Below are 230,686 nucleotides of genomic sequence, written 5' to 3' on the forward strand. Positions count from 1 at the left end.
GTCTTTCTTCCTTCTCCCATGCAGGATAAGGATCTATCGGGTATTAGCTACCGTTTCCGGTAGTTATCCCTGTCTTGTGGGCAGGTTGCCTACGTGTTACTCACCCGTCCGCCGCTAGGTTATTTAGAAGCAAGCTTCTAAATAATCCCGCTCGACTTGCATGTATTAGGCACGCCGCCAGCGTTCGTCCTGAGCCAGGATCAAACTCTCCATTAAAGACCAACCGAGGCTGGTTATAGAAAGAGCGATTAGCTCATGTTGAATCTGACGAGATAAAATATCTCATTGTTTGCTTCGATTTCATACAGCCTGAAGGCATGTACCAAAATCTCAGCGGTGGATTTTGCAAGCAAAATCCGTACTCACTCGTTGTTCAGTTTTCAAAGATCAAACATTCATTTCTTTTCGCCACGTTTTTCAGCAGCTATAAGATCATATCATGTTCACTTCAAAAATGCAAGGGTTATTTTTCTCTTTTTTATCAAGATCATTTTGGCCCATATTTTTTCATTTTTGAAATTGCTGTTTTGTTGTCAGCTAAAATAATATATCACAAACTCAAACAACTTAGCAAGCACTTTTTTTCATTTTTTTATTACTAGACCGAATTCCCCTTCTCCGCTTCATCAAATTCAGTTAAGGGGCTAGTTGCCCCTCGCTTTAGCTGGTGACTCCCTCCGGCTCAAATACCTCAGCAGGCCAATGTAGCTCCACCCCCTGGTGAAGGAGGCTGTTTTGAAACCGTCCCAGATGTTCTGATGATTCACTCACTTCATTTGGATATATTCCGTTAGAAAAGCAGTAAGCCGCCAGACTTCCAGCTGCTTCCCCTATGTTCCACTCTGTAGGATGCAGACGATAGCAGCCATTTGCGATTTGGGTCATCCCTATATTTTTACAGGCAGGAAGAAGATTACGTACTCTTATCGGTATAAGGGAGCCTAACGGGATTTCATAAGGATAGTTAGGGATATAAAATGTCCGTTGAGATACCGTAGTCGGATGAAGATCTAAATGATAGCTGCCAACACCTACACTGTCTACATATCGCTTGGGCCCTTCCTCTCCCCGCAGCTCACGACTTACATCAAACTCTGATATCGTATATTTAGCCTGAATCCGGCGTGACTCGCGAATATAAGCTGTTTTAGCCAGACCATCCGAGGTGCCAAGAAAATCTCCTCGTGGCCGAATTCCCGGATAGCCGAATCCTCCATCCAACCGTGGGGCTTCAGTTTGAAGCCAATAGATTAATGATTGAGTCAACTCACGCGCTCCTTCTCGATGTCTTGCCTGCTCCTGAGCGGTGACACCGATCAACGGACCGAGGTAATAATCATTTTGCGCCCAGTTTAAAAGAGTAACCTCACCATCATTTAACGGTTCGCTCCATATGGAGGGATCTACAATACGGCGATAATCCCATAAGGATACTATGCCCTGATCATTAGGAAATAATGTGAAGCGTTTTAGTTTGCTGGTATCATCTGCATCTGTCGCGAACCAGCTTAAAATTGGGAACCTCGAAAAAGAAGGGATATAATTCCTCCAGAAATCATATTGTTGCGGCCGCTCTATAATGAAGCTTTCTTGGGGAATATAATCCACAGCAGCCACATGTGTGATAGATTGCATATCCAAAGGATCAGCACACTTCAGTGCATGTGGCTCACCCGTAGCTTCTCGCGACTCCGCTCCACTCGTATGCTCCACTCCCGCCAGCGGAAGAAGATCGCCACACTCCGTCGCATCCAAATAAAACGCTCCACACAGCACGCTAACTCCACACTTATGATCAGGGCTATCGAAGGTACGAACGGTTACAGAAGTAATACAGTCCCCCTCCGTCTGAGCAGCAACGGGCACGGTGTGATAATATACACGAACACGCCCTGTATTCAGATAAGGAGCAAGCATATCTTCAAGCACCCGCAAAGCTACTCGTGGTTCATGGGCCAGACGACTGACCCAGCCGTTGCCAGGATTGAGAACGGGATCATTATGAGCTTCTTTCGTTAACGGATAGTTCTGACGGTAATAATTCCGTACACGATTTCGGAACTCACGGTATGTTGCTGTGCAGCCAAACTGTTCGATCCAACGGTGCTCATCCGGGGGAACAGCCTGTGAAGTTAGCTGTCCTCCCAACCAATCCGTTTCCTCCGTCATGATGACTCTCATGCCAGCCTTCGCTGCCGCAAGCGCTGCCGATGTCCCCCCCAGACCTCCGCCAATCACAACGATGTCGGTATCAAGCCGATTTTGCGTCATGGTTCGTTCCCCTTTCATGCTTGCGCTAAGTCTCCGTTATTTGAAAAGCAAGCCGTGCGGCACCTATAACGCCAGCGCGATTGCCGAGCAATGCCCGACTTACTTTCGTTTGAACCCCCATCAGGAACAAATGCTTTTCCAGCAAGGGCCACCAGACCTCTCCCGCGTCTGCCACTCCCCCGCCTACAATAATCACCTCAGGATCAAGCGTCACCGAAACATTAGCCAAAAGCACAGCTAAATCTGCGGTGTAGTCGTCCAGCACGCGGATGGCCTCCAGGTTACCGCGAGCGGCCTCCTGCATGATCTCGTTCCCCGAGCGGTAGAGCTTGCCCGTGTATTCCATGCCCCGCCGTATCAGGGCTGTGCCCGATACATACTGCTCGGCACAGCCTTTTTTTCCGCAATTGCAGGGAAGACCGCCCGGGAATAAAATACTGTGTCCCCAATCACCGCCGCTCCAATGAGCTCCTCTGCACAGGAGGCCATGCTCCATAAATGCACCGCCGACACCTGTACCCAGGGTGAGCATAGCCAGGCGCTGCTTGCCCTTTCCCGCTCCCTGCCACGACTCTCCAAGCAAAGCAGCGTTCGCATCATTATCAGCAATGGCGCGTACAGCCAGCTTTTCTCTGGCCCACGTTACCAAGGATGTACCTTGCCAGCCAGGCAGGTTGTCGGTGGCATACACAACTTCACCGCTCTCCACATTGACTCTGCCTGTGGTGGCAATTCCCAAAGCGTCTATACCAATATTCACGCTGGTGTCTCCAAAAGAACGCATCAGTCCAAATACCGACTCGTACACCCGCGATAACACCCATTCACGTCCACAGGAAGCGTCTGTATCCAGTCGGATTTCATCAAGTACAGCTCCATCCCGCGCCACTAGGGCGGCTTTCACCGATGTACCTCCAATGTCAATTCCAATGACTCTGTTCACAGCATCTGCCACCACAGCGTCCTCCCCATCGCCCCACAATATAAGCATTTATATAAGCCTTCTTAAGGTAGCCGCCTTGTATTTCATTCACACGTTGGTGTTGAACCGAAATACAATACTCCACATCAAAGTCTCAATAGCTGCGCTCAATAACCGCCCTCGCTGTCTTTTCCTTCATCTGCTTGGTGTGCTTGGTGCGCTTGCGTGCAAGTCCTTCACAGAGGAGGTCAATCACGAATAGCTGTGAGATTTTAGCACCAATCGAGCCGCCCTCCATCGGGGCTTCCTTGCCCGCAGTCAATAACACGATATCTGCAATAGAGGTGATTGGCGATTTTGCATAATTCGTAATGGCGATAACTGTCGCACCGTTTTGCTTGGCCTTGTGCAGCATGTCGTTCGTATCCAGCGTACTTCCCGATACACTTATGCCGATAGCCACATCCCCGCGCTTCATGGACACCGCCATCATCGACTGGATATGACCATCTGCCACAGCCTCGGCGCGCCGCCCGATTCGTAAGAAGCGGTTTTTGGCATCCTGCGCAGAAATCCCCGAAGCGCCTACACCAAAAAATTGGACATAGCACGCTTGATCGAGACACGCTATCGCGCGTCCAAGCTCTGAATGGTCCAGAAGTCCCATGCTGGAGTGCAAAATATCGAGCATGTTGTGATACACTGTGCGGGTAATATCGTGTTCATTATCGGGGTCAAAGCTTTCCCCGCCTATATCGGTTTTGCGATAAGTTTGGTTTTGTGCCAGGGACAATCGGAAATCCTGATAGCCTTTGAAACCAATCTTCCGGCAAAAACGCATGACGGTCGTTTCACCTGTGCCTGCAAAATCAGCCAGCTCCGTTACGGAGAAATAGATAATATCTGCAGGACGCTCCAGTACGCACAAGGCGACTTTTTGCTCCGATTTTGTTAATGAAGGAAAATACGTGTTAATTCTGTCGTTCATCTCCATAGATGCTTTTCACTGCCTTCCTTGCGGCATCGGCAAACCGCTGCGTAATCAATTGAGGTCTGGTAATCGCCGAGCCTACAACCACTGCATGTGCACCCAGCCGAAATGCCTCCTCTACCTGTGCCGGATCATGGATTTTGCCCTCTGCAATTAAAGGAACGGGAACCAGTTCCGACGCTCTTCGAACCAGTTCCAGATCAGGACCATCCATCTGAGCAGAGTATGGCGTATAACCGGACAATGTTGTGGATACGCAGCCTACACCAAGGGAAGCCGCATGAAGCGCCTCCTCCAATGTCGATATATCCGCCATGGAAGTTACTCCATGCTCATGGGCGTAATCTATGAGCCTCTTCAGCTTGCACCCTCCCGGGCGCGGACGCAGTGTGGCATCCAGTGCGATGATATCCGCGCCCGCCTCAACCAGTTCCTCCATCTCACGAAGAGTCGGCGTAATGTAAATATCAGAATCTTCATATTCGCGTTTAATCAAACCGATGACTGGCAGAGAAAGCGCCTGTTTAATCGCACGCACATCTGCTGCTCCGTTGGCGCGAATCGCTACGGCTCCGCCCTGCTGTGCGGCACGCGCCATTTTAACCATGGAATCCGCTCCATGCAACGGTTCGCCTGGAAGTGCCTGACAGGATACAATCAGACCATGCTGCACTTTTGATAGCACACCTTCCATTTCTATGGGGATCACCCTCTCTCCTCGGCATCATGCCGTACAGTCAATCCGACTTCAAAGGTGCGGTTCCACGGCATATAACAATCTGTTATTTTCACGCGGCCCTCCGGCCCGTTCACATACTCCTCAAGCGCCTGCTGCAGCCGCCCGCGAATAACCGCAGCAATCGAGCCCCGCTGTCCATCGAGCGTAAACTTGTTAAAGCCCATTTGTTCCACAATTCCATTATTCATAGCGGTACGCACTACAGCGCAATAACAGGCATCCTCGGCATAACGCAACGCCAGAAAATCCAGATGCTCCGCCGTAGGTCCATAGTGGGTATACAGCATCGACTGTGCGATGACGGTTCCGAGCGTATTGGAGCTTGTATTCCAGCCTGCATAGCCTGCCAGCTTAAAAAGCAGTCCTTTTTGCTTCAACAGTCTAAGCAGCTTGAGATCTGCACCATTGGCATAGCCTACATCAGCGACGGCAATGTTTTTGCCCTCATAATGCAGCATGTGAGCGCCGTATTCGACCAGCTCTACTACATTCCGATGTACATCATATCCGGCCATTGCACGCTGCTGGGATGAAGCTTCTGCCATCGTGTCGCCAGGGGTATTAGCCAATAAAATCAAATCAGCCTCCGCTGCTGAGGAAGCAATCAGCCCGCCCGCCGCCATAATCTGATATTTTAAGGTTTCATAAAAATAGCGATCCTCAAAAAGCGGAACAACGAATGCCCCTTGCAAGGCGGACAAGCGGGGATATATCAGTGGTACAGCTTGATTCGCCTGGTTAACCCAACGCGCCAGCAACGTACATCCGACCTCGTCTGCTCCTGGATACATATACACGTTTAAATCCAGACCGAGTTCGGAAATACGACTTCTTAGCTGCTGCTGATCCTTGGCGGTATAACCATAGGGGGCCGAATCATCCTGTGGAATAATCATGAAATCAATGACGCCCTCTGCCACCAGTTCCAGTGCCGCTTCATTGGCCTCCAGATTCACACGACGACGACCTAAATAATCCCCTAGTATTTCCACAGGCAAACGTTGATTGATGTTGGTTAATTCAAGCAATTCATCTGGGGTAGCGATCCCCAACTCCTGACGATGCTCAATGAAACCCTTCCTGAATATCTCACGCCCCCAATCGGCATAGTAATCCGGTTCCTCATCAGCCAAAGAATATTGTGGACAACGCATAATCAGTTGAAATGCATACAAAGTCAGCTGCGGATAAAGCTGTTTGAGCCTGCGGAGTCGATTCACCTTGTCTTCGACCTGTTCATTCGTCATTCCATGCAGACGGGAGGGTACAATCCCGCCATACAGCAACGTATCCATCGCAATAATGGCTCCATCAGCGGCGGGCGCACATTCTTCGAGCCACGTCCATAGTCTGGTCGTATCGCCGGGGGTTTTCTTTTGTCCCATCCATTCCAATGGAGGGCGCTCCATTTGCAAATCTGTGCCCTGGGCGAGTAAATAAGGAAATTCATAATTACAGGGCCGTTCATCCAGCGGTACAAAAAGCACATGGGTGTTTGACTTCACCAACACACTCCACCCCTCCTGAAAATTACTATTATACTTACGGCTATGCTCACAGTAATCATGATTTTCAGAGCAACTATGCTGCCCGTTCTCTCTCCATCGACTAAGATCTATAGATTAAGCCGATACTTGCCCGGTTCATCCTGTTTGACGTAGCCCCACTGCTCGGCAGCACGGATAGCCGGATTGCTGCCCAGTCGGGCTGTCGCCTCCAGACAAGCGGTTATGCCGCTACGCAGCTCGGCTATGATTTCGTCCTTCAACGGCGGTGGCTCTTGCCCGCCAGCCGCTGCGCTGCGTGTACCGCTCTCCCGTGACCGGGCTTCATCCTGCCGCCCGCTGCTGAGCACGGCTTGTCGCAGCACTTGCCACAGGCTCACGTCCAGTTCGGCACGATCCAGCCATGGCGCTGCCTGGGACACAAACCCGGACGCAGGAGCATCGCCCGGTATGCTCCGCAGGACATTCACGGCCTGAAGCAGCCGCTCAAAGTAAATATCCAGCGCAGGGATATCGCGCGATTGCAAGGCAAAATCCACGTCCTCGTACGTGCTGCCTCCCAGGCGGCTGTTCCTGTTTTGACGGCAGAAAAACATAAATTCCTCTGCTCGCGCCCCCGCCAGTTCACGCGCAGCCCATGCCCAAGAGAGCTCCGGCATATACCGCTCACTATTCCACATATAGTGGGCCATCGTAATAAGCGTCACTTTGGAGCACTCCCACTGATTCATCGGATTGGCTACCATCCCGGTATGTCCACACTCCGGAAGCCTGGAATACCGTCCACGCAGTGGATCGAGGAACAAGCGATCACGGTCACAATCATTTACCGGAATGTTATCCCACAGCCACAGCTCATGCCCAAAGAATGCATGATTCTCGGCAGCATGCTCACGACTAATCTGCGGGGCAAAAACAAAGTACCCTGTCCAGAACACTTTAATGTCCGGGTGCAGGCGCTCACGGAAATCCTTTTTATATTCCGTATCCCAATACGACCAGTACTCCGAAGGACAAACCGTTAGTGTAAACTCAGGCAGCCGCTCGGTCAGCCATGTATGCACCTTGTTGGTCAAAAAGACATGAGCGTGACCCGAGCGACCCAGCAAATGTCGGTTTTCCCCTTTTAGCACATAGTCAATATCATCCATTAAAACAGCAAAGTGCCGTACGCCAATAGCTATCACAGCCGCCAGCTTTTCCGTCAGCCTAACAAAATCTTCATCGCTGCCAAAGCTCAGATCATTCCCTGGACTGATACAGTAATGAAAATCAACCTCATTCCGGTCGCAGGCTTCTTTTAATTTGCGAATCTGTGCAAATGTATCCTCAGGATACGGCTCACGCCACAGCTCACGATGATACGGATCATCTTTGGGAGCATACATAAACGTGTTCATCCGATGCGCGGCCATAAAAGAGACGGCATCCAGACGATCTGCGAAGCTCCACGGCTCTCCGTAAAAGCCTTCAATAATTCCCCTGACCGGAAAAGAAGGCTCATCCCGAAGAGATATTACGGGCAGAGTACATCGCTCCTGTTCAACCCGGAGCAGGAGATGCAGGGCATCCATGCCGTATTTGAGCCCTCTTTTATTGGAAGCATGGATTTCAATCCGGCCCTCCTTCTGAATCTCCAGACGATATCCGTCTGCAACGAGCGTTCCATCATACTCCAGTGCCAGCTGCACGCTGCCTCGTGTTTCAGTCGGTACGCCCGGTCCCGGAGGCAAAATCAGCTTGATCGGCCCCTGGGGGTCCAGCACACCTTCATACTCCTGATTCATCGCAAAGCGGGAGGACAGCTCACAGACCAGACGCGGTTCAGGTACAACCAGCTGTTCTCCACTGTCATATGCATCCCGAAAATAATATTGAATCTCCTGCGGTGTGAATCCCATTGCAATCGCCTCTCCTTCCATTCACAGACTATCCGTAGTGGGAATTCCAGCCTAGCCTTTCACAGCTCCTGCCAGACCTTCCATATAGTAGCGCTGCGTAAACAGGAACAATATAATAATCGGCAGCACTGAGATCATCGTGCCCGCTGCAATCCAGCCGAAGTTATAGGCAAATTGACCATTGAGATAGGTGAGCGCAGCCGCCAGCGGGTATAGCTCCGTGTCGTTCAAAATAACGATCGGCCACAGAAAGCTGTTCCAGAACGACATGGCCTCCAGCAAAGAAATCACGGCGAGCGCCGGCTTCACCAGCGGAAGCACCAGCTGCCACCAAATTCGAAACTCCGAAGCGCCATCCATTTTGCCGGAATCACGCACATCGGTAGGAATATGAATAAACGTCTGACGCATCAGAAAAATGTTAAACACAGAGACCGCTCCGGGCAGTACCACACCCAAATAGGTGTTGCCCAGATGAAGCCCTTGAATGGTCAGATAATGCACAATAAATGCGGTATAAGAAGGAATAACCATTGTGGAAATCAGTAGCGTAAACACCAGATTTTTACCCTTAAAATGAAACACGGCCAAGGGATATCCCGTCAGACTGGCGAGCAGCACATTGAGCACAACGCCCAGCACCGTAATAATCACGGTATTCAGCATATATTTCGGAAAGTTCATAAATTGCCATACCTGAACATAATTATCAAAATCAATAAAGGTCGGGAAAATGGCGGGCGGCGATGAGAAAATGTTACGACCCGGCATGAGTGATACGCTGAGCAGCCACAGAAACGGTCCCATCAAAAAAAGAGCGAGCAACACCAGCAATACATAGATCACCGTCATCCTTACAATTCGCCCCAGTCTGCGCATGATCCGACTACTTTTGTTTCTCGGAAGGGGTGATTGTAGCTTTTGGTTATTCTGTAGACTTATCAATAGGGATTGACACCACCTTTCCTATTGAATCGGAATACGATAATACTGAGCACTGCAATCACTGCACCGACAATCAGGCCAAGCGCCGAGGCATAACCAAAGTTGAATTGCTCCATCCCTTTTTGGAAAATATACAGGCTGGAGGTCAACGTGGCCGTTCCCGGCCCACCCTTGGTCAGCACATACACTTCGTCGAATACACGAATAGCCGCCATGAGCGAAATGAGTGTGCAAAACAGAATGTAGGGCCTTAATAACGGGAGGGTAATATGAACGATCAGCTGCCAGCGGCTTGCTCCATCCACTCTGGCGGCTTCGTACAGATCTTGTGGAATGTTCTGTAAACCTGCCAGATAGAGCATCATATAATACCCGAGTCCCTTCCACATCGTGATGAACATGAGTACATACAAGGCTAAATTGCTGTCCGATAACCAGTGTATCTCTCTGCTGATTAAGCCAACCTTGATGAGCAGATAGTTCACAACGCTGTTATTGCCCAGCAGCCAGCTCCAAATTAAGGCCACGGCTACCATAGAAGTTACGACAGGAATGTAATAGGTCGTTCGAAATATTTTAATGGCCGGTATACGGCTGTTCACCAGCACGGCCATCAGGATGGAAAAAATCTGAAGAAAGGGAACAATGAGCACATACACTAATGAGTTCCAGATCGAAATGAGGAAATTGCGGTCCTTAAACGCTGCCTCGAAATTAGCGAGACCGACATAATGGGTATCCGATATGACCGAATAGTCCGTCAAGGCCAGCGGGATGCTGTAGATAATAGGCCAAAATACAAAGACGGCAAGCAACAACAGTCCCGGCGTCATAAAGGCCCAGGCCGTAAAGGATTCCGACCTCAACCATTTGATCATGCTGCATCACCACCCGTTTTTGATAAATGAACAGGGGAGTATTCACTTCACCCCCCTGCTGAGCCTACTACTTTAAAATGTCATTTACTTCCTCCTCCAAAGCAGTGAGCGTTTGCTTCGTGTCCGTTCCGTTTAATATAATATTTTGAAAAGCACGCGTAACAGCGCTGTTCACGTCCTTGGCATTAGGCACACCGACCATGTAGTCTGTCGCCTTATCCAAGCTTTGTGCAGATACCACTTTCGCCTGTGCCTCCAGTGATTGATCTGACTGTGTGAAGTACGGGTCTTTAATGGAATCCTTCGTGGAAGGCAGCGTATTAGCCGCTTTGGAAAAAGCCGTCTGGCTCTCCGCATTTGTCAGGAAAACAGCAAACTTCACCGCTTCATTCACATGAGCAGACTTGGTCGGTACGACCAGATCCATGGAGTTGGACAGTCGTACATCGGCTTTACCTGTAGGTACAGGAACAGCGATCGTGTTCTTATATACGTCCGGCGCCGCCGTTTTGATAAAATTGATAAACGTTGGGCCTGCCAGCTCGAAAGCAACCTGCTCTCCGGCATAATATTTCACTTGTTGTGCAAAATCAGCGTCTTCTTTAAGGATGACACCGTCTTCCATTTGTTTTTTTAGATTATCGATCATAGTGACCGCTTCCGGTGTATTGAACGCAGCTGCAGTCTTTTCTTTATTCAAAATCGGAATGCCATCTACAGCAAAAAGCTTGGATACAAGCTGCTGCGCATAACCTGCTTTACCTAATTTTCTGTTGACCTGGCGGCCCCATTCAGACAGCTCCTCCCGTGTTTTGGGCGGATGGGCAGGGTCCAGTCCGGCAGCCTTCACCAGCTTCGTATTCATGTAAAGCACTTCCGTGCCCGTATACCAAGGCAATGCGTAAGCCTTTCCGTTAATGACTGTGGAATTATAGATACCTTCGAAATAAGCAGCCTTCTCCTCCGGGGACAAATACTCATTCATATCAACAACAGCACCCTTGGAGCCCATTTGGCTGGCAAATTCCGTATTAAGATTGACCACATCCGGACTGCTGCCGCTAGCGATACTCGTCAACAGCTTGTTGGTCACCGCATCGTAAGGGTAGTCCTTCCAGTCAATTTTGACATCGGGGTTCTTCTGCTCATAATCGGCAATCACTCGGTTGAAATACGGGGTAAATGTGGGTTGTAGCGCAATCGTCCAAAATTGCAGTGTCACTTTCTCCCCGTTTACGTTTTCCGGTTTTGAGCTTCCGCCACCGCAGCTGCTTAGCAATACAACCAGCGCCAGCATAGATACAAGCAACCGCAACCTGCCTTTCGCTTTCTTTGTCACATGGTGACCCCCTTGTTCTTAGTTGATTAAGGTAAATTATAACAGAAATGCCGGTAGAGAAGGAACATTTTTTCAATAAAATAAATTAAGAAGGAATAATTTTTCTTGTGTTCGTTTTTCGCGTTTGGCTTATATAAGCATAAAAAAAGACGCCTCAGACAGCAGAGACGTCTTTTTTCCTTCACTGAAACCTACAGAGGGTTTAATCAAGGTTTAACTATTAATAATAAGGAGCCATGAACACGTACACAAGCACTCCGGTCAGGCTCACATACAACCAAATTGGCATAGTCCAGCGCGCAATTTTGCGGTGCTTGGCCACCTGCATGGTCCATCCCCACACAACTGTGAACAGTGCCAGCGGTACGATAATCGCAGCCAGGATACTATGGGAAATCAGCAGCGTAAAGTAGATCGGCCGAAGAATGCCCACCCCGCCATATTTTGCAGTTTCCGGCGAAATATAGTGGAAGGTCAGGTAGGAGAATAGAAATAAAACGGTACTGGCAAAGGCCAACAGAATAAAGGTTTTATGCAACTTGATGTTCTTTTTGAAAATAGCAATCAGCGCAGCCACCAAAAAAATAAAGGTGAAGCTGTTAAAAATCGCATTTAGCCTTGGGAAAATAGTGATATCGAAGCTTACACCACCCTGGTATCCGATCGGCGAAAAGAATAGCAGCAAAATAATCACGTTGGCTATAATAGAAACGGTGATAATCAAGGCTGTAAAATTACGATTGCTCGTTGGAACGTACTGCTTGTCCTCACTCGCTTTATTCATAATAAGCGTCTCCTTCGTTTAAATTCAGTTTTTTCGTTTTTTTCGTTTTCCGTCGTGGTCTTAACCATAATATATTATATAGAACACCAGGACAGCCTGTGAAGTGACAACAGTATGAACAATTTCACAGCGTCCTGTCTGAAAATGTGCTATACACCAAAAAAACACCGGAAGGTCTGATTACCTGATCCGGTGTTGTGTCGACGATTATACACCTGAGCCACGTCCATGTTCTGCAATTACTGCTGCCAAACGTCACTGTATTCCTGATGGCGCTTGAACAAGGCCAACGCATATGAGCAAGCTGGAACAACCTTTTTATGCTGATCCCTCGCCATGTCCACAACCTTGTCGATCAGCTCCTTGCCGATTTTTTGCCCTCGCAGCTGCTCCGATACAAATGTATGGTCAATGACCAAAGAGTGGCCATCTATGGATTTATAGCCTACTTCTGCAACCACCTGTCCATCCTCCACCATGACTACCGCATGATCCTCCTCACGAATTTGTCTCATGAAACCGATCCCCTTTCTGCCTGAAAAAATCCTGTGCTGGATATCATTATCATTCCCCGATTTGGGAGCCAGCGAAACATCTTATACATAAAAAAAGACCTGTCGTCGACACTACATGTATTGTAAAAAGGCTAAGGGAGGTGTTGAACTTGCGTTCAGAAATGAAGCCCGTCGTCCCGTTTGAACCCGAGCAAAGCGAAGAAATTCCTGCGGATAAAAATCTTTGGCGTTACGAAATAAAATGGGACGGCACGAGAATTTTGACGTATCACGACCATGGCAGCACGCGTCTGTTCAACCGCAAGCAGCATGAACGAACGCCTTTGTACCCGGAGCTTGCCCCTTTCTCCTCCTACTGTCGGGCAAATTCGGTCATACTGGACGGGGAAATGATCGCACTCGGCACCGATGGCAAGCCATCATTCCATGAAATCATGCGACGCGATCTGATTCGCCGAACGGATCGGATTCAAGCAGCCTATAAAGCTGTGCCCGCCACCTATATGCTGTTTGATATTGTTTATCTGAACGGGGAGTGGGTTCATCGCAGGTCGTTCCAAGAAAGGCTTGATCTGCTGCAGCAGATCATTATACCAAATGAACGGATTCAACTGGCTCCTGCCCATCCTGACGGACGAGCTCTATTCCAAGTCATGTGCAGCCAAGGTATGGAGGGCATCGTATGTAAAAGGTTGAACAGCTCATACACATTGGGTGGGCAGGACGGACGATGGATCAAGGTCAAAAATTATGGCGATATCATTGCCGTCATCGGAGGCTATACCCTGAACGGAGGCATTATTAATGCTGTACTGCTGGGTCAGTATGACAAGCAAGGAAAACTGCGATACATCGGACATGCAGGTACGGGCAAGCTGACTCGGGAAGATTGGCGTCAGCTTACCGAGCGCCTCATGCCACACACGATTTCGGAGCGACCTTTTGTCAATAAACCGGATCGTCATCAAGACGCAATTTGGGTGCAGCCCATGTATACCGCCAAGGTTCAATACAGTGAGTGGCGTTGGCAAGAAGGACGCACCCTTCGTCAGCCCTCCATACAAGCCTTTGTCAATCAAGACATTGAGCAGTGCATTGGCCCTTGGATATGACGCTTGACAGATACACTTTCAAAAAAATGCAGAATAAAGTTTGTATAAATCATTGCAACCAGTGGTTAATTAAATTACAGTTAACTAATTAACTACATCGAGGTGAATCGCATGTTCTTTTTCTTGGACTCCGAAATTCGTCAACTGGCTTATAATTTGTTTCCGAGTGGCAATAAACCGATTGGTGTTTTAGTAGATTTATTTTCCATAACATATGAAATACGTAAAAGCATGGAGAAACGCTCGCGTGAATTTGGCCTCTCCTACGGGCAATATATAGCGCTTTGTGTACTCTCTGCGCAAAGAGATGAAATGTCATCTCCCTCCACCTTGGCTGAAAAGATGGGTGTAAGCCGGGCTGCAATCAGTTCTATGGTTATTTCCCTTGAACAGGATGGATACATTAACAAGTACGATGATCCCAATGACAAACGAGGCGTATTTGTTTCCCTGAACGACAAAGGGAGAGGAAAAATTAAACAAATGGACCCTTTTTTCGTAGGACTAGCTTCACGTCTGATGTCGGACTTTAGTGAATCAGAAATTAACCAGTTTCAAACCTATTTATCTCACGTACGTTCCGCCTTTGAAGATGTTAAAGGCTACGGTCTGACAGACCCCAGAATGACGGGAGACAAATGGTATGAAGACTAAAGAAAAAATAAGCCTCCTGCTTCCACCTGCTTTGACGCAGTTAGGTTTAAGAGGCTTATTTTCATAATGGCAGCTAACACATATCGAGAGCCTAAATCGCCCCGCGTGTAGCGTGCCATCCAAATCTATGAAATTTACAGACTGTTAAAGGCGTCTGTCAATACAGGGACGATTTGCGATTTGCGGGATACAACGCCTTTCAGAACAGCTTTGTTGTCGTCCAGATGCACATTGTAGGCTTTTTCAACCGCTTGTGCCTGGCTTCCCAGCGCAATACCAATGGAATCACTGTTCACGATATCCGTTACGACGAACAGGAACAAATCCAGGTTTTTGGCTTTAATGGTTTGGGACAAGGCAGCTTCCAGTTCAGCTTGACGGGATAACACATCGTTCACGTCTACCGCGTTCACTTGTGCAATTTCTACTTTGCGTCCGTTCATCTGGAATTCCTTTGCATCCAGACTTACCAGCTGCTCAATCGTGTGACCGCTCAAATCAGCACCCGCTTTAAGCAAATCAAAACCGTAACGATCTGCATCTACACCAGCAATTTCAGCCAGCTCACGAGCAGCAGCTACGTCTTGATCGGTGCAGGTTGGGGATTTGAACAGCAGGGAATCCGAAATGATCGCCGACAACATCAAACCTGCGATTTCTTTCGGAATCGCAACACCGTTTTCCTTGTAAAGCTTGTTCAAAATGGTAGCTGTGCAGCCCACAGGTTCAGCACGGAAGTATAACGGCTGGCTTGTTTCAAAGTTAGCGATCCGGTGATGGTCGATGACTTCAGTTACCGTTACTTTGTCAATATCAACAGCACTTTGCTGGCGTTCATTATGATCAACCAGAATGACGCTGTCCGTTTCTTCAGCAACCTGCTCAACCAGACGCGGTGCGCTCACTTTGAAATAATCCAGTGCATACTGCGTTTCCCCGTTTACCTCACCCAGACGAACCGGCTCTACGTCCGCACCCAGTTTGGTTTTCAAATGTGCATAAGCAATAGCTGAGCAAATGGTATCCGTATCCGGATTTTTATGCCCGAAAATCAACGTTTTTGCCAACATAATCGACTCCTTTGCGTTAAGCATTTTACATGATTGTGAAACCTCTACAATTCCAATGCAGATTATATCATTAAATCTCGCATTCTCCCATTCCCCTTCGAACGATTTCAAAAATAATCTAGTAAATTCATAACATTTCCATGGAATATATACATGAAGTCTCCCTTATTTTCTCTAGAAATATAAAAAACATATAGTAATATATCCCACCAATATGGTAAGATATGCCTCAAAACTGGCAAGTTAGTCACCAGTGGTCAATTCTATTATTTTAGTTACTAAGGGAGGCGTAAGAACAGCGATAGTGGCTTCAAATCCTAGTATGTAGACATATCATATTTTGATTGAAAAGAGGGAAATCTTTGAAAAAGCCGATCGTTTTGAGAAAGATACCTGTCGTATCACTCGCTCTTGCCTTGACTGTAAGCTTGTCTCTGCCGTCCATCAGCTCTGCTGCTACCGCAGACCTGCAAACCGGTTCGTTTTTGAAAGCCCAGGAAGCATTGACAGTCGAGGCAGCTCCGGCCTTCATCTCGCCAGAGCTGAGCACAGACTCTTCCCGTCAGGTCAGAGTCATCGTGCAACTGGATGGCGACCCCATAGCCGTAGACAAGTACGCCGCACGGTCAGTCGCCCGAGCCTTCACTGCCCAATCTGAGCAGAAAGCGGAATCCGCTATTGACACGGAACAAACCGCATTCGTGGACAAAGCCGCAGAACACGGTATTTCTCTTCAGGTGAATTACCAATACAACACGGTGCTTAATGGCTTGGAGGTCACGCTGCCAGCCAATAAAATTCCTGAACTGGCTAAACTGCCAGGCGTAAAATCCATTCACGAAAACAAAACATATTATTCTATCCCCGTACAGGACCCACCAACACTTACAGCCAATGAAGCAACCTATGACAATGCACCATTGGACCAAATTGGTGTTCCCGAAGCCTGGGCAAAAGGATTAACAGGTGAAGGAATCAAGGTCGGGGTTATTGATACCGGTGTCGATTATGAGCATCCGGATTTGAAAGCGGCTTACAAGGGTGGATATGACTCTTTTGAGCAGGATAACGATCCTTACGAGGAACCGTTACTTGATAAAGAGAACGACCCATATGGCACAGGTTTTGCCGGAACAACACACGGTACTCACGTCTCCGGTACAATTGCTGGTCAAGCAGCGAATAAAACCTCGGAAATTGTGCAAAAGGGGATTGCCTATAAATCGGACTTATACGTTTATAAAGTGCTTGGACGCAACGCCAAGACAGGTCGTTCCTCCGGTTCCTCCGCACAGGTCATTGACGGTATTGAGCGCGCTGTCAAAGACGGCATGAACGTTATTAACCTGTCACTCGGCTCCGATTCCGAAAAGGACCCGAACTCCCCGGACTCCATTGCCATCAATAATGCCGTACTTTCCGGCGTAGTTGCAGTCGTTGCGAATGGTAATGCTGCGCAGGATGGCCCATATTTCTATTCGATGGGTTCCCCTGCAACATCCCAGTTGGCAATTTCCGTCGGTGCAGCAACTTCTCCGAGCCATAGCTACTCTAATAGAGCATCGGTTAATCTTGCTACCTATGGAAATGATGGAAAGCTGATGACAGTTACATCGGATACCTATTACAATCTTAACACGATGAGTTGGCAAACGTTTCATGAGGATTTCGCTTCCATTTTAGGAACAGCGCCATTGGAATTAGTATATGCCAATTTGGGGTATCCGGATGATTTCACTTCTAAAAATGTACAAGGTAAGGTTGTAATCGTATCACGTGGCGCCTTGGGCTTCGTAGACAAAATCGCGAACGCACAACAAAATGGTGCGAAGGCTATTATTATTTTTAATGGTCAAGCGAAATTTGACGACAGCACTCAAGCCAATCTGAACGAATCTATCCCTAGTTACGACGGTTACATTAATTCAAATCAAGGTGACGGCGTGGATTACATCCCTACCTTTGACATGACAGGAAAGGAAGGCCGGGCGCTGGCAAGACAAATCATTGAAAGCCAAAACAGCAAACAGAAATTCTTTATCAGTTTTGGAAAAGATTATATTCGCACAGATAATGCAGGCAATACCATGGCCGCATTCAGCTCCCGCGGACCAAACGGAGATAAGTTGCTTAGTATCAAGCCGGATGTGAGCGCACCGGGTGTTGGCATTTTGTCAACCTATCCTGCCTTCGCCAAGTTCTACCCGGATGCTTCTTATGAGCATGCTTACAAACGCAGCAACGGAACCAGTATGGCCTCTCCCCATGTGGCCGGACTTGCTGTGCTGCTGAAGCAGCAGCATCCAAACTGGACACCTTTCGATATCCGTGCTGCTCTCGCAAATACTTCGGTTACACTTTTTGATGAGGATAAGATCCAATATGATGTGTATTCCCAAGGTGCAGGCCTTGTAAACATCGCAAATGCGATTCAGACGCCAGCCCTGCTGGAAACTGTCGAAAATATTACGATTCTCGATAAAAACTTTAATCGGAAGGAGGTTGTGAATTACAATCCTTCCGCCAGCTTCGGGGTGATGCGACCAGGTAGTGATGCGAAGCAAATTCAGCTTCAGCTCAAAAATTTGTCCGCTAGCCCTGTGCAATATGAAGCCAGCTACATTTTGCATAAGAATGTAACCTCTGATCCTACTAAACCCATCGCCACACCTGACGTGAGCAACATTGCCGTGCAGCTGCAAGGTGTCGGCGCGAATGGCGCAATCTCGGCGGAACCAGGTAAATCCCAGCCGTTCTTCCTGTCTGTACAGCCCAATTTGAGTGCAACGACAGGTGTATATGAAGGGGAAGTTATTCTGAAAAGCGCCGGACTGCCAACACTGCATCTGCCATTCGTCGTTCATGTCGGCAAAGAAAATCCGGCAACAGGCTTCGGCTTGCAGGATCTGAGCATCAACAACCCGATTATTTATCCAAATCGAACAACTACTCAACGCTCAGCAGATCTTACTTTCCGCCTGACTACGGACAAAACGAACCAGATCGGACTTTATATATATGGTTTGGATGATAAGCTAATCGGTCAGATCAACGGAATTACAACTACCAAGGAGCAAGGAACGAACGCCCGCCTCAAACAAGGCGCATACTCCTTCAATAATATCGATGGAAGCTACGTTGAATTTGATTCCAATGGAATGCCTGTTCTGGACGCTAGCGGTCAGCTCGCCATTCAGCATTTGAAGGACGGCGTGTACAAGCTGGAAGTAAGTGCTCCTGAACTGAATGCAAAAGGCGAAGTTGAGTTCAATACAAACGGCCCTAAATTCTTCACCGCTATGATATCTATCCGAGTGGATAATACTTCTTCCGGCAGTAGCGGCGGCGGAGGTGGTGGTGGCGGCAGAAGCAATACGACACCTTCTGCTGCATCCAATACATCCACTCCTGTCGCTACATCTGCTCCTTCACTTCAAACTGTAGTGAAGCAAGGACAGGCTGTCAAAGCTGTGACTACAGCCGTTGCGGTCAACAATAATGTACAATCGCTAACAGTAACCGATGCAGACTTGCAGGCTGCCGTCACGGCAGCAGGCTCCAGCCCAACAGCTATCATACTGTCTGCTACTAGCCAGGCAGGCCAAACAACCAAAGCAGCGCTCACTTCCGCACAGCTGGCAACGCTGGGCAAGGCTCCAGCAGGAAGCAGCCTGATTGTAAGCAATACAGGTTCTTCCCTGGCTTTACCAATATCCGCTCTGAAAAATGCTCCTGCAGGTGCAGGCATTGAAGTGGTTATCAGTAGCCAGGCGCAGGATAGCAGTACATTTACAGGTAAGCTGAAAGGCTCGACTGTGATCGGTGTACCGGTAGGGTTCGAAGCTAACGTTGTTACTGGCGGCAAGAGTCAACCACTCAAAGTTGCTCCAGGGCAGTTTATTACCCGTTCCTTTACCGTACCTGGACAAATTGATTCGAATACAGCCGGTGTGCTCTATACGGCGAACGGAAATGTCTATCCGGTTCCATCCGTCTTTACCAAGCAGGCAGATGGGTCTACCGTTGTCAAGGTAAGCCGTCCGGGCTTCTCGACGTATGCGGCAGCGACGCGTCCTGTTAGCTTCGAAGACATTTCAACATCGTATGCCCAATCTGAAATTCAATCATTAGCGAACAAGCTGCTGATTAACGGCACAACTGATACAACTTTCTCACCAAAGAAAAACGTGACACGTGCAGAATTTGCAGCTCTGGTAACCCGGGCACTTGGCCTGACACCAGGCACTGCTGCGCCATTCAGCGATATTCCTGCAGGTAGCTGGTATACCGGCGATGTGGCGGCTGCTTATGAAGCCGGATTGATTACAGGCCGCAACGGCGACAAGTTTGATCCGAACGCTAATATCAGTCGTCAGGAAATTGCTGTCATACTGGGCAAAGCTATAGACCTGCTTCAAATTAAAGCTGCCGTCGATGGCCCTGCACGTACACCGTATCATGATGCTTCATCCTTTGCAGGCTATGCCAAGGACAGCATTGAAAAAGTGAGTGCAGCAGGTATTATCAACGGAGAAACGATTCAAAACTCCTCCTACTTCAAGCCGAATGCACCTACAACACGTGAGGCATCCGCCAAAGTGCTGCATGTGCTTTTACAAAAAGCTGCACTGATTAACTAACAACTTAAAAGCCTCCCGAGCCGTGTAACAAGTAAAGCTGCGGTCCGGGGGGCTTTTTTTATGTTGCGCCACCATGTGCGATACTATACCGTTCCTGCTAAAGGCAGCGTTACTTTGAATACACTACCGACTCCCAGTGTACTTTCGGCTGTGATGTTTCCGCCGTGCGCTTCCACGATAGACTCTGTAATAGCCAAGCCAAGCCCCGCTCCACCCGAGCTGCGTGTACGTGATTCATCTCCACGATAAAATCGCTCAAATATCCGCTCCAGCTGTTCTTGACTCATGCCTGGTCCGTTATCACGAATTTGGATATCTGCCAACTTCTTGCTGGCGGACAAATTTACATGGATCACACCGTTTTCCAGGTCCGTATGCTGAACAGCATTGTGAAACAGATTGAGCACCACCTGCTTGATTTTATCCCCCTCTGCCAGCACCCGTACACTTGCCGTCATATCAAAAACCACTTTACGTGTGCCTGCCAGCATGAGAAGCTGTGGTTTCATTTCCAGCAGCAGCCCATCCAGCGATATGCATTCCAGCTTCAACTCCGGCGTTCGGTCCAGCTTAGCCAGCAACAGTAAGTCAGAGACAAGCTTATTCATCCGCTTGGATTCCCCATACATACTTTCTAGTGCGGACTGAAGCTGCTTGGGATTGGCTGCCGCCCCGCGAAGCAATACCTCCAAAAAGCCGTGGATCGACGTGAGCGGGGTGCGTAGCTCATGAGAAGCATCCGCTATGAATCGTCTCATCTGCATCTGCAATTCCCGCTCAGCAGCAAATGAATGCTCCAGCCGTTCCAGCATTCCATTAAATGAAACCGCCAAGCGATCCACTTCATACTGGCCCTGCTCAGCGTCAAAGCGTTCGTCCAGATTGCCGGCATCAATACGTTTGACCGCCTCAACCATCCGCGAAAGGGGCACCAACGTACGGCGCAGTACAGGAAGCATGAGGGCCAGACCAATCGCAAGCGCAATCAGTGACAATAAAATAAAAGTACGGAGCTGATTAATCAGCTGCTCTTGCATGGAAGTCGTGGATACGCCCATTTGAAGCAAACCTGACGAGCGGTCAGGTGGACCAAGCGGGCGGAACACAACCAGTTGCTCATTCCCTTGAGCATCCGTGATCAATTGATAGCCATGACGCATGCGCTTGTCCTGCTGCATCGCTTGATACTGCTCAGTGGTGAGACGCGGTGGGTTAAGTCCGTTTTCACTGGACAAGTTCTGGAAGGTTCCATCTGTGGCTATAGCCGCGAGCGACATATCCGGCCAAAACAGAAACGGCCCCGGTCGACTATCCCTTCGATTGTTTCCTCCCTGGGGAGCAACACCCCCGCTCTGCTCTTGCGAGTCCCTAATCAATAAATCAGCAGGAATGGAGTTTAACTGCGTTCCCATAGCATCTGCACGACTCCGATACAAAAAATCTTTCATCAGAAAATATTGTAGAAAGCCGATCAATACGAGCATCAGAGCCAAAATAAGCAATGTTCTGGCTAAAAGCTGGGACCGGAGAGAACGAAGTCCATATTTGCCCCGATGTTTGCCCCCCGCCTTCATAGCAGATCCACACGGTATCCCACACCGCGCAGCGTACGAATGACCCGATGCTCCTTGTCTTTAAGTTTTTCACGCAACGAGCGAATATACACCTCAACAATATTATCCTCGCCCCCAAAATCGTACCCCCATACCCGGTCCAGAATACGGCTTTTACTCAAAACAATACCGTGGTTCAGCACAAGAAACTTCAATAGTTCATATTCGGTAGGCGACAGCTCCAGCACCTGACTCTGATAGCGAATCTCCTTGCGGCGATCATCCACTTGAAAGGGTCCGTGAACCACTTCCCCCAGCAGATCGGGAAACTGGTTGCGCAAACGCGCTTCAATGCGAGCCAGCAGCTCATTAAAGCTAAAAGGCTTTACAACATAATCATCCGCGCCGAGTTTTAAGCCTTTCACCCGATCATCCACATCATCCTTGGCTGTCAGCATAATGACCGCGATATTATCCTCCGTCTCCTTGAGACTTTGACATACCTCGAAGCCGTTCATTTCAGGCATCATGACATCCAGTACGGCTACATGCGGACGAAACTCTCTTGCCAGGTCAACCGCATCACTCCCATTCTCGGCGGTTCTGACTTCATATCCTTCATTAATTAGTCCAAGCTCTAAAAATTGCAAAATATGAGGCTCATCGTCGGCCAGCATAATTTTAACTCCGTGTATTGGTTTCATGGTTAATCTTCCCTTTCATAACATGGCATTTTTTCCCCTATAAAAAGTCGGTTCATTTTCACCTGTATCTAATATACCTGAATCCCGCCGTAAAAAAAGTACCTCTGATAAGCTTTCAGCTAACGTTCAGGGAGCGCTCATAACCAATTAAGGTACGTTTGGCATGATAATAACAAGCCGGTAGTTCACCGGGCCAGGATCAGAAGCGACTGGTCATTCCGCAGTCCTGAAGATAGCGGCTAGAACAACGGAATAAACACAAAGAATTTTCACAGGGAGTGGAATGTACATGATTAAGAAATGGTTTAAAAGCAGGGCGGATATCCCCCTGATCATCATCATGTTGATATCTGCATTTTTGAACGGATACAACATCTGGCAAGACAAATACGTTAACACCTACTACACGACGGCCGTAGCGAGCATGCTAGAGAACTTTCACAACTTCTTCTTTGCCTCACTCGATTCTGCCGGATCAGTAACGGTAGACAAACCGCCTGTCGTGTTCTGGATTCAGACCGCGAGCGCCTATATATTCGGGCTTCACGGCTGGAGCGTTATTTTGCCGCAAGCGCTGGCTCAGGTCGGGTCGGTACTGCTCGTTTACCTGCTCGTGAAACCGAGCTTCGGTACGATGGCTGCTCGATTGGCCGCCTTCGCCATGGCAACTACACCGATAGCAGTAGCGGTCAGCCGCACAAATAACATCGACGCTATGCTGGTGTTCACCTTGCTACTTGCCACATGGCTTTTGTTCAGAGGCATTAAAAATAGCAAAACCGGGCTGATCCTCGCGGCTTTCGCAGTTGTAGGCATCGCCTTTAATGAAAAAATGCTACAAGCCTATATGATCGTTCCCGCTTTGGGACTGTTTTATCTGCTGGCCTCCAAGTTTAACTGGAAGCGAAAAGCGGTAACCCTGGCAGGATCGGCAGTGGTTCTCCTGATTGTGTCGCTCTCTTGGGCAGTCGTGGTAGATTCCACTCCGGCAGACCAGCGCCCTTATATGGGAAGCAGCGGTACAAACTCTGTACTGAATTTGGCCTTTGGCTATAACGGTCTGTCCCGTCTGACAGGAGATCAGGGAACAGGCGGTGGACGTGGTGGCCAGCGCTCGGAGTGGAGGCAAAACGCCACAACGAATAGTAGCAATACAAATTCGGAGCAGACTCAGACTGCTGCACCATCGGACGATACTACAGCAACTGGCGATGCTGCTACTAACAACATGGCAGCAGGCGGATTCGGTGCAGGTGGCCAAATGCCGCCGGGAGGATTTGGCGACAATGGGCAAGGCGGTCCGGGTGGTGGTCCGGGCGGAAATTCCGGTGGCGGCATGTTCGGCACTGGTGAAAAGGGGCCTTTACGGTTATTCCAATCTGCCTTATCAGGTCAGGCCAGCTGGCTGCTTCCATTCGCGTTGATTGCTTCAGTCGGCCTGCTTGCAAGCATTCGACGTCGCAATATAACCCAAAAGCACAAAGAGGTCATCTTCTGGTTGGCTTGGCTGCTTCCCGTAGCTGCATTTTTCAGCGTAGCAGGTTTCTTTCATCATTATTATCTGATTATGCTTGCTCCACCGATTTCAGCGCTCTTCGGAGCCGGATTCGTAGAATTGTGGCAGCAGTATCGCGAGCGTTCTGGTTGGCTTTCCTGGTTGTTACCCACAGCTGTATTGGCAACCTCGGTATTTAGCTGGTTTGTTTTGCAAAATTACAACGATACCATTGGCAGCGGCTGGTCCATCGCAGTATTGATCCTGGGGATCATCGGCACGGCACTGCTGGTAGTAGCACGAATGAAATCTGAGAAGTTCACAAGATATGCCATCATTGCAAGTGTACTCGCTATGTTTATCGGCCCTGTGTATTGGGCATTGACACCGATCACCTACGGAGGAAACAGCATGATTCCACAAGCCGGACCGTCTCAATTTGGCGGCGGTGGAGGTGGTGGCGGAATGCCAGGAGGTAATTTTGGCAATCAAGGCCAGAGCGCCGATAGACAACAAGCTGAAGGAACTCAAACAAGCACAGACACGGAACAGAGATCTTCTAACCGTTCCAGAGGAATGGGTGGACCGAACGGAAGTCAAAGCTTAGATCAAAAGACGTTGAGCTATTTGCAACAGCATAACACAGGGGAAACCTACCTTTTCGCTGCAAGCAATTATTCAACAGCCGCTCCTTACATGATTGAAGCCGGACAAAAAGTGATTATTATGAACGGCTTTGTATCCTCCGATCCGGTGTATACCGTCGACAAGATCAAGGCGCTGGTCGAAAGCGGTCAGGTGAAATACTTCATGATCAATGGTGGAGGCGGCGGTGGACCAGACAGCGGTAACTCCGAAGTCACCACATGGATCAAAGAGCACGGCAAAGTAATCCCTACAGATGAGTGGAAAACAACAACTGGCGAAGCAAGCACAGATGTTCAAGCATCCGACAGCGGAAGCGACAAAACGAACAGTAATTCAAATGCTCAGGATGGCCAAGGTGGACCTGGCGGAGACGAGCGTGGCGGAAGCGGTACTTTATACGAAATCACATTATAAATTAGGGAGGAATTACTTATGAGTGAACAAATTCGTTATTCCATAGTTATACCGATGTACAACGAGGAAGCTGTCATTACAGAAACCTATCGGCGGCTAAAACAAGTCATGGGCTCGATGGGCGAGCCCTACGAGCTGATCTTTGTAAATGATGGAAGCTCGGACCGCAGCGTCCAGCTCATCAAGGAATTCAGCCTCAGAGATGACACCATTGTCTTGATTGATTTTTCCCGCAATTTCGGTCACCAGCTGGCTATTACCGCCGGGATGGATTATGCGGTGGGAGAGGCGGTCGTCGTCATTGACGCCGATCTCCAGGACCCGCCGGAGCTAATTGTTGAGATGGCTAGTAAATGGAAAGAAGGCTATGAAGTGGTTTACGCCAAACGGCTGAAACGCAATGGCGAAACTCGCTTCAAGAAATGGTCGGCCAGCCTCTTCTACCGTGTGCTCAAAGCATCCACGGATATCAATATCCCGGTGGACACCGGGGACTTCCGCCTGATGGACCGCAAGGTTATAGATGAATTAAAGCGACTGCCGGAAAATAACCGATTTGTCCGTGGACTGGTCAGCTGGATCGGCTTCAAGCAAACTGCTGTTGAATATGAGCGCGATGAGCGGCTCGCAGGCGAAACCAAGTATCCGCTGAAACGCATGATCAAGCTCAGCCTGGACGGGATCACATCCTTTTCGATTAAACCGCTCAAGCTGGCGGGTTACATTGGAGCACTTCTGTCGATGTCCGGCTTCCTGTATCTGATGTACGTGTTATTCCTCAACTTTTTCACCGATTCCTACGTAATGAAGGGCTGGTCGTCCATGATTAGCATCAGCCTGATCTTTGACGGTGTAATCCTGATCATTCTCGGTATTATGGGTGAATATGTAGGACGGATTTATGATGAGACCAAAGCCCGTCCGCTCTACATTGTACGTGAGCATCTGGGCGGACAATACGAAAACGGACCGACACATGCCAAGAAAGTTCCTGAACAACGTGACTCCCTGTATATGCAAGGAGGCCGGGACAGTCTGATTTCTGCCGGACGCACAGTACGCGGCAACAGCGCGGTATATCCCGGCCCCAAATCCGGTCATGGAGCATAACTCATGAAAAATCGAGTAGCCCCGCTGCTTCCTATAATCCGTTTTGGCATGGTAGGACTGGTCAATACGGGGGTAGATTATATCATTTTTATGCTGCTGGCTTGGGCCGGAGTTCCGGTCCTGGTGGCGCAGATCATTTCGTATAGCTGCGGCACAGCCAACAGTTATATTTTAAACAGCAAATGGACATTCAATAAACAACGATCAAACGACAATAACAAAAGTCAATTACCTAAGTTTATCGTCATCAACCTGATCGTATTGGGTCTAACCGCCTTATTATTACAACTGCTTCACGCTGGAACCGAGCTGCCTCTTGCCTTATGCAAGCTGATCGCCACCGCAGCCGGAATGATCATTAATTATATCGGGAGCCGATACTGGGTATTTGGTTCCCTATCCCGAAAGGAAAGTGAATCTCTATGAGAAAAATTACAAAAGCCGTTATTCCAGCCGCCGGACTAGGAACCCGTTTTCTGCCTGCCACAAAAGCTTTACCTAAAGAGATGCTTCCAATAGTCGACAAGCCGGCTATTCAATATATCGTAGAAGAAGCCATCAAATCCGGGATTGAAAGCATCATTATCGTTACGGGCCGCAATAAAAAAGCCATCGAGGATCATTTTGACAAGTCTGTAGAATTGGAGCAAGTGTTGGAGAGCAAAGGTAAGTATGATCTTCTGCGCGAGGTTCAAAGCATCGGGGGCAAAGCAGTCATTCACTATATCCGTCAAAAAGAACCTCTCGGCTTGGGACATGCAGTACGCTGTGCCCGTCAGTTCATTGGCGATGAGCCCTTCGCTGTATTGCTGGGCGATGATATTATGAATTCTTCTACCCCGGCCATTCGTCAAATGATGGATGTTTACGAGGCGACGGGCAAGCAAGTGGTCGGTGTGCGTACGGTAGAAGAACAGGATGTGAGCAAATATGGTATTATTGACTCCACCCGCCAGAATGGCCTTATTCACGAGGTCGGCGGACTTGTTGAAAAGCCATCCCCTGCAAATGCTCCTTCGCGGCAGGCAGTCATTGGACGGTATGTATTGGAGCCTTCCATTTTCTCCATATTGGAAAACATGTCCACCGGTGCGGGTGGTGAATACCAACTGACAGATGCCCTCCATCAGGTAGCATTACAGAACCAACTGCTCGCCCTGGAACTGGAAGGCACGCGTTATGATATTGGTGATAAGGCTGGATATCTGGAAGCCGTACTCCACATGGGCATGCAGCGCGAAGATTTGCGCCCCATGCTGGACTCCATGATACGCGAAGCGCTGGCTTCGCGATAAAATAGGGAAATCTCCTCCGAAATCCGATGGTTGCTGTACAATCACAACAGTAGATGAATAAACATATAAAACTGTACAATGTAAGAGTACAGCAGCATCGGAATCTGCTCGGCCACCCGGTCGAAACGAAGGAGGAAAAAGCCCCTATGATACCTGAAGGAAATTTGCAAAGTAACGTGGACCGCTTCAGTGGTTTTGCCGACAACTACGATCAGCATCGCCCGGAAGCGCCGTCACTCGTCGTGGAAATCATTAGCCGCTACCTGGAACGAAATGTAGAGCTTGTAGCCGATATTGGCTGTGGTACAGGACTTTCGACTTTCATCTGGAAAGATGCGGCTCGGCAGATCGTCGGCATCGAGCCTAACCAGGACATGAGAGAAAAGGCCGAACGCAAGCTAAAAACAGCAGGAACGACCATGGCGGGAGCCATCTCCTTCCAAAGCGGGTTCTCCAACAGCCTGCCTTTTGAGGATGAAACTGTAGACGTCATCACCTGCTCTCAATCCTTTCACTGGATGGACCCCGAGAGCACACTCCAGGAAGCGGGCAGAGTCTTGGCTCAGGGCGGCGTGTTCGCAGCCTTTGACTGTGACTGGCCTCCAGTGCTGCAATGGCAGATAGAGCAGGCTTATACAGAGCTTATCGCCAAAGCGGATACCATTTTGGAGCAGGTAACCCCTGTAGAACAACAAGCCCACAAATGGAGCAAAGATCAGCATTTGGCTAATCTGCAGCGTAGCGGACAATTTCACTACACCCGGGAAATTGTCTTCCATAACCATGAGCAGTGTGACGCCGCTCGCTATACAGGGCTTGCTCTAAGCCAAGGTGGCATTCAGAGTGTCTTCAAGCTCGGCAATCGAACACTGGATGACGATTTGGCCCGTTTTGTGAAACAGGTAGAGGATCATTTTCAGGGCAGAACACTGGATATCCTGTTCAGCTACCGTATGCGGCTTGGCATCAAGTAGGAAAGGAATCAGGTTCTCAAAAAAAGACTCCCCTTCGCCTCGTAAATACGTGAGCGTGCAGGAGAGTCTTTTCGCTTCAGTTCAGTTTGCTTCCGATCAGGACGAACGGGAAGCTAAAATGTGCACCAGCCGATCAGGATAGTCCGTGATAATGCCGCTCACCCCGGCCTCCAGCAGATACTTCATTTCCTCCGGCTCATTCACCGTCCACGGATGGTAGACTACGCCTGCCGCTAAAGCCTCGGATACGGCCTCCGGTGTAACAGCATGCTTGTAGGCATGAAGCGCTGTGACTCCGAATTGGGCTGCATACTCCGATGGACGCACCATAACCTCAATATACAGCGCACCCGTCCTGATCTCAGGAGCGAGCTGCGCACAGAGCGCCAGCGATTCGTGATTGAAGCTGGATAGGATCACCCGCTCTTCCAGCCCGAAGCGTTTTACGGCAGCAATGACTTCTTCTTCCATACCGGGATAGCGATAAATGCTATTTTTCAATTCAAGATTAATCACTGTATCAGAGGACTGCGCCAGTTCCAACAGCTCATCCAGCAGTGGCACCCGCTCGCCTCGGAATTTCTCGTCAAACCAGCCGCCAGCATCCAGCGCATTCAGTTCTTGCAGCGTAATATCCCTTACATCAAGCGGGGAGCCAGCTGTACGCTTCAACGATTCATCGTGAATCAGCACCAGATATCCATCTTGGGTACGCTGCACATCCGTTTCAATGCCTGTTGCTCCCAGTTCCAGCGCATGTCGGAACGCCGCCATCGTATTTTCAGGACACACCCCAGAAGCTCCGCGATGTGCAAAATTAATCACCTTTTCGGTCATAGTCACAGCCTGATCCCTCCTGTCAATTCACAAGAACATGATACGCGCTCATTGTTCGGGCTGTATAAAAAAAGCCCGCACTGCTACTCCTGTACGCCATTACAAGAGAGAATGCGAGCTTATTTAGCCACAAATGAGACCTAGCTTTGAGACTTACCTACCTTCTATTAGAAGAGAATTAATGAGATCTAGCGAGACGAATGACGTTCCACGATGCTTTACCCAAATGAGCTTTTACAATTCCATCCTCCAGCTTGGCACTACCGCCATTGTGAGGCGTAACCTTTTCCCCTGCGGGGCTATTGGTCGCTTTAAGATCGTCATGCTCCAGCACGGTATGCTCCACAATGCGGTAGCCTTCGAAGCTGCGTACATCTACCGTCAGCTCCAGCGACTCGGACAAGTGACGGTTAACCGCAAAGATGGTCAGAGCGTCTCCCTCTTCATCATAAACCACCGCGCTATCCAGATAAGGGATGTCTGTGAAATCCTTGGAGTCGTATTTTTCGGAGTCCACCACAGGCATCAACGATATTCCACGACCATAACGGGATGCATGCAGGTACGGATAGAAAATTGTTTGCTTCCACGCTTTGCCGTTATTTTCGGTCATGATCGGAGCAATAACGTTGACCAGTTGGGCGAGACAAGCCATCTTCACACGATCCGCGTGACGCAGGAACGTGATCAGCATGCTGCCCACCAATAGCGCATCCTCGAAGTTGTAGATATCTTCAAGCTGCGGCGGTGCCACAGACCATGGATCGATTTTTTTGTCCGCATCGTTGGAATGGTACCACACATTCCATTCATCAAAGCTGAGCATCATTTTTTTCTTGCTGCGTTTCTTCGCCTTGATATAATCACAGGTCGAAATGACCGTTTGAATAAAATGGTCCATATCCATGGAACGCGCCAGATAATTGGCCGTATCATTGTCGTGGTTGCCATAGTATTGGTGCAGGGAAATATAGTCGGCTACCTCATAGGTATGATCCAGCGTCGTCGCTTCCCATTCCGGGAACGTCGGCATCGTGGAGCTGGAGCTGCCACAAGATACAAGCTCAATGTCAGGATCAATCAGCTTCATGGCTTTGGCAGACTCTACAGCCAGACGGCCATACTCTTCCGCTGTCTTATGTCCAATCTGCCAAGGACCGTCCATTTCATTGCCAAGACACCAGGTTTTGATCTTGTGCGGTTGCTCTATCCCGTGACTGCGACGCAGATCACTCCAATAGGAGCCGCCCGGATGATTACAATATTCAACCAGATTACGCGCCGCATCAATTCCGCGCGTACCCAGATTTATCGCCATCATGACTTCGGAACCAACATCCTTGGCCCATTTGAAAAATTCATTCGTACCCACTTCATTGGGCTCGACCGTTCTCCACGCCAGCTCCAACTGTCTAGGTCTTGACGCGACAGGACCGACACCATCCTCCCAATTGTAACCGGATACAAAATTACCTCCCGGATAGCGAATAATTGGAACATCAAGCTGTCTTACCAATTCTTTCACATCATTACGGAAACCTCCTTCATCACTGGATGAATGAGAGGGCTCATAAATACCACCATATACCGCACGTCCGAGATGCTCTACAAAAGAACCATAAATGCGTTTATCGACTTCAGCAATACGAAAAGATTTGTCTACAATCATTTTTGCTTTTACAGCTGCTGCCACCTAAACCATCCTCTCTGAATGCGAAAATAAAATCCGTTGTACCTCTAAGACCTAACAAGCCGTTTTATTTACGATTTTAATATAACACACCATAATTATGATGGTCAATATTATTATTAAATACTTAATATTATTATTAAGTATAATGATAAACGATAAGAAATTGGTTACGCTTTTCCGAATGCCTCGTTTTATAAACAAACCTATTGAGCAAATAACTACTTTACTAAGTAGTAATTAATAGTCTTGCTGTTCATTTTTTCTGCTCTGTTCGTTTCCATTAGAGTAAGCGGAGGGTGCTTCTACGAACGATAGCGTCCATCTGAAGCACCTCTCTTGCACAGCAGATTCAGCGTACCATGCATATGATAGTCGGATCAGACTGCAATATTTACTCTCATGCCTGCAGTCTTCGCTCCGTCTTTGGCCGAGTCCAGATAGGCAGTGAGCTCTTGTTCAGTCCACACCCTGCCAGCGTCTGCACTTACTTCCTTCTTATCCTTCTGTTCATCCCGATCTGTAATCGCCGGTTCCTTATTCACCGCTTCACTGGTACGCTCATTGACATTCGCAGCGATCTCCATAATTTTCCCATTAAGCCCTTCTGCCTTCTCACGCAAAGCCGCTGACTTTGCAGGGTTAGTGCTCTCCCAACCCTTAGCTTCGCTTTCCAATGTGATTTGTGCCATTTTAGTTATTTTGGCATTCTTCAACTCATTGTTTGCAGATATAACACTATGCATTGTATATGTGATCAGACTCTGCTTTTGCTCTTCTGCCGTCTTCGGTGTATATTGTTCTTTTTTGTCTTCCTGAGCTTCTTTTTTACTTTCCTCATCCATGCCTAAAGCTTTTTTTTGCTCTTCCAGTGATTGCTTTTGAATATTCTCGTCAATTTGCTGAATCTGCTTATCGATCTCTTCCATTTCAGCTTTAACAGCGTCTGGACTAAGCCCACGCTTGAGCGCATTGCTTAAATAGTCCGAACGTCTTTCCATCAAATTTTGCTTTTGCTCTGTCAATTGTTGAATCATTTTGTTTTGCGGCTTGCCTATACTCTTCCTTTCAGCCTTGGCGGAAATGGGATGCCGTAGTTCAAGTCGGTTGCTATCTGTGTTGCGGAACGGCGATTGATGAGATGATGTAAATGATACATTCATCCTAAAACCTCCAATTCTCTTCTAATAAGTGATTCTAGAGATATATCGGATGTTTTTGTATGTTTTATCATCATTTTCACAAATCCTTCATTCCTTTTCCACTGTTAGGCAATCTCTTGTCTTCAATCATTCGCACTATGTCCTTATTGAAAACAAAGCCAAATCCATTCGCAAACGAACGGATTTGGCTTTGAAAAAACAAGCTTTTTCTGAAAAAGAACGAACTTGGACCAGTGCTACCCCTAATAAAATCTGTTCAGCTTATTCGTCTTTAAAAGCAAATTCTGTTGTATCCAATCCTGAGTTGACATAACTCCCCTGGAATCAGAACTCAAAGCACTGAGCGTTTGAGCAGGCAATAATTCTGTTAAATGAAGTGGACGCACAAATGTATATTCCTCGGCATCCTCAGATGCTTTACGTTCTTGTTCCGCTCTTTCTTTTTGCTTCTCTGCCTCGATTTTTTTGCCCTTCTCTACTTCCTCTGGAGAGGTTTCGCCGGCCGACCATATAGTATAGGTGCCATCCTCATGAATAATTAAACTACGACCAACTACATTTACACCATACATTTGCTCCATTTGCATGAACGCTGATTGATCCTCATTGGTATAATAATTAATATACCCGTATACTTTCTCTCTCAGGGCAGTATCCGTCTTCATTTTTTCCAAGATACCAGGTGCGATGACCACATCCTGTAAGCTTCCACTTCTTCCGCGTCTGACGATCTCTTTCTCATTCTTTGGTATGCTCTCAATCCCAACCGTAAGGCCATATTTTTCTGAAATGGCTTGTGCCTCTTTTTCAGTGGCAGAAGTCAAAACTTTGTCAAAACCAACGGAAGAAGCACCAGCCGTTATCTTATTTCTTTGTTGTTCTGAACGTGTTGTTAAAGAAACATTACTCATAGTAGGTAACGTAATATTCATCCAACATACCTCCGACATTTTATTTACTATAATTATCGGTAATACTGGCAGGTTTATGAATATATTTTTATGAATTATCCATTTATGCACAAAATTTGTTTTTTCCGTGTATTGAACAGTTCAAGTTAATTGCTGTTTTAAATATTTAAACAAGAAACCGGCTACTATATCCACAAAATTTTCTGTTTTCACTGTTGTAGTCAATATTTCTTTTCCTTCATCTGTATGGTCGATGATCCTCACAAGTTCATTTTCTGCATATAAATAAACTTCAATGTCAGCCTCCAGAAAACATAAAAATTCTTCAATTTCTGGGCGGCTACCGATCTCAAATGTGGTAACACATAAATCTGAACTAGTTCTTCTTAAATAAGAAGATAGATACCCTGCTGTATCTTCCGCATAGTGCATCATGCTCCATTTGGGCAAATACTCAATGTCAAATAGGTTTGCAGCAGGTTCGCACGAAACGGCAGAGCATTCGTAATGCTCCCCTAAAAAATATTCTTTTAATCGATTCAATAAGTTAAAAGATTCAATTTGTCCAGAAGTAAAAATGGCAATTAGCGGAATAGCTAATGAAGCAGTTGTATAGGAGTTATAGCGAATAATATTTCTTTTATAGCTCCAATGCCATAATTTTATATTAATAGATTGAACGGGGGTAGGAATGTCGAAGAAGGACTCTCCAACATATACAATGTTCATTTGATATTCCGAAGCAATTCGATAGATACAGTCGAACATTTTCTCATTCATTAGAACATCATCAATTATTATGGTGTTAAATTCATGTTTATCTAATGAAGTCAATTCTTCTCTAACATAAGCAGCTATAGCTTTAGGCTCATACACGAAGATAGTTTTAAAATGAGGAAAATACAAACTGTTGTAGTCTAACAAAGCATTCGGTTTCAGAAAAATAAAAGCACCCGTTATCCAGTCAGGAGATTCTGATACTGGCAATACATATCCGGTTACATTATGATTTTTGGCGTTCTGAAGTAATTGAATCTTTACATCATCAATATAACTTGAAGAGGCATCATACAGAATTTTAGAAATATAAGCAGTTATAAACGGAGCAGCATAACTATTGCTATTTGAACAAATCATTGATCCGAAAAACGGCAGATTTAATTCGTGCATTGCAGATGCAGTAACATCAATTCCCTCATCAGAGTAATAATTAAATGCATAATCATTTTGTGATAATTGTTGACTGGTATGACACTTTACACCCACTACATTGGATAGGGATGCCGGGTAAGTAATATAACCATCATTGTGACATGCACATACAATGATTAAGCCTGCTTCAACGAGTTGGTTTACTGTTTCACGCATCTGCTTTTTTTCATTTAGATAAGTGCTCCCCAAACTTACATTGACGACATCTATGTTATGATCCACACACCAATGAAGTGCGGCATAGAACTGAGCTGGCTCTCCTTTTAGATGATGATTTAATATTTTGATACTACTAATTTTCACGTGAGGATTATATTTGAGTACAATAGCCGCGCATAATGTTCCATGAGAGAGCCCTATTTTGTCGTTTGCTCGAACCGTTGTTCCCAAATTTCTATCAATTTCAATATTATAATCAAGGTGAATTCCCAGTTCATCAGCTGAAACACCGTCATCAATAATCGCTATGTGAACTTCCCGGGGCATTTACAGCATCCTCTCGTATCTAATCAACAACATATATTGAACCTACTGGCACAAGAGATCAACCTGTTTTGTGATTACTCCCTCAATTCCTTTTAAAGATCGAAAATGACCCTGTACGACATCCTCTTCCGGTATCAATATATTAAATTTCCGTTCAATTTCGGAGAATAGATAGAGCAAATCACGGGGAGCAAGACCAACCCGTTCCCCCATCAAATCCTCATCCCAGTAGCTGGAAACCAACTTCGTTTCATCTACTTTGAAAAGCTCAAAGAACAATGCATTGAGCGTAGCGGCAACATCTAGTTTAGCCATGATAAAGTCCCCTTTAATCATATTCTTAGTGTTTGTGCATTCCGTATAAGTTTATTCTCCAGATATTCAAACATCTTCATACCATCATCCGTATTCAAGCTATCAAAAACGGGGATGGGACAATCCCCCAAATTTCTTACTTTTGAGTCTACTAATTCTGTTTTTAACGTGACAAAACTATTCTTTTGTTCTCTTTTGCTGGAATTGAGATCAAGCTTTTGGTTAGAGAAATTAAAACAATCCACTTCAAAGCCCAACTTGTATTTCACAGATGTATATATATTCTCCAAATACAGTTCATTAATATCTTCATACAACAGACTTAAAATAGCCGCATCCGGCGTCACAGCATTGGCGATTTCGAACGCCAGTACACCAAACTTATTGGTCAACTCGTTATTGTAGGGCATAATCCCTCCTGGTATACCGAGAAGAATTAAATCCGGTTTCTCAGTCATCTCAATTCCTTTGCATAGACGATTAAAAAGCAAAACTTTTTGCCACTCCGGGAAGGAATCAAACATGATTCGGGGAAAAGAGTGAAAACCAAAAAGCTCGCAGCCTGTTCTTGTCCCAATCTGTGAAATTTTATATCCTCTTTGCATAAAATGATTTCTTAGACAAAGCTGGATATCGAATTTATTCGTATGCTCATATACCCCCGCAACCATCAACACCGGGGTCTGAATGGTCGTCAGTCGTTCGTCCTCAGTATCAATTAACTCTGATAAATGTTCTTGCTTACGTTTAATAATATCGACTACATTGATAAGTGAACTCCCCTGTGCCAAACACATGTCCTGAAGCTTACAGTAGGCTTCAGGATTAAAAGGGTAAAGACTAACAATCGTTTTTTTAGCCTCCAAAACTGGAAGAATTTCTGCCAGAATCAACTCGCTCATATCGAAGCTCACATCAGGATTAGCTATAAGTACTACATCATAATCACAGTACAATGAAGAAAGATTACTACTTGTCTCTATATTTTGAAACTCTTCACCGTAATCGGACTCCTTATTCAAGACTCCCAATCCTGGCGGAGAAACCACCCCAACCACATCAAATTCAACAAGCATATGACGGTACCTCAATAAAGGCAAGGACTCTCCATTATAAGGAAAAACAACTACTCTTTTCTTCATTAAGACTCTCCTCCGTCTCTGCTTGATCTTCAAAATCACATCCAAGTTCCCTCAATGTACAGTAAGTCATCAGAATATCAGCAACATAATTTTTTACATTCTGGCATAATTCCATTCTTAATGGTCCAGATAATTCCTCAATTCCATCCGCCGCTGCAGCACATTGATTGCACATTCGAAAAGCCCAGCAGCTTCTGCATGCTTCTTCCGTCAACTTTCCTAGATTGAGAATAGATCGAACTTTTTCAAAGTCAAATCCCTCGTATACATCGCCGATTCGCATCACTTGAGAGCTTTCGCTTACTCGCTCGCAAGGATACAATTGTCCCTCCACATCAACAAAAAGTCTTTGTGCTCCCGGTACACATGGGCCAGAAGGATGATCCTTCTTGAACTTTGATGTCGGCAGCTTCATTCTCTTATGGACATTCTCTTTAATCTGCGAAAATGTAGGCAGAACCAGTTTGGAAACATGCCGTTCATCTAATTTTCCAAGTTTCCACAAATACATTTTAAATAGCTCGTAGTTTACATTCTTCTGATAGTTCTCGCTAAAGGAAACTGAGTCATTACGGTAGATGTCATTAATAATGGCTGATGTAACCAGAAATTCCTTTACCGTATGATATGATCCAAAAAAATCGCTTACACAAGAGTAGTCATTAAGGGGATCAATAACTGTATTGAAATTAATTTTTTCTACATAATCAGGGTGTCTTTCCTTAATCATCTCAATATTATTCATAATATCAGCAAATGTTCCGCGTCCATTAACTCCATACCTGCGGTTTTTATCATGCAGCAATTCCGGACCATCCAGACTAATCGTTATATTCACTGAATTTTCACTTAGAAAATCAATCACTTCTGGAGAAAAAAGAGTAGCATTCGTGGTAATACTAAAAGTTAATTCTTTGCCAAATATATTTTTTTTAGCATATTCAATACAGTCACGAATCAGCGGAAATTCCAGTAACGGCTCCCCTCCATAAAAGCCCAAATTAATAGTGGATGAATCCGCTGAATGGAGAATCAAAAAATCAATGGCTTTAAAGGCTACTTCCCGGCTCATCCGTTTATTCGTATGCGTTCGATTCGTATAGCTACCTGAGTACACACAATATTTACATCGCAAGTTACAATTCTGAGTCAACTGCAACGCCATGGTATATAGCTTTCGATCTAAAATAGATTCAAGCAATTCATCTGCTGGATGAACCATAATAAAATCTCGTTCGCCGGTGAGATATCCTTTTTTTCTTAATGCATCTAATTCCGGTGTCGTCTTATTATTGCCCTCCATAAAATTTTTTACAGATTCATATGTAACAGGATCCACATTAATCAGTTCATTTGTGTTCGTATCGTATATATAGCAAGCCTGCACTGTTCTAAATAAGTAAATTAACGGAGTATCTCCTGACATTATAGTCACTCCTCGCTTATTTTTTATAATACAGCCAAGGAATAATAGCTATTCCTTGGCTGTAAGCAAATGGCAAGCAGCAGTTCTAGCTGAGGGCACTAATGACATAGAACGAATTATAGGTTTGGAGATATCTTGCATAGTTCAGAGCAGAAGAATTCGTCGAAGAACAAGTGCAGTTATAGCAGCCACATGAAGCACAAGAACATGCTGCATAGGCTTCCAGTGTTTCAGGCATTTCCACTTGTTTTTTTCCAAGTTTTCTCATCTGGATTACCTCCCTTCATTTTATTCAATCTATTGATAATTACCTTTGGAAAACAAAGGCAATAGATTGGCCAATTTAATTCGATGCATTTGTTGAAATGACTGCGGAATTGAGGTTCTATTTACTGAACGCTATTGCTACTTGACGGTATTCTTTATGATCCTTCCAAGATTCATTGTTATTTTCATACTGTATTACACTACCATTGGAAAGTAACAAAATTTTATCAGACCGTTCAAGTAAGTCCAAATGATGCGTAACCATAATGATGGTGCTATTTTCCAATCTTGATTCAAGCAATGCATATAAGCTTGCTTCTGACTCAGCATCCAGATGAGTATCGGCTTCATCCCAAATAAAAATGGCTTTCTCATGAGCCAAAGCCCTCGCTAATGCCAACTTTTGTCTCTGACCACCAGATAATCGAGAGCCATTAGGGCCAATTTGGTAATCAAGGGAATGAGAATTAACAAATTCCGTCAAACCGCTGTCGTTAACAGACTGACGTAAATCAGCTTCACTCAGGTTAGTATAAAGCTTCACATTTTCCTCAATGCTTCCATCAAAAAGATAGAAATGCTGATCTAAAACAGAGAAGTGGAGACGGTAATCTTGTATATCAAGATTCCTAATATTTATACCATTTAGAGTGATTTCTCCACCTTTAGCCTCGTAAAAACGTAATAGTAAATTTAGAAGTGTAGATTTACCAGAGCCATTTGCACCCACTATTGCAACTTTTTCTCCAGTCTTAATTGAGAAGTTAACATCCTCCAATATTGGATGCCCCGTGTCATATGAGAAACTAACATTCTCAAATACAATTTGATCACATGACTCAAAATCCTGAGTTAATAAAAAATCACGAGTGATTGCATTACTTTCCTGTTCAAGCTTTAGAAAACTATAAAACCGCTTTGTTGAAGGTAGAATACCTGAAAAAATGTATTTTAAATTTACAATTGCAGCAATCGGGGTAGTGACATAGCTACTATAGGTGATAAATGCAAAAATCCCTCCTACAGTTAACTGCAAGCTAAAGAACATGCTTCCACCGACAATATAAAGGGCAGTAGTTAAAAACTGCATAATTGTCAGTTCAAAGGTAGTATTGAAAACATCCATCATAGATGATTTCTTTTCGATTTCAACTATATTGTCAATTTTTAGCTCAAATTCTTTTTGTTTGTAACTAGCACATCCAAATATACGAGATTCCCTGATGCCTCCAAGCATGTCTCCAAACCAATGTGCATATTCATGACTCCTTTTCAGATAGCTGTTCATAAGTTGCTCTTTCTTTCGAGAAAATTTATAGGTAATAAGAATTTTTAAAGGAATAAAGGCAAGAACAATTAGTGTCATTTTCCAACTAATGAGTAATAATCCAATCATTCCACCTAAGATACTAAACAATTGTGTGAAGACAAAAAATACATAATCGTCGGTTACTCTGGACATATTTTCAATATCTTGATTCACATTATTTAATGTAGATGTGTTGTTTACATTTTTAAAATAAGCAATTTTTATACGCTGAATATGTGAGTAAGCCTTTTCATACAGATCCTTTTTAATTTTGGCACTGATTCGGGTTCGTACCATTTCTTTGAACAAGTTCATCCCTTTATCAATGCAGAATAAGAACAATATAGCTGAAGAGTATAGAAGAACAGCTTTAAAATTTTGTTTTAATAATCCCTCATCCATAATGCGTTTACTAATAAGCGGCATAAGTAGATTGGCCAGACTCGAAACAATAATAAAGCTGACCAACATAACTACTGCTTTAATGTGCGGTTTGAACAAACGAACCAGCTTTTTCATGGCTTCCTGGTTATCCATGAAAAACTCCCCCCAAATGATCGTCACTACCATAATAAGGATTTCGATGACCTGTAACTTATGCCAATTGTGATTAATTTCACTTAAATACAAGCCACTTGGTAAGCACTTTCAAAAAACGACAGAGTATCAAATTACGATATCTTCTCCCCATCGCATAAGCTTGGCCAGTTCTCCCTCCCCCTTAGGTATGCTAACTTTTCACTCTTATTATAAAAGACAAATCAAATGCTCAATTCGCAACAGCTTAAGAAGAAAAAATATTGATTCAAAACTATATGATATAAGATTCTTTTGAAATTATTAGATTATTTCACTTATTAAAGGAATGATCTGTCCTGATCTTTGTCCTGATCTTTGTCCTCCTCTTTCCGCAGAAATAATTTCAGCGCTCTCCGCCTAGCACGAGTTAAATAGGAACGGATATTGGCCGCTGGGACATCTATAGCCTTGGATAACTCTGTATCAGTTAATTCTAAAATATATTTATTAATTAACAGTAGTTGGTCCCTCTCAGACAATAATCCTATGATACTCCCTAATTGCTCATATTCCTCCTTCAAATTATATTTCTCCTCGATACTCAATTGAGAATCAGCTATATATTCCGCTCCTTCATCAAGCAATCCATATGTGCATTTATTTTTTTCATTCAAACACTTTTTTACGTAGTTAAACGAAGTGTTTCGTATTGTATGTACAATATATGAGGACCTTTTACAAGAATTTAATGATTTTAAAATCGGAATTTTTTTAATTAATCGAATAAACGCTTCTTGAATCAAGTCATCCGTAACGCTGTAGTCTTGAGTAATTTCGTAAGCCTTTGTTTTCATAATTGGGTAGAACTTTATATATAATTCTGTGAAAAAATCGATGTCCTCTTGCTTATCTGACTCAGAGATAATAATGAGGAGCACATGCTTCCCTCCCTACCTATAATAATTGCCTGATCATTCAATTGGATTTTATTGATATAATTAGGATAACTCTGTATGCATTTGGAGATGTTTTTGCATTGATAACAAGAGTAAGCTATCTACTCGAAGTAAAGATGAGAACCATAGAATTGAAACTGGTAGGTGTTCCGATGAAAGAGGTGTTGAAGAGGTGTCACCAGCAATCGCCATCACATAGATGGAATCGAACCGAGGAGAACTACGGGTTAAGGAGGGATACCGAAAGATCACGGCGCTGCTTGGAAGGGAACAGACAATTAATCACAAGTGCGTACAGCGGATTATTCAGCGCGAAGGGCTACAGTTCCGAGTCAGGGTGAAGAAGCGTAAGCCAACCTGACAGCCTGCGCATATCGTTGAGCATCAATTAAAGCGTCAATTTGGGGTCGATGCACCCACGCAAATCCGCTGTTCGTATTGTGACATTAGCTGGATACAAAATTATCGATCAGATAGCGTTTAATAGAAACATCAAACGTTTTCGATGACCCAAATGGGGAAACGCATTGTTTTTCACCATATACATGTTTGAGCGGGATATAAACGCTTATGTTTACGTTGCTCCTCCAGTAAGTGCATCATCTGTTGTTGAACGCTTCTGGTCTGCTGCGTAGCAAATACGGGGTGGGCAAGGTTGCATGTTTCCAAAGGGTCGTTGGTTAGGTTATACAATTCATATTCGTCATGGTCCGGTTGTGTTTTGACCTGTATAGCCCATTGAGAGTATGGTCCACATATATGCCGTATAGTCACATCCTTCACTCCCGGTTGACTCCAGAATTGGGTACTGTCAAAATAGCGGCTAAACTTCCACAGCTCCTGCACACCATCTCTTTGCAGGGTCGTAATGACCGTCTCGATATGATTGGGCTGAATAACAGAAGGATATGCCTCTCCCAGTACATTGATCTGCCGCTGGCCTCGGGTAAAATCGTCATCGGTCATAAAATAAACCGGCTGGTCAGCTATTTCACCCTGCTGCTGTCCTCGGATGACGGGTGTAAGGTCACGTCCCACCAACGGACGGGCTTCACTAAAGCTGTTTTGCAGGCTTCTCTGGATCGCAGTGCTGTCCACGTTCGCCAGTCCAAGCATGGTAGGCAGAAGATCCACATGGTTGGTCAGCGCATGCTCACTTTGATACTGAGGAAATAGATGCCTGTTATGGATGACCAACGGCACGTGCACCATCTCTTCGTAGGCACAATAAAATTTTTGATGGAGATCGCCGTGAGCGCCCAGCAAATCTCCATGATCGGACGTAAAAATAACAATGGTATTATCGTAAAAAGAAGAACGGGTCAGCGCTTCAAATACCTTAAACATTTGGCGATCCGCATTTTTTTGCAATTGGTAGTATAGCTTGCGGTAAAAAGGCTGATCCAAAATGGGCTGTAGCGCTCTAGGGTAAATATCCCGATAGCTCGCCTGACAGCGTGGCTTGGTGGCCAGCCATTCGTTGATTGTCGGAGGAGGAGCAACTGCTGGCATCGGCTCCACCTCAAATCGAAACATAGGTAGCTGTGCAGTAATAGCACCATATAAAACAATATCATGCGGATTCACAAATGAAGCTACGACCAACCAGGGCTTGGCATGGTTATCATATTCCTTCTGACGGTCAAGGGCTTCGATAAGCTGGGTGGTATCCGCAGCATATACCTCGTCTCTCCCGCTTAAACCGAAACCGGCTGAGGAACCGGAATTCCGTGGGTTTCGCCCATGCGGCTCCGGACCGATCCATCCGGAAAAACCGAAGTTATTCAAGCGGTCAGCTTGCTCATATAGGTCTTCCCGTTTTCTATCGGGTACCCCCGTTAGCGGATAATAGCTAGGGAGCGCCTGGTGTGTACCCGGGATGATCATATCCTCGTCGGATATATGCCATTTTCCTTTGTAATAGGTTTGGTATCCCGCTGCGCGAAAATAATCTCCCATGGTGGGCACCGTGTTTCTATCCAGCCAGAACATATCGGAGTCGAATGCCCCCTTGGCCACTCCGTCTGTCTGAGTGACACCATGGAGTGACGGATAATGGCCGGTAAACAAGGTGGTCCTGCTGGGGCTACATGCTGCGCTTCCTATATAGTGCCTGTGAAACTCCAGCCCGTGAGACCTCAAAAGTCCTTGTGTAATCAGGTTTTGCCTGCTCCATTCTTTGGTCTCCGGGTTTTCATAAACCACGGGATACCGTTCCTCATCCACAAGGAGCACAAGAAAATTAGGTTGTTCTAAGAAGCCGGATAACCGTGAACTATCCTTCATATATACACATCCCAGGTTCGTTTTTACCCTAAGAATATGTTATGAAGCCCCGAAACAGTATCATTCTAAAAAGAAGCTCAACCATTCTGATATCCTAAAAAAGATGATATAATTAATACTGAACGGAGGGCTTATCAACTGGCTATTATTTCTCAAAGGCGCAGATCCATCCAAATGGGAGGTTTTGAAAATGAACGAGCCAGGACTGGAAAAAGCCATGGACACTCTGCAATTCTTGAGTCAGGATTCAGAAGCAAGACGTCTGTATGAAGCTCGGCAGAAATACCTGCACGATGAAGCCTCAATGATCGATAGAGCAGAATCTATCGGTACAGCGAAAGGTAAAGAAGATGAGAAAAAGAATATCGCCAAAAATATGCTGTCCATGGGTCTGGACATAGCAACTATTGCAAAGGCCACCGGATTAACCGAGAAAGAGATCAAATCTATTTAAATATGAGAATTTCTACGAGAAGTGCCCTTAAAGTGGTGCTCTTCTTTTTTATAAAAGAACAAAACGGCGAAGTCCCCTTGGTTAAAAGGGAAACTCCGCCGTTACATACTACTTAATACCCGAAATTGTATAATTCTCAATAATATACTTTTGAAAAACAATGAAGATAATCATAATCGGTAAGACCATAAAGGTCGAGCCTGCCATCTGGAGCGCGAATTGACTCTCGTTCTGTCCCTTGAGCAGTGACAGACCGACGGACAAGGTGTACAGCTTCTCATCGTTCGCAATAATGAGTGGCCACAGAAAGCTGTTCCAGCCGCCAATGAAGGTCAGAATGGCCTGCACTGCCAAAATCGGTGTCGAGATAGGCAGTACAATTTGCAGAAAGGTTCGAAATTCGCCTGCCCCGTCCAGACGCGTCGCCTCCAGTAATTCTTCGGGAATATCCGACATGAACTGCCGGAACAGGAAGATGGCGAATGCTCCTACCAGACCAGGCAGGACGATCCCCATCATGGTATTGGTCAATCCCATCTGATTCAGAATCAAATACACGGGAATCATCGTTACCTGCCCCGGAATCATCATCGTGGCCAGCACCAGATAGAACAGAAAACCTCTGCCCTTAAATTTGAATTTGGCAAACCCGTAGCCTGCCATGGCATTCAGAAATAACCCGAAGAAGGAAGCTAGTACAATCACCAGCGTATTGGTCAAATAAGTGCCAAAAGCCATGCTATCAAATAGTGTTTTAAAATTGTCCAATGTGAAATGCTGCGGCCAGATGGTCGGAGGAATTTGGGCTACCTCGCCCTCCGTCTTAAAGGAGGATAAAATCATCCACGCAAAAGGCAGCACCATCAACAGACCTCCCACGGTCAGGAGAAGCGCCACGAACCATTGAAATGTTTTTTCTCCACTGCGCGAATTGGCGCGGGCTTGCTGAACAGCTGTTTTCACGTTCATCACCTCTCTCTATCAGGACTCCGCTTTATTTTGCAAACGGAACTGAATCAGCGTCACCGCGATGATCGCGAAGAACAGAATAAACGATCCCGCCGCGGCATAACCGAATTTACTAAATTGGAAGCCGTTATTGTATATAAACAGAGATGCGGATAGCGTACCGTCAAGCGGTTTTCCTTTGGTCATGACGAACGGTTCCTCGAAAAATTGCAGCCAGCCGATCATCGTCGTAATGGACACGAAGAAGATAGCGTAGCGGAGCTGCGGAAGGGTAATATAACGAATTTGCTGCCATGTGTTGGCCCCGTCAAGCTGAGCCGCTTCATAGTAAGAGCCCGGAATTCCTTTGATGGCTGCAATAAAAATAATCATATTCAAGCCTATACCCCGCCAAACCGCCAACACAATCAGCGAAATTTTCGCCACGGTCGGATCGGTCAACCATGGAACAGGGCCCAGATTCACCAGGCCAAGCACATAGTTGAATAATCCGAGCGTTGGATTATACAGATAGCTCCATACGACCGCCACCGCAACCACATTCGTTACGGACGGCAGATAGAACACGACGCGGAATATTTTGAAAGCACGTGATTTACCCATGTTAATCAGGATCGCAATGCTCAGGGAAAATATCAGCACCAACGGTACACCGATAATGACGAAGAACAGGGTATTACCCATGGACTTTATAAAAGAAGGGTCTAGTAGCACATTCTTATAATTTTCCAGCCCTATAAAGCGAATACTATCATAATTCACTAGTCCTGACAGATCCATATCCGTGAAGCTGATCACGAGCGCCAGTAAAATCGGCAACAGCGAAAACAGCGTCAGTAGAATAATGGAGGGACCGATAAACAAGTATGGCGCAAGCTTCTGCGAGCTTCCTTTCATGCCTTCACTCCCTTTGACAATGACGGATACGGATCATTATTTTTTCATAATACTTGCAGCTTGCTGATTAAAATCATCCATTTCCTTCTGCACGTCGGCTTGACCACGGTAAATGCGTTCGAAGCTCTTGATGAATTGCTGAGAAACCTCTTCCCATGCTGCCAGCTGTGGTAATGATGCGGAATGCTCGAGCTGTTTGCGAATCGTTTGAAGCATCGGATCACTCTTCAGCTTGGCATCGTCCCATGACTTGGTAGCAGCAGGCAAGGTACTGGACAGTTCCATCCATTTGAGCTGCGTTTCCGGTTTACTCATGAAAGCCATGAATTTGGCCGATTCCTCTGGGTGCTTGCTAAATTGCATAATCGAAAGGTTCGACCCGCCCAAAACAGACAGATTGTTTACTTTGCCCGGAAGCTCGGCTACATTCCATTTGCCTTCCAGTTCCGGTGCTTTGCTCTTGATTTCTCTAATCATAAAAGGACCGCTGATAAACATCGGAACGATACCATCACCTTGCAATCCCTGAACGGAATCTATTCCAAGATCGAGGGCATTAGAGCCATTTTGGAAAAAGGTGTTCAAATACTTCACAGCCTCTACAAACGGTGGCTGGTTGAATAGCGGATTGCCCTGCTCATCGATCAGCTTGGAGCCGTTCTGCAGAGCGAACATAAAGCCCAGAGACTGCTCCTTCGCATTAATGGCAATCCCATATTTCCCTTTGCCACGCGCTGCCAGCTTTTGAGCAGCGTCAGAAAGCTCTTCCCACGTTCTAGGTGCTTCATTATATCCGACTTGCTTCAATAGATCTGAACGGTAGAACAAAATTTTCGTTTCAGTATACCAGGGAACACCTACAGGTTTTCCCTCAAATTTTGCCGTATCCACAGCACCCGGGAAGAAATTCTTCGGCTCCAGCTCAGGGTATTTGCTGACATAAGGAGTGATGTCCGTCAATGCACCCGCAGCCGCAAGCTCCGGAACCCAAGATGTACCCAGCTGAACCACATCCGGACCGGATTTGGAGGCAACTGCCGTTAGCAGCTTATCGTGAGCGTTGTCCCAAGGCAGTGCCTGTACCTCTACATGAACATCGGGATTTTCTTTTTCAAAATCCTTCACAATCTCAGGCAGCAGCTTTCCTTCTGCCCCCATACCCCATAGGGTGATGGTTGTTTTTCCGTTTGCCTCCTTGCCGGATGACTCATCCTTGGACGAACAGCCAGCCAGTGCGCCCCCAAGTAATAAAGTGCTTGCCAAAACAATCCCTAACGTTCTTTTCATCATACGAATTCCTCCCGAGATGACCGGTTTACCGATCACGCAATATGATAACGGCTTCGAATACAAGGATTATGCAAAAGCATGATACAAGTAAATACATACAATGCTTATAGCATACCGTTATAGCAATTATGTTCCAATATCTAAGAACCATACTCATCAATAGAAACGTTTCGATAGTCATTATAGAACAATTTGAAACCGCATTCAATAGGAATATCATTTTTTGTTCGCCAAAATCACGCCCTATTTCGTTTATTTCATCTTAAATACGTCTCTTTTCCTATAAAACAACCTCCAACATGGATTTGACTCTCGATTTGAAAGCGTATATAATCCAACTGAGTTCAATAATAGAAACGTTTCGATCAACGATACAACAGATATTATGCTTCTATACTAGGCTATTAGCCTGTTCAGCGCTTTTATGAAACTATTTTCGCCAAAAAATCTCATGAATCTGAAAAAGAAAGCTGTCTACCAACGCAGCTTACGGAGGATTATGATGGAACAACCACTCAATTCCTATTTGCAAAGCATGACCCTTGAAGAAAAGGTCGACCAGTTGCTCCAGCTTGTGGGCGCCTTTTTTGAAGATGCCGGAACAGACGGCCAAATTACCGGGCCTATGGCTTCTCTTGGCATCACCGAGGAAACCGTCCACAACGTCGGTTCCGTGCTTGGCCTCGCAGGAGCCAGGGAAGTGATTCGTGTTCAGCAGGCCCATTTGAGTCATAACCGTCTGGGCATTCCGCTTCTAATTATGGCAGATATTATACACGGCTTCAAAACGATTTTTCCGATACCGCTGGCTATAGGTTGCTCATGGGATATGCGACTTGCAGAAGAGAGCGCTACCATAGCTGCGAGGGAGGCAGCCGTGTCGGGGATACACGTTACTTTTGCCCCGATGGTCGATTTGGTGCGTGACCCGCGCTGGGGCCGTGTCATGGAGTCTACAGGAGAAGACCCTTACCTCAACAGCGAATTTGCCCGTGCGTTTGTACGTGGCTTCCAGGGCAAGGATCTGACGAACGATACAGACCGGGTGGCCGCGTGCGTGAAGCATTTTGCCGCCTATGGAGCTGGCGAAGGCGGACGGGATTACAATACCGTTGATGTATCCGCATGGCAGCTGCGAGAGTATTATCTCCCCTCCTACAAAGCCGCGCTGGATGAAGGCTGCGAAATGGTGATGACCTCTTTCAATACCGTAGAAGGCGTAGCCGCAACGGGCAATAAGCGCCTGATGCGCGATTTGCTCCGCGATGAATGGGGCTTTGACGGTGTACTCATCTCCGATTGGGCCGCCATCAAGGAACTGATCCCCCACGGCATCGCCGAGGATGAGCGCGAGGCAGCACAGAAAGCATTGCTGGCAGGCGTGGATATCGAAATGATGACCTCCTGCTATAACAAGCATCTGCCTGAGCTGGTTCGCAGCGGACAGCTGGACGAAGCACTCGTGGATGAAGCGGTGATGCGTGTGCTAAAGCTTAAGCAAAAGCTGGGCTTGTTCGACAATCCGCTGCGCGGCGCGGACCCTGAGCGGGAACGTGAGATTGTGTTCTGCGATGCTCACCGTGCGGTTGCCAAGGAGCTGGCGATCAAGTCATGCGTGCTGCTCAAAAATGATTCCGTTCTTCCATTGAAGCGCAGCCAGCATATTGCGTTGATCGGACCGTTTGCACAAAGCGGTGATATCCTCGGCTCTTGGTCCTGGAGCGGCTCGCAGGACGAAGCGATTCGTGTGGTTGACGGATTCCAATCGAAAATCTCTTCCTCGCTGCTCACGGTAGCGACAGGCTGCTCCATAGAAGACATGACCGAGGAGCAATATGTAGAAGCTCTGCAAGCTGCCAGCCAAGCAGAGGTTATCGTGCTGACGCTTGGTGAGCGCTCGGATATGAGCGGTGAAGCAGGCAGTCGATCGAATATTCGCCTGCCCCAAGCCCAACTGGAGCTGGTAAAGCGCCTGAAGACGCTGAACAAGCCGATGGTAGCCGTCCTTTTTAATGGTCGCCCACTGGACCTGCACGGTGTCATTGAAGAAGCAGACGCCGTGCTGGAGGCCTGGTTCCCCGGTAGCGAAGGCGGCGCAGCGATTGCCGATTTGCTGTACGGCGATGCCGAGCCTACGGGTCGCCTGACGATGTCCTTTCCGCAATCGGTTGGACAAGTGCCCGTATATTACAATCATTTTAATACAGGACGTCCGCAACTGGACCCGAACACAACGGAACGCTACGTGTCCCAATACCTTGACATACCGAACGAACCTTTATTCCCGTTTGGCTATGGCCTGAGCTACACCGAAGTAGCCTATGGCAGCGTACAGCTTTCCGGCGCAACCCTTGTACCCGGTCAGGAGCTGACGGTTAAGGTGCGGGTAACGAACACAGGGGCTCGTCCCGTCGAGGAAACCGTTCAGTTCTATGTCCGTGACATCAGCGGAGATACGGTTCGCCCGATGAAGGAACTGAAGGATTTCCGCAAAGTCCTCCTTGCCCCAGGCGAAAGCCGGGAAGTCGAATTTGCATTGACCGAACCGCAGCTGCGCTATCACCATGCAGACCTGAGCTTTAGCAGTGATAGCGGTGAATTTGCCGTCTTTACAGGACCTAACAGTCGGGATACGACCGAAGGACGTTTTCGGTTAGTGAAAGAAACAGGAAAGTGAGGCGCGACCTTTGATGAATACAAGTCTGGATCAAAATATGCTGCTGCGGGCAGGCGACCTGTCCTTTACCTTCCTGAGCAGTGGCGATGTGTACAAAATCACTCATGGCTCAACCATGATCAACCAGCTGCTGACCAATTCGGTCGACGGTTCCCTGAACAATCTGTACTTGAGACTGTACCGCCCGTCCGGCGTGAGTATCACTCCCCTGCTTGGAGTTCACTCACCCGGAGTGATCCGTCAGACAGATCGGCAGATTATTTGGGAAGGCTTTACCGCTGGTGTAGGCTATCAGGTAGCCTTCACGCTAAACCATCTGGGAGTGTGGTTCTGGGATGTAGTCCTACAGGGTGATGACGTTGAAGCAGATATCGTGTACGGTCAGGATGTCGGCATTGCGGATACCGCTGCTGTACGCAGTAATGAAGCCTATTTGTCTCAATATATTGATCATACGGTCTACCATGACGAACAAAGAGGCTACACGGTTTGCTCCCGTCAAAATCAGCCGCAAAGTCAGGCATTCCCTTACCTTCAGCAAGGCTCGTTAACCCGTACCGTCGGCTACTCGACGGACGGATTTCAGTTCTTTGGACTTTCGTACAAAGAAACAAATGAGCCGGAAGCACTGCGCCGCGACTCGCTCGCCAATGAAGTGTACCAATACGAATTCGCCTATACAGCATTACAATCCGAGCGGGTGAAGCTTGCCGGGGAAGCTCGCTTTACCTTTTATGGTCTGTTCCAGCCGAATCATCCCACTGCGGTGACGAAGCTGGAGTACCAGGAGCTGGTAACAAAAGCACGCGAAGAAGTCGCTGCCATTCTGGCCATCGCTTCCGATGCCACCATCCCGGTACATGCCGCAGGTAATTTACAGGCAGTGCGTGTAGCTCCAGCTCAAACGATCGGTGAGCCGCTGCACACCCTGGACCTGACCGATGCCGAGGTGGAACAGCTTTTCCCGAAACGGCAGGAGGAAGAACGAGACGGCGATGAACTACTTTCCTTTTTCACGGACAGCTATGAGCATGTCGTACTCAAATCCAAAGAGCTTCGTGTAGAACGTCCCCACGGGCATATTTTGATGGGTGGGCATTACACAGGAGGCAAGGAAGAGACGATTACCACCACCTCCTATATGTATGGAGTGTTCAATTCCCAGCTCGTCATCGGCAATACGAATTTCAACAAAATGATCACAAACACGCGTAATGCGCTTAACATTCCCAAAACATCCGGGCAGCGTATCTATGTCGGAATCGAAGGGAAATACCGTCTGCTCACGATGCCTTCCCTGTTCGAGATTGGCTTTAATTATGCTCGCTGGTATTACAAAACCGCTGACGATACGCTCATCATTACAAACCATACGAACGCCGATACGCCGGAAGTACGGCTGCACGTGCGCTCGGCAAGCGGCGAAGCCTATCCGTTTCTTGTGACTCAGCAGCTATCCATGCATGTGAACGAATATGAGCTTCCGTTTCATATGGAACGCGAAGGTGACGCTCTGCTCTTCCGGGCAGACTCCGCTTCACTGAGCGCCGAAGCCTGCCCGGACCTGCTGTACCGCATGCAGGTAGAAGGTGCTCCGCTACAGCAAGTGAGCGACGCTCGCGCAATGCTGCAGGGCACAGCCTGCCCTGATCCATCGCTGGTCGTGCTGGAGCTGAGCGACAGCAGCGAATGGACCTGCACCGTGCAGGGCTGGCTGCATGGCCGCTCGGCCGGGAAAGACCAGAAGCGCAGAGAGCGCCACATGTCCTTTGAGGACGAGCGCGAGCGCTATCGCGAATATTTGGCCGAGCTTATGAACGGCTTCCACCTGACGCAGGGCGGTCATGAAACCAGCGAGCTATTTCGTGTGAACACGGTGGCCTGGTGGTATACCCACAATATGCTCGTTCACTATTCCGTGCCTCATGGTCTGGAGCAATATGGCGGTGCAGCTTGGGGAACGCGTGACGTATGTCAGGGACCGGTGGAATATTTCTCAGCTGTACAAAAGTACGAAGAGGTCCGTTCCATTCTGCTGACTGTATTCAGCCATCAGTACGAGGATAGCGGAAGCTGGCCGCAATGGTTTATGTTCGACAACTATACTCGCGTACAGCAGGAAGAAAGCCACGGTGATATTATCGTCTGGCCTCTCAAAATACTCGCCGATTATTTGACCGCGACGCGGGATTACAGTATTCTGGGAGAAAATGTACCCTTCACCCATCGGCATTCTTTCGATTTTACCAAGCAGACTGCGACGCTCATGGAGCATGCAAAGAAGGAAATCGAGTATATTCGGGCGAATTTCCTTCATGACACGCATTTGTCGGCCTACGGCGACGGAGATTGGGATGACACGCTCCAGCCAGACAACGCTCAGTTGAAGCAATACATGGCGAGCAGCTGGACGGTTGCCCTCACCTATCAGGTGATTAGCAGCTTTGCTACTGCTTTGGAAGAGGCCCCGGCAGGCGTCGTCAGCGAAGCAGACAAGATTGCCCGGGATCTACACGAAATGGCTGAAGGCATCCGTAAGGATTTTAACCGTTATATGCTGGAAAGCGGTGTCATCCCAGGCTTCGTGTATATGGAGGAGCCTGGCCAGCCCAAGCTGATGCTTCATCCGTCCGATACCGAGACGGGCATTCACTACCGCTTGCTGCCGATGACACGCAGCATGATCAGCCAGCTGCTCACACCTGAGCAAGCTTTGGCTCATGAGCAGCTCATCCGCGAGCAGTTCCTCTGCCCGGATGGGGTGCGTCTGATGAACCGCCCTGCGCAATACGATGGCGGTGTCAGCTCGCACTTCAAGCGCGCAGAGCAAGCGGCCAACTTCGGACGTGAGGTCGGGCTGCAATATGTGCATGCCCATATCCGCTTCGTGGAGGCGATGGCCAAGCTGGGGCGCAAGGATGACGCTTGGCACAGCCTGAAGCTCATCAATCCGGTTGGCATCCGCACGTCCGTCCCGAACGCTGAATGGCGTCAGAGCAACGCCTATTTCAGCAGCTCGGACGGCAAATTCAATACCCGCTATGAGGCACAGGAACGGTTTGGTGAGCTGCGTGAAGGAGCCGTACCGGTCAAAGGCGGCTGGAGAATCTACTCCAGCGGTCCGGGGATCTACATGAACCAGCTTATTTCGAACGTGCTGGGTATTCGTCAGTCGGGCGAAGACCTGATCCTGGACCCTGTATTGCCGGACGATCTCGACGGATTGGAGTTTGAATTTTCCTTTGCCGGTAAACCGGTTACCTTTGTGTACCGCCTGCGGCTAGAACATTATAACGGTGAGCAAGGCCGTGCAGTACTGAACGGAACGCTGCTGGAAAGTGAGCCAGCCAATGATAATCGTTACCGCTCCGGCGCCATGCGCATCAAGCGCGACACTTTCGAGCAGGCGCTGGCAGACTATGATGGTGTACATCGTCTGGAGATTATTTTATAAAGAGTATTTTGCTGCAAAATGCTAAACCAGGTATAGGCAACAAAGCGATGGCGATCTTGCGGGATCGCCCTTTGCTGCTTACCTGCGGGGCTACGATATTTGAATTTGTGGTTAATAATAAATAAACAGAGACGGACGAAAAGGAGGTGGCGATGTGGTCAGCATTAAAGACATCGCCAAACAGGCAGGCGTTTCCATATCCACCGTTTCATATGCTTTGAACGGCAGCGATAAGGTCACGGAAGAGACTTGTGCACGTATTTTGGCGATTGCCAAAGAGCTTAACTATGTGCCAAATGCCGCCGCACGTAATCTCAAGAAAAGACAAACCAAAATTATTGGCGTTTTCCTGACCGATTTTCGCGGAGACGTGTATGGAGATTTATTGTATGGCATCAAGGAAATTTTGAACCGTAAAGAATATGACCTCATCGTATGCAGCGGCAAGCAGTCTCACCGAATGCTGCCTGAGCGCATGATCGACGGAGCCATCGTGCTGGATCAGACGTTTGATAGTCAGGAACTGCTAAGCTACGCCGAGCGGGGACATAAGATTGTCGTACTGGACCGTGAACTGAATCACCCTAACATTAATCAGGTGCTGCTGGATAACAAAGCGGGTGCCGCGCTTGCAATAGAGCATCTATTGGAATTGGGACACCGCAAGCTGTATGTTGTCACCGGACCAGACGGCTCTTACGATTCATGGCAACGGATGCAGGCGGTCAAACAGACCGTTGAGCGAAGCGGCATTGCCGAAATGATTGAGATTCGTGGCGATTTTGAAAAATCGGGCGGCGAGCAGGCGGCCGAGATCATTTTGCAGCAGCATGTCAGCCCGAATTCGGGACCTGTAGCCGTCTTTTGCCTTAATGATGAAATGGCCGTAGGCTTTTACAATCGAATGACTCAGTCTGAGCTAACCATTGGCAAGGATATTCATATCGTCGGCTTTGATAATATCGAGCTGGCACAATATATTCAGCCCCGCCTGACCACCATTGACTATTCCAAACTCAAATGGGGCGCTGTGGCCGCCGAACAGGTTCTCAAAATCATTGCAGGGGAAGACGTGGATCATGAACGATTGTACGTTACGCTTGTCCAAAGAGAATCTGCAAGTGCAGTATGCATTCCACAAGATAAACAAAATATGTAATGAAAAGAACTTCCACAGACCCGGAATACGGGTGGGAAGTTCTTTGGGTTATGCTCTTGCCCGCTCTACTACAAGCGTATTTTTAAAATTTTCCGTTCGTATTTTTCCACTCCGCTTTAGGCGGAACGTCCTGAACTACATCCCAATGCTCTGCTACTTTACCGTTCTCCACACGCCACATATCATAGACAGCCGTTGAGGTTCCCTGTGGCGATTTGATTTCACTCACAACCAGCACGAAGTTTCCTTCTCCTATGACCATATGTACCTGATCATATCCAAAGGAAGCTCCCTGACCTCCCCCTGCGGAGAATGCTTGCTTCAGAATGGATACACCGTCACCAAAAAGAGGATTATGCTGGAGGTAATGATCGCCGTTGTAGTAGCTTTCCAGTGCGGCGCGGTTCTTGCCAACCAGGATATCATCCACAAACTTGCGGATCAATGTTTTGTTTGCTTTAGTGCGATTGCGATCCGTGATCTGTGTCGTTCCGTCAATCATTGTACGTCCGCTTGGATTAGCCGGAGCCAGCTCCTGACTATTGTCCCAATGCTCCACAATTTTCCCGTTCTTGTCGAACCGGAAAATATCAAACAACACGCTTGGCTTCCCTGCATCCGTCTCCTTGTAATGAACGGCTACATAATCTCCATCCTGAATTACTCTCTGGATATCAACCTGTGTATTAGCTCCCTTCATTTGACGAATACCTTCTATCAGAGCCTCTCTACCGTCAGCAAAACCCAGATTGTGCTGAATGTACTGATCTTTGCTGATCCAGGTCTCGGCCGCTTTCGTATCTCCGGTTTCAAAGCTTTTCAGGATTTCAACGACCTTATCCTTATTGCTCACCCCGATTTGCACCGTTTGACTGGCCGGGTCCCAGGTCACTTGCTTGCCCCACGCTTCTTTGATAACATCAACTGGAACGTAGGTTATCCCTTGTTTAGTCAAGATGGGCGAGGTGGACAGTGGTACCTTAATCCCGTTGATTTGCGCTTCCGGATTGCCTGACACCAGTACAACCGTCGCTTGATCATAACGAATGGTCGTGCTTTGACGCGCCGTATTGAACGTAATATGCTTGGAATCCAATGGAATCCCCAAACTGGAAGCCAATTGTCTCAAAGGAATCAAAACCTGCTGATTTTGCACGATAGGAGCAATCTTGTAAGTCTCTTTCTTGCCATCCACCCAAACCTGGATACCTGTAGCGGGTTTTACCTCGGCTGCCAAGGCAGGTACAGCAGAAGATAGCACGAGCAAGCCAGCAAGTGCAGCAGTAACCGTATGTTTTTTCATGAATGTAAGCCCCTCTCATTTTGTTAAATAAAGTAAATAAATATATACTCCTTTTTATGTAACTATTATAGTTACATTTGATCACAAAATGCAACTCTTGCCACCAGTCCTTGGGAGCCGTTTGTAATAACTCACTCGGCCCCCCTTGATAAGTGAAGGATTGGAGTGGAGAAACCTTCATAGAATCAGCTTCTTTTCGTATCAACGGGAATGCACCGTTGTGGTTTTAACCCGTTTCATTAGCAAAGTAGTACATAATAAAGCCAACAGCAAAAAGACCATAATGGCGGATACTACGCCTCCCCATCCGAACCATAGCCAAACTTCTCCAACGGAAGTGCCTCCAAAACTGGAACCCATATAGTAAAAAAACAAATAAAGTCCCGAAGCTTGAGCCTTATTGCTTACGGCTCTTTGACTAACCCATCCACTTGCAATGGAATGACTTCCAAAAAAGCCGAAAGTTAATATAGGCAATCCCGCAATTTTAAACCATAGATACGGCTCCAAAGTTAGACAAGCGCCGATCATGGTGATAACCAGGGAAATGACTAGCGCCCTCGATTTTCCGAATTTTTGTGCCAGCTTCGCCATCCAGATTGAGCTGACCATACCCACCAGGAAGAACAGATAAATCCACGCCAGTAGTGCTTGTGGAATATGATACGGAGGACCGCTTAATACATAACCAACATAGTTGTACATAGCAATGTTACTTGCCAGGATCAGAAAGCCGATACCGAATAAGCATAATAGTGCTGGATCTTTAAGATGAGACATAAAAACAGCCGCAAGTTTATTGCTATTCAGTGTACTTGGCTGAAAGTGCTGTGACCTGGGTAAGGTTATCCCAAAAATAATACTTCCGCACAGACTGATTATACTGATGATGCCCAAACCAACATGCCAGTTAAACAAGTCACTACTAATTGCAGTAATCACCCTTCCGGCAACAGCTCCGAGTGAATTTCCACTAATATATAACCCCATGGCCACCCCTAAACTTTGCGGCGCAACTTCTTCCCCCAGATAAGCCATTGCAATGGAAGGAAGCCCCCCCAACGCTACACCTTGTATAATTCTTAACACCAAGAGTGATTCAAAGCTCGAACTAAACACCGTTAGAATGGAGAGCAGGGACGCTGTTAGCATGGAAATAAACATGACGTTCTTCCTCCCCCATTTCTCGGATAAAGAGCTAAAGAACAACATACTTACGGCAAGAGACATGGTGGTACCTGAGAGTGCCAGACTTGCAGTAGTCGGTGAAATATTAAATTCTTTGGTGAATTCAGCAAGTAAAGGCTGTGTGCAGTACAGGATGGCAAACGTGTTAAAACCCGCAGCAAAAAAGGCCACATTTGCTTTTCTAAAAGCAGAAGTGCCTTGTTCAAGATAACTCATTTATAAGCCCCCATCGTGTTCTCAATTCAACCTGTTATTATGGTATCATCAACAAAGACCAAAGTATAATTTATTGTATTTATGTTTTTGATGCATTTTAGTAATAGATTTTTGAGTGAACTCAGGGGGTTATATGTGTGGATATTCAGCAATTGAAGTATTTCCAGGTTCTGGCATCTATTCAGCATGTAACTCGGGCTGCGGAGATGCTGAGCCTCTCTCAACCCGCATTAAGCAGATCCATCGCCAAACTGGAAGAAGAACTGGGAGTTCCCTTATTTGAACGTTATAACCGTTCCATCAAATTAAACCGGTATGGTCAAATGTTCTTGGTACGTGTGGAACGTGTAATGAAAGAGCTGTCTGAGGGGAAACAGGAACTATTTGAAGTTACGCACCCCGAACGCGGCGAGATTTCTCTGGGATTTATACACACTTTAGGAACGAACCACATTCCTAATCTAATTGGGGAATTCCGTATTGGCTTTCCTCATATTCAATTTCAACTCGTACAAAATCACAGCTACTCTTTATTCAATCAATTAATGAACGGGGAATTGCATATGTGCTTATTGGCTGAACCCAGAGATCCGGAGCCCTCTATTGAGTGGATTCCCTTATGGAAAGAAGAAATTCTCGCCGTTGTACCTTCTTTTCATCGACTTGCTAAAGCTGCATCCATAAGATTGGATGAACTGGCTAATGAATCTTTTATTTTGTTAAAAAAAGGATATGCCTTGCGTCAAACTACCGATCTCATGTTTCAGGAGCACGACATTGACCCCAACATTACATTTGAAGGTGAAGAGGTTGCCACTGTAGCAGGACTTGTTGGTTCGGGTCTGGGCGTGTCGTTACTGCCTGACCTACAAGGATTAGACACCAATAAGGTTGCCCAAGTCCGTTTAAAGGCACCTGAAAGTCATCGAACCATCGGCTTGGCATGGATGAATGAAAGATACTTGCCACCTGCAGCCATAAACTTTAAAAATTTTATTATAAATAAAACGCACCAAAGAAATTAACTCACAAGAACGGAACCGTTATAGGGGACGATCCAAGTAAATTTCCAAGTATCACAGTAAGGTGTAAGGCCTTGGTACTGACTCTTGAAACAGGAATAATAACAAAAGCTCTGCCGACCAATTAAGGTTAGCAGAGCTTTTGTTTACCCTCACAAAATTAAATCCAACATGCTTTGGTGATTATAACCAACAGGATAAAGAGCACCAGAATTGCACCCGTCGATGTGAAAGGACAAAAATGTTTGGCCTTATGCTCATGTCCACACTCACTCACATGAATTCCTCCTTTTTTTAAGTTACGATATACAGTATGTGTCCTGAAAGAAATTGACAGGGCTAAGCGGCAATTCGCAAAAAAACCCTGCCAGCATATTGCCTTCAAGTCTTCTGAATACGTTATACCGATAACGTTCTCCGAAACTTGATGAAGCTCCCAATCCGCCAGATTGAGATATATACCAGCGCCATCGTAATCGCCAGCATGCTAATTTCGCTTGTACCCAAACTGCTGAGGTACTGGGTCAAAACAACGCGAATCAAAATAATGGCAATAATAATGTATTTAAAATATTGGTTCGGCTTGGGATAAATGAGGCCGTCATCCCGTCTTTCATACGCCGTATGCAGCAAAATGACATAACCAAACAGAACTCCTAGCAGCCCGGCGACCAGCAGCTCCCAAAAGGCGGGAAGCGCATGCGTCTGACCGGGAATATGCAGCAATTGGTATACAGATATCATCATAATCGGGAATGCGATAAACAAGGGAAGCAGAATCCGGATGCCGTTTCCTTTTATCGGCCCCCTTCTTCTTTTCGTTCTCAGCCAGATCATCAGCCCCACCAGAACCGCCATCAATGCGTATATGAATATCGTCGTCATGGTGAAAATCCTTTCTCATGTAAATAGCCATTGGTTCTATGCTAAATCGACAGTTTTTTCTCTAGCAAATAAGCGTTCAAGCGGATTAAGACATAGGCAGCAACCCAACTGATCAACACCGCAACCGGGAAATGCCAGGTAAAAGGAAACCATTGCCCTGCCCGAACATGGTCAAACTGCTCATAAATCCGCTGATCGCCTGACCAGTAAAAGACACTCCCTCCACCCATCAAAAGGATCCACAGTATCGGGCTAATCGGCCGCAAAGTGCTGTATTTGGTAATAGCCGTCAGCAGACCCAGTGCAACAACAAACGGTGTGAAAGCGATAATCATCACAAACCAGTCCAATCCGGCTATGATAAAGGACGCTGCATCCGCAAACGTATAAGGCTCTATGGTTGATGAGATGAACAGCACGAACAAAGAACCCGCCACAAACAGGAACAATATCACGACAATGGTTTGTAAAATGGCAGCAATCCATTTGGCGCTAATCAGCCACATGCGCGGATAGGGAAGGGTCAGCCACCATCCGTAGGTGTCATTCTCCCATTCTCTTCTCAGACTTCCCACACCCATAAAAATGATCATATACGGCAAGCCCAGGGTGACATACCACAGCCTTGTCAATTCGAGTTGGTTGTGGAGCGCGAAATATAAGGAAATAACGAACGCCGCAATTAGAAATAGTGAGAAATACACAAGTCTCCACGATCTGGGCAGTCGATTGCGGCTCTGCTTTCTCCAGCTTCCTTTATTTCGAAATTCATGGCGTATCAAATCTTTGAACAGCCCTGATGAATTCACGCCTTCCACTCCTTTTTGTACAAATTGCGGAACACCTGATTCAGCGATCCATGCTCTGCACGCAGATCATCCGAATCACCAGACCATATGACCCGTCCGCGGTCCATCATGACCGTGTAATCAAACAAGCCTTCCACTTCCTGAATGTCATGCGTGCTAATGAGTATAGACTGCTGCCGATCCTGCAAATAATCAATAATCCCGGCTACAATCGCCTCTCTGGAGAGGATATCAATGCCCGTAAACGGCTCATCGAGAATCATGAGCGGAACCTCACGCGCCAAACACAAAATCAGCAGCACACGTGCCTCCTGCCCGCGACTCAGCCCGGTCATTTTTAGCTCCAGCTCCACGTCCATATGATCAGCAAGCTTATGCGCATCCTTCATATTGAAGCCAGGCAAAAAGGACTGCCCCCACTCCAACGTCTGCTGAACCGTATGATTGGGATACCAACGGGCCCGGTCAGGAAGATAGGATATGCCGCGGTTCGTTTCCCATCCGGGCTTTTGCCCCAGCACGTGAAGCTCGCCCCCGTCCGGCTGAATCAATCCGGTGATCGCCCGAAACAGGCTTGACTTCCCGCAACCATTGGGTCCAAGCACCCCTACGATGCGTCCCGCCGGAATAACGACATCCAAGTGGTCCAGCGCTTTTTTACTGTCATATTGCTTTGTCAGATGACTCGCAACCACAATAGATTCCGTCATGCCTTTTCGCCTCCTTTCTCATCATTCCCGCTCTGCTTGCTGCTTATATACTGCTGTACATCCTCCCAGGACAGTCCCAGACTGCTCATTTGTCCGAGAAATTGATCGATATACGTCCTGGCCAGCTGCTCCCGGAAGCTGTTAATCCGCTCACTGGACGACGTGACATAGGTGCCCAGTCCACGTCGCTTCTCTGTCAGCCCGTCCCGCTCCAGCTCCTGATATGCCCGCATCACAGTATTCGGATTCATGCGCAATTCCTGAGCCAGATCACGAACGGATGGCATTTTACTTCCCATTTCAATCTCCCCTTTGGCGATGGAGCTTCGTACCTGATTCAATACTTGTTCATATAATGGCTGGCTAAAATCAATTAAAAACCGGAACGAGCCAACCCGTTGCTCTTCCATGGGTGTTTCCCCCTAATCGGCTGAATCTTTCGTGCCTGTAGTGTATTATATCACTTAATACACGTAATACAAGTTTATTTTAGCTGAAATTTTAGTCATGCCACCTCATTTTCATTCAGTAAATGCTCAGCTTGCGCTCAGATAGCATTCAAGTTGATATCTTATGATGTATCTCGTACCAAACAAACCATAACCGAAAGGTGGAAAATGAAGATGAAGATCAGCAAGAAAGCAATTTTGGCTGGAACGATGGCATTGGCATTTTTAGGAGGCGGTGCACTGTACTCCACAGACGCAGCCCATGCTGCTTCAACTACACCTGAGAAGGCTCCCACTGCCGACAAAGCACAGGCACCTAAAGGGAACCCCGGCGATGCTAACGGCCCTAAAATGGCAGGAGGAAACTTTGCCGAAAACAAAGCTCTCCTGAAATTATTGAAACTGTCCTCCAGCCAATTGGAAACACAGTTGAAGGCAGGTAAATCCCTTGCCACAATCGCCAAAGCACAAGGCGTGAGCGTGAATTCCGTTGTTGATGTGCTGGTTTCTGACATGAAAGCAAAGCTGTCTACGGAAAAACAAAACGGCAAAATTACAGCCACCGAATATAATCAGCGTGTCTCTAATCTAAAGCAAATGATTACAGATATGGTGAACGGCGTTAAACCGTCCAAGCCACCAGTAGATGGAGATAAGGCCGATCCTGGCAAGGCTCCTGCTAAAGGAGATGCAGCCAAAGCTCCTGCTAAAACAGATGCGGCTAAAACCTCCGCCAAGCAGAAATAGTCAAAGCTCCTGTCGACATTGTCACTCCATGTAAATAAATTTCCATCCGGCTTCCCTGTACGGATCGGAAAAACCGCAAGCCTGTCCTCTGCTGCCATACAGCAGCAAGGGACAGGCTTATGGTTCGTGTATAACATCAGGAAAATGACTGTCTTATCCCTTTTTTGAATGGGCTGAGCCCTGGCTACATATATGTGAGAGAGAACGAAATTTCGTGATTCTAAAGGGGTGAACAGATTGGGATATTATATTGAAGTGGAGCGTGGCGTCAAGCTATATGTTGAGGATATAGGGCAGGGCGTCCCTGTGCTGATGGTACACGGCTGGCCGCTGGATCATCGAATGTACGAATATCAGGCTGCCCTTTTGCCTGCCTATGGGTACCGCTGTATTCAGGTAGACCTTAGAGGGTTCGGCAAATCGGATCGGCCATGGCACGGCTACGACTATGATCGACTGGCTGATGATGTGCTGGCTGTAATGCAGGCGCTTCAGTTGAGGCAGGTTCGGCTGATTGGTTTTTCCATGGGAGGAGCCGTTGTCACACGCTACATGAGCAGACACCGGGGATTTGGTGTCACTCAGCTGATTCTGATCGGAGCGGCTACGCCCCGTTTTACCCAAACCAGCAACTTCCCTTACGGCATGCCTGCATCAGAGGTAGATAAGCTCATCCAACAAGCCTATTCAGATCGTCCGCAACTGGTAACCTCATTTGGTGAACTGTTATTTGCCACCCCTGTCAGCCAAAGCTTACGGGACTGGGTACGTGATCAGGGCTTTGCCGCCTCTGTTCATAGCATGGCCTGCACCTTATATTCACTCCGTGATTCCGAGTTGCGTCCCGACTTACCATGCATACACGTCCCTACATGGATTTTACACGGTAAGCTGGATCGGGTCTGTCCTTTCCCTCTGGCTGTCCAAACGCAAAAAGGAATTGCCGGATCAAGGCTGATTCCTTTCGAACGAAGTGGGCACGGCGTATTCTACGAGGCACGGCCTGAATTTAATTCCACCTTGCTAAGCATACTATCCCCAAGCCATAACTAAAAACCTGATCATTCATATGTAAAGGCGACGCCTGACGGCGTATCTCCATAAAGCAAAAAAGACGCCTCAGCGCCGTTAGTGGCTATGGGGCATCTTTTACTACAAACATGCATCCGCTTAGGATTGTTTTGTATGATTAAAGCTCGTATTATTTAATACGGCCAGCTTTTTCTCGCCCTTTACCATGGCAGAACCGCAAATGGGGCATGTCGGCTCGACAGAAAAAGCGAAGTTATCCCGCATCCATCCGTTGCACGTATCGCTAGCGCAATTCCAGACAGCTGTAATTTCCTCAGGAATCTCATCCATTGGCTTTTTCCGTGAATTGTACATAAACATCCCTCTTTCTTCATGATTTATAAAGCGATAAGATGTAATCAGTTCAAAAACGGTCTTGTGAACAGATAAAAACAAATGCCCCAAACGCTATGTTCGGGGCATCTGAAGTAGGCTGTAATTTTAAATTACAGTTTTACAACGTTCTCAGCTTGTGGTCCACGGTTTCCTTCAACAACGTTGAATTCTACGCGTTGGCCTTCGTCCAAAGATTTGAAACCTTCGCCTTGGATTGCGGAGAAGTGTACGAATACATCGCTTCCACCTTCAACTTCGATGAAACCGAAACCTTTTTCTGCGTTAAACCATTTAACTGTACCTGTTTGCATGGAATTACCTCCAAAATATATTTATATGACCTTTATTTTTTACAAATAAAAATTCACATATTGCACAAGGTTATTTCAACCTAAAAACAATAACCCTCTACAATACGTGAATCTCAGGTCACAATTTCAATATACTCATATTACCATAAGTGTATTGAAAACGCAAGCACTGGTGAAATTAAATTATGCAGAGTGCTCTTGTCCTTTATTGATTCTAAGCCATATTTTCAGTAGAACGAGAGCTAGTCATCAACGTCTACCTAAAACATTATATCCACACTTTTCTTTAATTATACCAGCGAACAAAAAATAAATATACAAAACATTTTGCAGGAGACGAATTTTTAAAAAATATCCGTCTCCTGCGTTTGTTCTGCTCATATTACTTCGTAGAAATCACAGCACCGACAATGCTTTAATTTCCTCTGCTGTCAGCGCTTTGTTATATATTTGGACCTCATCGAGACTGCCGTTAAAATAAGCATCGGCGGCAAAGCGGCTTTTGCCGAGATAAGCCTCGCTCGTCAGCAACTCTTTTGGATTAAAGGTAATACTGTCATTAACAGCCACTTCCTCACCGTTTACATACAGCTTCCCGGTATTCCCCTCTAGTGTAACTGCTACATGCGTCCACTGGTTTAAAGGCAATGATGATTTGGCAAGCAAGCTTTGATCCGTACCCTCATGAATCGTAAACTGGAGCACACCGCTTCCTTGGGAAGGAGTCAGAAACATATGGCGGGCCTGAGCATTTCCAAAGTCAAAAATCCGTTGCCACGCTCCACCGCCCTTCCAATTCACCCAGGCGGAAAAGGTAAAATCGTCTGCATCTGTGACCGTCGCCGGTAGCTGCACGTAACCATCCTTACCGTTCAGCACAAGTGCGCCGCCAAGCTTTCCATCCTTGTCCCATGCTGCACCACCATAGGTGTTGCCGTCGAAATGGTTATATGTGCTGTCCACGACACTTGTCCCTTGATCTTCGGTCCAGGAATAGTTCGCGAGCTGTGGACCTTGAGCCTGCTCGGGAACAGTGGCTATAAAGCTTTTCTTCGCTGTTGCTTTGTCTTTTTTAATGGTCGCCGTCAAGGTGACCGTTACGGGCTGAGTGCCTGCTTCTGGACGATACACTTCACCTGTCACGGAAATGTTCTCAGGGTGTGAGGATTCCCACGAAATAGTGGTATCCTGTGCAGCTTGAGTAGGCAGCGTCAAATGATATAAAACATTGCTCAAATCGCCCAGGCTCAGATCCTTCTGCACAGCAGCCACGATCTTGCTGGCCTTTAGTTCCTGCTTTAATGTCCCCCAGACGGCAACACCCCTGGAGGACAGGGCAGTGAAAGCAAGCGTCTTTTTGCCCGTGTCTGGATCGACGTGTCGCAGGAATACACCTTTATATTTCGTACCATCCGCTGTAATCTCCAACTGATTGCCTGTGCCAAGCTTCCATGTACCGTTTACCCCGCCCGACAATTTGCCGCCGCTTTCCAAACTAACGGTTACAGCCTGCTTAATATTGGCCGAAATTTCTTTCCCGTGATTGACATACGAATATTGGCCGAGAACATCCTTTTCCGACAGCTTTTTCAGTGAATCCTCATCCCCCGAATAACGATAAGGAGCTACTACAGGCCAACCGTCAGTGTTCATGAACATCTCATGCACCCGTACCTCATACTGCTCGCCTCTGCCCGGAAAACGGGAGTGGAAAATCAGAAAATGCTTTTTCGTCTTGGGATCATAATAAGCCGAGTTATGTCCGGGTGAAACATAGCCTGTCCCAAGTCCCGTACCCGGATCGCCAATTTCTCTTGGAATCAGATAGTTCCCTATCAGCTTGACACCGTACGGCTCAATGGAAGCGTCATCAAAAAGAGGCTTGTCAGGATTCGCCTTGACCTTGATCATGTCGTTACCCTCTGTATCGTAGTAAGGACCATCCGGTGTTTTGGAGCGAGCCACACGAAGGTTGTAGCCGCCATCTGCCGATAAGCCGCCAAAAGACAGGAACAAATAGTAATAGTCCGTTTGCGGACTGTACTGTATGTACGGGCCTTCCATACGGGCATGGTTACCGCCTGTCAGCTTTTTCCCATATCCTTGTCCGGGCAATGGTTTTCCTGTTTTTCCATCCATCTCCAAAATGAAAATACCTCCTGAGTAGGAGCCATACACCATCCACAGCTTGCCGTTCTTATCATAAAAAGTGTCCGGGTCCACGACATTCGGATGTTTGGTCGCGTCATAGATTGTCCCATCCTCACCCGGTTGGCCCCACATGCCGGATTTCAGGAAGATACCTTTATTTTTATAAGGCCCTTCAATTTTATCGGCAACTGCTACACCCATTGCTGAACGCGGGGAGTCGCCCTTGCAGGCGTTATAGTACATGTAAAACTTGCCATCGGCCAGTTGAATAACATCCGCTGCCCACAGCGTGTCTGTCTGCGCCCAATCCAGCGCTTCTTTTAATTCCTCTTTGACGTTAGGAATCAGTGCATTACCATTTGCTACTCCTGTGGCAATCGTATCCCAATTCATCAGGTCCTTGGACTTGGCAGCCGCAAGATGGGAACCAAAAATGTAAAATGTATCTTTCACTTTCAGAATGGATGGATCATGTACGGAAGTTTCCTTAAAAGAAACGGTCTTTTTGCTTTGAATTAAAATGTTCTCTTGGCTTTGATCCTGGAGGTTAATCTCCCCCGCAGCTTGAATCCCCTCTGCATTCGGATTGAGCGTTTGTTCGGCGCCTGCAAAAGAGGCAGGCAATAGCAGCACACCCGCCAGAGAAGCGGCCGTTACCTTGCGAAAAAATAATAGCTTCATAAACTAATCTCCTCTCGTTCTAAACACGCCTGGATGAAATAAGGCGCTTAGACTTTTAATTTATTTTTATCAGTTGTAATCACCTATAAAATAAGTAAAAACCATCACCCCCGAATAAAAATAAAACGCTTTCAATTTTGAGTTAAAAATAAAAGCTCCTACTTTTAAGAAGGTAGGTTTGAGCCTGACGGTTAACCGTACCTTTATATTATGCAATGAATATGGAAAATTCAATATGTAATTTTATATTTTTATAAATTATTTATTCAATCATTAACTATACCAATTCAGTTTTGCGTAGCCTCTTCTTCCCCTCTCCCACACTGTAGATTCAATGGTTCCATATGAGTTAACTTCAACTACCTGTTAAAACAATAAAGCCAGGATGTGCTTCAGCGCATCCTGGCTTTAATATATATATAAATCCATTGTGTTTTCCAATTGAAACCAATACGCTGTTATTCCAGCCAAACTTCAAATGGTACCGACTGCTTCTATTCCCGTTTTCCGTGCATTCTTTGTTATTTGTTGCTTCCGAAATCAAGTGTGTGGCCAGTCTCTATTAACGTTTTTATATTACTTAGAATGTGCCACCATGCACTGTCGCTAGGTCCATAGGAAGGATCGTCAGGATGCCACTCATCATGGATAAGAGACAGCTTCGTGCATCCGCCCACTGGCTCTAGCAGCCAGGAAATACGGGATTCATAGTTCTCCTGCCCTTTCAGGTAAGAGGGGCCTACTTTATGCGTAAAACGCAGGGCTTTCAGGGGAGCGTACTCCAGCAGCGTCCCGTACACGTGAATGGTTTCTTCGCCTTCAGCGCCCGGCCCAACATACTCCAGTAGTTCCCCTTCCTTGAAGCTGGAACGGATTATGCTTCCGTAATAGATTTGCTGCACATACTCCGGGGAGACCAGGCTGGCCCATACTTGTTCCGGCGTTCCCCCAATGTAGAACTCATATTTCAGTTCTTTCATGTTGTATTCCTCCTTAATCATGTGCTTGTACTTTCATTTATACTTAAGACTTGCTTACACTATACAAAAAGGACACTGACAGCTACAGTCAGTGTTCCCAAGGAGATAAAATTAATTTTCGTAATGGCGAGCCATTTCCGTGGCAACCACCACCAACCGCTGCTTCAACGCCGCTGGCTCCCGAATATGCAGCGTTTTCCCATAAGGCAACAAGAAGTATGGGACATAGGTGAATAATGAGCTTTCATCTAGCAGAAATCGGGCCCATCCCTCCTGCCGCTGCTCCAAGGTATGCCCGAATAGCCAGTGACTGCAAAGATCATTTAATACCACCTCGGATGACTCAATTACCACAGCAACCAGTTCCCCCTCTTTTTCCCGGGCGGGAAGCAAGCTCTGCAAGAGAAAATCGCGCGCAGAGAAATCGGCAGGACGTATGAAGCTTGTGCCGCTACACCGGAGCCCGGTAATTCTGTCGACACGGAAGCTACGGATATCCTGCCGATGGTGGCAATACGCAACGATATACCACTGCCCCTTCCAAAGTACAAGCCCATAAGGATCAATGGAGCGTGAGGAGACCGTTTCTTCATTTCCCTTGCGGTATTCCATTTCCAGAGTATCTCCGTTCGCTATGCCCAATTCAAGCTCTTGCAGAATTTCCGCCATTGCCGCATTAGAGGTATGAAGCGTTTCAATCCCGCGCTCATGGCTCTCCATCCGTTCGATTTGTTGGACGTTGCTGTAACGCTTCAGTTTATCCAGCGCCCGGTCAAGTGCTTGGACATACGGATATCCCGTCCCACGGACGAAGGCGGCTGCTTGGACAAGCGCCTTCTGCTCTTCGGCGTCGAAGAACAGCGGTGCTTCAACGAAGTTATCAGGCAGGCAGTAGCCACCACCAGGTCCGGCATCGGCAATAACCGGAACTCCACTGACGCACAGCGCATCTATATAACGGTATACCGAACGAACGCTGATTTCCAGCGCTTCCGCTAATTCGCCCGCAGTTCGTCTACGCTGCTTTAGCATCCAGAGAATGGATAACATATGGTCTGCTTTGGACATCGGACGACTCCTCCCAGAACAGTTCATTTACAATCAGTTTACCGCGAAAACTTTGTATCGCCAACATATTACACATCCCTTCATGCCTTCCCCCATCAAAATTCCAACAATAAGTTTATCAGGGAACCCCTGCGTCCATACTGGATTAAAAAGTATCCTCAAGGAGAGGGAGAACGTTCATGCGTTTTCGGAAAAGAAGCACCCCTAGAAAGTTTAATAAATTGCCTGTCCAGAATACTGAGAAAAAGCCTACACATTCAGGGGAACCGTTCAGTGCAAGTCTTGGACAAAACCTTCAGCGGATCAGACAAACCGTGGGTAACAGCACCGACATCATTATCAGAGAAGTTCGCATTGGCAAAGACGGCGACCAAATCATCGCAATCCTCTATACTGACGGTTTGGCGGATAAAAATATAGTCTCCGACTTCATCATGGAGTCGATGATGCTGGATAATAGCCTGTCCGGGGACGTAGAAAGCAGGATTCAGACCTCCTCTAATGTCTTGCAAATTTTGAAAGATTACGCACTGACCATCGGTGACATCCACGATATCACCGACTTTGAAAACCTATACAACGCGCTATTGTCCGGAGATGCAGTTATTTTAGTTGACGGTCAGACACAAGGAATCGTAGCCAGCGCACGGGGATGGAAGGATCGAGGGGTTAGCGAGCCTGCCTCAGAAAATGTCGTTCGCGGGCCGCGGGAAGGATTTTCGGAAACACTGCGCACAAATACGGCCTTGATCCGGCGAAAAATTAAAGATCCAAATCTGTGGCTGGAAACCAAACAAATCGGCCGCGTGACCAAGACCGATGTGGCTGTCATGTACATCAAGGGGATCGCGAATGATAAGTTGGTCGCAGAGGTACATGAGCGGCTGAATCGTATTGATGTAGACGGCATTCTCGAAAGCGGATATATCGAAGAGCTAATCCAGGATGAAACCTTTACCCCTTTTCCGACCGTGTACAACTCCGAACGCCCGGACGTCATCGCTGCCGAGCTCCTGGAAGGGAAAATTGCCATATTGGTGGATGGGACCCCCTATGTGCTGATCGTACCTGCTCTGTTTGTTTCCTTCCTGCATGCGGCTGAGGACTATTATCAGCGCGCGGACATCAGCAGCTTCATAAGGTTTCTTCGTTACATCGGGGTCTTTATTTCCCTGCTTGGACCGTCCTTATATGTAGCTATCACTACGTTTCATCAGGAAATGCTGCCAACTTCATTATTGATCGGTTTGGCCGCACAGCGGGAAGCCGTACCCTTCCCCGCCTTTATTGAAGCGCTCATGATGGAACTGACTTTTGAAATATTGCGGGAAGCCGGGGTCCGCATGCCCAAGTACATCGGAGCGGCCGTCTCTATCGTAGGCACGCTTGTCATCGGACAAGCGGCTGTCCAGGCCGGGATCATATCAGCGGCGATGGTCATTGTCGTATCCATTACGGCAATTTCCAGCTTCGTTCTTCCTGCCTATAATATGTCCATTGCTTTTCGTATGCTGCGGTTTCCTCTGATGGGGCTTGCCGCTTCATTCGGATTGTTCGGAATTATTGTCGGAGGTATTGCTCTCATCCTGCATATGTGCAGCCTTCGTTCGTTTGGCGTTCCATATATGACCCCTTTTGCGCCTCTAGTTCCGTCAGACAGCAAGGATACCTTATTTCGGCTCCCTCACTGGATGATGATTTCCCGTCCCAGATTGCTTAATCAGAAGAACGTGAATCGCCGAAACAGTACCCCGCCCCGAAAATCACGAGAATGAAATAGAGAGGATCGGCACAAATGGAAAGGAGTCGAAAATTGTGAAACGGAAGGCCGCCTGTCTGCTCCTGATTCTTACAATGACCTTGCTTCTCACTGGTTGTTGGAACCGCACGGAATTAAATGAGCTTGCCATCGCTGTCGGTATGGGAATCGATAAGCTGGGCGATCAATTCCAGGTTTCCGTCCAAGTCGTAGACCCGGGTCAGGTATCAGCTAAAAGTGGTGGTGGGATTGGGCGGGCTCCCACCACGTTATATACAGCCAAAGCCGAGACCATTTTTGAAGCCGTCCGGAAAATGACGAAAACGAGCCCTCGAAAAATCTATTTTTCCCATCTTCGCATCTGTGTGATTGGTGAGACGATGGCCACGGACGGCATGGCCAAAGCTCTTGATTTTATGTCAAGAGACCATCATTTCCGCACCGACTTCTACTTGGTATTGTCAAAGGACGCAAGTGCGGAGGATGTACTGAAAATTTTAACACCCCTGGACCCGATTCCGGCGAATGACTTGTTTTCCGCCTTGGAAATATCTGAAAAAAGCTGGTCACCTAGTATGACTGTAACCTTGGATGAATTGATTGCAGCTCTCACCAATCAAGGAATAGAGCCTGTCTTGACAGGGCTTCAGATCGTTGGCAATAAAGAAGTGGGAGAGACCAAAGACAATGTCGAAAAGATCGCCCCTCCCGCCCAACTAGAATATTCCGGAATGGCTGTGTTCAAAAAAGATAAATTAATCGGCTGGTTAAATGAAGATGAAAGTAAGGGCTACAACTATATTACCGGTAAAGTAAAAAGCTCCGTAAATTTTGTAGCCTGTCCCAAAGGCGGCAAAGTAATCATAGAAATTATTCGGACTCAAACTACCATAAAAGGAGCGGTCAATCGGGGGGAGCCCCGAATCAATATTAAAATGCAGGTTGAAGCCAACGTGGGAGAAGTCGAATGTACCGGTCTGGATCTAACCAAGGTGAGCACGATTTATGACATTGAGAAGAGAGGGGAAGAAAAGTTAGAAGAGATTATGAGAGCATCCGTCAGAAAAGCTCAAAAATCGTACAAGTCTGACATCTTTGGATTCGGCGAAGCCATTCGCCGCGCTAACCCGAAGGCTTGGAATACACTTAAAAACAATTGGGGCCGTGAGTACTTTGCAGACTTGCCCGTAAATATCAAGGTCAATTTCAAGCTTCGGCGCTTGGGCACAATCGGCAGCTCATTTCTGAATGATATTAAGGAGTAAATTCCCGTGCCAGGTCCTGGTTGAGATATAACCCCTGCATAGACCATTACCATGGAAAAGAAGGTGCTGAAAGATGCTGTCTAATATGGTGAAAGTGCTGGGCATACTGGTGCTTGCTGCTGTGATCTGCTTGTTAGAGGTCCCCTACATGTGGAAAAAGGGGTTAAAAAAAGAGCTTTGGTTGTTTTCCATCCTCCTTCTACTTGGAGTCGGAATCAGTTGCGCCAAGGCATTCACATGGACCATTCCCACGCCTCTGGACTGGATCACAGCCATCTATAGACCATTTAGCAATTTCCTAATCCATATTGGATTAATCAAATAAGAAAACGAGGTGAACATGGTGCCCGGACAGGTCAAAATTTCCGCACGTCAGCTTATGATCCTAACCATTTTATTTACGATAGGAAGTACAATCCTCATCATCCCTTCAGGCATGGCGCTTGTAGCCAAACAGGATGCGTGGATTGCCTCGCTCGTCGGAGTTGGGTGTGGGCTTCTTATTGTGTATTTGTACATCAAAATTACAGATCTGTATCCGCAGATGACCCTGGTTGAAATCATGGAAGCCCTACTGGGAAAATGGTTAGGCAAAGCCGTTGCTCTCCTGTTTTTTTCATTATTATTTATCAATGCTCCTGCTCCGGTTTTATTTTATTTGGGGAATTTTTTGACCACCCAAATTATACCGGAAACACCGATTCAGGCGGTAAACATTCTTTTTGCGGTTATTGTATTATTTGCTGTTCGTCTGGGGCTGGAAGTGCTGGCCCGTTCTGCTGAAATGATGTTTCCGTTATTTATCCTGCTCTACATTTCTTTTACGGTTTTAGTGGTCTCCAATATTAAGCTGGAAAACGTACAACCTGTGCTGGAGGCGGGAGTCGGGCCTATCTGGCCTGCGGCGCTGTCCTTTGTGAGCACTGCGTATCTACCTCATATCGTTTTGCTAATGATTTTCCCGGCTTCTGTAAATCGTTCCGATCAAGCCCGCAAAGCTTTTCTCATTGGGAGCTTGATTGGCGGATTGATATTGGTCGTGATCATTACATTGGCTATTTTGGTGCTAGGCCCTGAAATAACGGCAACCAATATATATCCAAGCTATGCGTTAGCCAAAAAAATCAATATTGGTCATTTTCTACAGCGCATTGAAGCGATCATGGCTACCATGTGGTTTATTTCGCTCTTTTTCAGACTCACGCTGTATATGTACTCCATTGTGACAGCAATAGCCCAAATTTTTCAATTGAAAAGCAGCCAGCAGCTGGTGCTTCCTCTCGGGATCATTTTAGTCGTAGTGTCCATTATCGTATATCCCAATGTTCCTTATCAGCAAACTTATGATACAAAGACATGGATTCCTTATGCACTATCTATAGGATTGCTTTTCCCTCTACTGCTGCTCGGGATACATGCCCTAAAAAGGTTGTGGACAACGAAGGATAAGAAGCCGACAGCCAAATGATCACATCCTGTTTTGGTGATTTGTGAATTTTTTTGGATGTTACCTGTTTATAAAGTCCTCTTTTAGTTTATTTTAAACGAGTATTAAGCTGGCGCTAAGATTGGGCGTGTATGATGTATTTAACGATCTGGTTACTACATAAGCCGGATGGGCTAAAGGCATAAACATGACTCCCGTTGGATATCCATATACTTTTTGCACCCTGTCACAATTTTAATGAAACAAAAGGAGATTTTACACTTATGAATCGAAAACGAATGATGGTCATCTGCACACTGTTGCTGGCGTTGTCGATTGGGCAGTCCTCTACATGGGGAAGTCGGGCTAATGCTGCTGCATTGGCTCCGGAGAGAGCCCCGCAGGTACAGGATAATGAAGCATCCAAGGATGATAAGCTGCTGGATACACTGGGCATATCCTCGGATGAGCAATTGTATGGTGCACTATATAACGGTCAAACCTTGGCTGATGTTGCCCTAACTAATAAACAGGACGCTCAGGCTGTCGTTGACTTACAGGTAGCCCAGTTAACAGAGCAATTGGATCAACGTCTGGCCAATAAGAGCATTACGCATGAGCAATATCAGGCTCATAAGGCAGAATTGACACAGGTCGTTGCTAAAAGTGTGTTTGGGCTGTAAGCTTGAGACACGAAAAAGGCGCTGAACCCATAGGGGATTAGCGCCTTTTTGCTATCTATTACATTTACACTTGATGTACTCTGATCAGATTCGTCGCACCAGCCTCTGCAACAGGAACGCCCGCTGACAGTACGATGGTATCCCCTTTTTGGATATACCCTGCATTCAGGGCATTGCGGATCGAGGATTCGAACATTTCATCCGTTGTCGCTACTTTATCCCCTTTGACCGGGAATACCCCGGACAACAGACAAATTTTAGCGAACACCGTACTGTTCGGAGTAACCGCAATAATCGGAGCCTTCGGACGGTATTTGGACACCATCCGCGCCGTGAATCCGCTGGCAGTCGAGGTAATAATCGCTTTGGCATCCAGCTCAAGAGAAGAGCTAACCGCACCCTGACTGATCACTTCGGTAATATTCGTGCTTTGGCGTGCTCTGCGCTTATCGAACTGCTCCTGGTAATCAAACTGTGATTCCGCTCTGGCAGCTACCGCAGCCATCGTACGAACGGACTCGACAGGGTATTTACCTGCGGCAGATTCGCCCGACAGCATCACTACATCGGCTCCCTGCATAACCGCATTAAATACGTCACTTACTTCAGCTCTCGTCGGACGCGGGTTGACCTGCATGGATTCCAGCATGTGTGTAGCTACGATTACTGGTTTGCCGACCAGATTACACTTGTCGATCATTTCTTTTTGCATCACAGGCACGTCCTGAATCGGCACTTCGACACCCAGATCACCACGGGCTACCATGATACCATCCGAAGCTTCAATAATATCATCCAGGTTTTCCATGCCTTCGGCATTTTCAATCTTGGAATAAATTTGTACATGCTCGGCTTGATGTCCTTTCAAAATCTCACGGATTTCACGGATATCGTCGCCTTTACGCACAAAAGAAGCCGCAATAAGCTCGATACGCTGCTCCACCCCAAATTGGATGTGCTTCACATCGCGCTCCGTTACGCCTGGAAGAGTCGTATGAATCCCTGGCAGATTCACACCTTTTCTCGGCTTCAATACACCGCCGCTTACAATATTACAAATCATTTCAGTACCCTCAACAGAGGCTACAGTCAGATCAACCAAACCGTCGTCAATCAAAATGCGGTCGCCTGGATTAATGTCCTTTGGCATATCCGGGTAATTCACCGAAATGCGGTGCTCGTCCCCCAAAATCTCTTCTGTAGTCAGAATCAGCTGGCTGCCTGGCTTCAGCAGACAGGATGCTTCTCTCAGCTTGCCGATCCGTATTTCAGGTCCTTTGATATCCATCATGACAGGAATAAAAGTACCCAATTCCTTCGCAGCCTGTCGCACATTTTCAATACGTTTAACGTGATCTTCCAGTTCCCCGTGAGCCATGTTCAAGCGGGCTACTGTCATACCGGCCTGAATCATTTCCTTTAACAAATGAACGGAGTCGCAGGCAGGTCCCATAGTACAAATAATTTTCGTTTTAAGCATAGAAATGTCATCCTCCTGAATGTCTTTACTATTTTGGTCGTATTCCAGTATGGCGTCTATTCCATGTTGCTGCTCTATCTATTTACACTTTTATGACTTTATTTTACCTAATACCGGTGCGACAAGACTATGAACTATAGTATGATGACTGTATTATAGTACAGTACAGTGAATCTTTAAGACATGGAGAGTGACTTCATGATTACAATCTTGGACATACGACAGGACCATGGCGTAGACTGGTACGAAAAGGCTGGTCCAGCTAGTGACAACGGTAACTTCGTGTTCGTTTTGGTTACCTTTGGAAAATGTGTATATTGGGTGAACGATTGCAAGTTCATTCTCAGCAAGGGAGAGGCTCTGATTCTGCCTGGTCATCTGCCTTACTACGGCAAGAGCATCCCTACGCTTTTTCATACCAAGTATGTGATACATTGCCGCAAAACATGTACGGATAACGTACTTCCCATATTGAATACGGACAAGCCGCTGTCGGTCAAGCTCGGATGCTACGATATGCTGCATGAACGAATCAAGTCGATATATTACCAATGGACGGAGCGCCCAAGCTACTATGAGCTGATGGCTGACTGTCTACTGACCGAGACGATGATTTATACCAATCAGGAATGGAACAAAGGCGTCATTTCCAGCGAAAAAGAACGGCATGTGGAGTATATGAAGCAGTATATCCAAAATCATTATCGGGAAAAAGTGACGAAGGAGGAGCTTGGCGACGTCATCCGCAAAACACCCAATTACGCCGCCACATTGCTACGTGAGGTAACACGCCAAACCATCAGCGAGCATGTACATACGCAGCGCATCAAAACGGCCATCTATATGCTGACCGAGTCCCGGCTGACCATTCGTGAAATTTCAGAGTATGTCGGGTATAGTGATGTTTCCTACTTTCATCGAATCTTCAAACGGTTAACAGGCTGCTCCCCGTCCGAATTTTTGGATGAACGCTCTTCGATCGTTTAAAGCGTGTCTCGAACCTGTCTAAGCCATAACAAACCATCACATGTACGCTTTGCAAACCGAACTTTAATCTCTCATTCGTTGTATTCTTACTCGCTGATCATGCGGGGTGGACGGCTGTCAGGCCGGCACCCGGCATGTTTGCTTATGCTCTTTTACGGTTCCGGTCCGCCGACGGGTTTGGTATGATGATCGTATCATGACACAGCGCTGCTGAATGGGAGGATGTATGAATACGTATCTCCGTAGACCGGTTTTGATCGTTTTGCTGTTGGTTCTGTTTACTGCGGCCTGCAGGTCCGGGGATGGGACGCAGTATAAAGTCATCTATTCTTCAGGCATTGATCCGCAGCCCTCAGCCGAAGCTTCCGAAGCGCCTTATGCCTACACGATCGGCATGGTGCCCAAAGCCACCGAGAATTCTTACTTCAATCAAGTGGAGGACGGAGCCCGGGAAGCGGCCAAGGACCTTGGGGTAAAGCTGATCTACGAAGGTTCGCCCGTCGCGGATACGGAGCAGCAGATCCGTTCGATCCGCAATCTGATGGCGAGGGGCGTGGACCTGCTGGCGGTTTCAGCAAATGATTCGCAGAAGCTGGCACCGGCGCTGAAGGAAGCACAGAACCGCCATATCCGGGTTATTACCTGGGATTCGGATGCCGCCAGATATTCCAGGGAGCTGTTCATCAATATGGTCGATCCCGAAACGCTGGGGCGCCATCTTATGGATGCGCTTGCAATGCAAATGGGCGAACAAGGACAGTATGCGATCCTCACCGGAACGGCGGGGGCGTCCAATATGGGCGAGTGGGTGAAATGGATCAAGGTTCAGAACGAGGAATATTATCCGCGTATGACGCTGGTACAGACCGTGGCGACCGACGATGACTCGCAAAAAGCCTACAGCGCCTCGGTCAAGCTGCTGCAGAAGTACCCTCAGCTGAAAGGGATGATCGGCAGCTCTTCCGTGGCGACGCCGGCCGCCGCTCAGGCGGTGCTGGACGGAGGAGCGGCTGGGCGGATTCATATTGTCGGCTTGTCGACACCCAATTTAATGAGACCCTATCTGAATAACGGAACCGTACGGAACGTTACGCTCTGGAGCCCGAAGAAGCTGGGCTACCTGACGATGGTTCTGGCCAACAATCTGCTGGACAGTGTCAGTCCCGTCAACGGGGAAACGATACGCAATGTGGGAGAGATCCGGGTGAAAGATGATACGGTGATTATGGGCGATCCGCTCGATTTTACGAAAGCGAATGTGGACGAATATGATTTTTAGAAGGAAAAGCTTCCGTTTCCGGGATTTTCGGCTCAGCATCAAGTTGATCATCGTCTATATCGTCTTGACGGCTATTCCCATATCCGTACTCGGCGTAATCGCCTACCGGCAGTATACCTCCTCTATCGTCGAGCAGATCGGGGAGTATATGCCGAGGTTTCTGGGTCAGGCCAACCTGATGATCGACCAGCGCATCAAGCAGTTGACGGCTCTTCCGGAACAGCTGTTCAACTCAGACGAAGCGGTTCGCATCCTGCGGAAAGGATCGTATCAGAGCAGTGCAGACCTGAACAATGATAAATATGTCATGAACAAATACATGTCGGCGTCCTATCTGGAAGGAAGCAATCCGGACGTGCTGGGCGTCTTCATTCTATCCAAGAACCGTCTGTTCTCTGCCGCACGGATGGAATATACGGGGATGAACGGGGACGGTCCGCTGATTCCTTACGGACAGGACCTTGATTTGAGGGGCAAAGCAAAAATGCTGCTCTCGACCGACTTCAGCCTCAAATTCCAAAGTGGCGAACCGTTTCTCATCATCATAAAACAGATTGGCGATGTGGAGAACCGGACCGACCTCGGGACGATGTTCATTGCCGTCCGGCTGTCTTTTATTGATGACATTCTGCAGGGATTTGAACAGAGCGAGAACGCCGTCTTTTGGCTGATGAACGATCAGGGAGAGATCTTCTACCATACCGATCGAAGTCTAATCGGGACCTTTGACCGCGAACTGCCGGATTATCCGGTGCACAGCGGAAGCTTCCTGAAGACCTTCTCCGGGGATAGCACGATCATGAGCATTTCTTCGTCCGCCTCGTACGATTGGCTGCTCGTGCACAGCACCCGTCTTCAGGACATGACCCGAAGGTCCGAACTTGTGTGGAAGGTGACCAACTATCTGTTCATCGGGTTCGCGGTCATTACGATCGTCATCTCCATCCTGTTCTCGTTCCGCGTCACGCGTCCGCTGGAGAAGCTGAGCCGACTGATGCGCGAGGTCGAGCGGGGGCGCTTCAACGTCGATCCTGGCATACACACCAAAGACGAGGTCGGCATGCTGGCCAGCAGCTTCTCCTCGATGGTGGCGACGATTCAGGATCTGATCCGGCGGAATGTACAGATCGAGCTGAGCCAGAAGGAAGCCGAGCTGTACGCCCTGCAGTCCCAGATCAATCCCCATTTTATGTACAACACGCTTGAGACGATCAGCATGGCCGTCGAAGAGGGCGAGAAGGAAAATGTGGTCAAAATGGTGGCACTGCTCGGGCGGATGCTTCGCTTTTCGGTATCCAATAAAGCTCGTTTTATTCCCGTAGGAGAGGAGATCGGCCACGTCCGGGATTATCTGACCATCCAAAGCTTCCGGTTTGAGGACCGCCTTTCGTTCGAAGTGATCGATACCGGAGATGCGACTCTCTATACACCGAAATTCATCCTTCAGCCGCTGGTCGAAAATGCCATCAAATACGGCATGGAGGCCAGGCATCGGCTGCACGTCCGTATCGTAATCACCCAGACCGTTGAAAAAGGAAGGTCTGACGCCTGCACTGAGTTCCGGGTGATCGACAACGGTCCCGGCATTCCGGAAGTTAGGCTGGAAGAACTGAACAGCCAGCTAAAGCAGCCGGTGACCGAGCGGAAGGATTCGGGATTCGGCTTGAAAAATGTACATGCGCGCATCCAGTTTATGCTTGGCAAGGAATATGGTTTACGGCTGGAAAGTCAGTACGGCAAGGGTACGACCGTCGTTGTCCGCATTCCGGTGCTTGACCGGGAAGCGACTGACGGACTGCCCGAGTAACCGGAAATCACTTAAGGAGCATATGGCTATGGATACTATCAAAGTGTTGATCGTAGACGACGAGCCCCGGATTTGCCGGGGGGTGGAGCGGCTGGTGACCTCTCTCGGCGAGGAATGGGAAGTCGTTGCCGCTCTGGGGGACGGACAGCAGGCGCTCCGGTATCTGGACAGCTGCGGCGGAGCCGTCGATCTGCTGATTACCGATATCCGGATGCCGGAAATGGACGGATTGACGTTGATCCAAGAGACGCTGAAGAAGTATGAATTTTTCGCCATCGTCCTTACCGGTTACGATGATTTTGAATATGTACAGTCCGCGCTAAGGGGCGGAGCGGCGGATTATATGCTCAAGCCGATCGATCGCGAGCAATTTGCCGTCCGCCTAGAGGAAATGAAGGCAAAAATCGAAGGGCGCAGGCATGAACGGTATCAGCGGATCGACTCCGTCAAAAAGGAAGATCTGCTGAAAAGGACTAGACAGACCCAGGCTCTAGCCTACATTACGGCGGCGGATACGGATATAACCCATCTCGGTTATTGGGTGAACCAGTTTCCCGAGGAGCGGTTTCTGCTGATGTACATCAGCCTGGACTCCAAGCCTGTCAAAGCCCGGGCGTTTGCAGATAAAGACTGGAAGGCATATTTCTACGCGCTTGAGAACATTATTGCCGAAGTGACGGAGAAGTCGCAAGGAGAGATCGGCGGAGCAAGCTGGGTCTGGAAGGGCCAGCATTCGGAGTTCTGGGCCCTGCTGGCTCTCCCGGCGGAAGCCGTGTTTGAAGAGCTGCACTCCAGGGCCGAGGAGGCCGGAGAACGGATCTGTCGATCGGTTAGAAGCTTTACGCCGTTTACCGTTTCGGTCGGTTACGGCGGCTGGATCGAGGATCTGTACCTGCTGCCCATGATCAAAAGGCAGTGCATGGCGGCGGTGCAGCATCGACTGTTGAACGGCGGCAATAAGGTCTTCCGCTTTGAAGGCGCAGCGGAGGAAGGCAGGGAGCGCAACGAGGACGGAGGACTTGCGGCTCTTCTGCAAAAAATCAAACGAAGCATCGAGCAGGCCGAACCGGACCGGACGGAAAGCGTTTGTCGACAGTTGTTCTCGCGGATTGAGGGCTATTCCTCGCCTGCACGAATCAGGGGGGCGGCTGCCAATCTGATGCTGCTGATCCACTCGACGCTGCTGGAGAGCAGAAGCGAGAAAGGCGCCGCCGAGTCGATGGAGAACGCCCTGCAGGCGGTGCAGGAAGCCGTGAATCTCCATGAGCTGCGCCGGGCGGTGGTAACGGAAGCGCGGCGGGCCGCTGAGGCGTTGGCGAAAGCGCGGACAAAGCAGAACATAAAGCCCGTCGAGGCAGCGAAGGCCTGGATTCAGGAAAACCTCGGAAGCAGCCTGACGATCAAGAAAATCGCGGACGCCGTCTACATGAATCCCACTTACTTCTGCGAATACTTCAAGTTACAGACCGGGGAGACCGTACTGGATTATGTGACTCGGATGCGGATGGAACAGGCCAGAAGGCTACTTCAGGACCCGGGGTGCAAGCAGCAGGAGGTCAGCCGCAGAGTGGGCTACCAGGACGTCAAGTATTTCAGCCGGCTGTTCAAGCAGCACTTTGGTCAGCTGCCTTCTCATTACCGGGATTCCCGGCAGCAGGCGCCGAGGGAAGAGCATTGACAAAACCGCAAGACCCGAAAATTGTCTACCCAAACTGAATATCCTCTCCTAACCGGATCGGCGGCACAGCTATATAGTTAGAGATGTAAACGGTAACAACTTTCGGCCGTTTCACGAACGGAAAGGAGCGGATGAAATGATACGCAAGGCATCGATCATGAAGGTTTTTGCAGACTGCCACGAAGAATACCGCAAACGTCACGATGAGCTGTGGCCGGAAATGGGGGAAATGCTGCTCGCGCATGGAGTGTCCACGTATTCCATTTTCCTGGATGCCGGTTCCCATACTTTGTTCGCATACTTGGAGATCGAAGACGAAGAGCTGTGGGCGAAATCCGCCGACACGCCGGTGTGCAGGAAATGGTGGGACTACATGAAGGACATTATGGAGACGAATCCGGATCACAGTCCGGTGTCGATCGAACTGTCGGAGGTCTTTCACCTGGGACATAGACGGCATGCACTTAACGGAGGTGTGCCGCAATGACAACCCAAGCGGTAAACGGCAAAAAATCCGATTTAAAATCGACTGTTACGGTCGCAATGTCCAACTATCTCGAAGCGGGCTCCATTGTTGCGGGAGCGGGCGGACTCTCCCTGTGGGTCGAGTATTTGAACCTGAACGACGTCAAGGTCGGACTGCTGGGAGCGTTGAGCGCCAACGGTTTTGGCTCGGCCATCGGCGCCCTGATCGGTGGCTATCTGGTCGATAAATACGGAAGAAAGCTGATCTACAAATATGACCTTCTCGTCTACATGCTCGGCGTACTGCTCGTCGCTCTGTCCTTCAACTTCCCGATGCTGCTGGCCGGCTATATCATCACAGGGGTAGCGGTCGGTGCCGCCATTCCCGCGGCTTGGACCTACATTTCCGAAGAAGCCCCGGCGGACGCACGCGCGTCACGGGTCGGCTATGGCCAGCTGGCCTGGTCGATTGGTCCCGCCATTTCGCTGCTGCTCTCGGTTGCGTTGGCTCCGCTCGGTCTTTTGGGCAGCCGGATCATCTTTGGCCAGCTGTTTGTCATCGCGCTGATCACCTGGATCATGCAGCAGCAGATTAACGAGAGCAAGATTTGGGAAGAAGAGAAGGCGAAGGAAGTCAAGCTGCAGGCCAAGGGACACGCTGCGAAGAGCTCCGTCAAGGAATTGTTCACGAACAAGGCCAACCTGAAAGCGATCATCCTGCTGCTCGGCATCTACTGCTTCTGGAATCTGGTTGCCGGGGTTATGGGTTATTTCATGCCTTATATTTATCAGAAAGTCGGCGGGCTTACCGCAGCAGAGGCCAATCTTCTCCAGGCGTTCCTCTGGGTGCTAACTGTTGCATCCACCTACTTCGTCTTTATAAAGCTGGGGGACAAAGCGAACCGCAAGGTCCTTTTCGGCATCGGCGCTTTTATGGGCATTGCGGCCTGGCTTGTTCTGGCCTTCGGCGGCATGGGCTTCGCCGAACTGATAATTTTCGTCATCCTGTGGGGCGTGGCGGCCGGCTTCGGCGCCCAGGCCTTCTATGGACTGTGGGCCGGAGAGCTGTTCCATACGAAGTACCGGGCCAAAGCGCAGGGCTTCCTGTTCAGCGTAGCCCGCGTGGCGGTCGGTCTGATCTCGCTGGTGGTGCCTACGATGCTGTCCTCCGTCGGCTTCAAGATGTCGGGGCTGATCATGATCGGCTTCCTGCTGGTATCGGCTCTAATCGGCATCCTGATGGCTCCGGAGACGAGAGGCAAGACGCTGGAAGAAATCCAGCTTGAACGATACGGTGATGAGGCCGTAAAGGAAACAGAACGGAATATCGTCGCGCCAGTGGCTAACAGCAGGTATGAAAACCCAGTCAAGAGGCAGTGACATGAACCCAAGTACAATCACAAGTTACTATACCAAATATCAGAACCCCTGTGTTCATTGGATCTGGCGTTCCTGGTGAAGGAACTGGTCGGCAAATATTTCACATAGTTCAACGGATACGGAAATGAAGCTGCATCTATCACAAAAACGGCCGCCCCGCTTGGATACCTTCTCTCCCAGCCCTTGTTCAAAAGGACGAGAGCGCTCCAAAGTAGGGCGACCGTTACAGTTCATTCATACCGTATGCGTACTTATTCCTGCCACCTGAGTGGTGTTAATTGGAGGAGTCTGCTGTTTTGACTTCCTCCAGCATTTTATCGTTATAGCCGAACATCCAGGTCAGGACAAACGCTACAGCCATAGCAGCCAAGTTCGCCAAAATGTAAAGCGGAAGCTGATGGTTCATGTAGAGCAACGTGCCCGGAATGACTGTAATGGCCATACCTGTTGCCGCCAAATGGAAGATGGAGGCGATGAAGCCGCCAACTGCCCCGCCGACTAGGCCCATAACAAAAGGCTTCATATATCTCAGGTTAACACCGAAAATAGCCGGCTCGGTGATTCCCAGAAAAGCAGACAGCGAGGAAGGAAGTGCCAACGCTTTCAGCTTGGCGTTCTTCGTTTTTAGTCCAACTGCCAGACAAGCGGCTCCTTGGGCAGCCATGGCGCAGGTAATGATCGCGTTGAATGCGTTTACGCCATTCTTTTCAAGCAGTTGGATTTCCAGAAAATTAAATATATGATGCACACCCGTAACGACGACAATTTGATGCAGGAAGCCGATGACAATCCCTGCAATACCGAAAGGCAAATCAAGCACAAACGTCGTTCCGTGCAGCACCCATTCTTCGAAGGAATGGAAAATCGGACCGATGGCAAACAGCCCGAGTGTAATCATGATCAACAGTGTTAAAAACGGTGTAAGAATCAGATCCAGCGCTTCTGGCACCCGTTTGCGCAGCGCCCGCTCCAGCTTGGCTCCGATCAAGCCCACGAAGAAGGCTGGCAATACCGAGCCCTGATAGCCAACCACAGGAATGAATCCGAACATCGTCAGGGGCTGGGCTGAACCGTCGGCAACACCATAAGCGTTGGGCAGGGCCGGGTTCACCAGCATCAGACCGAGAACGATCCCCAGCACCGGACTACCGCCGAATACTCTAAAGGCTGACCAGGCGACCAGCGCAGGCAGAAAAGCAAAGGCCGTATCCGTTAATACCTGGGTAAACAATAGAAAATTGGGTGAAATGTCCTTGGGCGTCATGCCCAGCAGAGCGAGAATTTGCGGCTGGGTGAGCAAGCCACGAAGTCCCATGAACAGCCCTGTAGCGACCAGCACAGGAATAATCGGTACAAACACGTCGCCAAAGGTACGAATGGAGCGTTGGAAGACGTTGCCTTCCTTTTTCGCCTGACTTTTCACCTCTTCTTTCGATGATCCGGTCACGCCAAGCTTTTCAACCTCTTCAAAAATCCGATTTACGGTCCCTGTACCAAAAATAATCTGATATTGACCTGAATTAAAGAAAGCACCCTTGACCTTGTCGATCTCCTCAACCTTTTTCTGATCAATCTTCTCCTTGTTATGCACCATAATCCGCAGACGTGTCGCACAGTGGGCAAAGGAAGCAATGTTTTCCTTCCCACCAATCGCTTCAATCACTTCTTTGGCAATTTCCCGGTTTTCTGCCATGATGTTCATCCTCTCGTTCATTCCGTTATGTTATTGATGATTAACGATCCACTTGGTGAATTAGCCTACTCAGTAAAATCCCATTTTACTGCTTGGAAGAGCACCTCTCCCTTGTCAGCAAAAAAGTGTATTTCGTCACTCTCTGGGTGCGGAAAAATACGACTGGTGAACACCTCTTCCCCATCATTGACGAAAATCTCAACCGAAGACGTATCTACAAACAAATGAAGCTTGATATGGTCTTCATTCCATGCACACTGCCGTACCTCACCATACGAAGGGGCCACGGGCTCGCCCGATTGTGAACGGTCCAGTACAAGCTTACGGCTGACGGCATCATATTTAATCACCGTTCTCTCAGTTGCACTCGCGCGGAATTCAATACCAAACGCCTTGGCGCTCAAAAGATCAACCTCACAAATCAGCTCATAGGCCGTACCCCTGAAGCCCTCATAGGTTTTTCTCTCTGACGATAACGTGTCAGCCACCCGATCCTCACGCTTTCTACGCAGCGCAGTCAGCTCAGGGATGGGTCGCTGCAAGAGTTTCCCCTCATGAAGCGTAAGCTCCCTCGGTAGTGTCAGGCAATGAGCCCATCCGTTCGGGTCTGTCGGAGAGTCAATATCCGGCAATCCCATCCATGCCACCATAATACGCCGCCCCTGCGGATCAATCATCGTTTGTGGCGCATAGAAGTCAAAGCCTCTATCCAACTCGCGGAACGCCCCATGCTCCAATGTCCTTGTACCGGTATTCAGCGGCTTGCCGATGATGTACCCCGATTGATAAATATTGTGGTATTCATCCCCTGAAGGCTTTAGGCCTTGAGGAGAAAAGACCAGTACACCCGAGCCATCCAATTCAAAATAGTCCGGGCATTCCCACATGTAGCCAAACGACTCCAATCCTGTGCGTATTTCTCCCTCAAACCACCAGGTGCGGAGATCAGCTGATCGATAAAGGACGACGCAACCTGTTGCATCCGTTCTTTGGGCACCAATCACACAGTAAAAGCCGTCGCCGTCCTTCCACAGCTTGGGATCACGAAAATGGTCTGTGTACCCTTCCGGAACATTGGAAATGACAGGATGCTCCCATTTTGTAATGAGACCGCTCTCATCCATAACAGCCATACATTGATACGGATGTCTGATCCAGTGTTCATCCCGTGTATTTCCCGTATACAGCAAATATAGCTTGCCCTCATGCTCCAATCCGCTGCCCGAATAGGCCCCATGTGAATCAAAGGTATCTCCCGGTTCGATGCCAATGCCTGCATTGTCCCATGTCACCAAATCTTTGGACTTCAAGTGATACCAGTACTTCATCCCATGATCGGTTCCTAAAGGGAACCACTGATAGAACAAATGGTATTCACCCTGATAATAGGAAAATCCATTAGGGTCATTGAGCAAGCCTGTTGGTGGCTGAATATGAAACGTCTGCCGCCAATGGCATTGCTTGACCTTCTCCTCCAGGCTGGCTATTTCACCTGGCTCTGCCTGTTCAATAAGCCGATACTTCTGTTCATTTGTCATTTTCATAGATGTACCTCATTTTTATTAGAACTTCCATAACGGGAACCGGTTCCAACACATTGAAAAAAATTATACCGGAACCGGTTCCGATTCATTTAAAAAAATATACTCATCCATGGATTTGCAACCGATTCCATCTGTGCCCGAATGCTATGGAACCGGTTTCGAAGAAATTATAATCCACTTATTCAGCGTTTGTCAACGCTTTCTCTTTTAATAAGAGAATAATTCATGACTGTCACTTGCTCTACCGGTTTATGCTCTACCAGCCGCATAATATTTTGTGCCGCTACACGTCCAGCCTCCATATACGGGTATTGTACGGTTGTTAGCGCAGGGTGAATGACTTCCGTAATATCGTATCCCCCGAAGCCGGTCACCGATAATTCCGACGGGATGGCAATCCCTCTGGAATAAGCCGCATTGATCACGCCAAGGGCAATATTATCCGTAGCACACACCATTAACGACGGCTTGAACTGATCTAAGATTGCAGATGCAGCAATCCGTGCATCGGCCATCTTAAATCCGGTTTCATAGTATCTGATATCATAGCCAGCAGCCAGCAGCGCCTCGTCGCTATGAGACCCCGCAGGCAATGCATCCCGAACAGCCTGCCTAAAGCCCTCTTTGCGCTGTACGCCAACAGCAACATCCTTCTCCGTAACACCGACGTAGGCGATTTCACGGTGTCCCTGCGAAAGAACATACGCGCCGATATCATAGCCCGCATGGTAGTCGTCATGGATCAGGCTATGAATCTGCCCATGCTGCTGGCCCACCAGCAACACCGGAATACGAATGTCACGAATCGCGGTCAGATGGTCGTCGGTAATTTGAGCAGCCAGCAAAATGATGCCGGAAATCTTTTGCCGCCCCAGCTCATAGAGGGCTTCGATTTCACGCTTTACATCCTGGCTCGTATTGGAGATCAGCATCTGATAATGACGGGAACGCAGCTCCTCATCAATCCCCATCAGCGTATGAGATGTCGCAAAGGAATCCAGGCGTGGCACAACGGTTCCGATAATGTTGGTCCGCTTCGCCTTTAGGCTCTGGGCAAAGGTATTGGGCACATAGCCCGTTGCCTTGACCACCTTTTCAATTTTACGTCTCGTATCCACACTTACAGCCCCGCCGTTCAAATAACGGGATACCGTGCTCTTGGCCACACCGGCCATGTGGGCTATATCTGCAATTGTCTTATTCATGAGGCCCTCCGGGGTGTTATTATTTTCACAAGCTTCCAAACCGTCTCTTTTTCCATAATTCTATCATAGCATATGGCGGGGTTGGAATGCTGTGGCTCCATAATCATCATGGACAAAAACGCCGCTCCTTTCAACGAAGAAAGAAACGGCGTCTTATCATGAACTGAATTTAAAAGTCGAAATTATCCGGATCAGGACCTACCCGAAGATTGGCATTTAACGCCTGAATTCGCTCCATATCCTCATTGGCTAATTCAAAATCAAAGATGTCGGCATTTTCGATAATCCGATGTGCCTTGGTAGACTTGGGAATGGTGACAACTCCCTGTTGTACATCCCAGCGTAAAATCACTTGGGCCACCGATTTACCATACTTGCTCGCTATGTCTTGCAGCACCGGGTGATCAAGCAACTGGCCCTGCATAAGCGGGGACCAGGCTTCCATTTGAATGCTGTTTTTTTGACAGAATTGCAGCAGCTCTACCTGCGTTAATTGCGGGTGAAATTCCACCTGATTGACCATGGGCTTAATCTCTGCATCCTTCATGAGGTCTTCCAAATGATGAATCTGGAAGTTGCTGACTCCGATCGCCTTGATCCGTCCTTCTTTATACAAGGACTCCAAAGCTCTCCAGGCTTCCTTATACTTCCCTTGGACCGGCCAATGAATCAGATACAAATCCAGATAATCCAGACCCAGCTTATCCAGGCTTGCCTCATAGGCTACCCGTGTCTCCTCATAGCCTAAATTTGCATTCCACACCTTGGACGTGACAAACAGCTCTTCTCTGGACAGGTTATTCTCCTGAAGAGCTTCCTGAATGGCCTGTCCTACACTTGTTTCATTCGCATAGATTGCAGCTGTATCTATACTACGGTAGCCATGCTTTACAGCAGCCTTTACAGCATCGACCAGTTCCGACCCTTCCTCCACTTTAAATACCCCGATGCCAAACCAAGGCATACGAACTCCGTTGTGCAGCGTTGTTGTGCTTTGCAAATTTTGAGTCATTCTGTATCTCCCTCTCTATTTTTTTAAAAGCTTTAAGACTAATGCCTATTATAAATACAATCATAATCCACAGCAGCAGCGTTTTACGGGGAACACTTATAGAAGTCTTTGACCAGCAGATGTTATTATGAATTATTCAAGCAAATATGAACAGTACGTACTTTTCAGTAATATAGTTACCAAAAAGTACCCTTAAATCAAGGACCATTAGATCAGAACAGGCTGTCAAGGTATGTATAACAGAAAGCGGCACACACGGAGGGATCATCATTGGAAAAGAAAAAAAGTATTTTGGATGCCCTTTGTGCCTGGGGAGAAAGGCATATTATTAAAGAGTATGGAGATAAATCGGCTGTTTTGGAGGATAACATTCTGAACAAGCTGTAGAGTAAAATAAGCGCCCGCAATAAATCAGCAGGCGCTTACGCGCTTGGAAAGCTCCATTCCAATCTGTACTTATGGAGCTGTGATCGGCATCATTTTATTTCGTAAAATCAATGACCATGCGCCCCTGGATTTTGCCATTCTCCATCTCGTCGAAGATATGATTAATGTCTTCAAGCGGACGTTTTTGTACAAAAGGGATGACTTTACCTTCTGCAGCGAACTGGAACGCTTCTTTAAGGTCTTCACGAGTGCCGACCAAGGAGCCGATCACTTGAATGCCGTCCAGAACCAGACGCGGAATGTCCAGATCCATCTTATCGGTTGGAAGACCTACAGCTACAACACGCGCGCCAGCCTTCACAACGTCGATTGCCTGGTTGAAAGGTGTTTTGGCAACAGCAGTAATCACGGTTGCATCCAGACCAGCACCGTTCGTTAACTCCTTAGCCCGGGCTACCGGATCTTCTTTGAGGCTGTTAACGACATAGTCGGCACCGACTTTTTTGGCCAGTTCGAGTTTTTCATCACTGATGTCAAAGGCTACAACTTTGGCATTGAACACGTTTTTTGCGTATTGTACTGCCAGGTTGCCCAAGCCGCCAATGCCGAAGATACCGATCCATTGTCCTGGTCTGACTTCACTTACTTTCACTGCTTTATATGTTGTAACCCCTGCGCAAGTTACACTGCTTGCAGCGGCAGGGTCAAGATTATCTGGTACTTTGACCGCGTAGTCAGCTGTGACAATACATTGTTCTGCCATTGCACCGTCTACCGTGTATCCTGCATTTTTAACTTCACGGCACAGCGTTTCCCGCCCGGATAAGCAATATTCGCAGTGACCGCAGCTTTCGAACATCCAGGCAATACTTACGCGATCACCAATTTTAAGACTGGTTACTCCTTCACCTAATTCAATGACTTTTCCAATGCCTTCATGCCCCAAAACCCTTCCTGTGACATCACCGAAATCTGCATTTTTTACATGTAAATCTGTGTGGCAAACCCCGCAATATTCCACTTGGACTAACGCTTCTCCATGTTTCAGGGAACGTAAAGGTTTCTCTTCGACACTGACTCTTTTGTCTTTTGTAACAACTGCTGCTTTCATGTGATCTCTCCTTTAATGGCTATATGGATTATTTTGGAAATGCACACTTCATTATTATAGTAATTTTCCCCAAGGAGAACAAATATATATCTCAACCTTTTTCCTGAGTCCTTGTACCCTTGCAGGAGCTTTGTACAATAATCTACAATGTAAAAAGTTTCACATACTACCTGGAAGAAGGATAACGAGCCATGAAAAAAAACTGGAAAGGCTGCTTATTCAGCATGCTTGCCGTTCTCTTGGGCGTGTGGATAACAGGATGCAATTCTCAGCCCGCGGCTTCGAGTACCACCAGCACCTCCACTTCAGCTCCAGCAGCTAACAATGTACATGCGGTCGTTCAGGAAAGTCCGCACTGGTCCTATGAGGGAAATGAGGGACCCGAGCATTGGGGAGAGCTGGAAAAAGATTTTGCCGCTTGTGGTAACGGCCAGGAACAATCGCCTGTCAATATAGAGTATACCCGTCTGGAAGCTTCGCAAACGCAGCAACCGATACAGGTTCACTACACCAATACGAAAGTATCCATACTCAATAATGGACACACCGTTCAAATCAATGCAGCCAGCCCCAGCAATTATATTGTACTGGACGGTACTAAATTTACTTTAAAGCAGTTCCATTTTCATCACCCCAGTGAACACCAAATAGATGGGAAAAATGCCGATATGGAGCTGCATTTCGTTCATCAGAGCGACAACGGCAGCACAGCCGTCTTAGGCGTACTCATTCAAAACGGCAATGAAAATAAAGCTTTTAGCCGTATTTGGTCCAAACTGCCAACAGATGTTTCCAAGGAAGCGGCTCTGGAGGAGGAAATCAATCTCGCGGCTCTTCTGCCGAAGGATCTGCACTCGGTTCGCTACAACGGATCTCTGACCACCCCGCCATGCACAGAGCATGTGAACTGGACCGTGCTGGAGCAGCCTATTGAAATGTCGGCGGACCAAATTAGTCAGTTCGCTACCCTTTTTCCCGATAACCATCGTCCTGTACAAGAACTGGGGACGCGTAAACTGACTGCCGATAAATAATGCAACCAAGTGCCTTAGTAAATACGCGTCCTATACTTGAACACAACCAAGAAGCCTCCTCTGTTCATCTAGTTAGAGGGGGCTTCCTGGTATAAAAGTTGCTGCCTCGCTACAAACGCACCAGTTCCTCCACCTTTACCGGCTGACCTGTACGAATAGAGCGGTTGGCGGCGATGCCTGTTAAAATGGACCATGCGCCGTCGATATGTGAAGCTGCACGATGAAAACGATCCTCTGCCGGCTTATCAAAAATATCGTGCAGCATGACCGGATCACCTCCGCCATGCCCCCCTACGCCTTCCTCTACTTCGACCTCATAAGGTGCTGAAAAGTGAGGATAAACCGTGATGGTCTTCTCTTTTAACGCCCCTTCATCCGCCTTGCTGCCACCGGAATTAACATAGGATTGCTCGGACACCCGAACCTCCATTCGCCCCTTGGTGCCGTTAAATACGATGATAAAGCCCTCCCAAGGCATGTAAGCATTCAGCGAGTAGTTCATCACCGCCTTGTTCTTGTACTTCACCATGACACTAAGTGTGTCCTCGATGCTGATATTGTCGCCAAATACGCTCTGATCGCGTATATAGCCATCCTCATGCTCCGCATCCAGATACATGCTCTTCAGATGCTCGTTACGGTCCAGATGCAGCGCAAAAGGGTCAGTTTCCGCCGCCTTGCTGCCGTAAGCCCGTTGGTAGAACTCCGTCACGCCGCGCTGCTCGGCATTTTCCCGGCCGTAAAATTTCAAATCGCCCATCGCATATACCGTCTCCGGCTTGGAGCCGAGCCAAAAGTTCATCAGGTCAAAATGATGCGTCGATTTATGCACCAGCAGACCGCCGCTATTGCGCTTATCCCGGTGCCACCGACGGAAATAATCCGCACCATGCTGTGTGTTCAGCAGCCATTCGAAATTGACCGACAAGACATCACCAAGCGTCCCGTCCATAATAATCTCGCGGATTTTCGTATTATGCGGCGCATAGCGGTAGTTAAAGGTGACGCGCAGCTTGCGTCCGGTGCGGTCTATGGCGTCCAAAATATCCTGGCATTTGTCCTCATCCACCGTCATCGGCTTCTCGGAAATGACATCACAGCCCAGTTCCATCGCCCGGATAATATACCGATGATGTACCCGGTCAACGGTCGTGACGATCACGATATCCGGCTTCGTTTCCGCGATCATCCGGTCGAATTCTTGGGCTTTATAGGTCGGAATCGGCTCATGGTCGTATTTCTCCTGCAGCAGCCGGTTGGCATAATCCATTCTCGTCTGATTGACATCACAGAACGCGATCAGCTCCGAGGTATCTTTGAAAACGGTAACAACTTCACCGTAAAAAAATTCGGCTCTGCCTCCGGTGCCCACAAGTGCATATTTGATTTTAGCCAATTAGTTCACACCCTTTACATGAATTGCTTTTATTTTATAGTATAAAAAAGAGCAAAATCTTCGCTTTTATTGTGAATTTATTCAAAAAGTATACATATATTATCCTCATGTATTTTTTCATTAAAGGAGACTGTCAATATGATCGCCACCCCCCGTTTTGCCATCGAGCAAGCGCTACGGACGGTACCGTTCAGCATGTCCGCCGACCATGTCCACCAAGCGCATGAAATCTACTATCTGCTGGCAGGAGAACGCTACTACTACATTAATCAGCGGGTATACGCGCTACAGAAGGGTGATTTGATTTGGATCAGCAAACACGATTTTCACCGTACGAGCAACAAGGGAAGCGGCAGCCACGAGCGAATTTTGATCAATTTCGATGAATCGTTTGTAGCCACGCCTATGCCTGTCGCTCCATCCAGCGACCATAACCCGCTTCTTCTGCCTGAGAAAAGCTTTCTGCTGCGACCTTCGGCGGAGGAACAACGCGAGTTGGAGCACCTGTTCCGGCAAATGCTGGATGAATACCATCAAGAGCACGCATACCGCCATATATATCTCCAAAGCTTGCTGCTTCAGCTGCTTATCCGAATAAGGCGCATACAATCCGCCTCTCCCGATACTATTGCACCGGAACGCAGCGAGAAGCAGCAGCGAGTATATTCGATCATTGAATACCTGCATGCCCACTATGCCGAGAAACTGTCGCTGGATCAACTGGCAGGGCATTTTTATATTAGCAGCACGTATTTGTGCCGTATTTTCAAGCAAACCACAGGCTTTACCTTAATAGAGTATCTCCAGGATGTCCGGGTACAGCAGGCACGGGCGTATCTGAGAGAAACAAACTGGAAAGTGACTGCCATTGCTGAAAAAACGGGCTTTGACAGCATCGCTCACTTTGGCCGTGTATTCAAGCAATACACCGGGCATACCCCGTTACAGTATCGGAAAAAGCACCAAAAGGAGCAGGGAAACGGACGATAGCGCGTGAAAGAAACAGAAAAGCATCCTGCAACGAGTGGTCGCGATAACCGTCTCCACTTTACGCCCGCATTCCGCCACGTCGCTTTCTCGGCATATTTTTTACAAACACGAAAATCGGTTTCCCGGGCCTCATATAATGGGGATGACGATAACAAGGAGGGAGCAGAGAATGGGCCAAAACATTACCGGAATCCGCGAGGAGATCCGCCGGCTGTCCGGCGAGCTCATCCAATGGCAGCAGCCGGACGGCACCTGGCGTTTTTGTTTCGAAAACGGGACGATGCTCGACGCATACGCGATCATTCTTTTTCGCACGTTAAACGCGGAGAATGAGGACCTGATCCGGGGGCTGCATGACCGCATCCTTGCCGCGCAGCAACCTGAAGGCTGCTGGAGGTGGTATAAGGACGAGGAAGGAGGCAATCTTTCCGCGACGGTCGAAGCGTATTACGCGTTGTTGTACTCCGGGTACAGTCAGCCAAAGGACGAATCGGTTCAGCGGGCAAAGCAATACATTCTGGACCGGGGCGGGATCGGAAAAGCGGCGAGCCTACTGACCAGAACGCTACTGGCTGCGACCGGGCAAAGGAAATGGCCCGCCTCGCTTTCGCTCATTCCGATTGAAATGCTGCTGCTGCCTTCCTCTTTACCGCTCAGTTTTTTTGATTTTTCCGCCTATTCCCGCGTCCATCTGGTCCCGCTGCTTATTATGGCCGATCGGGATTTTTCCGTTAAAACCGCCCATACTCCCGATTTAAGCGAGCTTTATACCAACCGAAGCCCAGCCGAGGAGCCGCTTTCCCGGAAAAACCGCGAGCTGCTGAAGTATATCCAGTCCGCACTCGGCCATCTGGTCGGCACACCGCAGCGAATCCATCAAGCGGCGGTAAAAAAGGCAGAGCAGTATATGCTGGAACGGATTGAGGGAGACGGAACCCTGTACACGTACGCCAGCAGCACCGTGCTGATGGTGTTCGCGCTGCTGGCCCTCGGATACGACCCGCAGCATCCGGTGATCACGCATGCGGTTGACGGCTTGTCCGCCATGTGCTGCAAGACTGGCGGATACACCACCATCCAAAACTCCCCCTCCACCGTCTGGGATACCGCCCTACTGGCCTATGCGCTGCAGGAAGCCGGAATGAGCGCCGGGCATCCCGCGATGCAAAAAGCTGCCGCCTATTTGCGGTCCAAGCAGCATCGCAAAGCCGGAGATTGGCGGATTCACAATCCCGGTGCCGCCCCCGGCGGCTGGGGGTTTTCCGACACCAATACGATCATCCCCGACGTCGACGACTCCACAGCCGCCCTTCGCGCCATCCACAGCCTGTCCGAACACGATCCCGCTTATCTCGAATCCTGGAACCGCGGCCTAAACTGGGTGATATCGATGCAAAACGACGACGGTGGCTGGCCTGCCTTTGAAAAAAACACCAACAAGGAAATGCTCACCTGGCTGGCAATCGAAGGGGCGAAATCAGCGGCCACCGATCCGTCGGAGGCGGATCTTACCGGTCGAGCGCTGGAGTACCTGGGGAATTTCGCCAAGCTCGGCGTCCGGCACGGCTTTATCCAACGCGGGGCCGACTGGCTGACCAGCCATCAGCAGCCGGACGGTTCATGGTACGGCCACTGGGGGATATGCTACATTTACGGGACTTGGGCGGCGCTAACGGGCCTGAAGGCAGTGGGGCTTCCTTCCGATCATGCCGCTGTAACCAAAGGGACGGATTGGCTGCTTGCCATCCAAAACGCGGACGGTGGCTGGGGGGAATCGTGCCGCAGCGATCAGGTGGATCGTTATGTGCCGCTTTACGCCAGCACGCCTTCGCAAACGGCCTGGGCGCTCGACGCGCTGATCGCGGTGCACGACCGGCCTACGCCCGAGATCGAGCGAGGTGCCGCCAGATTGATCGAACTGCTGCACGAAGACGGCTGGGCAAACGCGTATCCGACCGGTGCCGGTTTACCGGGGTATTTTTACGTCCACTATCACAGCTACCGGTACATCTGGCCACTTCTGGCGCTGGGCCATTATGTCAAGAAATACGGGGACATATTCCCCCCGCCGCAAACATATATATTCAGTAGAAGTTGAGGCGCCAAAGCGAAAGGAAAGGCAGGGGACGACCGTGGCGGTTTCTTATATGGATTTTACTTCACCTTCCGCACAATTTGCGTATGACTTGAGAAACAACCCGGCATTCATAAAAGACGAACGCAATTACTTTAACCTATTGTCCATCAAACAGCTGAATACGTTAGGGAACATGTCGATGCTGGACACTTACCTGGACAAGGGCAACGCCATCGAACCGCATTACCACCAAAACGCTTCGGAACTCGTTTATTGCATCTCGGGCGAAATCATCGTTTCCATCATTAATCCGTTCACTAAGGAACTTCGGCATTATGCCATCCGGCCCGGTCAGACGGCCAGCGTGCCCCAAGGTTGGTGGCATTATGACACCGCCGCCGTCGACGGGACGCATTTTTTGGCGATTTTCGACGCACCGATCCCCGAGATCATTCCCGCTTCCGACATGCTGCGGTTAACGCCGGCCGAAGTATTCGCGCATGTCTATTGCCTTGATGAAGCCAAAGTAAAAGAGGCTTTTGCCCCGCTGAATCAAACCGTGATCATCGGGCCGCCAAAAGGCTGTCAAAAGGCAACTCAGAGCGCTCACTATCAGCCGCAGCCTAATCCTGCCTTCAGCGCCCATTCCCCCTATAACCAGGGCTATGGCCTTCGCCCGTACCAGCAAAGCGACGGCAACCCGCAGCGGCCGCAGGCCATCGGAAACGGCTGGGCGCATTTGTATCATAACGGGCCTTGATCGGTCGAGACATCCCGCACACGAATCGAGTAGGAGGGAGCGGCTAGCCCAATGTTGAATACAGCAGCGGCAGTAGTGAAAAACATTACAGGCCCACAAGCTGGGGGACGATGAATAGATAGCCCCACAGTGCTTGATGCTTGGTCTGCATCTGGTCACCTTCCTCCCCGGTCACGGCTGTATCCCGTGCCTACTTGACCGCCTTGGATATGATCTGACTCAGCTTCTCTATCGTTGCCGCAGCATCCTGCTTGCCGAGGAACATCAGGTCCATCGTCTCCGCGATATCCGAATTTAAGCCAGGTATCCGGGCATCATAGGCCAGTGCAGAGCCATGTGCATGCCCTCTGTCGCGTCCTTCGGTCAAATAGCTGGAATGCTCAATCGTCGCCTTTTTCATAATGCTCTCATCTGCGGCGGCAAGCGTCCCCATGGCATTCCCGCCTTCAACCAGCCGCGCCTCCTGCCCCTTCACAGAAACGTAGAATGCCGCCAGCTTCATGGCCTCTTGCAGATGCGGACTGTTTTTGTTCACGGCTACATAGGCAACCGGTATGGCGACAGGTTCATTTTTGCCTGTGTTCGAGGGCCAGTAAATATAATCAAAATCGAGGCTTTTATTTTGACTGAACAAGGGCTCCAGCCATCTTCCCGCCGCCCGCATGCCGACCTGATTGGACATGAACATCGCATCTGCCCCCTGCCCCTTGGGAAGCGAACCGAGGTATACCGCATTTCCCTTGTTCACCATATCGTACATGAAGCGGAATGCTTCTTTGCCCTTTTCATTATGATCCAGTACGTATTTGCCTTGTTCATCAAAAATTCGGCCGCCATTGGACCACACCCATGAATACCAGTGAGCCCACCAGTTTTCGGCAATATAGCCTTGCTTTCCAGCAGCCTTCAGCTTCGATGTGACTTCCTCAAAGGCATCCCAGTTCCACTTGCCTTCGTCATCATATTCCTGCGGTGTCTTCACACCTGCTTCTTTAAAGACTTTTTTGTTGTAATACATCACCATCGGATTCGAGTCAGGAGTGACCCCATAGATTTCCCCATCACACTTCGCCGGGCCCCACAATCCTTCTGGAAAATCCTCGGCCTTCACATCGCTCGCATCACTTTTTAGAAATTCACCCAAAGGCTGTACCTGCTTCGACCCAATCAAACGCGCCATCGTCGGTTCATACGCATAAAAGACATCCGGACCGCGACTTTCCTGAAGCTGTGTCAGCAGCTTTTGCTCATATTGGTCTCCCGGTACAAGCACCAGCTTAACCTCAATATTCGGGTTTACCTTTTCAAATGCATCCAATGCCCGCTGGTACACCTTCACCTCCGCAGGATTACCCCAGACTTGCAAGGTCAGCCGCACTTTTTTACCTTCTGTGCTCTCCAGCTTGGGAGAGGTACTGCATGCCGCTGCCAGTAAAAACAGAACGCTGAGAAAAAAACCAATTTTTATCCAGCTCATGTAATTGTCCATCGTAACCGCCTCCTGTAGCTTCGCATAGTTGTATGCCACGCTATTTTAAAACGCTTACAAAAATGTTCCCTATCATCATATGTAGAAGGAAGAGACGCGATATCCTCAATATCATTTATGTATAAATTTTTTTCTTTCCTACGGGATATGTGTGCAGATTATAACGTAAAAGGTGGTTTCAGATAAGCTTCCGATCGCTACCTTATTTTAGCATTTTTTCAGCTGAGATATCCTTGGCTGGGACAAGCCAAGGATTGCAGCGTATTCTATTTGTTTTAAACCGGAGTATTGCTCAATGACCTCCTTTAGCTTCTCAACTAGATGCTGTGTTGAGAGACTCGGCTTTTTAGGTACTTTACGAACAATGTTAATTATAGGCTTATATGGTCTAATTGCTGACTCGCTATTTTTATTGTTCTTCATTTGATCAATGCAATTAGAACAAATAAAATAATCTTTAAAATAAGATAATTTATCTATAGTACCGCACATACAACAAGCAGATCCGGTGAATTTGCGAAATGCTAAAGTTCCAATCTCATCATCTAGGAAAAATTCGATATGATCCCCTTCGTTTAAATCTCTCATTACTCGTATTTCTTTGGGAATAACAATACGCCCTAATGAGTCTAATGGTCGTATTATACCGATACTTTCCAAAGCTAAACCCTCCTTCTTTTATAGGTTCATAATACCAGAAGAAATAGAAGAAAAAATGTTATGTCTATAAAAAGTAATTCTATTGAATACATATGAAAACATTACAAATGTTGGTATAATAATTCCAGCAGCGCTCAATACCATTTGATTGTGTAGTTTCCGTTTTAAAATGATTGATATCCTACTTTATTTAAAAGGGGTGGTTTATTTTGTCCAATACAACCACGATACTCGCAGAGATGACGAAGTACATGAATGAAAATAGTTTAAACATTACCGAGTTAGCTAGAGTGTCAAAAATGAACCCTGGTACGATCAGTGGACTCGTTAATGGAAACCGTAAGTTTTCTGTCTATCAATTGGATCAAATAACAGAAGCAATGGGACACCCTATCGGCTATTATTATGAACGCTATACCTCCGAGTATTTGGCTGACTCTACACCTAATTGGCGTAGAATGAGTCCGTTTTTGGAGAATTGTGCAAAGTTGAATAAATTGGATTGCATACAAAAAGTTGTAGATTTGTTATTGGATAAGTTAGGATATGCTACTCCATTATTTGAGCTTGCTGAACAATTTTTTGAAGGCGGTTTGTATGAAGCGGCTGCTATACTTTATGAAAATGTGGCTCTAACTGAGAATAAACAACACTCAGAGCGCTTGGCTATATGTCAGTACCGCCTGTTTCAGAGCAGGCAAGGGGATGACCAAGTGAAGAGCTATGAAGCTGCTGTCCAGTTTGAAACTTACGTTTATCGTCTTGAGGAATCTTACCAACTCGAAGCGTTGAAAGATTTAGTGAACACATATCGCACATTGCGCAAGTGGGAGAAGGTACATAGATTCGCTAAAACATTAGGGAATTTAGCCGAAGCACAAATGAATCCGGAACGTAAACACCAAAATGTAGAGGAAGATACCTTAAAGAACCAGAGCTCACCTCCTACGTTTGCTTACTGGGCGTATTCCCACTTACTCCAGGCAGAGGTTTGTTACGTCAAAAAAGACTATGAGCAGGCTCTTAAACATAATTATGCATACTCAGATCTTAACTGGGTGAAGGAAACCGATGAAAGCTCCTTGAAGTGGAAGCATAATTATGAAACGTGGGCAAAAGCTAATATTTATGTCAATAAGCTGATGTCTGGCCAAGCAAGTGTGCTTCCTGACTATGTAGCTTATTTTTCGTCAAGGAAAGATGAAATACTTACCGCATTAGATAACATTATTGATGCAGCTAACCAATACAATATAAATGTAGATGATATACTTATGCAGTTTGAACCAGAGATATTATCACTTCTGGAGGAACAAAAAGGTGGTGGCGTTTACAATCAACAATTTATCACAGAACGCTTTACTCATTTCACGAAACAGTTGGCTATTTACTTTTTACGGAAAGAGATGTATTCAAAGGGCTTTACATTTTTATTAAAATGTTTGGAAAAATCTACCGAAATTAATAATAAGTCATATATACTAGAAAATATGAGACTGTTTGAGTCTTTTAGAGAGAACACATCATTTGAGACAAAAGCAGCCAGGTGGACGGACATGAAGAATAACTTAGCTTTGACCTTGTTGATGTATTATTGACGATAGTGATTCCTCCCTTCCCATATCAAGGTAATGGGAATAATTATGAGCCGACAGGAAACCATGGGGGCATGTGAAGGATCTTTATTGTAACAAATATCCCATAAAAAGACCTGCTTTTAGGAGCAGGTTTTTTTATGATTGATACAAGAAATATACCAAACTATTATTTTTTGTAAACTCATACATACCTCTCTAAACTGAAAACATGAAAAGGAGGGGTATATTATGATAAGAGACGACATTTTGTGTCAAAAGCTGGAGAAAGCTCGTCAAAAGCTGTATGTTTTACAAGCAAAATATGGCTTCGGCCATGCCAGTGTTCTTAGACAGTCTGTAATTCTGGATAACCTCATAAATCAATATAACCACCGTTTTTATGTAAGAGATAAAAATCCGATTGCTTAAATATAACCGATTGGGCGAGAAACTTGTGATGAGGTCGCTCGCCCATTTATTGAACACTTGTCTTACTTGGGGGGATCTATTTCAGTCGTCTTACTTTTAAGGAGAGAGGCATAAGTTGGTGAAATCTTCAGTAGCTGTGCATAGGTTTTCATGGAAGCACCAGGATATTGTTTCATGAGGTTTAGCAGGAGCTTAACCATTTCTGCATCAGATAAATTTTGAATATCTTCTGATGTAGAAGGCAGCTGATTTTCTGCGATTGGGTTACCTTTGAGGCTATTTATACAGTAGATACATACATAAGATTTTTTGAATCGAATTAGTTGTTTGTTTTCCCCGCATAGGAGACATGATTCACTTTCTGATCTACACATAACAATAGCGCTTTCAGTTATGAAAAACTCCATTTCTGTGTTCTTGTTGAGGCCCAATCGATTTCTTATTTCCACTGGGATTACAACTCTCCCTAGGCTATCTAAATTTCTTTTCATTGCCGCATCATTCAACGTGTTCACTCCTTCAATTCATATGATCCTTATTTTAAAAAATATAGTAATATATGCCTTGAGTGAGTGAAATTTTATAAACGAAAGGATGAATCTGGTAATATAATACTTTAGTATCAATTTACATTTTATTTCAAAAAAATATACAAATGATTCCTTATCTATGTTACCGTTGTAAGGCGGTTAAAATTAATTTAAGGGGTGGTGTGATGCAAATGTGTTAAAGTGATCCTTTCTTTCGAAAAAGAAAGTAATTAGAAAATTTGGTAGATGGTAATGTGAAAAAAACTGCTAAAGGCTGTTGCAAATCTGTGTGTCGTATTTTCATCTTTTGTCCTACATTGAATATGCTAGCCGTTATACCTAAGCTGTTCCCTGTTACCATAATTTCGAAACATCTAAGAACTTTCAAAAAAATTTCAAGGAGGATTAGTCATTGAAGAAAAAAAATGTTATTTCGGGGTTATTGTCGTTATTTATGTTCTTTAGTTTATTAACGTCAGTGGGTGCTCAAGCAAGCAATGAAATCGATCAGGGGATTATTCCTGCATTGTCCGATGCCTCATCTGTTAGCGAGAGTGCACTTGATGAGCACTTGCAAGAAATGGGATTTGATACAACCGAAATTTCTACTTTGCCAATTGACATGAAAAGAGATATTTCTTCTAAAGACGGTAAAAAGGTAGCTGCTCAAGAATTGGACACTACTGTTACTATTACTGATGAAGAAGGAAATACAGTAACTGACCGAGCTGCTATTAATCAGCTTGCTGCAAGTTCGACTCCTAATATTTCCGGTTATGCTGTGTACTCAGGCACATCTAACAACGGAAGAGAAAGAATCTATCAAGTTTATGCTACTTATAGATGGGCTAGCAGTCCATTTAATTTTTACACAGATAATCTAGCAATGGCTTGGCAGTCTAATGCTACTCCTACAGGTACTCCAAATGGACAACATTCTGTGGGAGGGAATACTTATTCGAATCCAGTTGATAAAGAAGAAGTCAGCGGTACAGCTTGGCTGGTAGATATAAAAGCTGGCGGGAACACTACAGTTCAAAGTGGCTGGGGACGTCAAGAATTAAGATATGCGACTTCGTCCCAAGGGATTAATACAGCTATTGCAGTAGGATATTCACATAGAACCCTGCCTACATTCACTACAGACATTAGTTTAAGCTATGGAGTTGTCTCCTTTAGTGGAAATGGCAAAGCTGACTATTATGGTCGCTTTAATTTTACGATTTAAAAGTTTTTAGAATCATAACGAATAAATCCCCCAATCATTCATAGAATGGTTGGAGGATTTATTATTACGAACTAAACATAGCTTCAGCCTTTAATTGGGTTTATTATATAAGGATAATCATGAATTGAAGGGAGAACAGTTATGATTGCACTCTATATTATTGGCACCTTCGTTGCAGTAGGGGTACTGTCTTGGATTTTTGGAGCAATGGGTATTAATATTTTTGAAGGACCAAACGCTGGTCCATTTTACTTCTATGGGTCGATAGTAACAGGCATTCTTCTTAGTATAAATGATGAATTAAGAAATAATAAAAACAAGCAGCAGTAGATAGGATACAGATGCAACGACTTCAGACTCTTTCACTTCTCGAATTTTAATGTCGAATATCTGTTCCATTCCCATGGTCTTTTCTTTATATTCAGTAATATTCCGATTCATATTCTCCAAATCTCTGTTCAGACCAAGTAAGATTTCCTCGTACAGTTCAGAATATTCCTCTGCTTTTTCCTCAACCCTCCTATAGAATGATAACTAAGCCATATTAGTTCTACTCCAAACCGTCCGTAAAGGTATTTCTTTGCGGACATTAAAAAAGGTAGTTCAACTGTTTTGGTCATAACAAGCAAGTGATACTGAAGGAGTGGAAATGGCTGATTGATGCAAAGATACATGTGGTCGTATTGCTATTCCAATACTGGATACGAGGAAAAACGAACAAGGCAGCCTCTGGATCAAGGCTGCCTTGAATACTATTGAAATATATCAGTTACAAAGCGGACAACGCTTTCTCAGGTTGCTCCGCTCTGACAAGCAAGGCTGCTTGGGCGGCAGCAATGCGGGCAAATGGCACCCGGTACGGGGAGCAGCTGACATAGTCCAGCCCGCTCCGGTGACAAAAGAGAATAGACTCACTATCCCCGCCATGCTCACCACAGATACCTGTCTCCAGAAAAGGCTTTTTCGCTCTGCCTTTGACAACAGCCCATTCGATCAGCTTGCCCACGCCATCCTGATCCAACACCTGAAAAGGATTGGTTTCCAGAATATTCTTCTCCATATAGGAGCCGAGGAATTTTCCTTCGGCATCATCACGACTGTAACCAAAGGTCATTTGTGTCAGATCATTGGTTCCAAAGGAGAAAAAGTCGGCGTACTGGGCCACACTATCTGCCAGCAAGGCAGCTCTTGGCACCTCAATCATCGTGCCCACCCGATATCTGAATCCTCTGAATTCCTCGCTAAGCACCTGAGCGGCTACCTTATCAACCAGCTCCCTCATTTGCTTGAGTTCATTGGAGTGGCCAACCAGCGGAATCATAATCCCCGGTCTTACATCCACGCCCTTGCGCAGTGCCGCTTCCGCGGCCTTAAAGATCGCTTCAATCTGCATGTCGTATATTTCTGGGAACAGAATGCCCAGCCGAACACCACGCAGACCCAGCATAGGGTTAATTTCCCGCAGCTCGTGCACCTTAGAGATGGTATTTTTAAGACGTCGTAGCTCCTCCGCATCGCCGCCGGAAAGCTCAAGCTCCCGCTGTTGCTCCTGAAGCTGTTCCAGATTCGGCAGGAACTCATGTAACGGCGGGTCCAGCAGACGAATCGTCATCGATAAACCGTCCATCGCACTGAACATAGCCTCAAAGTCAAATTGTTGCATTTGGAGCAGACGATTCAAATGAAGAATCCGCTCCTCCTGATCATCCGCCAAAATCATCGCCTGAACGATAGGCAGACGATTGCCCGAGAAAAACATATGCTCCGTCCGGCAAAGCCCGATGCCTTCGGCTCCAAATTCCCGCGCTTTGACTGCGTCATGTGGCGTATCGGCATTGGTGTAGACCTTCAATGTCCGAATTCCATCCGCAATTTCCAGCAGCTTCAGCAGCTCCGGTGTAATGACCGGCTCGCTCAGCGACAGACTGCCTTGGTACACCTTCCCGGAGGTCGAATCGATTGAGATATTTTCCCCTTCCTGAAAGGTCAGGTTACCGATGCTAACGCTCCGACTGTCCAGATCAATGCTCAGCGCGTCACAGCCGCAAATGCAAGGTTTACCCATCCCCCTCGCAACCACGGCAGCATGGCTGGTCATCCCCCCTCGACTCGTCAGCACACCTTCAGCGGCAATGATCCCATGAACATCGTCGGGCGAGGTTTCCACACTGACCAGAATGACTTTCTGCCCGTCCTTCGTCCAGTTCTCTGCCGTATCTGCGTCGAATACAATACGCCCACTCGCTGCGCCGGGCGAGGCAGGCAGACCTTGGGCAATCGCAACCAGCGGTGTGGAAGTATCAATGGAGCGATGCAGCAGTTGATCCATATGGGACGGCTCGATCCGTTGGATCGCCTCCTCTTGGCTGATAATCCCTTCCTCCACCAGATCTACAGCTATTTTTACAGCCGCCTGCGCCGTTCTTTTGCCACTGCGCGTCTGTAGCAGATACAAATTGCCTTTTTCAATCGTAAACTCGATATCCTGCATATCCCGGTAATGGCGCTCCAGCAAGGAAGCCAGCTCTTCCAGACGATCATAGACTAGCGGCTGCTCCTCCAGAAGCTGGGCAATAGGATTAGGTGTTCGCACTCCGGCAACAACATCCTCGCCCTGGGCATTCACCATATACTCGCCGTACAATTCCTTAGCACCTGTGGAGGGATTGCGGGTGAACAGCACCCCGGTTCCACTGTCGTTGCCGAGATTGCCAAACACCATGGCCTGAATGTTCACTGCTGTCCCTTGTTCATCCGGGATGCCGTAAGCCTTCCGGTACACCTTGGCACGCATATTGTTCCAACTGCGGAACACAGCTTCCACCGCCAGTTGCAATTGCTGATATACATCCTGTGGAAACGGCTGGTCGCTGCGCTCTGCGACAAGATTTTTATAATTTGCAATCAATTCCTTCCATTCTCCTGCACTAACCTCCTGGTCGCTGGCACGCCCGTTGGTTTGCTTGTTCTGCTCCTGCAGCTGTTCAAAATGGATGGCGTCTATACCTAGCACGACCTCACCAAACATTTGGATAAATCTGCGGTAGCAGTCATAGGCAAAGGTTTCATTTCCCGTCTGTTCCGCCAGTCCACGCACGGTTTCATCATTCAGACCCAGATTCAGAATCGTATCCATCATACCGGGCATCGAGGTTACCGAGCCTGAACGGACAGATACCAGCAAAGGCCGCTTCGCATCTCCGAATATAGCCGACTGGGCTTCCTCAACATCGTGCAGGGCAATTACGATTTCGCCCAATAAGCCCTCCGGGAGCTTGCCGCCGGAAGTAAAGTAGGCTCGACACGCCTCGGTAGTCACCGTAAAGCCGGGAGGGATCGGAAGACCCAGTGTCGTCATTTCCGCGAGATTGGCGCCTTTTCCTCCTAGTAGCGCTTTCATCCCCAACTTACCTTCGTTAAATGAGTACACTCTTTTCAGCATTAAATTCATTCCCTCCACTTATCGAGATACATGCCTGAATTGATCAATATGTCTTATCTAAAGTTGTAACACATATCAGGAGGTCATTTCAATATATATGACGTAATATATATTTATAACATTCATTTATGATGTTTTAATTAGTGAATAAACTTATTTATAAAACACTTTAATTCGTGGTTAGCCGTATATTCGAATAGAGTAGTTAATCCTAAAAAAATGCAAAAAGAGGCCGCCCCACCGCCATCTTTGATGACTTCTGGACAACCCCTTTACTCAGTTCAGCCTTTATTTTCCTATACCTCTGCTAGCTTCTTTTCAAAAATATTAAAACCTTCCGTTTCCCCCATATACGTATAGCCGCATTGTCTGTAAAACTGGCTAAGCTTGTCATTCCCCGCAATACAATCTAGCCGGATTCGATCCTTGCCTGTGAAACGGATGCCTTGTTCAATCCATTGCATCAATTCATGGCCTATTCCCTTCCCGGCTCTATCCCGATCTACAACCAAACGATGCAAATATACGGAGGTTCCTCCCTCGGAATCAGCATCGTCTAACCCCCACAACTTACGGTCCCACGCACTGGGCTGCTGCTGCAAGATCACAGCGCCTGCCAATGCATGATCCTCCGATGTGCGGAAAGAAATCACTTCTCCCCGCGCAATAGCGCCGCCCAGGTTGTGATCATCTTTCCCTTTGAGTAGGTTGCCCCATTGCGTGGAGCCTTTGCTGTGCAGCCATCGGGCTGTCTTTAAAATTAACTCCTGAACCTCTTCCTGATCTTCGGCGACTGCCTGAAAAGCTACTAATCCTGGTTTGACGGATGGTTCGACAATAGTCAATGTTGTCATACTGCACCTCAGCTCTCTTCATGATCTATGAAAACTATAGCATAAAAAAAGAGAGCATGATTTTTGATTTAGCATTCGAGCCTTTTCCATTCCCTCCACAACATAAAGATGAAGAAAGGAATGCCCCTATAACCAAGGTCAAAACAATTCTTCGTGGACGTTCAAACACTGTGTTTGGCTCAGCGGATTCCAGTTCAACGACGAGCACCTCGCCTTCACATTCACCCTTATGTATTTTTTGTTCACTCATCAGATTTAAAATATCCCCTTTCCTGATTTACCATAAAATATGAATATTACTGTACTTTTATCGGTCATTTATGGTGAAAAATGTAACCTTTCTGTCCATTTCAACCGATGATATACCGTATGAGAAAAGATGGAAAGGTTGTGAATGGGATGCCAAGCCGTAATCCGTATCTCTTCAAAAGGATATTTAGCATACACAAAGAACATATACTCATCTTCGCCCTATTGTTAATCCCGGCTATCGCTGCTTTTGTTGCAACACGGCCTATGCCCGCACAGTATATTTTGCAGGGAGAGATGCATCCGGTCAAAGATCTTGGCGTTCAGGGAAGCGTGTTTTTTGCGTCTGTTCAATCGGGGATTGCTAACAATCTCCTGGAGCGTTGGAATGTATATTCCAGCAAAAATGTATCCGGGGGAGAGATTAAATTTGAACCCCTTGCCCCTGATGAAGTGGACTCTTATTGGGAGGACCTCACAGAGACGGACACACTAAAATATTCAGCGATGCAAGCCGTACATGCAGCGACGGAATTAAGTGCAGACAGCAAAACAGGTGACGCTACGGCGACTTTCTCGAATCTAAGCGAATTGGAGGATGCTCGCTATGCGGAGCTATTGACTCATTTGCAGGATCTTGCGGGAAATTCCCTGGGCTTGATGACAGGCATCGGACTGTATGAGGAAGCCAATAACATCGACTTTTCAGATGGGGGACGTCACAAAATCGCAGGCACTGGCACGATGGAAGAATACGGAGATGTCGGGTCCGTCGGCGGGCTGGAGCAAAAGCTGCTGGGAGCCGAGGCTGCGAAGGTTGATCTATTTTTCGTACCGGCAGATTATGAATGGCTCGGTGAGGAAGGCAACGAAGCAGAAGCTGCCCGAGTTCAAAAGGAGCATGGACTCAAGCTGCGCATTATTCCCGTAGAAACACTGGAGGATGCTATCGTGTATTTGAAGCAACTAGACTAGGAGGAAGTACATCTTGAATGATTCAGATTCCAAAGCATTCCCATCGAAGACCGTTGGTAGTGTACATCAAGCCTTGTTAGCAGTGGCGGTTATATGCGAATTGCTCATCTTTATTTTTACGTTAGTGTATATTTACGCAAATGATTTTTATTACGCTCATCTATACGAGCTGGAGCAAAAATTCACTGTTTTTGGCTTCGTTCTGTACTACCTGTGTTTTGTAACCTATCTGATCTGGCTAGTTCAAGTACATAAAGCCATCCGACAAAAGCATTCCGATTATCCGATTCGCACCTTTGGAGCAATTGTTCGTATGATTCCTCTTATCAACTTGTGGGGATTCTCCAATACATTTGCCCATATTTACAGGCACTTTGCGCTCCATTCAGGATTGGAACGCAAAGCACGTTACATTCAAAAGATGATTGTTCCGCTATATTTTGTCTGGTTTGGTGAAGGGATTATTAACCAGATTCTTATCCGACACTTTTCCGATATGGAATCGATGTCCATGTTGTTGGGAACTATTATGCAAACCACCAGAATGGCCGTCTTTTACTGCATGACACGGATCATTCACAATAGTCTGGTCGTGTTGTATGAAAAGGATAAAGAAGGATTGCATTGAAAACGAGTTGGCCTCATCGGTCAACTCGTTTTCATTTCCGGCAAAGTGGCTTTACTCAAAACCTACGATTTAGTTCGTCTGTGCAGCAGGCACAATTCGGTACAATCCCGCAGTATCGCCAGTCGCAGGCCGCACTTCCTGTATACCCCAACCAAACGACAGCACCCGTTCCAGCCGTTCATACTCGGCCTGCGTCAGTTTGGATGTAACGGCTTCGCTTCCTTCCTCCAGAGACAGCTCTGGTTCGCGCCCGAACGCAGCGGCAATCCACGAGTTGACCCCCCGTATCGTGTTGTACTTGATCTGATATCCGTCTGTTACCGCGCTGACAAACACCTCCGGCTCTTTGGACGCCAGCCCGGTGGCAAGCTCCGTATAATCAAAATCGGACGGTCCGTCCGTTGGCAGCTCATTTTGCTGCACCCGGCGGATTAATTCCTCATTGGACCAGCCTAATGAGCGCAATGATTCCAGCAAGAGTGCATCCCATTGGGAAATACGTACTCTTTTCGTTGAATTAGTCATCGTTTTTGCCTCCTTTTATGGTCACGTACATCGCACACCGACCTTAACCTAACGGTTAACCGGATACGCTACATAATGACCGGGACTGATCTCGCGTAACTCGGTTGCACCGTTGCCATCCTTGTCCCATGACCATGAGCTATCTGGTTGAGCGAAGCCTCCCCCCACACCCTCCCGCTCCCCGACCACTCTCGGGTCAGGCACGGGGATAGATGACAGCAGCGCCTGCGTATAGGGGTGAGCCGGCTGCTCATACAGCTCATCCGCATCCGCTACCTCTACCAGTCGTCCACGGTACATCACACCGATTCGATCTGAAATATGCCGCACCATCGATAAGTCATGGGCAATGAACAGATACGTCAGCCCAAACTCCTGCTGGAGATCCTCCAGCGTGTTAATGACCTGCGCCTGAATGGACACATCCAGCGCTGAAATCGGCTCGTCGCAGACGATGAACTCGGGATTCACGGAGAGCGCGCGAGCAATGGAAATCCGCTGACGCTGCCCGCCGCTGAACTCATGCGAGTAACGGTACAAATGCTCCCGCTTCAGCCCTACCTTTTCCAGTAAAGCCACAACTGCGTCTTTCCGCTCACTTCCTTGATGCAATCTATGGATATCCATCGGCTCACCAATCAGTTCAAGCACGTTCATACCGGGATTAAGCGAGGAATACGGGTCCTGAAAAATGCTCTGAATACGCCGACGCAGCGGCTTGAGCTGCTTATCGTTCAATTTGGAAATATCCTGACCGTCAAAGCGTACCATACCTTCCGTATAATCATACAACCGTGTCAGGCAGCGTCCAACCGTCGATTTGCCACTGCCCGACTCGCCCACCAATCCAAACGTCTCGCCACGCTTGATTTGAAAGCTCACGCCGTCAACCGCCTTGAGCACCTCGGAGCTGCGCCCTAACAAATCCTTGGCAGTCACAAAATGCTTCTTAAGCTGGTGTACCTCCACCAAGGGCTGACGCTCACCCGCTACATGATTGCCTTCACTCACTGCTCCACTCACGTCATTCCCTCCCTTCTGCTTCCGCACTGCCCGTGTCAGGCGTCTCATAGACTCCGGCAGGCATAGCATCCGGCTCGTTCAGCCAGCAGGACGCTCGCTGACCCGGGCGCAGCTCCATCATCGGCGGCCGCTCCGCACAGCGAGCAAATGCGTGCGGACACCGCTCCATGAACGGACAGCCCGATGGCGGGTTCAGCAGGTCCGGCGGCGTGCCCTCAATCGGCACCAGCCGCTCGCGGAAGCCGTTCGTGCGCTGAGGCACGGAACGCAGCAGGCCCTGCGTATACGGGTGGGCCGGACGATAGAAGATATCGTCCACAGGCCCTTCCTCCATCACCATGCCGCCGTACATGACGATGACACGGCTGCACACCTGGGCGACGACGCCCAAATCATGGGTGATCAGGGCAATCGCCATGTCGGATTGCTGCTTCAATGTCTGGAGCAGCTCCAGAATTTGCGCCTGGATCGTGACGTCCAGCGCCGTGGTCGGCTCGTCAGCAATCAGCAGCTCCGGGCTGCACGAGAGCGCCATCGCGATCATCACCCGCTGACGCATCCCTCCGCTGAATTGATGCGGGTATTGGTTCATCCGCCGCTCCGGCTCGGTAATCCCCACCTGTCGCAGCAGCTCCACTGCGGCTGTCGCAGCCGCTTCCTTGCTCAGACCCCGGTGTCTGCGAATCACCTCGATCAAATGATAACCGACCTTCTTCACCGGGTTTAGCGAGGTCATCGGGTCCTGAAACACCATTGCGATTTGGTTTCCGCGTATTTTGCGCCATTGCTTTTCCGTCAAGGTGGTCAGACGCTCTCCCCGGTAACGGATATCGCCATTCAGCCGCTTGCCCGGCGGGGCGATCATCGACATGATGGCTTTCGCTGTTACGCTTTTGCCGCTACCGGATTCTCCTACGATCCCTACTGTTTCTCCAGCATCAATATGAAAGCTAACCCCGCGAACCGCCTGGTTCTCCCCCTCACGAGTGAAAAAAGAGACCTCCAGCTGTTCGACGGACAGCAGATGTTCTGTCATTGTGTTTTCGCTCCTTCCTGTCGCTCCTGGAGCCATTTGTAATAGGCCTGTACTATGGACTATAGATATATAAAACTATGAATCATCGTTTTACCAGCTTGGGTTCAAAGCCGACACGCAGCACATCACCCAGTACATTAAAACTCAGCACAGTCAGCAAAATAAATAAGCCCGGAAATAACGCCATGTAGGGTGCCTGTGCAATATATCCTTGGGCATTATTCAGCATACTGCCCCACGTAGCGTTCGGCAGCTGAACACCAAAGCCGAGGAAGCTCAGTGATGATTCCATCATAATCGCTGAAGCAATATTGTTCGTCGCCCCTACGATAATCACCGGAATCAGGTTGGGAACGATGTGTTTGAGAATAATGCCAAACGTACTTTGTCCCGAAGCTTTGGCATATAGCACATACTCCCTTTCCCGCAGCGTCATCGTCTCAGCCCGAACCACCCGGGCAATATTCATCCACATGAGCAGGGCGATAATGACAATGATATTGCCAACACCCGGCTTCAAAAATACACTAAGCAGCAATATAACCAGGAAAGACGGAATCGACATGAGCAGCTCCAAAATCCGCATGAGCAGATTGTCGATCCACCCACCAAAATAGCCGCTCACCACACCTACCGCTGCGCCGATGCTGGTCGCAATAATCATGGACGCGAAGCCCACCAGCAAAGATACACGACCGCCATACAGCGCTCTTGTAAAATAATCCCGGCCGTAATCGTCCGTTCCAAACCAGTGTGCCGCTCCAGGCGGTTGAAGACGCTCCAGTACGTTCAGCTTATTCGGGTCCTGCGGCGATAAAAACGCGAAAATCGCACCCAGCGAGAATACGATCAATATAATGAGGGCGACGGCGCCCATTTTGCTCGTCAGCAGCTCGATCCCGATATTGCGCCATTTGCTCCGATTCATGAGTTCACCTCGTTGATTTAATTCTCGGGTCCGCGATGCTGTACAAGATGTCCGCAAGCAGATTGCCCAGGATCAGGAACAGCGCGGAAAATAAAGTAATCCCCATAATGACAGGATAATCCATGCCCTTTACCGCCGTCATGCCCAGCGAACCAATACCCGGCCAGGAAAAGACCGTTTCGGTTACGATGGCCCCTGCAACCAGGTCTGCAGCCGACATACCGAGCAGCGTAATAATAGGCAGCAGCACGTGCTTGAGCACATGTCGGAACAAAACCAGCCGTTTGCCAGACCCAAACGCATATTGAATTTGTACATATTCTTCTTTAAGCTGCGTAATCGTACTGGAACGGATGTACCTCACATAGACGGATAAAAAGCTGAAGGCCAGTACAAAACACGGTAAAATACCATGCTTGAGCACATCCAGCACAGAGTCTGTTCCAATGGTTCTCATCCCTGTACTTGGAAGCCAATGCAGATAAATAGCAAACAAATAAATCAGTAAAATACCGAGCCAAAAAAGCGGTACAGAAATTCCGATGTATGACATCAGGTTAATCAGCTTGTCAATCCAACGGTTCCGATTGGCCGCAGCCAGCAAGCCAAGTGGAATGGCAATCAGAACCGCCAATATAATGGATGCCCCCATCAATCCGGCGGTAGCCGGGAGACGATCCAGAATCTGATCCAGCACAGGCTGGTGATTGATTAGCGAATAGCCGAGATCACCCGTCAGGCTTTTTTTAAGCCATAGAATATACTGCACATATGCAGGCTGATCCAGCCCCAGGCTATGCCTCATTCGTTCTATATCTTCCAGATGCATATTCGGTGTAACAAAAGAGAGAACCGGATCGCCTGGAGCCAACTTGATCAAGCCAAAGCAGATGATGGATACGAAGAATAGCATCGGTATAACTTGCAGCAATCTTCTGGCGATGAGCTGTCTCATACATTCCCCTTTCCTTGCTGTTTTCGAAAAAAATAAGCTGGTTCTCCCAGCTTATTTTTGAAAACCCTGTCTTATTTGTGATAAATTTTGGACAAATCCTCGAAAATCACGACCGGCTTCAGTACAGCCTGCTCAATACCGCCATACTGCTTGTCGAACGCCACAATCGTTTTGGTGTAGGCAATCGGATAGATGACTGCATCATCAGCCAAAATTTCTTGTACCTTTTTGTAAATCTCGCCGCGTTTGGTTGTATCCGACTCCCCTGCGCCCTCTTCCAGCAGCTTATCTACTTCCTTGTTGGAATAGTGCGAATAGTTGGAGGAAGATCCGGTGCTGTACAAGATACGGTATGCATCCGGGTCATAGCCCATGATATAGCCACTGATTGCCAGATCGAAGTCCTTGGCATTCGTATCGACGAATTTTTGCGACCATGCCGAGGAATCCATGCTGTTCACATCCAACTGAACGCCAATATCCTTGAATTTCTGCTGGATATACAGCGCTTGTGCTTCCTGTACCTTGTTGCCGCCCGGAATGATAATGCGCAGCTTCAGCCCTTCGGCTCCAGCCGATTTCAGCAGCTCTTTCGCCTTGTTCACATCATTATTGAAAAATGGAACGTCATTCGTGTGATACAGTACGTCCTGTGTCAAAGCGGATTTTGCAGTATCCGCATAATCTTTGGAGCCATACGATACCTGGATCAATTCATCCTGATTCAGTGCATAAGAAAGCGCCTGACGTACTTCTTTTTTATTCAGCTGCTTGGTGTCGCTGTTTTCATTAAACATCAGGTAAGCCAAGCGGCCTTCGCTGTAAGGATAGATGTCAAACTTATCTGTAGCTTTAATCGTATCCACATTTTGCGGATCGACATAATTTACGTTGATTTCACCATTCTGGAGCGCCAAGCTCGCCGCATTCGAATCTTTTACAATCCGATACGTTACAGAATCGAGATGAGGCTTGCCGCCAAAATAGTTGTCGAACCGTTCCAGCGTAATGTACTCGCCAGTTTTGTACTCCTTGAATTTGAAAGGCCCCGATCCAACCGGAGTGTTGTTTTTCGTGCTTTTCTCAATATCTGCTTCGTTCTCAAAAATGTGTTTCGGAATCGGGGATACCTGTACGAGTGTCGCTTCAAAAGCAGGAGCTGCTTGTGGAAGCTTGAACTCCACCGTTGTATCGTCAACCTTGCTCACCTGCACCGGCTTGCCATTAATTATAAAATTACTTCTCAAGAAGCTGTGCTGCTTCTCGTCCAAAATTTTGTTAATGGTAAAAACAACATCGTCAGCTGTCAGCTTCTCGCCATCATGCCAAGTCAGATCCTTTTTCAGTTTCAGCGTGTAAGTCAGCTTGTCCGCCGAAGGAGTCAGGCTATCTGCCAAATAAAATGTCTTCTTGCCATTGTTCACCTGGAACAAAGGTGCGAATATCGCCTGGTCTATCGTCAAACTTACCCGGTCACCCGCATAGTTCGGATTCAGCACGACCGGATCGGCTTGTACACCAATGATCAAGCTGCCGCCATCTTTGGGCTGTCCGTTATCCGCCGTTGTGGCCCCAGTGCCGGGCGTATTCCCGCTCGTCGCAGACGAAGATCCCGAATTCCCGCCGGAGCATGCACTTACTACCAACATTAATACGATAAATACCAATACACCAGTCAAATTACGACGCATCGCTCTAGCCTCCGTGTCCTCTTAGTATGTAATAAAAGTTATTATATATCGGAATAATCGGATTTACAATCAATCAAAAACTGCATAATGCCCTTGTCATTAGCAGTTCAGACATTATGTGATCGAATTTAGCAAAAAAACACCCATTAAGGGTGTCTTTAGAGGACCAGCAAACTGATTAATGCCAGAATGGCGGGCAATCCTTGCTTCAATAAAATAGACTTATTGGACGTCAATGCACCATACACCGCAGCCACCACCACGCAAATGACAAAGAACAGCTGAATTTGCCAGCCGATCACAGCGTCCGGGTAGCACAAGCCCCACACCAATCCGGCTGCCAAAAATCCATTATACAATCCTTGATTTGCCGCCAGAGATTTGGTTGCTTCTGCCAGCTCCTTTGAGGTGCCGAACGTACGCATCGCCCGCGGAGTCGTCCATAGAAACATTTCCAATATTAAAATATACACGTGCTCCAGAGCCACAATTCCAACCAATATTGAACTGATCATGCTCAAGTATATTCCTCTTTTCCACACAAGGTTATGATGAGACAGCTTTCAGATCTATCCTCAAGAAGTATAATGGTTCTTCCAAAAACAGTAAAGAGACCGAGCCTAAAGCACGGCCTTATTCCTGCACAAAAACTTACATCGTTCTCGCAAAATCAAGCAATGCTTTGGACATGCTGTTAATTTCGTCCGTGGCTGCATTCACCTGCTGCGTTAGCGCGGCCTGTGTCTGTGTCAGTGTAGACATGTTGCCGATGTTATGCAAAATCTGCTCGATGAGCGTCTTCATTTCGTCCAGACTGGTCTCGATATTTCCGGTCGCATCGGCACTGTGAATGGCAAGCTTTCTCACTTCATCTGCTACTACGGCAAAGCCGCGTCCCTGGTCACCCGCACGCGAGGCCTCAATTGCAGCATTTAAACCGAGCAGATTCGTTTGATTGGCAATCTCTTTAATGAAATTGGAGATGTTTTGCGTCTCTTCTGCGCTAACTTTGGCCTGATTCGCTGCCTCAGTCGATTGCTCTTGAGCCGTAGCCAACTCCTGTGCCTGATTGCTAACTGAATTGACGCCGTTCACCATTTCGGCAATGGAATCGGAGAGATGTTGTATTTTGAGCGTGAGCTCGTCTGCAACGGCCCGCTTTTGTTTCTCCAACGTTACATCACGGATGGTACCTGCCATGCGAATTGGCACTCCCTTGCTGTCACGTATGCTTCCTCCACTATTATAATACCAGCGATATTCGCCATTTTTATTCTGCAAGCGGCAAGTTACTTCATAGGGAGTGCGGTCTGAATAATCATTTAAATGATCGTTCAAAGCTTTCAACGCTATTTCAACGTCATCTGGATGCAAGCGTGAACTCCAACTGCTAAGCGCACTCGGAAAGTCTTGCTCATCACTAAAGCCCAGCGTTTTGCGAAATTGCGGCGACCACCAAAATTTACTATTTCGATTTTCTACATCTCCGTCAACCAGGATGATGTCATATGGAGCTTCGATTAATACACGGTTAACAAGATCATACCTTGTAACCATTGCTTCCAATTCCTCAGACTTGATCTTCTGGTCATGCACATCCAGCAAAGCGCCCGCAATACGGAGCGGTACTCCCTGCTGATCGCGAATCGTCGTTCCTGTAGCCCGAAACCAGCGGTATTCTCCATGCTTCAGCTTCAAGCGATACTGAATGTCGTAAGGAGTCTTACCCGTATGATCCAGCAAATGGTCTGACAAAGCTGCCAATACCCATTCATGGTCCTCAGGGTGCAATCGGGATGCCCAGCTGTCCAATACATTGGGGAAGTCCTTTTCGTCCTGATACCCCAGCATAATACGGAATTCATCTGTCCATGTGAATGTATTATTAGGATTAATGGGATCTCCTGCAATAACTTCCATATCCCATAAGCCGACTTCTATGGCCTTGGTAACAAGCTTCAAACGGATGTCGATGTGCCTGGCATCATTTTTGATGGACTCAAGCGCTTGGTTGACATTGTTTGCGATTTCCTGAACCTCGGAAGATGCTGAGGCAACTCGTATTGTGGCAGAATAATCCTTCTGCTGTGTTTTTTGTGAAAGTTTGCGGCTTTCTTCTACTAAAGGAGCAAGTGAGTGGGTCTCATTTTTCTTGAGAAACATATATGATCTTCCCTTCTAGGCCAATATATAAAACGGTATAGTTTAATATCGGAATTTAATCAATAATAGTTATAAATTAAACTTTAATTTAATTAGGTAAAAAGAATCATTTTTCAGGCCCCTATGCCTAAATATTCATACATAAAACATCGAAACATGTCGAAAAAATCATAAAATTTACAAAGGAGGAAACAAAAGAACACCCTTGCATTCTTCGCAAGGGTGTTCTTTATCGTTAATCATTCAACTCATTGACTGTTATTTAAGGAAGCGGCGTATTCCTTGCCTTTTTCCTTATCATATTCGCCTTCCCATTTGGACATGACCACGGCTGCAAGCGAGTTGCCTAATACATTGACTACCGTACGCGCCATATCGAGAATACGGTCAATACCCGCGATAAAGGCCAAGCCTTCTAGCGGAAGGTTCACTGCTCCCAGTGTAGCGAGCAAAACGACAAAGGACGCGCCCGGTACGCCTGCGATACCTTTGGAGGAAACAATCAGCACCAGCACCAGCGTGATCTGTGTAGTGATTGGCAGGTTAATACCATACATCTGGGCGATGAAGATCGCAGCCAGCGCCTGATACAAGGTGGAGCCGTCCAGATTAAAAGAATATCCTATTGGAATAACAAAGGAAGTAATCCCTTTCGGACATCCGAACTTCTCCATCTTCTCCATGATCTTGGGCAGAACGCTTTCCGAGCTGGCCGTTGAGTAGGCAAGCAACAGCTCACTTTTCAAAATTTTGACCATGGTCCAGAGACGAGTACCGCAAAGCTTGGCGATAATTCCAAAAACAATCACAATGAACAGCAGCATCGAGCCGTACACCGACAAAACAAGCTTCAGTAGAGGCCACAATGAGGCCAGCCCAAACTTGGCTACTGTCGTTCCAATCAGTGCAAATACACCGAACGGAGCCAAGCGCATAACCTGATTGGTCACCCAGAACATAGCGTCGGCTACACCTTCGAAGAAATTCAGCACAGGCTTGCCCTTGTTGCCAATCGCCGCTACCCCTAGTCCGAACAAGACGGAGAAGAAGATAATGGCCAGCATATCCCCTTCGCCTAGCGCTTGAACAATATTAGTAGGAACAATATGAACAATTGTATCCATGAAGTTGTGGCCTGTAGTTTCCGCCGTCTCCACGTATTTATGGATATCACTCTTGGCCAGGTGGGACATGTCCACGCCTTCTCCGGGACGAACCAGATTCGCAACGAGCAATCCGAAAAGGATGGCAATGGTCGTCACAATTTCAAAGTACAGAATAGACTTCCCGCCGAGCTTGCCCAGTTTTTTCATATCACCGACGCCAGCTACGCCGATAATGAGCGTTGAAATTACAATTGGCACGACAATCATTTTGATCAGACGGATGAAAATATCGCCGATTGGCTTTAAGTAGACTTCCACCCCTGAATTGCCGTAAAATAAAGCGCCAACAATAATACCCAAAGCCAGTCCAATAAAGATTTGCATCGTCAAATTTATCTTTTTCACTTTGTACCCCCCTGGCTGTATATTTTTGCATTATGCTGTTCTTAATATTCAAATGATGTTATTTATACTACAATCTGAACTATAAAAACCGACAATTATCTACACATTTATTTATTTTTTTCTATAAATTCACAAACTTGAAGGTAGAGCCTGTGAATTTATCTTACATTGCCTTTCTGAAACAAATACGCGGAGGTGAATATGAATGAAAATAAATACACTCCTTTTCCTGCTGATGCTTATATTTGTACCACTGGCAGGTGAGTTGAATATTCACCCGTTTGCAAACACATTTCGTCTCAGCTTCGGTACGCCTGTATTTTTTTTCTTTCTGTTATCCATTCGTCATATTCCGCCTGCATTATCGGGAGTGCTTACAGGAATAGCTGTAGTCGCCTTTCGCATCTTGCTTAATCATTACCTCTATCCCGGGTCTTCCTTTGAAGAGTTGCTGACATTGCATGCGCCTACCTTTTTCTATTACATGGTCTACGGTTTGCTCTTCCAACTTCTGTCCATTAATGCTGAGCCTTATCGTGCACTCCGCGTGGGCATCCTCTCTGTGGGGATTGAGGTTGCCGCAAGTGTAGTGGAGCTTAGCGTCCGGCGAAGCATTGACGGCGATTTCTGGGACATTGTCAAATTCAGCAAGGTGGTTCTCATCGCCATGATTCGCAGCTTCTTTGTGCTTGGGTTCTATAATATGATTCGCCTGAACCAGTCCATCCAGCATGAAGAGGCACAAAGACAGCAGACTGAGCGGATTTTACTCCTGGTATCAGATCTGTACGAGGAGTCCGTCCAGCTAGGCAAAACCCTGTCGCACGCAGAGCAAATCACCCGTGAAAGCTACGAGCTGTACCGTGAGCTGCAGCAGGATGAATCTCTAAAGGATAGAGATCATTACGCCAGACAGGCACTTCGTATTTCTGGACAGGTCCATGAGATTAAAAAAGACAGTCAGCGGATTTTTGCCGGTTTGTCCAAACTCATTGATTCCGAAAGTGAAGTGCATTATATGACTTCGCAAGAGCTTGGCGAGCTGATCGTCCGAACGAACAGCAAATATGCCCAATCGCTGAACAAGTCCATCCGTTTCACGCTGAATTTCGATCCTTTGTTGCCCAAGCTGCATGTTTATACAGTTCTGACACTGGTTAATAACCTGACATCCAATTCAGTTGAAGCGATGAATGACAGCGGAAGGATTGACGTTGCCATTCACTTTCTGCCGGGAACAGAGGATGTAGTATCCTTTAGTGTCACCGACAATGGCCCAGGTATTCCTCAGCGCAAACGGAAAATGGTCTTCACACCGGGGTACACGACCAAGTATGATGAGAAAGGACAGCCTTCGACCGGCATGGGATTATTTTATGTGCGAGAGGTCGCGGAGAGTCTTGAAGGGGCGATTGAACTACAACAGGATGAAGAAGAGAATACAGGTAGGGTACAGACTACTTTTAGAGTCATATTGCCTTTACGGAAACTGACGGAGAAAGGAAGATAGCCCGATGCGTTTTTATATTGTGGATGACGATCAAGGGATTCGTTCTATGCTGGCAGACATTATTGAAGACGAAGGTCTGGGAGAGGTCGTCGGGGAAGCAGAAGACGGCTCCTATGTGAACAGCGGCCTGCTGGAGCTGAACCGGATTGATGTATTATTGATTGACCTGCTGATGCCGCTTCGTGACGGCATTCAGACAGTACGTGCGCTCGGTGATCAATTCAGTGGAAAAATCATTATGATCTCTCGGATTGAATCCAAAAACATGATCGGCGAAGCCTATTCGCTCGGTATTGAATACTATGTTGCCAAGCCCTTGAATCGGCTGGAGATTATTGCAGTTATTCATAAAGTGGCCGAACGTTTGCGCATGCAGCAGTCGATTACAGATATCCAGCGCACACTGCAAGGGTTGTCGATGTTCACATCAACTGGCCCATCAGCAACGCTGGAACCGACCCGAAACATTATGACTTCCGGACAGTTTCTGCTTTCCGAAATGGGAATGATCGGTGAGGCGGGAAGTATGGATCTGCTGGACATGCTGGAATATCTGGACCAGTATGAGGAGGAAACAGGCAATCTATCACCTCATCTGCTCCCGCCGCTAAAGGATATATTCGCTAATGTAGCGTTGAAACGATTGGGACCCTCGGCCTCTGCGGCAGAGCTAAGCAAGGAAATCAAGGCATCGGAGCAGCGTGTCCGCCGCGCTATTTTCCAGACGCTAAGCCATATTGTATCGCTCGGATTGACCGATTATACCCATCCCAAATTCGAAAATTATGCGTCCAAATTTTTTGATTTTACGGAGATTCGCAAAAAAATGCTGGAGCTGCAAAATAATGTGGAGCCTTCTCTGTCCCAAGCGCGAATTAATACAAAAAAGTTTGTGCAAGTGCTCTATACGGAAGCCAAAAGACTGTTACACTAAAAGAAAAGCACCTGTATCCCCCACATGTGTCTATCACACAGGATTAAACAGGTGCAATTCGCTCTTATTACATGTCCTTTGATTCCAGACTCTTGTCCTGCCACTCCGCAGCTTCCAAAAAACCAATGCCATCAGACAGCAAACGCTTCATAACTTCCAGTTCTTCGGAGCTGTAACGACTTAAAAATTGAATTAGCTGATGCTGCACCTTAACATGAAGCCGCTCATGCACGAGAAAGAGCTTTTTCCCCAAAGGTGTTAGCCGAAAATAAATTTCTTTTTTATTGTCGTTAAGCTGGGCTCTGCGAATCCAGCCTTCCTTGATCAGCTTGGTGCTGACTTTCGAAACTGTACCTTTGCTCAGCTCAATCCGATCCGCTAATGCTGTAACATTAATCGGCTCATGTCTCCCGATACAGTCAATGACGTGCACATCGGTGAAGTTGAGCGTAGCAATCCCATCAAAATGCTCATGGATTTCTTGGAGAATAAACATGCTCTCTCTCTGCTGATGCTGCTCCAACTGGTGATTGATCTTAATAAGCAAATCATAGACATACTGAACTGCTGTGGCTTTTTCCATACAAACAGATGGTCACTCCTTTGGCATCCTCCTCCTTTCAGTATAACCCATGTTTGTTTCACAGGAAACAATATGGTCATGATAATATTTATAATTACTTCGTATCCATACTTCACGCTCCTTTATAGAAGTCATATTCCACCACCTAATCGTTTCTCAAGAAACAATATATACATACGGAAAGCTCCCCTTTAACATTTCCCTATATATACAAAACATATCAAACTACGATATTTTGTTTTCCGAGAAACAATTTTATTTTAATGTAATTGAGAATTATTATCAACTATTTTTTAATCATCATTTCTATCCTCTCTCTCTGCATCACGCTGTCATTTCCATTTTTGAAAATCAAATTGTATAATCGTTAAATGAGAACAAACCAGATACAGGCTCTCTATAGAAGGGATGATGATACATGTCAGATGCAAACCAATTATTCGGTCAAGCACTTGTTAAATCGCTGGTCGGTGAACGCGGACATATTCGAGTGGCCCGAGCATTACCGGACATCAATGTCGAACTGGCAGGGAAGAAAAATGCAGAAATGCCCTACAGCATTTATCAGCTATTGAAGCACATGATCTACTGGCAGCAATTTATGCTGGAGCATTTGGAAGGACGGAAGCCTCAGCTTCCAGGCAATGTCATGGAAAGCTGGCCTGAAGAAACAGGACCGCAAAGCGAAGAGGCATGGCAGGCTGTCATTCAAGAATTTTTACAGGGCGTAGATCGAGCGGTACAGATTGCCGAAACCGCGCAGCTGGATGATTCACTGGCTCACTTCCCCGGTGAGACGAAAGCGGGACTGCTGCGGAATATCGCTTCCCACAACTCCTACCATTTGGGCGAAATCGTACTACTGCGCCGGATTTATGGGGCTTGGCCGCCACCAGGAGGCGGTTTCCCCGCTTAAAGGCTACACCCTACCCTTGTTATACACCCAACCAACTGCTCCATCCCTCCATAATAGCATTGGAATTTAGGCACAGTGGGGTATACACCCGCGTATCTTAAGTGGGAACCCGTTCTCCTTGTGCCCTGCTTATTCATATTCATCCTAGCTCGATTTGAAGCCATTCATGCGTTATCAGGAGCAATCCGTAAAACGGTTCCCATGATGCAAGATCAAAGGGAGGCTTCGAGAATATGAAAAGACACTTATATTTAAATCGTAATATCGCCTGCATGATCGTTATCAGCCTTATTGCTAACATGAGTGGGAGTATGATCCTTCCACTCTTTGCTATTTATGTAGAACAATTCGGGATATCCGCATTCCGTATGAGTATTTTATTTTCTCTGTTTTATGTGGGAAGATTTGTGGGTGGAGGCCTGGCAGGACGGATTTATGAAAAGGTTGGCGCAAAACGCCTGGGGTTGAGCTTGCTCATCGCTGAAATCGTTTGTATGCTTCTGTTCCCGATTGCAGAAAGCTTTATCATTTTATCCATTCTTAGACTTCTTCAAGGCTTGGTGGCTATAGGATTAACTGTCTTTGTAAGAGTCACGATCAACCACATCAGCACCATGGAAAATAGAGGAACACTCAATGGATATATCAGCAGCAGTGAAGGTGCAGGTATGATTTTGGGTCCCCTTATGAGTGGAGTGATCGTTTCTTATTTTTCTTTAGCGGTTCCGTTTTATTTCATCGCTCTTTTTTCTTGTATATCCTTCGTAGCTGTTTCAAGAATGACTTTCTTCAATTCCCCTGCACAACCTCAACAACAGCATTCGCTTCCTCAGGAATCCAAAAGAAAAACCATGCTAACGAAACAGTTACTGCTCTATTCCACCGTTCATTTCCTTGAAATGAGTGCATTCGCTATATTTTTAACGTACTTTTCCATATATGCAACCTACAAGCTACACTGGAGTCCAGCAGAAATCAGCCTAGCTTTTACAATCATCGGCATATCGACCTTTGTGTCGGCACCCTTGATCGGCAAAATATCTGATATACTCAAAGATCGCTTAATCCTCTGTATGATCGGCCTGTTATTCATCATGCTGGAAATCGTTTTATTTCTTTGGTTCACGGAGCAGTGGATTGTATACTTGGGGATGTTCATAGGAGGCATTGGCGGAGCCAGTTATCTGGATTCATTTTACTCACAGCTAGGAGACGTCATTCCCGAGGAACATAGGAGCCTGTTTATCGGCAATGTTGCCTCTTTCTCTGAATTAGGGGCCATTGTTTCTCCGCTCGTCGCAGGTGTGCTCCTTGAACGTTTTAACATAAACGCCCCCTTTTATTACAATATGATTTTGGTGTTTATTGCGATTGTTATCCAATATTTCATTCGATTAAAGTCGCAATCCTCAAGAAACAGGCCACTTGCATAAGCAGGCGGCCTGTTCCATTACCTATGGTTCACAGCTTCACTTCCACGGCAACCCCGAAATGATCGGATACAACCGCCCCTATCTTCCCGTTCAGCACAACAGTTGAAGATTGAACCTGCAGGGCCTTATTGGAGAAAACATAGTCAATCCGCAGCGGCTCCGCGTTGCTTTCCCAGCCTGCAATGGCTTTGATGACGGTGTGCCCTTCATCACGTACGGCTGCGTTCGAATAAGTATCCGACCAACCGGATTGCAGTGCATAGTCATATCCTTCTCCGCGCACTTCGGCAGCATTATTGAAATCCCCCATCATGAACACAGGAGTCGGGGCCAAAGGGTTCAATATTTCCGTAGTACGATCCCAGAGTCCGCGGAAGGATTCCTCATCATTCCACCAGTTATAGTGTCCACTGACAAACCAGGACTGCACGCCGTTCACCACAGTCTGAACCCCCACAATTTTACGCGAGCGGTAGTTGTCATAATCGCGAAGCGAGGAAACATATTCGTTCACCGTATCTGTAATCGGTGTTCTGGACAAAACCGCCAAACCCTCGTCGTATTTGACAAAACCAACATGTGCGGGAGCCCACGTCCAATGATAGGCATCGGACAATAGCCCGTTCAGCACGTAGGCATAGTTATCACGCTTAATGACAATTTCAGGATCAGCGCTATAGTAAGAGCCCAAATCATCCGGTGACAAAGGTGCTTCTTCCATGGACTGATTCACTTCCTGCAAAGCAATGACATCAAACTGCTGTTCATCAATAAAAGCAGCCAGCTGCTTTAGCTTTTCGAGCTGGTTTTCTTCCATCCAAGCGTGTACATTTAAAGTTAACAATTTCAAAACGAATCACCTGTTGAGTATGTCTTGTATATCTGATTTAAGCACATCGGCCTTCGGTCCGTAAACCGCCTGAACCCCATTGTCTACTTTGATCAAGCCCAGCGCACCCAGCGCTTTCCACGTCTTCTCGTCTCCAACGGCATCCGTATCTTTCACCGTCACACGCAGACGGGTCATGCAGGCATCCACCTCGACAATATTCTGTTCTCCCCCAAGCGTCTTGATAATATCAGCAGCCAGTTGATTCTGCGTGGAAGCAGCCGCGACACCATCTGTTGCCGTGCTTCCCGCCTCGGAAGCCTCCTGAGGCTCCTCATCCGTATAGTTCCCCAGTCGTCCCGGCGTAGCCATTTGGAATTTACCGATCATGAAATAAGCGATAAAGTAGGTTGCTACCGCAAACACAATACAAGTCAGCACGAAGTTGATAATGTCCTGCACCAGGCCTGCTTTGATAGACAACGGCAATCGGGTCAGCAATTCAATCATACCAAACGAATGTAAACGCAAATGTATAATATCGGCCATTCCGAACGCAATTCCGGTAAGAATAGCATAAACCACATACAGCAAAGGTGCCACAAACATAAACATAAATTCCATCGGCTCTGTCACCCCGGTCAAAAAGACGGCTGCAGCTGCTGAAAAAATCATCGACTTGTACTTGCTGCGCTTATCTTTGTCTACACGGCGATACATAGCTACCGCCAGTCCCATGAGAATTCCCGCTCCGCCGATCATCTGTCCTACCTTAAAGCGGGCAGGCGTCACGCCTTCCAGCAATGTATTATAGGCTGTCGGATCAGTGCCGTGAAGCACACTCAGGTCACTCGCCCAAGCCAGCCATAGAGGGTCTTGCCCGGCAACAACGCTTCCTGCTCCGGAACCCGTGAGTGTCGTGTAAACGCCACCAAGTTGAGTATAGTTAATGGGAACGGTCAGCATATGATGAAGTCCAAAGGGGATCAACAGTCTTTCCAGTGTACCATAGACAAATGGAGCTACAAAAGGAGCGGACTCTCCCGAGGTTGCCAGCCAAACGCCGAACTGGTTAATCCCTCCCTGAATAAACGGCCAAAAGGCAGACATGATCACACTGACAATGACAGACCACAAGATGACAACAAACGGAACGAAGCGCTTGCCGTTAAAAAAGGCCAAAGCGTCCGGCAGCTTGCGGTAATTGTAGTATTTGTTATAGACCACGGCCCCGACGAATCCGGAAATGATACCGACAAACACCCCCATATTCAGTGCAGGTGCGCCCAAAATAGAGGTGAAATAGCCGCTGACCGGAATGGTTGCACCAAAGAGAGTTTGGGTCGTTGCCCCCTCTTGTGTCAGCATCTTCGAGGACACGCCCAAAATCGTCCCTGTTGAAACATTGATGAGGATAAAAGCAATCAAGGCAGCAAAAGCCCCACCTGCCCGTTCCTTAGCCCAGGAGCCGCCAATCGCCACAGCAAACAGAATGTGTAAATTATTGATAATACCCCAACCCAAATTCTCCATGACACCGCCGACGGTCAACCAGAAATGGATATCGCCAGCCAGCATCGCCACAACTTTACCTAGCGAAATCATAATCCCGGCTGCTGGCATGACAGCGACAACTACAAGCAGTGCTTTCCCAAGCTTTTGCCAAAAATCAAATGATAGAAGTTTTTTCATGCTCCTTCAATCTCCATCCCTTATAGTATGTACAGCGTTGTTCGTACCCTATAAATATAATGCAATCGGTTGCACGATTATTATAATGATATCGCTTTCTATTGGCAATACCCTAATTCCTAAATATCTCCGCTAATGACGATATGTCGCTCGAAAAAAGCCGCGAATTTGTTGATTTTCGAGCAATATCGTATGATAGAACATAATATTTCCTGCTTGAGATAGCAAAAGGAGACGAAGACGATGGCAGTAACCATCAAAGATGTCGCAAAGCGTGCCAATGTTGCTACTTCCACCGTGTCCCGTGTCATTCAAGACAGCCCAAAAATCAGCGAGGCCACCAAGGCACGTGTCCGCAAAGAAATGAAGGCGCTTGGCTATGAACCCAATTATTCAGCCCAAAGCCTGGCTAACCGTGTCACACAGTCGATTGGCATTATCATGCCTGAATCGGATGTGGCGATCTTTCAAAATCCGTTCTTTCCGGAGAGCCTTCGCGGTATCAGCGAATGGGTCAATGAGCACAACTATACACTGTCGATTATCACTGGAAAAACAAGCGATGAGCTGCTATCCCGCGTAAAGCTGATGACACGGACAGGACGCGTTGACGGCTACATTGTCCTGTACTCCAAGCAAGAAGATAGCGTTGTGGAGTATCTTCACAAAGAAAAAATACCTTATACCGTCATCGGCAAGCCTCAGCAATTTGTCAGTGAAACCACCCATGTAGACAACGATAATTACCAGGCCGCCAAGGATGTGGTCACTTATTTGACCGGGCTGAATCATCAGCACATCGCTTATGTGGGCGGAGATCATGAACGCATTGTGAATATCGAAAGACTTCGAGGCTATCAGGTTGCGCTGCGAGAGGCCGGCTTGCCTCTACCGGACGAATATGTGGTCAGGGAGCCCTTTGATCCAGAGGATATGCGGACGTTATTGCAGGTTTCCCCGCCGCCGACCGCCATGATCGTGAGCGACGACCTGGTAGCCATGGCAGTACAGAAAATGCTTTTTCAGCTCGGTGTATCCATGCCGGAGCAGCTATCCATGGTGAGCTTTAATAATTTGATGCTGGCCGAGCTGATGAGTCCCTCGCTTACTTCAGTGGATATCGACATCTTCACGCTTGGTTATCAGGCTGCCAAAAACCTGATCGAGAAAATCGAAAACCCCAAGGAATTGACCAAACACATCATCGTTCCCCACCGAATCGTAGAACGCAAATCCTGTCGCGCACTGTCATCCCCCGAGGAATGAGCCCAAACTGATTTTATGGACCTCCATAAAATCAGTTTTTTTGCGTTGACAGGGCAAACGGTTGCACTATATACTGAACTCGCTCATATATTGGTTTCGTTACAACAACGATCTCATTTTCCGAGAGGGGTACGCAATCATGGTTTATAACCGATTATTCGACGTAGATAACTGGAAGCTCACAACCCGCACGCTACATACCACACACATGCGATTACAGGAAAGCATCACGTCCATAGGCAACGGGTATATGGGCATGCGCGGCAATTTTGAAGAAGCTTATTCAGGTGATCATCATCAGGGGACTTACATTTCCGGTGTCTGGTTCCCCGACAAGACGAAGGTCGGATGGTGGAAAAATGGCTACCCTGAATATTTTGGCAAGGTCATCAATGCGATGAATTTTATCGGCATCGGTCTGATCGTGGACCAGCAGGAGGTGGATTTATTTACTGCGTACGTCAGTGATTTTGTGCAGGAGCTGGACATGAAGCAGGGTATCCTGCGGCGGACCTGCACCGTGAACGGTCAGGTTCGTATCACTACAGAGCGTTTTCTAAGCATTACCACTCGTGAGCTATGCCTGATGGATTACCAGGCAACGAATATAAGTGAACAGCCTCTAACGATTGAGCTTGTCCCCTATCTGGATGGCAATACGAAAAATGAGGACACCAACTATGATGAGGCTTTCTGGCTGGAGGAGGCGCGCGAGGTTCAGGAGCAATTCATCAGCCTGTCCACAACGACGATAGATAATCCCTTTGGTGTTCCGCGCTTTACCGTAAACGCTACCATGGGCGTTGTGACCGAGGGACAGAAGCAGCAGACGACAGAAGAGGGCCTTTTGTATGCTGCACGGCACTATCAATACAGCGTCGCTCCCGGCGACAGCATTCAGCTGCAAAAAATTGTGGCCGTTACCACCTCACGTGATATGGAAAAGGATGCACTGATCCCACAGGCTGAACGCATCGCTGTGGAAGCTGTGAACAAAGGCTACGCAGCACTCAAGCAAGAGCATATTGCAGCCTGGGATAGACGTTGGGATAAAGCAGATGTCGAAATCGAGGGAGATGCGGAGGCTCAGCAGGGAATACGTTTCAACATTTTCCAGATATTCTCTACCTACTACGGCGAGGATTCACGTCTGAATATCGGTCCCAAGGGCTTTACGGGTGAAAAATATGGCGGTGCCACCTATTGGGACACAGAAGCATACGCCGTACCTATGTACCTGGCGCTTGCCGACCCGGGTGTGACCCGAAATCTGCTGCTGTACCGCTATCATCAACTGGATGGCGCCAAGCATAACGCGGCTCAGCAAGGACTTCGCGGGGCATTGTATCCCATGGTCACCTTTACGGGCGTGGAATGCCATAACGAATGGGAAATTACCTTCGAGGAAATTCATCGTAACGGGGCCATTGCCTATGCTATTTATAATTACACCAACTACACGGGTGACTCGTCCTACCTACACCAGTATGGCATAGATGTACTGGTCGAAATCAGCCGTTTCTGGGCCGATCGGGTTCATTTCTCCAAGCGCCATCAGCAATATATGATCCATGGGGTTACCGGGCCGAACGAATATGAAAATAACATCAATAACAACTGGTACACCAATACGTTGGCTGCATGGGTTTTAAAATATACATTATCCGTCCTGCCTCAGATTTCGGCAGAGAAGCTGAAGCAGCTGGCTGTTGCAGAAGATGAGCTCGGGCATTGGCAGGATATCATCAACCGCATGTATTATCCCTACGATGAGGAGCGGGGAATCTTCGTACAGCACGATACTTTTATGGATAAGGATTTACAGCCTGTATCGTCCCTTGATCCCAGCAACCTGCCACTCAATCAGAAATGGTCATGGGATAAAATCCTGCGCTCCTGCTTCATTAAGCAGGCCGATGTGCTGCAAGGACTGTACTTCTTTGGCGATCAGTTCACACTGGAGGAAAAAGCACGCAATTTTACATTTTACGAGCCGATGACCGTTCATGAATCCAGTCTCTCCCCGTCCATTCACGCCGTGCTGGCTGCCGAACTCAAAATGGAGGAAAAAGCAGTCGAGATGTATAAGCGGACGGCCCGTCTGGACCTCGATAACTATAATAACGATACCGAAGACGGACTTCATATCACGTCCATGACAGGAAGCTGGCTGGCGATCGTGCAGGGCTTTGCCGGTATGAGAACGTATCGTGAAACGCTGAGCTTTTCCCCTTTCCTGCCGCAGGGCTGGAGCAAATATACGTTTAAAATCAATTATCGCGGTCGCTTGCTGAGTATTCTCGTACAGGAAAATGAGGTCGTTATTACGCTGTTGGACGGAGAACCCTTAACGCTAGAGCTGTATGGACGGCCGACACACATCACCAACGGGCAGCCGTTAATGACGAGCAGTGTTTCATAATCCATGTAGACAGGGGGAAGTCAAATGAAGGCAGTGATTTTTGACCTGGACGGAGTCATTACAGATACCGCCGAATATCATTTTCGGGCATGGGGAAGCTTGGCGACGGCGCTGGGTATTCCTTTTGATCGGGAATTTAATGAGCAGCTAAAAGGGATCAGCCGCACGGAATCGCTCGACAAAATACTGGCGCGCGGCAATCTGTCCGATGCGTATTCAGACGAAAACAAGCGAGAGCTGGCCGCACGAAAAAACACCGAGTACCAGCGGCTCATATCGGCTGTAACTCCCTCGGACGTACTACCGGGCATTAAAGCGCTTCTGACAGAGCTGCATGACGCCGAGATCGGCATAGCGCTGGCCTCTGCAAGCAAAAATGCAGCGTTTATCCTGGAACGGCTGGAGCTGACGCGCTATTTTGATAGTGTGGTGGATGTCACAGCCATTCGGCATGGCAAGCCGGACCCGGAAATTTTCCTCACCGGAGCCGCAAATCTGGGCGTTCAGCCTGCCGACTGTATCGGTATAGAGGACGCGCAGGCGGGAATTCAGGCAATCAAGGGTGCCGGGATGTTCGCGGTTGGTGTAGGAACACCCTCGCAAATGCAGGGTGCGGATGTCGTGGTAGCCTCCACTGCCGAGCTTTCTTTGAGCATGTTGGAGGAGCATTTTTTCAGGGGATAAAAAAGGGAGAAGCTATAAAAAATGACCTGTCTCTTTGACGGGTCATTTTAGCGTTTTTATGACTTGAAGGACCTTCTCTTTGGTGTCCGGGTGATTATTCGCATATTCTGTGAAGGCTTCTTGCAAAATAGTTCTTTGATCTTTTTCGGTAACAAATGACCAGGTACGCAGCATCGTAGCAAACTCTTCCGGGAATCTAAAGGATAGCGCATTCCTTGCCACAGCAATTACCTCCTATTTTTAATAGCTTGTGATAAAGCAGCCAGTGATATAACCAGACCGACCACAGCGATGATAAGGGTAACAGTTTGCATACTGATGCCTCCTTTATAGTTCCTCGAATTTGTAAAATATAATTTACAACGGAGAATGAAGAGGGTAAGATAAGCATAAGATGATAGGGTGCAGGAAGGGGATTGCTCCCCAACCTTGCTGTTGATTTAAGCCTTCTTACGCTGCAACGTAAGGGGCTTTTTACTTTACCCGGCGGTTATTTTTCTTAGCTGTTTGGAAATTCATCCAAGCAGCTGCGAGATTAACCAGCGCCGTGAGTAAAAGTACAATCGCGGTCCCCATCGTCTTAGGTTCTCCTTTCTGGAGTGCTTACTACACCCTCTGTAAATATATTACTATACGTATATACTGCTATCAATACAAAAGTGGAGGATTTTGGAGATTCCTAGTAGCCCCAAATTCACACCTATATCGTGCGTATAGTATATTCAGTTGTTATATCGTTAAGAATTTGAACTAACACTCGCATCCTCACGCAGCCACTCAACCACATCCCGCTGGTTATCAGGGGAAACGCCGTGGTCCGTCGGGTATGTTTTGAATGTGGAATGAGAAGTTCGGGCCTGGAAATACGCTGCCGTCTCATGTCCGATGCTCACCGGAAATACGGAATCATATTCGCCGTGAGAAATAAATACAGATACATCCTCTGTGCTTTTCAACGCATATTCTGTCTTCACAAAATCTGGCACATAGCCGTTCATCGCCACAATTCCCTTCAACTGACTACCAAGCGTAAGCGCCAGTGACATGGACAAAATCGCTCCCTGACTGAAACCAAGAAAATACCGTTTGCTAGGATCAACCGGATATTGATCTGTAGCATATTGTACGAATGTCTGAAGCTGTTCAATAGCCCGATCAAACTGCTCGCGCAGCGGGTTGCCCAGGCTTTTCAGCTCATAATATTGAAACCCTCCGCCCATGGGGATATCTCCACGAATGCCTATAATAATAAACTCCTCCGACAGCGGCTTCACGACTCCGTACATATCCTGCTCATTAGATCCTTTCCCGTGCAATGTAAAAATGGTTGGATATGTACGGCTAGGATCAAGCTGACTGGGCAAATGAATATCGTAGCTATATAAAGATGACATATTCTTATCCTCCTCTGCATCATATGTGTATTCCATAATTCCACTCATTCAATTCACAACCAACAATCCCTGAACAGAATCATTAGCACAAAAATATTAGTAATATTTATTTTATATTTACAATAGTAATATACTTTTGAGAAGAAGACATGTCAACCCGCATGAAAACTTTTCATCTGCTCCCTTCGCCTCAATTTACACGCGTGAACTGATATAATGGAAGAGTTAAGCTACCATCTAAGCTAACATCAAAACGACTATTTCTCTCTTAGGAGACTAATGCATATGAAACCAACCTATCTTATGGATGATACACAATGGCAGCAGCTTATCCAAAACGCCGCTGACCATTTTAATGATGTAACGATCAAACGAGGCTTTCAATATTTTAAGCAAGGCAGGGTAAAAGAATTCGCAATGCCTGATGCTGATCATATCGCAGCTGTCGTGGATGGAAGCGAGCTCTACGAGGTAGATCTCCACTTGAACGCTTTTGCTGCCAGCAGATGTACGTGTCCGGTTCATACCAATTGCAAGCATATGATCGCCGTACTGCTGAATTACGCGAATGAGCAGGAACGTTCCGTACATGCGTTGGTGAATGCTCGTTCAGCGGGCTTTACTCGGTTGGCTGCAAAAGCCGACACACGCCCCCCGTCTCCTGCCCGGTCAAGCCTATCAATGGATCGCAAGGAAGCAGCCAGGAACGCACTCAGTAAAACAGCCAGCCAGATACCGAACATACCCATTTCAGAATGGCATGATCTGTTCGATCAGTGTATCGGCCTCAACCCTGTGAATACTCAAAATTCCCAATTTGTCCAAAGCGCTCTAGCCTCGATCTATGCTGTGAAGCCGCCGCTTTCACCCGGCATGCAGCAGCTATATGGACTGCACGCTCATCTGCGTGTGCTGGAAAAGCTGGTGCCCCAGTCCCCGATGCCGGGCTACCCCACTCATTCCTATATGGGGTATTACACACAAATTGCCGCAGACGAGCTAAAAGAAGCGATCGAGCGTGATTTTGAGAGTCCGCTTGCGCTAACCGACGAACCGAAGCAAGAAGCCCGTATGGCAGAGACCTTGGCCTATTTGCGCCGAAAAATGCTGACAGAGTCGCGGAACGGCACTTATTTTTCAGACGCGTATTATCGGTTTTGGCTACGCTGGATGCGCCCCGAACGGCCAACTCCCGGCATATATGCAGAGGAATTACAGCTTTTACAGGCAGCAGAGGAGGAGTTGGGCCCAGCATTGGCTCGACTTCCCTGGATACTGGCCCAAAGCTGGATGCATGTTTATCAGTCACAGGATGTTGCGGCTTGGGCGCTGCTCCAAGAGGCAGAACAGGCTTTTCCATTGAAAATCTCTTCGAATCAGCTGCTTTTATTCTTACACGCGTTGCGTGAAGCCGAAGACTGGACGCGTCTCAAGGATGGACTACGGCATATCGGCCCCTTGCTTCACAGTCATCGGGACGATCATTTGCAAGACTATATACATGATTGGAATCTCGTATTGCAGCACCTTCCAGAAGCAGAGCCGGACATGTGGGATACGCTGGTCAGCATGCTTCCTTTTGCCGGGGGAATGTATGAAGAAACACTGCTTGCCCATGAAAAATGGCGACAATGGATCGATTATCAGCTAAGTATACGCAGCGAGCCGTTGAGTTTTCGCGTAAGCGTTGTACAGCCCATTGAAAAGAACGCACCGGAGCTGCTGCTCCCCTTCTACCATCAAGCGGTAGAACGATATGTGCTGGAAAAAAACAGAGCCGGCTATAAAGCGGCGGTCAAACTATTGAAACGGCTGTTCAAGCTATACAAGAAAATGAAGCAAGAGCCGCGCTGGGAGCTGTTTTTCACCAGCTTCACCAGCCGCCACAGCCGCCTTCGGGCGCTACAGGAGGAATTGCGGAAAGGGAAATTGTTATCATGAGCCAATATACCGAAACGATCACGGTACACATCCGATTGACTGCCTATGGAGACGCGCTGATCTATGGGGACTCCTCCATGAACTATAGCATTCCCGGCCAAATGTTAAAGCAGCGCTTGTTTGCTTGGCATGAAGCTTCGTTTTATGGTACCGAGTTGGAGGTGCAACACGTTCAGGGCACTGATATTATCGTCCTTCCCTCGGAGCAAGTGATTCCTTTTCTGGCAGGGGGCGAGCTGCTGGAGCATATCGAATGGATCTGGGACGAAGCCCATGCCCCCTGGCTGCGCTCCATTCCTCTACTTGCCCATTGCATTGAGGCGAAAGCCTACGTGCCCAGCTTCACAGCATTTCAGGCAGGGAAGCTGCAATGGATTTGGGATGTGGAATCACTGGGAACACTGGGTGCACCAGAGGCTTCTGAATCCGAATTAATGCCGGAGAGCGCCCAGCTAACAGAGCTTGCCCGGCTTCTGGGCAGCCTGGAAAAGGACGAGCGCGAAGGAGTCGCAACGGCGTTCTCGGCCGCTGTGTCCCAACGCTGGTACGGCACCGAAGCGGAAGCCGCCGATTTGCGAAGAGAGTACCCGCCCCTCTTCGCCCCAGGCCGCTCGGTGGCTGCGGGGCTAGATGCGCGGGCATGGCTTATTGCCATCGGCTGGAAAGCCGATACTGCGCCATTTCGCCCACTGCTGCAGCTGCTGGAGCCAGCGCCGGAGGACGACGAGTCGTCCTGGCAGCTCAAGCTTGTGCTGCAGGACAAGCTTGACACAACGCGGCTGGTGTCTGTACAGCTTGCCGATGACGGATACGCGTCCGGCCCATGGCCCGACGCGTGGGCGGCGCAAGTGCGGGAGCGCTCTGCCGGATGGCTGGAGCGCTTGAGCGCCATTTTGCCAGCCGGGCTGCGCACCGGAAGCCGCGATGACGTGCTGAATCGCCCGCTCACCGATGAAGCGGCGTGGCAATTCCTGACGACCGACAGCCAGCGTCTGCTGGAGGGCGGCTGGCAGGTACTGCTGCCGGCTTGGTGGGAGGCAGCCACCCGCAAGAAGCCGAAGCTGCGGGCCAAGGTCCGCGCGGGCGAAGGCGCGGGAGAGCGCACGAAAGGCAGCTCGCTGTTCGGACTGGACTCGATTGTCCAGTTCGACTGGCGTGTAGCCATTGGCGATGCCGATCTAAGCGAATCCGAGTTCGCCGAGCTGGTGGCCCGCAACGAGCGCCTGGTGCGCTTCCGCGGCCAGTGGATTGCGCTCGATCCCGCGCTGCTGGCGCAGATTCGCCGGGCGATGGCCGGAATCGACAGCACTCAGGGATTGTCCTTTCAGGACATCCTGCAGCTGCATCTGCTCGGCAATGCCGATGAGCCTGAAGGCGACGCCTCAGGCGGGCAGCCGGAGGACGCGGCACGCTTCCGGCTGGAGGTCGAGCTGAACGCGCATCTGCTGAAGCTGATCAGCCAGCTCGGGAGACAGTCAGAGTGGCCTGCACTCGACCCGCCGGACGGATTGCAAGCCGAGCTGCGAGCCTATCAGCAGGATGGCTACGCGTGGCTTGCCTTTTTGCGCCGCTTTGGACTGGGCGCTTGCTTGGCAGATGACATGGGGCTTGGCAAAACGGTACAGTTTATCGCCTATTTACTGCATTTGCAGGAGATGGCCGCGGAGACGGGCGTCCGCTCCACCTCCCTGCTGATTTGCCCGACTTCGGTGCTGGGCAACTGGCAAAAGGAGCTTAGCCGCTTCGCTCCTTCATTAAAGGTCCTTCTACATTATGGAAGCAAGCGGGAGCAGGGAGACTTGTTCCGCGAAGAGGCCCGGCAAGCCGATGTCATACTAACTTCCTTTGCGACAGCAACCCTTGATCAAGAGCTGCTCCAAGGTATGACCTGGGATTCGATTTGCCTGGATGAAGCGCAAAACATTAAGAATGCGCAAACCAAGCAATCCACCGCCGTTCGCAGCTTCCCTGCACGTCATCGTATAGCACTGACCGGGACACCTATTGAGAATCGGCTGTCCGAGCTATGGTCTATTTATGATTTTATCAATCCCGGCTATTTGGGCAGCTCACGTGCTTTCAGCAATCGGTTCATGAATGCCATTGAAAAAGAACATAACGAGCAGCGCACGATGGATTTGCAAAAGCTGGTTCAGCCCTTCATGCTGCGGCGCAAGAAAAAAGACCCGGCTATACAGCTTGATTTGCCTGATAAAAATGAGATGAAAACCTATATTCACCTCACCTCCGAGCAGGGAGCGCTCTATGACCAGATTGTCAAAGAGTTGATGGAACGGATGCAGAAGCTGGAGGGCATTGAGCGGAAAGGAGCCATTCTATCCGCTCTCACCCAGCTAAAGCAGCTTTGTGATCACCCTGCCCTTTTGACCAGGGAGGCGGCTCTGAATGTCGCTGCTTCCGGGTATAGTCCATCCGAGCTCGAAGCTCTTATCAGTCGTTCATCCAAGCTTGAGCGTATTCTGTCCATGGTTAAGGAGCTGCGGGCGGAAGGTGAGCGCTGCCTTATTTTCACGCAATATATTGGTATGGGACGGATGCTCCAACAGGTGCTCGCTCAAGAACTGCAAGAGCCCGTGCTCTATCTGAACGGCAGCACCTCCAAAACTGCACGCGACCGGATGATTGATCAATTCCAGTCTCACACACTGCCGCCTGAAGAGCAGCCGTCTGTATTTATTTTGTCACTGAAGGCTGGTGGTGTGGGACTGAATCTGACAGCGGCCAACCATGTCTTCCACTTCGACCGCTGGTGGAATCCGGCAGTCGAAAATCAGGCCACAGACCGCGCCTATCGGATGGGACAAACGAAGGACGTACAGGTGCACAAATTTATCTCGCTGGGCACACTGGAGGAACGCATTGACGAAATGCTGGAGAGCAAGCAGCAGCTTAGCGACCAAATCATTTCCAGCACCGAGGGCTGGATTACCGAGCTATCGACAGACGCATTGAGAGAACTCTTTACGCTGCGGCGCGATTGGGCATGATGAGGTCCCAAGTCGAACTATTATGTACATGGAGTGCCATTTTAAGTTCGATGTATACCTATTTTTTTAAAAGTAGTCTATAGCTCAGTCCAAAACTCCTTTGTGTGCATCTACTATCTCATCACAACAAAGGAGTTGATTTGAAGTGGCCATTCGTCCTCCGCAAACGCTGAAATCCACAGGCAGAAAAGTTCCTATTACGAGATATCGCAATGTGAGTCCAACGCAAACCTTCCGTCGATTTACGGTCATCTGGGCTAACACTGATGGTGTACCTTTTAACACAACCGGATTTTTTGCTACACTCCGGCGTCTAAATGGAAGCTTTGTGCAAGCTGCAGGCTTCGACAGTTTTGGCACTGCCCGATTCAGCAGAGTCCGCACACCTACGAACCAGACTTTCATTCTGCGCACCTTTAGAGACGATGGAACGTTATTCCGGGTTAGAACGGTACCTCCTGGCGTATCCTCGTTTGTTGTTATCGGTTAAAAACATGCCGAACGCAGCCTAAATGCGGTTAACGAAAAAGCAGCTAGGAACAGAGCATATCTGTCCTAGCTGCTTCTTCGTGAATCAGGATTTTGCAAAATCCTCAAATACTTATTCGGAGTCTTCCACCGCTTGTACATTTTTCGAAACGGCTGCATTGTATGCTGTTTTGAGCCAGTTTTCTTTTGACCAGTTCAGCTTGCCTGCACCTGCTCCATCCTTGCCCTGTAATTGAGCAACCAGGTTTTCAGGATTTTCGGCTGTATAGCTGTATGGCAGTTTTGTGAATCCATTCCAGGAGAAATCCTTGGCCGTCGCAGGATACGGAGCTAACGGGCTGTTCGCTTCTTCACTGCCTCCTCTGAATACGTTGCCTTTATCCGAGAAGATGACGTCCTCTGCTTTGATTTTACCTGTATAGTCGGCTTTTTTAGCATCTTTTTGGTTATTGCGAACTGGAGAAAATACATCAATTAAATACGATTTTTCAAGCAGTACCGCACCATTTTCGGTTGAAATCGCACCGTTACCTACGACGTCAAAATGGTATCCTTTGGCAGCAATCGCTTTTGCCATGTCGGACGTAATCCGTTTTTTGGCTCTGGCCAATCCGGCATCATCTATAACGATGTTATATGCATGAGCATTACCGCCACGCAAACGTGGCATACGGTCCTGAATATCCAGGTAGTAATTATGATGCAGCGTCACTTCCAAATCCGGATTGTCGGCTGCCATTTCCGTGGCACCAACCAGATGCGCCTTCTTTTGTCCTGCTGCAATATCAATGATATCTTCTTTACTCAATCCTACGGCACTGCTTCTCAGATAAGCGTACATAGGGTAGGAGGATTTGTCTGCTTCCATGGCGTTAACCTGTTGGGTTACCCAGCTGTTGGAGCTGCGGTCATCTCCTTTGAACAGAGACCAGGAAATAGTAACTCCGTTACTGCCTTTTTTCACATCTACCAATCCATCATAGGCTTTGTTGAATGTGCAATGGTCAATCCACACCTTGGAACTTGCACCTTCGACAGTAATATAATCCCAATCATTTTTATCATAATTGCCTTTGGTTGCTTCATCCCACTCCCAAAGCTCGTCAAATTCGAGGTTGCGGAAAATCAAATTAGAGCTGTTTTTAATGACGAAGCCGGCATGTTTGATTTTAGCGCCCTTTGCCGAGAAAATGGTGACTCCATTCAAGTTTTGAATATAGATTTTGCTCACGCCTGTTTTCTTCAGAACAGGATGTGTCTGTACAGCATTGTGGGCACTAAAAGGGTTTAGCTTGGCAGCACTTGGCATTTCATTCCAACCGAGATCGAGATCATTCATAATCTCAATCACCTTGACTTTGCTGCCTTTTTTCAGTGCTTCGTGGAGATCTACAGCGTTGTAAACCTTTTTGTAATTGGCATCGGTTTCCGCAATGTTTCCTCCGCCTGTATTACCATACGAGAAGCCGGTCAAATTATAGCTGTTTTTGAAGGTTGCGTTGTCATTCGTGCCAGGAGTTTGCTGATCTTTGCCTGGCTCCGGTTTCGCAGGCGGTGTGCTTGTATCCCCTCCAGAGGTAGTACCGGATACAATCACATTATCGAATTGGGCGGATGCCTTGGAGGTTACCAAGCCAACAGCTCCCGCAGTCAGGCTGGAGTCTTTTGCAGTCAACTCCAGTTTATCATTGACGTACATCTTAATTTCCGAACCGGACAGCTCCAGCTTTACTCTGTACCACGTATTTGTATCCAGCTTGTACTTTTTGTTGGTAGCCAGTGTCTTCATAGAACCGTTTACCTTTTTACGAATTTCCAGAGCCCCGCCCTTCTTGTTGTACAACGAAGCCGCATAGAAGTTTTTGGCATCTGTGTATCTGCCTGCAACATACACCCGGTTGGAGCCGTTAAAATCGTCTATATACACATCTGCTTGCACACTATAGTTCGTCCAGGAAGCATCGCCTTTAACAGAGCGGCCTTCACTTTTACCAGATTGCTGGTATGTAAAGCCATCCCCTCCCTTGACAACAGACCAGTTCCCCGAATCTACTGTCCAGCCTTGAGCCTCGCCTTGTTCAAAGTTATCACTCACCTGTAAACTTCCATCTGCATACGCATGACCTAGTAACGGTAACGATAAAGACAGCGCCAACGAACTGCTCAACATTACATTTGCACATTTTTTCATCAAATCTGACTTCATGTAACATCCTCCTTATAAAATAATTATTGAGTACCAAACAGTCGAAAAACCTTCCATAGCTACATCCCTGCATGTTCAAGTACTATCTCCAATAATTATAGACATATAAAGAAATATTAAAATATGCCTAATTACTTATCTTTTGTCTTAAATTCTCTATTAATTTTGCATCCTTCTTCGTGAACACACCAAGTGCTTTTTCATAAAATCACAAAAATCGCTATTCTTTTTATTTTTGAATAAGACATAAGGTTGTCATATTAGAAGTAGTACATATAAAAAGGTGAGTATCATGAATACAAAGTAAAGGAGCGATTAGATGTCCAGCTACCAGTACACCTCCAAAGCAGAGTTAAAAGAAGCCATCCATGCCTCTTACCTGCTGCTAGATAGTGAATTCGAGAACATAGACGAGGAACAAAAGGATATTCGAATTCCCGAGGTAGATAAAACCCCCGCAGAAATGATTGCTTACCAGCTTGGATGGCTTCAGCTTGTCATGTCATGGGACAGAGACGAAAAGAAAGGATCACCCGTCATCATGCCTGCACCAAACTATAAATGGAATAGACTAGGCGAGCTTTACCAATCCTTTTACCAAACTTACTCCCACCACTCTTTACGCGAATTGCGCCAACGATTCAAGCTAACCGAGCAAAAATGGCTGGATTGGATTGACACACTCAGTCATGAAGAACTCTTCATACAGGGCGTTCACAAGTGGACGGGCAGTAACCCAAACTGGCCCATGGCCAGATGGATTCATATCAACTCTGTGGCACCTTTTAAAACATTCAGGGCCAAGCTACGAAAATGGAAGAAATACAAAGCTCCACAGTGATGAAAAAAAGTGTGCGTTGTGCTACAATACTTGAGTTGTATCGGGATACATTTAGGGAAGGGTAAGTGAAACGCCATGCTTATTATTGGTATTGCCGGCGGTACAGGTTCCGGTAAATCGACGGTAGCACGTGCTGTCGTTGAGCGTCTGGGATCTAATAAAGTGACTTTCATATCTCAGGATAACTACTATAAAGACAATTCACATCTGAGCTATGACGAACGTGCTTTGGTCAATTATGATCATCCGTTTGCCTTTGACAATGACTTGCTTATCGAGCATCTCCAATGTCTGAAAAAAGGACAAGCGACTCAAGCGCCAGTGTATGACTTTACGGTTCATGCTCGTTCCACCGATGAGACGGTAGAGCTTCTGCCGAATCATATCGTTATGCTGGAGGGCCTGCACGTGCTGTCTGACGAAAAGCTCCGCAGCCTGCTCGACATTAAAGTATTTGTGGATACTGACCCTGATGTGCGTATTCTTCGTCGGGTTCTTCGAGATATCGAGGAGCGTGGCCGCACCATCCATTCGATCCATGATCATTATTTGACTACGGTTAAGCCTATGCATGAGGCCTTTATTGAGCCTTCCAAGAAATACGCGGACCTGATCCTTCCTGAGGGAGGACATAATGAGGTCGGTATTCAACTGCTCTCTATTTTGACTGAAAAATATTTGGCAGGGGATCGGACGTGGGGGACTGTATAAAAGAAGAAAGCGCTCCTTGGAGGAAGTATACTATGACTTCGACTCCGGGGAGCGCTTCTTTTTATTTTCACCCAACCCAAACTACAAAGTGGTTGTTGTCTTTTGGAAGGGAAGTATATTGTACAATCTGTCCTTGTCTACTTCAGCGGGGCTATTATCAAAATGGCGGATGTCAATGTCTTCCCATAGACACTTTCTGGCACGGATTCCTTCCACAAAAGCATCCCAATGGGCAAATTTCCATTCGTCCCGCTCCAATCCACGGGCTTTCATCCTCTCTTTTAATGTGTCAAAATCCACGTCCACCTGTAATACAAGCGGTCTGACATGATGCCAGTCGTATTTTTCTTTTAATTCCCGAATGTAATCTTTGTTAGAAAAATAACCGAGAAACGGTGCATCCAGAACGACGGATCTCCCCAATTGAAGGTTATCATTGGCTAAGTCCAGCAAAGTCTGATATTCAAGCGGCATGATCGTATCGCTATAAAAAGTGTTTCCATCCCGCTCATGCGGCGAGTATCCTTTGGACTCCAGCAGTAAACCAGTGAATTTATTACAGATGATATCTTTATCCAAATAAGCAAAATGATATTCTGTTGCAATGAGCTTGCCTATCGTAGATTTACCTGAACTGGCAGCCCCGATTAAAAATATAGCTGTAGGTTGCATCCGCAATTCCTCCTCCATAACCCGTATTCTGTATTTCAGGATTTCCACTCATCTTCATGAAGCAAATTCGTCAATGTATGCGGTTCCAATCGAAAGATCAGCAATATCTGTATGGTATACATCCAGAAGCCGCACAAACTCCACAAAGTTCGCATATACGAACTAGATTCGTAATATTGAATTTGTTTTTTATTTAGATTATAACGTTTTCATAAGAAATTCAATCCTGTATCGCTATAAATAAAATATTTTGTAAAGGTTATTGATCTCTCTTGTCAGGCTGTACTATAATAAACCCGAAGTTCGATACAATGAACATAGTTCGCATATACGAACCATAACTGAATGAAGGAGATTGCATGGAAAATTTTAAGCTGAATAAATCAGCCGAAAGGGTTGTCGATCTTCTGGTCCTGTTATCTAATAGCGATTCCCCTCTAACACTGAACGAAATTTGCAAGACGTTGGGGCTGCCCAAAAGCAGCGCCTTCGAACTGGTGCAGACATTACTCTATAAAAACTTTATTGAGCTGGATGATCCGCGCCTGAAAACCTATCGTTTGGGCATTGGCTCCTTTGAAACAGGTATAGCTTATTTATCCAACATGGGCATCCCCCATCTGGCCAGACCGCTGTTGCAGGAGCTGAACAGACAGACGGGCAGCACTGTTTTTCTTGGAGTTGAGGATAAAGGGCAGATCGTCTATCTGGATAAGGCGGAAAATCACTCTGTTATGAGGCCGACAGCAAAGCTGGGCTCGCGAAGATTCATACACACCACAGGAATCGGCAAGGCACTTTTGGCAGCGTTACCAACAGAAAAAATCCAGTTTATTCTGGGAGACGGAGAAATTCCGGCCAAAACACAATACTCGAAGGTAACGTTACAAGAAATTTTGCAGGATATGGCGGAAATTCGGGCGCGTGGTTATTCCATTGATGACCGGGAAGATAATTTGGAAATGTATTGCATCGGTTCTGCGATATATGACCAATGGAATCAGCCGGTAGCAGCAATTAGTGTAGCGAGCATGTACTCTACCATGACACCGGAGCGCGAGAGTATGATCGTCAAGCTGGTCAAGGAAACAGCGCTCAAGCTGTCCAACCAGTTGGGATACCGTGGTGAACGGCTGTATAACGATTAGGAGGATAAGATGATGTGGAAGAAGTTCAATAATCTCAAGAAAATAGCAGACACAGGCATTGTGCTGATCATTCGTTTGGACAGCGAGCAAGAAGCTTTGGCAGTAGCGGAAGCAGCCGTAAAAGGCGGTATTAAGGCGCTGGAAATCACAATGAGCGTACCGAATGCGCTTCGTGTCATTCAAACACTGGCGGAAAAGTACCGTGATGAAGACGTTCTTGTCGGTGCTGGAACTATATTGGATGCCGAAACGGCAAGAGCAGCTATTTTAGCGGGGGCAGAGCTTCTGGTAAGTCCGCAGCTCAACCCCGAAATGATCAAAATGGCCAACCGTTATCAGGCCGTGACCATTAGTGGCGCTTTTACCCCGACGGAAGTATTGGAAACATTAGAGGCCGGAGCTGACATCGTCAAGCTTTTCCCAGCCGAAGTGTTAGGCCCGCAATATGTAAAATCGGTTACCGCTCCATTATCTCAAGCTCCCATCGCCCCTACTGGGGGAGTAACTCCGCAAAATGTGCATGAATGGCTGCAAGCCGGCTGCATCGGAGTTGGCGTAGGAAGCTATATCACCAAAGCAGCGCAAAAGGACGGGGATTACAGTAAAGTTACGGCAGCTGCCAAGGAATTTCTGGAGGCAGTTGCGGCGGCGCGTTCCCTATAAGCATCCCGATTGGCTGAGCCTGTATAGATCATATTAGGCAAGATATGCGGCATCACAACGATCAATAGCTGACCTTCGGATTTTCCGAAAGCTGCGAAGCCATCGTTGTGAATCGCCCATATCAACCAGAGCTAAGAAATTTCTGAAATGAGCTTAATAACCAGGATAAATGTAAACGTATACACCATAGATCAAGGAGCGTGAGCTTTCATGAGCAAAATCGAGAATACTCGTGTAACATCTGGAGAGCAACCCAAAAAGGTGGGTCTGCGCTGGGGCATTATTTTACTGCTTCTGCTCGGGGCCGTCGTCAACTATCTGGACCGATCTAATTTAAGTATCGCGAATACGACCATCGCAGCGGAATTTGGATTATCCTCTACACAGATGGGTCTGCTGCTGTCTGCCTTTCTCTGGCCTTATGCCTTGGCTAATCTCCCGGCAGGATGGCTTGTTGACCGCTTCGGTCCGAAGAAAATGTTCACATGGGCTTCTGGACTGTGGTCAGTTGCAACCATCGTCAGTGCTTTTGTAAATACCTATTCTCTGCTATATGCCATGCGTATGCTGCTCGGTGTATCGGAATCCCCATTCTTCACTTCAGGGCTTAAAGTAACGGAAAGATGGTTCGCTAAAAGTGAACGAGGACTCCCAACCTCTATTATTAATACAGGCTCGCAAATTGCCAATGCTATTGCTCCGCCCCTGCTGACTGTGCTTATGCTGACCATGACCTGGAGAGGCATGTTTATCTTCGTCGGCGCAATTGGATTGGTTATTATGCTGATCTGGCTAAAAGTCTACCGTGATCCTACTTTTGCCGAAAAACAGGCTATCAACCTGAACGAGATGGCTGCAGACGCTGCTCCTGCGGCGGAATCAGATGCAGCACAACCAGAAGCAAAGGCTCCAACAGCTAAATGGTCTTCTCTTTTCAAGAATTCCAGCACCTGGTTTATGATCATCGGTAATTTTGGCATCATGTTTACAATCTGGGTATATCTGACCTGGTTGCCAAGGTATTTGGAGAAGGAACAGGGCTTCACGCTGAAGGAAACCGGATGGATTGCATCTATTCCATTTGTTGCCGGTATTATTGGTGTATTGCTGGGCGGTTTTATTTCCGACTATTTCATCCGCAAGGGGGTTGCTCCTGTGACCTCACGCAAGATACCGATTGTTGGCGGGGCTATTCTGGCGGCATCATCTGTAGCGCCGATTCCTTATATAGACAGTACAGTTGTCAGCATTGTACTTCTCTCTATCGGTTACTTTGCCTCCCAGTTGCCTTCCGGCGTCATTTGGACGTTGGCAGCCGATATTGCCCCGAGGGAACAGGTGGCATCACTGGGCGCTATTCAAAACTTTGGCGGTTTTCTGGGGGCTGCTTTAGCACCGATTGCAACCGGATACATTTTGGATACGACCGGAAGCTTTAATAATGTATTTTTACTGGGAGCCTCCTTGCTTGTTATGGGAGCGATTTCATATGGGATATTCCTGAAAAAACCAATCACTCGAAAAGCGTAAACGATAGACGATACGTGAACAATCAGATGAAGCTGATCATAGGAAGCAGCGGAGAAGCAGGATTGCTTTTCCGCTGCTTTTCCCATATATACTGCATATTCTTTATATAATGCTCGTTGGGCCACCAGCCGATATTAAAAGAAAGGCTTGGTTAAGATTTTTTTGGCTTCCCTTCTGGTTTATGTTAGCATGTAAAGATTAAATGCTTTATATTTGAACCAAGTTGGAAGCGTTGTCAAACATATGCCTCAGTTGATACAACATATCCGCCTTAATGGCGTCTTTTTTGAATAGGTATAATTACGGAGAGTGCTGCCATGAATGAGCTATGCAACATTTTGATTGTGGATGATGAGATATTGGTACGGCAAGGAATCAAGCACCATTTATCGTGGGAAAAGTACGGATTTCGGATTGTAGGCGAAGCCTCCAACGGGAAAGAAGCGCTGGCGCTGATTGAAACCTTGCGCCCTCATATTGTCATCACGGATATCGTGATGCCAATCATGGACGGTGAGGAGCTGACGCGTATCGTCAAACAGAACTATCCGGATATCGAAGTCATTGTGCTCAGCAGCTACGGCGAGTTTAATTACGTGCGCTCCACCTTTCAGCAAGGGGTTGCTGACTATATTTTAAAGCCCAAGCTGGACACGGATGAGCTGCTGCAAGTCCTTCAGCGGACGGCTCGCAAAATTCCATCCATTCAATATCAGGCAGATGCCGGAGATAATCAAATTACGATAGATCATGTGATCGAAAAGCTGATTTCCGGCTATAGCATTGACTATGACACTGAACTGCTGAAGCAGACATTTCCATATACGCGTTTTGCGCTTATAGGTATGGAGCAAGCCGCACAGCAGGGTACAGGCCGCTCCTACTCTGCCTTAGACCTATTTTCCAGGCTTACGGATCGGGTGGCAGCTGCGTGTGAACAAATCGTACTCCGACTATTGCCGTCCGATGCCCATGCGGCTGTATTTTTAGCCAATCTTGATCCGCGGGAGGCAGACTCCTGGATGGCCGCGGTCAGAGAGGTGGCTCAGGAGACGAAGCAAGCCGATCCACAGATAGGCTGGGCGGTCAGCCACTTGTTTGATGATTTTAATCAAATGAGTGAGGTTTATCAGGACGAACTGCCGAAGCTGCTCAGCTATCGCTTTTATTTCCCGGAAACAGCGCTGCTGATGGAAGACGAGCTCCCCCAGCCTGTTCATGTGAACAGCTCATTTAACTTGAAGCAGTTCACGGAAGAGATGAAGCGCGAGCATTTTGATGCAGCTTTTCAGGACTTGAGATCCTATGTAGCAACCATGTCCCGCAACTATAACTCTACTGCTTTTGAATTTAAATCGCTTCTCGGGAATATTGTGTTCAACATTACTATTTTACTTGGGAATCAGGGATATGATATGAAAGAGCTGGATGCAGCGAAATATTCCTATTTCAAAACGATTAATGATGCGCCTCACGTACATGAAGCCGTGCGATTGCTGGAGACCTTTTTAGAGGAAGCGAACAGGCAGATCATGGCTAAAACGCAGCAAGGCAGCAGCGCAAGCATGAAAAAACTGCTGGAATATATTGAGGAGCACCATGCTGAAACGCTTAATTTGACGACACTTGGACAATATTTTCATTTTAATCCTTCCTATTTGTCCAGTTATTTTACAACCCATCATACAGAGGGTTTCAGTGAGTATCTGAACAAAATTCGTGTGGAGAAGGCCGCTGATCTGCTGCGGTCGGGTACAATGTCCATTTCCGATATTAGCAGCACTGTCGGCTATTCAGATCCTAGCTATTTTACCAAAGTGTTCAAAAAGGTGACGGGTTATTCACCCAGTCAATACCGCCGGGAGCATCTCCATTAAAGAGCAAGCGTATATTTGCAGCAGAAAAGAGATTGGATATGAAAAGGTATATTCATAAAATCAAATATCAGGGTCTGTTCTTCAAAATATTTGTCGTTATGGTGGTTAGCATCACTGCGGTATCGTTGCTGACCTCTTTGGTGACGATTCGCATGTCTGAACGCCTCTTCGCCGAGACATTCAGTATTACGAATGCCAAGGTGCTCAGCCAGATTCAGTCCAGCTTTGAGTCCTTCAATGACTCGATTGTGAATGCCGTAACCCATGCCTCGGAAAATGGGACGGTCAAAAACTACCTGACTGGCGGCCAATCCGACTCCATTGACTCGGCACGCATCTACTTCGGTATGGCACAGCAGATGAAGCAGATTAAATCCAATGTCGACGCCTATGACGTTGGTGTCGCTGTAACGGGCATGAATGGCCGAAGCTTCTATTCTGACTCGTCCTATTGGCCGGTAACTGCGGAGGAGCTTAAGAACAGTGTCGTTACAGCCCGAAGTGCTGCACAGCCGACACGGCTTATGTATCAATTGGATACTGATTTATTTCGTCGACAGATAAATAATACCGGACAGAAACCGACACCTTATATTATCGCCTCGAAAGCATTTATGGAGCGAACCAGCGGTACTTTATATGGCATGATCTACATTGCCATTCGCGAGCCGGAATTTCGCCGCTTCTATAACAACTTCACAAGCAACGGCAATGATGTTCTTATTTTGGACAAGTCAGGACTCATCGTGTCGAGCAACCGTCAGGACTTGATCGGACAACACTCCCGTGAACTGCTGGGCTACGCGACAAAAATCAATGAGCAAGGGCTAAATTACATTAATGCAAACGTGATGAACAAGGATAGTATCCTCCTTTCCAACTATATACCTTCGTATGATTTTTATCTGGTTAACATGATCGACAGACAAATCGCGATTGGACAAATCATTGACGTCAAATCCGTTGTATTCATCTGCATTGTCATCGTGCTGATTGCTTTGCTGATTGTTTTCCTGATTTCCCGTCGCCTGATTCGTTCACTGACTCGACTGGTCAAGCAAATGTCGACGGTCCGCGAGAAAAATTTTGATAACTATATCCCGGTAACGGGCAGCTATGAGGTCAGACAGCTGAGTCATGCCTACAATTACATGCTGGATGAGCTGAATGACTATATTCGCAAGCTGCTGGAGACGCAAAAAGAACAACGAAACGCAGAGCTTGCTGCCCTACAACGGCAAATCAATCCGCATTTTCTGTACAACACACTGGCTTCGATCAAAATGCTGGTGCTCAAAGGAAACAAGGAAACCGCCGCCGAGACCATCAACGCGCTCATTTCCCTGCTGCAAAATACGATCAGTAATGTAAGCGAGACCATCACGATTGAGCAGGAAATGGCCAACATGCAAAACTATGTGTTCATTAACCATGTGCGCTACGGACAGCGGATACAGGTGAATTATTTTATATCGCCAGATTGTCTGGAGTACCATGTGCCCAAGCTGATTATTCAGCCTTTTATCGAAAATTCTTTTTTCCATGCGTTTAATGAGAAAAATGCAGGGCACATCTATATATTGGTGTCCAAAACGGAGGATACATTGATCTGCGAGGTGGTCGACGATGGAGATGGTATGGATTTGGACGGGCATGCGGCAAAGGATGGACTGCCCAATCCCAAGAGCAAACGCCAGCTGTTCACCGGCATCGGCATCCAGAATGTACACAATCGCATCACCCTTCTCTATGGAGAAGAATATGGCGTAACCATTTCCAGCAAAAAAGGCGAGGGCACCAAAGTGAGATTGACACTGCCACTGATCTTGAGATCAAACGACTCCAAATAAATAACATATACAATGAACTAAAGACAAAGAAGGTGGAACAAGAACGGAGTGGGCGGAATGGTGCTGTACAAGCGTAGCGGTGGCGATGGGAAGCACCATCCACCTGCGTAGTAGCACGCCATCTAATTTCAAGTTTAGCCTATAAAAAATACCTAAATCCAAAAAAAGTACAAATGTAAGCGGTGCCTTTTTTGATAATTGATAATAATAAGACAAATCCGTATAAAGATATTCCTAACTGCCAGCAAAGCAAGGATGATAAACTAGATTCATAAATAAGGTAACCGCTTTCAAAAAAGTTTTAAATGATTAGCAACTTATAAAAAAAGAGTAGGGGTTGAACAAAATGAAAAAAATGTCTTTTCTTTTGCTGATCGCAAGCTTGATCTTGCTATCTGCGTGTTCCAGCAATACTGAGAAAGCAGCTACGACCACAGATTCAGGCAAAAAAGAAATCACTGTCTGGGCTTGGGACCCGAACTTCAATATCGCGGCCCTGAAGCTGGCAAAAGATCGCTATGTTGCCAAACATCCTGATGTAAACGTAAACATTGTTGAATATGCTCAAAATGATATCGTACAAAAAATGAATGCCGGCCTCAACTCCGGTTCTACCAAGGGATTGCCAAACGTGGTTCTGATCGAGGATTACCGGGCACAGAACTTCCTGCAAGCCTATCCGGATTCCTTCCATGATATGAGCAGCTCGATCAAAGCATCCGACTTCGCTGATTACAAAATCGGACCAACCAGCTACAACGGCAAGCAGTATGGTGTTCCATTCGACTCCGGTGTTATGGGTCTGTATGTAAGAACAGACTATCTGGAACAAGCCGGCTACAAAGTAGCTGACCTGACCAATATTGATTGGGACAAATTCATTGAGATCGGTAAAGCTGTAAAACAAAAAACAGGTAAAGAAATGCTCACTCAAGATCCGAATGACCTCGGTCTGATCCGTGGTATGATCCAATCCGCAGGTTCATGGTACCTGAAAGAAGACGGTAAAACACCAAACCTGGCAGGCAATGCAGCTCTGAAAGAAGCGCTCTTGACGTACAAATCCTTGTTCGACGCAAATATTGTTAAAATGAATGCCGACTGGAGTCAATTCCTGGCAGCCTTCAATAGCGGTGCAGTGGCTTCCGTACCTACAGGTAACTGGATTACGCCTTCGATCAAAGCAGAAGCTTCACAATCCGGTAAATGGGCTGTTGTTCCTTTCCCTAAATTGAAAAATGTACCTGAATCCGTGAATGCTTCCAGCCTCGGCGGCAGCTCCTGGTATGTCCTTAACTCGGACGGTCAAGATATCGCTGCTGATTTCCTGAAAGAAACATTCGGTTCAGATCAAGAGCTGTACCAAGATATGCTGAGCAAAATCGGAATTGTCGGTTCATTAAACGCAGCTTCCAGCGGTAAAGCTTATGACGTGGAAGATCCTTATTTCGGTGGCGACAAAGTCTACAAGAAATTCGCAGAATGGACCAAACAAGTTCCAAAAGTCAATTATGGCCTGCACACGTATGCCATTGAGGACATCATGACAGTTGAAATTCAAAACTACCTGAACGGCAAAGATGTAGACGCAGTTCTGAAAGATGCTCAAGGACAGGCAGAAGCACAGCTTAAATAAGACAGTCCATGTAGCCAAGGCTAAACAATAAAACGATAAGCACTTAAAACCTTGGGCTTGCGAGTTCAAGGTTTTAATGCTGTATAGGGAGTTGATATGGCTATGAAGACAGCCGCGCCCAAAATGACTACAACACGTCTCAAAGCAGGTATGACAGGATGGTTGTTCATATCCATCGCAGTGATCATGATTGCAGCCTTTTATTTCTACCCGATGATTCAGGCGCTTATCTTGTCCTTCAAGACGGGTACAGGGTCTAATCTCACCTTCAACGGCATTGATAACTACAAGCGTCTGTTCACCGATAAAATGTTTATAACCGCTGTGAAGAATACATTTATCTATTTAATTTTCCAGGTGCCTTTGATGGTTATTCTGGCTCTGTTCATTTCGGTATTGCTGAATGATAAAAATCTTAAATTCAAGGGCTTTTTCCGCACAGCCATCTTCTTGCCTTGTATTACATCGCTGGTAGCCTATTCCGTTGTATTCAAGTATTTGTTCTCGGCTGATGGTCTGGTCAATTCCCTATTGCTGAATCTGCACGTAATCGGCACGCCGATCCAATGGATTACGGACCCCTTCTGGGCCAAGGTTACGATTATTATCGCGATCACATGGCGCTGGACCGGGTACAATATGATCTTTTACCTGTCCGGTCTCCAGAATATTGACAGCTCCATCTATGAAGCTGCCCGTATTGACGGTGCTTCTCCGATCCGACAGTTTTTCAGCATTACCGTTCCACTGCTTAAACCGATTATCCTGTTCACCTCGATTACATCGACCATTGGTACACTTCAGCTCTTTGATGAAATTATGAATATTACCAAGGGTGGACCGGGCAACGCGACATCTTCTATTTCGCAATATATTTACAACCTGTCCTTCAAGTATTCATCCGACTTTGGTTATGCGGCGACCGTATCCTACTCCATCGTCATCATGATCATTATCTTGTCGATTATCCAGTTCAAAGTGGCAGGTGAGAAAAAATGATGAAAACGAAAAGATTATTTACGTATGCCTTTCTGATCATTGTGTCGTTCGTTTCCATTTTCCCGTTTTTGTGGATGCTGTCCAGCTCTACCAACCTGTCGGTCGATGTGACGAAAGGCAAGCTCCTGCCCGGCTCTCATCTCATGGATAACTTGCATAGCCTGCTGGAAAAGGTGGATATCGTTACAGCACTAAGTAATTCTGCAAAAGTCTCGATCTCAACTACACTGCTGGCTATGCTGATTGCATCCCTGGCCGGCTATGGCTTTGAAATTTACAGAAGTAAAGCCAAAGACATTGTCTTCAATATCCTGCTGATGTCGATGATGATCCCGTTTGCAGCGATCATGATCCCGCTTTACCGGATGTTCGGCAGTATTTCCAATGTGATGCCTTGGATCGGTATTGATACACTCTCATCTGTTGTCATTCCGACCGTAACTACAGCGTTCCTGATCTTCTTTTTCCGTCAAAGTACCAAAATGTTTCCAAAGGATCTGCTGGAAGCAGGCCGTATGGATGGATTGTCCGAGCTGGGTCTGTTCTTCCGTGTATACATGCCTACGATGAAAACAACCTATGCTGCTGCTGCGATCATCACGTTCATGTCCAGCTGGAACAACTACCTCTGGCCTCTGATCGTGCTGCAAACGCCCGAGAATCAAACCATCCCGCTGTTGATCTCAAACCTGGGCTCCAGCTATGCACCTGATTACGGTGTCATCATGATCGCTATCGTCCTGTCCACACTGCCGACCGCACTGGTATTCTTCCTGATGCAGAAGCACTTTGTAGCGGGCATGGTTGGCTCGGTAAAATAACAGACTTTTGAACGGATCACCGAACGGATCAATGACAGTACCTTCATTTCATTCTAAAAATAAGGAGTGTTCGCCTTGACCATCCATACCCCTAGTCTGGACTGGCTCACCGATGTGACCAAATTCGCGGTAAATCGGCTGCCAGCCTATTCCGATCATAAATATTACGCCACGCTTCAGGAAGCAGAGCACCAGGCCGATATGGCCTGGCGCCATAGCCTGAATGGGAGCTGGAAGTTCAACTATGCGACGAATCCGGCCAGTCGTCCGGTGGAATTCTATGCCCTTGACTTTGAGTATGGCGGCTGGAGCGATATTCAGGTGCCGGGCCATATTCAGACGCAAGGCTTCGGCCAAATGCAGTACGTGAATACGATGTATCCGTGGGACGGACATTCGGACGTTCGCCCACCGCATATTCCAGAGGATCACAACCCGGTTGGAAGCTACATTAAAAGCTTTGTTTTACCGCAAAATATGAGCTCCGACGGACAGCCTGTGTTTATTTCTTTTCAGGGCGTCGAGTCGGCCTTTTATGTATGGTTAAATGGAAGCTTTGTCGGTTACAGCGAGGATAGCTTTACACCGTCTGATTTTGAATTGACACCGTTCCTGCAAGCCGGCGAAAACAAGCTGGCGGTAGAGGTATATCAAAGAAGTACAGGAGCATGGCTGGAGGATCAGGATTTCTGGCGTTTTTCCGGCATTTTCAGAGACGTATATCTGTACACGATCCCTCGTGTTCACGTACGTGATCTGCATGTGAATGCTGACTTGGATGCCTCCTACACCCAGGGCCTGCTGGAGCTGGAATTGAGTCTGAAAAAACCTGAAGCGGCCCATGCAGCCGTCGATGTAAAGGATACTGCTGGTCAGATTGTAGCCTCTTTGAAAACCGACTTTACAGATGGCAAGGCTCTGCTGTCAGCAAGGTTGGAGCAAGTACAGCGCTGGAGCGCGGAAAAGCCCTATTTGTACACGTTATTCATTCAAATTTATGATGCCGCTGGATCACTCGTGGAGGTTATCCCGCAAAAGATCGGCTTCCGCAAATTCGAGATGCTGAACAAGGTCATGCACCTGAACGGCAAGCGCATCGTCTTCAAGGGTGTGAACCGACATGAATTTAACGCACGCACCGGACGCGCCATTTCCCGTGAAGATATGCTGTGGGATATCCGAACACTCAAGCAAAACAATATGAATGCTGTCCGTACCTCTCATTATCCGAATCAGACCCTATGGTATGAGCTGTGCGATGAGTACGGAATATATGTGATTGACGAGATGAATCTGGAGACACACGGCTCCTGGCAAAAGCTCGGCGCAGTTGAGCCTTCCTGGAATATTCCCGCCAATCTGCCCGAATGGCAGGATATCGTTATGGATCGTGCCATTTCCATGCTGGAACGGGATAAAAACCATCCGTCCATTCTGATCTGGTCCTGCGGCAATGAATCGTATGCGGGTGAGGTGCTGCGCAATGTAGCCAACTATTTCCGAGCCGCCGACCCGAGCCGTCTGGTGCACTACGAAGGTGTGTTCCACAACCGCACGTACGATGACACCAGCGATATGGAGAGCCGGATGTACGCCAAGCCCGCGGATATCGAGCAGTATTTGAACGACAATCCGCAAAAGCCGTATATCAGCTGCGAGTACATGCATGCGATGGGGAATTCTGTAGGCGGCATGCACAAATATACCGAGCTGGAGAACAAATACGAGCTGTATCAGGGCGGTTTTATTTGGGATTACATTGATCAGGCGGTCATGAAAAAAGATCGCTATGGACGCGAATATCTCGCTATCGGCGGCGACTTTGACGACCGTGCCACAGACTACGGCTTCTGTACGGACGGCATTGTCTATGCGGACCGGAAGGTTTCACCGAAGATGCAGGAGGTCAAATTCCTGTACCAAAATCTGAAGCTCACTCCGGATCGGAACGGCGTAACCCTTCACAACGAAAACCTGTTCGAGGGAACGGGCGATTACGAGTTGGTATACAGCCTGCTGCATGAAGGTCAAGAGATCGCACGAAATGTGAGTCATGTGGATGTGGCGGCTCAGACCGAAGCCTATATTCCACTGACGTTCCCGGGTACGGACGGGAAGCCCGGGGAATATGTCATTCACACGGCGCTTGTTTTGAAGGAAGACACGCTCTGGGCTGAGGCCGGGCATGAAGTAGCCTTTGGACAGCATATTTTCATCGTGGAAGATTCAAAACCGCTGAAAGCCACTACGGGTGGTGTTCTGCGAGTGGTACATGGCGATGTGAATATCGGCGTTCACGGCACAGATTTCAGTATCATGTTCTCCAAAGGAGCAGGCAGTCTGACCTCGCTGCGTTACGCCGGACGCGAGATGATTGCTACCCCTCCTGCCCCATTGTTCTGGCGTGCAACCACGGACAATGATCGGGGAACCGCACTGGGGTTTGAAGCCGGCGGCTGGTTCGCTGCGAGTCTGACGCGTAAATGTGTAGACATCGAGGTCACGGAAGAGCAGACAGACCGTGTGACCATTACATTCCGCTACACATTAAGCATTCATGCAGGCGTACAAGTATCGGTAGCCTATACCGTCTTGGCCGATGGCAGTCTGAACGTAAAATCCACCTATGAAGGCGTATCAGGATTGCCTAACCTGCCGATCTTTGCCCTTTCGTTCAAGGTCCCGGCGGACTACCGCCATCTGGACTGGTACGCGATGGGACCGGAGGAGAATTACATCGACCGATCCTTCGGTGCGAGACTCGGCGTATTCCGCAACGAAGCTGCGGATAACGTATCCGGTTATGTCGTGCCACAGGAATCCGGCAACCGTACAGGCGTGCGCCGTGTCGATATTACCGACGATTCCCGGCGCGGTATTCGCATTACCGCACCTGCCACCGCGCCTGTGGAATGCAATATTTCGCCGTATACAGCGTTTGAACTGGAAAGTGCATACCACCTGTATGAGCTGCCCAACGTGTATTACACCGTTGTCACCGTAGCTGGCAAGCAAATGGGTGTAGGCGGCGACGACAGCTGGGGAGCTCCCGTACATGAGGAATACCAAATTTCAGCCGATCAAAAGCTGGAATTCGAGTTTACTGTGCAACGGGTATAAATAAATATTGAGTGGATGCCGGTTCTCTTCTTTCTTGCCAACCTGTCTACTACGGGTACTCAGGCTGGTTAAAACCAGCCTTGGGGGGATAAACCGACTCCATGAAAAAAGGGTGTTTCTGGATTACTCAGAAACACCCTTGATTTCTCTATCAATTTACACCTATATTAAAACTGGCTTCCAGGATGGACTACTGTATACACATCGTTTAACATCCCATTTCACTGATTAGTTCATATTCTTCCGATTTCTTTTCCATCTTTTGATAACGATAAACAAATAAGTAAACAGAGCTGCGAAGAAAATAATACCGATTATTGTTGCAATCAGAGCAGTAGACATGCTAAACAACTCCTATCACTGCAAAGCTTTATTAGACACTCTTTTTGGCTATAAGGAACTTCCTGAATAGTAAAGGAGACAGGATAAGCAAAATCCCTAACACCAAAAACATGGACCCATATGAATATAGATAAAAATCTTGGGCAGGGATTAACATACCCATCTTGTAAATAGATTCACCACGGCCACGGGTCGTAAGAATATCAATTGCCTGCTGGGATACAATTAGACCAGCGATTACCATAATAAAAAATACTACTGCTTTTTTCAAATTCCACTTTACTTCAGACTTAGTTGACACTCTCTTTTCTTTGGCTATAAAAAATTTCCTGAATAGTAAAGGAGACAGGATAAGCAAAATCCCTAACAACAAGAACATGAACCCGTACAAATATAGATAAAGATCTTGGGCAGGGATTAACATACCCATCTTGTAAATTGCTTCGCCACGGCCACGGGTCGTAAGAATAACAATCGCCTGCTCGGTTACAATTAAACCAGCGATTACCATAACAAAAAATACTATTGCTTTTTTCAAATTCCACTCACCTCCCTCTATAAGATAGTATAGCTGTAAAAGCTAGTAAAAAAAAGAAAAAAACAGATTCCAGTAAAAAGGAACCTGTTTCTTCATTCACCATTTAGTTCACGTAAACATTCCCTGCTCCGCTTGAACCGTAACCATCTGGTGTTGTCAGTCCAGTAATTCTGATATGATATCCACTACCTGCGGGAATACCATCGAAACTTCTACTATACCAAGTACTAGAATTTTTCTCTGCACTGTTTCCAGATATTTTCTGTGGAACACTCCATTCTTTCCATCCATTCCATACATCTTGCACAACCTCATATCTATTAACAGCTTTTACGCTATCATAACCAGTGGTTTGCCATCCCATGATTGTCGCCGTATGGGATGAACCGACAGAAAAGGCATCTCCCCCAATTAGTACAGTTCCATATTGAACCCCACTAAGTCTATAATAGTCTACAGCTGCATTTGTTGAAAATTCAGATGGATTCAGCGCTTTAACGGTTGCGGGATTGCCATCACCAAGAACTAATTTCCACTCTTCCCCATCTTTGATTACTTTCAAATCTTGTTTTTCCCCATCCTCTTTGATTGTAACTGCTACACTCGAATTGGACTCTTTTTGGGAACCAACAACTTCAATTTTATTAAAATCAGTTCTATTACTGTATTCCTCATACTTCTGAATTTGTTTTTCTTCACTCAGATACCGCGAATCTTTGACCAGACTTACTGCATCCGTAAAATTCTTTTCTTGCATAGAAGTTAGGAATTTTGCCACGACTTTTTGGGCCTCTTGCTCAGATTGATCAACAGTAGCATCAGGAGCAGCTTGATCTTTTGTTAAGGTCTCAGAAGCAGAAACAGAAGTATCAGCCGACAGAACAACAGGTGCTGCGGACACAGAAGTACCTAACGCAGTCACCATTGCAAGTGTAGTGAGTAGCGTAAACCATTTTTTCTTCATTCGAAATTCCTTCTTCCTTTTTATTTTTTTGATCTATGGAAGTAAAATCTTAGGATGAGATATTTACAAATTTGCCCTTGTATTCACCCCTCATTTTTTATAGATTATAGAAACCTCTCCTGTTCTCAAAATATAAAACTAAAGATATACATTAAATCAAATAATAGTTCTCCTTTCTCCGAGAATCATTACCACTATTATCTAGCAAATGACAATAAACTCATAAAATATTTGCTAGTTTACATTTCTTCATAGAAAACCAAATACCTTCGGATATTATTTCCATCTCTAATAATTTCAAAAAAATTTTTCAACAGGAAAATAATAAGATTGACTGCCTGAAGTTGACGCAAAAAAAAGCGACATAGATCATTCGATCTCGGCTATTTCTATCCCTAAATATATTACAGCCAGCCGCACTTCTGAATCTGATTTAACCTTACCCCATAGTAACCTTGCGTCATGCACATACCCTCGGCAAAGATATTTGGCCGTAATACAATCCTCCAGCTCATGTTGCTCCAGCACTTTGATTCCTCGTTTTCTTACTTCTTGGCGCACTCGGTACTGTTCCTTGGAGAACGATCCTACATCCTTCTAAAATGCAGTTCAAACAGATGGCCCTACTTAAGATTAGAATCTTTCATCTTCTTTAGATTTAGCACCGAAACGGTCAGTAAATAGGGAAGCTCAGTACTCAATGACAATCCGTAAATCCTTCACACTACCTGTCTGCATTTCCTAATTCACACAACCCATTTTTCTCAACTCACATCCCTTCGCCTTGCTTAAATTATCTCCTTAAAAGACACAAACTATAAACAGTTGTACGGTCAACAGCACGAATAGCCTGGAGAATGCGCCACCAGGACATTTGAACAACTGATTCTAGTTATTTTTCAGATTTAAGAAACAGCTCAGATGGAACTGAGTAATCTCTTCAGATTTCTACTTTTTTATTAGTCCATCTCCTCAAGTAAAAACATTGTTTTGTACCAAACGATCATCTCAACCAACTCATTAACATTTTATGACATGAGAAAATGTATATAAATATCATCCAAGGCATTTTATAGAATAATTAAGATCGTTATGTGGGAAGGGTAAAAGTTTTGCATAAGAAGGATGTGGTCTCTGACTGAACATAGTGAGTTAACCTATTTATTCTGGTACATGCGATTGTGCTGATTAATTAGTTCGTCCAAAATCATAGACTGCTCAAGTACGCAAGCATGTCCGAAACCATACTGTTCGTACAGGTCATGCAATCGTTGCCGGGCACTTTCCATCTGTTGATTTAACGTTAAGGTTTCATCTACGTTCATACCTTCAACCTCCTAGTGAATCTCATTGTAGGAGGTAATGAACAAATACATTATGATCATTTTTTAGTTAAATAAACGCAAAATACAACAAAAAAAAGACCAGCATGAAAGCTGGTCAAAGAAAAATATAACACATGTTTAAATTATGCTCCACCAACGTGATCTTGCGGTGCTAACATTCCAGAAGTTAGATGCTGAGCTGGTACTACGAATACCAGTAAGCAGCTAACTGTCACTAAGATTAAAGCCATCTTTTTTATCATATCTTTGCCACACCTCCTCATGCATGGATTGGAACTGAGTCTGTGTTTCAGGAGCCGCATGTGTACTAAAATGGGAGAATAGCCCAACACAGTTGGCAATAAGTAGTCCATGATTAATTGTAACAGCTTTTTCAAAAGCGATTATTAAACATTTGAAACCATATGGATATCTACCTTTATTTAGGCTGTATTTAGCCATTTTGTACCAAAAACGAACATACTGCTGTGGTAAAAATTGTTGGGTATACATATCCGTAGAGGATACTTCCTGATAAGCTGCAATTTGGGGTTCAAAGCGCTGAAGGATATGATCGACATTCACATTATATCGATTGGCTGCTTCAATGATGTTAAGAAGTTCAGCGAATATTTCTTTTTCACCAGCTATGTACTCTTCGTAATCCGGGAGCACGCTGATATCTCCAGACATAAGCCTATTAACATAGGTATTAATTTTTGCCCATTGCTTAAAATTACCCAACCAATGGAGTGTATCTGAATCAGTTTCCTTAACCCAGCTTAGATCAGTATAACGACGGATATGTTCTAAGGCCTGTTCATGTTCTCCTCTTGCATCACAGACATTAGCACACAACAGTTCAGCGTAGGCTATGTATACAAACAGAGGTCTGCTAAGTTTCTTTCCTGATATTTCTCGCTTGGAGTTATGAACTAAATCATATTGGATTTTCCCTAATTTATACATTTGGCGTGAAAATTTATAAACCTTATCCCACAAACTCAATGATCTATACACGTTTGCCAAGTCTTTCAAGGCATCCAGTTGGTCAATTTCATCCAGACGGTCAACAAAAGGTTCAAATTTAGCAGCCGTTTGAAGATTTTGAGCCTGATTTTTCCCTATCCGGATGATGAACAGTCGATACTGGCAAACTGCTAATCGCTCTGAATGCTGCTTTCTTTCACTTTCAGCCACATTTTCATAAAGGAGAGCCGCCGCGTCCTGGTAAGATTTTTGGAAAAAGTCCTCAGCCAGTTCAAAAAGTAATGGTATGTAGGTAGGAGTATCTAGCAACAGACTCACAACGCTTTGTATGCAATCCAAACGGCCAAGCTCCGCACATCGATATAAAAATGGGTTAATTTTTCGCCAATTCAGGGGTGATTCTTTGATGCACTCTTCAATGTAACGTTCATAAAAATAGTCTGGTGATAATCCCATCCCGGCAGTAATACGATCCAGTTGATTAACAGATATAGAACGATTCCCTGTGACGATGCCACTCACTGTACCTACATTTAAATCAGTGATATGACCAAACTCGGTCATAGTTATGCCTTGCTGTTTCAGATATCTTTCAATCTCTGCGCGTATCATAGGTGTGATTTCCATGAATAAACCACCCTTTCAATATGAACTTTGGAATGTGCAAATTTAATTAAAAGCAAAAATTGTAAAACTTATAATATAATTGAGTATTTGTATGTTTTCAATATACCATCTTTTGGTACAACAATAAATACTTTTATAGGAGATCATTGGATGATGTACGCAAAAATGACAAGAAATCTAGAGTCTTTTGGTAGAGTGGTAATTCCCAAAAACACACTCACTACGTGTAACATTGTTCCGCATGATTCTGTGGAATTTTTTATAGATGCTGAATCGAGGACGATAGCCCTGCGCAAATACTCGGGACACTCTTGTACATTTTGCAATTCAAGCGAGGAATTAAGCCACTTTAAGGATTCCCTGATATGTAAAAACTGTACGTATAGGCTCAAAATCATTTAGGAGGATATCAAATGAAGAGAACAGGTATGACACGTCCTTTAGATACGTTAGGCCGAATTGTTATTCCCAAAGAAATCCGGGCCTCGATGGGAATTGAAATTGGCGACCCTTTAGAATTTTATCTGGATACTGAATCTGGTTTTATGGGTGTTGGAAAGTATAACGGGCTTTCCTGTAAATTATGCAATTCGACCCAGGATTTAAGCTATTTCAAAAGTTCACTTTTATGTAAGCAATGTATACTCGACATGAAGGGGAACGTAGGTGTTAGTCCCGTTCCTACCCCTGCTGTTAAGGAACCTGCGTATAAAGAACATAAAGTCCATCGGTCTTCATTACAATTGCTTAAAAGTCTACAACAGCTCATGCGTGAACATCCAAAAGCCAAGCAGAGCGAATATGCCGTATGGCTTGGCGTGTCACAAGGCCGAATATCTCAGCTGAAAAAATTATTATAGGAGTATCGATCGGATTTTAAAGTAAATACCTTGGATAATCATGTGCAGACATTCCATCCTCATGGATTTGTTGTATGATGATACAATAAGAATAGCCGTGATGCTAGCGCATCACGCAGCCGTTTATCGTCACGCAAATCATAGGTAAAGCGCTCGTAAACAAATGTCAGCAGCCTGTGCACCGCCAAAAAGAGCCGATCAGACTGCAAACGCTCTCACTCGGTTTCCGCCATTTTTTTGCTAACAATATGCAGCAAAATATAATCCAGCTCTCCTGGGGGACAAGTGATATCAAAGGCTTGTTCCATGGTCTACCAGATTTCAGTCGATCAAAAGCTGGAATTCGAGTTTACTGTGCAACGGGTATAAACAAAAGCCAAGCCCTTCCACTTCTCTCATGAGAGGCCGGAAGGGCTTTTGTAGTAAATTCTGATCATCAAAAATTCCAAATACCCTGCGGCATACGCCTGATAAGCTATTTCAATAAGGTATAAAAACTGAATTAAAAGATATGTTTAAATACCATGAGAACATGTATAATTGTTATAACAGTTGAAAAATATAATAAGGAAGACAAAATATGGGTAAGGTGATTGGAATGGAGCGTAAAATTACTAAATTCGGAAATAGCTTAGGGATTACGATGACAGAAGCCATTAAGCAGCTCGGACTGGGCATGGGAGATACAGTTCAGGTTGAAGTAGATCACACGAGCAGACAAATCATCATACAAAAATCGAACAGAATAACTCTGCCCTCGGGGTTAAGTGATGATTTTTTTGAAACCCTTTCTCACGTAATGGATACATATGACGAAACCCTCAAAGGACTTAAGGATAGATGAGCAGCATTCGTTTTTTAACCATTCCAGAAGTTATAGCTATTCATGTTGCCATGATTGAAAGATACAATAAAGGCGAACAAATCGGCTTCAAAGATACCCGTTTGCTTGAGTCTGCTGTTCTACGTCCTCAATCATCGACATTTAGTGAAGATGCTTACCCCACAATATTCAGCAAAGCAGCCGCATTATTTGAATCTCTAGGACAAAACCATCCTTTCCATCATGCAAATAAGCGAACGGCCTTTACTGCATTGCTCATTTTTTTGCGCTACAATAACTTTCAATTTAAAATGGATCAGAAAGCAGCCGAAGATTTTACTGTCGATATGGTTAATCATAAATTTTCGTTGGATCAACTCGCTTTATTAATTGAGCTCCACTCATCCACATTACACTAGTGAACCGAAAAAAGAGATCGCGAACGATCTCTTTTATATTGCTTCATATCGTGAGACTACAGGCTGGTCAGCGCTCAATGAAAGTCATTGCTCTTCACCGCAAGCACCTGGCGTGCAATTAGCATAAAGGCATCAAAGGAGTGGCAATGCTTTAATCGTTCCAGCGTTTCCTCCTGACGAATGAGTTCTACAAACAGATCATAGATTCCCATGGCCTGCTCGTAGTCCTCTTTGCAGATCGACAGCAGGAATACCACGTGAACCTCATGGTTGGCATCCCATCGAATTGGATTTTCCAGCAAGCATACGCTTACGACCGTTCGATTAGAGCTGAGCTCCAGGGGATGGGGAATAGCCATGCCTCGATCCAGTGCAGTAGATCCCAGTTTCTCCCTCTCCTTGACTGCTGGCAGGAACTTGTCGGTCACAACCCCTTTTTGCTTTAAAATACTGCTCATTTCTTCAATGAGTGCATCCTTGTCCGGCTGATCGGATCGGGTCATAAACCATTCCTTGTCAAAATACCGCAGCAGTGAAATTTCCTGCTCCTCGTCGCTGGCACGCACCATCCGCGTCATCGTCTCCATATCCCGTTCCGAAGGAATCGGGCTGATCACCGCCGACGGCTTGTTCTTGCGCTGCTGCAAGTGGATGGTCGATACGATGAGATCTTCATCGACGGTAGGCATTTCCTCGTATTCCCGAAGGGAGACCACTCGGGATACGTCCAGCTCGGCAAACAGGGAACGCAGTCTGGATTCCAGAATGCGGGCGGTTCCGTAGCCGGAGCCGCACACCAGCAGCACCGTTTTCCGACGCCGATGAGGAATATTGTATTTGCGCTCCAATGCTGCACCGATATGAAGCGCCAAATAACCGATTTCGTTATCGTTGATGTCATACGGAAATGATTTTTGCAGTTCTTTAACCGCACCCACTGTGATCTCATAGGCCAGCGGATAATATTTGCGGATGTGTCCAAGCAGCGGATTGCGCATGTTCATACCATGCTCCAGCCGGGTCAGCATCGGCTTCAAATGCACAAATAAATCCCGGGACAGCCGTTCATCATCACGCAAATCATAGGTAAAGCGTTCGTAGACAAATACCAGCATCCCGCGCACTGCCAAAAAGAGTTGGTCAGACTGAAGACGCTCCCACTCGGTCTCCGCCATCTTTTTGCTAACGATATGCAGTAGAATGTAATCCAGTTCTCCTGCAGGACAGGTGATGTCAAAGGCTTCTTCCATCTCGCTCAGAATGGTGGCAGCCAATTCCATATCCCGCTGACTGCCCGTCACGGTCTCAAAACGTTCTAATCCATGCCCTTCCTTCACTCGCAGCACCATGACAGCCAGATGAGTGATGAGATCCTTCAAGGCCAAATCAGCCATCCTGATGCCATGGGGCCGCAAATGCTTTAGGATAATGGTGCGGATTTGCGACAGGTCCAATCCCTGGAATAGCTGTTGCTGCTCCAAAGGCATGCCGCTGCGTTGTCCCTCTTCATCGCGGACGTCGGCATATTCAGCCAGACAATAACGGATATTCTTCTCTTCCCCGACCACCTTCACACCATGTCCCGGCTTGGTACGCAGAGTGAGGCTATAATCCTCCAGAATCCGACGGATGATCTTGGAATCATTATTCATAGTTGCCCGGCTAATATACAGCTCATCGGCGAGGTCTTCCATCTTTACATATTCCCCCGCATTCAGCAGCTTGAACAGCTCATACCGTATGCGTTCTTCGGGTGCTCCTGGTAACGGCTGATTTACTTCCGTTTCTTCCTGACCTTCCTCAGCGAAAAATCGGTATCTGTCGGGATCATCAACCAGGATCGTATAGCCGATTCCCCTCTTGGATTCCAGACGCGCTCCGTATTCATTCAGAATACTGCCCAGTTTTTTGAAATCATCACGGATCGTCCGTTCCGTGACTTCCAGCCGCTCCGCCAGCGCTTTGGTGGTCCAAGACCAGCCTTGATCATTTCCACTGACGAGCTGGTACAGCTTTTTCAAGCGTTTGTAGGGAAAAATCATGTAAATTCAAGACCTCCTTTCCGATAAGCCGTATTTGGCTTCTGTGTTACTTCAATTCTGGGGTTACCAGTACCGTTAACAGCTTGCAATGCTCCAATTCCGGCAATTGTGCACCGTCCGCATCGGACGAGGCCAGCGCTTCTCCCTTGGAGCGTTCATCCAGCGAGGCCAGCTCGTAGTGGGCCGATTCGCCGAATGTAATGCGTGCAGTCGTGTTTTTATCCAAATATGGATTAAATACACGTACAATATAGCCCTCACTGTGCTCTGCTTTCTTGAATGCACTCAGGACTACATTCGAATCCTCGCCAAAAGACAGCAGGCTATAGCTTTGCTCGAATATTCTTTCTTCGTCACGGAAGGCAAATATCAACCGACCGTTCAGAAAATCAGACAGCTGGTAGCTGGACAACGGTGTTAAATATTCCTTGGCCGCTTGAGCAATGTCTGCCTCATCAAACCCGGACTCATGCACATGCAGGGCAAACGTAAATGAGAGCTCGCCGAGCAGCTGCGCATCTGGCGTTTCTACGATCTTTTCTCCCGAAGCACGTCCCGGACGGTACAACAGGTTTTCCTTGCCCATAAACCCGAAAGTACGGAATAACGTTAGCGCTATTGTATCATGGTCAGGACCTATGATTTCATATTCCCGTACGCCTTCGGTCAGCACGGCTACTCCACGGGAACCGTCGTTCAGCGCAGCATAGCTTTGCATCGCTTCAATGGTAATCGGTTTTTCTGTCCACTGTTCCCGTTCCCATACCTTTACCTCCTCCAGCGTCGTTGGACGGGCAATGACCCCGAACGGCTGATCCGCAATAGATAGCCTGGAGGCAATCCCGGTATGGAATAACACCCGCAATCGGTGACTGAGCACCCGATTGTCCACCTCCACCGAGAATCGTATCAGGCGTTCACCTTTCCGCAGGGAAACCGACACCTGTAGCGGCAGCATGGCGGAAGTCAAAGCAGCGGCGCGTTCCTTCAAATCATGCGGAACCTTTAGCTTCATCCGAAGGGACAGCTCCTCGGCTACCGGACTTTTCGAGGTGATGGTTTCTACATCAGCACCAAGCGAAGAAATCGTAAGGTCACGTTCTGGCGGAGAATAGTTGTAGGAATCTCCGTCATCTCCGTTTTCCTCAAATACCATCTGATCCGCATACACACGTCCCGAGATTTTATCCGTAATACGCAGTGCCCCGTTATCCTGTACAGCTACAGCATAGAATTCGTTCTCAATGCAGCTCCCATTGCTGCGTTCTGCTATGGCATCCCCGGTCGAACTGAAATCAAAAACAATCTGCGTATACCCCATAGCGGGTACTTCCTGAAGCTCCACCAGCAGCTTGGCACGGAATACACGCTCAGGCAGGTACACTTTTTTGCTCGGGTTCAGATCAATATGCTGGCCAAGCACGTAGTCTGTCTGTTCCACTTTCTCCGTAATCGTATATGGAAGCCGCTGCCCGTTCGTATCCCGAATGACAAAGCCGCCTTCCGGCAAGTAAGCATCGATTTCCGTCACTCCCTTGCGCGGGTAGGGCAACGTATTAAAGATGGTAAAGGCAAATGTCTCCTCCTGCTTGATCCTGGAAGCAATCAGTCGCTTGTGCAGCTCCAACAGATTTTCCGCGATATCCCGTGCCTGTTTGTAGCGGAAGGCCACATCCCGGTTCGTCGTATCACTGTTGCAGCCGCCGATGCTGTCGTGAGCCGCATTTTCAAACAACAGCTTCCATATATCCTTCACGATCTGATGAGGATATTCATGGCCCAGTGCATGACTGATCGACAGTACCGGCTCCAGCGTATTTACGATTAGATTCTCGATCTCGTTATTTTGCTGCTTAAGGTCTGCGCGCGTTGAAAAGATGGACTTGTGGATACGCATGTGCTTCGCTTCCATGAGCTCTCCTTCCAGTACAGGAAGATCGCTGCTGTCCTTTTCAATCTCTTCAAGGAAACGCTCCGGCTCATTCATCACATATTCCCGTTCCGGGTCAAGCTCGTTGAACGTGCGGATCAGTTCCGGCAGATTCAGGCGAATCGGTGCCTGGTCGAAGCCGTTGGGAAAATAAACATGGCGGGTGGACGCTTTTGCTTCCAGCGCACCGATTTGACTGTCCAGATATGCCTCCAGTTCCCCTGGTTCCTCTGGAATGTTGCCTCCATAGTAGTAGCCGAACGGCATTTGTACGGCAAACACCTGGCTGCCATCCGAGCCCTTCCACAAAAACTCGGTTTTCGGATTCGTATTGTCTGCCACCCCGCGCCAAAACAGAAAATGCCGAATGCCGAACTCCTGATAAATTTGCGGCATCTGTGCTGACTGGCCGAAGGCATCCGGCACATAACCGACCTTCATCGCATGACCATATTTCTGCGCTGTCTCCATGCCATAATACAGATTGCGCACAATGGATTCACCGGAAATCACCAATTGGTCTGTCTGCGTATACCATGGCCCGGTCATCAGGCGTTTGTCCGTCACAAGACGGCGAATGCGTTCCTCGTCTTCCGGGCACCATTTGATGTAATCATCCAACAGGGACCCTTGGGCATCCAAAAGATAATATTTAAACCCATCCCTATGTTCCAACGCATTCAGCACTTCTTTCACATGCTTCACCAAGTAGACCTTGGATCTGGAAGTGGTAAAATACCACTCCCGATCCCAGTGAGTATGTGGAATGACATGTACTTTCGTACGGCTCATATCTCGATCTCCCTCCATGCTGTCTATCTTCTATTTATATAAGCTGAACTTAAAATTTTCATATTGTGCCACTGCGCAGTCGGATGGTGCTTCCCATCAGTCAAATACCAGCTCAATATCTTCTCCATTTTTCTTGACAGACGCTTCCTTCGATTCAGCCTGCTGCTCTTCCTCACGGAAGTTGACGAGTAGCGTACCCGCCACAATGATTAATGCACCTGTAATTCCCCCAGCCAGATATGCAAACGGAGTCCCTACGGAGATTGCGCCATATAAACCGCCAATCGGAGGCATGATGACGTGTGCGCCCAGCAGAGCTGTTAGTGCGGAACCTGCGGCGCAGGCAAGCATGTTCAGTGGAATCAGCTTGGCAGGGTTACGCAGCGTAAACGGGATCGCTCCCTCGGTAATTCCGATAACGCCCATGATGACAGAGCCTTTTCCAGCCTCCCGATACGTTTTGGAAAAGCGCTTCTTCAAAATCAGGGTTGCAAGACCATAGCCCAGTGGTGGAATACAAATAGCAATGTTGACGAAAATATTGGGCAGATACACGCCTGACAGGAATAACGCATTTCCCGCCATCCAGGCAGCTTTATTGACTGGACCGCCAAGGTCGAACCCAATCATGGCTCCCAAAATCAAGGCAAGCACCAGGGTACTGGTTCCACTTTCACTCATATGCTTAATCCAGTTGACCAGCCCTTCATTAATCGCACTCAGTGGCCCGCCCAAAATGACGGACATTAGAATTCCCGTTAAACCCACGGTAATCAGCGGCAAAATAATGAGCGGGACAGAGCCTGCGGCCGGGCCTGTGATCTTCACCTTGTTTTTCACCCACAGCGTAATATAGCCGGCAAAAAAACCTGCAATGAGCGCGCCCAGAAAGCCAGCGTTCGTCTCCTGTGCCAGCACGCCCCCGATCAGCCCCGCAGCAAGCGCAGGCTTGTCGGCTATGGAGTAGGCGATATATCCGGCCAGCACCATGTTCAGGAGCCCAATTCCGCGCCAGCCTACATTTTCGACCAAATATAAAATATGAAGAAAGCCGCTCTTATCAGCATATGGGCCAAAGTCGGTGACCCCCATCGTCAGACCGATAATTTTACACACGGCCACAATCAAGGAGCCTGCAATAATAACCGGAAGCAGGTAAGATATGCCTGTCATCAGATGCTTTTTAGCTTCACTCAGCCATTTTTTCATCATGTTCTCCCCCATTTTGAGTACTACTGTAATTCAACGGCTAATCGGATGTATCCATTATTTTTGAGCAGAGATGGCTTCCACCGCTTTGGTGAGAACCGCTTCCGCATTGTTGACCGCATGACCGATTTTGACACGAACGATTCTTTTATGTTCAAAACGTTCCGCATCCTTCACCGTCTGATCCGAGGCAATCAGTACAAAGTCCGCTGCTAAAATCTCTTCTTCCGTCAGCTTATTCACTTGTCCCAGTGCGCCCTGCTGCTCCACTTTAATATCGTGACCGAGCTGGGCCGCTGCTTTTTCCAGTGCTTTTGCCGCCATTGGAGTATGAGCCAGACCTGCAATACACGATGTAACGCCTACAATTTTCATTTATGACACCAACCCTTCTGTATACTGCTCGAGCAAATGATACACATCGTCGCCATTCTTGGCGCCCGCTACCGCCTCTTTGAAGGAATCCTCCAAAAGCAGGGTTGCGAGTGAGGAAATAATCTGCAGATGGGATACATCCACGGAGCCTTTGGGCACCAAAATACTGAAAATATACTGGACAGGCTTACCGTCATGAGACGCCCAATCAATGCTGTTTTTCAATCGTATAACCAGAACTGCGGGTCTTGTGACCGCTTCGCTCTGTGTATGAGGTATGGCAAACTGATCTTGAAGGCCTGTTGAATACACGTTCTCCCGCTCCCATAAATCATGCACCAGTTGCTCTCTATGGATGGTGACACCCAGCTTCTCCGCCTCCTGGGCAATAAATTCAAACACAGCCGATTTGGTCTCCAGCCTCTCATCCAGATAAATCTGTTCTCTAGTAATCATGGTGGATGTCTCTCCTCCCTTCTATCTATAAATAAAACGCTTACAAGTTTATTCTAGCTGACTCTCCTCTCATGTTTTATCTATAAAATTTCCCTATCCAAGCGGAAATACGTTAGACATTGTTCATAAATGTTTTATGATAGGCATTCCGGTACTGCGAAGGAGTCATATGGACTCTCTTTTTGAACAAACGCATAAAATACTTCTCATCCGTGTACCCCGCTTCTTCTGCGACCTGCCTAATGCTCATATCTGTACGTGAAATCAGCTCCTTGGCTTTGTTAATCCGAATACTGTGAATGAAGTCCAAGGGCCTCATGCCTGTATTTTGCTTGAATAAACGTGAAATATAATCCTTGTTGTAATTGAATTTTCGGGCTATATCCGTCACCGTCAGCGGTTCTTCGGCATGAATCCGGGTCCACTCGATAATCTTGTTAAAGCTCACATTCCCCTGCGGGCTGACAGGACTGTTGATCAGACGACCGAGAGCCAGCTCCGATATTTCAATTAACAGCGAGGTGAACAAATAATTGGCACTGTGATGCGTGAGATAATGTGAGTTGGCTACGTGTAAAATTTGATTGACGATGATATGAATCCGATCTCCGTTCCCTGCCTGTACACATTGTGGTAAATAGATATCCCGCACCACGCCGTGACGCTGCAAAAGCCCCTCCATCGTATGGATTTCCTGCTTCATTTCCTCGTTAGATAATACATTCGGGGTTGCGGGAACGTCGAAATGAAACCAATAGAATTTAACCCCCGGCAACGATTCCCGATATCCTCCATGTGTGCGACCAGGATAAAGCAGCACCATATCTCCTTCTCCTATCTCAAAATGCTCCCGTTCCTCTCGTATGTATACTTTCTCATGAACGCCAAGGATCAGCTCGAAGTTCTCTATAGAACGACTCATATGCTTCCATGACACCTCGGAAATAAACTCGCCTGCCGAGATCAGCTGAACGGGTGCATCCACGTTTACTTTCAGATAAGTCATTTTATCGCCTCTTTAGGTTCAAGTTCGGATTTGTCCACCCATTGTATGGTTAAGCTACTGACATACCGCGATTGCAATGCTAATGTAGTGGAGAAATATACACTTTCATCTTAGCTAAGGAGCGATGATTTTGAAAGCACAAGCTTTTGACTTGCATAAAGTAAGCATTGATTCCGGTCCACTCTACCATGCGATGGAACTGAATGCCGCCTATCTGCTCAGCCTGGAACCGGATCGTTTGTTATCGCGTTTTCGTGAATATGCGGGGCTGGAGTCCAAAGCCGCTCATTATGAGGGCTGGGAAGCGCGTGGCATCAGTGGACACACACTCGGACATTACCTATCCGGCTGTTCGCTGATGTATGCCGCCACAGGCGACGAAAGACTGCTCGAACGGGTAAGCTATGTCATCGACGAGCTGGAAATATGTCAAAACAATCATGGAAACGGATACATTTCCGGTATTCCGCGCGGAAAGGAGATTTTTGAGGAGGTAAAAGCAGGGGATATTCGCTCCCAGGGCTTTGATCTGAACGGGGGCTGGGTGCCGCTATATACGATGCATAAACTGTTCGCCGGCTTGCGTGATGCCCATCTGCTGGCTCATCATCCCAAAGCTCTATCTATGGAAATCAAGCTTGGCGACTGGCTGGAGGACGTATTCCGAGGACTGGATGATGAGCAGATGCAGCGGGTGCTGCATTGCGAATTTGGCGGTATGAACGAGGTGCTGACCGATCTGGCAGAGCATTCCGGGGAAGAGCGCTTCCTGAAGCTGGCGGAACGCTTTTATCATGGCGAGGTGCTGAATGACCTCGCAGACAGCCGGGATACGCTGGCAGGGCGACATGCCAATACACAGATTCCCAAAATCATTGGCGCTGCACGGCAATATGAAGTGACAGGCAAACCCCACTATGCAGACCTTTCCCGCTTTTTCTGGGATCGGGTTGTTCACAAGCATTCCTACGTGATCGGCGGTAATAGCTATAATGAGCATTTTGGTGAACCGGGGAAGCTGAATGACCGTTTGGGCGAAGGCACCTGTGAAACCTGCAACACCTACAACATGCTGAAACTAACGCGGCATATGTTCGAATGGGACGCCTACGCAGCCTATGCCGACTACTATGAACGAGCGATGTTCAATCATATTTTGGCTTCACAGCAGCCTGTTGATGGGCGCGTATGCTACTTTGTATCACTGGAAATGGGTGGACACAAGTCCTTCAATTCTCAATATGAGGATTTTACATGCTGTGTCGGGTCCGGTATGGAAAGCCATTCCATGTACGGCACGGCCATCTATTTTCACACGCCACAAACGATCTATGTTAATCAATATGTCCCTTCTACCGTAACGTGGGACGAGATGGATGTACAGCTCAAGCAAGAAACTCTCTTCCCGCAAACTGGACGGGGAACGCTGCGCGTCATCAGCAAGGAGCCACAATCCTTCACAATCAAGCTGAGATGCCCGCATTGGGCGGAACAAGGCATGATCATTAAAATCAACGGGGAAGCGTTCACCGCCGAGACTTGTCCCACCAGCTACGTGGTGATCGAACGAGAATGGAAGGACGGAGATACGGTCGAGTATGACATCCCTATGACCGTAAGAATCGAGGAAATGCCGGACAATCCGCGCCGGATTGCCTTTATGTACGGCCCGCTTGTGCTAGCTGGAGATCTCGGCCCTGTCGCACAGGAAGCCAACGAGGAGCACCTGCTGGCATCTGTGCTGATCGGATCGGCAGGTTCATTGACCTCGAAGCTGGTTCCTGATGAGAATGAGCCCAATACATTCCGTATGAATGACTTGGGCTATGTTGGAGACTTGCAGCTTCGTCCGTTTTATCAGCTATATGATCGTTTTTATACCGTCTACTGGGACCTTTTCTCCACGGAGGAATGGGCGTTAGCGGAGGCAGAATACCGTACCGCGTTAGCGTACCAGCTGGAGCTGGAACGACGTACGGTCGATGCTGTGCAGCCTGCGGAAATGCAGCCTGAACGCGATCATGCCTTTACTGGGGAACATGTAGGCCTGGGGTCCATCTATAACCGCAAATATCGCGATACATGGCCTGGGGGCTGGTTCTCTTTTGTGATGAAGGTCCTCCCGGATGAGCCTGTCCAATTAGCAGTGACCTATCTGAAGGACTCCGACCGTCCCCATCATGACTTTGACATCACCGCAGATGGTCAGATGTTAGGAGAAGGCAAGCTGGAGTCGGAGGAAATGAATAAGTTTGAAACGTTTGCCTATGAGCTTCCTCAGTCCGTAACGAGTCAAAAGAATGAAGTTACGATTCGATTTACAGCCCACCCGCAAGGCAAGGTGGCGAAAGTCGTCGGATTGCGGATCATCAAAAGTTACCTATAGCGCCACTACGCAGGCGGATAGTGCTTCCCATCGCCACCGCCCCCGGATTTCTGGAATAAAGTCTTCCATCGGTAGAAATCCGGGGAAGGTGATGCTTCCGAAGCGAGCTTTCCTACGGAAAGCTTTGAAAGCGACCGCTCCGCTTGTACAGCACCATTCCGCCTACTCCGTTTTGATGTTCATTTTTTTAAGTTAAGCTTATATATGAGCATTTTGCATAAATCCAGAGAGTGCCTTTCAATTAGCAGGATATAGATTGGAATGAATTTGTCCGTCTATATCCTGTATAGCCGCGAACAACTGGAATCGAGTTATGCAAAATGCTTTTTTCTGTTTACCCCTTATAGCGGACTGATGACCCATGGAGCCGTTATCGCTCGTGAATATGGCTTGCCGGCAGTTGTCAGAGTGGAAAATGCTACCGGGCTGATCAAAGACGGGCAACGCATTCGCGTGAATGGAACAGAAGGGTACATTGAAATATTGTAATGGTTGAAAAAGGATGAGCAAGATTCACATTCGGCAAACGGTGGATCTAAACTCATCCTTTTTGCTTATTTCCCGGCGTCACCCGTGATATTGACTAATACGTCGTTAACGTGGGCCGTGTCGTGATGCTCGTGGTAGACGGCGATTTTATCGCCCCGGAGCTCAAAGAGAAAATGATAATGGTTCTGATAGCGAAGTCCACTCTTCAACTTCATCGTTGAGTAGGCCTCCACTGCCACACGGTCCCCTTGGATGATCCAACCGGTAGGGACGATCTGAAGTGGCCCGTCAGTAATGTCGTTCAGCGGGGCCAGCATCGATCGGAATTCATCCTTGGAGACGAACCCGGGGTGTGGAAGTCCGCTCATCCACCACTCGACATCATCGGTGAGCATGTCGAGTAGTGCATTCAACGGCTCCGTGTTCTGAGGGTCCCCCCAACGACCTTGCCCATAAAGGCTGAGGAAGTGTTCAATAATCTTCTTCTTGCCTGTGTTGTCCATTTTTGAATTCACACTCCTTTGTAGAGTTCGGGTTCCTGGCAGGATCACATCGTCCGATAAACTTAGGTTGAATTGTTGTCTGCAGACAGGTACATTATAAATCAGAGTTTTATGTGCAGTAAAATTGATATATTAGAATTAAACGTTCATTAATAATGAACTATAGTCATGTCATAAATTTTACATACAAAGGTGTGAAAACGTGGAGCTTCGTCATCTCATAACCCTGAAAACTATTGTTGAAAAAGGCGGATTTAAAAAAGCTGCTGAGCATCTAGGTTACGCCCAGTCCTCCGTCACTGCACATATCAAGGAGTTGGAAGCTGAGATCGGAAAACCTGTTTTTGATCGTTTGGGTAAAAAAGTCGTGCTAACCCACTACGGAGAACAGTTTCTTCCTTACGCTTTAAAAATCATTGAATTATACGATCAAGCTTTAACGACAGACAACGAACCTACAGGTGATCTTACACTGGGTGTATCGGAATCACTTATGATTCATCGCGTCCCATCTCTTCTTGTCGAGTATAAAAAAGTATATCGGAATGTGAATTTATCCCTCAAAACACTTGATTTCCAAGATATTATGGCCTGTCTTCAAACAGGAGAAATCGATATTGCATTAGTATTGGAAAGTGATGGATGGAAATTGCCCGAACTCCACTGTGAACAGCTGATGAGAGAAAAAATGGTGATCATCAGCCCGACTCTTGAAAAGAATCTTGAACTGGGGGCTGTACTTTATACCGAACGTAGTTGCGGTTATAAGGCTGTTTTTAATGAATATATCCATTACAAGAAATTAAAAGTTAAAGAAAGTCTGGAATTTCAGAGCATCGAAGCGATTAAACAATGTGTTAGGAGCGGTTTAGGAATATCCATGGTTCCTTATTTTTCGGTACAAGAGGAATTGGAAAGCCATAAATTAATCGGGGAAGAGGTCGAATCTGATCTTACCGCAGTTTCAACGTACCTTGCTTACCACAAAGATAAATGGCTTTCACCATCAATGAAAAGTATGATTTCATTAATAAAAAAGCATGCTAAGGAGTGGATGTGAAGTTTAAGTTCGCCAGGCAAAAGTCTAAACTAGCTGGAACCATTCGGGCTCGTTTTTTGTAATAAAAGGAGAATATTAAAGTAAGCTGTAGGGGAGAATGGTGTCATTTTTTTGTGACGCAATTCTCCCTTGCTGGTTTTATGAAAAACGTATTTTTGTTAATATAAAAAAACAAATTGTTAAGTCATGTATTTATCACTTGTTTAGTTTCGATCATTATTTAAAATCTATTGATATATAAAGTTATTATGGGTATATAGGACTAAAACTTGGGGGGGTATTAAAATTATACTAAACAAACTTATGATCTGAACGCTAAGCCGGTCACATCCGACGGCTTAGCGTATATTTTCGTTAAAATGTTGGCGGGACTCCTTATAGCTTAACATCATAGGTAGCGCTAACGTTTAACTTCGCGGAAGCTGTCTCTAATCTTGCGCAGTTCCTGCTCTGCCCGGCCGTATCGGGAAGCGTAGGTCCAAGCTAGCACTTGATGATAGTGTGAAGGTGTTTCAATCGTGGTCACGTTATACATAATTGGAGTGTCTTCCACTTCTCCTTTGAGGGTAAATTCGATGGCAGGGTATCCATTCACCACAATGTCAGAAGTGCTCCCCGATTGTGGGTTCGTAAGCCCCGATTCTATATGATCTTGGATGATCTGGTTATACTTTTGCAGAGTCATACTGCTGTCGAAATCGCTTTTCGGTTCAGATAACACGATCGAATATTTTTCTGCTAATTTATTTTGAATCGAGATATCTGCATCTTCATTCATCGTATCATCCCGTGACCAGTTCCACGGGGCTGTAACCGCAAACTGATCATCCTTGCTGACAAAAACCTCGGGCTTCACAATTTGTGTAACGAGCGAAGAAATAACGGATACAGCAAAGACGACCGAGGCGATCGTCATTAGGATGATTGCTCCTACAAAAATCCCGGTTTTTTTTCTTCCCACAGCTCTCAGATCCCGCACCTTAACAACATATGTACTTGCAGCCATATCGCCAAGCCGTTGTTTTTTGGGTGTCGCCAGCACACATATACCGGCGGGCAGCCCCCAAAAAAGCAGCGGATTCGTATCCACCAGATATATGAGGGTACGGATCAACGATTTAACCATGCCCGGCGGTCTTCCTTCTCCATTCACAACCTGGATACGAAGTACAAACTTGCCCAGCGTATAGCCAGTAAGTCCTTCCAGCAACAAATAATAGCAGAAGGAGCCCATCAGGAAGATGCCGAATACCATGCCCATATTTGGGGTTCCCACAGCAGCTGCCTGTTCTGCCGCAAAATAAACCAGTCCTCCATATCCGAAGACGATAAGGATAAAGTCGATCATCCAGGCCGCCCATCTTCTGAAAAAAATAGAGACTCCGTACGTTTTCGATAATACTGCCATCTTATCCGGTTCCGGTCGACGATAGCTGCCATGAGCCGCATACTCTCCCGGAGCTGCACTAGATGGATTTTTCGTTAAATCATGTTCCTCCAAATGATACACCTCAAATGTCAATTTAAATTCCAGTTAAATTTAACCATTGACATCATTTCTTTGTCAAACGTAATTTCAGGCCTGTGTCCACTAAGTTTTGTTTAAATATCCTTCCAAAAAAGAAACCTAAGCTTGGATAGCCTAGGTTCCGTTCATAATTCCCAATTTATATTTCTATGAATCCAGTTACAATCGAATTAGCAGGTACCAAGAACTCCGCTACTTGCCCTTTCATCCGTAATGCTACTGGTACCTCTTCATTCGAACGGTTAAGCAAAACAACCACAATGGACCCATCAGGATTTTTCATGGATACCAGATGTAACTTGTCAGTATATTTTGTGGAAGCAATCCGTCTGGCTCCCGGCTCTATATAGCGACTAAAATGGCCAATATACGTAAAAGAAAGCTTTTCTTGCACGATATCCTGTTCTGTGTCGCACATAATCGGGGCATCACAGAAATTGTTTACATGGTTAGGACCGCCTTCTTTATTGAGAATGAGATTCCAGTCAATGAAGGCCGTCATTCCGGCATTCAAATTCCCAATGATGTCATAGGCGTACATTTGGGCATTTTCTAATTGTCCAGCCAAACTAAACCTGCTGTATTCCACACAACCCTCTGAAAAAATTAACTTCTTGTCAGGAAATTTTTCATGCACAAGCTGTATGGCGTCAAAATGCTCACCTGTATACCAATGGAAAGCTACTCCACTGACCATTTTATCTGTCTCTTTATCAATGATCGTACACGCCCGTTCAAACATTCTTTCTTTATTGTGATCCCAAATATGAACCTCGATATCCTGTAAACCATTTTTCACTAACGAAGGATATAAGAAATCGCGTAAAAATTCTTTCTCTTCTTCGGCCGTATACAAACAAGAATCCCATGTTTGTACCGCATTGGGTTCATTTTGAATTGTGAGCATATCTACTTTGAAGCCTTTTTTACGGTATTCTTTAACGTAATGGCTAATATAATCAGCCCAGAATGCTCTATATTCGGGTTTCAGGGACCCTCCATGGGTTCGTTGGCCATTTGTTTTCATAAAGTCAGGCGGTGACCAAGGTGACAACATCACGCTTAATGATTTGCCGGCTGTTAGCTGCGCCTCTTTTAAAAGAGGAATAATATACTGTTCATCTCGCTCCAGAGAGAAAGACTTGAACTCTCTATCCTCCGGATCATTCACTGCGGCATATTGTCCCAAGGAAAAATCGCAGCTATCGATATGAGTTCGAAGTAAATTATAGCGGTTCCCATTAGGTCCAAAATAAGCATCCAGTATGTGCTTTTGACTTTCCTCACTCATTAAGGAAAAGGTGTGGCCTGCAGCCTCGGTAATCGCTGCACCAAAGCCATCAAACGTTTGATACTCCATTTCAGGATAGATATTCACAACCTTCATTTCGACACCTTGGTCAGGCGAGAAATCTATCTTTTCTTGATCCGTATTCTTGCGATCATCCTGATAGGTGGTCTTAACCAATTTTATATTCATAGCTATTTGCTCCCCCACTTATAAAAGTTTAATCCGTTATCCCTGCTATAGCTTCAAGATACATTGAACAGATGCTGCACTTTTAAAATGTTGAATATTTCCGTCAGGTAAAATGAGCGTCAATGGCGTTTGCTCCGGTCCATCAACCTGGACTGAAAATTCCCCTTCACTATGGTGCCATTCTACTTTTACCAGTCCTTTCGGAGTGGCAACCTGTCCTTTTGCCCATGTCAGATGATCTACTCTTGGGCGAACCCGAATGCTGCTATATCCGGGTGTCTCGGGCTGCACGCCTAGAATTTCCGAGGTAAACTCATAAAGAGGTACGGCTCCCCATCCATGGCAGTCGCTTCGTTGACTCACGGTATCTTCCATCCACGTAGTCAGGTTTTGGTCAACCATCTTTCTCCACGGCTCCCATAGTGAGTGTACGCGATCATACAGATTAGTCGCTGCCAATACACGGAATAAGTAAAATGACATGGCAAAGGAGCTTTTGGGAATGGACTCATTTGCTAAAGTGATCTCCATAAGCTGCTTCGCTTCTTCCCCTTTTACGGTTTCAGACAAGACAGCCCATATTTGTGTTTGCTGACTAAACAGTTCTACACCGGGCCCATCGGTAAACAAACCTGAATTGTCCATTGAACGGCAATTTGCAACTACAGCTGTACAGATGCGTTCTGCTCTTCCCCTATATTCGGAAGCAACGCCCTCCCTGTCGACAAAGGCTGCCATCTCCGCAGCTTTCCGAAGGGCCGCCGCGTACATAAGACTATGAATGGTAAGTATTCCATAATGAGAGGCGGTAGGAACACCAAATGATTCTTTCCACTCATCTGTCCAATCAATGAACGACCAATATTGGCTTGGCATTGCGCCAACCAGCCCACGCTCGTCAAGCATTCGATCATAGTAGTCTAATACGGCATCTACCGAAGACCTGTATCTCTTCATTAATTGAATGTCTCCGTAGTACATCATATGGTCGTGAAGCATATGAATCCAATATAATGAAAAACCAGGAATAACCTGTGGCGCATGAGATGGATAGCGAGATTGTGTTAACCCTTGAGGAAGCAATGAGCTATGGAAATCATAAAACGTCTTCCGTGCAAGACGGTCATCTCCCGACACATTATACGTGAATAGAATCTGGGAGCGCGTATCCATAGCATATTGCAACTGTTCATAATAAGGGCAATCTTCATAACTCTCGTGCATACACAGCCGTAGCGTCCGTAAACTAATATCCCATAGCTTCGAGTATGAGTTATCTGAGCTGTTAAAATGACCGATAACTTCAAGGGGATAACCCGTTTCGCGATAATCTAGCTGATGCAGCGTGAGTGGTTGTCCATTGGTTTCAATTTCAATACGTACATAACGGAATGTGCGAAACCAAAACGGTTCATAGCTTTCAAATTTATCTCTCATTCCCGCTACACGATATACGTCATCATCTCCGTATAAGGAGCCAGTTACGCTATCTGTTCGGTCTCCCTTATCGCGCATCCAAGGTACTAGTTTAGGCTCCTGTTCATAACATTCAGCACACAACAAAGAGATTTTGGTTCCTGCCCCCTGACTCATGGCAAACTGCAAGAATGCGGTTGTCAATTCCCCAGCATCCAACTCAACAATGACCCTACTGTGAGCAGGAATCGTCAATGGAACATCACGATACAATAGATCAAGCCACGCCTCAGTTGGCACCTCCGAATCCATGACTCTCTGAACGTTTGAAAATCGTCGATTTTCCTCCTTCATCAAAGGAATTGCCCTTTCCGTTAACACCCAAGGCTTCAGAGCGCCATGTAAAGTATCAAACCGGTAAGGGGAGGCAGGAAGCCAATCACCATCATCGTATCCGCTTACATTCCATCCAAAAGGAAGCTTTAATCCATCTACCTCCTCCGTGATACCCAAAAAAACGGTATATATACCCTGAGAAAGGGAAATGGCTGTATCCTTTATGCAGCGCCAAGACTCATCCGTATGGAGCTGATTGACCATATGACCAGCAGAGTCTCTGATGATGCCATGTACATATAACCCAGCCAAACGTGTCCTCCACACGGACTCGTTACCTTCCTGCATAGGTGAATATCGTAAGACTTGAGCCGCTATTACATTTTCTCCTTCCCTCAAAAATGAGCTAATATCTACCGTTTCATAATACCAGGTGAAACGATCTCCTTTGCATGGACCGAAACTGACAGAGATTCCGTTAACAAAGAGCCGATATCGACTATCCGCTGAAACCTTGATTTCGGCTTGATGGGGTCCGTTTTCCAAATTAAACGTCTTGCGGAAATAAACGAAGCTTCCTACCTTGTTTTCATCATCTATTGTCCAATCAGGAGTCCAAATCCATTTAGCTTCCTCTTCCCAGTTTACTAGCATCTCTTTGACAGCTCCTTCTACATACAATCCTCAGATGGTTATTCCTTTACACCGCCAGTTGCTACACCTTCAATAATACGATCCGACAAAAAGAAAAACGCGATTAAGATAGGAATCGTGGCAAGAACAGAAGAAGCTAAAGCGCTGTCCATATTCATCATAAGATTGCTCGTGTACTTCATGATAGCAAGAGGGATTGTTTTTACATTGTCATTTTGCAACAGGACGAGCGGGACAAAGAAGTTATTCCAAATACCTACGGAAATGACAATACACAAACTCACAATAATTGGAGAGGCTAACGGGAACATAATTCTCCAAAAAATTTTCCATTCTCCAGCTCCATCTATCTTTGCCGATTCATACAAGGCACGGGGCGATTTTGCGAAAAAATGAGTCAGCATAAGAACAGGCGTGGAAATTCCCGCTGCCATAACCAGCATAACTCCCCACACACTATTCATCAGTCCCATATTTTTAATAATCAAAAAGATGGGTACAATACCTAGCTGCATCGGAAACATCAATCCAAGTAGAAAGTAAAGCATAATTCCTTGTCTAAAACGAAACTTGTATATCCCTAATCCATATGCCACCATGGAAGAAAGAAGAATGATGAGCACAATGGCACCGATCAAAATGATGACGCTGCTAAAGATGTTAAATTGAAAATGGTCCTCTTTGAAAATATCAATATAAGCTTGAACGCTCCATTCCTTAGGCCATCCTATAGTATTTGTTAGAACATCTTTCTTTGTCCGAAACGAGTTCCACACTAAATATCCTAGAACAAATACAGTAAATGAACAGTACAAAAACAGGATTGCTTGGCTTACATATTGCCGTTCGCTTCGGAACATATTAGTTCTCCTCCTTACCAGACAAAAGTTTAAGCTGAACCAGAGCCACAATAAGGATTACAACAAACATTACACATGCAATCGTAGTTCCCATTCCTATGGAGTTGGCACTGACGGTTCCTCCCATAGCTCCGTTAGAGCCAAAAGCAACTCTATAGAAGAAGAGAGTCATAACGTCCATAGAGTGGTCAGTACCTCCAGATACGCCACCAAGCATATAGTTATAATCAAACACTGTCATGGAAAAAATATAACTAATAATTACCACATTGATGATGCTTGTTCGAAGCAACGGGATCACAATATGAAAAAATCTTCCCCAATAACCGGCCCCATCTAAAAATGCAGCTTCAAAAATTTCTTCAGGCAGCATTTTCATGGCTCCGATAAAATAAATCATACTAAAACCAATGCCACTCCAGGTACTAATCAAAAATACAACATACATCTCTTTCCCTGGAATACCCAGCCAATTTTGCACCCAATTCTCTAGTCCCACCAGCGTTAATACATGATTAAAAATCCCGATGTTTTGATCAAAAATCAATGTACCCATAAAAATGACAACCGTCGAGGTAATAAATTGTGGCGCAAATATCATCGTTTGAAAAAAACGATACCCACGTATCTTCGTATGAATCAAATAGGCTAGATACAGCTGTGCAGGTAAAACAAGAACAATATTTAATACAAACAAGAACACATTATTCTTAAAGGCATTTAAAAATTGGCTATACAACTCCTTGGTGGTAAATAATTCAATATAATTTTGGAAACCAACAAATTTTGAATCTCCAAATCCGTTTGAATAGTACAAACTCATGATTGCCGCTGAAACAATAGGATAAATGACAAACATGGAATATAGGATGAAGCCTGGTGCGATAAACCACATGTATGGATGTCTCTTCAGCCATTCAATGAATGATGATACTTTTCCAGTTTGAACACCAAATTGTGAATTTGGTGTATTCTTTATGGATTGCATATGTTTCGTCACTCCCTAAGATATAGAAAGACTCGGCCTGAACCGAGCCTTCCTACATAAAGTTTATTTCGTTTTTGCTAATGCAGCATTCAATGTCTCTGCTGCTTCCTGCCCTGTCATATTGCCTGTCAGGAGCTTAGGCATTACTTCTTCTAAAAAGATATCAGTGAGCTTGACTTCATCAGTCGAAACATTTGTCAAAACCGTATAAATATTATCTCCAAGGCTATCATAGGCAGCCATTTCCTTTACACCTTCATCTTTTGGCTTAATATCATCAATAATAGGTACTGCGCCCGTTTCCGTTGCAAAAATTTGCTGCGCTTCCTGGCTTGCTAAAAATTTGATATACTCTGCAGCTTCTTTCGGATGCTTTGTATTTGCCGAAGCTGCATAAGTCATTAAATTACTCAAACTTTGAGGTGCTGTTTTCTTACCATCCGTCCCTGGAATATAAAAACGTCCAAGATTGCTCATCGAACTTTCGTAAGTTGAATTATTCCATGTTCCATCTGCTATCATAGCTGCTTTTCCGTTCGTAAAAGCCAGCTGGGCTCCAGCAGTATCTACGGAACCCAGGTTGTTTGAAAAATAACCTTGGTCGGCAAAATCACGAATCGTTTGGAACGCTTTAACGATGCCAGGATCGGAGAAGTCTCCTTTTCCATGATTAACAGCTTGAAGTGCATCATTACCTAGCGCAGGAAGTAGACTAAATGCGATCCACAACCTGGACCAAGCATCTTTGCCTGGCATAGCAACAGGGGTAATTCCTTTCGATTTTAACGTATCTGCAACTTTCACAAATTCATCAAATGTTTTTGGAACTTCCAGGTTATACTCCTGAAAAATTTCTTTGTTGTAAAACATTAATTGCGAATCCATAAAGGAAGGTGGCGAAGTATAGAGTTTTCCGTCCACCGTTCCATATTCAATAGCTTCTTTTGGATAACGGCTTGTATCCAACTTATAATCGTCCAAAGGAAGAAGAGCCCCGCTTTTTACATACAAATCCATCTTAGGCGTTTTGTTTCCCTGTACATAGAAGACATCTGGCAAAGAGTTAGCTTTTACAGCAGTATCTATAGTCTCTAACGTTCCTGTATATTGGAAATCTATCTGAATACCCGGGTTATTTTTCATAAAAATTTCATTGATTTTTTTGAATCCCTGTTCAGTTACGGATTGGTTGCCTTGATCGCCCCATACTTGTAGAGTTACTGTATTGGTTTCATTTGCTCCCTCACTTTTTGAGCTTGTGTCTGAACATCCGGCGAGCGCCACAGCTGAAGCAATTACTACACTCAGGAATACGCTTCCAATTTTTCTTTTCATAATAAATCCCCTTTTGGAATATTGACATGTTGTTCTTGTTATTATGTTAGTCTTTATGCGTTCTAAATCCCATGATCAAAATTTTGATTACGCTTCCATTTCTCCAGCACTTTTTTTATTTGTTAAACAAAAATCCAGCCTTTTCATTAGAGAAAGGCTGGATTGATTCCAATTGTTCAGTTTAAAATGCTAATTCTTCAGTTTTTTTGAAAAGTCCGATACTCTGATATGGTAGTCCCCGTGATTTTTTTAAATACTTTGACAAAATAGTTCGCATTAGGATACCCGATTCGGGACGCTATTTCCTCTGTTGAAAGATTCGGATTCTTCAGCAACTCCATTGCCTTCTCAATACGAACCTTAGTAACATATTCCAGGAATGTAAAGCCCGTCTCATTACGAAACAACTGGCCAAAGTAATTTGCATTGAAATTGGTAATATGCGCTGCATCTTCCAAACGAATCGATTCAGCATAATGCTCGTGAATAAATGTTATTACTGCTTCTAGCCAGGGACTTCTCTTTTTGATAAGAAGAAAAACTCGATCCCGCTCTTCCATCATAACACGTGTAATCCGAAGCAGCTCAGACCAGGAAGAAACAGATTCTGATATTTCATAAGCAAGTACAAGAGGATTCATTTCCTGCTCTAAAGTATCCTGATCTACTAAAAAGGTTTCCGTTCTTTGCTTAATAAACTGTTTGTACACCATCTGAAGAAATCTGACTGCCTCCTCGGGTGTATACCTCTCTGCAAACAGCTCCCCGACTTCACTCATCCACGTATAAATGCTATCCCGTTGTTTGTCCTTCAAAAGCTCTAAAGCCGTCTTTTTCAAATCCATCCATTCTGAAGCCACTATATTCATCATCGGACGTGTAGAATCGTATTGATATATTCCCGCACCCAAATAAAAAGACTTACTCACAGCGTCTTCAGCCTGCTTGCGCATCTTTATCATTTCTGTTAAAAATGCTCCTCTTTCACTCATACCTATTACGATAGGGATATTTAAGTTTTGTTGAACCGTGTCTGAAACTTCCCGAAAAATTTTAGCGTCCAGTATATCAGCTTCTGATTCGAGAAAACATTGGACATGGAACATCTCTTGATCCATCCCGATATAAACGTTCTTACTAAATCGTTCAATCAATTCATGCAATAAATAACCCAAAGCTTTTAAATCTGAATCCAAATAACCGTTCTGACTAGGAAGTGCTCTAATAGCAACCCAATACCCGTGGCTCCCGTTACTATTCCATTTTTTCAGCAAATTCGGATAACGAGCAACTTCTATACCCGTTTCCTTCATTATAATTCCCGATAAAGTTCTCGTTTCGCGCAGCAGCAACTGTCTTTCTAAATCCAAATCAGCAACAACGATTTGTTCTTCTATAGATGATTCTGTCACATCTGCATAATTCAACTGGTCAAGAGTCTGAATTAACTCATCAGGATCAAACAAGTGCTTTAGAATATAATCTTGAACTCCTAGCTGTATAGAGGTTCTTAAGTATTGGAATTCCTCATGACTACTAAGGATTAAAATGTTCATAACGATGTTGTTCTCTCGAATTCGACGGATAAGTTCCAGTCCGTCCATTTCAGGCATCCGAATATCTGTCAGCAATACATCAGGCGGACCTTCTCGCTCTATCGCCTCCCAAGCCTCCAGACCATTTCGGTAAACACCGGATACATGGTAGCCGTGATTTTCCCAGTCAATGATGGTTTGAAATCCTATTCGAACAAGTGATTCATCATCAACTATCATCACTTTCCTCATGAGTCTGTACCCCCACATCTGTTATTAACGGCATGATTATTTCCATGGTAGTTCCGCTACCTTCCATACTCAATATCTGCAAACCGTATTCAGAACCATAATACATCTGAATACGCTCTTGCACGCTTCTTAATCCGATGTGATTATTCTCGTTCTTCCCGGCCAATATTTCATGAATAGATGATAACCGCTCATTCGAAATACCCATTCCGTTATCAATGACCTGCACGAGGAGTTGATTATTACATTCCTTAATGCTCAATTTAATTTCACCAGGTCTGTCAATATTAGATAAGCCATGAACCAAGGCATTCTCAATTAACGGCTGTAATAAAAACTTGAGAATTTTTACATTTTCCAAATCGGCTTCGATATGAGTGATAAATTGAAAATTTTGATAACGGACTTTTTGGATTTTTACATAGTCTTGCATAACAGATAATTCATCCTTTAGCAACACCAGCTCATCTGCATTATGCAGTGAATAAGTCAATAGATGAGTTAAAGCATCAACCATTTCACGGATATGATCCTGTTTCCTGATAAGGGCCATCCAGCGTATTGAGTTCAATGTGTTATAGAGAAAATGTGGAGAGAGCTGATTCTGGAGCAGCTTTAACTCTGCTTTTCGTTTTTTCTTCTCATTCTTTTTCACATCTTCAACCAAATTATAAATTTCGTATAAGAATGAGATAAACAAATCATTCAACTCGCAAATTTCCCTTGCGCCCTTGAATTTTATCATCAATTGAGGCTGGACTCCCTTTATTCCTTGATATATATTTCCTCTGAGTCGTTTTATAGGTATAACTAAATCAGTTACAAAAATATAGGTTGCTACTAACCCTATCACAGTACAGAGAACAATAAGCCCTACCGCAAAACCGCTCATACGGTGTACAGTTCCATAAAGCTCGGCCAGCGAGAATGAAGCAAAAACACTCCAGTCGTTCTGTTTTATTTGAGCTACTATATCGAGAGTATTATCTGATGTTTTGGCCAGCTGCATCTCTTTTTTAATTATTACTTGATCCCTTGAATCTCTCACAGCTAATTCTACCCCTGAACCCACTTGAGATGACGTTAATGTATTCTGAAGCCAACGCGAATTGATAACCAAATAAGCAATCCCGATTGGCTGAAAGTTATCATCTTTTATGACCCGGCCCAAGCGAAAAGCTTGCACCTCTCGATTCCCAATGCGAAATTCACGAGGGTTGGACCATACTGGCGCACCATTACTTTTTTCAATATTATCAATAAATGTCTGTTCGTTATCATTGTAATGATCAGCACTATCATTGCCCACCACAAAACGTCCAGATTTCGTTACAAAAACACATGATATAATATTATTTATATCAATCTCCCCAATCGCAGGACGAATATTCCCTTCCAATTGCCTTTGAATTCCCAGCCTTTCAAATTGATTTTCGGGTATATCTTCAAACAATCGAATAATTTCAGATTTTGTAAATAGTTTCAAACTTATGTCATTATAATTAGATATTTGTGTATCAATTTTATCCCTGGTTAAATCGATTATTGTCTTAGAATAATAACTAATAACTTCTTGTGATGTTTGATTATAACTGTTTGTTAATATAGCAAGACCTACCACAGAGGGCAAGACAATAAGAGGGATATAGATGATCATTAATTTATACTGTAGTTTCCAATTTCTCCACTTATACCACTCATAAATCCACATACAGTCCTCCTCTTTAATATGTAATCCCTTACTTGATGTCCATCAAACCTTGGATACACCATCCTTTAGTTTTAACAACATTATATCTGACAGATTGTAATATGAAGTACATCATCTACAGGAAAACATAAAAAAAGACACGGCTCACGAATCTTTTACAGAAGCTCTGTCCCTCTTAGCTTGACAATCCGTCAAATAGAAAAAAAATCCACTCCTATAAAATGCTTCATCCAGAAGTCAATTTTACAGAAGTGGACCTATTCAATCGATCAAACGATGTTGTACCCATTTGTTCCCTCGGAAGCGCCACAGGAACACGAGCCCCCGCACGCCCCATTCAATATCCATCGCCAGCCAGACACCGACAATCCCCAAATTGAAGACGATGCCCAAAATATATCCAAGCACCACCCGGCACAACCACATAGATAGCATTGAGGTGAGTGACGTGAATTTCGAATCACCTGCTGCTCTAAGCGCAGAGGGCGTAATAAAGGCGATGGACCACAGCGGGATTTGGGCCAACGTATTAATCAGTATGACGGTGAAAATGTCATCTACGATTTCAGCAGGTGGATGAAACAGCCCCACCATCGGCTTAAATAAAGGCATCAGAATGAGGCCCATGACAATAAAAGAAAAAGACGACAGCCAAATAAACGATTTGGTAAACTTGCGGGCATCCTCAATATTACGGCGACCCATGCATTGCCCGACCACCGTCACAATGGTAAGCGCCAGGGCATTGGAAGGGATTTGGAACACGTTAGCCAGTGATGAGCAAATGGCATTCGTCGCCAACGCATTTGTCCCCAGACTCACAATGAAAATCTGGGTTAAAATTTTACCCCCGTTAAAAAACATCTGCTCCGCTGCGAACGGAAGTCCGATGAACAGAATCTTTTTGAGCATCGCTAGATTAAAATAAAGCATATCTCTAAGCTGAACACGCAGATCATCATCTACCCTGACCAAATAGATCAACGCGCAGACGGCTGCCGCATATCTGGACACGTTCACCGCAATCGTCATGCCCAGCACACCCATGTGCAATAGATTGATAAATACTACATTTAAGACCACATACGATAGGTTCATAATGAGAGAAAGCGCCAAAGACGCTCTCGTCTTCCCTATTCCCCTCAATGCTCCACATACCGCCTCAACCACTGCAATCCCAACGAAAGATACACAGCTTCCCAGCAGATACACCTTGCCGTTGGCCAATACATCCGGTGAGGCAGAGCCGAACAGAACACTTAAAATCGGATTATACAACGCAATCATAAACAAACTGATACATAAGGCCAGCAAGGAAACGGAGGAAATGGTGCCAGATGCGGCCTTGGAGACCATGAGGTCGTTGCCGCTTCCCCTATATTGCGCAACGACAACCGTTCCCCCGGTGGACACCGCAACAAACACATTAATCAGAAAAATATTCAGGGAATCAATCATATTTACCGCACTGACCGCCGCCATCCCTGATGAGCTAATCATGGCGGTGTTCACCAAATTAAGCCCCACAATAAAGGCCTGATCAATCAGAAGCGGGATAAACAGAGCAATAATCTGTCGATAATCAATAGACTCTCCTGTAAAATGCTTGTTCAGAAAGCCATGCGTTCTCATTCTTACACTCAGTTGACTCATATCATCACATTCTTTTTATCAAATTGAAAAAAACCCTTCACCAGAAGAGCCTTCATTGAAGTATCACCCCAAAAGAAAATCCTGTCAATAGTTTTACTCACATTTTGAATAGAAAAAAATACAAAAACCTGCTCAACTTAGTGAACAGGCTTTCAAGCAAAACACAACACTCTATGATGTTATCAATAAAATGTTATATGAATTATTCTGATCTTCTTGCAACTAAATCTTGTTGAATGGAAGCTTCATTCTTTTCGAATTTTTTATAAAAGAACATAGGAATGATCCCGATCAGGAAGATGATAAACGGTAGCCAGATAAAGCTAAACTGAATTCCGGACAATGCGGTAGGCGTTTGAACCTTCCCGGCGATGTAGCCCGTGCTACCCATCACCCATGCAGGCAATAATCCCCCGATCCCGCTGCCCGCTTTAATACAAAATGCGCTTCCGATGGAGGTCAGGAACCCACTTGCGCGAATTCCATTTTTCCATTCCCCATAATCCACTGTATCTGACAGCATCGCAAATGGCATCGAACATGCAAAGCCTGAACCTAACGCACCAATAATCCAGCCGGCAATAATGAGGGTTAAGTTGGCACTCCCCATTAAAATCACAACCTGCCCCAGTGCAGCCAATATCAATCCGATAATCATGATCGAATTTTTACTTAATTTTCTGGCGAATATCGGAATCAGAACCATCGAGATTAATTGTATCGAGGTCAGCCCGTTGATTAAAGGGACCAAATCCTTGCTGTCCAGATTGTATTGCAGATAAAAGATGAGCGTGGATGAACGGATGTTCAAGGCAATCCAATAGCACAAGTTAGCAGCGACGACGAGCATCCAGGGCCAGTTACGTTTGATGGCTGCAAAGCTCTTGGCAATCGGAATCGATTTGGTTTTAACTGCTGTATTTTCTCGCAAATCGGCGAACGCTATTAAAAACATGATAACCGCCATGATTCCGAATAAAATGAGCGTTAAAGAAAAGCCTTTTTGATCATTCCCCTGTCCAAAGAAAGCGACCAGCGGCAGCGTAAACGTCGTGGCGATAAAGAAGCCCACATTTCCCCCAACCATACGGAAGGAGTTCAGGACGACGCGCTCATTGGAGTTATTACTCAGGTTAGGGAGAATGGAGGTAATGGGCGTACTAATGCCTGTATACAAAATACCGGCTATGATATAAGTAATGGCAGCGTATACAATTTTCCCGGACTCACTCCAGTTGGGTGTCGTAAACGTAAGGACCATGAACACGGCAAACGGAATGGATAGCCATAGAAAATAAGGTCTGCTCTGTCCATATTTTGATTTGGTCCGGTCAATCAGGATGCCCCAGATCGGGGCATCAATAGCATCGATAAAACGGGTGATAAAAAGCAGCGTCCCGGCAATCCCGATAGAAAGACCGAATACATCCGTATAAAAATATAATAGATAACTGGAAATGACACAGTATAACAGATTGCCCGCTGTATCCGTTAATGAATAGCTGATCTTACGATGAAAAGGAACGGTACTGGCTGCTTTTTCGGGTGGTTCCGTACTCACAATTCTCGTGCTCATGATTTTTTCTCTCCTCATGCGAATGAATTATGATTCATAAACCCATACACGCATTTCCCCTTTGGCCCGGTTGCACCAAGCGTAGTAAGGAATGGCGGTGATTTGCTGGGGAACAAGCTCAGGGGGCTCCGAGCTATATAATGCAGTTGAGCTTTTCACCCGATACCCCTCTGTGGTCAGCTTTACAGTTCCACCCAGCAGGTTTTCGCTAAACTCTTCCGTAATGAGGCTATCCTTAGGCAATCGTAATCCCGCCAAATTAGCCCCATTATCCACTTCTTCCAGACAAAATACGACGGGGCCCCGTTGCAGGGCAATTTGCTGCTGGTTCATGGAGACCAGCGGATTGCTCCGAATGCGTTCAACCGGCATAGCCAAATGCAAGGAAACGACATCACCGTCATTCCAGATACGCTGGATTTCGACATACCCTTTTGCCAGATGGTCTAATGAAATGGCTTCTCCATTTACCTTTACCTCTGCCTGTTTGCACCAGCCCGGAATGCGCAGCGCCCATGTAAATGAAGCCGGCTCTGCTACATGAATGGAAAAGCTCAAATCCGCATCCCATGGATAACGGTGAGTTTGTGTGATTTCAACCTCTTGACCAGATAAATTCAGGTTCACCTTGCCTGCAATATACAGATGTGTATACAACGTGTCGTCGGTTTGGGTGTATATATGGTCTTCGACCGATGCGATCATGCGGGCCAGGTTAGGCGGACAACACGCGCAGAAGAACCATTTTTGCCGCTCTGTTTTTACGTGCTCCTGATCCTTTCTGGATTTCTGATGCGGATTGACTTCCAGCGGATTCACGTAGAAAAACCGTTTGCCATCCAGATCCATCCCACTAATCGTTCCGTTGTATAACGCACGTTCCAGCACATCGGCATATTTCCGGTCCGGCGATAAGCGCAGCATACGATTGGCCCAGAAGGCCAGCCCTACCGAGGCGCAGGTCTCGCAGTACATGCTGTCATTGGGGAGATCATGATGGCAAGTGAATGCTTCTCCGTTGACGGCAGATCCGATCCCGGCAGTGATGTACATTTTGTGGTTCGTTACATCCTCCCACAGCGTTTCACAGGTTTGTAACAGGGAAGCATCTCCCGTTTTCGCGGCCAGATCCGCCATCGCAATATATAGATACATCGCTCTTACCGCATGGCCGACAGCCGCTTTTTGCTCACGCACAGGCTGGTGTGCCTGCTGGTATTCGAAGCCCAAGCCAAAATTGATATTGTTATCGTCATTCCAGGTAGGCTCTGTTTGAATGTGCTTTCTGTCTTCTTTCTCCTCCGCAAAATAAATCGGATGCTGCCCCCGCTGCTCGATAAAATATTGCGCTAATTTGAGATATTGATCCTTTGCAGTTACGTCGTATAATTTGATTAAGGCCAGTTCAATTTCTTCATGCCCCGGGTAGCCTTTCCGTTTCCCTTCTTCCGTACCAAAGATTTGCTGAATCAGATCTACGTATTTCTCCATGATGTGAAGAAACTTTGTTTTGCCCGTCGTTTCATAATAAGCAACAGCCGCTTCTATAAAATGTCCCGCACAATACAGCTCATGATTATCCCTTAAGTTTGTCCAGCGATTATTAGGTTCCTTCAGCAGATAATACGTATTTAAATACCCATCCTCAGCTTGAGCTCTTCCCAACAGTGCAATCACTTCATCTGCCCGCTCCTCAAGCACAGGATTCGGATGATCCCTTAAGCTAAAGGCGACGGTTTCCAGCCATTTGGCAAGATCACTGTCCTGGAAAACGGTTCCATAATACTCCCCACTGGATTCCCCGGCCGCAATTTTAAAATTTTCAATCGCATGACTGGGTTCTGTATCTGGTAATTCATCATTCAATGCTTTCCACTGATAAGGAATGACCTCTTCCGCTACCACCTGCTTATACTTCTTCCAAAATAAATCATCAACGCTGACATGCTTTACTGGTTTTGCTGTTTTCATTGGATAAACATCCCTTCCTGAAAATAGAACGCTTTCATTTTTGAAAAAATAAAGCTAAAGTAATGATAATACCGACCAGACTAGCCTAGGCTTCCCTTGCTACAGTCCTTATTTTATCAACCTGAATTTATAAAAAAAATCGCGATCTTTAACTAAAAGTTATACGATTTCACACACAAAGGAGCTGACTTCCATGAGCAAAACAGACTTTCTATCTTTCCTTGTCCCCCCATTGCCTTATTTCATTGAGGGGAATTTTACTACCTACCAAAAAGGGGACTGGCATCCGAATCGTTATAACTTGGGCTATTTTGACGTTATTATCATCAAAGAAGGACTACTGCACATCGGCGAAGAGGATGAAGTGTGGAAAGTGACTGAAAATTACGCACTCATTCTTGAACCGGATAAACACCATTTTCCCATTGAGGCATGTACAGAACAAACCTCCTTTTACTGGTTTCATTTTCAAACGAACAGCACGTGGCGCGCGCAATCCTCACCCAACCTGATCACACCTAGCTCACCCATTCCCGAGTTGCATTTTCATTCCGAGCACACAACAATCCACTTGCCCAAATTTCAAAAAATAATCAATCCCCATGAGCTGTTTTCTAAATTGGACTACTTGTTAGCCTCTACCTTAAAGCCTAGAAAGCTGGCTCTATGGGAGACCCAGCAGATGTTTGTGAATATTTTTCAGAATTTGGAATATGATGAGAATTATAAAAACAGTTCCTCCAAGTTAGCAGAACAGATCGAAATATATTTAAAACAGAATTACAAAAATACAATCACCAATAAAGATTTGGAGGCCCATTTCCACGTACATCAAAACTATCTCGCCAGATGTATGAAGGCCGCTTTTCAGCGTACGCCGCTTGAATATTTAATGGATTACCGACTGGATCAGGGGCGCAGTCTGTTGCTGCAAACCGACTGGTCCGTCCAACAAATTACGGAGGAAACGGGGTTCTCCCAAGCAAGCTATTTCTCCAAATGCTTTAAAGAGAAATTCGGGATGTCACCGAAAAATTACAGACAGCAATACTGGAAGCCGGCAAATTAAATGGTTTACGCCCTCTTTACATTTCCATTATATTCTTCTTATTTTGCCGCTTTATACTGAATCGGTTATATCATTTTTACTTCAGAAAAGGGGTATACATATGAAGGCGACTAAACTGGCATTATTAACCATGTTAACAGCGATTCTGATATCACCTGAAATGACCCGTGCGGCAGAGGTCCAGCCAACCGGATATGAACCCCTTCGAACACAAGCGGATAAAATAGGAGCTGTAATTACATGGGACAATGACGACAAGTCTGCTGCTGTGAAGCTGAAAAATGGCATTGTCGGAACCTTTACTGTCGGTGAGAAGCAATATCGCCTGGCTGGCCAAACGGGGGAAGCGGATCACGAAATCAAGCTGGTCGATGGAAATATATATCTCCCTACCAAGCTTCTTGCCACGCTTAAGACAGAAAACAGCAAATATGCTGATCCTAAAGATGCTGTTCCTACCTATAAAGTGACCCCCTCTGCCGAAACAGAAGCAGTGGAGGATGGAGATGATGCGGCCGACGATCCTGCGATCTGGCTCAATCCGGCTAATCCGGAGAACAGCAGAATTGTAGCCACCAATAAAGGCGGCGGGATTTTGGTTTATGATCTGGAAGGCAAGCAGCTGCAAAACTTTAAAGTCGGCAAAATGAACAATGTGGATATCCGTTATGGATTTAAGCTGGGCGATAAAACGATTGATATTGCAGGAGCCACCAATCGCACCAACAACACCGTAGATATCTTTGCCATTGACGGGGTATCCGGAACGCTAACCAATGTTGTTGACAAGCCTACTATTCAATCCTCTATGAAAGAAGTGTACGGATTCAGCCTGTACCATAGCCTCAAGACAGGTAAATTCTACGCACTCGTATTGGGCAAAGAGGGTGAATTTGAACAATATGAGCTGACTGACAACGGGAACGGCAAAATTGCCGGCAAGCTGGTCCGCCAGTTCAAGCTGGCTACGCAATCCGAGGGCATGGTGGCTGATGATGAATACGGCACGGTCTATATCGCTGAAGAGGACCACGCCATTTGGAAATACGATGCCGAGCCAGACGGCTCTTCCAAGCCGTTGCGACGTGTTGATATTGCGGACGGGCGCAGACTTCAAGATGACATAGAGGGGCTTACATTGTATTACGGCAAAGACGGCAAGGGGTATCTCATGGCCTCCAGCCAAGGAAACAGCAGCTATGCAATCTATGAACGTCAAAGCGATAATGCTTATATAAGCAACTTTAAGATCAGCGCCAGCCCTACAGTGGACGGAACTTCTTTCACAGACGGTATTGACGTTCTTGGCTATGGATTAGGCAAGAACTTCCCGCACGGTATCTTCGTTGCACAGGATGATGAGAATCTTCAGAACGGCAAAAAGTTGAATCAGAATTTTAAAATGGTGCCTTGGGAGCAAATCGCAAAGGGTGCACGCATCCCGCTAACCATAGACGATGGCATCAATCCGCGTGAATTGGTGAACAGAAGCACGCGGTAATGCCCGTCAGAAAATTTGGGTGAAACTGTAAGCCGGAATTTTCTTGTGATTTCCTTTTCAAACATGATAAACTATACACAGTCATAAAGTTATAACTGTTATAATTGTTATAAGGTATAACTTTTTGGTGTGCTATCATAATATGAAAGGGGAACATTTAAATGAATGGGGCGATCAAGTTGAATCAGGGAAAATCGTTATCGAAACGTTACTCCCGAAAGATAGGTCGTATGGGAAATAGCCTTGGTGTAAGTCTGCCAAAAAGCCTTGCCGAGAAAATGAATATTGCACAAGGTGATGAGATTGAATTCGTTGAAAATGGCGAGGGCGAAGTTTTACTGAGGAAAGTTCGTCATTTAGAGCTGCCTGAAAATGTCCGTCCTGAGGTGCTGGAAGCATTTTATGATGTATTTGAAGAGGACAAAGCAATATTTGATGATTTAAAGGATCGCTAATATGACAAAATTTCTGACTAAAGAAGAAGTCGTCGCAGGCCACTATTATATGATGAAGAGAATGGAAGACGCGGATCAGGCGGGAATCAAAGATCATGCCTTGCTTGAATCTGCTGTACATAGACCTATGCAGAGTTTGTTTGGTGAAGATGCGTATCCGTCATTGTTTGACAAGGCGGCGGCCTTATTAGAATCTTTGGTTAAGAACCATTGTTTCCATAATGGGAACAAACGGACCGCTTATCTTGCGGTTAAGTCTTTTCTGATGCTGAATGGATATCATTTGAAGATAGAACGTTTATATGCCGTTGAGTTTATTGTAGATATTGCAAATGGTAAGTATTCTCTCGAACAGATTGTGAGTATTCTTCGCGAGAAATCTATACAAAAACAATAGTTTGATACTGAGCGACATCAAAACTGTGACTACACCCTTAGAAGCTTTTGTATCGTTATCTTCGGACAGGGGTTTGGAAGCTTCTGATTTCCGGCCGTACTAGCTAATAAAAGGGTTGCCCCGAAGCCATTGCTTTAGGGCAACTCTTTTATTAGTAATCATTCTTTAAAAAGAATTTGAGAGTTATGCCTCTTCATAGACATATAACTCAAGGTTCTCATTCCATAATAAAAGACACCAATCTTTATGATGATACATAAGTTGAAGCTGTTTGGATGTTTCCTATGCTTTAAAATCCAACACCAGCACATTCACCGAATTAGCCGGTAATTGCATAAGGATCGCATTATTATCAAGCGAAATCTGCTGCTCGGTAGGCACTACCTTCTCATCATTCTTTTTATTCACGTTCGGCACATGAACAAGCGAGGAATCGCCGGTTAGCGTAATCAGCTTGGCGGTGGACTCTACACTCAATTCCTGAAGGTTCAACTGCGTTGCCTTATCCACGTTGTCGGCGTTCACAAGCTTCACATATACATGCTCAGCATCCTTGGTCACCGAGTTGAACACGTCGCTATTGTAAGCCTCCAGCTTGTAATCCAGCACTTTGCTGGTTGTCTCTCCGTCGGTGTAAGAACAGATGAGGCTGCCGCCTGTTTCACCGCCGTAGTTCACTGTGATGGTGTAATCCGTATGGTCAGCTAGCTCTTCATAGCTGGCTGCTCTCAGGTTGCCTGCGGCTGTACTGGAAGAATAATCACCCAAGGTATAGCCTTCTACGCCTTGCTTGTAAACCTTCACGCCAGTAGCCTTGCCGCCATAGCCGATGGCATATTCGACCACGTTCTTTTTCTCGGCGGAAATATCAGTGAGTCCTGCACCCACATAAAAGCCATCTGTACCAAAAATGCGGGAAGCTACTACCTCCAACTTGTAATCCGTCCAGTGGTCGTTCAAGATGTACAAGCCGTTCAGCCCGCTGCCTTGAGCCTTGAGAATAAGCCCCGTGCCTGCTTCCACCGTATATCCTGCGGAACCCGGAATCACCCGCCAAGCTGGATTCAGCTCTTGGGTAAAGTCTTGATCCACCAGCACGCTGCCGTCCTTATTGGAGGTAGCGGTCACTCGCTTAATCACAACCTCCGCGTTGCCTGTCGCAATCTCAATTCCCCCCAGAGGAATAAGGTCGATCGGCTTGCCGTTTTTGTACGTAGAGAAAGAGGTAGCCAATACTTTATTGCCCAAATATTTAGCATACATTTGCTGCACATAGTAGTTCGGCGTAAACCATACGGTTTGGTCATCGAACCAAATGCAATCCGGGGTCCATCTGTAGGTTCCGTCCGTCAGGACTTTGTTAAACAGCGGTGCATAGGCAGCCAGCCGGACGACATCCGCATTATTTTCGAAGCCCGTCATCACCGCTGCTTCTGCTACTGCACCCGCTAATGTATTTTTATCTGTGGAGGCGTATTCACCCACAAAGACCTTCGACGTTTCCTTCCAGTTGGTACTACCGTCTGCGTTATAAGCTCTGTAGTAGTAATTATAGCGGTCCACATTATTCAACAAATACTCGTTGGAACGATAGTAGTGCTCATCCGCAATGGTGTCCATGTAATCCTTTTGCTTCTCATACCAGGTCACGATTTCTTCTGTCACCTGGTTGCCATCTGCAAAAGCAACCTTGGCCGAACCCGTGATATTGCCACTCAGGAACTTCCAGCCCTGCTGATATGCATCGTCGTCTGCTTGAGCGCCAACCGTGGAGATGATATGCAGCTCATAGCCCGGATAGTTTTTCTCCATATACTCGTCAATGGACGTCTTGAACACTTCAAAGTTGGCAAAAAACTCTGTGCCCCAATTTTCGTTCCCCACTCCCAAATAATGCAGATCGAACGGAGCTGCATGACCCATTTTTTTACGCATGGCGGCCCATTCATTATGCTCAAAGTCCACACTAATCGCAAAGTCGATCAGATCTGTAAAGTTCTTGATATAGTATTCTCTTAATGCGCCTCCTGCCGGATGAGCGTAATCGGAACGGGCTTGGCAGAGCACTCCGCAGGCCATAACCGGAAGCGGAGCAGCATTCAGGTCTTCTGCCAACTGGAAATATTCCATATAACCAAGACCCATGGTCATCATGTAGCCCCATACATTAAAGTTCTCCTTGCGCAGCTCTATATCCCCAATGGATTCCTTCCAGTCGTATACATTTTCCCATATAAACGAGCCCTCGGAGATACAACCGCCCGGAAAACGCAAAAACTTCGGATGCATGTCGACCAGCGCGTTCACCAAATCTTTTCTCAGTCGGTAGTTGGGATTGCCTTGAAAATTGGCGTGTGCGGATGGAGAGTGCTCTTCCTCTCCTGCACCCCACACATCCTGTGGAAATAAGGAAACCATATCAATGGAAATATCCCCTGCAAACGTGAGTGCCAGTTGCCCCAGAACCGTAGCGGAGCCTGTCAGTACAAGCTTGGAATCAATGCCGTACTTTTTCCACGTATTTCCGCCTTCCACCTGCACCGTTACCGAATCACTAATCGCCTGTTCACTCGAATCCTGCAATTGCAGTGTAATGGTTCCCGCTGATTCAGCCTTCGCCCAGATGGTGAAATCATACTTGGCCCCTTTCTGGATGAACATGGCACAATTCCGGTTGGAATCGGCAAAGCCTTTGTTCCGAATGGTCGCACCATCCGTTACCATCACATAATAAGCGTTCACATCTTTGTCCTTTACGCCCAAAAACTCATTTAAGCCGCCGCTATGCTGGGGAGTCATCTTGTCCGTATCGCCAGACCAGGCAAACAGCGGATTACGGTTCCGTCCTGTAGAGCAGCCGCATTCGCCGGAAGCATGGGAATACGTGTCGAACTCGAAGGATTCAAAGGAACGATTTTGAACAAGCTCCGCATAAATCCCACCATCTGCCGCATTATTGATATCTTCGTAGAACAGGCCGTACATCACCTCGCTGATATCCAGCACTTCCTTGTCCCCATAAATGTTCAACGTATACGGAGGCAGCTCTTTCGGAAGAACCGAGATTTCAAAGCTTTCTTCAAGCCGACTTTGACCTCTCGTCAAGAAAGCTGTAACTGTTACCCCGTGCGCGGAGATAATATCTTGCACCTGGCCATTGTCAGAGAGTACATCCGGTCGGCTGGATTTCCAGGTTACTTCTACCCTTCCGCCCATCAGGACCGTTGGCAAAGTCAGATCCCCGGTGACAATCGTCGTTGGGAACGACAAGTACTTGTCGCGGGCCAGCTTCACAACCTCTTCGTCTGTCAACGAATCGCACATCACCTCGATAACTTCGTCTGCGGACAAGCCTGCTTTATAAATCCGAAAGTCCGAAACGGAGCCAGCAAAGTCTACATCCGCTGCGTGCTGGGAACGACCGATAAAATTATTGCTGTAGTTGGACGGTTCTGCAAACGTCTCAAACCATTTACGCAGCTTGGCATAATTACCGCTGGACGTTTGGCTGATGGAGCCGTCCGCTATCACCTCACCATTCACATATACCATCGGTCCTGCACTGCTTAATGTGCCGCCCTCCGTGCCTGTTATGGACATGGCTACGTGCATCCACTCATCCCTGACAAAGCCTCTTCCCGGGTCTACGGACAAATCTGCTTCGGCGAACAGCGTTCCGCGCAGGTTCCGTGTCATGAACATATAGGGTCCTGTATGGGATTGGCCAAAGTCAAAAACACGTTCCCACATATCCGTGAATCGACCGAAGTTGACCCAGGCAGTCACCGTAACACCAGTGTTATCGCTTACATCTTTAAACAGATCGGCAGGAAGCTGGATATAAGATGTACCGTTGGGACCTCCTTCAAGCCGCAAAGCCGTTCTTCCACCAACATTGGAGATCGTGGGGGTTAATGTCCCGGAAGCAACCCCGTCATTGCCTTGACCTGAGCTATCCTTGCCGACGTTCCCTGCATCATCAAACTTGTACCGCGCAATGATTTGATCCTGGAATTTGATCATCTTCGTCGCTCCTATACTCATATTTTATTAATGTAATAACTAATTAATTAATATAAATACATACTATATAGCTATAGTACCTTATCCTGCACACCTTTTTCAATCCACGGTTAGTTGAAAATGAACATGAAGCTCCAATACGCAGTCGGATGTGACAAAAAAACCGCTCAGTGAGCGGTTTTCAGATGGATCAATCCTTGTTAGAGTGAATTTTCACTTTGTAAATGATTGGTGACCGTTTTCTTTATTTTGGGCAATTGAACTACATACTCTGCATTCTCAATCCACGTTCCCGTCACAAAATCACGTCCCTTAACGACAACTCGATCAAGATACACGTCGACATGCAGACCCTGGCTACCCTCAAGATGCTCATCCTGGTCCGTCCACAGGTAACCAACGGAAGCGGCATTAAACATCGTTGGCATCTGATCGCCACCATCGTACATTGTACGCTTCGCCTCCAGTTGCCAGTGGGTATGCCCTGAGAACAGGAACACTTGAGGATAATGACTCAGGACGGCCTTCAACTCTGCATCCTGATTCACTCCATACCAGCCTTGCTCCTTCATCGAACCTGCCACTGTATCTATCAGCGGTTGATGCAGAAATACAAAGATCGGTCGATCAGGGGATGCATCTTCGGACAGCTTCGTTTCCAACCATTCCAGTTGTTCAGCAGACATATCACAATTTTTGGGATGAGGCTGTTCTGTCCCCAAAAAGATATAATGATAACCGTTAATCCAGTGATCATGATACGATCCTTTCATGCCTGTGGCTACTGCAAATTCGTTCAATCGCTTGGCCCATAACCTGGAAGGTAAAATAGATTCCTCGGTGCTGCCGAGTTCTCCTTTAGCCGTAGCCGCCTGATGCTCCAGAACCCGCTCTACTTCATCTTCGGTCATTGTGTTCAAATCCAATGGCGGATCTTGCCATAGGATTGCCCCAATATCGTGATTGCCTACGGTATATCGTATCTCGGGCAAAGATTCTTGATAAATACTCAATATTCGGTGCAACTGCCTGTATTCCTCCGGTAGCCCGCGATCCGTCAAATCGCCCACATGCATAATCCCGCTGCTGCCACTGTTGTATGTGATGATGTCCGCCAATGCTTTCTCCAGATGACGGTTGTGGATATGATCTGCACGATCCGTAACATGCGTATCGGTAATGACCTGAAAGCAGGCAAGCGGTTGTTCAGGTTTAATTGTATTTTCCATCAGAAATCAACTCCATTTCAGTCCAATAATACCGATCAGGATGAAGCCCATCCAGACGAGCGATATCGCCTTCATAGTCTCTCCGAAAAAGAAATGTCCTGCGAGAGTAATCAGCGTAATTCCTACCCCTGACCAGATTGCATAAGCGACACCAAGAGGCATATATTTCACCGCAAAATTCAGCAGGGTAAAACTCGCTCCGTAACAGGCAAACATGAGGATAGAAGGCCACAAGCGAGCAAAACCATCCGATACCTTCATCAAAACGGTGCCACTCAGTTCCAATCCAATCGCCAGCGCAAGCAGGACCCATCCTACATAGGAATGACTCGTCATCGGCTCATCCCGACTTCCAGCAGTTCATGGAACGAACGCACCGTAAGATCGGCAAGTTGTATATGTTCAGGGCTTCCGACGGCGACCTTCCAAGCCGCTCCCGCTGAGCGCGCCATCTCCATATCGCCATCTGTATCTCCGATGACCATAGATCGTGCAGCTGGAATACCGAGACGCTCACAAGCCAGCAGGAGCATATCAGGAAACGGCTTTCCCCGTTTAACCTGATCCGTACCCACAACCACCGTAAAAAAAGATTCAATCCCCATCCATTCCAGATGGCGCAGCGCACTATCCGTCTCATCGGCCGTCACAACCCCCATCTTCATTCCGTGGTTGCGGCATAGCTCAAGAAACATACGTACTCCGGGCAGCGGCCGAACAGGACGTTCCTTGCTTATTGCATATTCTGCTTGTAAAAAACATTCGTTTACGTTGACTTTGGCTTCCGCCCAGCTCAAGCCTGCACGATACCCATGCCATATCAGCACCGCACGAACCTCTTCCATGGTCCCCATGGCGAGTGGTCCCCGTACATCATAGCCTGTCATTCCACCTTGCTCATCATGGAACGTTCCCCATATATGAGGGATTTCATCTTTAGCGAATCGAAGCCCACGAGCAACAAGCCGCTCCCTGAAGTTCTCCATCACACAAACGGTCCAGAAACCCCACATAGCTGTAAAATCAAGCAAGGTCCCATCCTTGTCAAACAGAATGGCCTCTATTGGGGTAGACAGGCTCCCAAAGTTTAATTCAGGCATATTTTACACTCCTTGTCTGCTGTCGTGCTGGATCAGAAAAGCGGTACATGTCTGCACCGCTCTCCCGAGGTGATCTTATTTTATCCGATCCAGTTCCTTCTGCGCCTTCTCCTTGGCTTCCTTCAGAGCCTGCTCAGCAGGAACTTTATTAATCTGTACTTGATCAGCCGCATCCTTCAATGCATCATTGATCTTGCCTCCGGTCGGATCCTGGAACGGAGCAGAAGCATGAGAAGCCTGCTGGAGCGGAATTTTGATCTGCGGGTTCTTCTCACTGAACTTTTTGAAATCAGGGTCTTCCTGGGCAGACTTACGAACCGCAATATAACCCGTGTTCATGGACCAGGAAGCTGTATTCGACGTTTTGGAGAAATACGTCAGCCACTTATACGCTGCTTTTTGCTGTTCCGGGCTTGCTTCAGCGGGGATACCTGCCATTAATGCACTTGCTACAGGTTTACCTTGACCAATGCCCTCCCAGCCCGGTTGTTCCATGGCTGCTACGACATTAAAGTCCAGGTCACCCTGATCACCACTGGAGCCGGTGTAACCTGCTGCTTTATTTTTCATGACATCATCAATCGTTTTGTACCAGTACTCCCAACCTTGACCACCAGAGTGAATACCCATGATCTTGTCCTCATGAATCCATTTGCTGAACAGATCCCAGGTCTCAATCCATTCCGGTGAATCAATCATCACCGTCTTGCCGTCATCACTCAGGATTTTCCCGCCCTTGCTAAGCACGGCGTCGATCATGTTATCACTGCCCCACATCGGCTCCCAGCCATAGAAGGTTGTCTGGCCATTCTCACGTTTGCTCATCTTTGCTGCTGCATCGGCCAGGGCTTCCCAAGTCGTCAGACTGGCTGGATCAATACCATGTTGCTTCAGTGCGTCCTTGCGGTAATACATGATCTGCGTCGTTCCGTACATCGGCAAGAAATATTGCTTCCCATCTACCTGCCCCTGTTTCAGGAAGGTCTCAACAAAATCCTCTTTGTTGAAGCTTTGATCGGCTGCGATCATCTCATCCATTGGAGCATAATAGCCTTTGTGAGCCCATTCGATATTAGAGCTCAGTACAGCCGCAGGTACCTTTTTGGATGCAATAGCAGCCTGCAGCTTCCTTTCCGTCTCGGTGTAATCAGCTTGTACAATTCCTTTGACAATGACTTCGCTCTGGGACTTATTGAAGGCGTCGATTTTTTCCTTCATGTTATCTCCCAATTTCCCGCCCAGGCCATACCAGAACTCAATCTCGACTGGACCCTTTGATGCGGAATCAGCTCCACTCGCAGCCGAACCTGAATTGGTTGGACCACCAGCGGTTGAGGGACCACACGCTGTAATTAAGGCAAAACTTGCAGCCAGTACCAGTGACATGCCGCCTCTCCATCTGAGCCTTATTTTTTCCTTCCATTTCATACGTGCTTGACCTAACTCCATTGTGATTCCTCCTATATAATGTGTTGTAAAAATCAATTTTTGTTTACGCCAGCAGTAATGTTCACACTCTGCATGATCGTTTTCTGGGTAAACACGAATATAATAAGCAGCGGTGCGATGGTGAATGCACTGGCAGCCATAATCTGCGGCCATGCCAGTCCATAGGCCCCTCCTTCCACAAAAAAGCTGCGCAGACCGGCCGATACTAATTGCAGATTCGGGTCCTTGGTAATGAGCATCGGCCAGAAATAGTTGTTGTACTGGTCGATGAACGTAATCAATACCATCACGGCAAAGGTCGAGCGAACCAGCGGTGCTATAATGGTCCACAAAATACGGAAGTGAGAAGCTCCATCCAACTGTCCGGCCTCCACCAGTTCGTGAGACACCTGCAGGAATGCCTGCCGGATCAGGAAAATGGAGAAAACACTGACACAGTTGGTTACGATCAATCCCGTATAGGAATCCAGCAGTTGAAGCTCGCTGAGAACAAGATAGCTGGGCAGATAGACGGCTGTACTCGGAATCATGTAGCCTACCAGAATCAGTCCAGTGAGTACACCTTTCATGCGAAAGCGCATATGAGTGAGTGCATAGGCCATCATGCTGGAATTAACAATCTGTAATAGACAGATCGCCGCTGCAACAAACGTACTGTTCAGCATGTAGCGAGCAAATGGGGCAGAATTCCATGCATCCATATAATTGCTCCAGCGGAACGTTTCTGGCCAGAACGTTGGCGGGAACTGCCATATCTCGTCATTGGTCTTGAAACCGCTGATGGCCATCCAATAGAAAGGAAATGCCATAGTCAGACTGATCATGCCAAGCAGCAGGTAACGGATTACTTTACTTAGAGCTGTCATATTCATCAATAGTGCACCAGGCGTCGGCCAAGCAGGAAAGATATCCCTGATAGCAATACGCAAATCAGAATAATAACGACGGCAATGCCAGAAGCTTCGCCTACATTGAATGATTCAAACGCAGACTGATAATACATGTAAAGCAGTGTCCTTGTTGCCCCAGCCGGTCCCCCCTGTGTCATCACATTAATCTGGTCGTAGGCCTGAAGCGACTGAATCGTGAGGATGATGGACAGGAAGAACGTTGTTGGCGAAATCAATGGCAAGGTGATACTCCTGAATTTGTCCCAGCTGCCTGCCCCGTCGATCGACGCCGCTTCCAGCAAATCGGATGGCAGGTTACGCAATGCTACCAGGTAAAATACCATCGACCAACCAATTGATTTCCACAGCGTGACAATCAGGACAGCTACAAGTGCCCAATTCGGATCTTGAAGCCAGCCAATCGGGGAAATTCCGAGCCAGCTGAGCAAAAGATTCGCGAGGCCTACCCGGGGCTCGAAAATCCATGACCATGCAATGGAGACAGCTACGGTTGGCGTGACCCAGGGTGAGAACAGCAATGTCCGAAACAGACCAGACGATTTAATATTTCTGTTCATTAAAAGGGCCAGCGCCAGTCCACCAATAATCGTTGGTATAACACTCCCAAGGCCAAATAACAGAGTCACTTTCAGAGACCGATAAAATTCAGAATTCGTTAACAGATAAGTGTAATTCTCCAAACCAACAAACCGTTTTTCCGGACTCATAAAATCCCAATCTGTAAAACTCAGATAAACAATGTATCCCAATGGTCCCAGCCAAAAAACCAGCAGTGGGATCAAAGCAGGTAGGGTGAAAAGAATCGCTTCTGTCTCCCTCCATAGTCTCACACGCACTTCGCACACTCCTTATGGTTCAAGTTTTGTTTTACATTGATGCAAAAACACTTCAAAACGTTCCTTTTTTCTCTTATGTACAAAAATAATTGTACAATACATTTGAAAAATTTAATTCCTGGTTATGTTAAAATAACGGGAGTCATGTAAAATATGAAGAATTAAAAGGAAATCCCATCCTTATAGTAGAGGTGAGATTGTGGGTAAAGAGGTTATGGAGGATCAGAATCATTTAGCGTTGCCTTGCCGGAGTGAATTGAGGGAGAAAGTGATTGATGCAATTGCCAATACGATGGATTTGTACGGGGTCAATCATTCATTTGGCCAGTTGTATGGCATCATGTATTTCGAAGATAGGCCCATGACGCTGGAAGAGATGAAGACGTCCATGAACATGAGCAAGAGTAATATGAGTTACGCTGTACGTTCTCTTACCGAATCGCAAATGATATATAAATTGGAGGAAAAGCAGGAACGAAAGGACCTTTATTGGGCGGAGACCGACTTTTTTCGCACCTTTCAGAACTTCTTCGGAGCTAAGCTGCAAAGGGAAATTGACGTGATGGAGGAAAGTCTTCAAGAAGCTATCCCGGGACTATCCAAAATCATTCTGGCGGAAGCAACCCTGCCTGAAGAGAGGGAGAAAGCTTTACAGGACCTGCATAAACTCCAGCACGCAGAGCGGTACTACATGTGGTTGCAGGAATTCGTAGACCAGTTGCGGAATGGTGCATTTTACGAAAATGCTGCTAGACTAAAAAGCAGACACGGAGAATAGGAAGCAAAAAGAGTGAGCTTCGGGGCCAATCCAAACCTCGAAACTCACTCTTTTCTTCATGAAAAATAATCAGTTATACGCTCAATTTTTGCCCACAATTCGGACAGAAGTTAGCTCCTTCGTTTTTTGTACCGCAATTTGGACAAAAATTAGGCTTTTTATGATCACCAGAAGGAGTGGGAGCCTCGGATACAGGGCCAGGCCCAGTCGGAGGCTGGTGGCTGGGGTTCAAATTTTTCATCATTTCATTCGCTATATTCATCCCCATCATCATACTCGCCATATCCGAAGCAGCTCCGCCGCCTTTGACGTTGCCAGACGCAATGCCGTCCGTCATCGTCACCTGTTGATATTTTTGCAGATTACCGATCATTTCATGAGAAGCTGTCTTCGTAATCATATCCTGGATCTCTTGCGGATAGTTGAAGCTCATCACATGGAAGCCGGTAATTGTCATGCCGTTGTCCATTACTTGCATGTCCAGGTCTTCTTGAATACCCTTCGATATATCGGAAGCGTTCGCCTGCAGATTGAACATGTCCTTCCCTTCTCTGCTGATCCACTTCATTAACAGCTGATCCAGCACAGAAGTAATCCGAATCTTTACATCCTCAACCAGATAGCTGTCTTTCACCCCGGCGATCTTATCAATAAGCGTAACATAATCATTCACTTTAAAATTAAATGTGCCATTGGCGCGAACAGGCATACCACCCGGAAGCTGGGGAGTCGGAATCAGCACTGGATTCTGCGTCCCCCATTTGACGGTGAACTCCTTCGTATTAACGAACAAAACCTCCACCCTCATGCCGCTGTTAAAGCCAAACTTGAACCCTTTTAACGTAGACAGGAACGGGATAATATCAGAGTCAATGCTATACGACCCTTCATTCTCGAAAATCCCCTCAATCTTGCCGTTATTTACAAAAATCGCGTCTTGGCCGGAGCGGATAATCAACTTGCTGCCTTTTTTAATCTCACGATTGCTCCACTTCCAAAAAATCATATCATCTCTGAATTCTTCCCACTCTACAACATTCGCAAATTGATTTCTAAAGAACCCCATTCTGCATCCATCCCTTCAGTTAAAATGATCCTCTGCTGCCGCTATGCGAATGACCGCCACTGGTGGTTCCGCCACCACCGCCTGAGCTGCTGCTACTGCTGCTCTTTTCAATCTTCCGTTTCGTTGTCGTTGTGTGAAGGTACTGATCCCGATGCTCCAAAACCCCTGAAGTGCTTGCATCCTCGTAGGTCTGCCGATTTACCGTAACCCGACCGCCGGAATTGGAAACCATCTTGCCCACGATAATAGACGCCAATCCCAGTGCAATCGCCAAATGAAGCCAGCCTTTAAAAAATATACTGTCCGGATTCACCCCTGGGCGGATGGCCAAATATCTGTGCGCGCTCAAAATATACTTTTGGAATGCCAGTCCATAGTTGCCGTTCGTCAGATCCGGGGTAATCTCATAGCGTATTTTATCTAGCCTATCGTCATCCAGATACCGTTCTGCCTTATAAAATCCGGCCAGGTACACCTCTCTATTTCTCATATCCATCGTCAAAATGACCGCATTCCCATGTGACCTGTCATACCCCGGTCCATGATCATCATAAAAATCCTGCGTCATTTTCATAACATCCATATTGTCGGGATTCATAGTAGTAACAATAACAATGTCCGTTTCTCTTTCGGCTCCGTATTGATTAGCCATAGCGTTCAACACGTCATACTCTTCCTGATTGAGCAGTCCTGCTTCATCATAAATCAGTAGCTTCATGTCCGTCGTAGCTGCTTCGCCCTTCATTTCCATAGGAAGTGCCAGAAAAACAGCGAAGAACAACGAAATGATAACAATCGCTCTAAGTCTTTTCACTAAGATCCCCCTCCCATGATCAGCCAAGTGATTAGCCTCAATGAAAAGAGAGTAATGCCGAAGATACCTGCAAACCAGGCCGTCACCTTGAACTTGCTAATCGGAGGCTTACCAACTACTTTACCCGTCTGGCCGTTCATCGCAAACGTATGCTCCAATTGGTTGTAATCATAGTGTATGACCCATACGGGGAGCAGGACGTAATCCGCTTGCTTTAATGTAGTATCAATTTGCTTTTCCGTGTAGCTCACGGACGTATACTCTGATACCGTAGAGTGAATATAAGAATCAATATATTCCTTCACTTTGTCTTTCACTCGCGGGAAAAGCTCCTCTTCGTTATAGCTGTACTTCTCTGCAATATAGCCCGCCAGATATGGCGTTTTAAAGGGTTTTAGCTGATCGTAAGGAAACGGCTCCAATTTATCCATCAGCTCGTCATTCATTTTCTCCGCAGCATCAATCGGAACCTTCACATAATTCAGCCGGATTTTCCGATATACATCAAAATGCTGCGTTTCCTTATACTCGTAATCCCCGCTCGTATAGGTTCGTACTTTGGTCCCCTCGCCATAAGCCTCAATTTTATTATGTAAATCATATAACCAGAAGGGTACATACATCCCGGTTATCCCCTTGATCCGGTCTGCTGTCATGAACCGGTTCGGCGTCAGCCGGCCATTCTTACACCATTTTTTGAAAGCATCTATGGCTTCTTCCTTACTGATCGAAAAAGGAATCACCTGCGCCGGAGCCAGCTTCCCGGTCAGTCGATCACCGAGAACCACGGCTGAACCGCAAAAGCTGCACACCGTTGCACTCGTCTCCATTTCAGTCATAATCACTGCTCCGCAGTTATTGCAATGATACTCCTGAACCTCGTTTTCTGAAAAAATACGATTCATCAGAGGATCAGGAATAGATTCGATATTGTCCTCTCTTCCGCAACTATGACAGGATAACATCCCTGTCTCACCGTCAAAGACCATGCCACTACCGCAGTTGGGGCATTTGTATTCGATAACCGGCATCTGCTCACCTCTATCCTGTAGAAACTGTTATGATTCCTTATGGTTTATTTTCTCTTTGATTGCAGCCAGTTCATCTTCAGCGTTCGTACTCTTCTCATATTGCGCAAATAAGTCATCCAGATTGTCCTTTGTCCCTGCCCGAAGCTCGGCCAAAGCCATTGCTTCATCATATGCCCTGTTCACCTTTTCTTCCAAGGCTTCGAAACCGGAATCCTTGTTGCCCATAGAATTCAAGGCTTGTTGTGCTTTGGCAACCGCCATTTTCCCTTTAAGCTCGGCGCGCCGCGCTTCCAGTTGCCCCATATCGGATACCAATTTATCCTGCATTTGTTGCATACTTGCGGCATTTGCCGAAGCTAAGTCATAGGAGGTTTGCAATTGTTCCAGCTTCTGCGCCTGCGAACCTTTTCTCTCCAGAAACCTTCGAGCTTCCTCTTCATTTCCAGCTTCCACGGACTTACTGGCATAATGCTGGAGCTTTTTGATCTCGGTTCTGCATTCATCCCATGCTCTTTTCGCCCTTCTCTCATCGGCTAATACCGAAGCGGTTTCCGCTCTCACCTTACCCAGATCACTATTCAAATTCCGCATATAATCGTCAATGGTCTTCTCTGGATCTTCCACCTTATCCAATAAGGCGTTGACATTCACCTTCATAATATCCCTAAACCTCGACAAAATTCCCATGATGACCCCCTTCGAAAGGACTACATCCCACCATATCATACATCAAATCTGGTAAAAAGTGATCATCACAGCTATATTCCAAAAGCTAATCCCGTTTCGCCATCCATCCTCACTATGTGGTAAATCAAAAAAAAGTGCCTGAGCCCCGTCGAAATCATACGTTCAGACACGGGGTCAGGCACTTTGCATCGCATTAACAAATCATGTAGTTCGGTTTCTTGTAACGCTCGAAGAACACATCCGCAATAAGACCAAGCCTGTTTCGAACCTTGGGGGGTGTTTGACCAGACCACGCTAAATCCATTGAGTATATTGTTATTATTCATGTTATCCAAGGGCTTTTATAATCAATGGTGGAGGGGGAGATCATATTGGCTATCCGCTACAGCATCATCATTCCAACCTATAATAGAGTCCAGCAGCTGTTGCTCACACTCACTTCATTTAAAACACAAACCTATCCAAAGCACCTGTTCGAAGTGATTGTAGCTGATGACGGCTCTACAGATGGAACGAAAGAAATGGTCGAAGGCTTCAAAGCATCCTATCCTCTTAGCTATGTATCCCATCCAGAACAACGCAGTCGGTCTGCCATTCGAAATTTGGGGCTGCGTCGTGCGAGAGGACTTTACATTATCTTCTGTGACGCTGACTTTTTGGTGTTGCCTGATTTCATTAAAATCGTGAGCCGTTATCACCGTAAATATCCCAAGTCCGTGCTATCAGGCATTCCTCACTCGTGGGACGATGCTTTTACCCATTATTACCCTGACTTCTCTCCTGAAGAAAAAGAGCATTGTCGGAGCACACTTACGCAATCAGGCTTATGGAATCCCGACTTAGAAGCAGCGAACGAGATTACTCCGATCATAACACCAGAGGATATCCTTCATCAAACAGACGCATTGTCAAAAGTAGTTACTCCCTCAAGAGTTCCACCAACGACTAAAAAGCAATTCGGCACTACAGATGTAGCTCCCTGGTTGCTCCTGATTACACGCTGTGTATCCATCAGACGCAGCCAATTGATTCGTATTGGCGGCTTTAATGAACGGTTTGTACTCTATGGACTCGAAGACTGGGACCTTGGCTACCGGCTGCATCGATTTGGACTTCCTTTTTATTCCATCAAAGAGGTTGTCGGATATCATCAGGAACACCCAACCTACCTTAGAGGGAACGTTTTAAATACGGAAAATCTGAAAATCATGTTTGAAACCTATGGATTCAATGACTCCTCCTTAAATCTACTCGCCCTTGTACCCCCATCCGTGGATTTGGAAACCTACAAAAGTACACTGCGAGTGTTGCGTAAGGGGTTCCGTTCCAAGCTGACACACTCATCAGCCCTGTTGTTAAGAAGGACACTGCGTTTGGCAGCCAAGCAGTTCTTTTATCAAAAAAATACTCCAGCATACCAAGAATCATTGAACCTGATCAAAAGGAAAGCAGCGAACCGAAAAAGCCGAGTCGCTCACGTGTTGCGAGAAATGCTGCTGAAGTCTGAAAAGCTGGTGGAATAATAGTTACTCTTACGGGGATAAAGAGACTCCTCCATAAAGGTGCGAGCCCAACTTGGCAAGCAGCTTTATGGAGGGGGAGTCGAGACCCTGTCCGTAAAATAACAACAAAAATTGTCGCTACTAGTTTACTATTTCTTATGATGCTCCAGCACGCTTTCTGATTATTCATTACATATGAATTTTACCAGCCGCTAAGAGCTCAATACTTTAATGCTATCATCGCACCAGCTAATTAAACTGCTAAACTGACTTTTACCATAGTTCATTGTGATCATCCAATACTTGTGATTATGGTCTTTATGCTCTACATTGATAAGCCAACGTTCAAGTTCTTCAAAAATATGCAAGCTTTCCATTAGCTTTTCTTTATACTCCTGTATGTGCTTTATAATCGTTTCAGGCGAAGAATTGCCGCCAAAAAACACCCTCAACAGCAGCTCATTTTTTTTGAGCATCACTACATGCTCCATCGGCTGAGAAAGCCAGTCTGACAACGTCTGCCTTCCCTGATCGGTAATGCTGTAGAGCTTCTTGTCAGGCTTTCCTTTCTGGCGAATGACCTCGACCGTAATGTCCTTTCGATCCAGTAGCTCTGCCAGGCTGGGATAGATCTGGCCGTAGTTCTCATTCCAAAAGTAGCTAGTGCTTTGCTCCATATGCTGTTTTATATCATAACCGGTATGAGGACCCAGGCTCAGTATACCTAATACCGCAAACATTGTATTGGTTTTCCCTGGCTGTCTCGCCATTCTATATTCCTCCTAGTACCTCTAAGCCAATCTCCGCAGTATGTCATACTTTCACATTCGACTAGACATCATTATATCTCATTCGAGTTATTTTCACATCCAACTCTCATATATTATAAAAATATATATTATTTTAATAATTAGTATTGACGGTAGTTTCACTCTGTTTTATATTAGCGATATCCACAACATATCAATGAGCCTACCGAGATGAAGTCTTGAGCAGCCAATAGCATGAAGAGTTCAAGACATCGTTTGGGTAATCCTCAAAAAGGAGATATCCGATCATGACCATAATCAATGTCAACTATCCAGCAGGCCGTATTACACTTGAACAGCGTCGTCTTTTGGCAGAAGGCTTGACGGATGCTGTGCTCGTTCCAGAGGTAGGTCAATATTGTCCGCCAGCAAGAGAAGGGTTCCAGGTCCATTTCACCGAACGTCCAACAGATTACATGGCAATTGGCGGGCAATTGCTGTCGGATCAGCCAGAACGTGATGTAATTACCGTCAATGTTCTGGTGATGGATGGTGACTGGCCTAACGACGTCCGCAAAAAAGTGCTTGAGAATATTCTTGGCAGCTTGACTAAAGTACTTGGAGTACCGGAACCATCCCCGACTTGGTGGGTATCTTTCCAGGTCATTGAAGAAGGCAGTTGGGGTTCCCGCGGTGGTGTACTCTCCATTCTGGACTTGCTGGATTCAGGAGTCTTTACCGAGGAGAAAATTAAGGCGATCAAGCAAAACATTACATGATAACACAAGAGGCTCAGCGATTGGCTCAGCATGTAGGAGCAAAATAACGGGCCAAGTGCATAATGAAAACCCACTATGACCAATTTTGTCAAAGTGGGTTTAATCCTGTTGATATTCATTTTGTCATTTTCATATTATTCTACAAACTGTGTGTTTCGTTTACTTTTGTTTTCCCGTTAATGTTCTCACTTCAATAGGAAGCAGGTTCGCCTCGATTTGAGCCCGCTGTGGTTCATACCACTTTGGCAGCATCAGTTTTTGTCCCAAAGATTCAGCCGGTTCATCGTTAGCAAATCCCGGTGGATCTGTAGCGATTTCAAATAGTATGCCGCCCGCTTCTCTGAAATATATGGCATTAAAATATTGGCGGTCTATGACTGGAGTCGGCTGATAGCCATAATTCTGGACTGTGCTTCTCCAGTCTTCATGTTGTTCGAAATCTTTTGCACGCCATGCAATGTGATGTATCGTACCTGCTCCACCAAAGCCTAAACCCATTTTCGCGAGCGGAACATCCACGATGTTGCCGATTTCTCCTACGGACTGATAACGGGCATATTCGGCGTCTTCACCGATTTTCGTAAATCCGAGTATGCTTTCCAATGCATCCATCGTTTTCTGTGGGTTGACACTAAAAAGCACGGCACCCCCAAATCCCTTAATTGCTTTATCGGCCGAAATACCACCGTAAGACCAAGTACTGTTCGCTCCCGCTTCACGTTCGACAAGCTCAAGACGTAAGCCCTCTTTATCCTCGAATTGAAGATATTGTTCAGAAAAACGGCTCGTTTTCGTAACTTGAATATCAAAACTTTCCAAACGATGCTGCCAAAAATCAAGTGAGCCTGGCGGTACCACATACGAGGTAATGCCCACTTGGCCACCTCCGATTCGCCCTTTGGGGGTTCCTGGTGCAGGGAAAAAAGTAATGATGGTTCCAGGGCTTCCTGCCTCGTTACCAAAGTATAAGTGGTAAACTTCAGGAGCGTCGAAGTTGATTGTTTTCTTCAATAACCGAAGTCCAAGGATGCCGGCATAGAAGTCGACATTTTCCTGCGGATTACCGGCAAAAGCTGTAATATGATGGATACCTGTAGTTTGAAGTGACATATGAAACCCTCCTTTAATCGTAGGAACCTTTGTTTTTCGTCGATGGTCATTTTAATGGCCTAAATTCATTCATGTTTTATTTAAGTATTGCATCGATGGAATATGAGCCTGCCCCTGTCAACGCAATACCGATTACGATGGCAATAAGAACTAGCGGATATTCATAGCCGTTAGCTGTTGCCCAGATTCCATTTGGTCCATGTACTTTGACAATCGCGCCGAGCATAGTTGCCGTAATTAAGAGTGCAGCCAGCGGAGTGAGCAGTCCTACAGCAAATAGAGCTCCTCCCAGCAATTCCATCAACCCCGCGGCCACTGCCATGAATACTCCGGGCTTAATTCCGATCGATTCCATCCAACCGCCGGTGCCTTTTGGACCATAGCCGCCAAACCAGCCAAAAAGTTTCTGAGCTCCGTGCCCCACCAATAACAATCCAACCACCAAACGTACCAGTAACAATCCACTTGCCAACATAAAATCATCCTCCAATTGTATTTGTTTTAAGATTGCTTAATTAAAGATATTAGACAAAAATTAAATTCATTTTTAACTAATTGTGCCTGCTCTTTTCTTAGTTTTTCAGGAGTAACATCATCTCCATGCGGATCATAGATCGTAGCATTCAAAAGGATGCTTTTTACTGAACCCCGAAAGATTTGAAGGTATTCTTTGCGAAGATCGGTTTGTTCAGTCTTTTCAATTTCAGTTAATCCGACTTCGTTTGCTTTTTTGGCAAGCTGATTAATTCTTTCTAAAATTGCAATCATGTGTATACCTCCATATTCAAAATTTTCTGATTGTTTATATCTTTAATTTATTTATCTTGATATAAAGATATAATATTTTTTCATCCGTGTCAATACTTTTTCAAAAGAAAAAGAAGATCAATTCTGCATTAGACCACTTTGGCTTATGCCCCTGTGATCTTTTTCCAGTATGACTATGTATCCAATGCTTACATCGCAATCAGCTATTATATTGTGCTTTCATTCAAATTGTAAGCGGATGAAAACTAAAAGAGCCAGATTTCATATGTTATAAAAAAAGAGCTGTCTAGGAAACGGAGATTTCTGTTTTCCTGGACAGCTCTTACCTAGATTAAGGAGATACTGCCAACCCGCTGAAAACAATCGGACCGATAACCGTTGCGGTAGTACCAGCCGTTAAATTCTCAACAGACAGCGTATAGGCGTGAGCACCCGGTGTTACATTAGGATCGACCATTTGTATGGGAACCAAATAAAATTGTTCAGAGTCGGCGGATTCAAAGCCTTCTCGCGAATAGGAAATAACTTGACCATCACGGAAAATCCGGAATAAAACACTGCCCGTATTAACATCTCCGCGAATACCTACCACCGCTTTCAGCTCTACAAAGTTGGGGACGCTCGGAATTACCAAGTTGAATACGGCAATTCCTACACCCGCCGGAGTAAGTGGAATCGGGATCGCTGCACCATCCGTAACCCGTGTTGGCTCGCTTACGTTATAAGCTAGAATTTGTGCCATTTTTTTATCAACTCCTTCATACATGAGATACTATAATCTATGATAGAGAGATATAAAATGATATGGACAGCCTTCCCCCTTCAATTACCATTATGGCTATTCGTGCTACTTGGTGGGCAAAAACATAAATACTAGTTTGATCCCCTTTTGCCCTTAACCTTTCCCAAAAGAAGACATCTTGTAAAACTGGATTGAAAAGGCCCATTCCGGCAATGATAACGAAAAGAAGTTCTTCATGAATACGTTGACCGTGTAGTTATTCAGCCATCAAAGGATATTAACCGTTTTGATGTTACCCGAGTCTCGCACAGACCACAAAAAATTTTAAATTGAATTTTATATATTTAGCGAAATAGGAAAGTATAATAACGGAAAATATAAGAAGTCAAAACATAGGAGGAAATCATGGGCCGACTCGTTCATTTCGAAATTCATGTAGATGACATGGAACGTGCCAAGAAGTTTTATGGCGAGGTATTTGGATGGACATTTGAGGATTGGAGTGATTATGCTGGAATGCCTTATTTGGGAGCGGTGACAGGCGATGCAAATGAGCCAGGAATCAACGGGGCTTTGATGCAACGTCAAGGTGGTTCCCCCCAACCCGGTCAGGCTATGAATGGTTATGCATGTACTATGGGAGTGGAAAATTACGATTCTACTGAAGCAAAAATTCTTAATCTTGGAGGCAAGCTCACATTACCAAAGTATGCACTCCCTGGAATGGCGTGGCAAGGGTATTACATGGACACAGAAGGGAATATTTTTGGTATTCATCAGCCAGATAAGCATGCAAAATAGAGCTATACGATCACATAGACAGAAGCCCGGCCTAACATGGCCGGGTTTTTCATGTTGGAATTGAGAAGATACGACCAGTATACCATCCTTTTCACAACGAAAATAAACGGTTTCTGAAATGTGCGAATGGCCACTTCCTTTCGCCTATTCATTTGGATGAGGGCCGACATACCATTAAATAGACCTAGTGCCAAGGAGGCGTGTGTGCATGCGCTATCAGGGAAAAAGATGCATTCGTAATATAAATGCAGCCATACGAAATTTATACAGCGCCAAACTTGCGGTGCGGAATCAAAGGAATAAGCAGGCTGCTCGAAAAATCATAAAGTCGCAAGCCCATGTCGGTAAGAGCTTGTCCACGATCGGCTTTGGCAGGCTGCGCCAGGGCAAGACTCGATTCAAAAATGACATCAACACTCTTACGCAGCCGATAGGCCCTAGTTCCGATCGTCTGATTGGCCGAGCAGTCGAATCTCCCGGAGGAATTACCGATATTCCAGGCATCCTTGTGGGCCATGCGGAAGATGAAAGTGGCCGCACGGGCTGCACCGTGATCTTGTGTCCCCGAGGCGCTGTTCCCGGCATAGATGTGAGGGGAGGTTTTCCGGGGACGGAACAAACCGATGCCCTGCATCCCGGAACTGCGACGGAGCTAGTGCAGGCTGTTCTCCTTACCGGTGGCAGCAACTTCGGTCTCGCGGCAACGGCCGGGGTGATGAACTGGCTGGCTGAACATGGAATTGGAGCCCCTACTGAGGCCGGTCCGCTCCCTACAGTGCCTGCCGCCGTTATCTTTGACCTGATTTATGCAAAAGGCGCCCGCAGACCAAATGCGGTTATGGGCTACGCTGCCAGTCAAGCGGCGAATTCGGGTCCTGTGGAGGAAGGAAGCATCGGTGCAGGCGCGGGAGCAACGGTGGGAAAAATATACGGCAAGCCGATGAAGGGCGGAGTTGGAACGGCCGCATGGCAAATCCCCGGAGGCCCGATGGTAGCGGCTATTGCGGTCGTTAATGCCCTGGGTGACATCTGGGACCATGACCGCATCATCGCTGGTGCGCAGCGACCGGACGGGACTTTTGTCAACCAGACCCGAGCGATCCTCGAAGGAGAAGCGCCGCTGTCCAGTCAAAGCAGGAATACGACTATTGCCGTGGTAGCCACCACAGCGAAATTGACCAAGGCGGAAGCCAGCCGAGTTGCGACACTGGCCCATGACGGTATGGCAAGGGCCATTTCTCCTGTTCACACCCAGGGGGATGGAGACACCATCTTCTGTCTCGCCACGGGCACCGATACCAACGGCCTGACGGGCAATGACGCCGTGACTGCGGTAGGAACCGTTGCGGTGGTGGTTTTGGAGCAGGCTATTATTCGGGGAGTCAAAGCTGCACAATAATAGCAGCCCAAGACAAGCCCAAGACAGGGAGCACTTCGTCTGGGGCTCGAATTTTTCATACGAATTATTTTCTGCGGAGGGGTCTATTGCCGGAAACAACTTTAAGCGGACGCATCATATCGTAGTCCTCATGCTCCAGGATATGACAGTGCCAAACATAGTTGCCTGTATAAGGGACGAATTTGGCTATAATTTTTGTTATATAACCAGGGGGAACCCGAACGACGTCTTTCATCCCGCGTTCATTGGGTTCTGGAGGGACAGCCGGGCCTGTGTAGCGTATTTTATTCGTCTTGTTATAGTAATTCACATCAAACGGTCTGCGGCTGAGGATTTGGAAATGAACCAGATGCAGGTGCATAGGATGCGTGTTAGTGCCTACGTTAACGAAGTTCCAAACTTCGATTGAACCTAGCTTTGGCCGCTGAGTAGCCGGTTCCATGAATCCTTTGTCATTTAGCAATTGAACCTGCCTGCCGTATTTATCTGGGGATGAGCTTAGCTTGAGCCACCTTACCCGACGCGCCTTGGCAGGCGATAACCGGGAGATAGGAATCAATTTGGCGGGTATACGGCTTTTATCCGGAGAAGTGAGAAGTTGACCTACCCGAAATTGCATGATCTTCCCCGTTGTATTCGGATCTGGTGTGGCTCCTCCCGGAAACGGGGCCCTCGCACTGTTGGTAAGCACAATATTTTGTCCTTTATGCCGTGAGAAGTCAATGATCACATCCGCCCTCTCAGCAGGACCGAGCGTCAGTTCTTTAATCCGAACCGGTTTCGGCAGAAACCCTTGATCGCCCCCAATCTGAATAAACGATTGCCCCGAGCTCAGTTTCATTGTATAAAACCGCCCGTTGGAACCATTTATCATACGGAATCGGTATTTTCTCGGTTCCACGTTAAGATACGGCCATACCGTTCCGTTAACCAAGTTTGTATTTCCAAAGAACATCGGCACGATCGAGGGATTTACGCCCTTTACTGGCGGGGTAGTGTTGCTAGGATAAAATAGCTGCCCATTTTTCTTGAACGATCTGTCCTGAATGAGCAGTGGAATTTCGAACTTTCCTTTAGGCAACTTGAACGACGTTTCGCGAGCATCGCGAAGCAGATAGGCACCAGCCAGGCCGGCATAAAGATTCAAACGCGTGATGGCGAGTGCATGGTCATGATAAAACAAGGTGGCCGCGGATTGGCGATTAGGATAATCATACACCTTTTGCTTAAACATGGGGCCAACTCGCCTGAAGTCGCGGCTGAACCAAGCTAACGGATTTCCGTCACTTCCTTGACGTGCTACGGTACCGTGAAGATGAACTACAGTACGAACTTCCGGGACGTTAGGTCCAGCCCCGGGAATCGTTTTGTCTACCGGCAATAGATGCTTGAGCGGTAACTCGTTCATCCATTTTACCCGGACGCGTTCATTTTTATGTGTGATGATGGTCGGCCCCGGATATCTCCCGTTATACCCCCATACCGTGGTAGGCTGCAGGTCTCTATGCAGCTTTTGCTTAACCTGTTTCATTTTTACTTCGTAATAAGTACCCTGTGCTCCGCGGATTTTTGGCTTTAAAACTGGCGGGATGGCGAGTGGGGTAACAAACTTTTTGAGCGGCACGAATGTATCCTCCTCCTGACTAAGACTTTACATAAGTTCCAGGGCATATGCCTTGAAACGATGATATAGTTTAGTGTCGCTCTGGAGGATTTCGAAACGTACAGCAGCCCATCACTTTACATTATTTGTTGACTAAGAAAATAGAGGTTTAGAGCATATCAAATAGCTAGAAAAATTAAAACACCTTCAAGAGAGTGCAACCATATCGTTAGATATGGAGACAATCTTGGAGGTGTTTTTGCATTGGCAACAAAGCCAAAACTCATCAGATAATCTATTTCAATTCCATGTAATAAAGATTTGTAGGATTATCTTTTGTAATGGTATGTGCGCCAGGAACAAGTGATACGCTGACAATACCATCAGTCATTGGATAACTGGTTCCATCAATCTTGATTTTTGTTCCGTCTGCTGAATTAGACACTAATGTTAATGTTGAAGCTTCCGTAGTGGTAAACCCAATACTGGTTGAGCTTTCGATTTTTAAGCATTGAGTTAGAGTCAAACCATTATACTCCACAGTTCCCTTGTTAGCCGAAATATCCCCTTTAATATCAAAGAAGTCGCTGTCGGTTCCAGCTATGGTGAAGTTATGAACTTGTTCTCCGGGTGTTGGTACCGGAACAGGAGTTGGCGTTGGCTCTGGTGTTGGTTCCGGAATTGGAGTTGGTGTTGGCTCCGATGAGATTGAATTACCTCCTACAGATACAAGTTGAGTTGTGTAGCTTCTTATTTTAGCCATTAGAGCTGAATTGAGTGCATACGACGTGTCATCAACGGAATTATCAAATTTCCATGTAAAGTCTCCGTTATTCAGGCGTCCAGCTTTTGCAGTAACAATTTGTTCAACATCGCTTACATTATCAATGTCAGCACCATTTACTCCAGTATCGACGCTTGTATCAAAGTTGTTATAAGCTGTTCCTCCTTTTAATGCTTTGTATGTGCTTGGTACGGTTTCATTTCTCGACGAAGCTAAGTACGCATCAAATGAGCTTTTATTTGCCGGAGCTGTCCCGTTATTGGAGTTTGCATAAATCAGACTGGCAGCATCAACTATACTATTGTTGTAGGCCTTAATCACACCTCCGTTTTCGCCCGAAAATGTACCTTCCCCTAAAGCATCCGTACCTTGCAAGGAACTCAGCATTGGATATTTAGCATGTCTAAAATAATTAGATTCTACAAAGGCTGAAGCTCCCATTGTAGCACCGACACCATATTTTGAGACTCCATCAAAGAAGTTATTATATATATGAACAGATGCCACTCTTATACGTGGATGACGGGAGTCTGAATGATCAAACCAGTTATGGTGGAAGGTGACAAAGAATTCTGACGATTCACTTAAGCCGACCAGAGCCGATTTTCCTGAATCCCAGTAGTGATTATAAGAGATTGTAATATACGTCGATCCATTTTTAACGTCTGTGGAACCATCTCCCTTTGCTTGGTCAGCATCTCCTCCTGCAGATCCATAAAATATATCATTATTATGCACCCAAACATTGGCATTTCCCGTATCCATTGAAATACCATCATCAGGGAACAACATCAGACCCAGATTTCTCACTTCCACATTTCCGACATATCTAAGAAGTATTCCCCATCCGTAAGCATAAGCATCGTCTCCGATACCTTCAACCGTCATATTCATTTCCGAATAATTTTTTTTGCCTTTTACTTGAAGATATCCACTGCTATTCAGTTGTCCTTTCATGTCATCTTCTGTAACTTTTCCAATAAATCTGATTGCAAGTGGTGTTGTATCATAGCCTTTTTGTCTTAATGCCAAAATCTCGCCTAGACCTTTACCTGTTTGAACACGACCTGAGCTGTTGATTTTCACATCGAGGGTCACTGTTTGTGCAGTCTCGGATGTTACATAAAGAACCTGGGCACCATTCTTAAGTGTTCCGTCAGCATTGTAAGCACCTGAGCCTGTACCATATAGCGATTTTGATGAGAAAGCAAATCCAGATCTATCATATGAGGCTACGGATAGCTTTTTTGAAACAGCACTTACCGTTGAACCCCCTGGTAGCCTGGCATCAACTTTCATTACATAATCTCCAGCTGCAAGACCTACGGCATCAGCTCTCCAATAGGAAGGGTATTTTCGGATTAATTCACTATCAATTTGTTGGTAGTGAGAATCTGACGCACTTGCAGGTTTAACATATACATTATACCCCTCTGCATTGCTTTCAGGTGACCATTCTACATACGCAGTTTCACTCCAGCCTCCACCGTCGATGATCGAAAGACCAGCAGCATAAGTTGTAGTACTTTGCAATCCTATTAAAGATATTGCAAGAGAAAACAATAAAACAATACTCATTACATTTGTAATCCTCTTCTTCATTTCCAATCCTCCCAAGTTTGATTTGTTGCATACACCATTGAACCGTTATCAAAATGCCGTCAAGTTTCTCGATTCACCTCCCTCCGTGTAATCATATTAATGAAACATTTATACAAATTTTATAATGAGAAAAATATCACAATACATGAGTCAAACTAATGAGACTTACTTTCAAACTACAGCGTCTATCCATAATCTTCAAGGGGGAGAAATTAGTGTTATATAAGACTCTTTCCTATAATTTCGAACTAATTCGTCAGTATTCGTCAATATCCCCCTCCTTTCAACACCCTAAATTGTAGAATATATCCTAAAATATTTATCGGATTATTTTTACTGCAAATTAATTAAATAAATATCACTATGTATAAAAATTTGCCACTACCCAGTGTATTTTTCATGGCGATAAAAGCTCAAAAGTTTAAGACGTATTCAGAGGAACTAAAGATGGAAGCGATCCGCCTGCACGTTAAGGAAAACTGGACGTATCGGCAGATTACGCTCACTTGGGAATAGAAGATAAGGTTCGGATGAAGCGCTGAAAGCGTAAATACCAAGAATGGGTGAATTGGGTCTGTTAGATCAGTGGGTAAGACGGGCCCAATATGCAGATCAGAACCGCTATATGGAAGCGAGGCACTCCCCATTTGAACAGTACTGAAAATTGGTCTGTATGTTCTACTTAGGTTGAAATTTGGATTCATAAATGTAAAATTACTATATATATGGTTGTCAAGGAAACTGGAGGAATAATTGTGCCGAAATATGACTTTCATGATCTGTTAGAACCACTCGAATTTGAAAAGCTCGTTTGTGATGTCGTTCAAGTCAGGGAAGGCTTTTTTGTAGAAATGTACAGGGAAGGGCGTGATTCAGGCATTGATGGTTCTTATATAAATCACGGCAAGAGGACTATTATTCAGGCAAAACGCTACAAAAATTTCAAGCAGCTTTTAAATAGTTTAAAAAAATCTGAGCTACCAAAGGTGCGTAAGTTAAATCCTGACCGATATATTTTGGGGGTGTCATTTGACTTTCGACCTGGTGAGAAAGAACAAATCATAGATTTGTTTGAAGAGTTTATTCAAAGTAACAATGATATTTTAAGCAGGACAGATATTAATCGGCTATTGGAAGAACCAAATTATCATTGGATAGAGTCGGCACATCCTAAACTTTGGCCACTAAGCATTAATATATTAGAAAAAATCCTTCTAAAGTCCATACACCGCTCATTATACAGGGAATCGGCTGAAGAGCTTAAAGAAGCAATAAAAGCATCTACTAAATTCGCCCCTTCACAGATCTATCGTGAAGCATTACAAAGATGGTCACAGAATCATGTAATTGTAATTTCTGGAGAACCAGGTGTCGGAAAGACCACGATAGCTTATCTAATGGCACTGGCATACTTGCAACCAGAGGATCTAGACGGATTTATATGGGGAAATTCTATCAAGGATATTTATAATATGCTAGAGGACGACAGGAAACAAGTCATTATTTTAGATGATTTCTGGGGAAGTATTTTTCATAATGAAAACACTAGTAGAAATGATGAAAATCGGCTTATTAAACTGATCCAACGTATAGTAGACTATGGAGAGAACAAGCGTCTCATCTTAACAACAAGAGAATACATTCTTCGTCAAGGGCTTCAAAAACAACCTATGTTGAAGGAAACGTTAGAGAAACATGCTCTGGTATGTACGATGGAGAAATATAGTAATGCTGAAAAGGCCAACATTTTATTTCAACATCTCTACGCCTCAAACCTAAAACATGAACATGTTACTTATCTTTTTCACAATTGTGGTGAAATAATAAACCATGATAATTATAACCCACGGGTACTTGCACTCTATCTAAATAAAGAACCCGATAAAGAGACTTCCGCAGAAGAGTGTTTTATTGAACTATGTGATTATTTCGATAACCCTGGCGCATTCTGGGAGGATATCTTTTTAGAACTTAGTCAAGAGGCACAGATTGTAGCCCTGCTTTTGCTAATTTCTTCAACACCCATGAATCTGGAAGATATGAAACGCTGCTATGCACAATATATAGCTACTCGTTCAAACCGGGTGGGGATAAAGAAGCTAAGTGACAGTATCTCCGAACTTGAAAAAACAATGATTAAGTCCTTTTATAGTGATGAAGAAGACGAAATTTTGTTGAAGTTCAATATGCCCTCTGTACAAGATTTTCTATATTCCTATATTCAAGAAAATACTGAACAGTTTATTCCTGAGCTTATACAATGCTGTGCTTATTACAATCAACTTCAGTTTCTACTCGAACATTTCTCTAAGAGATCTAGCAAACAAATTACGGAAATGCTAGAGCAACAATGTATATTACATTATGTAGATTATCCTTATTGCTACACCGAACCTGATGGCAGTTGGAATTGGGGACCCGATTGGTTAGATGATCTACCTAATGGGGAGGAAGAGCTTCACAGGTTCCATCATTTGTTGTGTTGCTGTGAACCTAATCTACATCCCACACTTTTTAATTTTTTAGAAAGTGAGATTAAGAATTACTGTTTAAGTATGGGGCACGGAAATATAGAAGCGCAGTATACAGATCTTCATAATTTACCTGATATTATAATTCGATGCATTAAAAAAGGAATGTATTTTAATGGTAGAGATACTTTAAAGCAATTTTTCCAAGAAGCATTTAGTGTGTATCATTATATGGCTATGGAAAAATTTCAGGAAGTGTTTCCAGATGAGTATAGCATTTACCATGACAATTATTTCCCAAAAATAAAAAAAGAATTAAAAGCTATCTTGTTTACCGAAATAGAATTACTTGATGATTTATGTATGGATATTGAACTTGATATGCTTGTTGATAATATTCCAGAAATACTCAATCATTTTGACCTTCGATACACCAATCAATTTGGAGAGAAGATAGCTTCTTTATGCGGCCGAAAGCCGATATTAGTGCAAAAAGAAAGTATAGTTAAAACTGACAACAATATATATAGAGATGAAGAAGAACAATCATTAGAAATTGTAAAAGAAGACGCAGAAAATTGGCTTTTCGGTCCAAATGAAATCCCCCTTGATGATGAGCAGATTTCAGAATTTATAACTGAGAGCGATCTTCAACCCTCTCTAAAAAAAGAACTAAGAAGAATACTTAAAAACAATCGCCATCACTATATTCATGACTATTTACACACAAGGGAATCAATTACACTGTCTCTCGCAGCATTGCATGACCTTAAGAACTTTCCTGATAAGGAAAGCAGTTTATGTATAATAGTAATTCAGCATTTACTCCAACAAAACACAAATTCAGTAATTATTAACCTAATTGGCTTCTGTGCTGAAACTTTTGGTTTATTCATGTATTTAGATGAACCCGTGATCCGTGCCTCGGAATTTTTATCAAGCGATATATACAATCACTATTTGAAAAACGATCCTGTTCTTTGCGAGATTGTCTTTGGAAATCTTGTCCTCCAAGATTCACAATGGGTCCGTTTCCTTCACATTCCTATTTACACTTTCTGTTACGCTTTTACAACATGCATGGACTACAGGAATGAAGAAGATTCCGGCGGAGAATCCCGCCAAGAGTTCTGGAAAGAGGTGTGGGGTAATAATTTTGACAAATTAAAACGTACAATTAAATACGATAAAGGAACTCAGAATAGTATTTATTATGCTGAATTCGGAATCTACTATTTTAAAAATTATGATTGGGAGGGGCGCATGTATAGAATGTATCAGGAATTAAACCCTTACCAATTCAATCAACTATATGTTAACCCCAAAATTGAAGACTACTTAAATCAACTTGGTTATGAAAGTGAAGAAAGCAAAGTATTAAATCATCTTTCTCTCTGTAAATATGAATTTTATTATGACGATTCCGGAGCTCCCCATTCTTCGATTGCTTTCATTTCTGATGAGTTATCGATGTTTGAGCATTTAAACATCACCAGAAATTGGGATCCATATCCTAAACAATTAAGCAAAGCTAGGTTTAAGGAATTGAAGAAAAATAGCGATATATGCAGTAAGCATAACGAGAATTGGTCAGTTGCAGTCTATAAAATCAAGGACGTTGAACTGTTGAAAGAGATCGGAGCCTACGAAGAAACATTAGGTTTGATACAGGAGTTAGAGAAAGTCCATGCTAGATTTTTTTCCGGGGATTATTCATCGATTCTATGATACGTACAGATGAATTTATTTATCTTCTTTAGTAGAGTGCTACCCCAATAATTGAGCATCAAATTAATCCAGTGTAGCTTCAATATCAGCTGGAAAAACAAAAAGCGACCAATTACGGTCGCTTTTTTCATAATACATAATGGAGGCGAATCGTGGCTATGCAAAACCACATTTCGCCAGAATACGCTGTTATGAATTTTAGATAGTATCTTTAGGAATATACTTTAATTCCCTTTTTTAATTTGCTATATTCATTAATTTTCCAGAATAAGAATCAAAAAATTAAGTATTTAGTTATTATTAATAAAATCAAGATTTGTATAGATTACTTACCCGATCGAAGATATTGATAGAACTTATACTCTATAGGAGTTTCTATCACCATATTCATACTTACAACCGGTATTTCCTTATCATTTATTTTTATCATGGATTGATGAACCGTCCGTTGATCAGGGCTGGCTTTTCCCAAGTAATGAAAACCGTGACCTTCATCGTCAGCTTTTTTAACGAAGATGTGAATATCAATGTTGTTGTCTTGTGCATCAGTTATTTTCTTAACATCTTCAGATTCTAAAGTCCGATTACTCCTTGTGAACCATTTAAAAAGGGACGGAGAAAGTAATTTGTCACAGTAATCACTATCATAGTTGTTATAGTAATTGATAAAAATTAGACAAGTGCCAAACTTTATCTTATAACCATATACAACGGAACTTTCATCACATTCCCAATTCAACAACTTACATACATCTTTACGTGTATATTTCTTATATAAAGTTAACGGTGTCTCGCTAATATAGTCATTTGCTTTTTCCGTTGCGCATTCTATTAAATCAATAATCATGTCTCTGAAAAAGTTGTTTTTATCCATACTGCTTTTCAAATTTTCATTCAGTATATAAGAGCCATCTTTCCCTAAAGTACAGAGTGGATGCGACCCGTATCTTTCTCTTTGCGATTTTACGAAAAAAGATAAATCCAGTACACTCTCAACCGAAGACATCGTTTGCTCATTCGTTACACAGTTAAACTGTCTTAACTTTTTAATAAAATCTTGAAGTTTAACGCGCTCTCCACGAATTAATAAATCTAATAACATAATTTCATGTCTTCGTTTACCATCAAGAATTTCAGCCGTTAGCATTCTTAACACTTTTTGCTCATACTCGTTGAGAAGAGGTACTTCTGCTTCACCAATTTTCAAAAGGAAATGATAATAGGTTAGATATGACCTAGCAACAACAACGGGGTCAATCGATTGATGACGTATAAAATCGTGTAAGCTTGGACGCTTGCCAATTCTATTTTTCAACTTCAGATAAGCTTTCTTATAATTCTTTATTTCAGTTGAAATAGTACTAAATAAGGTGTTTCTAAAATCATCCAATTCATTTGTTTTGAATTCTCCTAAAAAAATTTGCTGATAGTAACTTTCTTCTAAATTCCACTCTACTTCACCGTTAGAATTACTTATTTCACAAATTCCAATCTCTTGTTCATCTAGTAATAATTTCAATTCTAATATACTAGATTCTCCTGGCTCGCCAGAAAGCTCTTTTAACGTTGATTTCAAAGTAATAACAGTATCGTTAATGCGATGGCTAATCCTTAGAAGTTCAATTATCACTAACCTCTCCAATTTAGGATTGGTAGCATACTCCACATCAAGATCAGGACTGAAATATAATTGATCTGCTATATCTGAAATAAATTCCATTAAAGTTGATTCAAACAACTCTAATATTTGCTTTTCACTTCTAACTTCAACACCATCCCTTTCATATGCTCTATATTTCGCATCTTCATCAATGAATTCACTTAATATTTCTAGTTGTTCGCGATCTTCATCAGATATCTCAGTCATACTAAATTTCTCAGAGGCCTTTTGAATCATTTCTCCGACTGAATTTATATTCTCAGAAATCTTCTCATTGGCAATTTTGTCTATTAATTTATTATGAGCAATATGATTACGATTCTTACTAAAATTCTCCCATTCTAAAAGGAATGAATCTGAAAGATAAGGTTTGAATAATGAATCCCATATTTTAACTTCTACTGATAACTGACTCTTCAAACTTTCTGTTAACTTAATGATTTCACCCTGAGTAAGGCTTGTTTTTTTAATTAATTTTTCAATATCATTATTATGAACAGGTTCCCATTTATAAAGTACATTTGTCATAACAGTCAGCAAGTCATCTGTATCGATTGCCATTAAGTGATCATTAACATTTTGAAAAGAGACTGCTAAACGTTTATACGTTCCTTGTCGAGATTTATGTTTGTTCTGAACTTCCTCAGGGACATATTTATCCCACCAATAAGCTCCAAGTTTCTTTACCATAACCATATTAATAAAATTTCTAAGTTCATTTTCAACTCTATAAATCCTCCCATAAAGTACTTCGGCAAATCTAGACGATTGTTCATCTGTTAACCATAGTATTTGATCCCAATCTTTTTTTAAATTTTCTTTCAATACGATCTTGAGATCATGGAGATGATCATCAAAATGCATATCTTTTTGAGGCTGAAGGACAACACTTAATTGCTTTATACCATTGTATGTGTATAGCGCAAACTTCCCAAAATAAAGATTCGAATTTCCTGTTTCAATTTTCGCTTCCCACTCATTTTCAGATTTATCAAATATCGTACAATTCTTAACAATTCCTGTTTGGCTACTGATACTATTAAGAAAAGCAGGGACATAATTTAAACTCGATTCTATTTCCTTACTGGGATTGACCATTACGAACGTTATCATAATATCCTCCAAACAGTTTAGACTTGCTACTTTATATAAGATTCGAATTTATTTTTATAAAGGAATCTCCTACACCTTTCAGCGCAGATAGACTATAATACGTATTCAGGCCCTTCATACGCTCAATTAAAATGTAATATAATTCTATTTTACATGATGCAATAGCCTTTGACCAATAATCATAACTACTGTATTTTTCCAGATTAAGCGTCTAGCTATTAAAACAAAAGTAAGGCCCTTTTTATGCGAGCACAATATTGTGCTCGCATAAAAAGGGCTAATTATAAATCATCATTAATATTCTAGTCAACTCGGTATATTAGTATCTTATGCGTTACTTAATACTGTAGGAAAAGCAAAATCCACAACCTCATTCGGTTGTGGATTTGGCATATGGAGGCGAGGGGAGTCGAACCCCTGTCCGAAGATAACGACACATAAGCTTCTACGGGTGTAGTCACAGTTTTGATGTCACCCGAGTACCGCCCCGTAACCGGCTGTACGTTGGGTCAGCCTGATTGTCTTCTTCAGCACACCCCAGGCGGAGATGTGGCAGCGTATCCCACTATAGGTTAGCCCCTACATCCGGCACATGGGCGATGCAGGAGAGGAGCACGCTCACAGGTTATTAAGCTGCGAAAGCGTAGTTGTTTTGTTGTTTGCCGTTTAATAGGCTTTAGCGTTGATGAAGTGGACGCGTCCCCACTACCCGCTACCCATGCTCGAACTATCCCCGTCGAATCCATAAACGCCCCCTTATTATAAAAGGGCTCCACGGATAAATCCGGAAATACCGGAGCATAAGCATGCATAATATCGGAAGCTGAATCCTGAGATTCAACAGTCGAACCAAGTTAAATGCAAAATACATTAAAAGCTTACTACTTCGTTAGTATACCATATTACATGTCATAACGAAACGGAATGAAGCCATTGTAGCTCGATAAAATAGCACCATTACAGGAACAAGTAGCTTATCCACGTAATTTGTACCATACATGATAATGCGGCAACTTATCTCGCAATTTTTTGCTTCTCACGCAGAGCACGTTGGATATCACGCTGTGCATCGCGTTTGGCAGCCGTTTCTCGCTTGTCATACTGCTTTTTACCTCTACCCAATCCAAGCAGCAGTTTGGCATAACCGTTCCGCACGTAAATCTTGAGCGGTACGATCGTATAGCCTTCCTGTTTGGACAGACCGATAAGCTTGCGAATCTGCTCTTTGTGCAGCAGCAGCTTACGCGTACGCGTCGGATCAGTCGGATTGTTGCGATTACCTTGCTCAAAAGGACTGATGTGCATATTGTGAATATTAATTTCGCCATTACGGATCGTAGCAAAGGCATCACTGATATTGGAACGACCATTCCGTAAGGACTTGATTTCCGTTCCCGTTAACACCATGCCCGCCTCGTAGGTGTCCTCAATAAAATAGTCATGGGAAGCTTTTTTGTTCTGGGCGAGCACTTTCCCGTCTGCCTTCTTACCCATGAATACCACTCCTTTTAATAACGTAATCAACTTCTAAATCCAAGCATTGCATCCGATGGCTACAAAGCTCCGCCTAGAAACATATTGTAACAAAATTCAGATGGTAAAAGCAAGAAAGACAAGCTCTCACTCCTACACTCGCGATTCATATGATTTACATACTTCAAAAACAAAGTGGCCTCCATCTATCACAGCAGACGGAAGCCACTCTCATACATACCCTCGAATCAGCTTTACACGCTGAAACAATCAATTCAGCCAGCAATAAACAATCTATCCTGACTTACTTTTTCTTTTTCCTCACAAATCCAGCGGTGCTATTGCCGCCGCCTCCGCCCTTATTCTTCCGCTTGCGACGCCCAGCACCTTCACCGCCTGGTCTGGCATCACTCCCAGGCGTAGCTGCGCCGCCGATGAAAACCCCGCTGGCAGATGTCTTCTTCCGCCGCTTGCTTGCACCCGTTGCTGGCGAATTGTATCCGCCCTTGCCACTGCCAAAGCCAAAGCTGCCTGCCGAGCCGACTCCGGCTCCGTTTCCACTAATGCGGCCTGTGCGACCTGTAGTGCTAATGCCTCCGCTACCGGCCTCTTTAGGCTTCCCAGCCGCCTCACGACCGCCTTTACGCTCTCTGCCAGCCTTGTCCTTGCCACCCTTGCGGTCACGTCCATCGCGGCCTTTACCGCGGCCCTCGCCACGTGCAAAACCTCCGCCCTGTCCCGAGCCGCCCGTCCGCTCACGGCGTTGCCGCTGCTTCATATCGACAAGCTCAAAGTCAATCGTGTAATCCTCCATATTGACGCGGGCGACACGAACCTTGACCTCATCTCCGATGCGGAATACCTTGGAGGTGCGTTCACCGATTAACGCCATATGCTGCTCGTCAAAATGGTAATAGTCATCCGTAAGCGCACTCAAGCGCGTCAGACCCTCCACCGTATTGTCCAACTCGATGAATATACCAAAGCTGGTTACGCTGCTGATGATGCCCTCGAACTCCTCGCCAACCTTGTCCAGCATGTATTCAGCCTTTTTCATTTGCTCTGTGTCGCGCTCTGCATCCACAGCCACACGTTCCCGCTCGGAGGATTGCTGCGCAATATCTGGCATGCGTGCAGTCAGATATTCCTGACGCTCATCTGTCAAAGCCCCGCCATTCTCCAATACCTCACGAATGACACGGTGAATCACCAAATCAGGATAACGGCGAATTGGCGATGTAAAATGAGAATAATACTCCGCAGCCAGTCCAAAATGCCCTGTAGACTCTGCATCATACTTGGCCTGCTTCATTGAACGCAGCATCATGGTACTAAGCACCGTCTGCTCCTTCGTGCCCTCGATATCCTCCAGTAAGGTTTGCAGCGCGCGCGGGTGAATGGAATTCCCACGGCCTTTGATCTGATGTCCAAAATTAGCGGCAAACGCCATGAAATTTTGCAGCTTCTCCGGGTCCGGGTCCTCATGAATCCGGTACAGGAAGGGTACCTTGAGCCAGTGAAAATGCTCGGCCACGGTTTCATTGGCTGCCAGCATAAATTCCTCGATAATTTGCTCGGCTATCGTACGATCTCTTTTAACAATATCGACAGCTTTACCTTCATCGTTCACAATCACTTTCGCTTCATCAAAATCAAAATCAACCGCACCCCGGCGCATCCGGTTAGCACGCAGCTTCAGTGCCAGCTCCTTCATCGTGCGGAATACTTCTACCAGATCTTTGTACCGTTCCATCAGTTCGGCATCTTCCTCTTCGAGGATTTTGCGAACGTTGGTGTATGTCATTCGTTCCTTCGTTTTAATCACACTGGTGAAAATATCATGCTTGACAACCTTCATATGCTCGTTGAATTCCATTTCACAGGACAAAGTCAAGCGATCCACCTGCGGATTCAAAGAACAAATCCCGTTGGAAAGTCGATGTGGAAGCATAGGAATGACACGGTCGACCAAATACACGCTACAGCCGCGGTTATAAGCCTCCTGATCCAGCTTGGAGTTCTCACGCACATAATACCCTACGTCGGCAATATGAACGCCCAGGCGGTAGTTTCCGTTCGGTAGACGCTCTACATTGACTGCATCATCCAGGTCTTTGGCATCCTCGCCATCAATCGTAACAATGATCTTATCACGCAAATCGCGACGTCCCTGACGTACAATTTCTTCTTCCGTAATCGCGTCGGGAGCCTGATCCGCTTCCGCTGTCACTTCATCGGGAAAAGCCTCCGGAAGCTGATGCTTGCGAATCACCGACAAAATATCGACGCCCGGATCATCCTTGTGACCCAGCACCTCCAGCACTTCGCCTTCCG

The 230,686-nt window shown here is 46.2% G+C and carries 184 protein-coding genes, 1 rRNA gene, 1 other RNA gene and 3 pseudogenes (1 of these 189 cut by a window edge); 75 read left to right on the forward strand and 114 right to left on the reverse strand.

What is annotated here, in order from left to right; all coding sequences use genetic code 11:
• From BAZ21_RS15380 to BAZ21_RS15435, 12 genes are all read right to left on the reverse strand, one after another.
• Nucleotides 1-216, reverse strand: a 16S ribosomal RNA gene (locus BAZ21_RS15380); the annotation flags it as partial.
• 444 nt (nt 217-660) lie between these two features.
• Complete coding sequence (locus BAZ21_RS15385) at nt 661-2,271, reverse strand: FAD-dependent oxidoreductase (RefSeq protein ID WP_068502351.1); 1,611 nt, start codon at nt 2,269-2,271, stop codon at nt 661-663.
• A gap of 25 nt (nt 2,272-2,296) precedes the next feature.
• Nucleotides 2,297-3,262, reverse strand: a complete 966-nt coding sequence (locus tag BAZ21_RS15390; protein ID WP_068502354.1) for an ROK family protein — start codon at nt 3,260-3,262, stop codon at nt 2,297-2,299.
• Nucleotides 3,263-3,347: 85 nt separating this feature from the next.
• Nucleotides 3,348-4,187: a MurR/RpiR family transcriptional regulator gene (locus BAZ21_RS15395; RefSeq protein ID WP_068502355.1), complete on the reverse strand. Its 840-nt coding sequence runs from the start codon at nt 4,185-4,187 to the stop codon at nt 3,348-3,350.
• Nucleotides 4,165-4,884, reverse strand: a complete 720-nt coding sequence (locus BAZ21_RS15400) for an N-acetylmannosamine-6-phosphate 2-epimerase (RefSeq protein WP_084011714.1) — start codon at nt 4,882-4,884, stop codon at nt 4,165-4,167. The genes BAZ21_RS15395 and BAZ21_RS15400 overlap by 23 nt, the downstream gene beginning before the upstream one ends.
• A gap of 5 nt (nt 4,885-4,889) precedes the next feature.
• Nucleotides 4,890-6,431, reverse strand: a complete 1,542-nt coding sequence (locus tag BAZ21_RS15405) for a DUF4127 family protein (RefSeq protein ID WP_068502933.1) — start codon at nt 6,429-6,431, stop codon at nt 4,890-4,892.
• A 107-nt stretch (nt 6,432-6,538) separates the two neighbouring features.
• Entirely contained in the window at nt 6,539-8,329 is a 1,791-nt protein-coding gene (locus BAZ21_RS15410; protein ID WP_068502356.1) for a protein O-GlcNAcase, read from the reverse strand.
• Nucleotides 8,330-8,380: 51 nt separating this feature from the next.
• Nucleotides 8,381-9,271 (reverse strand): carbohydrate ABC transporter permease, encoded by an 891-nt coding sequence (locus BAZ21_RS15415; protein WP_068502936.1) that lies wholly within the window; start codon nt 9,269-9,271, stop codon nt 8,381-8,383.
• A complete protein-coding gene (locus BAZ21_RS15420; RefSeq protein WP_068502357.1) occupies nt 9,271-10,152 on the reverse strand; it encodes a carbohydrate ABC transporter permease in 882 nt (293 codons plus the stop codon). Before BAZ21_RS15420 ends, BAZ21_RS15415 begins: the two co-directional genes overlap by 1 nt.
• Nucleotides 10,153-10,219: 67 nt before the next feature.
• Nucleotides 10,220-11,491: an ABC transporter substrate-binding protein gene (locus BAZ21_RS15425; protein WP_068502358.1), complete on the reverse strand. Its 1,272-nt coding sequence runs from the start codon at nt 11,489-11,491 to the stop codon at nt 10,220-10,222.
• Nucleotides 11,492-11,711: 220 nt separating this feature from the next.
• Complete coding sequence (locus BAZ21_RS15430) at nt 11,712-12,275, reverse strand: DUF420 domain-containing protein (protein WP_068502363.1); 564 nt, start codon at nt 12,273-12,275, stop codon at nt 11,712-11,714.
• Between the two features lie 239 nt (nt 12,276-12,514).
• The gene (locus BAZ21_RS15435) at nt 12,515-12,790 is read right to left on the reverse strand and encodes a GNAT family N-acetyltransferase (RefSeq protein WP_068502373.1); all 276 of its coding nucleotides are present in this window, start codon (nt 12,788-12,790) and stop codon (nt 12,515-12,517) included.
• A 161-nt stretch (nt 12,791-12,951) separates the two neighbouring features.
• On the opposite strand from BAZ21_RS15435, the gene BAZ21_RS15440 reads away from it, so the two are divergent.
• Nucleotides 12,952-13,902, forward strand: a complete 951-nt coding sequence (locus BAZ21_RS15440) for an ATP-dependent DNA ligase (RefSeq protein ID WP_068502939.1) — start codon at nt 12,952-12,954, stop codon at nt 13,900-13,902.
• Between the two features lie 111 nt (nt 13,903-14,013).
• Nucleotides 14,014-14,556: a MarR family winged helix-turn-helix transcriptional regulator gene (locus BAZ21_RS15445; RefSeq protein ID WP_068502375.1), complete on the forward strand. Its 543-nt coding sequence runs from the start codon at nt 14,014-14,016 to the stop codon at nt 14,554-14,556.
• Nucleotides 14,557-14,690: 134 nt separating this feature from the next.
• Here BAZ21_RS15445 and BAZ21_RS15450 read toward each other — a convergent pair whose 3' ends face one another.
• Nucleotides 14,691-15,626, reverse strand: a complete 936-nt coding sequence (locus BAZ21_RS15450) for a manganese-dependent inorganic pyrophosphatase (RefSeq protein ID WP_305119340.1) — start codon at nt 15,624-15,626, stop codon at nt 14,691-14,693.
• A gap of 362 nt (nt 15,627-15,988) precedes the next feature.
• On the opposite strand from BAZ21_RS15450, the gene BAZ21_RS15455 reads away from it, so the two are divergent.
• Nucleotides 15,989-20,266 carry a S8 family serine peptidase gene (locus BAZ21_RS15455; protein WP_068502377.1) on the forward strand — a complete coding sequence of 1,426 codons (4,278 nt, stop codon included), beginning with the start codon at nt 15,989-15,991 and terminating at the stop codon, nt 20,264-20,266.
• An 83-nt stretch (nt 20,267-20,349) separates the two neighbouring features.
• Here the strand turns inward: BAZ21_RS15455 and BAZ21_RS15460 are convergent, their stop codons facing one another.
• Nucleotides 20,350-21,840, reverse strand: coding sequence for a sensor histidine kinase (locus tag BAZ21_RS15460; protein ID WP_068502379.1), 1,491 nt, complete (start codon nt 21,838-21,840; stop codon nt 20,350-20,352).
• Nucleotides 21,837-22,523 carry a response regulator transcription factor gene (locus BAZ21_RS15465; protein ID WP_068502380.1) on the reverse strand — a complete coding sequence of 229 codons (687 nt, stop codon included), beginning with the start codon at nt 22,521-22,523 and terminating at the stop codon, nt 21,837-21,839. The genes BAZ21_RS15460 and BAZ21_RS15465 overlap by 4 nt, the downstream gene beginning before the upstream one ends.
• A 289-nt stretch (nt 22,524-22,812) precedes the next feature.
• On the opposite strand from BAZ21_RS15465, the gene BAZ21_RS15470 reads away from it, so the two are divergent.
• The 5 genes from BAZ21_RS15470 to BAZ21_RS15490 all read left to right on the forward strand — a co-directional run bounded on the left by BAZ21_RS15470 (nt 22,813) and on the right by BAZ21_RS15490 (nt 28,459).
• Complete coding sequence (locus BAZ21_RS15470; protein WP_068502381.1) at nt 22,813-25,080, forward strand: glycosyltransferase family 39 protein; 2,268 nt, start codon at nt 22,813-22,815, stop codon at nt 25,078-25,080.
• Nucleotides 25,081-25,098: 18 nt separating this feature from the next.
• Complete coding sequence (locus tag BAZ21_RS15475) at nt 25,099-26,190, forward strand: glycosyltransferase family 2 protein (RefSeq protein ID WP_068502382.1); 1,092 nt, start codon at nt 25,099-25,101, stop codon at nt 26,188-26,190.
• 3 nt (nt 26,191-26,193) lie between these two features.
• On the forward strand, nt 26,194-26,616 hold the full coding sequence (locus tag BAZ21_RS15480) for a GtrA family protein (protein ID WP_068502387.1): 423 nt from the start codon (nt 26,194-26,196) through the stop codon (nt 26,614-26,616).
• Entirely contained in the window at nt 26,613-27,485 is an 873-nt protein-coding gene (gene galU / locus BAZ21_RS15485) for a UTP--glucose-1-phosphate uridylyltransferase GalU (protein ID WP_068502389.1), read from the forward strand. Before BAZ21_RS15480 ends, galU begins: the two co-directional genes overlap by 4 nt.
• A gap of 146 nt (nt 27,486-27,631) precedes the next feature.
• Complete coding sequence (locus BAZ21_RS15490; protein ID WP_068502394.1) at nt 27,632-28,459, forward strand: class I SAM-dependent methyltransferase; 828 nt, start codon at nt 27,632-27,634, stop codon at nt 28,457-28,459.
• 96 nt (nt 28,460-28,555) lie between these two features.
• Here the strand turns inward: BAZ21_RS15490 and BAZ21_RS15495 are convergent, their stop codons facing one another.
• The 11 genes from BAZ21_RS15495 to BAZ21_RS15540 form a co-directional block, all read right to left on the reverse strand.
• A complete protein-coding gene (locus BAZ21_RS15495; RefSeq protein WP_068502398.1) occupies nt 28,556-29,302 on the reverse strand; it encodes a glycerophosphodiester phosphodiesterase in 747 nt (248 codons plus the stop codon).
• A gap of 172 nt (nt 29,303-29,474) precedes the next feature.
• On the reverse strand, nt 29,475-30,989 hold the full coding sequence (gene arfA, locus BAZ21_RS15500) for an arabinosylfuranosidase ArfA (protein WP_068502401.1): 1,515 nt from the start codon (nt 30,987-30,989) through the stop codon (nt 29,475-29,477).
• A 377-nt stretch (nt 30,990-31,366) separates the two neighbouring features.
• The gene (locus BAZ21_RS15505) at nt 31,367-32,149 is read right to left on the reverse strand and encodes a muscle M-line assembly protein unc-89 Uncoordinated protein 89 (protein WP_068502403.1); all 783 of its coding nucleotides are present in this window, start codon (nt 32,147-32,149) and stop codon (nt 31,367-31,369) included.
• A gap of 242 nt (nt 32,150-32,391) precedes the next feature.
• Nucleotides 32,392-33,081 (reverse strand): DUF6033 family protein, encoded by a 690-nt coding sequence (locus BAZ21_RS15510; protein WP_068502408.1) that lies wholly within the window; start codon nt 33,079-33,081, stop codon nt 32,392-32,394.
• Nucleotides 33,082-33,201: 120 nt separating this feature from the next.
• Nucleotides 33,202-34,758: a S8 family serine peptidase gene (locus BAZ21_RS15515; RefSeq protein ID WP_068502416.1), complete on the reverse strand. Its 1,557-nt coding sequence runs from the start codon at nt 34,756-34,758 to the stop codon at nt 33,202-33,204.
• A 42-nt stretch (nt 34,759-34,800) separates the two neighbouring features.
• On the reverse strand, nt 34,801-35,073 hold the full coding sequence (locus BAZ21_RS15520) for a peptide maturation system acyl carrier-related protein (RefSeq protein WP_068502944.1): 273 nt from the start codon (nt 35,071-35,073) through the stop codon (nt 34,801-34,803).
• 17 nt (nt 35,074-35,090) lie between these two features.
• Entirely contained in the window at nt 35,091-36,215 is a 1,125-nt protein-coding gene (locus BAZ21_RS15525) for a TIGR04066 family peptide maturation system protein (protein ID WP_068502417.1), read from the reverse strand.
• Nucleotides 36,184-37,641, reverse strand: a complete 1,458-nt coding sequence (ccpM, locus tag BAZ21_RS15530; RefSeq protein ID WP_068502419.1) for a Cys-rich peptide radical SAM maturase CcpM — start codon at nt 37,639-37,641, stop codon at nt 36,184-36,186. The genes BAZ21_RS15525 and ccpM overlap by 32 nt, the downstream gene beginning before the upstream one ends.
• A gap of 85 nt (nt 37,642-37,726) precedes the next feature.
• Entirely contained in the window at nt 37,727-37,909 is a 183-nt protein-coding gene (locus tag BAZ21_RS30245; protein WP_084011677.1) for a CLI_3235 family bacteriocin precursor, read from the reverse strand.
• 117 nt (nt 37,910-38,026) lie between these two features.
• Nucleotides 38,027-39,754, reverse strand: a complete 1,728-nt coding sequence (locus BAZ21_RS15535) for an ABC transporter ATP-binding protein (RefSeq protein WP_068502421.1) — start codon at nt 39,752-39,754, stop codon at nt 38,027-38,029.
• 320 nt (nt 39,755-40,074) lie between these two features.
• Nucleotides 40,075-40,674, reverse strand: coding sequence for an RNA polymerase sigma factor (locus tag BAZ21_RS15540; RefSeq protein ID WP_068502424.1), 600 nt, complete (start codon nt 40,672-40,674; stop codon nt 40,075-40,077).
• Between the two features lie 217 nt (nt 40,675-40,891).
• On the opposite strand from BAZ21_RS15540, the gene BAZ21_RS28000 reads away from it, so the two are divergent.
• Nucleotides 40,892-41,053: an IS3 family transposase gene (locus BAZ21_RS28000; RefSeq protein ID WP_084011681.1), complete on the forward strand. Its 162-nt coding sequence runs from the start codon at nt 40,892-40,894 to the stop codon at nt 41,051-41,053.
• A gap of 173 nt (nt 41,054-41,226) precedes the next feature.
• Here BAZ21_RS28000 and BAZ21_RS15545 read toward each other — a convergent pair whose 3' ends face one another.
• On the reverse strand, nt 41,227-42,978 hold the full coding sequence (locus BAZ21_RS15545) for a sulfatase-like hydrolase/transferase (RefSeq protein WP_068502428.1): 1,752 nt from the start codon (nt 42,976-42,978) through the stop codon (nt 41,227-41,229).
• Nucleotides 42,979-43,099: 121 nt separating this feature from the next.
• On the opposite strand from BAZ21_RS15545, the pseudogene BAZ21_RS15550 reads away from it, so the two are divergent.
• A pseudogene (locus BAZ21_RS15550) lies at nt 43,100-43,432 on the forward strand (Rpn family recombination-promoting nuclease/putative transposase); the annotation flags it as partial.
• Between the two features lie 108 nt (nt 43,433-43,540).
• Here BAZ21_RS15550 and BAZ21_RS15555 read toward each other — a convergent pair.
• The 3 genes from BAZ21_RS15555 to BAZ21_RS15565 are packed head-to-tail and all read right to left on the reverse strand — an operon-like array spanning nt 43,541 to nt 46,588.
• Nucleotides 43,541-44,395: a carbohydrate ABC transporter permease gene (locus tag BAZ21_RS15555; RefSeq protein ID WP_084011715.1), complete on the reverse strand. Its 855-nt coding sequence runs from the start codon at nt 44,393-44,395 to the stop codon at nt 43,541-43,543.
• Between the two features lie 18 nt (nt 44,396-44,413).
• On the reverse strand, nt 44,414-45,298 hold the full coding sequence (locus BAZ21_RS15560) for a carbohydrate ABC transporter permease (RefSeq protein WP_068502437.1): 885 nt from the start codon (nt 45,296-45,298) through the stop codon (nt 44,414-44,416).
• 36 nt (nt 45,299-45,334) lie between these two features.
• The gene (locus BAZ21_RS15565) at nt 45,335-46,588 is read right to left on the reverse strand and encodes a sugar ABC transporter substrate-binding protein (RefSeq protein WP_068502440.1); all 1,254 of its coding nucleotides are present in this window, start codon (nt 46,586-46,588) and stop codon (nt 45,335-45,337) included.
• Nucleotides 46,589-47,090: 502 nt separating this feature from the next.
• Here BAZ21_RS15565 and BAZ21_RS15570 point away from each other — a divergent pair.
• From BAZ21_RS15570 to BAZ21_RS15580, 3 genes are all read left to right on the forward strand, one after another.
• Nucleotides 47,091-49,265, forward strand: a complete 2,175-nt coding sequence (locus BAZ21_RS15570; protein WP_176718157.1) for a glycoside hydrolase family 3 N-terminal domain-containing protein — start codon at nt 47,091-47,093, stop codon at nt 49,263-49,265.
• 13 nt (nt 49,266-49,278) lie between these two features.
• A complete protein-coding gene (locus tag BAZ21_RS15575) occupies nt 49,279-52,719 on the forward strand; it encodes a GH36-type glycosyl hydrolase domain-containing protein (protein WP_068502454.1) in 3,441 nt (1,146 codons plus the stop codon).
• Between the two features lie 154 nt (nt 52,720-52,873).
• Entirely contained in the window at nt 52,874-53,878 is a 1,005-nt protein-coding gene (locus BAZ21_RS15580) for a LacI family DNA-binding transcriptional regulator (protein WP_068502456.1), read from the forward strand.
• 82 nt (nt 53,879-53,960) lie between these two features.
• Here BAZ21_RS15580 and BAZ21_RS15585 read toward each other — a convergent pair whose 3' ends face one another.
• Nucleotides 53,961-55,181 carry a stalk domain-containing protein gene (locus BAZ21_RS15585; protein ID WP_068502457.1) on the reverse strand — a complete coding sequence of 407 codons (1,221 nt, stop codon included), beginning with the start codon at nt 55,179-55,181 and terminating at the stop codon, nt 53,961-53,963.
• Between the two features lie 201 nt (nt 55,182-55,382).
• Entirely contained in the window at nt 55,383-56,585 is a 1,203-nt protein-coding gene (locus tag BAZ21_RS15590) for an MFS transporter (RefSeq protein WP_068502458.1), read from the reverse strand.
• 137 nt (nt 56,586-56,722) lie between these two features.
• Here BAZ21_RS15590 and BAZ21_RS15595 point away from each other — a divergent pair, with 137 nt between their 5' ends.
• Nucleotides 56,723-57,610, forward strand: coding sequence for a LysR family transcriptional regulator (locus BAZ21_RS15595; RefSeq protein ID WP_068502459.1), 888 nt, complete (start codon nt 56,723-56,725; stop codon nt 57,608-57,610).
• 396 nt (nt 57,611-58,006) lie between these two features.
• On the opposite strand, the gene BAZ21_RS15600 is transcribed toward BAZ21_RS15595, so the two are convergent.
• From BAZ21_RS15600 to BAZ21_RS15615, 4 genes are read right to left on the reverse strand one after another with little or no spacing between them, the layout of a single operon-like run.
• The gene (locus BAZ21_RS15600) at nt 58,007-58,492 is read right to left on the reverse strand and encodes a CcdC protein domain-containing protein (protein WP_068502460.1); all 486 of its coding nucleotides are present in this window, start codon (nt 58,490-58,492) and stop codon (nt 58,007-58,009) included.
• Nucleotides 58,493-58,533: 41 nt separating this feature from the next.
• Complete coding sequence (locus BAZ21_RS15605; RefSeq protein ID WP_068502461.1) at nt 58,534-59,301, reverse strand: ABC-2 transporter permease; 768 nt, start codon at nt 59,299-59,301, stop codon at nt 58,534-58,536.
• A complete protein-coding gene (locus tag BAZ21_RS15610; RefSeq protein WP_068502462.1) occupies nt 59,298-60,011 on the reverse strand; it encodes an ABC transporter ATP-binding protein in 714 nt (237 codons plus the stop codon). Before BAZ21_RS15610 ends, BAZ21_RS15605 begins: the two co-directional genes overlap by 4 nt.
• Nucleotides 60,008-60,421, reverse strand: coding sequence for a GntR family transcriptional regulator (locus tag BAZ21_RS15615; protein ID WP_068502465.1), 414 nt, complete (start codon nt 60,419-60,421; stop codon nt 60,008-60,010). Before BAZ21_RS15615 ends, BAZ21_RS15610 begins: the two co-directional genes overlap by 4 nt.
• Before the next feature lie 213 nt (nt 60,422-60,634).
• Here BAZ21_RS15615 and BAZ21_RS15620 point away from each other — a divergent pair, with 213 nt between their 5' ends.
• Together BAZ21_RS15620 and BAZ21_RS15625 are read left to right on the forward strand one after the other, a co-directional pair.
• Entirely contained in the window at nt 60,635-61,207 is a 573-nt protein-coding gene (locus tag BAZ21_RS15620) for a hypothetical protein (protein WP_068502468.1), read from the forward strand.
• Between the two features lie 237 nt (nt 61,208-61,444).
• On the forward strand, nt 61,445-62,260 hold the full coding sequence (locus BAZ21_RS15625; RefSeq protein WP_068502470.1) for an alpha/beta fold hydrolase: 816 nt from the start codon (nt 61,445-61,447) through the stop codon (nt 62,258-62,260).
• A 117-nt stretch (nt 62,261-62,377) separates the two neighbouring features.
• Here the strand turns inward: BAZ21_RS15625 and BAZ21_RS15630 are convergent, their stop codons facing one another.
• The 5 genes from BAZ21_RS15630 to BAZ21_RS15650 all read right to left on the reverse strand — a co-directional run bounded on the left by BAZ21_RS15630 (nt 62,378) and on the right by BAZ21_RS15650 (nt 67,805).
• The gene (locus BAZ21_RS15630; RefSeq protein WP_007428291.1) at nt 62,378-62,593 is read right to left on the reverse strand and encodes a cold-shock protein; all 216 of its coding nucleotides are present in this window, start codon (nt 62,591-62,593) and stop codon (nt 62,378-62,380) included.
• Between the two features lie 131 nt (nt 62,594-62,724).
• Nucleotides 62,725-62,925: a cold-shock protein gene (locus BAZ21_RS15635; RefSeq protein ID WP_007428290.1), complete on the reverse strand. Its 201-nt coding sequence runs from the start codon at nt 62,923-62,925 to the stop codon at nt 62,725-62,727.
• A gap of 396 nt (nt 62,926-63,321) precedes the next feature.
• The gene (locus tag BAZ21_RS15640) at nt 63,322-65,757 is read right to left on the reverse strand and encodes a LamG-like jellyroll fold domain-containing protein (protein WP_068502477.1); all 2,436 of its coding nucleotides are present in this window, start codon (nt 65,755-65,757) and stop codon (nt 63,322-63,324) included.
• Between the two features lie 521 nt (nt 65,758-66,278).
• The gene (locus BAZ21_RS15645; protein WP_068502479.1) at nt 66,279-66,737 is read right to left on the reverse strand and encodes an SRPBCC domain-containing protein; all 459 of its coding nucleotides are present in this window, start codon (nt 66,735-66,737) and stop codon (nt 66,279-66,281) included.
• Nucleotides 66,738-66,848: 111 nt separating this feature from the next.
• Nucleotides 66,849-67,805 (reverse strand): helix-turn-helix transcriptional regulator, encoded by a 957-nt coding sequence (locus BAZ21_RS15650; protein WP_068502480.1) that lies wholly within the window; start codon nt 67,803-67,805, stop codon nt 66,849-66,851.
• 179 nt (nt 67,806-67,984) lie between these two features.
• Between BAZ21_RS15650 and BAZ21_RS15655 the strand changes: the two genes are divergently transcribed.
• The 5 genes from BAZ21_RS15655 to BAZ21_RS15675 all read left to right on the forward strand — a co-directional run bounded on the left by BAZ21_RS15655 (nt 67,985) and on the right by BAZ21_RS15675 (nt 72,938).
• Entirely contained in the window at nt 67,985-69,580 is a 1,596-nt protein-coding gene (locus tag BAZ21_RS15655) for a spore germination protein (RefSeq protein ID WP_068502482.1), read from the forward strand.
• 40 nt (nt 69,581-69,620) lie between these two features.
• Nucleotides 69,621-70,829 (forward strand): Ger(x)C family spore germination protein, encoded by a 1,209-nt coding sequence (locus BAZ21_RS15660; RefSeq protein WP_068502484.1) that lies wholly within the window; start codon nt 69,621-69,623, stop codon nt 70,827-70,829.
• Between the two features lie 85 nt (nt 70,830-70,914).
• On the forward strand, nt 70,915-71,154 hold the full coding sequence (locus BAZ21_RS15665; RefSeq protein ID WP_068502947.1) for a hypothetical protein: 240 nt from the start codon (nt 70,915-70,917) through the stop codon (nt 71,152-71,154).
• An 18-nt stretch (nt 71,155-71,172) separates the two neighbouring features.
• Nucleotides 71,173-72,297, forward strand: a complete 1,125-nt coding sequence (locus BAZ21_RS15670) for a GerAB/ArcD/ProY family transporter (protein WP_084011717.1) — start codon at nt 71,173-71,175, stop codon at nt 72,295-72,297.
• Between the two features lie 242 nt (nt 72,298-72,539).
• Nucleotides 72,540-72,938 (forward strand): hypothetical protein, encoded by a 399-nt coding sequence (locus BAZ21_RS15675; protein WP_068502489.1) that lies wholly within the window; start codon nt 72,540-72,542, stop codon nt 72,936-72,938.
• Nucleotides 72,939-73,002: 64 nt separating this feature from the next.
• Here the strand turns inward: BAZ21_RS15675 and pyk are convergent, their stop codons facing one another.
• Nucleotides 73,003-74,418 (reverse strand): pyruvate kinase, encoded by a 1,416-nt coding sequence (pyk, locus tag BAZ21_RS15680; protein ID WP_068502491.1) that lies wholly within the window; start codon nt 74,416-74,418, stop codon nt 73,003-73,005.
• Between the two features lie 198 nt (nt 74,419-74,616).
• On the opposite strand from pyk, the gene BAZ21_RS15685 reads away from it, so the two are divergent.
• From BAZ21_RS15685 to BAZ21_RS15710, 6 genes are all read left to right on the forward strand, one after another.
• Nucleotides 74,617-75,405, forward strand: coding sequence for a helix-turn-helix domain-containing protein (locus BAZ21_RS15685; protein WP_068502504.1), 789 nt, complete (start codon nt 74,617-74,619; stop codon nt 75,403-75,405).
• Between the two features lie 226 nt (nt 75,406-75,631).
• Entirely contained in the window at nt 75,632-76,684 is a 1,053-nt protein-coding gene (locus BAZ21_RS15690) for an autoinducer 2 ABC transporter substrate-binding protein (protein ID WP_068502507.1), read from the forward strand.
• 43 nt (nt 76,685-76,727) lie between these two features.
• Nucleotides 76,728-78,491: a sensor histidine kinase gene (locus BAZ21_RS15695; RefSeq protein ID WP_256021310.1), complete on the forward strand. Its 1,764-nt coding sequence runs from the start codon at nt 76,728-76,730 to the stop codon at nt 78,489-78,491.
• A gap of 28 nt (nt 78,492-78,519) precedes the next feature.
• Nucleotides 78,520-80,169: a response regulator transcription factor gene (locus BAZ21_RS15700; RefSeq protein WP_068502512.1), complete on the forward strand. Its 1,650-nt coding sequence runs from the start codon at nt 78,520-78,522 to the stop codon at nt 80,167-80,169.
• 136 nt (nt 80,170-80,305) lie between these two features.
• The gene (rhaM, locus tag BAZ21_RS15705; protein ID WP_068502515.1) at nt 80,306-80,656 is read left to right on the forward strand and encodes an L-rhamnose mutarotase; all 351 of its coding nucleotides are present in this window, start codon (nt 80,306-80,308) and stop codon (nt 80,654-80,656) included.
• On the forward strand, nt 80,653-82,014 hold the full coding sequence (locus tag BAZ21_RS15710; RefSeq protein WP_068502519.1) for an MFS transporter: 1,362 nt from the start codon (nt 80,653-80,655) through the stop codon (nt 82,012-82,014). The genes rhaM and BAZ21_RS15710 overlap by 4 nt, the downstream gene beginning before the upstream one ends.
• Nucleotides 82,015-82,288: 274 nt before the next feature.
• Here BAZ21_RS15710 and BAZ21_RS15715 read toward each other — a convergent pair whose 3' ends face one another.
• The 4 genes from BAZ21_RS15715 to BAZ21_RS15730 form a co-directional block, all read right to left on the reverse strand.
• Complete coding sequence (locus tag BAZ21_RS15715; protein ID WP_084011687.1) at nt 82,289-83,707, reverse strand: sucrose-specific PTS transporter subunit IIBC; 1,419 nt, start codon at nt 83,705-83,707, stop codon at nt 82,289-82,291.
• A 65-nt stretch (nt 83,708-83,772) separates the two neighbouring features.
• Entirely contained in the window at nt 83,773-85,251 is a 1,479-nt protein-coding gene (locus tag BAZ21_RS15720; protein WP_068502525.1) for a glycoside hydrolase family 32 protein, read from the reverse strand.
• Between the two features lie 182 nt (nt 85,252-85,433).
• The gene (locus BAZ21_RS15725; protein WP_068502528.1) at nt 85,434-86,456 is read right to left on the reverse strand and encodes a LacI family DNA-binding transcriptional regulator; all 1,023 of its coding nucleotides are present in this window, start codon (nt 86,454-86,456) and stop codon (nt 85,434-85,436) included.
• A 169-nt stretch (nt 86,457-86,625) separates the two neighbouring features.
• Nucleotides 86,626-87,468 (reverse strand): aldo/keto reductase, encoded by an 843-nt coding sequence (locus BAZ21_RS15730; protein WP_068502531.1) that lies wholly within the window; start codon nt 87,466-87,468, stop codon nt 86,626-86,628.
• A 282-nt stretch (nt 87,469-87,750) separates the two neighbouring features.
• On the opposite strand from BAZ21_RS15730, the pseudogene BAZ21_RS28560 reads away from it, so the two are divergent.
• Nucleotides 87,751-87,855 (forward strand): annotated as a pseudogene (locus tag BAZ21_RS28560) (winged helix-turn-helix transcriptional regulator); the annotation flags it as partial.
• A gap of 94 nt (nt 87,856-87,949) precedes the next feature.
• Here the strand turns inward: BAZ21_RS28560 and adhP are convergent.
• Entirely contained in the window at nt 87,950-88,966 is a 1,017-nt protein-coding gene (gene adhP, locus BAZ21_RS15735; protein WP_068502534.1) for an alcohol dehydrogenase AdhP, read from the reverse strand.
• Between the two features lie 191 nt (nt 88,967-89,157).
• Here adhP and BAZ21_RS15740 point away from each other — a divergent pair, with 191 nt between their 5' ends.
• Nucleotides 89,158-90,000, forward strand: coding sequence for a carbonic anhydrase (locus tag BAZ21_RS15740; protein ID WP_068502537.1), 843 nt, complete (start codon nt 89,158-89,160; stop codon nt 89,998-90,000).
• A 109-nt stretch (nt 90,001-90,109) separates the two neighbouring features.
• On the opposite strand, the gene BAZ21_RS15745 is transcribed toward BAZ21_RS15740, so the two are convergent.
• Entirely contained in the window at nt 90,110-91,396 is a 1,287-nt protein-coding gene (locus BAZ21_RS15745) for a Gfo/Idh/MocA family oxidoreductase (RefSeq protein WP_068502539.1), read from the reverse strand.
• Nucleotides 91,397-91,534: 138 nt separating this feature from the next.
• Here BAZ21_RS15745 and BAZ21_RS15750 point away from each other — a divergent pair, with 138 nt between their 5' ends.
• The 3 genes from BAZ21_RS15750 (at nt 91,535) to BAZ21_RS15760 (ending at nt 95,223) form a co-directional block, all read left to right on the forward strand.
• Nucleotides 91,535-92,386 carry a helix-turn-helix transcriptional regulator gene (locus BAZ21_RS15750; RefSeq protein ID WP_068502541.1) on the forward strand — a complete coding sequence of 284 codons (852 nt, stop codon included), beginning with the start codon at nt 91,535-91,537 and terminating at the stop codon, nt 92,384-92,386.
• A 169-nt stretch (nt 92,387-92,555) separates the two neighbouring features.
• Nucleotides 92,556-94,484 carry a squalene--hopene cyclase gene (gene shc, locus BAZ21_RS15755; protein WP_084011689.1) on the forward strand — a complete coding sequence of 643 codons (1,929 nt, stop codon included), beginning with the start codon at nt 92,556-92,558 and terminating at the stop codon, nt 94,482-94,484.
• A 34-nt stretch (nt 94,485-94,518) separates the two neighbouring features.
• Complete coding sequence (locus tag BAZ21_RS15760; RefSeq protein ID WP_068502543.1) at nt 94,519-95,223, forward strand: cupin domain-containing protein; 705 nt, start codon at nt 94,519-94,521, stop codon at nt 95,221-95,223.
• Nucleotides 95,224-95,413: 190 nt separating this feature from the next.
• Here BAZ21_RS15760 and BAZ21_RS15765 read toward each other — a convergent pair whose 3' ends face one another.
• Entirely contained in the window at nt 95,414-96,712 is a 1,299-nt protein-coding gene (locus BAZ21_RS15765; protein WP_068502545.1) for an ABC transporter substrate-binding protein, read from the reverse strand.
• A 207-nt stretch (nt 96,713-96,919) separates the two neighbouring features.
• On the reverse strand, nt 96,920-97,372 hold the full coding sequence (locus BAZ21_RS15770) for a hypothetical protein (protein ID WP_068502547.1): 453 nt from the start codon (nt 97,370-97,372) through the stop codon (nt 96,920-96,922).
• Between the two features lie 209 nt (nt 97,373-97,581).
• Between BAZ21_RS15770 and BAZ21_RS15775 the strand changes: the two genes are divergently transcribed.
• Nucleotides 97,582-98,970 carry a transcriptional regulator gene (locus BAZ21_RS15775; RefSeq protein ID WP_084011691.1) on the forward strand — a complete coding sequence of 463 codons (1,389 nt, stop codon included), beginning with the start codon at nt 97,582-97,584 and terminating at the stop codon, nt 98,968-98,970.
• Nucleotides 98,971-99,198: 228 nt separating this feature from the next.
• Nucleotides 99,199-99,378 (forward strand): aspartyl-phosphate phosphatase Spo0E family protein, encoded by a 180-nt coding sequence (locus BAZ21_RS15780; RefSeq protein ID WP_068502557.1) that lies wholly within the window; start codon nt 99,199-99,201, stop codon nt 99,376-99,378.
• A gap of 62 nt (nt 99,379-99,440) precedes the next feature.
• Here the strand turns inward: BAZ21_RS15780 and BAZ21_RS15785 are convergent, their stop codons facing one another.
• Nucleotides 99,441-99,884: an AbrB/MazE/SpoVT family DNA-binding domain-containing protein gene (locus BAZ21_RS15785; protein WP_068502559.1), complete on the reverse strand. Its 444-nt coding sequence runs from the start codon at nt 99,882-99,884 to the stop codon at nt 99,441-99,443.
• Nucleotides 99,885-100,320: 436 nt separating this feature from the next.
• Here BAZ21_RS15785 and BAZ21_RS15790 point away from each other — a divergent pair, with 436 nt between their 5' ends.
• Entirely contained in the window at nt 100,321-101,136 is an 816-nt protein-coding gene (locus BAZ21_RS15790) for a hypothetical protein (protein WP_068502561.1), read from the forward strand.
• A gap of 141 nt (nt 101,137-101,277) precedes the next feature.
• Nucleotides 101,278-101,466 (forward strand): hypothetical protein, encoded by a 189-nt coding sequence (locus BAZ21_RS15795; protein WP_068502563.1) that lies wholly within the window; start codon nt 101,278-101,280, stop codon nt 101,464-101,466.
• A 439-nt stretch (nt 101,467-101,905) separates the two neighbouring features.
• On the opposite strand, the gene ppdK is transcribed toward BAZ21_RS15795, so the two are convergent.
• From ppdK to BAZ21_RS29030, 3 genes are all read right to left on the reverse strand, one after another.
• The gene (gene ppdK, locus BAZ21_RS15800) at nt 101,906-104,578 is read right to left on the reverse strand and encodes a pyruvate, phosphate dikinase (RefSeq protein WP_068502567.1); all 2,673 of its coding nucleotides are present in this window, start codon (nt 104,576-104,578) and stop codon (nt 101,906-101,908) included.
• Between the two features lie 296 nt (nt 104,579-104,874).
• Nucleotides 104,875-105,432: a GNAT family N-acetyltransferase gene (locus BAZ21_RS15805; protein ID WP_068502570.1), complete on the reverse strand. Its 558-nt coding sequence runs from the start codon at nt 105,430-105,432 to the stop codon at nt 104,875-104,877.
• A gap of 34 nt (nt 105,433-105,466) precedes the next feature.
• Nucleotides 105,467-105,682, reverse strand: coding sequence for a hypothetical protein (locus BAZ21_RS29030; RefSeq protein WP_068502573.1), 216 nt, complete (start codon nt 105,680-105,682; stop codon nt 105,467-105,469).
• 224 nt (nt 105,683-105,906) lie between these two features.
• Here BAZ21_RS29030 and BAZ21_RS15815 point away from each other — a divergent pair, with 224 nt between their 5' ends.
• Entirely contained in the window at nt 105,907-106,656 is a 750-nt protein-coding gene (locus BAZ21_RS15815; protein ID WP_256021331.1) for a S16 family serine protease, read from the forward strand.
• A gap of 13 nt (nt 106,657-106,669) precedes the next feature.
• The gene (locus BAZ21_RS15820; protein WP_068502578.1) at nt 106,670-107,284 is read left to right on the forward strand and encodes a hypothetical protein; all 615 of its coding nucleotides are present in this window, start codon (nt 106,670-106,672) and stop codon (nt 107,282-107,284) included.
• Between the two features lie 69 nt (nt 107,285-107,353).
• Here BAZ21_RS15820 and BAZ21_RS15825 read toward each other — a convergent pair whose 3' ends face one another.
• The 9 genes from BAZ21_RS15825 to BAZ21_RS15865 form a co-directional block, all read right to left on the reverse strand.
• Nucleotides 107,354-107,809 (reverse strand): hypothetical protein, encoded by a 456-nt coding sequence (locus tag BAZ21_RS15825; protein ID WP_068502581.1) that lies wholly within the window; start codon nt 107,807-107,809, stop codon nt 107,354-107,356.
• A 48-nt stretch (nt 107,810-107,857) separates the two neighbouring features.
• Nucleotides 107,858-108,832, reverse strand: a complete 975-nt coding sequence (locus tag BAZ21_RS15830) for an ABC transporter ATP-binding protein (RefSeq protein WP_068502584.1) — start codon at nt 108,830-108,832, stop codon at nt 107,858-107,860.
• Nucleotide 108,833: 1 nt separating this feature from the next.
• Complete coding sequence (locus tag BAZ21_RS15835; RefSeq protein ID WP_068502587.1) at nt 108,834-109,868, reverse strand: ABC transporter ATP-binding protein; 1,035 nt, start codon at nt 109,866-109,868, stop codon at nt 108,834-108,836.
• 82 nt (nt 109,869-109,950) lie between these two features.
• Nucleotides 109,951-110,796 carry an ABC transporter permease gene (locus tag BAZ21_RS15840; RefSeq protein WP_068502589.1) on the reverse strand — a complete coding sequence of 282 codons (846 nt, stop codon included), beginning with the start codon at nt 110,794-110,796 and terminating at the stop codon, nt 109,951-109,953.
• A gap of 4 nt (nt 110,797-110,800) precedes the next feature.
• Nucleotides 110,801-111,751 (reverse strand): ABC transporter permease, encoded by a 951-nt coding sequence (locus BAZ21_RS15845; protein ID WP_068502592.1) that lies wholly within the window; start codon nt 111,749-111,751, stop codon nt 110,801-110,803.
• 71 nt (nt 111,752-111,822) lie between these two features.
• Nucleotides 111,823-113,442: an ABC transporter substrate-binding protein gene (locus BAZ21_RS15850; RefSeq protein WP_068502595.1), complete on the reverse strand. Its 1,620-nt coding sequence runs from the start codon at nt 113,440-113,442 to the stop codon at nt 111,823-111,825.
• A 158-nt stretch (nt 113,443-113,600) separates the two neighbouring features.
• Nucleotides 113,601-113,963: a DUF1304 domain-containing protein gene (locus BAZ21_RS15855; RefSeq protein ID WP_068502598.1), complete on the reverse strand. Its 363-nt coding sequence runs from the start codon at nt 113,961-113,963 to the stop codon at nt 113,601-113,603.
• A gap of 130 nt (nt 113,964-114,093) precedes the next feature.
• The gene (locus tag BAZ21_RS30075) at nt 114,094-115,605 is read right to left on the reverse strand and encodes a methyl-accepting chemotaxis protein (RefSeq protein WP_068502601.1); all 1,512 of its coding nucleotides are present in this window, start codon (nt 115,603-115,605) and stop codon (nt 114,094-114,096) included.
• Between the two features lie 248 nt (nt 115,606-115,853).
• A complete protein-coding gene (locus tag BAZ21_RS15865) occupies nt 115,854-117,116 on the reverse strand; it encodes a cation:dicarboxylate symporter family transporter (RefSeq protein ID WP_068502603.1) in 1,263 nt (420 codons plus the stop codon).
• Nucleotides 117,117-117,321: 205 nt separating this feature from the next.
• Here BAZ21_RS15865 and BAZ21_RS15870 point away from each other — a divergent pair, with 205 nt between their 5' ends.
• Together BAZ21_RS15870 and BAZ21_RS15875 are read left to right on the forward strand one after the other, a co-directional pair.
• Entirely contained in the window at nt 117,322-118,626 is a 1,305-nt protein-coding gene (locus tag BAZ21_RS15870; protein ID WP_068502606.1) for an ATP-binding protein, read from the forward strand.
• 4 nt (nt 118,627-118,630) lie between these two features.
• Nucleotides 118,631-119,560 carry a response regulator gene (locus BAZ21_RS15875; RefSeq protein ID WP_068502608.1) on the forward strand — a complete coding sequence of 310 codons (930 nt, stop codon included), beginning with the start codon at nt 118,631-118,633 and terminating at the stop codon, nt 119,558-119,560.
• A 67-nt stretch (nt 119,561-119,627) separates the two neighbouring features.
• Here the strand turns inward: BAZ21_RS15875 and BAZ21_RS15880 are convergent, their stop codons facing one another.
• Nucleotides 119,628-120,143, reverse strand: a complete 516-nt coding sequence (locus BAZ21_RS15880; RefSeq protein ID WP_068502611.1) for a MarR family transcriptional regulator — start codon at nt 120,141-120,143, stop codon at nt 119,628-119,630.
• A gap of 418 nt (nt 120,144-120,561) precedes the next feature.
• Between BAZ21_RS15880 and BAZ21_RS15885 the strand changes: the two genes are divergently transcribed.
• Both BAZ21_RS15885 and BAZ21_RS15890 read left to right on the forward strand, forming a co-directional pair.
• Nucleotides 120,562-121,059 carry a DinB family protein gene (locus BAZ21_RS15885; protein ID WP_068502614.1) on the forward strand — a complete coding sequence of 166 codons (498 nt, stop codon included), beginning with the start codon at nt 120,562-120,564 and terminating at the stop codon, nt 121,057-121,059.
• 233 nt (nt 121,060-121,292) lie between these two features.
• A complete protein-coding gene (locus BAZ21_RS15890) occupies nt 121,293-122,492 on the forward strand; it encodes an MFS transporter (protein WP_068502617.1) in 1,200 nt (399 codons plus the stop codon).
• Between the two features lie 28 nt (nt 122,493-122,520).
• Here the strand turns inward: BAZ21_RS15890 and BAZ21_RS15895 are convergent, their stop codons facing one another.
• Together BAZ21_RS15895 and BAZ21_RS15900 are read right to left on the reverse strand one after the other, a co-directional pair.
• Nucleotides 122,521-123,342 (reverse strand): endonuclease/exonuclease/phosphatase family protein, encoded by an 822-nt coding sequence (locus tag BAZ21_RS15895; protein ID WP_068502619.1) that lies wholly within the window; start codon nt 123,340-123,342, stop codon nt 122,521-122,523.
• Between the two features lie 6 nt (nt 123,343-123,348).
• Complete coding sequence (locus BAZ21_RS15900) at nt 123,349-125,013, reverse strand: PTS transporter subunit IIBC (protein ID WP_068502621.1); 1,665 nt, start codon at nt 125,011-125,013, stop codon at nt 123,349-123,351.
• Between the two features lie 243 nt (nt 125,014-125,256).
• Here BAZ21_RS15900 and BAZ21_RS15905 point away from each other — a divergent pair, with 243 nt between their 5' ends.
• From BAZ21_RS15905 to pgmB, 3 genes are all read left to right on the forward strand, one after another.
• Nucleotides 125,257-126,279: a LacI family DNA-binding transcriptional regulator gene (locus tag BAZ21_RS15905; RefSeq protein WP_068502624.1), complete on the forward strand. Its 1,023-nt coding sequence runs from the start codon at nt 125,257-125,259 to the stop codon at nt 126,277-126,279.
• 139 nt (nt 126,280-126,418) lie between these two features.
• Nucleotides 126,419-128,701, forward strand: coding sequence for a glycoside hydrolase family 65 protein (locus tag BAZ21_RS15910; RefSeq protein ID WP_068502627.1), 2,283 nt, complete (start codon nt 126,419-126,421; stop codon nt 128,699-128,701).
• Between the two features lie 24 nt (nt 128,702-128,725).
• A complete protein-coding gene (gene pgmB, locus BAZ21_RS15915; protein ID WP_068502629.1) occupies nt 128,726-129,385 on the forward strand; it encodes a beta-phosphoglucomutase in 660 nt (219 codons plus the stop codon).
• Nucleotides 129,386-129,427: 42 nt separating this feature from the next.
• Here pgmB and BAZ21_RS15920 read toward each other — a convergent pair whose 3' ends face one another.
• Together BAZ21_RS15920 and BAZ21_RS15925 are read right to left on the reverse strand one after the other, a co-directional pair.
• A complete protein-coding gene (locus BAZ21_RS15920; RefSeq protein WP_029390253.1) occupies nt 129,428-129,607 on the reverse strand; it encodes a hypothetical protein in 180 nt (59 codons plus the stop codon).
• A gap of 515 nt (nt 129,608-130,122) precedes the next feature.
• Nucleotides 130,123-130,779 carry an alpha/beta hydrolase gene (locus BAZ21_RS15925; RefSeq protein ID WP_068502633.1) on the reverse strand — a complete coding sequence of 219 codons (657 nt, stop codon included), beginning with the start codon at nt 130,777-130,779 and terminating at the stop codon, nt 130,123-130,125.
• A gap of 285 nt (nt 130,780-131,064) precedes the next feature.
• Here BAZ21_RS15925 and BAZ21_RS15930 point away from each other — a divergent pair, with 285 nt between their 5' ends.
• The 3 genes from BAZ21_RS15930 to BAZ21_RS15940 all read left to right on the forward strand — a co-directional run bounded on the left by BAZ21_RS15930 (nt 131,065) and on the right by BAZ21_RS15940 (nt 136,218).
• Nucleotides 131,065-132,720 carry an SWIM zinc finger family protein gene (locus tag BAZ21_RS15930; RefSeq protein ID WP_068502636.1) on the forward strand — a complete coding sequence of 552 codons (1,656 nt, stop codon included), beginning with the start codon at nt 131,065-131,067 and terminating at the stop codon, nt 132,718-132,720.
• Nucleotides 132,717-135,728, forward strand: a complete 3,012-nt coding sequence (locus BAZ21_RS15935; RefSeq protein ID WP_068502639.1) for a DEAD/DEAH box helicase — start codon at nt 132,717-132,719, stop codon at nt 135,726-135,728. The genes BAZ21_RS15930 and BAZ21_RS15935 overlap by 4 nt, the downstream gene beginning before the upstream one ends.
• Nucleotides 135,729-135,873: 145 nt before the next feature.
• The gene (locus tag BAZ21_RS15940) at nt 135,874-136,218 is read left to right on the forward strand and encodes a hypothetical protein (RefSeq protein WP_068502643.1); all 345 of its coding nucleotides are present in this window, start codon (nt 135,874-135,876) and stop codon (nt 136,216-136,218) included.
• Between the two features lie 111 nt (nt 136,219-136,329).
• Here BAZ21_RS15940 and BAZ21_RS15945 read toward each other — a convergent pair whose 3' ends face one another.
• Nucleotides 136,330-138,423: a pectate lyase family protein gene (locus tag BAZ21_RS15945; protein WP_068502646.1), complete on the reverse strand. Its 2,094-nt coding sequence runs from the start codon at nt 138,421-138,423 to the stop codon at nt 136,330-136,332.
• 319 nt (nt 138,424-138,742) lie between these two features.
• Here BAZ21_RS15945 and BAZ21_RS15950 point away from each other — a divergent pair, with 319 nt between their 5' ends.
• Both BAZ21_RS15950 and udk read left to right on the forward strand, forming a co-directional pair.
• A complete protein-coding gene (locus tag BAZ21_RS15950; RefSeq protein WP_068502649.1) occupies nt 138,743-139,264 on the forward strand; it encodes a ClbS/DfsB family four-helix bundle protein in 522 nt (173 codons plus the stop codon).
• A 75-nt stretch (nt 139,265-139,339) separates the two neighbouring features.
• Nucleotides 139,340-139,975 (forward strand): uridine kinase, encoded by a 636-nt coding sequence (udk, locus tag BAZ21_RS15955; protein ID WP_068502652.1) that lies wholly within the window; start codon nt 139,340-139,342, stop codon nt 139,973-139,975.
• A gap of 81 nt (nt 139,976-140,056) precedes the next feature.
• Here the strand turns inward: udk and BAZ21_RS15960 are convergent, their stop codons facing one another.
• Complete coding sequence (locus tag BAZ21_RS15960) at nt 140,057-140,647, reverse strand: AAA family ATPase (protein ID WP_068502655.1); 591 nt, start codon at nt 140,645-140,647, stop codon at nt 140,057-140,059.
• Nucleotides 140,648-141,006: 359 nt separating this feature from the next.
• Here BAZ21_RS15960 and BAZ21_RS15965 point away from each other — a divergent pair, with 359 nt between their 5' ends.
• From BAZ21_RS15965 to BAZ21_RS16005, 9 genes are all read left to right on the forward strand, one after another.
• The gene (locus BAZ21_RS15965) at nt 141,007-141,795 is read left to right on the forward strand and encodes an IclR family transcriptional regulator (protein ID WP_068502658.1); all 789 of its coding nucleotides are present in this window, start codon (nt 141,007-141,009) and stop codon (nt 141,793-141,795) included.
• 12 nt (nt 141,796-141,807) lie between these two features.
• Entirely contained in the window at nt 141,808-142,458 is a 651-nt protein-coding gene (locus tag BAZ21_RS15970) for a bifunctional 2-keto-4-hydroxyglutarate aldolase/2-keto-3-deoxy-6-phosphogluconate aldolase (protein ID WP_068502660.1), read from the forward strand.
• Between the two features lie 210 nt (nt 142,459-142,668).
• Nucleotides 142,669-143,988: an MFS transporter gene (locus tag BAZ21_RS15975; RefSeq protein WP_068502664.1), complete on the forward strand. Its 1,320-nt coding sequence runs from the start codon at nt 142,669-142,671 to the stop codon at nt 143,986-143,988.
• 317 nt (nt 143,989-144,305) lie between these two features.
• Nucleotides 144,306-145,865 carry a response regulator transcription factor gene (locus tag BAZ21_RS15980; protein ID WP_068502667.1) on the forward strand — a complete coding sequence of 520 codons (1,560 nt, stop codon included), beginning with the start codon at nt 144,306-144,308 and terminating at the stop codon, nt 145,863-145,865.
• 38 nt (nt 145,866-145,903) lie between these two features.
• Nucleotides 145,904-147,715 carry a sensor histidine kinase gene (locus BAZ21_RS15985; RefSeq protein ID WP_068502672.1) on the forward strand — a complete coding sequence of 604 codons (1,812 nt, stop codon included), beginning with the start codon at nt 145,904-145,906 and terminating at the stop codon, nt 147,713-147,715.
• 346 nt (nt 147,716-148,061) lie between these two features.
• Nucleotides 148,062-149,351, forward strand: a complete 1,290-nt coding sequence (locus BAZ21_RS15990) for an ABC transporter substrate-binding protein (protein WP_068502676.1) — start codon at nt 148,062-148,064, stop codon at nt 149,349-149,351.
• Nucleotides 149,352-149,453: 102 nt separating this feature from the next.
• Nucleotides 149,454-150,350, forward strand: a complete 897-nt coding sequence (locus BAZ21_RS15995) for a carbohydrate ABC transporter permease (protein ID WP_068502679.1) — start codon at nt 149,454-149,456, stop codon at nt 150,348-150,350.
• On the forward strand, nt 150,347-151,171 hold the full coding sequence (locus tag BAZ21_RS16000) for a carbohydrate ABC transporter permease (RefSeq protein WP_068502682.1): 825 nt from the start codon (nt 150,347-150,349) through the stop codon (nt 151,169-151,171). The genes BAZ21_RS15995 and BAZ21_RS16000 overlap by 4 nt, the downstream gene beginning before the upstream one ends.
• Before the next feature lie 75 nt (nt 151,172-151,246).
• Complete coding sequence (locus BAZ21_RS16005; protein WP_068502687.1) at nt 151,247-154,291, forward strand: glycoside hydrolase family 2 TIM barrel-domain containing protein; 3,045 nt, start codon at nt 151,247-151,249, stop codon at nt 154,289-154,291.
• Between the two features lie 373 nt (nt 154,292-154,664).
• On the opposite strand, the gene BAZ21_RS29720 is transcribed toward BAZ21_RS16005, so the two are convergent.
• The 4 genes from BAZ21_RS29720 to BAZ21_RS16035 form a co-directional block, all read right to left on the reverse strand.
• Nucleotides 154,665-155,171, reverse strand: a complete 507-nt coding sequence (locus BAZ21_RS29720) for a hypothetical protein (protein WP_256021355.1) — start codon at nt 155,169-155,171, stop codon at nt 154,665-154,667.
• A 103-nt stretch (nt 155,172-155,274) separates the two neighbouring features.
• Nucleotides 155,275-156,135 (reverse strand): hypothetical protein, encoded by an 861-nt coding sequence (locus BAZ21_RS29725; protein ID WP_256021358.1) that lies wholly within the window; start codon nt 156,133-156,135, stop codon nt 155,275-155,277.
• Between the two features lie 1,157 nt (nt 156,136-157,292).
• Nucleotides 157,293-157,460, reverse strand: coding sequence for an aspartyl-phosphate phosphatase Spo0E family protein (locus BAZ21_RS16030; RefSeq protein WP_068502696.1), 168 nt, complete (start codon nt 157,458-157,460; stop codon nt 157,293-157,295).
• Between the two features lie 225 nt (nt 157,461-157,685).
• Nucleotides 157,686-159,077, reverse strand: coding sequence for a helix-turn-helix domain-containing protein (locus tag BAZ21_RS16035; protein ID WP_068502699.1), 1,392 nt, complete (start codon nt 159,075-159,077; stop codon nt 157,686-157,688).
• 413 nt (nt 159,078-159,490) lie between these two features.
• Here BAZ21_RS16035 and BAZ21_RS16040 point away from each other — a divergent pair, with 413 nt between their 5' ends.
• The 3 genes from BAZ21_RS16040 (at nt 159,491) to BAZ21_RS16050 (ending at nt 161,179) form a co-directional block, all read left to right on the forward strand.
• Nucleotides 159,491-159,937, forward strand: a complete 447-nt coding sequence (locus BAZ21_RS16040; RefSeq protein WP_068502702.1) for an AbrB/MazE/SpoVT family DNA-binding domain-containing protein — start codon at nt 159,491-159,493, stop codon at nt 159,935-159,937.
• A 580-nt stretch (nt 159,938-160,517) separates the two neighbouring features.
• Complete coding sequence (locus BAZ21_RS16045; RefSeq protein ID WP_068502706.1) at nt 160,518-160,781, forward strand: AbrB/MazE/SpoVT family DNA-binding domain-containing protein; 264 nt, start codon at nt 160,518-160,520, stop codon at nt 160,779-160,781.
• Nucleotides 160,778-161,179: a type II toxin-antitoxin system death-on-curing family toxin gene (locus tag BAZ21_RS16050; RefSeq protein WP_068502709.1), complete on the forward strand. Its 402-nt coding sequence runs from the start codon at nt 160,778-160,780 to the stop codon at nt 161,177-161,179. The genes BAZ21_RS16045 and BAZ21_RS16050 overlap by 4 nt, the downstream gene beginning before the upstream one ends.
• Nucleotides 161,180-161,253: 74 nt before the next feature.
• Here the strand turns inward: BAZ21_RS16050 and BAZ21_RS16055 are convergent, their stop codons facing one another.
• From BAZ21_RS16055 to BAZ21_RS16080, 6 genes are all read right to left on the reverse strand, one after another.
• Complete coding sequence (locus tag BAZ21_RS16055; protein WP_068502715.1) at nt 161,254-163,221, reverse strand: BglG family transcription antiterminator; 1,968 nt, start codon at nt 163,219-163,221, stop codon at nt 161,254-161,256.
• Nucleotides 163,222-163,267: 46 nt separating this feature from the next.
• Nucleotides 163,268-165,961: a mannosylglycerate hydrolase gene (gene mngB, locus BAZ21_RS16060; RefSeq protein WP_068502717.1), complete on the reverse strand. Its 2,694-nt coding sequence runs from the start codon at nt 165,959-165,961 to the stop codon at nt 163,268-163,270.
• Between the two features lie 78 nt (nt 165,962-166,039).
• Nucleotides 166,040-167,152: a PTS fructose transporter subunit IIC gene (locus BAZ21_RS16065; RefSeq protein ID WP_068502721.1), complete on the reverse strand. Its 1,113-nt coding sequence runs from the start codon at nt 167,150-167,152 to the stop codon at nt 166,040-166,042.
• Nucleotides 167,153-167,209: 57 nt separating this feature from the next.
• A complete protein-coding gene (locus tag BAZ21_RS16070; RefSeq protein ID WP_068502723.1) occupies nt 167,210-167,527 on the reverse strand; it encodes a PTS fructose transporter subunit IIB in 318 nt (105 codons plus the stop codon).
• The gene (locus BAZ21_RS16075; RefSeq protein ID WP_068502726.1) at nt 167,528-167,983 is read right to left on the reverse strand and encodes a PTS sugar transporter subunit IIA; all 456 of its coding nucleotides are present in this window, start codon (nt 167,981-167,983) and stop codon (nt 167,528-167,530) included. It abuts the gene before it with no gap.
• 112 nt (nt 167,984-168,095) lie between these two features.
• Complete coding sequence (locus BAZ21_RS16080; protein ID WP_068502729.1) at nt 168,096-168,989, reverse strand: helix-turn-helix transcriptional regulator; 894 nt, start codon at nt 168,987-168,989, stop codon at nt 168,096-168,098.
• 130 nt (nt 168,990-169,119) lie between these two features.
• Between BAZ21_RS16080 and BAZ21_RS16085 the strand changes: the two genes are divergently transcribed.
• Nucleotides 169,120-171,375, forward strand: coding sequence for a glycoside hydrolase family 127 protein (locus tag BAZ21_RS16085; RefSeq protein WP_084011695.1), 2,256 nt, complete (start codon nt 169,120-169,122; stop codon nt 171,373-171,375).
• A gap of 330 nt (nt 171,376-171,705) precedes the next feature.
• Nucleotides 171,706-171,864, forward strand: a pseudogene (locus BAZ21_RS16090) (PEP-utilizing enzyme); the annotation flags it as partial.
• A 65-nt stretch (nt 171,865-171,929) separates the two neighbouring features.
• On the opposite strand, the gene BAZ21_RS16095 reads toward BAZ21_RS16090, so the two are convergent.
• Nucleotides 171,930-172,367 carry a nuclear transport factor 2 family protein gene (locus BAZ21_RS16095; RefSeq protein WP_007432328.1) on the reverse strand — a complete coding sequence of 146 codons (438 nt, stop codon included), beginning with the start codon at nt 172,365-172,367 and terminating at the stop codon, nt 171,930-171,932.
• A gap of 202 nt (nt 172,368-172,569) precedes the next feature.
• Between BAZ21_RS16095 and BAZ21_RS16100 the strand changes: the two genes are divergently transcribed.
• Nucleotides 172,570-173,427, forward strand: a complete 858-nt coding sequence (locus tag BAZ21_RS16100) for a LysR family transcriptional regulator (RefSeq protein ID WP_068502740.1) — start codon at nt 172,570-172,572, stop codon at nt 173,425-173,427.
• 400 nt (nt 173,428-173,827) lie between these two features.
• On the opposite strand, the gene BAZ21_RS16105 is transcribed toward BAZ21_RS16100, so the two are convergent.
• The 11 genes from BAZ21_RS16105 to BAZ21_RS16155 form a co-directional block, all read right to left on the reverse strand.
• Nucleotides 173,828-174,928, reverse strand: a complete 1,101-nt coding sequence (locus BAZ21_RS16105; protein WP_068502961.1) for an RDD family protein — start codon at nt 174,926-174,928, stop codon at nt 173,828-173,830.
• A gap of 166 nt (nt 174,929-175,094) precedes the next feature.
• Nucleotides 175,095-176,435, reverse strand: coding sequence for a glycoside hydrolase family 30 protein (locus BAZ21_RS16110; protein WP_068502743.1), 1,341 nt, complete (start codon nt 176,433-176,435; stop codon nt 175,095-175,097).
• Between the two features lie 45 nt (nt 176,436-176,480).
• Nucleotides 176,481-178,841 (reverse strand): alpha-L-rhamnosidase-related protein, encoded by a 2,361-nt coding sequence (locus tag BAZ21_RS16115; RefSeq protein ID WP_068502746.1) that lies wholly within the window; start codon nt 178,839-178,841, stop codon nt 176,481-176,483.
• Nucleotides 178,842-178,879: 38 nt separating this feature from the next.
• The gene (locus BAZ21_RS16120; protein ID WP_068502749.1) at nt 178,880-179,701 is read right to left on the reverse strand and encodes a carbohydrate ABC transporter permease; all 822 of its coding nucleotides are present in this window, start codon (nt 179,699-179,701) and stop codon (nt 178,880-178,882) included.
• Between the two features lies 1 nt (nt 179,702).
• Nucleotides 179,703-180,689, reverse strand: a complete 987-nt coding sequence (locus BAZ21_RS16125; protein ID WP_084011700.1) for a carbohydrate ABC transporter permease — start codon at nt 180,687-180,689, stop codon at nt 179,703-179,705.
• 63 nt (nt 180,690-180,752) lie between these two features.
• The gene (locus BAZ21_RS16130) at nt 180,753-182,024 is read right to left on the reverse strand and encodes an ABC transporter substrate-binding protein (RefSeq protein WP_068502754.1); all 1,272 of its coding nucleotides are present in this window, start codon (nt 182,022-182,024) and stop codon (nt 180,753-180,755) included.
• 197 nt (nt 182,025-182,221) lie between these two features.
• Nucleotides 182,222-183,811: a response regulator transcription factor gene (locus tag BAZ21_RS16135; protein ID WP_068502757.1), complete on the reverse strand. Its 1,590-nt coding sequence runs from the start codon at nt 183,809-183,811 to the stop codon at nt 182,222-182,224.
• On the reverse strand, nt 183,789-185,522 hold the full coding sequence (locus BAZ21_RS16140) for a cache domain-containing sensor histidine kinase (protein WP_068502759.1): 1,734 nt from the start codon (nt 185,520-185,522) through the stop codon (nt 183,789-183,791). Before BAZ21_RS16140 ends, BAZ21_RS16135 begins: the two co-directional genes overlap by 23 nt.
• A 261-nt stretch (nt 185,523-185,783) precedes the next feature.
• Nucleotides 185,784-187,175 (reverse strand): MATE family efflux transporter, encoded by a 1,392-nt coding sequence (locus BAZ21_RS16145; protein WP_068502762.1) that lies wholly within the window; start codon nt 187,173-187,175, stop codon nt 185,784-185,786.
• A gap of 202 nt (nt 187,176-187,377) precedes the next feature.
• Complete coding sequence (locus BAZ21_RS16150; protein ID WP_068502769.1) at nt 187,378-188,751, reverse strand: MFS transporter; 1,374 nt, start codon at nt 188,749-188,751, stop codon at nt 187,378-187,380.
• A gap of 27 nt (nt 188,752-188,778) precedes the next feature.
• Nucleotides 188,779-190,722 (reverse strand): glycoside hydrolase family 127 protein, encoded by a 1,944-nt coding sequence (locus BAZ21_RS16155; RefSeq protein ID WP_068502771.1) that lies wholly within the window; start codon nt 190,720-190,722, stop codon nt 188,779-188,781.
• Between the two features lie 193 nt (nt 190,723-190,915).
• On the opposite strand from BAZ21_RS16155, the gene BAZ21_RS16160 reads away from it, so the two are divergent.
• The 4 genes from BAZ21_RS16160 to BAZ21_RS16175 all read left to right on the forward strand — a co-directional run bounded on the left by BAZ21_RS16160 (nt 190,916) and on the right by BAZ21_RS16175 (nt 194,144).
• Entirely contained in the window at nt 190,916-191,791 is an 876-nt protein-coding gene (locus BAZ21_RS16160) for a helix-turn-helix transcriptional regulator (protein WP_068502773.1), read from the forward strand.
• Between the two features lie 100 nt (nt 191,792-191,891).
• Complete coding sequence (locus tag BAZ21_RS16165) at nt 191,892-193,292, forward strand: phytase (protein WP_068502775.1); 1,401 nt, start codon at nt 191,892-191,894, stop codon at nt 193,290-193,292.
• A 161-nt stretch (nt 193,293-193,453) separates the two neighbouring features.
• On the forward strand, nt 193,454-193,747 hold the full coding sequence (locus BAZ21_RS16170; RefSeq protein WP_068502778.1) for an AbrB/MazE/SpoVT family DNA-binding domain-containing protein: 294 nt from the start codon (nt 193,454-193,456) through the stop codon (nt 193,745-193,747).
• A 1-nt stretch (nt 193,748) separates the two neighbouring features.
• A complete protein-coding gene (locus BAZ21_RS16175; protein WP_068502781.1) occupies nt 193,749-194,144 on the forward strand; it encodes a type II toxin-antitoxin system death-on-curing family toxin in 396 nt (131 codons plus the stop codon).
• 282 nt (nt 194,145-194,426) lie between these two features.
• Here BAZ21_RS16175 and BAZ21_RS16180 read toward each other — a convergent pair whose 3' ends face one another.
• The 7 genes from BAZ21_RS16180 to BAZ21_RS16210 all read right to left on the reverse strand — a co-directional run bounded on the left by BAZ21_RS16180 (nt 194,427) and on the right by BAZ21_RS16210 (nt 203,692).
• The gene (locus BAZ21_RS16180; protein WP_084011704.1) at nt 194,427-198,167 is read right to left on the reverse strand and encodes an alpha-L-arabinofuranosidase C-terminal domain-containing protein; all 3,741 of its coding nucleotides are present in this window, start codon (nt 198,165-198,167) and stop codon (nt 194,427-194,429) included.
• 200 nt (nt 198,168-198,367) lie between these two features.
• Entirely contained in the window at nt 198,368-199,396 is a 1,029-nt protein-coding gene (locus tag BAZ21_RS16185) for a metallophosphoesterase family protein (protein ID WP_068502787.1), read from the reverse strand.
• 6 nt (nt 199,397-199,402) lie between these two features.
• A complete protein-coding gene (locus tag BAZ21_RS16190; RefSeq protein WP_068502790.1) occupies nt 199,403-199,732 on the reverse strand; it encodes a DMT family transporter in 330 nt (109 codons plus the stop codon).
• Nucleotides 199,729-200,496: an HAD family hydrolase gene (locus BAZ21_RS16195; protein ID WP_068502795.1), complete on the reverse strand. Its 768-nt coding sequence runs from the start codon at nt 200,494-200,496 to the stop codon at nt 199,729-199,731. Before BAZ21_RS16195 ends, BAZ21_RS16190 begins: the two co-directional genes overlap by 4 nt.
• 75 nt (nt 200,497-200,571) lie before the next feature.
• Nucleotides 200,572-201,945, reverse strand: coding sequence for an ABC transporter substrate-binding protein (locus BAZ21_RS16200; protein WP_068502800.1), 1,374 nt, complete (start codon nt 201,943-201,945; stop codon nt 200,572-200,574).
• Nucleotides 201,946-201,977: 32 nt separating this feature from the next.
• A complete protein-coding gene (locus BAZ21_RS16205) occupies nt 201,978-202,817 on the reverse strand; it encodes a carbohydrate ABC transporter permease (protein WP_084011706.1) in 840 nt (279 codons plus the stop codon).
• Nucleotides 202,817-203,692, reverse strand: a complete 876-nt coding sequence (locus tag BAZ21_RS16210) for a carbohydrate ABC transporter permease (RefSeq protein WP_068502803.1) — start codon at nt 203,690-203,692, stop codon at nt 202,817-202,819. The genes BAZ21_RS16205 and BAZ21_RS16210 overlap by 1 nt, the downstream gene beginning before the upstream one ends.
• 214 nt (nt 203,693-203,906) lie before the next feature.
• On the opposite strand from BAZ21_RS16210, the gene BAZ21_RS16215 reads away from it, so the two are divergent.
• Entirely contained in the window at nt 203,907-204,470 is a 564-nt protein-coding gene (locus BAZ21_RS16215) for a GbsR/MarR family transcriptional regulator (RefSeq protein ID WP_068502967.1), read from the forward strand.
• 73 nt (nt 204,471-204,543) lie between these two features.
• On the opposite strand, the gene BAZ21_RS16220 is transcribed toward BAZ21_RS16215, so the two are convergent.
• The 4 genes from BAZ21_RS16220 to BAZ21_RS16235 are packed head-to-tail and all read right to left on the reverse strand — an operon-like array spanning nt 204,544 to nt 208,068.
• The gene (locus BAZ21_RS16220; protein ID WP_068502807.1) at nt 204,544-205,536 is read right to left on the reverse strand and encodes an SPFH domain-containing protein; all 993 of its coding nucleotides are present in this window, start codon (nt 205,534-205,536) and stop codon (nt 204,544-204,546) included.
• Between the two features lie 19 nt (nt 205,537-205,555).
• Nucleotides 205,556-206,350, reverse strand: coding sequence for a TPM domain-containing protein (locus tag BAZ21_RS16225; RefSeq protein ID WP_068502809.1), 795 nt, complete (start codon nt 206,348-206,350; stop codon nt 205,556-205,558).
• Nucleotides 206,350-207,381, reverse strand: coding sequence for a hypothetical protein (locus tag BAZ21_RS16230; protein ID WP_068502813.1), 1,032 nt, complete (start codon nt 207,379-207,381; stop codon nt 206,350-206,352). Before BAZ21_RS16230 ends, BAZ21_RS16225 begins: the two co-directional genes overlap by 1 nt.
• A 27-nt stretch (nt 207,382-207,408) precedes the next feature.
• Nucleotides 207,409-208,068: a PspA/IM30 family protein gene (locus BAZ21_RS16235; protein WP_068502815.1), complete on the reverse strand. Its 660-nt coding sequence runs from the start codon at nt 208,066-208,068 to the stop codon at nt 207,409-207,411.
• A 371-nt stretch (nt 208,069-208,439) separates the two neighbouring features.
• Between BAZ21_RS16235 and BAZ21_RS16240 the strand changes: the two genes are divergently transcribed.
• Nucleotides 208,440-209,591, forward strand: a complete 1,152-nt coding sequence (locus tag BAZ21_RS16240) for a glycosyltransferase (RefSeq protein WP_068502818.1) — start codon at nt 208,440-208,442, stop codon at nt 209,589-209,591.
• Nucleotides 209,592-209,782: 191 nt separating this feature from the next.
• On the opposite strand, the gene BAZ21_RS16245 is transcribed toward BAZ21_RS16240, so the two are convergent.
• Nucleotides 209,783-210,340 carry a PadR family transcriptional regulator gene (locus tag BAZ21_RS16245; protein ID WP_068502820.1) on the reverse strand — a complete coding sequence of 186 codons (558 nt, stop codon included), beginning with the start codon at nt 210,338-210,340 and terminating at the stop codon, nt 209,783-209,785.
• 287 nt (nt 210,341-210,627) lie between these two features.
• On the opposite strand from BAZ21_RS16245, the gene BAZ21_RS16250 reads away from it, so the two are divergent.
• Complete coding sequence (locus BAZ21_RS16250; RefSeq protein WP_068502823.1) at nt 210,628-211,098, forward strand: tautomerase family protein; 471 nt, start codon at nt 210,628-210,630, stop codon at nt 211,096-211,098.
• A 159-nt stretch (nt 211,099-211,257) separates the two neighbouring features.
• Here the strand turns inward: BAZ21_RS16250 and BAZ21_RS16255 are convergent, their stop codons facing one another.
• From BAZ21_RS16255 to BAZ21_RS16270, 4 genes are all read right to left on the reverse strand, one after another.
• Nucleotides 211,258-212,208 carry a ring-cleaving dioxygenase gene (locus tag BAZ21_RS16255; RefSeq protein WP_068502826.1) on the reverse strand — a complete coding sequence of 317 codons (951 nt, stop codon included), beginning with the start codon at nt 212,206-212,208 and terminating at the stop codon, nt 211,258-211,260.
• 76 nt (nt 212,209-212,284) lie between these two features.
• A complete protein-coding gene (locus tag BAZ21_RS16260) occupies nt 212,285-212,683 on the reverse strand; it encodes a DoxX family protein (RefSeq protein WP_068502829.1) in 399 nt (132 codons plus the stop codon).
• 26 nt (nt 212,684-212,709) lie between these two features.
• A complete protein-coding gene (locus BAZ21_RS16265) occupies nt 212,710-212,976 on the reverse strand; it encodes a DUF896 domain-containing protein (RefSeq protein ID WP_068502831.1) in 267 nt (88 codons plus the stop codon).
• Nucleotides 212,977-213,307: 331 nt separating this feature from the next.
• The gene (locus BAZ21_RS16270; protein WP_068502834.1) at nt 213,308-213,718 is read right to left on the reverse strand and encodes a hypothetical protein; all 411 of its coding nucleotides are present in this window, start codon (nt 213,716-213,718) and stop codon (nt 213,308-213,310) included.
• 405 nt (nt 213,719-214,123) lie between these two features.
• On the opposite strand from BAZ21_RS16270, the gene BAZ21_RS16275 reads away from it, so the two are divergent.
• Nucleotides 214,124-214,519: a VOC family protein gene (locus BAZ21_RS16275; protein WP_068502837.1), complete on the forward strand. Its 396-nt coding sequence runs from the start codon at nt 214,124-214,126 to the stop codon at nt 214,517-214,519.
• Nucleotides 214,520-214,727: 208 nt separating this feature from the next.
• Complete coding sequence (locus BAZ21_RS16280) at nt 214,728-215,918, forward strand: P1 family peptidase (protein WP_084011708.1); 1,191 nt, start codon at nt 214,728-214,730, stop codon at nt 215,916-215,918.
• A gap of 64 nt (nt 215,919-215,982) precedes the next feature.
• Here BAZ21_RS16280 and BAZ21_RS16285 read toward each other — a convergent pair whose 3' ends face one another.
• Together BAZ21_RS16285 and BAZ21_RS16290 are read right to left on the reverse strand one after the other, a co-directional pair.
• Complete coding sequence (locus BAZ21_RS16285; RefSeq protein WP_068502841.1) at nt 215,983-217,542, reverse strand: multicopper oxidase family protein; 1,560 nt, start codon at nt 217,540-217,542, stop codon at nt 215,983-215,985.
• Nucleotides 217,543-217,816: 274 nt separating this feature from the next.
• Nucleotides 217,817-219,907 carry a pectate lyase family protein gene (locus BAZ21_RS16290; RefSeq protein ID WP_068502843.1) on the reverse strand — a complete coding sequence of 697 codons (2,091 nt, stop codon included), beginning with the start codon at nt 219,905-219,907 and terminating at the stop codon, nt 217,817-217,819.
• A 755-nt stretch (nt 219,908-220,662) separates the two neighbouring features.
• Between BAZ21_RS16290 and BAZ21_RS16295 the strand changes: the two genes are divergently transcribed.
• Nucleotides 220,663-224,106: an nSTAND3 domain-containing NTPase gene (locus tag BAZ21_RS16295; protein WP_084011710.1), complete on the forward strand. Its 3,444-nt coding sequence runs from the start codon at nt 220,663-220,665 to the stop codon at nt 224,104-224,106.
• A gap of 325 nt (nt 224,107-224,431) precedes the next feature.
• On the opposite strand, the gene BAZ21_RS16300 is transcribed toward BAZ21_RS16295, so the two are convergent.
• The 4 genes from BAZ21_RS16300 to rnr form a co-directional block, all read right to left on the reverse strand.
• Nucleotides 224,432-226,879 (reverse strand): DUF3427 domain-containing protein, encoded by a 2,448-nt coding sequence (locus BAZ21_RS16300; protein WP_068502849.1) that lies wholly within the window; start codon nt 226,877-226,879, stop codon nt 224,432-224,434.
• A gap of 391 nt (nt 226,880-227,270) precedes the next feature.
• Nucleotides 227,271-227,635: a transfer-messenger RNA gene (ssrA, locus tag BAZ21_RS16305) on the reverse strand.
• A gap of 258 nt (nt 227,636-227,893) precedes the next feature.
• Nucleotides 227,894-228,373: an SsrA-binding protein SmpB gene (gene smpB / locus BAZ21_RS16310; protein ID WP_068502852.1), complete on the reverse strand. Its 480-nt coding sequence runs from the start codon at nt 228,371-228,373 to the stop codon at nt 227,894-227,896.
• 283 nt (nt 228,374-228,656) lie between these two features.
• Nucleotides 228,657-230,686: the 3' portion of a ribonuclease R gene (gene rnr / locus BAZ21_RS16315; protein WP_068502855.1), read on the reverse strand. It continues 574 nt past the right edge of the window; the window shows 2,030 of its 2,604 coding nt (coding positions 575-2,604); its start codon lies beyond the right edge, outside the window; it ends in the stop codon at nt 228,657-228,659.

The sequence above is a fragment of the Paenibacillus kribbensis genome (assembly GCF_001705305.1).
GTDB lineage: Bacteria > Bacillota > Bacilli > Paenibacillales > Paenibacillaceae > Paenibacillus > Paenibacillus kribbensis_B.

Coding starts and splice junctions, on each gene's coding strand:
- BAZ21_RS15385 (WP_068502351.1), bottom strand. CDS start 2,271: ATGACGCAAAATCGGCTTGATACCGACATCGTTGTGATTGGCGGAGGT.
- BAZ21_RS15390 (WP_068502354.1), bottom strand. CDS start 3,262: ATGCTTATATTGTGGGGCGATGGGGAGGACGCTGTGGTGGCAGATGCT.
- BAZ21_RS15395 (WP_068502355.1), bottom strand. CDS start 4,187: ATGGAGATGAACGACAGAATTAACACGTATTTTCCTTCATTAACAAAA.
- BAZ21_RS15410 (WP_068502356.1), bottom strand. CDS start 8,329: ATGGGATTCACACCGCAGGAGATTCAATATTATTTTCGGGATGCATAT.
- BAZ21_RS15420 (WP_068502357.1), bottom strand. CDS start 10,152: ATGATCAAATGGTTGAGGTCGGAATCCTTTACGGCCTGGGCCTTTATG.
- BAZ21_RS15430 (WP_068502363.1), bottom strand. CDS start 12,275: ATGAATAAAGCGAGTGAGGACAAGCAGTACGTTCCAACGAGCAATCGT.
- BAZ21_RS15435 (WP_068502373.1), bottom strand. CDS start 12,790: ATGAGACAAATTCGTGAGGAGGATCATGCGGTAGTCATGGTGGAGGAT.
- BAZ21_RS15440 (WP_068502939.1), top strand. CDS start 12,952: ATGAAGCCCGTCGTCCCGTTTGAACCCGAGCAAAGCGAAGAAATTCCT.
- BAZ21_RS15445 (WP_068502375.1), top strand. CDS start 14,014: ATGTTCTTTTTCTTGGACTCCGAAATTCGTCAACTGGCTTATAATTTG.
- BAZ21_RS15450 (WP_305119340.1), bottom strand. CDS start 15,626: ATGTTGGCAAAAACGTTGATTTTCGGGCATAAAAATCCGGATACGGAT.
- BAZ21_RS15460 (WP_068502379.1), bottom strand. CDS start 21,840: ATGAAGGCGGGGGGCAAACATCGGGGCAAATATGGACTTCGTTCTCTC.
- BAZ21_RS15465 (WP_068502380.1), bottom strand. CDS start 22,523: ATGAAACCAATACACGGAGTTAAAATTATGCTGGCCGACGATGAGCCT.
- BAZ21_RS15470 (WP_068502381.1), top strand. CDS start 22,813: ATGATTAAGAAATGGTTTAAAAGCAGGGCGGATATCCCCCTGATCATC.
- BAZ21_RS15475 (WP_068502382.1), top strand. CDS start 25,099: ATGAGTGAACAAATTCGTTATTCCATAGTTATACCGATGTACAACGAG.
- BAZ21_RS15480 (WP_068502387.1), top strand. CDS start 26,194: ATGAAAAATCGAGTAGCCCCGCTGCTTCCTATAATCCGTTTTGGCATG.
- galU (WP_068502389.1), top strand. CDS start 26,613: ATGAGAAAAATTACAAAAGCCGTTATTCCAGCCGCCGGACTAGGAACC.
- BAZ21_RS15490 (WP_068502394.1), top strand. CDS start 27,632: ATGATACCTGAAGGAAATTTGCAAAGTAACGTGGACCGCTTCAGTGGT.
- BAZ21_RS15505 (WP_068502403.1), bottom strand. CDS start 32,149: ATGAATGTATCATTTACATCATCTCATCAATCGCCGTTCCGCAACACA.
- BAZ21_RS15510 (WP_068502408.1), bottom strand. CDS start 33,081: ATGAATATTACGTTACCTACTATGAGTAATGTTTCTTTAACAACACGT.
- BAZ21_RS15515 (WP_068502416.1), bottom strand. CDS start 34,758: ATGCCCCGGGAAGTTCACATAGCGATTATTGATGACGGTGTTTCAGCT.
- BAZ21_RS15520 (WP_068502944.1), bottom strand. CDS start 35,073: ATGGCTAAACTAGATGTTGCCGCTACGCTCAATGCATTGTTCTTTGAG.
- BAZ21_RS15525 (WP_068502417.1), bottom strand. CDS start 36,215: ATGAAGAAAAGAGTAGTTGTTTTTCCTTATAATGGAGAGTCCTTGCCT.
- ccpM (WP_068502419.1), bottom strand. CDS start 37,641: ATGTCAGGAGATACTCCGTTAATTTACTTATTTAGAACAGTGCAGGCT.
- BAZ21_RS30245 (WP_084011677.1), bottom strand. CDS start 37,909: ATGAGAAAACTTGGAAAAAAACAAGTGGAAATGCCTGAAACACTGGAA.
- BAZ21_RS15535 (WP_068502421.1), bottom strand. CDS start 39,754: ATGGATAACCAGGAAGCCATGAAAAAGCTGGTTCGTTTGTTCAAACCG.
- BAZ21_RS28000 (WP_084011681.1), top strand. CDS start 40,892: ATGGAATCGAACCGAGGAGAACTACGGGTTAAGGAGGGATACCGAAAG.
- BAZ21_RS15545 (WP_068502428.1), bottom strand. CDS start 42,978: ATGAAGGATAGTTCACGGTTATCCGGCTTCTTAGAACAACCTAATTTT.
- BAZ21_RS15560 (WP_068502437.1), bottom strand. CDS start 45,298: ATGAAAGGAAGCTCGCAGAAGCTTGCGCCATACTTGTTTATCGGTCCC.
- BAZ21_RS15565 (WP_068502440.1), bottom strand. CDS start 46,588: ATGATGAAAAGAACGTTAGGGATTGTTTTGGCAAGCACTTTATTACTT.
- BAZ21_RS15570 (WP_176718157.1), top strand. CDS start 47,091: ATGGAACAACCACTCAATTCCTATTTGCAAAGCATGACCCTTGAAGAA.
- BAZ21_RS15575 (WP_068502454.1), top strand. CDS start 49,279: ATGAATACAAGTCTGGATCAAAATATGCTGCTGCGGGCAGGCGACCTG.
- BAZ21_RS15585 (WP_068502457.1), bottom strand. CDS start 55,181: ATGAAAAAACATACGGTTACTGCTGCACTTGCTGGCTTGCTCGTGCTA.
- BAZ21_RS15590 (WP_068502458.1), bottom strand. CDS start 56,585: ATGAGTTATCTTGAACAAGGCACTTCTGCTTTTAGAAAAGCAAATGTG.
- BAZ21_RS15600 (WP_068502460.1), bottom strand. CDS start 58,492: ATGACGACGATATTCATATACGCATTGATGGCGGTTCTGGTGGGGCTG.
- BAZ21_RS15610 (WP_068502462.1), bottom strand. CDS start 60,011: ATGACGGAATCTATTGTGGTTGCGAGTCATCTGACAAAGCAATATGAC.
- BAZ21_RS15615 (WP_068502465.1), bottom strand. CDS start 60,421: ATGGAAGAGCAACGGGTTGGCTCGTTCCGGTTTTTAATTGATTTTAGC.
- BAZ21_RS15620 (WP_068502468.1), top strand. CDS start 60,635: ATGAAGATCAGCAAGAAAGCAATTTTGGCTGGAACGATGGCATTGGCA.
- BAZ21_RS15630 (WP_007428291.1), bottom strand. CDS start 62,593: ATGTACAATTCACGGAAAAAGCCAATGGATGAGATTCCTGAGGAAATT.
- BAZ21_RS15635 (WP_007428290.1), bottom strand. CDS start 62,925: ATGCAAACAGGTACAGTTAAATGGTTTAACGCAGAAAAAGGTTTCGGT.
- BAZ21_RS15640 (WP_068502477.1), bottom strand. CDS start 65,757: ATGAAGCTATTATTTTTTCGCAAGGTAACGGCCGCTTCTCTGGCGGGT.
- BAZ21_RS15645 (WP_068502479.1), bottom strand. CDS start 66,737: ATGAAAGAACTGAAATATGAGTTCTACATTGGGGGAACGCCGGAACAA.
- BAZ21_RS15650 (WP_068502480.1), bottom strand. CDS start 67,805: ATGTCCAAAGCAGACCATATGTTATCCATTCTCTGGATGCTAAAGCAG.
- BAZ21_RS15655 (WP_068502482.1), top strand. CDS start 67,985: ATGCGTTTTCGGAAAAGAAGCACCCCTAGAAAGTTTAATAAATTGCCT.
- BAZ21_RS15665 (WP_068502947.1), top strand. CDS start 70,915: ATGGTGAAAGTGCTGGGCATACTGGTGCTTGCTGCTGTGATCTGCTTG.
- BAZ21_RS15675 (WP_068502489.1), top strand. CDS start 72,540: ATGAATCGAAAACGAATGATGGTCATCTGCACACTGTTGCTGGCGTTG.
- pyk (WP_068502491.1), bottom strand. CDS start 74,418: ATGCTTAAAACGAAAATTATTTGTACTATGGGACCTGCCTGCGACTCC.
- BAZ21_RS15685 (WP_068502504.1), top strand. CDS start 74,617: ATGATTACAATCTTGGACATACGACAGGACCATGGCGTAGACTGGTAC.
- BAZ21_RS15690 (WP_068502507.1), top strand. CDS start 75,632: ATGAATACGTATCTCCGTAGACCGGTTTTGATCGTTTTGCTGTTGGTT.
- BAZ21_RS15700 (WP_068502512.1), top strand. CDS start 78,520: ATGGATACTATCAAAGTGTTGATCGTAGACGACGAGCCCCGGATTTGC.
- rhaM (WP_068502515.1), top strand. CDS start 80,306: ATGATACGCAAGGCATCGATCATGAAGGTTTTTGCAGACTGCCACGAA.
- BAZ21_RS15710 (WP_068502519.1), top strand. CDS start 80,653: ATGACAACCCAAGCGGTAAACGGCAAAAAATCCGATTTAAAATCGACT.
- BAZ21_RS15715 (WP_084011687.1), bottom strand. CDS start 83,707: ATGGCAGAAAACCGGGAAATTGCCAAAGAAGTGATTGAAGCGATTGGT.
- BAZ21_RS15720 (WP_068502525.1), bottom strand. CDS start 85,251: ATGAAAATGACAAATGAACAGAAGTATCGGCTTATTGAACAGGCAGAG.
- BAZ21_RS15725 (WP_068502528.1), bottom strand. CDS start 86,456: ATGAATAAGACAATTGCAGATATAGCCCACATGGCCGGTGTGGCCAAG.
- BAZ21_RS15730 (WP_068502531.1), bottom strand. CDS start 87,468: ATGACTCAAAATTTGCAAAGCACAACAACGCTGCACAACGGAGTTCGT.
- adhP (WP_068502534.1), bottom strand. CDS start 88,966: ATGAAAGCAGCAGTTGTTACAAAAGACAAAAGAGTCAGTGTCGAAGAG.
- BAZ21_RS15740 (WP_068502537.1), top strand. CDS start 89,158: ATGAAAAAAAACTGGAAAGGCTGCTTATTCAGCATGCTTGCCGTTCTC.
- BAZ21_RS15750 (WP_068502541.1), top strand. CDS start 91,535: ATGATCGCCACCCCCCGTTTTGCCATCGAGCAAGCGCTACGGACGGTA.
- shc (WP_084011689.1), top strand. CDS start 92,556: ATGGGCCAAAACATTACCGGAATCCGCGAGGAGATCCGCCGGCTGTCC.
- BAZ21_RS15765 (WP_068502545.1), bottom strand. CDS start 96,712: ATGGACAATTACATGAGCTGGATAAAAATTGGTTTTTTTCTCAGCGTT.
- BAZ21_RS15780 (WP_068502557.1), top strand. CDS start 99,199: ATGATAAGAGACGACATTTTGTGTCAAAAGCTGGAGAAAGCTCGTCAA.
- BAZ21_RS15795 (WP_068502563.1), top strand. CDS start 101,278: ATGATTGCACTCTATATTATTGGCACCTTCGTTGCAGTAGGGGTACTG.
- ppdK (WP_068502567.1), bottom strand. CDS start 104,578: ATGCTGAAAAGAGTGTACTCATTTAACGAAGGTAAGTTGGGGATGAAA.
- BAZ21_RS15805 (WP_068502570.1), bottom strand. CDS start 105,432: ATGACAACATTGACTATTGTCGAACCATCCGTCAAACCAGGATTAGTA.
- BAZ21_RS29030 (WP_068502573.1), bottom strand. CDS start 105,682: ATGAGTGAACAAAAAATACATAAGGGTGAATGTGAAGGCGAGGTGCTC.
- BAZ21_RS15825 (WP_068502581.1), bottom strand. CDS start 107,809: ATGACTAATTCAACGAAAAGAGTACGTATTTCCCAATGGGATGCACTC.
- BAZ21_RS15835 (WP_068502587.1), bottom strand. CDS start 109,868: ATGACAGAACATCTGCTGTCCGTCGAACAGCTGGAGGTCTCTTTTTTC.
- BAZ21_RS15840 (WP_068502589.1), bottom strand. CDS start 110,796: ATGAATCGGAGCAAATGGCGCAATATCGGGATCGAGCTGCTGACGAGC.
- BAZ21_RS15845 (WP_068502592.1), bottom strand. CDS start 111,751: ATGAGACAGCTCATCGCCAGAAGATTGCTGCAAGTTATACCGATGCTA.
- BAZ21_RS15850 (WP_068502595.1), bottom strand. CDS start 113,442: ATGCGTCGTAATTTGACTGGTGTATTGGTATTTATCGTATTAATGTTG.
- BAZ21_RS30075 (WP_068502601.1), bottom strand. CDS start 115,605: ATGTTTCTCAAGAAAAATGAGACCCACTCACTTGCTCCTTTAGTAGAA.
- BAZ21_RS15870 (WP_068502606.1), top strand. CDS start 117,322: ATGAAAATAAATACACTCCTTTTCCTGCTGATGCTTATATTTGTACCA.
- BAZ21_RS15875 (WP_068502608.1), top strand. CDS start 118,631: ATGCGTTTTTATATTGTGGATGACGATCAAGGGATTCGTTCTATGCTG.
- BAZ21_RS15880 (WP_068502611.1), bottom strand. CDS start 120,143: ATGGAAAAAGCCACAGCAGTTCAGTATGTCTATGATTTGCTTATTAAG.
- BAZ21_RS15885 (WP_068502614.1), top strand. CDS start 120,562: ATGTCAGATGCAAACCAATTATTCGGTCAAGCACTTGTTAAATCGCTG.
- BAZ21_RS15890 (WP_068502617.1), top strand. CDS start 121,293: ATGAAAAGACACTTATATTTAAATCGTAATATCGCCTGCATGATCGTT.
- BAZ21_RS15900 (WP_068502621.1), bottom strand. CDS start 125,013: ATGAAAAAACTTCTATCATTTGATTTTTGGCAAAAGCTTGGGAAAGCA.
- BAZ21_RS15905 (WP_068502624.1), top strand. CDS start 125,257: ATGGCAGTAACCATCAAAGATGTCGCAAAGCGTGCCAATGTTGCTACT.
- BAZ21_RS15910 (WP_068502627.1), top strand. CDS start 126,419: ATGGTTTATAACCGATTATTCGACGTAGATAACTGGAAGCTCACAACC.
- pgmB (WP_068502629.1), top strand. CDS start 128,726: ATGAAGGCAGTGATTTTTGACCTGGACGGAGTCATTACAGATACCGCC.
- BAZ21_RS15925 (WP_068502633.1), bottom strand. CDS start 130,779: ATGTCATCTTTATATAGCTACGATATTCATTTGCCCAGTCAGCTTGAT.
- BAZ21_RS15930 (WP_068502636.1), top strand. CDS start 131,065: ATGAAACCAACCTATCTTATGGATGATACACAATGGCAGCAGCTTATC.
- BAZ21_RS15935 (WP_068502639.1), top strand. CDS start 132,717: ATGAGCCAATATACCGAAACGATCACGGTACACATCCGATTGACTGCC.
- BAZ21_RS15945 (WP_068502646.1), bottom strand. CDS start 138,423: ATGAAGTCAGATTTGATGAAAAAATGTGCAAATGTAATGTTGAGCAGT.
- BAZ21_RS15950 (WP_068502649.1), top strand. CDS start 138,743: ATGTCCAGCTACCAGTACACCTCCAAAGCAGAGTTAAAAGAAGCCATC.
- udk (WP_068502652.1), top strand. CDS start 139,340: ATGCTTATTATTGGTATTGCCGGCGGTACAGGTTCCGGTAAATCGACG.
- BAZ21_RS15960 (WP_068502655.1), bottom strand. CDS start 140,647: ATGCAACCTACAGCTATATTTTTAATCGGGGCTGCCAGTTCAGGTAAA.
- BAZ21_RS15965 (WP_068502658.1), top strand. CDS start 141,007: ATGGAAAATTTTAAGCTGAATAAATCAGCCGAAAGGGTTGTCGATCTT.
- BAZ21_RS15970 (WP_068502660.1), top strand. CDS start 141,808: ATGTGGAAGAAGTTCAATAATCTCAAGAAAATAGCAGACACAGGCATT.
- BAZ21_RS15975 (WP_068502664.1), top strand. CDS start 142,669: ATGAGCAAAATCGAGAATACTCGTGTAACATCTGGAGAGCAACCCAAA.
- BAZ21_RS15980 (WP_068502667.1), top strand. CDS start 144,306: ATGAATGAGCTATGCAACATTTTGATTGTGGATGATGAGATATTGGTA.
- BAZ21_RS15985 (WP_068502672.1), top strand. CDS start 145,904: ATGAAAAGGTATATTCATAAAATCAAATATCAGGGTCTGTTCTTCAAA.
- BAZ21_RS15990 (WP_068502676.1), top strand. CDS start 148,062: ATGAAAAAAATGTCTTTTCTTTTGCTGATCGCAAGCTTGATCTTGCTA.
- BAZ21_RS15995 (WP_068502679.1), top strand. CDS start 149,454: ATGAAGACAGCCGCGCCCAAAATGACTACAACACGTCTCAAAGCAGGT.
- BAZ21_RS16000 (WP_068502682.1), top strand. CDS start 150,347: ATGATGAAAACGAAAAGATTATTTACGTATGCCTTTCTGATCATTGTG.
- BAZ21_RS29725 (WP_256021358.1), bottom strand. CDS start 156,135: ATGAAGAAAAAATGGTTTACGCTACTCACTACACTTGCAATGGTGACT.
- BAZ21_RS16030 (WP_068502696.1), bottom strand. CDS start 157,460: ATGAACGTAGATGAAACCTTAACGTTAAATCAACAGATGGAAAGTGCC.
- BAZ21_RS16035 (WP_068502699.1), bottom strand. CDS start 159,077: ATGGAAATCACACCTATGATACGCGCAGAGATTGAAAGATATCTGAAA.
- BAZ21_RS16040 (WP_068502702.1), top strand. CDS start 159,491: ATGAAGAGAACAGGTATGACACGTCCTTTAGATACGTTAGGCCGAATT.
- BAZ21_RS16045 (WP_068502706.1), top strand. CDS start 160,518: ATGGGTAAGGTGATTGGAATGGAGCGTAAAATTACTAAATTCGGAAAT.
- BAZ21_RS16050 (WP_068502709.1), top strand. CDS start 160,778: ATGAGCAGCATTCGTTTTTTAACCATTCCAGAAGTTATAGCTATTCAT.
- BAZ21_RS16055 (WP_068502715.1), bottom strand. CDS start 163,221: ATGATTTTTCCCTACAAACGCTTGAAAAAGCTGTACCAGCTCGTCAGT.
- mngB (WP_068502717.1), bottom strand. CDS start 165,961: ATGGAGGGAGATCGAGATATGAGCCGTACGAAAGTACATGTCATTCCA.
- BAZ21_RS16065 (WP_068502721.1), bottom strand. CDS start 167,152: ATGAAAAAATGGCTGAGTGAAGCTAAAAAGCATCTGATGACAGGCATA.
- BAZ21_RS16070 (WP_068502723.1), bottom strand. CDS start 167,527: ATGAAAATTGTAGGCGTTACATCGTGTATTGCAGGTCTGGCTCATACT.
- BAZ21_RS16075 (WP_068502726.1), bottom strand. CDS start 167,983: ATGATTACTAGAGAACAGATTTATCTGGATGAGAGGCTGGAGACCAAA.
- BAZ21_RS16080 (WP_068502729.1), bottom strand. CDS start 168,989: ATGACTTATCTGAAAGTAAACGTGGATGCACCCGTTCAGCTGATCTCG.
- BAZ21_RS16095 (WP_007432328.1), bottom strand. CDS start 172,367: ATGGACAACACAGGCAAGAAGAAGATTATTGAACACTTCCTCAGCCTT.
- BAZ21_RS16110 (WP_068502743.1), bottom strand. CDS start 176,435: ATGAATATAAAATTGGTTAAGACCACCTATCAGGATGATCGCAAGAAT.
- BAZ21_RS16115 (WP_068502746.1), bottom strand. CDS start 178,841: ATGCTAGTAAACTGGGAAGAGGAAGCTAAATGGATTTGGACTCCTGAT.
- BAZ21_RS16120 (WP_068502749.1), bottom strand. CDS start 179,701: ATGTTCCGAAGCGAACGGCAATATGTAAGCCAAGCAATCCTGTTTTTG.
- BAZ21_RS16125 (WP_084011700.1), bottom strand. CDS start 180,689: ATGCAATCCATAAAGAATACACCAAATTCACAATTTGGTGTTCAAACT.
- BAZ21_RS16130 (WP_068502754.1), bottom strand. CDS start 182,024: ATGAAAAGAAAAATTGGAAGCGTATTCCTGAGTGTAGTAATTGCTTCA.
- BAZ21_RS16135 (WP_068502757.1), bottom strand. CDS start 183,811: ATGAGGAAAGTGATGATAGTTGATGATGAATCACTTGTTCGAATAGGA.
- BAZ21_RS16140 (WP_068502759.1), bottom strand. CDS start 185,522: ATGTGGATTTATGAGTGGTATAAGTGGAGAAATTGGAAACTACAGTAT.
- BAZ21_RS16145 (WP_068502762.1), bottom strand. CDS start 187,175: ATGAGTCAACTGAGTGTAAGAATGAGAACGCATGGCTTTCTGAACAAG.
- BAZ21_RS16150 (WP_068502769.1), bottom strand. CDS start 188,751: ATGAGCACGAGAATTGTGAGTACGGAACCACCCGAAAAAGCAGCCAGT.
- BAZ21_RS16155 (WP_068502771.1), bottom strand. CDS start 190,722: ATGAAAACAGCAAAACCAGTAAAGCATGTCAGCGTTGATGATTTATTT.
- BAZ21_RS16160 (WP_068502773.1), top strand. CDS start 190,916: ATGAGCAAAACAGACTTTCTATCTTTCCTTGTCCCCCCATTGCCTTAT.
- BAZ21_RS16165 (WP_068502775.1), top strand. CDS start 191,892: ATGAAGGCGACTAAACTGGCATTATTAACCATGTTAACAGCGATTCTG.
- BAZ21_RS16170 (WP_068502778.1), top strand. CDS start 193,454: ATGAATGGGGCGATCAAGTTGAATCAGGGAAAATCGTTATCGAAACGT.
- BAZ21_RS16175 (WP_068502781.1), top strand. CDS start 193,749: ATGACAAAATTTCTGACTAAAGAAGAAGTCGTCGCAGGCCACTATTAT.
- BAZ21_RS16180 (WP_084011704.1), bottom strand. CDS start 198,167: ATGATCAAATTCCAGGATCAAATCATTGCGCGGTACAAGTTTGATGAT.
- BAZ21_RS16185 (WP_068502787.1), bottom strand. CDS start 199,396: ATGGAAAATACAATTAAACCTGAACAACCGCTTGCCTGCTTTCAGGTC.
- BAZ21_RS16190 (WP_068502790.1), bottom strand. CDS start 199,732: ATGACGAGTCATTCCTATGTAGGATGGGTCCTGCTTGCGCTGGCGATT.
- BAZ21_RS16195 (WP_068502795.1), bottom strand. CDS start 200,496: ATGCCTGAATTAAACTTTGGGAGCCTGTCTACCCCAATAGAGGCCATT.
- BAZ21_RS16200 (WP_068502800.1), bottom strand. CDS start 201,945: ATGGAGTTAGGTCAAGCACGTATGAAATGGAAGGAAAAAATAAGGCTC.
- BAZ21_RS16205 (WP_084011706.1), bottom strand. CDS start 202,817: ATGAATATGACAGCTCTAAGTAAAGTAATCCGTTACCTGCTGCTTGGC.
- BAZ21_RS16215 (WP_068502967.1), top strand. CDS start 203,907: ATGGAGGATCAGAATCATTTAGCGTTGCCTTGCCGGAGTGAATTGAGG.
- BAZ21_RS16220 (WP_068502807.1), bottom strand. CDS start 205,536: ATGGGGTTCTTTAGAAATCAATTTGCGAATGTTGTAGAGTGGGAAGAA.
- BAZ21_RS16230 (WP_068502813.1), bottom strand. CDS start 207,381: ATGCCGGTTATCGAATACAAATGCCCCAACTGCGGTAGTGGCATGGTC.
- BAZ21_RS16235 (WP_068502815.1), bottom strand. CDS start 208,068: ATGGGAATTTTGTCGAGGTTTAGGGATATTATGAAGGTGAATGTCAAC.
- BAZ21_RS16245 (WP_068502820.1), bottom strand. CDS start 210,340: ATGGCGAGACAGCCAGGGAAAACCAATACAATGTTTGCGGTATTAGGT.
- BAZ21_RS16250 (WP_068502823.1), top strand. CDS start 210,628: ATGACCATAATCAATGTCAACTATCCAGCAGGCCGTATTACACTTGAA.
- BAZ21_RS16255 (WP_068502826.1), bottom strand. CDS start 212,208: ATGTCACTTCAAACTACAGGTATCCATCATATTACAGCTTTTGCCGGT.
- BAZ21_RS16260 (WP_068502829.1), bottom strand. CDS start 212,683: ATGTTGGCAAGTGGATTGTTACTGGTACGTTTGGTGGTTGGATTGTTA.
- BAZ21_RS16265 (WP_068502831.1), bottom strand. CDS start 212,976: ATGATTGCAATTTTAGAAAGAATTAATCAGCTTGCCAAAAAAGCAAAC.
- BAZ21_RS16270 (WP_068502834.1), bottom strand. CDS start 213,718: ATGGCACAAATTCTAGCTTATAACGTAAGCGAGCCAACACGGGTTACG.
- BAZ21_RS16275 (WP_068502837.1), top strand. CDS start 214,124: ATGGGCCGACTCGTTCATTTCGAAATTCATGTAGATGACATGGAACGT.
- BAZ21_RS16280 (WP_084011708.1), top strand. CDS start 214,728: ATGCGCTATCAGGGAAAAAGATGCATTCGTAATATAAATGCAGCCATA.
- BAZ21_RS16290 (WP_068502843.1), bottom strand. CDS start 219,907: ATGAAGAAGAGGATTACAAATGTAATGAGTATTGTTTTATTGTTTTCT.
- BAZ21_RS16300 (WP_068502849.1), bottom strand. CDS start 226,879: ATGATAACGTTCGTAATGGTCAATCCCAGTAAGGAAATAGAATCGAGT.
- smpB (WP_068502852.1), bottom strand. CDS start 228,373: ATGGGTAAGAAGGCAGACGGGAAAGTGCTCGCCCAGAACAAAAAAGCT.